The organism is Allobosea eneae (assembly GCF_042657265.1).
GTDB lineage: Bacteria > Pseudomonadota > Alphaproteobacteria > Rhizobiales > Beijerinckiaceae > Allobosea > Allobosea eneae.
The window spans coordinates 110299-295822 of the sequence record NZ_JBHSLW010000034.1 but is presented as its reverse complement, the minus strand read 5'-3'; the positions used below and the strand labels follow the sequence as shown (position 1 = coordinate 295822).

The window sequence follows — 185524 nt, the reverse complement described above, 5'->3', positions numbered from 1 at the left end:
AGTGGCTGGGGTCCACATCGCTCGCTCCAAGATGGCCTGAACAACCCCTTGGAATCACGAGTGCCCCAGTCGCTCAACCCTTTCGGGACGGGCTCTTAGAATTCGTCCCAGCCTGAGGCTCCGCGCAAGTTGACCGCAATTTTGGCTGGCTGGTTCGCTCCACGAAGCTGCGTTCTCACCGCCGCTGGCTTTGAGAAAGCTGCTTCGACCTGCTTGCGGAGACGATGCGGATGTTGCGTTGCCGGTGCATCAGAGCCCTCCGTTCGATAGCCTGCGACGAGCTGGTTCAGCTGAGCGATACGGTCCGCCAATGCGTTTGCTGAGGCAGCGCTCTCCTCTGCCAAAGCAGCATTTGATTGCGTCATCTCGTCGAGATGCGCGACGGTTTGACTCATCTCGTCGATCCCGTTCGCCTGCTCGCTGCTGGCAGCCGAAATGTCGGCGATCGTCGCGGCCACTTTCCTCGACGTGTCCAGTATCACTGTCAGAGCGTCTCCGGCCTTGCGAACGAGTTTGACACCCTCGCTGACCTCGACATTGGAGGACGAAATCAGAGCGGAGATATCCTTTGCAGCCTCGCCCGAGCGCTGGGCCAGCGTACGAACCTCGCTCGCAACCACAGCAAAGCCCTTGCCCGCATCACCGGCGCGAGCGGCTTCAACCGCCGCGTTGAGCGCCAGAAGGTTGGTCTGGAAGGCGATGTCATCGATGACCCGGGTGATCGCTTGGATCTTCTGCGAAGCATCCTCGATCCGCGCCATGGCTCTCACGGCCTCGACCGCGATGTCGCCGCCTGATTGCGCGGCGTTTGTCGCTTCTTCAGCAAGTGTCGCGGCCTCACGGGCATTGTGCGCAGAGGCCTTTACGCTGGCTGCCAATTCCTCGGTCGTTGCTGCAGTCTCCTCCAGGCTGGACGCTTGATCCTCTGTCCGCTTCGACAAATCGTCGGCACCGGCCGTGATCTCTCGGGCTGCAGTATCGATGCCGTCCGCCGCAACAGCGACTTCGCCTACGATGCTCGATAGCGTTCCGATCAGCTCATTGACGCCACCGCAAAGGGCTTGGTTAGCGGCGTTAAGATTGGTCAGCGAAATTCGCCGTGTGAGATCTCGGCCTTTTGCCGCCTCGACCACGGTCGCGACCTGTTCGATCGCGAACTTCATCTGATCTTCGTTTTCCTTCCCCGCGGTTATGTCCGTGGCGTACTTGACGACCTTCCAAGGGCTACCCAACGCGTCGAGGATGGGATTGTAGCTAGCCTGTATCCAGACGGCCCTTCCACCTTTGCCAATGCGTCGATACCGACCTTCGTCAAATTCGCCGCGACGCAGCTTGTCCCAGAACTGCGTGTATGCGGGTGATGCGCGGTCATCGTCACTGACGAAAATGCGATGGTGCTGGCCCTCGATTTCGCCCGCGGAGTAGCCCGTCAGCGCCAGGAAGTTGGCGTTGGCCCGCAAAATTGTTCCTGCCAGGTCAAACTCGATGACGGCCTGCGACTTGTTGATCGCCGCCAGCTGTCCTTCAAGGTTCGCGATTTCGGTCTTATTGGCGGTGATGTCCGTGGCAAACTTGATGACTTTCGTCACTCGTCCCGACTGATCGGGAATGGGCGTATAAATCGCCTGAAGCCAAAGGCGGCGGCCGCCCTTTCCAATGCGAAGAAACTGGGCCTGTTTCGGCTTTCCAGCCGCAAGTTCGGACCAGAAGGCATTATAGGCCGCGCTGTTGCGCTCGGCCGTATCGACGAACATCGAGTGGTGCTGACCTTCGATCTCACCCAGCGAGTAACCGATGCAATCGAGGAACAACGCGTTGGCTGAGATAATCTTGCCGGACGGCTCGAACTCGATAACGGCCTGACTTCGCCTGACAGCCTCAGCCTCCGCTGAGTGCCCGCCAAAGTTAATGAAATTCCGGATCGACATCCCGTGCATCCCCTGGTTCGGCGGCGGACATCTCAAGGCGCCTCATGAAATAGGCCCTGCCATAATCCGCAATTTCCGTCTCCCATCAACACGCTGCCTTTTCCAAGGCCGCGCGCCTGATGTCGATTCGTACGGGAAGTGGGTTAATCGGGAGTGAATTTGACTCAATATCAAGAATCAACCCGAATTTCGAAGTATATTACTGTTGGTTGCAACCTCAGGTTGCTCTAAATATGACGCCGCAAATTAGATAATCCCAATCTTATATCCTGATTTAATCCTGATAGCCCAAATGATTACTATCAAAAGCCGCAGTACAGTATTTCTAATGATAACAGTAACTAAGTTACTCTCGGTAATTTCACAACGCAATTTTCGTCGCTTTGACTGGTCGGATTACGGAAGTTGCTTCGATACGGCGAATCTTGCATGCTGGATCATTGATTAAAGCGAGAACCGTTCGTCATTGCCGACCCGCAACCTCATAGACCTCACCATCGAGGATGCGCGTCGACTGTCGCGCGTCTCAGCGCCATGCGCGGCCCTAACCGCTGAACATTCAGAGGCGCAGGACCCGGCCGGCTATGAATTCGAGGTCAAAGGCGACGCACATTATCTCGCGTTTCATCAGTTGGTCTTTGAAGACGGCATGATGCAAGTTGATGGCGATCGACCTTATCGGTCTCAGGATCTGCGGGGCACGCTCACGTTTCTGCCAGCTGGAGCCGCAGCTCGCGGTTGGTGCAAACCCGCTAAAGGGCAGCAATCTTTCACGGCATTGTATATTGACCCGAAAGCGATCCCTCAATTAGCCCATATCGGTCACTTGCTCGACGATCCTATTGTCTATTTTCAATGCGAGAAGCTCGCTCAAACTTTCCTCAAGATTTCTCGCGCTATTCAAGAGTCGCCGCCGTTTCTTGAATTCGTGATTGATACGTTGGGGCAAGTAGCTCTTTTGGAGCTTGCATCATTCCAATCGGCTGGGTTGGCCAAGCCCAATGAACGCCCCCTTAATCAAGATGACTTAGGGCGCTTGCGTGAGTTTTTGCGGGAAAATATCTCGCGCGATATTCGGCTCGACGAAATGGCATCCGTCGTCGGTTTGAGCAAATTCCATTTTGTACGCTGCTTTCGCGCGACGACCGGGCGGACACCTTATAGATCATTGCTGGAGCTCCGGAGCGACGTGGCCGTTAGAGAACTCCAGGCAGGACGCACGCCTCACGACGCTGCGGCCGCGGCGGGTTTCGACGGAGTACCCCAGATGTCGAGGACCTTACGCGCCGTTCTCAATCTATCAGTCCGGACGATCATGCAGGGGCGTGACTTCGGCAAATAGCGCTTTGATCCGGCTGCCCAAATCCGGACGCTCCGACGTTCTGCAATGGGTCGAAAGCAGCCTGTTTGCTCCGCTTGCCCACCTATGAAATCGCCTCCTTCAAATCCAAGGTTCCCTGCACCCCGATCGCCGCGTAGTTGCGCTTGAGCCAGCGCTTGGCGGCGGTGCGGCCGAGGTCGCGCAGGCTGAGCAGGAAATTCCATTCGGAGTTGAGGCGCGAGGAGGAGGTCAGCTGCGCCAACGGCAGGCCGCCGTCGATTCGGTGCATCAGCACGCGCTTGTAGTCGCCGGTGGAGAGCTTGCCGTCGTCGAGCAGGCGGTTGACGAACTCGATGGCGCGCAGTTCGCGCAGGAGCGAGGCGTTGAAGGTGATCTCGTTGAGCCGGTCCTGGATGGCGCGGGCATTGGTCGGCAGTTCGCGGCGTTCGAGCGGGTTGATCTGGACGAGCAGGATGTCGTCGCCAGCCGCCTCGTAGAACAGCGGGAAGAGCGGCGGATTGCCCATGTAGCCGCCGTCCCAATAGGGCTCGCCGTCGATCTCGACCGCCTGGAACAGCATGGGCAGGCAGGCCGAGGCCATCAGATGGTCGGCGGTCATTTCCTGCCGGGTGAAGATCTTGATCTTGCCGGTGCGGACATTGGTCGCCGAGATGAAGAGATTGACGTCGGCGCAGCCCTGGACCTTGCCGAAGTCGATCAGGTCCGAGATCACCCCGCGCAGCGGATTGATGTTGAGCGGGTTGACGTCGTAGGGGCTCGCGACCTTCGAGAGCAGCTCGAACCAGATCAGCCCCGGCGGGCGGCCATCCGTCCAGGCGCCGAGCATGGTGTCGAGCAGCGAGCGCTCCGAGCCGCCATATTTGCCGTCGACGCTGATCCGGCGCCAGAAATTCTCCAGCGCGGTGCGGGCACCGTCGATGCCGCCGTCGAGCCAGCCCTCGGTCAGCACCACCGCGTTCATCGCGCCGGCGCTGGCGCCGGTGATCGCCTCGATGGCGATGCGGCCATCGGCGAGGATGGCGTCGAGCACGCCCCAGGTGAAGGCGCCATGCGCGCCCCCGCCCTGGAGCGCGAGGTTGACCGATTTCTCGGCCTTGGGTCCCGCCAGCCCTTTGACCTGCGGGACCTTGCGCTGCTTGCGGCCGGTCACGCGGCGGTCCAGCCACCATCCATCGGCAAGGTGGTGCCGGTGATCGACTTGGCCGCGTCGGTGCAGAGGAAGACGGCCAGCGCCGCGACCTGCTCGACGGTAACGAACTCCTTGGTCGGCTGGGCCAGCAGCAGCACGTCGTTGATGACCTGCTCCTTGGTCAGGCCACGGGCCTTCATCGTGTCGGGGATCTGCTTCTCGACCAGCGGGGTCCAGACATAGCCCGGTGCGATCGCGTTGACGGTGATGCCATGGGTCGCCACTTCCAGCGCCACCGTTTTCGTGAAGCCGGCGATGCCATGCTTGGCCGAGACATAGGCGCTCTTGAACGGCGAGGCGACGAAGGCGTGGGCGGAGGCCGTGTTGATGATCCGGCCCCAGCCCTTCGCCTTCATCTTCGGCAGGGCGGCGCGGGTGGTGTGGAAGGCCGAGGTCAGGTTGATCGCGATGATCTGGTCCCATTTCTCGATCGGGAACTCGTCGACCGGGGCGACATGCTGGATGCCGGCATTGTTGACGAGGATGTCGATCGCGCCGAATTCCGTCTCGGCCTCGGCGATCATGGCGGCGATCTCGTCGGGCTTCATCATATTGGCGGCGGAGTAGCGCGCCTTGACCTTGAACTCGCTCTCGATGCCGGCGCGCTCCTTCTCGATCGCGTCAGCCTCGCCGAAGCCGTTGATCACGACATTGGCGCCCTCGGCGGCGAGCGCGCGGGCGTAGGCGAGGCCGATGCCAGAGGTGGAGCCGGTGACGAGGGCGGTGCGATCTTTGAGGAACATGGGGCGGCTCCTGACATTTGGCCTGAGAACGCTTAACCTACCGGCGAAGGCTGGCATTGCGCCAGCGAGGGAGCGTCGGTCACCAGGACGGTGCCCGATGTGCTATTGCAACGCAACATGACGAAAATGCAGCCTGCAAATCCAGATCACCACCACCATGATCACAATCATGAGCACGGTCTCTGCCAGCACGCGCACGACCATTCGCGTCATGCCGCCGCCGGCTTGGCGCGTGCCGAGGCGGTCTGCCGCGAGCGCGGCCTGCGCCTGACGCCGATCCGGCGCAAGGCGCTGGAGGCGCTCTATGGCGACCACAAGCCGGTCGGTGCTTATGATCTCGCCGACCGGATCTCGCCGCCGGGTGGGCGCAGGCTGGCGCCGATCTCGATCTACCGGGCGCTCGATTTCCTGGTCGAGCAGGGCTTCGTCCACCGTCTGAGTTCGCGCAACGCCTTCATCGCCTGCCCGCATGGCCATGGTGCCAACGAGGCGGTCGCCTTCCTGATCTGCGAGATCTGCGGCGGCGTCGACGAGGATGCCTCGCCGGCGATGCGCCAGGCGATCAGGGGGATGGCGGAGGGCCGGCGCTTCCAGACCTCCTATCAGGTGGTCGAGATCGTCGGCCGTTGCGAGCATTGTCGCGACGCTGCCGCAGCTTGACGATTATCCTGCAACGGCGCAGTGCAGCCACGACGAGCCGCTGCCGGCAAAGGATCCGGACCATTCCATGAGCGACCAGCCGCTGATCTGCCTGGCCGAAGGGCCCAACGCCGCGCCGGCGCCGCGCAAGCGCACCGTCCCGGTGATGGTCGGGCATGTGCAGGTCGGTGGCGGCGCGCCGATCGTCGTGCAGTCGATGACCAATACCGACACTGCCGATATCCCGGCGACGGTCGGGCAGGTCGCGGCGCTGGCGCGGGCGGGCTCGGAGCTGGTGCGCATCACCGTCGACCGTGACGAGGCGGCCGCAGCGGTGCCGCATATTCGCGAGCGGCTCGACATTCTCGGCATCAACGTGCCGCTGGTCGGCGATTTCCACTATATCGGTCACAAGCTGCTGAGCGACCATCCGGCCTGTGCGCAGGCGCTGGCGAAATACCGGATCAATCCCGGCAATGTCGGCTTCAAGGACAAGAAGGACAGGCAGTTCAGCCAGATCGTCGAGCTCGCGATCAGGCACGAAAAGAGCGTGCGGATCGGGGCGAACTGGGGCTCACTCGACCAGGAACTGCTGACCTCGCTGATGGATATCAACGCCGCCGCGCCAAAGCCGCTCGATGCGCGCGCGGTGATGCGCGAGGCGATGGTGCAGTCGGCCCTGCTCTCGGCGCAGCGCGCCGAGGAGATCGGTCTCGGCAAGGACAAGATCATCCTGTCGGCCAAGGTCTCGGGCGTGCAGGACCTGATCGCGGTCTATCGCATGCTGGCCGAGCGCGGCGACTATGCCATCCATCTCGGCCTGACCGAGGCCGGCATGGGCTCCAAGGGGCTTGTCGCCTCCTCGGCGGCGCTCGGCGTGCTGCTGCAGGACGGGATCGGCGACACGATCCGCTTCTCGCTGACGCCGGAACCGGGCGGCGACCGCACGCTAGAGGTCAAGGCCTCGCAGGAACTGCTGCAGACCATGGGTTTCCGCGCCTTCGTGCCGCTCGTCGCGGCCTGTCCGGGCTGCGGGCGCACGACCTCGACGGTGTTCCAGGAGCTGGCGATGGACATCCAGAGCTGGATCTCGACCTCCATGCCGGAGTGGAAGACGCGCTATCCAGGGATCGAGGCGCTGAACGTCGCGGTGATGGGCTGCATCGTCAACGGCCCCGGCGAGTCCAAGCACGCCGATATCGGCATCTCGCTGCCGGGTACTGGCGAGGCGCCGACCGCGCCGGTCTTCGTCGACGGCAAGAAGGTCGCGACCCTGCGCGGCCCCGCCATCGCCGCCGAGTTCAAGACCATGGTCGAGGCTTATGTCGAGCAGCGCTACGGCGCCCGGGCCGCCGCCGCAGAGTGAGCCGGCGGTTGAGGCGATTTTCACCGTGCGCCGCGCGAAAGTGGCTCCCGCCCGCGTGGAACATGCTCTAGCGTCTTTGCCTGAAAGACATGCCGTGCTAGAGGCCCCGGCCTTTCGCTGCATTGCAGCACCCGCGGAGCGCCCTGATGGGTCATGACCAGCAGCACCCGTCGGCCTCCAAGCCGGATGGGGATCGCTTCGGACTGGAAGAGCCGGCCGGCAACGGCCATTCCACGCAGAGCTATGCCGCGCTCGCTTTGGGGGCGCTTGGCGTCGTCTATGGCGACATCGGCACCAGCCCGCTCTACGCTCTGCGCGAGACGATCCTGGCCGCGACGGGCGCGGCCTCCGGCGGACATGGCGGCGGTGCTGCGGTCACGCTGAGCGGTCCCCTGCCGCGCGAGGCGGTGATCGGCGTGCTCTCGCTGATCCTGTGGTCGCTCGTCCTGGTAGTAACGCTGAAATACGTCGTGCTGCTGCTGCGCGCCGACAATAACGGCGAGGGCGGCACGCTGACCCTGGTGGCGCTGGCGCAGCGCGCGCTCGGGCGCACCCGTGGCGGCATCGTACTCTTCCTCGGCATGGCCGGCGCGGCGCTGTTCTATGGCGATGCGGTGATCACGCCGGCGATCTCGGTGCTGTCGGCGGTCGAGGGCCTGAAGCTGGTGACGCCGGTGCTCGAGGACTACGTGATCACCATCGCCTCGGCGATCCTGATCGCGCTGTTCCTGGTGCAGAGCCGGGGTACCGGCAAGGTCGCCAATTTCTTCGGCCCGATCATGACGCTTTGGTTCCTGACGCTGGCGGGCCTCGGCATCTACCACATCGCCGACGATCTCGGCGTCTTCGCCTCGATCAATCCCTATTGGGGCGTGCGCTTCTTCTTCGACCATCCCGGGCTGTCGCTGGCGGTGCTCGGCAGCGTCTGTCTCGCCGTGACCGGCGCCGAGGCGCTCTATGCCGATATGGGCCATTTCGGGCGCGGGCCGATCCGCAGCGCCTGGATCTTCCTGGTCTTCCCGGCGCTTTGGCTCAACTATCTCGGCCAGGGCGCGCTGATCCTGTCCGACCCGACCGCGATCGATAATCCCTTCTACAAGCTGGCGCCGCCAGCGCTGATCCTGCCGCTGGTGATCATGGCGACGCTCGCCACCATCATCGCCAGCCAGGCGGTGATCACCGGCGCCTATTCGCTGACGCGACAGGCAATCCAGCTCGGCCTGCTGCCGCGTCTCGAGATCCGCCACACCTCCGAGCACACCTCCGGCCAGATCTACATCCCGCGCATCAACGTGCTGCTGCTGCTGACGGTCCTGCTGCTGGTCTGGACCTTCAAGACGTCTTCCAACCTCTCGCACGCCTACGGCATCTCGGTCTTCGGCGCGATGATGGTGGACTCGCTGCTCGCCTTCATCGTGATCTGGAAGGGCTGGCGCTGGGGCTTGCTGGCGACCACTGCCGTCGTGCTGCCCTTCCTGATCATCGACGTCGCCTTCTTCTCGGCGAACCTCCTAAAGCTGCTCAGCGGCGGCTATGTGCCGGTGCTGTTCGCCGCTGCGCTGATCGTGCTGATGTGGACCTGGGTGCGCGGCACCAAGATCCTGTTCGACAAGACCCGCAAGACCGACGTGCCGCTGCTCGAATTGGTCGGCATGCTGACCAAGAGCCCGCCCTACCGGGTGAAGGGCATGGCGGTGTTCCTGACCAGCGACCCGGAGACGGCGCCGGCCTCGCTGCTGCACAATCTCAAGCACAACAAGGTGCTGCACGAGCGCAACGTGATCCTGACCGTGCGCTCGGCCGACACGCCGCGCGTCGCCGAGAGCGAGCGCGTCAGGCTCTCGCGCATCACCGACGACTTCTGGCGCGTCGAGATGGTCTATGGCTACATGGAGAGCCCGAACGTACCCAAGGGGCTGGCGATCCTGCGCAAGCAGGGCTTCAAGTTCGACATCATGTCGACCTCGTTCTTCCTGTCGCGCCGCTCGATCAAGGCCTCGCCGCAATCGGGCATGCCGGTCTGGCAGGACAATCTCTATATCGGCCTGACCAAGAGCGCGACCGACGCCACCAACTTCTTCCAGATCCCGACCGGCCGCGTCGTTGAGGTCGGCACGCAGGTCACAGTCTGAGGTCGTTCGGTCCTTGTCATTCCGGGGCAGGCCGCAGGCCTGAGCCCGGAACCCATGAACACGATCTTTCCCGTCATTGTCGGGCTTGTCCCGGCCATCCACGTCTTCGTTAGGGCAGGGCGGTGTTCAAGACGTCGATGCTCGCCACAAGGGCGAGCATGGCGAACTGGAACAGCGTCGGGTTCATGGGCTCCGGGCTCGCCGCTGCGCAGCGCCCCGGAATGACCGGACGCTTTCAGCTCTTGCGCTGGGCGGTGAACTCAGCCGCCGCGCGCAGCATCGCCGCCTCCGGCCCGAAGCCGGCGAGCGCCGTGATCGCCTCCTCGCTCAGCCGGTCCCGCTCGCGCTTGGCGGCGTCGAGCCCGAGCGCTGTGACCAGCGTCGCCTTGCCCTTGGCATCGTCCTTCGCCGTCGCCTTGCCCATCTGCTCGGGGCTGGCCTCGACGTCGAGGATGTCGTCGGCGATCTGGAAGGCGGCGCCGAGCGCCTTGCCATAGCGCTCTAGCGCGGCCGTCTGGCTTGCGTCGGCCTGGCCGAGGCGGGCGCCGATCAGGACGCTGCCCGCGAGCAGCGCGCCGGTCTTCATCGCCTGCATCTGCCGGATCTCGGCTTCGCTGAGTCTAGCCAGGGCGCCGTCGGCGGCGAAGCGTCCCTCTGCAGCGAGATCGAGCATCTGCCCGCCGACCATGCCGCCCGGGCCGAGCGAACGGGCGAGCTGCAGGATGACCGCAGCGCGCGTCTGCCCATCCGGATGCGTGTTCGGATCGGCGATCACGTCGAAGGCGAGCGTCAGCAGGCCGTCGCCGGCGAGGATCGCGGTCGCCTCGTCATAGGCCTTGTGCACGGTCGGGCGGCCACGGCGGGTGTCGTCGTCATCCATTGCCGGCAGGTCGTCATGGACGAGCGAATAGCAATGGGCGAGCTCGACGGCCGCTCCGGCGCGCAGGGCCTGTCCAACCGGCACGCCGAAGAACTTCGCCGTCTCGACGACGAGGAAGGGCCGCAGGCGCTTGCCGCCGGCGAGGGCGCCATGGCGCATCGCGGCGAGCAGCCGAGCGGGGCGATAGACCTCACCGGCCTCGGGTTTGTCCTGAAGCAGTGCTTCGAGCAGGGTCTCGATCGCACCCGCCGTTTCCGACAAGGCGCTGGCCAGAGCCGCGGCGGGGACAGTCCGTTCCACGGAACTCATGATCATTTCTCGCGTTGGCTGGCGGAGTTTGGCGCGCGGGGCTTGCCGGAGGCGGCCGTATTCGTCAAGCGTGGGGGATGACGCAGATGGCTGACAATCCGGCTCCGCGACGCGGGGGCCTTGCGGGCCGGATCGTGCGCGGGCTGCTCCGGCTGCTGGTAGCGCTTGCAATCGTCTTTGTCGCCCTGCTGTTGCTCTACCGCTTCGTGCCGCCGCCTTCGACCTTGATGCTCGGCCGCTGGCTGACCTTCCGCACGGTCGAGCGCGACTGGGTGCCGCTCTCGCAGATCTCGCCGCACCTGATCCGCGCCGTGATCGCCTCCGAGGACCAGCGCTTCTGCTCGCATGCCGGTGTCGACTGGGGCGAACTCAACGCCGTGCTGCAGGATGAGGACGGGCCGAGCCGCGGCGCATCGACGCTGACCATGCAGACCGCCAAGAATCTCTTCCTCTGGCCCGGCCGTTCCTATCTGCGCAAGGGAATGGAACTGCCGATGGCGCTGGCGATCGATCTCGCCTGGCCGAAGCGGCGGGTGATCGAGGTCTATCTCAATATCGCCGAATGGGGAGACGGCATCTTCGGGGCGGAAGCGGCGGCCCAGCGCCATTTCGGCAAGCCGGCCTCGCGCCTGACGCCGGCCGAAGCGGCGCGGCTGGCCGGAGCCCTGCCCAACCCGATCCTGCGCAACCCATCGCGCCCGAGCCGGGCGTTGCAGGCTGCGGCCGGCCGGGTACAGCGGCGGATGAACCAGCTCGGGCCGCTCGGCAATTGTGCGTTGCCGGAAGCGTAGACCACTTTTTGTGCCCGGCGCACTAGCCAGAGCGCGCGCGAGCGTGTAAAGGCCAGCCCTCATCACGAATGTGACGTCGTCGCGACAGTGGTGCGGGCGAAATGCCCCGCCTCGCGCGAAGGCATGATGGAGAGTACCGATGGCCGTTCCGAAGAGAAAGACTTCGCCGTCGAAGCGCGGCATGCGCCGCTCGGCCGACGCGCTGAAGCAGCCCACCTATATCGAAGACAAGAATTCGGGCGAGCTGCGCCGTCCGCACCATATCGACCTGAAGTCCGGCATGTATCGCGGCCGTCAGGTGCTGAAGGCCAAGACCGAGGCCTGATTCAGGGGGAGGCCCATCCGGGCCTCTGTCTGTTGATTGCCGAAAGCGGCCGCCATTGCGGCACCGGCATGATGGTCCCTATCTCAGATCTGCTGGATCAGCATCGCGCTGCCGAACCACGGCGGCGCGGAGCTGTTTTTGCACTATAGCGCTCCGCTTTTCCGGCTGAAGAAGCGCAGCAGATCGGCATAGCCGCGGGCATCGTCGATCGCGCGATGCGTATGGGCGACCGAGCCCAGCCATTCGGCGGGATAGCGGTCGACGTCGCACTTGCCTTGCTGGCGTCCGGTCTTGCCGGCGACGAACGACATCAGGCAGAGCGGCGGATGCCGGAAGAGACGGTCGGCGGCCCAAGGCCCTTCGAGCAGCGGGCGCCCGATGAAGCGCCGCAGGAAATAGTCGAACCAGCGCCCGTCGAGCGCCAGCGGATGCGCGGCGAAGACCGGTTCCCCTTCGATCGAGCCAACCCAGTCCACGAAGCGCTGCATCGCCTGCAAGGCAGGCTGCGGCTTTTCCGTCGCGGCCGCCGAGGCCAATGGACGGCGTGCCCAAAACGCCATCGTGATCTCGTCGCGCATGGCGCCGTCGAGGGGTTCCAGAACCGCTTCGAATTCTCCGAGGACGGCTCCATCGGCCGAGACGGCGACGGAGCCGAAAGAGAGCATCGAATTGATGCCCGGCGTCGGCCCGTCGAACTCGCAATCCGTCACGACATGATAGGGCGGTATGCGTCCTGGTCAGACCTGCGCTCGCCGCGGCAATCTCGGCAGCAGGATCGTCAACAGCCCTAGCAGCGGCAGGTAGGAACAGACCTTGTAGACGAAGGTGATGCCATAGCTGTCGGCGAAGCCACCGAGCAAGGCAGCGCCGAGACCGCCCGCGCCGAAGGCGAAGCCGAAGAACATCCCTGCGATCAGGCCGACTCGGCCCGGCACCAGCTCCTGCGCGAACACCACGATCGCCGAGAAGGCCGAGGCGAAGACCAGCCCGATCATCACGCTCAGCACCCCGGTCCAGAACAGGTTGGCATAGGGCAGGAGCAGCGCGAAGGGGATGACGCCGAGGATCGAGAACCAGATCACGAAGCGCGCCCCGAAACGGTCGCCGATCGGCCCGCCGGCAAAGGTGCCGACCGCGGCCGCGCCGAGGAACAGGAACAGCATCAGCTGCGCGTCGCGGAAGCCGAGCTGGAACTGTTCGATCACATAGAAGGTGAAGTAGCTGGAGATGCTCGCCATGTAGACGTTCTTGGTGGCGGTCAGCAGCACCAGCACGAACAGGGCGAAGGCGACGCGCCCGCCCGGCAACGGCAAGGTCCGGCTCGCCGGTGGCCGGCCGGCCTGCGCCCGGCGATGGGCAGCATACCAGTGCCCGACCCGGGCCAGCACGATGACGCCGGCCATGGCGATGACCGAGAGCCAGGCGACGCTGCCCTGGCCGAAGGGCAGGACAACGAAAGCCGCCAGTAGCGGCCCGAGCGCCGAGCCGAGATTGCCGCCGACCTGGAAGAGCGATTGCGCCAGGCCGTGCCGCCCGCCCGAAGCCAGCCGCGCCACCCGCGACGCCTCCGGGTGGAAGATCGCCGAACCCAGGCCGATCAGGCAGGCCGCGATGATCAGCACCGTGAAGTTGTGGGCGTTGCCGAGCAGGATCAGGCCGCCGAAGGTCGAGGCCATGCCTGCCGGCGCCGAATAGGGCATCGGCCAGCGATCGGTCACCATCCCGACGACCGGCTGCAGCAGCGAGGCCGTGACCTGGAAGGCCATGGTCAGCAAGCCGATCTGAACGAAATCCAGCGCGTAATTCGCCTTGAATAGTGGGTAGAGCGAGGCCAGCAGCGACTGCATGACGTCGTTGAGCAGATGGCAGAAGCTCACCGCCAGCAGGACGGAAATCGTCGTCTTCTCGAAACGGGGGCGGCTTCCCGCGATCGTTGCAACCATTGCGGCACCCTTGAGCGCAAACCTCGACCACCGCTCCTTCTACAGAGCTTGCTCGTGACCTGCTTTCGTGTTTCGGTCGAATTCTTTCGCGTTCGGGCCAATCGATGAGAAAGCTGCCGCTGCAACAGGTGGAGGCCCTCCATTCCGACCACAGCCCTATTCACGGCACGGTTTCCGATGCCGACGGCGATGTCCTGGTCCGAGTCTCCGACAATCCCGCCGGCTATACGATACCGGCGCACAGCCATCGGCAGATCCAGCTTCTCTGCGCTTTCTCGGGCGTGGTCCAGATCAACACCGAGCGCGGCAGCTGGATGATCCCGCCCGGTCATGGCCTGCTGATACCGGCCCGGCTGCAGCATTCGGTCGAGATGCTCAGCGATGTCAGCATCAAGTCGGTCTATCTCCTCACGGAACACGACGACCTGGCCGCGCGCATGCTGCAGGTGCTCGGCGTCACCGATCTTGCGCATGCGCTGATCGTCGAGGCGATCCGTCTCAGCGACACGCCGCCCGGCACCCGCAAGCTCGCGCTCGTCCTGGAACTGCTGACGGCCGAGATCGCCGCGCTGCCAATCCGGCCGCTCGGCCTGCCGATTCCGGTCGACAGGCGACTTTCCGCCCTCTGCCGCGCCTATATGGCCGCGCCCTCAGTGACGGAGCGCCTCGACGATTGGGCGGCCAAGCTGGCGATGAGCCGGCGGACCTTCACACGGTTCTTCCAGCGTGAGACCGGCCTCAGCTTCGTCGCCTGGCGCCAGCAGGCCAGCCTGTTCGCCTGCCTGCCGCGGCTGGCGGAGGGCGTGCCGGTCACGGAGGTCGCCATGCTGGCGGGCTATGACAATGTCGCGGCGTTCACGACGATGTTCAGGCGGAGGCTGGGAACCGCGCCGCGCAACTACATGAGGGCCTCGCTGGTGCGGTAGCCGTCCGGCTATTGAAAAAGGGCCGCCCTCGCGAGCGGCCCTTCGAAACAGTCCATGCAAACGAAAGGCTCACTTCGGTGCGAAGATGCCGACGCTGCTGGCGGTGATGTCGAAGGAGAGCGTCGCCACCACCGTCGGGTTGCACCATTTCGAGCGGCCTGTGCCCGAGACGATGCCGCGCGGATCGGCTGTCAGCAGGAAGCAATCGCTCTTCGACAGGTTGGTGTCGTGATAGCGCAGATCCGCCGTCAGGTTCTTATAAGTGTAGGACACGCCGGCGTTCCAGTAGGAGTAGTCGGGCAGGTTGGTCGGCGGCACGGTCGACCAGATCGCCAGATTGGTCGTGCCGAGCCAGTAATGGCCGAACTCCCCCGAAACCGCCAAGCCTTCCAGGAACGGCAGGTTGTACTTGGCCGTCACCGAGCCATAGGTGCCGGAGGCGCCGGTGCCGAGCCAGTCCCAGGCGTAGAAGAGGTTAGCGCCGAGGATCAGCTTGTCCTCGAAGTTATAGGTGAGCTTGCCGTAGACCTCGGTGTAGTCGGTGTTCTTCGGCGTCCAGTAGACGCCGGCCGCGTCGATGTACTGCTTCTCGCGGGGGTAATAGTACTGCCAGATGCCGACATCGACCGTGACCGGGCCGAACTTGGGACGGATACCGCCGTAGAAATCGATCTCGGCCGGCGGGCTGGTCGCCAGGTCGACATTCGAGGCGTAGACGCCGGCATAGACCAGGTTGTCGTAGAACTGCAGCTCGGCGCCGCCCTGGATCGCCGGCTTGCGGTCGGTCTGCGAGATGCCGCGGAAATTATAGTCCGTCATGCCCTTCACGCTGACGGCGATGTCGAACCAGGTGATGCTCGGCGCGACCGGCACCGGCGGGGCGCCCTTGCGGCTCGGCAGGTCCGAGGCGAGCGTCGCGCCCGAAACCGTCAGCGCCATCGAGAGCGCAAAGCCCGTCAGCAAGCCGGAAGTCTTCAACGCAGCCATCGCCAACTCCATCATGATTCTTGCACGATTCTGGCCGTGCATTCGCCATGATTAAGCCTTCGCGGGTGCGAGATCGGCAAGGCGAGGTTTTTTGCAACCTGCTCGCGCAATGAGCAATCCGGGCGGATTTCGCTATTTAGACGCCTACAAAAGCGCCCGCGGCCATTGCTGGCCGCGGGCGTGATATTTTTGCATCAGGCAGTTTGCCGCGCCGCTCAACGCGCGACGGGCTGGCTCGCATACGCCGCGTCGGGCTGCTGAAGCTGCGAGGTCCGCAGGGTCGAAGACCGGCGCGGCGGGAGCGGCGCGGTCACCGTCTGCGGGGTCTCCGGTACGGTTGAAGCGATCGGCGCCTGCTCCTTGGCTTCGGAGGAGCCGCCGAGCAGTGGCACGAAGCTCAGAGCACGCTGGTAGAAGGAGGGCTGTGCCGGCTCGGCCGAGGCGGTCTGGATCGGCGTAGGCGTAGCTGCGCCGGTCGTCGCCTTGGCGACCTGCGTCGCCGCATCGCTCGCCGGCTTGGCGGCGGGCTGGGCAGCCGCGGGCTTGGCGGCCGGCGCGGCGGCGACCACAGGCTTGGCTTCCTCGATCTGCGCGCTGCTGACGGCGGCCAGGACGGCGTCGTTCTCGGCCGATTCGGCGCGGACAGTGGCCTTGGTCCGCCCCTTCTCGTCGAGCACGACGACGCGCGGGCCGATCAGCGAATCGACGCGGCTGATGCCGACATCGCGCGAGCCCCAGGCGACCGACCGGTTCATCGAATCGGCGCCGGACTGGGCCAGTTGGCGCTTGAACGAGGAGTGCTGGTCGCCGTCATCATAGATCAGCTTGACCGCGGGCGTGCCCTTCGAGACCAAAGCCGCGACCTGGATCTCGTCCTGCTGCCGCTTCTGGGCGACGGCCTGCGTGATCGAGGAATCGATCTGGCTGCCGTCGCGGTTGAAGGCATAGCGCCCGCCGGCCACGGAGACCGCGGGCTCATCCTTGGCGACCTCGAAGAAATCCGAGCCTTCCTTCAGATTCTTCCAGAAGGCGATGTTCGGGTCGAGCCGGTGCTTGGCAAGATTCTCCGGCGTCATCCGGAAGGGATAAGCCTGCATCTGCACGGCGCGCTGCCCGCCATTATGGGCTTCGCGGACCAGCGCATAGAGCTCGCCGATCTGGTCGTCGGTCATCGAGTAGCAGCCGGCCGAAGAGCAGGCGCCATGCACCATCAGATGGGCGCCGGTGCGGCCATGCGCGCGGTCATAGGCGTTGGGATAGCCCATGTTGAACGAGACGTAGAAGGACGAGTTCGGGTTCATCTGCGCCGGGGTGATGGCGTAGAACCCTTCCGGCGCCATGCGGTCGCCCTCGCGCATCTTCGGGCCGAGCTGGCCGGACCAGCGGCACATCGGATAGGTCTTGAGCAGCGCGTATTTGCCGTCGGCGCGCTTCTTCCAGACCTCGAGCTCCGACTCCTTCTTGTAGGAACGAATCAGGATCGGCTGGCTCTTGCTCATGCCCTTCTCGGACATCAGCGTGTAGGTCGCGGACGGAATTGGGATGTTGTGGCGCGCGGAGCCGCGGTAGCGCTCCTCTTCGCAGGCTGCCAAACTGAGGCCAAGGAGCGCCGCCAGCGCGAAATGTCTCAGAGCCACGTCGTCAATCCCATCTCGCGCGGACGCGTCAAGCCGACAATTCACCACGCAACAAGGCTAAATTATGCCCGTTGCCCGGTTCTAGGATCGTTAGCCTTGACCGTTCCTTACCACAGGGGCCTTGCAGATGGCCATATGGTGAAGCCGCGGTAAAGCGCCCGCCGGGGCGAGGGCCCGGTTGCGCACAATCGGCCGGTTACAGCGTCCGGCCGATCGCCAGATATTTCTGCGCCCGTCGGTCGACGATCTCGTCGGCGCCGAGGCCGGCGAACTCGGAGAGGGCCGCTTCGATCGCCGCGCCGGCCCGCTCGATCACAGCCTGGGGGTCGCGGTGGGCGCCGCCGGTCGGCTCGGCGACGATCCGGTCGATCACGCCGAAGCGCAGCAGGTCCTGGGCGGTGATTTTCATGCCGGTCGCTGCGTCCTGGGCGCGCGCCGTGTCGCGCCAGAGGATCGAGGCCGCGCCCTCCGGCGAGATCACCGAATAGATCGCATGCTCCAGCATCAGCACCTTGCTGGCGGCGGCGATCGCGATCGCTCCGCCCGAGCCGCCTTCGCCGATCACCAGCGCGACGCTCGGCGTGCGCAAAGCGAGACAGGTCTCGGTCGAGCGCGCGATCGCCTCGGCCTGGCCGCGTTCCTCGGCCTCGATGCCGGGATAGGCGCCTGCGGTGTCGATGAAGCTCAGCACCGGCAGGCCGAAGCGGTCGGCCAGCTCCATCAGGCGCACCGCCTTGCGGTAGCCTTCCGGCTTGGGCATGCCGAAATTGTGCTTGATGCGGGTCTCGGTCGAATTGCCCTTCTCCTGGCCGATGACGCAGACCGGCTCGCCGCGGAAGCGGCCGAAGCCGCCGACGATCGCCTCGTCCTCGCCGAAGGCGCGGTCGCCCGCCATCGGCGTGAATTCGTCGATCAGGGCCGCGCAGTAATCAAGGAAATGCGGGCGCTGCGGATGGCGCGCCACCAGCGTCTTCTGCCAGGGCGTCAGCGCGCCGTAGAGGTCCTTCAGCGCCTGCGAGGCCTTGGCCTCGAGCTTGCCGATCTCCTCGGCGAGCGAATAGCCGTCGCCCTTGCCGTCGAGCGCGCGCAGTTCATCCGCCTTCGCCTCCAATTCGGCAACCGGCTTTTCGAAATCGAGATAGCTTCGCATCGACATCCAGATCTGGTCCCGCTTCCCGGGGAAAAACGCGCGGAAAAGGCCGCGCCGACGGAACGGGCAAAAAAGGCGGCGGACCTTGGCCGCGCCCCGGCGAAATTGTCAACCCGCCGGCAGCTTCATCGCAACAGCAACCGCTTGGAGATCCCTGGGCCAGCGCCGCAACCTGTCCTCACCTCCCTTTGTGGGGGAGAGCGAGAGAGGGGTATGCCAACCTCGGTATAAATCCGGCTTGGCGCGGAGAGGTCGGCGGGTGCGATACCCCCTCCCAGCGCTCCCCCATAAGGGAAGGGCTCCCGCGCGACATGAGTTAAGACCATCGTTCAACCGATTGCCCTCATCGCCTCCTCCGGCCGCGGCAGCCGGCTCGAAGGATGGGGTTGCGGCAGCAGCACGGGCCGGAAGGCGAAGCTACGCCGCGTCGCGCGCAGGGGCGCACGCCGGTAGAACTGCTTGGTCGCGTCGATGACGTAGACGCCGGCGAAGGGCAGCGACAGCCCGGCGCCGACGCTCTCCCAGGCCATGGCCGAGCGCATGAACAGGCGCCGGCGCAGCGGCGGTACATAGAGCGCCTCGACCCAATGCTCGGGTGAGAACATGGCCCGGCGCATCAGCGCCTCGATCTGCGAGCGGCTGAACGGCCGGCCATGTCCGAAGGGCGTCGTATCCATCCGCGCCCACAGGCCCCGCCGGTTCGGCACGACGACGATCAGGCGCCCGCCCGGGCTCAGCACCCGCGAGATCTCCTCGAGCAGGTCCTCCGGACTCTCGGTCTCCTCGAGCGCGTGCACCATCAGGACGCGATCGATCGAGGCGGTCGGCAATGGCAGCAAGGTCGGCTCGACCAGGGCCGAGGCGGACAGCCCGGGCGATGGCCAGTTCACCACGCCCTGCGCTGCCGGCATGAAGGCGATGACACGCTCCGCCTCGCCGCCGAGCAATGGTAGATATGGCGTCGCGAATCCGAGACCGAGCAGGCGCTGGCGCCGGCAATCCGGCCAGAGCTTCAGCATTACCTTGCCGACGAGCCGGCGCGCCACATGCCCGAGCGGGCTGGCATAGAAGGTGCGCAGATCGACGACGTCCAAGGCCATGACGACGGAGATGGCGCAGCCTGGGCGGGAGCGCAAGGGACACCACCAAAGAGAGAGGGTGTCTTGCTCCCGACGCCGGCTTGGGCCAAGCAGTCGTCTCGACCGCCGATTGCCGGAGCTTCCCATGCCGCTCGACATCCATGTCTTCCGCACGCTCAGCGACAATACCGGCGCGCTGCTGCGCGACCCCGGCACCGGCACCTGCGCCACCGTCGATGTCCCCGATGCCGACGAGGTGCTCGCCGCCGCCAAGGCCAAGGGCTGGACGATCAGCCAGGTGCTGGTCACGCATGAGCATGCCGACCACGTCCAGGGTATCGCCGCGCTGAAGCAGGCGAGCGGTGCGAAAGTGTTCGCGCCCGAAGCCGCGCGCGCCGGCGCTCCTGTCGACGTCGTCATCGGCGAAGGCGACCGCGTCTCGCTCGGCAGCTATGAGTTCGAGACCTGGGCCACGCCCGGCCATGCCGAGGGCCATGTCAGCCTCGTCAGTCAGAAGGCGAAGCTCGCTCTGGTCGGTGACGTCGTCTTCGTCATGGGCTGCGGGCGCGTCATGCCCGGCAAGATGGAAGCGATGTGGACCTCGCTCTCGCGCATCATGACGCTGCCGGACGCGACCACGCTGATCACCGGTCATGACTACACGCTATCGAACGCCCGCTTCGCCGCGGCTATGGATCCGAGCAACGGCGCCGTCGCGGCCCGCCTCGCCGAGGCCGAAGCGGCGAAGGCCGAGGGACGTTTCTGGGCCGTGACCACGGTCGGCGAGGAGCGGGCGACCAATCCCTTCTTCCGTTCCGAAGAGCCGGCTCTGGCCGCGACGCTGGGCATCGTCGGCAAGCCGGCCGGCGAGGTCTTCGCCGCGCTGCGCGAGGCCAAGAACAGGTTTTGACAACAGGTTCTGAAGTCAGATGAACACGCTGAGCGGCCTCAGCGCCGCCGAGGTCATCCGCCTGCTCGAATTGAAGCCCCATCCCGAGGGCGGGCATTATCGCGAGACCTTCCGCGATCCCGCCGGGCCGGAGGGGCGCGGCTTCTCGACCGCGATCTACTATCTGCTCGATGTCGGCGAGACCTCGGAATGGCATCGCGTCGATGCCGCCGAGATCTGGCACCATTATGCCGGCGCGCCGATGGTCATCACGCTCTCGCCTAACGGCCACGACGCCTCGGCCCACCATCTCGGCAAGGACCTTGCGGCCGGCCAGCGCCCGCAGATCGTCGTGCCGGCCGGGCACTGGCAGAGCGCGACCTCGCTCGGCGCCTGGACGCTGGTCGGCTGCACGGTCGCGCCGGGCTTCGCCTTTTCCGGCTTCGAGATGGCGCCGCCGGATTGGCGGCCGACGCCGCGTCCAGCCGGTGGCTGAGCATGGACAAGCCCGTCGTCGATATGGCGTTGGTCAGCGCCTGCGAGACCCGGATCGTCAACGCCTGGCCGGCGCCGACCACCCTCGTCGTCGACCAATGGGTGGTGCGCTTCGCCAATGGCTATTCCGGCCGGGCCAATTCGGCCTCGTCGCTGCGCGAGGGCGGCGACATGGACGAGGCGACGCTGGCCTTTGTCGAAGAGCGCTATCGCGAGGCCGGGCTGCCGCCGCGCATCCGCTTCACGCCGCTGGTGGCCCAGGACGCCCGCAGGCGGTTCGCCGAGCGCGGCTACCGCATCGAGACCGCTTCCTTCGGCATGATCGCCGATCTCGATCCAAATCTGCACCCGCCTGCCCCTGGCATGCTGACGACCGCACAGGCGGAGGATGCCTGGATCGACGGCGTCTGCGCTCACCAGACTGGCAACAAGCGCAACCGCGAGCATCTCGCCGCGATCGTCTCCGGCGTCCGCGTTCCCGCCGCCTTCGCGACGCTGCTGCATGAGGGGCGCCCGGCCGCCTATGCGATGAGCGTCGCCGAGCGCGGCATGGCCGAGATCGGCGCAGTGATCGTCGACGAAGCCTTGCGCGGCAAGGGCCTCGGCAAGCAGATGATGGCGGGTCTGATGGGCTGGGCTGCGGCGCAAGGCTGCACCCAGGCTTACCTCCAGGTCGACCAGAGCAATGGCCTTGCCTTCGAGATGTACAAGCGGCTCGGCTTCCGCACGGTGTACGCTTACGAAACGCGGATGCTCGACACCTGACCTAGCCGCCGGCGGCCTTCGGCTCGGTGCTTCGTCCCGCTGGCCCGAAGCTCGCGACCAGCGCGCCGACGACGATCAGCACGCAGGAGATGGCCAGCAGCCAGCTCGCCGGCGCATAGCCGGCAATGACCAGGATTACGGTCGAAAACACAGGCGCGGCGTAGGAGGCGACGCCGAGGAAGGCGACATCGCCCTTCTTCATGCCGATGTCCCAGCAGATGAAGGCGAGCCCGATCGAGCCCAGCCCGAGGCCGAGCACGCCGCCCCATTCGACCGCGTTTGGCGCCCACAAGGTCGTCTCGAAGGCGAGGTGGCAGGCGAAGGCGGGAATCGCGCAGCCGAGCATGGTGATCGCGAGGCTCTCCGACGGCACCCCGGCGAAGCGCCGCGACAGCACAGAATAGCTCGCCCAGACGAAGGCGCCGAGCGCCGCCAGCACATGGCCGAGCTGGATGCCCGCGCCGGCGGAACCAAGGCTGCCGGAGATCAGCATTGTCGTGGCGACGAGGCCGATCAGCGCCCCGATGAGATGGCGGGCCTTGAGCCCTCCGCCTGGCAGCAGCGCGGCGAACAGCACGATCAGCAGCGGCCAGAGATAATGGATCAGATTGGCCTCGGCTGCGGGCGCCGTCTTCACGGCGGCGTAATAGAGCGCGGTATCGCCGAAGGGGCCGTAGAGCCCGAGCAGGAAGGAGGCCGGGGTCGGCCGCGCCAGATGCAGGCGGCCGCGCGCGGCCGCAATCGCCAGCACGAACACGCCGCCGATGACGAAGGTCATGGCGACGAGCTGGAACGGCGGTACCCGCCCGGACATGGCGGTGAACAGCGCCAGGGTCGACCAGAGCAGGATGGCGACGGAGCCGGTCATGGTGGCGGTGCGGGAGGTCATGGGACGAATTCAGAGCTGCGACGCCAAACCCGTTAAGCGCTGCGTCGCCACCTCGCCAGCCCATTCTCCGCCAGCGGCCGGCATGGTGCGCAAAAAAAGCCGGCGGGACCGATGCAGCGGCCCAACCGGCAATCTTGTCGGAATGAGAGGAGGCCGAGGGCTCGGCCCCCTTCTTGCATCAGCTCTTGATGAAGGCGAGCAGGTCGGCGTTGATCACGTCGGGATGGGTGGTGCACATGCCGTGCGGCAGGCCGGCATAGGTCTTCAGCGTGCCGTTCTTCAGCAGCTTGACCGAGAGCGGGGCGGAGTCCGCATAGGGAACGATCTGGTCGTCATCGCCATGCATCACCAGCACCGGCACCTCGATCGCCTTCAGGTCCTCGGTGAAGTCGGTCTCGGAGAAGGCCTTGATGCAATCGTAATGGGCCTTGGCGCCGCCCATCATGCCCTGCCGCCACCAATTGTCGATGATGCCCTGCGAAACCTTCGCGCCCTCGCGATTGAAGCCGTAGAACGGGCCGGCGGGGACGTCGACATAGAACTGGGCGCGATTGGCGACGAGCGCAGCGCGGAAGCCGTCGAAGACCTCGATCGGCAGGCCGCCCGGGTTCTTGTCGGACTTGACCATGATCGGCGGCACCGCGCCGATCAGCACCGCCTTGGCGACGCGGCCTGCTTCAGCCCGCGCGACGTAATGGGCGACCTCGCCGCCACCGGTGGAGTGGCCGATATGGACGGCGTTGCGCAGGTTGAGATGGGCGGCGAGCTCGGCGACGTCGGCGGCGTAGGTGTCCATCTCGTTGCCGGTCGCGGTCTGGCTGGAGCGGCCATGGCCGCGGCGGTCATGCGCGATCACCCTAAAACCCTGATGCAGGAAGAACAGCATCTGGTTGTCCCAATCGTCGGCGCTGAGCGGCCAGCCATGGTGGAAGACGATCGGCTGCGCGTCCTTCGGGCCCCAGTCCTTGTAGAAGATCTCGGTGCCGTCCTTGGTGGTGATCGTGCTCATCTGTCCTCTCCTTCGGCATTCCGGGCGACAGGATCGTCGCCGTTCGATGTGGACGGTTATAGGCGGGGCATCGCATGCTGCCGCTTGGCGGAACCGACAATCAGCAAGGCAAAACTGACAACATGACGACAGGGAAGCAGATTGTCGCAGAGATCGGGCTGCTGCTCTATCCGGATGTGCAGCTCGCAGCCGTCTACGGCTTGACCGATCTGTTCCGGATCGCCGGCGAGATGAGCCGGGACCGCGCCGGCCCTGAGGCGCCCGCTATCCGTGTCAGCCATTGGCGTCAGGCGGCGGTCGGCACCGGCGTGGAGTGCGTCTTCGACAGCCATCCCGGTCCGGCGCACGATCCGAGCCATCTGATCGCACCGCCGAGTCTGGTCATGCCGGCGAAGATGCAGCCCTTGAACGACCTTGCGACCTGGCTGGCCGACCGTCATGGCGAGGGTACGACGCTGTGCTCGGTCTGCGCCGGCGCCTTCCTGCTCGGCGAGGCCGGATTGCTGGAAGGCCGCGAAGCGACGACGCATTGGGCCTTCGCACAGGAGCTGGCGGCGCGCTTTCCGGCCGCGAAGGTGGATACCGACCGTATGGTGATCGACGATGGCGACATCATCACCGCCGGCGGCATTCTGGCGTGGACCGATCTCGGCCTGACCCTGGTCGAGCGTCTGCTCGGGCCGAGCGTGATGCTGGAGACCGCGCGCTTCCTGCTGATCGATCCGCCCGGACGCACACAGCAGCCCTATGGCCATTTCGTGCCGCGGCTCGACCATGGCGACGCCGCGATCCTCAAGGTGCAGCACTGGCTGCAGGCGAGCGGGGCCAGGGATCACGACGTGCCGGCGCTGGCGAAGCGGGCCGGGCTGGAGGAGCGCACCTTCCTGCGCCGCTTCCGCAAGGCAACCGGCCTGCGCCCGACCGAATATGCCCAGCAAATCCGTATCGCGAGGGCACGCGAGGCTCTGGAATTGAGCCGCCGTCCGGTCGCGCAGATCGCCTGGGATGTCGGCTACGAGGACGCCTCGGCCTTCCGCAAGCTGTTCCAGCGCATCACCGGGCTCGCCCCGGCCGACTACCGCCGTCGCTTCGGGGTCGCTCTCTCCTGAAGATAGATCCCCTGACCGCCGTACTTGCGTCACGGCTTCTGCGCGATGGCGGCCATGCATAGCGCGCTTTGCCCGGCGATTGACCGGGTCCGCGCGCTGGCGCAAGCGTGCGCCATGACCACGCTCCCCTTGCCGACGGCCGCCCGCCCGTTGATGCCGGTCCTGGCGGCCCTCAGCGTCGCCCATCTGCTCAACGACCTCATCCAGTCGATGATCCCGGCGGTCTACCCGCTGATCAAGGAGACTTATCAGCTCGATTTCGTGCAGATCGGCCTGATCACGCTGGCCTTCCAGGTCACCTCGTCGCTGCTGCAGCCTGTCCTCGGCTATGTCACCGACAAGAAGCCCTGGCCCTATGCGATGGTCGCGGGCATGGGCGCGACGCTGGCCGGCCTGCTCTCGCTCGCCTTCGCCCATAGCTACGGCATGGTACTGGTCGCCGCCGCCCTGGTCGGCACCGGTTCGGCCGTGTTCCATCCCGAGGCGACCCGCATGGCCCGCCATGCCGCCGCTGGACGCCAGGGGCTGGCTCAGGGCGTGTTCCAGGTCGGCGGCCATGCCGGCTACGCGATCGGCCCCTTGCTCGCCGCCGCCGTGGTCGTGCCGAACGGACAGCAGAGCCTGTCCTGGTTCTCCGGCATCGTGCTGGTCGCCATGCTGCTGATGGCCTGGATCGGCTCGCGCTATTCCGCCTTCCGCAAGGAGCAGGTCGCCTCGAAGGCGCATGCCGACGACGTCGCCTCGCATGGCATGTCGCGCGGCAAGGTCCTGCTCGCCATGGCGGTGCTGATCGTCATCCTGTTCTCGAAGAACGCCTATACGGCCTCCTTCACCTCCTATTACACCTTTTATCTGATCGAGCGTTTCCAGGTTTCGCTGCAGCTCTCGCAGATCCTGCTCTTCCTCTATCTCGTCGTCGGCGCGGTCGGCGTGATCATCGGCGGCATGATCGGCGACCGGATCGGCCGCCACCGCGTGATCTGGCTGTCGATCCTCGGCTGCCTGCCCTTCGCGCTCGCTTTGCCCTATGCCGACTTGCTCTGGACCGCGATCCTCAGCGTGATCATCAGCTTCATCATGGCGAGCGCCTTCTCGGCGATCCTGATCTACGCGATCGACCTGGTGCCGCACCGCGTCGGCCTGGTCGGCGGGCTGTTCTACGGCCTGGCCTTCGGCCTCGGCGGCCTTGCCGCTGCGGCGCTCGGCGCCCTCGCCGACAGGATCGGCATCATCCAGGTCTTCTGGCTCTGCGCCTGGCTGCCGGCCTTCGGCCTGCTCACCTTCCTGCTCCCGAAGGAAGCGCGCGGCTGACCGCTGCGGAAACGAGCGCAACGAAAAAGGGCGGAGCCTGTGCTCCGCCCTTCGCATATCAGCTGCTGACCGGCGTCAGGCCATGTACTGTCCGCCATTGGCGGAGAGGGTCGAGCCGGTGATGAAGCCGGCCTCGTCGCTGGCCAGGAACACGACCGCCCGCGCGATCTCCTCGGGCTCGCCGAGGCGCCCGACCGGGATATGCGGCAGGATCGACTTCTCGATCACGGCCGGGTCGATCGCCTTGACCATCTCGGTCGCGATATAGCCGGGGCAGATCGCATTCACCGTGATGCCGGCCCGTGCGCCCTCCTGCGCCAGCGCCTTGACGAAGCCGATGTCGCCGGCCTTGGCGGCGGAATAGTTCACCTGGCCCATCTGGCCCTTCTGGCCATTGATCGACGAAATGCAGATGACGCGGCCGAACTTGCGCGAACGCATGCCCTCCCAGACCGGGCGGGTCATGTTGAAGAGCGAGTTGAGGTTGGTGTTGATGACCGCGTCCCACTGCTCCTTGGTCATCTTGTGGAACATGCCGTCGCGGGTGATGCCGGCATTGTTGACGAGCACGTCGACCGGCCCGAGTTCGGCCTCGACCTTGGCGATCCCTGCGACGCAGGCGTCATAGTCCGAGACGTCCCATTTATAGGTCTTGATGCCGGTCTCGGCGGTGAACTTGGCTGCAGCCTCGTCATTGCCGGCATAGCTCGCCGCTACAGTATAGCCGGCCGCCTTCAAGCCTTTCGAGATCGCCTCGCCGATGCCGCGGGACCCGCCCGTCACCAGTGCAACTTTCGCCATTGTCGTCTTCTCCCCTTTTGGGCCGGCTATTGAGACCGCGTTGTTCTTTGCTGAGCGTTATTCCCGGCTGAGATCGAGACCGGGCTCGTAAGCCCGGTCGACATCCTTGATGATCGCCTGCCCGCAGATCACCCGCCCTGTCTTCTCGTCATAGGTCAGGGTCGGATGTCCGTAGAGCACCCAGCCACGGCTCAGCGCTTCCGAGACCCGATGACAGAACGAGGCGTCATCGGGGCCGGTGAGATAGCGGTAGAGCGTGGTCTGCTTCGGCATGGCGGCGCGCTGCTCAGCGCTCCACCGCCAGGGCGATGCCCATGCCGCCGCCGATGCAGAGCGTGGCGAGGCCCTTCTTGGCGTCGCGCCTGGCCATTTCGTGCAGCAGCGTCACCAGCACGCGCGCGCCGGACGCGCCGATCGGGTGGCCGATCGCGATCGCGCCGCCATTGACGTTGACGATGTCGGGGTTCCAGCCCAGGTCCTTGTTCACCGCCAGCGCCTGCGCCGCGAAGGCCTCGTTGGCCTCGACGAGGTCGAGATCGCCGACCTTCCAGCCGGCCTTCTCCAGCGCCTTGCGGGTCGCCGGGATCGGGCCCGAGCCCATGATCGCCGGATCGACGCCGGCGGTCGCCCAGGAGGCGATACGGGCGAGCGGGGTCAGCCCTCGCTTGCTCGCCTCCTTCGCGGTCATCAGCACCAGCGCGGCGGCGCCGTCATTGATGCCCGAGGCGTTGCCGGCGGTGACCGTGCCGTCCTTCGAGAAGGCGGGCTTCAGCTTGGCCATCGCTTCCAGCGTCGCGCCGTCGCGGATGTACTCGTCGGTATCCACGACGATGTCGCCCTTGCGGGTCGAGATCGTGATCGGCGCGATCTCGTCCTTGAAGCGGCCGGCCTTCCTTGCCGCCTCGGCCTTGTTCTGCGAGCCGACGGCGAAAGCGTCCTGTTCCTCCCGGCTGATCTGCCATTTGGTCGCGACGTTCTCGGCGGTGGTGCCCATGTGATAGCCGTGGAAGATGTCCCAGAGGCCGTCCTTGATCATCGTGTCGATGAACTTGACGTCGCCCATCTTGGTGCCGGCGCGCATATGGGCGGCATGGGCCGAGAGCGACATCGATTCCTGGCCGCCGGCGACGATGATGTCGGCATCGCCATTGGCGATCTGCTGCATGCCGATCGCCACCGCGCGCAGGCCCGAACCGCAGACCTGATTGAGACCCCAGGCGGTCGCGCCCTGCGGCACGCCGGCATCGACCGCCGCCTTGCGGGCCGGGTTCTGGCCCTGCGCCGCGGTCAGCACCTGGCCGAGGATGACCTCGTCGACCTCACCGGCGTCGACCTTGGCGCGCTTCAGCACGTCCTTGATCACTGCCGAGCCGAGATCGTGAGCCGGCGTGTTGGCGAAGGCGCCGTTGAACGAGCCTACAGCTGTGCGCGCTGCGCCGACGATCACGATGTCATTTTCAGCCATTGGCCCGTCCTCCGGTTCATTTCTGCCAGCCACACGGCCGGCTTGTCTCACCCACCTTCGAAGCGTGAAACGACGCCGTCAAGACGGCAAAGGGCCAAGCTCATCTTCGAGGCAAACTCGGCGCGCTAGTGTCTCGCGCTTAAAAAACTTGCAGCAAGCAGCCGAAGGGTTATCGTTCCTTCCGGGACCGTTCTCCGGCCTTGCCCGATCCCTGAGGCTTGGCCGCAACTAGCCGCGTGGGTGTCGATGGCCAGCGACAAAGAACCGACTGTCATCAAGAAGTACGCCAATCGCAGGCTATACCATACAGGTACGAGCTCCTACGTGACGCTGGAGGATCTGGCCGGCCTGGTGCGCAAGGGCGAGGATTTCGTCGTCTACGACGCCAAGAGCGGCGAGGACATCACCCGCTCGGTGCTGGCCCAGATCATCTTCGAGGAAGAGAGCAAGGACGGGCAGAACCTTCTGCCGATCACCGTCCTGCGCCAGCTGATCCGCTTCTATGGCGACAGCATGCAGGCCCTGGTGCCACGCTATCTCGAATTCTCGATGGAGAATCTGACGCAGGACCAGAACAAGTTCCGCGAGCAGATGAGCAAGGCCTTCGGCACTGGCGCGATCGACGCGCTCCAGGCCCAGACCCGCGCCAACATGGCGATGTTCACCGAGGCCTTCCGGCTGTTCAACCCGTTCGCGGCTGCAGCCGCTGCGAAGAGCCGTGGCGAAGCCCCGGCCCAGGGCGAGAGCGGCGAGCTCAGCGATCTCAAGCGCGAGCTCAACGAGATGCGCGAGCGGCTCGACAGACTGGCCAAAGACAAGTGAGGCGGTGACGTCGCTTCGATCGGCGGGCTTGCCGGCAGAGGATTCCGCCCGGCAGGCCCGGGCGGGATGTCAGGCTGTCGCGCGCAGTGGCGGCCGATCCTGCGCCTCGCCCGGCAGCGACAGCTCGGCCTTGCCGACCAGATGCCCCTGCAGATAGGTCACGCCCCAGTCGCACAGCATCGAAGCCTGCAGCTCGTCGTCGACCCATTCGGCGACCGTCTCGACGCCGAGATGGTGAGCCAGCTCCAGCAGGGTGCGCACGAAGAAGCGGTCGTCGGTCGAGCGCCGCAGATTCTGCGTGAAGGCGCCGTCGAGCTTGAGAATGTCGATCGGAAAGGCGCGCAGATGCCGGAGCGAGGTGTGGCCTGCGCCGAAATCGTCGATCGCGATGCGGGCGCCGCGCTGCTTGATCCGGATCAGCAGCTTGGCCATTCGTTCGGGATCCGCGATCGTCGCCGTCTCCGTGACCTCGACGATCAGGCGCTTGGCCGCAGCCGGATTCGCCCGGGCGCTCGCCTCGAAGCCTTCGATCCAATCGGCTTCCGCCAGCGTGCGCGGCGAGACGTTGATCGACAGGATCGCCTCCGGCCGCTGCGCCAGATGCGTCATGGCGAGCTCCAGCACGCGATGGTCGAACAAGCCGACCAGGCCTCGCCGTTCGAGCAGGGGCACCAGTTCGGCCGCGGCGAGGAAGTCGCCTTGCGGGCGCTCGACCCGCAACAGCGCCTCGTTGAACGCGAATGTACGGTCCTTCGCCGTCACCACCGGCTGGAAGGCCAGCCGCACCTTGCGCTCGTTGAGCGCGGCGACCGCTTCGAGATCGAGCCTCGGCGCGACGCCGCCGGCCTCGGCCACGAGCGGCCGGCGCGCGATCACGGCATTGTCGAGCCCCGCCGCCTCGGCGCCGGCGAGCGCGTTCTCCGCCGCCTTGACCAGCATCGAGCCGTGGCGGGACAGATCGGGCGCGAGCGCGGCGCCGACACGCAGTCGCGTCAGCGCGATCCCGCGCGAAGTCTCGACCGCCGAGCGCGCCACCGCCTTGACGAAGCGCTGCGCCGCCGCCTCGATCTGGTTCGCTGGGCAGCCGGTGAGCAGGATGGCGAAGCGGTTGCCGGAATAATGCATCAGCTGGTCGCGCCGGCGCATGACTGAATGCAGGCGCTGGCGGACTTCTTCGATGATCTCCTCGGTGCCTTCGTGGCCGAAATCCGCGTTGAGCCGCGACAGCTCCCCGATCGCCGCGATCAGCACGACCACGGGGCGCTCCGCCGGCAAATGCTCGGCCAGCAGCTCGTCAACGCGCTCGACCAGGGCATCGCGATCACAGAGGTCGGTGTCGGAGGACGCGAGTTCCTCGGGCCGCACGGCGCGTTCGAGCCGCAACACCCCGCGTGCCCGGGCTGGACGGCCATCGATGCCGGCGAACCAGCGTCCCGCATCCTCGATCCACATCTTGCGGCCAGCGAGATCGGCGGCATAGCGCGTCCGATAGACCGCGCCGTCGCCGACATCATGTCCGCCCGAGGAGAAGATCGCGTCGTAGCGGCTGCGGCCGCTGCCGGGCTCGACCAGTCCGGCGAAGGCGAGGCCCCGCTGCAGCACAGTCGCGGCGACCGGGCCAAGAACCTCGGCCACGTTCGGGCCCCAGCTCAGCGTGTCGCTGCCGATGTCCCAGCTATAGGCCACTTCGCCAATCGATGAGAGCAGACTGCGCGGCTCGACGATTCTCTCGTCGCGGGAACCGAACAGGGACGGCGCAGACATGGTGCGGCTGCCTCGGACGACGGAGTGGGGGAGCCGTCCCATTCTGGAGACGGCTTACAGAGAACTGTCCCGAAACGATGCGTGTGTCTGCGTGAATGAACGGTTAAGATCGGCACGCCGATTGCTGCGATCGCTCGTGGAACCCCTGGTTTTTCGGAGCGGGACGATGGCTGAGACAGAATCGACCGGTGCGGCCACCTCGACCGGTCGGGAGGAGACCATCTCCCGCGTGCCCGCCGCCTTTCTTGTCCAGCTGGCGGCAAGCCAGGTCGGGATCGGCCCCTTTGCAGAACGCAACCGCGAGACGCCGTTCATCGGCGCCCGCCGCTACTACGAAGGATTGGCGCGCCGGGGCGTGCCGCGCCGGCTCCTGCGTTCGGCCTGAGCGCTTCAGGCCGGGCTGCTCAGCGCGGTCGGTTTCTCCGATTTGCCGGCTAGGGCGACGAGCCGCGCCTGTTGGTCCGGATTCAGCAGCCGCAGCGGCAGGCCGATCGGTGCTCCGGCCTCCGGCCACAGCGACAACAGGCCGTGACCGACCGTCGCCGAGCGGATCGCGGAGAACGGCATGAAGCCGCGCATCGCGCGGCTGCGCGTCCACAGGCCGGCCTGCGTGACAAGGACGCGGCTATCGCGCCACTCCGCCATGAAATCAGCGAAGGCGGCCTGCTCCTGGCGCGTTGCGGAGAGGCGGGCGACGAGAGAGGGCGCCCAGAGGCCGAGCCAGAAGGCGGCGAAGGCCAGCATCGCGATCGTGCCGCCAGCACGCAGCTGCGACGCGCCGCTGGCGACGGCGAGCCCAGCGGCGAGCAGAGCGAGCACGCAGCCCAGGCCGATCAAGGCCGGCCAGCCTTGCCAGGCTGACGCCTTCACCAGCGCCTGCCGCCGGCTGGATTCGAGCGCCTGATACTGCACGAACTCTTCGAACGTGTAGTCGAGCCGAATCTCGAACGCTGCCTCAGTCACGGATGGCTCCACAGCCTGATCTCTCTTCGCAAGGATGCAGGCGACCAGGCTGGCCGCAAGAAAAAAGCTTCGGCGGCCGGCCGGAGCTTCTTGATCTGGTCGTCAGGGCCGGAAGACCAGCTCAGACGAACTGGCCGTGGCAGTGCTTGAACTTCTTGCCGGAGCCACAGGGGCAGAGCTCGTTGCGGCCGACCTTGCCCCAGGTCGCAGGGTCGGCCGGATTGCGCTCGGCGACGGCGAGATCGCCATCGGTCGCGGCGAATTGCGGCTGGTTAGCGAAGAAGCCGGCCGGCGGGGGCGGCAGGTTGTCACCGCCGCCCTGGTCGAAGGTCTGGCCGCCTTCCGGAGGCTGTTCGAAGCGGACCTCGACGCGCATCAGATTGCCGGTGACCTGCTCGCGCAAGCGCCCGATCAGCCCGTCGAACAGCTCGAAGGCTTCCTGCTTGTACTCGTTCAGCGGGTCGCGCTGGGCGTAGCCGCGCCAGCCGATGACCTGGCGCAGATGATCGAGGGTTACGAGGTGCTCGCGCCAGAGATGGTCGAGCGTCTGCAGCAGCACCTGCTTCTCGATGTAGGTCATCACCTCCTCGGTGTTCCGCTCGATGCGCGCGGCGTAGTCGTCATCGGCGATCTTGCGGATGCGCTCGCGAAGCTCGGCGTCGGCGATACCCTCTTCCTTGGCCCAGTCCTCGATCGGCAGGTCGAGGTTGAGATAGGTAACGACGTCCTGCTTCAGGCCGGCGGCGTCCCATTGTTCGGGATAGGCATCCTCGGGGATGCGGCGGGAGACGGTGTCCTCGACGACGCCATGGCGCATATCGTCGATGGTCTCGCGCACGCTGGCCTCGCGCATGAAATCGCGACGCTGCTCGAACACGACCTTGCGCTGGTCGTTCATGACGTCGTCGTATTTCAGGATGTTCTTGCGGATGTCGAAGTTGCGGGCCTCGACCTTGCCCTGCGCCTTCTCGACCGCCTTGTTGATCCAGGGATGGACGATCGCCTCGTCCTCCTGCAGCCCGAGCTTCTGCAGCATGCCGTCCATTCGGTCGGAGCCGAAGATGCGCATCAGATCGTCCTGCAGCGACAGGAAGAACTTGGAGCGGCCAGGATCGCCCTGGCGGCCGCCGCGGCCGCGCAGCTGGTTGTCGATGCGGCGGCTCTCATGGCGCTCGGTGCCGATGATGTAGAGACCGCCGGGGCGGGTCATGGTCTTGGCCGGGCGCGAGCCCTTGGCCGGCTCGAGCTCGATCGTCTCAGAAGCGTTGAGGACGATCTCCTTGAAGCGGGCGACCTCGGCCTCGATCTCCTTGATCTTGGCATCCTTCTCCGGCCCGTCCTCCATGCCCGCGGTCTCGGCCGCGACGCGCATCTCGACATTGCCGCCGAGCTTGATGTCGGTGCCGCGCCCGGCCATGTTGGTGGCGATGGTGATCGCGCCGGGCACGCCGGCCTCGGCGACAATGAAGGCTTCCTGCTCGTGGAAGCGGGCGTTCAGCACGGCGAACTGCTTGCTGCTCTTGCCGGAGCGGGCCGAGGCGTAGAGCCGGTCGAGCGCATCGGGCTGCGAGAAGTCGATCTGCTTGAAGCCGGCGGCGACCAGCATCTCGGCGATCTGCTCAGATTTCTCGATCGAGGCGGTGCCCACCAGGACCGGCTGCAGGCGCTCGCTGGCGCGCTCCAGCTCCTTGATGATCGCCTTCACCTTTTCCGGGAAGCTGCGATAGACCTCGTCGTCGTCGTCGATACGGGCGACCGGGACATTGGTCGGGATCTCGACCACTTCCAGCTTGTAGATCTGCTCGAACTCGTCGGCCTCGGTGCCGGCGGTGCCGGTCATGCCGGCGAGCTTCTTGTAGAGCCGGAAATAATTCTGGAAGGTGATCGAGGCGAGCGTCGCGTTCTCGGGCTGGACGGTGACGCCTTCCTTGGCCTCGAGCGCCTGGTGCAGGCCTTCCGAATAGCGCCGGCCCGGCATCATGCGGCCGGTGAACTCGTCGATGATCACCACCTCGTCGTTGCGGACGATGTAGTCCTTGTCGCGCGTGAAGAGCGAGTGCGCACGCAGCGCTTGGTTGACGTGGTGGACGAGCGTGACATTGGCGGAATCGTAGAGATCGCCCTCCGTGAGGAGGCCCGCCTCGCGCAGCAGCTCCTCGATATGCTCGTTGCCGGCCTCGGTCAGGGCGACAGTGCGTTGCTTCTCGTCGACCTCGAAATCGGTCTTGATCAGCTTGGGCAGAACCTTGTCGATCGCGACATACAGGTCCGACTTGTCGTCGAGCGGGCCGGAGATGATCAGCGGGGTACGGGCTTCGTCGATCAGGATCGAGTCGACCTCGTCGACGATCGCAAAATGATGGCCGCGCTGGCTCATCTGCGCGACCTCGTACTTCATGTTGTCGCGCAGATAGTCGAAGCCGAATTCGTTGTTGGTGCCGTAGGTGATGTCACAGGCATAGGCGCGCTGGCGCTCCTCGTCGTCAAGGCCGTGCACGATGATGCCGTAGGTGAGTCCGAGGAAGTTGTAGATCTTGCCCATCCACTCGGCATCGCGGCGGGCGAGGTAGTCGTTGACGGTGACGACGTGGACGCCCTTGCCGGCGAGCGCATTCAGATAGACCGGCAGGGTCGCGACCAGGGTCTTGCCTTCGCCGGTCTTCATCTCGGCGATCGCGCCCTCGTGCAGCACCATGCCGCCGATCAGCTGGACGTCGAAATGGCGCTGGCCGAGCACGCGCTTGGCCGCCTCGCGCACGGTGGCGAAGGCCGGGACCAAGAGGTCGTCGAGCTTGGCGCCGTCGGCGAGCTGCTGCTTGAAGGTTTCGGTACGGGCGCGGAGAGCCTCGTCGGAGAGCTGGGAGACCTCGGCTTCGAGCGCGTTGATCGCGGCGACGCGGGGTTGGTAGCCCTTCACCCGCCGATCATTCGACGAGCCGAAGAGTTTCTTTGCAAGCGCGCCAAGCATGTCTGGCCTTTCAATGGCGATCCGGCCGGCGCGGATGGCGCGGCCGAAGCGATACCTTAGAATTTCACGCGCGTGTTTAGACGGGCGCGGGCGCGTGGTCCAGCACGCGCTTGTCCGCGCCGATGTGGGGTCCGACGAGGTACCTTCCAAGAGGTCGGGGCCGCTGCGGCGGATTGAACCCGCCCAGCCGGCTCGCGTTGATGTGCGAGGCCTCGTCTTGCCAAGGCCGCGTTCTGCTGGCACTCAGCCGGCGAGATCGATCTTCGCGCCGTCCAGTTGAAAGGCCGCACCGATGTTGTCCTCCCGTCTCGCCATGCTGTCGATTGGCTTCGCGCTCGCCGCCGTGCCGGCTCTCGCACAGCAGGACAAGCCCGTCGCCAAGGTCGACGGCATCACCATTACCGAGGGCGACCTCAAGCTCGCCGAAGAAGACCTCGGCGAGCGCACCGCGCAGATGCCGGAAGAGCGCAAGCGCGAGGAGCTGATCAACTACCTGGTCGACCTCAAGCTCGGCGCCAAGACCGCTGCGGCCGCCAAGATCGGCGATGGGCCGGAGTTCGCCAAGCGCCTCGCCTATAACCGCGACAAGCTGCTGCTCGACGAGTACCTGACGAGCGAAGCCAAGAAGGCGGCGACTCCGGAAGCGGCGAAGAAGCTGTTCGACGACACCGTCAAGGCGATGAAGCCCGAGGAAGAGGTCCACGCCCGCCACATCCTGGTGCCCGAGGAAGCGCAGGCCAAGGCGGCGCTGGAGCGGGTGAAGAAGGGCGAGGACTTCGCCAAGGTCGCGGCCGAGCTCTCCAAGGATCCGGGCTCGGGCAAGGAGGGCGGCGATCTCGGCTGGTTCGCCAAGGATCGGATGGTGCCGGAATTCGCCGAGGCTGCCTTCAAGCTGGAGAAGGGCCAGGTATCCGAGCCGGTGAAGAGCCAGTTTGGCTGGCACGTCATCAAGCTCGAGGACAAGCGCACCAAGCCGCTGCCGAGCTTCGACGAGGTGAAGCCGCAGATCGACCAGTATCTGGTCCGCAAGGCGCAGCAGGACATCATCGTGGCGCTGCGCGACAAGGCCAAGGTCGAGCGCCTTGACAAGCCGGCCGCTCCGGCGACCCCGGCTCCGGCCGAGCCGAAGAAGCCCTGATCAGCCGCGATTTTCATCGGATCGTCGTGATGCGCCCGGGCCATGCCCGGGCGTTTGCTTTTGGAGGGGTTCCGACTCTTGTCTTCGTCCCGCGGCTGCGGCACATCGGGCCAACGATACGAGGAGGCGCATGATGGCTGGCAAGGATGTTCCCGTTTCTCCGCTCGCACCTAAGCGCCAGCCCAAGGTGCCGGCCGTGCCGGGCGTGCGCTTCGCCACCGCCGAAGCCGGCATCCGCTACAAGGGCCGCACCGACGTCCTGCTCGTCCTGCTCGACGAGGGCTCGCAGGTCGCAGGCGTCTTCACCCGCTCGAAATGCCCCTCGGCCCCGGTCGACTGGTGCCGCGAGAACCTGGCACAGGGCAGGGCGCGCGCCATCGTCGTCAATTCCGGCAACGCCAACGCCTTCACCGGCCTGAAGGGCCGTGACTCGGTGGCGCTGACCGCGAAGATCGCGGCCAAGGCCGCCGGCTGCAAGGCGGAGGAGGTGTTCATCGCCTCGACCGGCGTGATCGGCGAGCCGCTAGACGCGAGCAAGTTCGAGGGCGTGCTGGCCGATTGCGCCAAGCGCGCCGCCGACGGCCCCTGGTTGGATGCCGCCAAGGCGATCATGACCACAGACACCTTCCCGAAGACGGTCTCGCGCAAAGCCAGGATCGACGGGCATGAGGTCATTATCGCCGGCGTTGCCAAGGGCGCCGGCATGATCGCGCCCGACATGGCGACGATGCTCTCCTTCGTCTTCACCGATGCGCCGATCGCTGCGCCGGTGCTGCAGGCCTTGCTGTCGAAGGGCGTGAAGGGCTCGTTCAACGCGATCACCGTCGACAGCGACACCTCGACCTCCGACACGCTGATGCTGTTCTCGACGGGCAAGGCGAAAGCCCGAGGCGTGCCGGAGATCACCGACCCCGGCGATGCCCGGCTCTCCGGCTTCAAGCGGGCGCTGAACGCGCTGCTGCTCGAGCTGTCGCATCTGGTCTGCAAGGACGGCGAGGGCGCCCGCAAATTCGTCGAGGTCCGCGTCGTCGGGGCGCAGTCGTCGCGTTCGGCCAAGAAGGTCGCGCTCTCGATCGCCAATTCGCCGCTGGTGAAGACGGCGGTCGCCGGCGAGGACGCCAATTGGGGCCGCATCGTCATGGCCGTCGGCAAGGCCGGCGAGCCGGCCGATCGCGACAGGCTCGACATCTCCTTCGGCGCGATCAAGGTGGCGGAAGCCGGTGCGAGGGCCGGATCATATGACGAGCAGGCCGTCTCCGACTACATGAAGGGCGAGCACATCGTCGTCACCGCCGATCTCGGCCTCGGCCGCGGCAAGGCCACGGTCTGGACCTGCGACCTGACCAAGGCCTATGTCGAAATCAACGGCGACTACCGCTCCTGAGCCTTCCGGCTCGGCAGGCCCGAGCAAGAGCTTCATCGTCGGCAACCTCGCAACCTGCTCCTTCCTCTGGGGCAGCAGCTATCTGTTCATCAAGCTGATGGCTGGCGAGGTCACGCCCTGGGCGATCGCCGCCGGGCGCGGCCTGCTCGGAGCCGCGACGCTGGCCCTTTTCGTCATGGCGCGCGGCCAAAGCCCGCTGCCGCGTCGCCACGAATTCCGGCACTGGCTCGTGCTCGGCACCTGCAATGGCTGGCTGCCAAATGTCCTTGTCGCCTATGCGCTGATCCAGCTCGCCAGCGGCCCGGCCGCGATGATCCAGGCGGCAGGGCCGCTGGTCACGGCTTTGTTCGCGCATGTCCTGTTCGCGGAGGAGCAACTGAGCCGGCGCCGGCTCGTCGGCATCCTCATCGGCATGGCCGGCGTCGCCATCCTGATCGGGCCGCGCCTGATCGAGGGCGGCGGCACGGCGCTCAGCCTGCTCGCCATGGTCGGCGCGACGCTGTCCTATGCATGCGCCAACCTCTACACGCGCGCCGTGCCGCCGCGAGCGGGCGATCCGATCCGGCTCGCACTCGGCCAGCAGATGATCTCCGGCACCGGGGCGCTGTTGCTGACGCTGACGGTCTCCGGCTGGGGGGCACTTCTGGCCCTGGCCCCGCATTGGCAGGCCGCGCTGGCGCTCGGCGTGTTCGCAACAGCGATGCCGGTGGCGTTCTTCATGCGGCTGATCCGTGCGGCCGGGCCGACACGGGCGGCGATGACCGGCTATCTGGTTCCGGCTGTCGCTGTCGCGATGGGTGTGCTCGTGCTCGGCGAAACGCTGGAGTTGCGGCAGGTCATCGGAGGTTGCATCATCCTTGCTGGCGTCTTCCTGGTCTCGACGGCGCCTGCGGGGGGACGTGCCGGATGACAAGAATCGCATGCGTGCTGGGCCTCGCGGCCTTGCTGGGTGCCTGTGTGCAAGGACCGGTGACGACGTCATCCTTCTCGGCGGAGGAGGCGGCCTTCATCCGCAAAGCCGGAACCGGTGTCATCGTCGGCCATGCCTTCCGGACACGTTCCAAGGGGCAGGTGGTCAATGCCGCAGGCGAGGTCGTCAGGCTGATCCCGGCGACGACTTACGCCCGCGAGCGTTTCACGAGCGTCTTCGGCAAGGCCAAGTTCCTGCCGCACTGGCGCTATCCCAGCGAGCAGGTCGATCCGCACTATGCCGAATTCACCCGGACGACGAAAACGGCGGCGAATGGCCGGTTCAGCTTCGACAAAGTCGCGCCCGGCAGCTATTTCATCTCGACCCAGGTGATCTGGGGCGAGGAAGATCAGGTTTTCCGCGAGGGCGGCACGGTCTATGACGAGGTCACGCTGACCGGCAAGGAAACGGAGCCGGTCGAGGTCATCCTCTCGGGACATTAGCCCTTCGTGAAACTGCTGCTCGTCGTCGCCTGCGCGCTGGTCGATTCCGACAATCGCGTGCTCGTCACCCAACGTCCCGAGGGCAAGGCGCTTGCCGGCCTCTGGGAGTTCCCAGGCGGCAAGCTGGAGGCCGGCGAGCGGCCGGAGCCGGCGCTGATCCGCGAGCTTGCCGAGGAGCTCGGCATCGAGGTGAAGGAGGCCTGCCTCGCGCCGCTGACCTTCGCCAGCTACGCCTATCCCGACTTCCACCTCTTGATGCCACTCTATATCTGCCGGCGCTGGGAGGGGACGGTGACCTCGCGCGAGGGGCAGGCGCTGAAATGGGTGCGCCCCGGCAAGCTGCGCGATCTTGCCATGCCGCCGGCCGACGAGCCGCTGATCCCGCCGCTGGTGGATCTGCTGGGGGCTTAAGTCTCAGCCGTCATTCTCGGGCGACGCGCAGCGTCGACCCGAGAATCGCGTGACCAGAACGCGCTGGTTGGCGCCTCTTCCGGCGTGAGATGCTCAGCTCTTCGCCCGAGCATGACGCGTGTTAACCCGCCCCTCAGCGCGGCAGGATGGTCTCGCCCATCAGATGCTTGTCGATCGCGTGGGCCATCTGGCGGCCCTCGCGGATCGCCCAGACCACCAGCGACTGGCCGCGGCGCATGTCGCCGGCGGCGAAGACCTTCTCGACCGAGGTCTTGTAGGCCAGCATGTTGGCCTCGACATTGCCGCGCCCATCGAGCTTGACGCCGAGCTTGGCGAGAAGCCCGTCATGCACTGGCGAGACGAAGCCCATGGCGAGCAGGACGAGATCGGCCTTGAGCTGGAATTCCGAGCCCGCGATCGGCTTGAAGCTGGCATCGACCTTGGTGCAGTGCAGCGTCTTCACCTTGCCGTTCTCGCCGGTAAACTTGACGGTGCCGACGGCGAAGTCGCGTTCGGCGCCTTCCTCATGGCTGGAGGACGTCCGCAGCTTCAGCGGCCAGTTCGGCCAGGTCAGCGCCTTGTTCTCCTTTTCCGGCGGCTGCGGCATGATCTCGAGCTGGGTGACCGAGAGCGCGCCCTGGCGCACCGAGGTGCCGATGCAGTCGGAGCCGGTGTCGCCGCCGCCGATGACGACGACATGCTTGCCGCCGGCGAGGATCGGGCGAGCGTTGCCGGTGGTGTCCGGCTCGCCGCCATTGCGGCGGTTCTGCTGCGGCAGGAAGTCCATGGCAAACTGGATGCCGTCGAGATCGCGGCCCTCGATCGGCAGGTCGCGCGGCTTCTCGGCACCGCCGGTCAGGCCGACCGCGTCATATTGCGCAAGCAGCTCTTCCGGCTCGATGTCGATCCCGACATTGACTCCGTAATGAAAGACAACGCCTTCGGCTTCCATCTGTGCGACGCGCCGGTCGACATGCGACTTCTCCATCTTGAAATCGGGGATGCCGTAACGCAGCAGGCCGCCGGCGCGGCCCTGGCGCTCATAGACATGGACCTCGTGGCCGACGCGGGCGAGCTGCTGCGCGGCGGCGAGGCCGGCCGGGCCCGAGCCGATGATGGCGATCCTCTTGCCTGTCTTGATCTCGGACGGCTCGGGCTTGATCCAGCCCTCCTGCCAGCCCTTGTCGACGATCGCGCATTCGATCGACTTGATGGTGACCGGGGTGTCCTCGAGGTTCAGCGTGCAGGATGCCTCGCAGGGGGCGGGGCAGACGCGGCCGGTGAACTCCGGGAAGTTGTTGGTCGAGTGCAGGTTGGTCAGCGCCTCCTGCCACTTGTCGTTGTAGACGAGGTCGTTCCAGTCCGGGATCTGGTTGTTGACCGGGCAGCCATTGTGACAATAGGGGATGCCGCAATTCATGCAGCGCGCCGCCTGGTCACGGGTCGCCTCCCGGCCGAGCGGGATCACGAACTCCTTGTAATTGCGGATCCGGTCCGAGGCCGGAAGATACTTCCGGTCGCGGCGGTCGATCTCGAGAAAACCGGTTACCTTGCCCATCGTCTCATCCGCCTGTTCGATTACTCGGCCGCGACCGAGACGCCGGCCTGGGCCCGCTCGATTTCCATAAGGGCCCGCCGGTACTCGACCGGCATGACCTTGACGAATTTGGGCAGGTAGTCCGCCCAGTTCTCCAGGATCGCCTGCGCCCGCGCCGACCCGGTGTATTTCAGGTGGTTGGCGATGAGCTGATGCAGGCGCTCGGCGTCATAGCCGGACATGTTGGCCATCACGTCGATGCGGCCCTTGAACTCGAGGTCGCCGCCATGGTGGTAGAGGCGCTGCGTCAGCTCCTCCTCCTCCGGCACCGGCTCGAGATCGACCATGGAGAGGTTGCAGCGCTTGGCGAAGCTCTTGTCCTCGTCGAGCACATAAGCGATGCCGCCCGACATGCCGGCCGCGAAGTTGCGCCCGGTCTGGCCGAGCACGACGACGACGCCGCCGGTCATATATTCGCAGCCATGGTCGCCGGTGCCCTCAACCACCGCGATCGCGCCGGAATTGCGCACGGCGAATCGTTCGCCGGCGACGCCGCGGAAGTAGCATTCGCCGGAGATCGCGCCGTAGAGCACGGTGTTGCCGACGATGATCGCCTCCTCGGCGAGCGCGCGCGACTTCGGATCAGGGCGGATGATCAGCTTGCCGCCCGACAGGCCCTTGCCGACATAGTCGTTGGCCTGCCCGGTCAGGTCGAGCGTCAGGCCGCCGGCGACCCAGGCGCCGAAGCTCTGGCCGGCGGTGCCGGTGAGCTTCACCGTGATGGTGTCCTCTGGCAGGCCGGCCGAGCCATGGCGCTTGGCGATCTCGCCCGAGAGCATCGCCCCGGTCGAGCGGTCGACATTGCGGATCGCGCTCTCGATCACCACCGGAGCGCCGGTGTCGAGCGAGGCGCCGGCCTTGGCGATCAGGGTGCGGTCGAGCACCGACTCGATCGGGTGGACCTGGCGCTCGACATTGCGGATGGCGACGCACTTGCCCGGCTCCGGCTTGTGGAAGATGCGGGCGAAATCGAGCCCCTTGGCCTTCCAGTGGTCGATGGCCTGCTTCTTGTCGAGCCAGTCGGAGCGGCCGACGAGCTCGTCGAAGCTCTTCACGCCCATCTGCGCCATGATCTCGCGCACGTCCTCGGCGAGGAAGAAGAAGAAGTTGATGACGTGCTCGGGCGTGCCCTTGAAGCGCTTGCGCAGCACCGGGTCCTGGGTGGCGACGCCGACCGGGCAGGTGTTGAGATGGCACTTGCGCATCATGATGCAGCCGGCTGCGATCAGCGGCGCCGTGGCGAAGCCGAACTCGTCGGCCCCGAGCAGCGCACCGACGACGATGTCGCGACCGGTGCGCAGGCCGCCGTCGACCTGGAGGGCGATGCGGCCGCGCAGCTTGTTCATCACCAGGATCTGGTGGGTCTCGGCGAGGCCGATCTCCCAGGGTGATCCCGCATGTTTGATCGAGGTCAGCGGCGAGGCGCCGGTGCCGCCCTCATAGCCGGCGATGGTGATGTGGTCGGCGCGCGCCTTGGCGACGCCGGCGGCGACGGTGCCGACGCCGAGCTCGGAGACGAGCTTGACCGAGACATCCGCGTCCGGGTTGACGTTCTTCAGGTCGAAGATCAGCTGGGCGAGATCCTCGATCGAATAGATGTCGTGATGCGGCGGCGGCGAGATCAGGCCGACGCCCGGGGTCGAATGCCGGACCTTGGCGATGCGGGCATCGACCTTGTGGCCGGGCAGCTGGCCGCCCTCGCCGGGCTTGGCGCCCTGCGAGACCTTGATCTGCATCATTTGCGAGTTGACGAGATATTCGGTGGTGACGCCAAAGCGACCCGAGGCGACCTGCTTGATCGCCGAGCGCATCGAGCGGCCATCCGGCAGCGGCTTGAAACGCTCCGGCTCCTCGCCACCCTCGCCGGTGTTCGACTTGCCGCCGATCGCGTTCATGGCGAGCGCCAGCGTCGAATGCGCCTCATGGCTGATCGAGCCGAAGGACATGGCACCGGTCGAGAAGCGCTTGACGATCGAGGCTGCGCTCTCGACCTCGTCCAGCGGGATCGGCTGGCGGCCGAGCTCTTCGGCTATCTTGACGTGGAACAGGCCGCGAATGGTCGAGAGCTTCTCGCTCTGGTCGTTGACCAGGTCGGAATAGGCCTTGAACTTGTCGCGGGCGTTGCCACGCACGGCGTGCTGAAGCAGCGCGATGTTCTCCGGCGTCCAGGCATGCGCCTCGCCGCGCAGGCGGAAGGCGTATTCGCCGCCGATATCGAGCGCGTCGCGATAGACCGGCGAGCCGCCGAAGGCGTCGCGATGGCGGCGCACGCTCTCCTCGGCGATCTCGGCGAGACCGACGCCCTCGATCGAGGAGATGGTGCCGGTGAAGTATTTGTCGATGAAATCGGTGCGCAGGCCGACCGCGTCGAAAATCTGGGCGCCGCAATAGGACTGGTAGGTCGAGATGCCCATCTTGGACATGACCTTGAGCAGGCCCTTGCCGACCGACTTGATGAAGCGCTTGACCACCTCGTAGCGGTCGACTTCCGGCGGGAACTCGCCGGCCTCGTACAGCGCCTCCAGCGTCTCGAAGGCGAGATAGGGATTGATCGCCTCGGCGCCGAAGCCGGCGAGCAGGGCGAAGTGATGGATCTCGCGCGGCTCGCCGGATTCGACGACCAGGCCGACCGAGGTGCGCAGGCCCTTGCGGATCAGGTGATGATGGACCGCCGCCGTCGCCAGCAGCGCCGGGATCGGGATGCGGTCCGGCCCGACCTGGCGGTCGGAGAGGATGATGATGTTGTAGCCACCATGGACCGCCGCCTCGGCGCGCTCGCACAGGCGCTCGATCGCGCCTTCCATGCCGGCCGCGCCCTCGCGGGTCGGATAGGTGATGTCGAGCGTCTTGGTGTCGAAGCGATCCTCGTAGTGACCGATGCAGCGGATCTTCTCGAGATCGTCATTGGTCAGGATCGGCTGGCGAACTTCCAGGCGCTTGCGGCGCGAGGTGCCCTCGAGGTCGAGGATGTTCGGCCGCGGCCCGATGAAGGAGAGGAGGCTCATCACGAGCTCCTCGCGGATCGGGTCGATCGCGGGGTTGGTGACCTGGGCGAAGTTCTGCTTGAAATAGGTGTAGAGCAGCTTCGACTTCGAGGAGAGCGCCGAGATCGGCGTGTCCGTGCCCATCGAGCCGACGGCTTCCTGGCCGGTCACCGCCATCGGCGCCATCAGGATCCTGGTGTCTTCCTGGGTGTAGCCGAAGGATTGCTGGCGATCGAGCAAGGCGACATCGGTGCGGGCGGCGCGCGCCTCCACCGGCGGCAGCTCCTCCAGCACGATCTGGGTGCGCTTCAGCCAGTCCTTGTAGGGGTTGGCGAGGCAGAGCGTGCTCTTGATCTCGTCATCGCCGATGATGCGCCCCTCTTCGAGGTCGATCAGCAGCATCTTGCCGGGCTGGAGCCGCCACTTCTGGACGATCTTCTCCTCCGGGATCGGCAGCACGCCGAATTCCGAGGCGAGCACGACGAGGCCGTCATCGGTGACGAGATAGCGCGCGGGGCGCAGGCCGTTGCGGTCGAGCGTCGCACCGATCTGGCGGCCGTCGGTGAAGGCGATCGCGGCCGGGCCGTCCCAGGGCTCCATCAGCGCGGCGTGATACTCGTAGAAGGCGCGCCGGCTCTCGTCCATCAGCGGGTTGCCGGCCCAGGCCTCAGGCACCAGCATCATCATGGCGTGGGCGAGCGAGTAGCCGCCCTGGACCAGGAATTCGAGAGCGTTGTCGAAGCAGGCGGTGTCGGACTGGCCCTCATAGGAGATCGGCCAGAGCTTGGAGATGTCGGCGCCGAAGAGCTCGGAATCGACCGAGGCCTGGCGGGCCGCCATCCAGTTGACGTTGCCGCGCAGCGTGTTGATCTCGCCGTTATGGGCGACCATCCGGTAGGGGTGGGCGAGGCGCCAGGACGGGAAGGTGTTGGTGGCGAAGCGCTGGTGGACGAGGGCAAGCGCGCTCTCGAAGCGCTCGTCGGTCAGGTCCTTGAAATAGGCGCCGAGCTGGGTGACCAGCACCATGCCCTTGTAGACGATGGTGCGGCAGGAGAAGGAGACCGGGTAATAGGTCGCGGTCGCCCGGTCATGGCGCTTGTAGACCTTGTTCGAGACCGACTTTCTGAGGACGTAGACCTGCCGCTCGAACTCGTCCTCATCGGTGATCTCGGCCGGACGGCCGACGAAGATCTGGCGATGGCAGGGCTCGGTTTCCTTGACGGCCTCGCCGAGATCGCTGTTGTCGACCGGCACGTCGCGCCAGCCGAGGAAGATCAGGCCTTCCTCCTCGACCGTCTGGGCAACGATCTCCTCGCAGACGGCGCGGTTGTCGGCCTCCTGCGGCATGAAGAACTGGCCGATGGCGTAGTGGCCGGGCTCGGGCAGTTCGATGCCGATTCCAGCGCATTCTTCCTTGAAGAAGCGATGCGGGATCTGGGTGAGGATGCCGCAGCCGTCGCCGAGCTTGGGATCGGCACCGACGGCGCCGCGATGGTCGATATTGTGCAGGATCTGCAGGCCCTGCGCGACGATCGCATGGCTCTTGCGGTTCTTCATGTCGGCGATGAAGCCGACGCCGCAGGAATCCTTCTCATAGGACGGATCATAGAGGCCCTGGCGCGCCGGCATGGCCGGGTCGCGCACCTCCGGGAAACGCTCGACAGCGGTCGTCGTGGTGGCTTTAGCAGTGGTCTTGGCCATTACACTCGCCTTCCCGCCTTCGCTCATCGTCACCTCCGCCCATCCGCCTTGGGCTCCGAAGCATCTGCCTGGAAGCCAGCCAAAGTCCACACGGCGTGTCAGCGCCGTTGCCGCTCCGGTCTTGATCCCTGCCGAGCAAGGATCGGGCCGGTCCGGCTTTAGTCTCGGTTTGCGAAGGTTGCTTGCGCCGGTTTTGTCTTGCGCCCGCGTCCTCCGCAGGCGCCTCGGGCTCTATCTTGCCCTGTCGCGCCTGGTCACGCCGCCGTTTTGCGGGCGGCGCGCGTCGTACGGTTGGTTTTGGCTTTGGTTGCCGTACCTCCCGTCATCGTCCGCTCCGTCCGCTCGCGCCGGGGCCTCGGCGAGGCCCGCTCTGAAAATGGGACAGTATCACTGTCCTAATGTCTTGACCTTGCCAGAATTCCAATCTGGGCACAAGCGACGATTTTGCACTGCGGCGACATTTTATTGCTATCTGCATGGGTGTCCGGACATTTTCGCATCGCGCGGGCCCATGAGCCAAGCCGGAAGTTGTCGATCGCCGGGATCGTGGCTGCCCTGCGTCGCCGCCGATTGCGCTGCGGCAGTAGGCTGCTTATCCGTCGCATTCCTCCCAGCAGCCCACCGGATATGAGCCTCCCATGAACTTCGTCAGCGACAATCTGGCCGGGGCGAGTGCGCCGGTGATGCAGGCGATGGCGGCCGCCAATGACGGTTCTGCCGCCGCCTATGGCAACGATGCCTGGACGAAGCGGGTCGAGGCCCGGTTCGCCGAGCTGTTCGAACGCGAGGTCGCGGTCTTCCTGGTCACGACCGGCACTGCGGCGAATTCACTGGCGCTGGCGAGCCTGGTCCAGCCCTGGGGGGCGGTGCTTTGCCATCACGAGGCGCATATCGCCGCCGACGAATGCGGCGCGCCCGAATTCTTCACCGGCGGGGCCAAGATCGTCGGCCTACCGGGAGATGGCTGCAAGCTCGCGCCGGAGGTCGTCACCGAGCAGCTCGCGCGAATGCGGGCGGGCGCGACGCATCAAGTGCAGCCGCAGATGCTGTCGATCACGCAGGCGACCGAGTGCGGGCTGGTCTACGCGCCGGCCGAGATCGCGGCGCTGAAGCAGGCGATCGCGGCGCGTGGGTTGAAGCTGCACATGGATGGCGCCCGCTTCGCCAATGCGGTCGCGGCGCTCGGCTGCACGCCGGCCGAGATCACCTGGAAGGCGGGCGTCGACGTGCTCTCCTTCGGCGGCACCAAGAACGGCGCCTTCGCCGCCGAGGCCGTGATCGTCTTCGATCCGGCCGAGGCCGGGCAGATGCCGTGGCGGCGTAAGCGCGCCGGGCACACTCTGTCGAAAGGCCGGCTGATCGGGGCGCAGTTCGAGGGGCTGCTGGCCGGTGGTCACTGGCTCGACCTTGCCCGCCACGCCAATGCGATGGCCAGCCGTCTCGCCCGAGCCATCGAGGCCAAAGGCAAGCTCCGGCTGGCCTGGGCCTGCGAGGCGAACGAGGTTTTCCTGGTGCTGCCGCCGCGGGCTCAGGCCACGCTGGCGACGCAGGGCGTGCAGTACATCGCCTGGTCGGGCGATGCCTTACCGGAACGAGAGCGCCTGCAGCACGGCGAAGTGGTCGGGCGCTTCGTCTGCTCCTTCGCGACGCAAGCAGACGAGGTCGATCGGCTTGCCGCCGTGCTGGCTGACGTCTGAGCCTCAGAAAGCGCCCGTTTCACAGCGAAATCACGCCGCAAGCGCGCCGCAATCCTTACCGAGAACTGAAGGCTGCGAATTTCGTCTGACAGAGGACAGACCATGGCAGTCCCAGTTCCGCCTATCCCGGCGCCGCGTCCGTTGCGATGCCGTTTGGCCGGTCTCACCGTCCTGGCCGTCATGGCCGGCGCGAGCGGCCCGGCCCTGGCGCAGCTCGATGATTACGGCGGTGGCTATGCCCGTTACGGCTATGGATACGATTATGATGACGGCTACGGCTATGGCCGTCGCTACGAATATGTGCCGGCCCGGCCTGCGCCGATCCCGCCGCGTGCGGTAGAGCGGATCGCCGTGCAGGAATTCGGCCTGCGCGAGGTGCAGCGCACGGTGCGCACCCGCTCTGCCATCGTCGTCGATGGCCTGGCGGCGAACGGCTCGCGCCTGCGGCTCATCATCGACCGCTTCAACGGCGAGTTGATCGACCGGATCGTGCTGCAGCCGCCGCCGCGAACCGTCAGGCTCGACCCGCGCGAGGAGGAGCGTCCGGCGCCGAAGAAGCTGACGCCGCGTCCGCCGGAGCGTCCGGCCGCGCTGAAGCCGGCGCAGCCGCCGGCCGAGGCGAGCGCGCCGGCGACAGTCGCGCCACCGTCACCGGCAGCCCCGAAGCCCGATGCTGCTCCGGCAAAGCCGACTGCGGTGCCGGCCGTCGCGCCGAAGGACATCGGCAAGCCGAAGCTGGTCAATCCGCAGGATGTCCGCGGAGCGGACGAGCCCGATCGTCAGCCACCGTTGGCAAGGGCGCATCCGAGCGGCATTCCGACGCCAGACACGACGCTGCCGCCGGTCCAGATCGAGGAGATGAAGACGGCGCAGCCAAAGCCGGAAACCCCGATCGCGCCGGTCAACCCGCCGAACTGAGCTCGCGCAACTGCGCATGAAGAAGCCTTCCCGGTTTCCCGGGAAGGCTCACACGTGTCACGCTGGCGATGTTGCCGTTCAGGCGAGACTTACGCGGCTTTACGCGCTTCGATCACCTTGGTGCCCTGCACGCCGATCGGGATCAGCCGCGGCTTCTTGGCCTCGGGGATCTCGCGGACGAGATCGATGTGGAGCAGCCCGTTCTCGAGGCTGGCGCCGGTGACCTGGACGTAGTCGGCAAGCTGGAAGCGGCGCTCGAAGGCGCGAGCTGCGATGCCCTGATGCAGGATCTCGCGCTTGTCGGCGTCGTCGGCAGCCTTCTTCTCGCCGCGGACGGTCAGCGTGTTCTCCTTGCTCTCGATCGAGAGGTCGGATTCACCGAAACCGGCGACCGCGATCGAGATGCGATAGGCGTTCTCGGCGGTGCGCTCGATATTGTAAGGCGGATAGCTCGGGGCGTTGTCGACGCTGGTCGCCTGGTCGAGCAACGAGAACAGACGGTCGAAGCCGACGGTCGAGCGATAAAGCGGGGAAAGATCGTAGGAACGCATGATTGTCCTCCAACGGAAGCGACATTCGTGTCAGCCCGCCTCGTCATGAGCGCGGGCCAGGTTTGGCCTTGCACAGCCGCTTGGCGGCCTGTGCAACAATGATCTGGGTGGCGGTTTCGGCTTTTCAAGACCAAGCCGAGCTGGGCATAACGGAGGACTGAGCCAGCCGGAGCGCCGATGACCGAGGCCGAGTTCTTCCATCAGCCGGACTATCCGGTGCCCGGCCACGGCAAGGTCTGGTCTGCTCAGACCAGCGATGGCGCGCGGCTACGTATGGCGAGCTGGCGCCCGAGCGTACGGCGGGAGAAGGGCACGATCCTCCTCGCCCAGGGGCGCGCGGAGTTCATCGAGCGCTACAGCGAGACGATCGCCGAGCTGCGCCGGCGCGGCTTTCATGTCCTGACCTTCGACTGGCGCGGCCAGGGCGGCTCGCAGCGCTTCACCGGCCGGCAGCGCAAGGGCCATGTCGGCCGTCTCGTGCATTACGAGCGCGACTTGGCCCTGGTCATGGCGCAGCTCCAGGAGCGCTTTCCGCCGCCCTATTTCGCCCTGGCGCATTCGATGGGCGCGGCGCTCTGCCTCGACGCTGCCAGGCGCGCGGCGCTGCCGGTGGAGCGGCTGGTCGCGATCGCGCCGATGCTCGGCATCAGCATGATCGAGAATCCGCGCGGCGCGCGCTGGCTGGCGCGGGTGCTGTACTGGCTCGGCTTCGGCAAGGCCTTCGTGCCCGGCGGCGGCGACACCGCCATCGGTACCAAGCCGTTCGAGGGCAACCGGCTGAGCTCCGACCCCGTCCGCTATGCCCGCAACGCGGCCTTGTCCGCCGCGGCGCGCGAGCTCGCGATCGGCGATCCCAGCGTCGGCTGGGTCCATGCCGCCTTCCAGCTGATGGACCGGCTGGCGCAGCCGCGCGCGCCGCTCGAAGTGCGCGTGCCGACATTGATCATCGCCGCGGGGCAGGACCCCGTCGTGTCGACGCCGGCGATCGAGCGCTTCGCGGCGCGGCTCAAGACCGGCTCGGCCCTGGTGCTGCCGGCGGCGCGCCACGAGATCCTGATGGAAATCGATGCGATCCGGGCGCAGTTCTGGGCCGCCTTCGACGCCTTCGTCCCCGGCGAGGAGTTACCGGGTGAGCAGGCTGCGGCGCCGGCTTCAGCCGTTGAGCAAAGCGAGCGCAGCCTGGTGCAGGGTCTTGTTGCCGGCGGCGAGGATGGTGCCGCCCTGGGCGGCGCTGCCGCCGTCCCATGAGGTGACGATGCCGCCGGCGCCCTCGATGATCGGGATCAGCGCGACGATGTCATAGGCCTTCAGCCCGCTCTCGATGACGAGATCGACATGGCCGGCGGCGAGCATGCAATAGGCATAGCAGTCACAGCCATAGCGGGCCATGCGCACGGCGCTCTCGACGCGCTGATAGGCGAGCTTCTGCCCATCCGCGAAGAGATGCGGGCTCGTCGTCATCAGCGTCGCCCCGGCGAGATCGGTCACCTGCCGCGTATGCAGCGTGCGCGGGCCGTTCGGCCCCTCATAGCGCGCCACGCGGCCGTCGCCGGAATAGCGCTCGCCGGTGAAAGGCTGGTTCATCATGCCGTAGACCGGCACGCCGTTGCGGGTCAGCCCGATCAGCGTGCCCCAGACCGGGATGCCGGAGATGAAGGCGCGGGTGCCGTCGATCGGATCGAGGACCCAGACATAGTCGGCGTCGGCGTTCTCAGAGCCGAACTCCTCGCCGAGGATGCCATGGGCCGGAAAGGTGCGCCTGATCAGGTTGCGCATCACGTCCTCGCCGGCGCGATCACCTTCGGTGACCGGGTCGAAGACGCCGCCGCCAGACTTGTCCTCGGCGGTATGCCGGGCACGGAAGAAGGGCAGGATCGCCTGGCCCGAGAGGGTCGCCAGCTTGGAGACGAACTCCGTGAAATCGACCGCGCTCATCCAGGCTTCCCTCGGCTCTCGTCCAGTGGCCGCCTTCATGCTGTGCGGCGGGCGGGAAGACAAGCGCTGCAAGGCGGGACTGGTCAGGTCAGGACAGTTCAGCTCCATTCAGTTCTGCGATACTGGGCGACTGGCGACAAAAATTGTCCATGCCATGCAAATTTTGCATGGCCGGATTTGCGTTTGGGCTTGCTTTTTTGCGGCGCAATGAGCTATTGTGCACTGCGAAGGGGCGATTGCTTCAAACCTTCGTTGCCCTCCTTGGGCGTTTCCTCCCTAGACTTGGGCCGCCACGAAAGTGCGCGGCCCTCTTTCTTTTGTAGCCAGGGGCTCTGGCGGCCCTTACTCCGCTGCCTGGCGCCAGTCGTCGCTCCAGCCGCTCCAGCGCGCGAAACACTCGGCCATTGCGGCACTGATCACCTGTTGAACAGCCACAAAGCCGCTGTTCGGCTCCAGTGTCGCCTCGTTCATATAGAGGCCGCGGCTGATCTCGATCTGCAGCGCATGCACGCCGGAGCCGGGGGCGCCGTAATGCTCGGTGATAAAGCCGCCGGCATAGGGGCGGTTGCGGGTCACGGTGAGGCCGGCGCGCGCGAAGGCTGCTTCTGCTGCATCGACCACGAAGCTCGCAGCGCTGGTGCCGAAACGGTCGCCGAGGATGATGTCGGCCTTGGCGATGCCGTCGCGATCGAGCCCGGTCGACGGCATGGAATGGGCATCGACCAGGATGCAGCTGCCGAAGCTGGCCTGCGTGCGATTCACCAGATGACGCAGCCCGGCATGGTAGGGCCGGTAGAGCTCCTCGATTCGGGCCAGCGCGCTCTCGACCGGGATGCGGCCCGGATAGATCTCATAGGCTTCGCCAACGATGCGTGGGATCGTGCCGAGCCCGCCGGCGACGCGCAGCGAGCGGGTATTGGCGAAGCCGGGCAGGCGGCCGTCGAACATGCGCGGATCGAGTTCGTAGGGCTCGCGATTGGCATCGAGAAAAGCGCGCGGGAATTCGGCGACGAGCAGGGGCGCGCCGAGCGCGACCGCATGCGAGAACAGCAGGTCGACATAGGCGTCTTCCGAGCGGCGCAAAGCCCGCAGCGGCAGGCGCGAACCCTCGACGAAGGCGCGAGGATAGCTCCGCCCAGCATGAGGGACATCGACGACGACCGGAACGACCTGCAAGGCGGGCTGATGGAGCGTGAACGGCCGTTCGATCTCTGCGATCACATCGTCGGGGCGCGGGAGGGAGAAACCGGTTGTCAGCGTCATATCGCCAAACTCAAGCACAAAGCGGGTTCCGGTTGAAGGGCCTGACCTTTCGTCATTCGGCTAGCCGGGCTTCACTGGTTGTTTACCGTAATGTCGCCAAATAGTACTGGCTGATCCGTCCGGCTGTGTGCGAGCGCTGAGTTCGCGCGCGCCGGGCTGGACCAGCGTAGCCCGGGATGGCAGGGACGGCCACCCGGTACGAGGGACGACGAGGCGAGCGAATCGGCTTCCGGCCAGGCGGGCGGGTGGCGTGGGCTCGGCGCAACATCACGGACGAAGCAAGGCGCCATGACGAAGATTCTCCTGGCCGAAGACGACAACGACATGCGCCGCTTCCTGGTGAAGGCGCTGCAGAATGCGGGCTACGACGTCGCCTCGTTCGACAACGGGCTGTCGGCCTATAACCGGCTGCGCGAGGAGCCGTTCGAATTGCTCCTGACCGACATCGTCATGCCGGAAATGGATGGGATCGAGCTGGCGCGCCGCGCCACCGAGCTCGATCCCGACATCAAGGTGATGTTCATCACCGGTTTCGCGGCGGTCGCGCTCAATCCGGATTCGCAGACGCCGAAGGACGCAAAGGTGCTGTCGAAGCCCTTCCATCTGCGCGAACTGGTCAACGAGGTCGAGAAGCTGCTGGCGGCCTGACGGCTTGGTCGTCGCCTTCTGCACGGAAAGCCGACGAAGCGCCTTGCAAGGCGCGCAAGCCTCCGCTATAGCCCCTCCACCTCGCAGCGATGCCGCCCTCGGGCCGGTGTCGTTCCGGACGCCCTCGGGCGGAACGGGCGCGTAGCTCAGCGGGAGAGCACTACGTTGACATCGTAGGGGTCACAGGTTCGATCCCTGTCGCGCCCACCATTTTCCTCCTTGGATCGCAAGGACAAACGGCCGCCCTTCGGGCGGCCGTTTTGCTTCGGTGCTCAGCTCACGGGCGAGGCGATCTGCTTGCGGCTTTCGTCCACGAGCCAGTCGCGAAAGGCCAGCATGGCCGGCGTCAGCGAGCGCGATTGCAGCCAGGTCAGCCAGTAGCTGCCGAGCGATACCTCGACCGGGAACGGGCGTACCAGCCTGCCATCTTCGAAATAGCGCGAGAACAGCAGCGCCGGCACAAGCGCGACGCCTTCGCCGGCGGCCGCGACCTCGGCGAGGGCGATCGAGGTATCGAAGACCGGTCCGCGCGCCTGCAAGGGCTCGATCCCGGCTGCTTCGCTCCACAGCTTCCATTCGTCGGCACGATAGGAACGCAGAAGGATCTGATTCGAGAGATCGCTCGGCTGCTGCAGAGCGCTCGCCGTGCTGGGGGCACAGACCGGTGTCATTGGCGCCTCGAACAGGCGCAGCGCCGCGGTGCCATGCCAGGCGCCACCGCCGAAGCGCAGGGCATAGTCGAGCCCCTCGGCGGCGAGATCGACGCGGTTGTTGTTGGTGGTCAGCCTGAGATCGATCTGTGGTTGGGCCTGGCGGAAGCCGGCGAGGCGCGGCAACAGCCAGCCGAGCGCGAACGTGCCGACGGCGCCGACATTCAGAACCTCGACCGGCCTCCCAGTCTCGAAGCGTTCGAGCAATCCCGCGATGCGGTCGAAGCTGTCGCGTAGCGTCGGCAGCAGGCTACGGCCCTCGTCTGTCAATGCCAGCCCGCGTGGTAGGCGACGGAAGAGCTCGACACCGAGCCGTTCCTCCAGCCCCTTCACCTGATGGCTGATCGCGGCCTGGGTGACGCAGAGCTCGATGGCCGCCTTGGTGAAGCTGAGATGGCGGGCCGAAGCCTCGAAGGCGCGCAGCGCGTTCAGGGGCAGGTGCGGGCGGAGCATGGAACGAGCCTTAGGAAATCTAATGGCTCTGTAGAAATATCATCGTTTGCGATTGGGCAAGCTGGCGGCGAGAAAGGTGTCCGCCGACAGGCCCGGCAGCAATGCCGTCGCAGGTTGCGCCGTCTTCACCAGAACCGTTCCCCGATATCCTGCGCGGCATGCCGCTCGCGCGATCGCTTCCGCATGGAGAAAACCGATGATCCGACGCCGTGAGCTGCTGATCGGCTCCCTGATGACCGCGCCGATGTTCGGCAACATGTCGGCCCTTGCCCAAGGCCGCGAGGAGGAGGTGCGCGAGGCGCTGTTTGCGCTCGATCGCAAGCATGGCGGACGCCTCGGCGTCGCTATCCTCGACAGTGGCAATGGCCGCATCGTCGCCCATCGCGGCGAAGAGCGCTTCGCGATGTGCAGCACGTTCAAATTCGTCGCTGCCGCCTTCGCGCTGGCGCGGGTCGACCGGGGCGAGGAGGAGATGGAGCGGCGGGTCAGCTACAGCAAGGCCGATCTCATCACCTATTCGCCGGTGACCGAGAAGCATGTCGACAAGGGCCTGACCGTGGCCGAGATCTGCGATGCGGCGGTCACGCTCAGCGACAACACCGCCGGCAATCTGCTGCTCGATTCCTTTGGTGGTCCCAAGGGGCTGACCGAGTATATGCGCTCGCTCGGCGACGAGGCCTCGCGCCTAGATCGACGCGAGCCGGAGCTGAACGAGGCCAGGACAAGCGATCCGCGCGATACGACGACGCCGGTCGCCATGGCGGGTGTGCTGCGCCAGACAGTGCTCGGCGCGGCGCTGTCGCCGGCATCCCGCCAGCAACTGACCGCCTGGCTCGTCGCCAACAAGACCGGCGACAAGCGTCTGCGGGCCGGTGTGCCGAAGGGCTGGCGCATCGGCGACAAGACCGGAACCGGCAACAACAACGCGACCAACGATATCGGCGTGATCTGGCCGCCTGGCCGGGCGCCGCTGGTCGTCACCGCCTACTATACGGAGTCGCGTGCATCCTTCCCCGAGCGCGAAGCCGTGCTCGCGGAAGTCGGGCGGCTGGCCGCTTCGCTCTGAAGCGTAGCAAAAGCCTCCGAAACGCTAGCTGTTCATCAGTCGGCTTCGAACGGTGACGTCAAAACGCTGCTTTCATGGCATGATGCTGGATATGTCTGCACGGCCTGGAGGATCGACGATGCGTGCAAGATGGCTCATCGCCTTGGGGCTGGCAGCTGCGCTCGGTGGCTGCATGACCGCTGCCGAGCAGCGCGCCTTCGACGAGCAGCGTTGCCGCTCCTATGGCTTCCGGGCAGGCACGGACGGCTTCGCCAACTGCCTGCTGGAGGTCGATCTCGACCGCTCGGCCTCGCGGCGGGCAAGGCTGGAGACCTCCGGCTTCTACGGACCGTATTGGGGGCCGTGGCCCTACCGGCGCTGGTGAGATCCTATTCGGCGTCGGCCTGACGATCAGGCGTGGCGTCGCGGAAGGCGGCGAGCTCCATCGCCGCAGCCTCGGCCTGCAGCAGGCGCGGGAACTGCGCGACGTCGACCTTGAAGCGCCGGGCGTTGCCCAGTTGCGGCACCAGGCAGATGTCGGCGAGGCTGGGCACTGTGCCGAAGCAGAAGGGGCCGGGAGTGTTCGCCGCGAGCTGCTCGCAGGCGGATAGTCCGTCGACATTGACGTTCGCCGCCCAGGCCAGCGCCACCGCACCGTCATGGCCGAGCTCACGCAGCCGGTTCAGCACCTTGAGATTCTGTACCGGGTGGGTGTCGCAGGCGATCGCCTGGGCGAAGGCGCGGACCCTGGCTCGCTCAAGCGGTGCCTTCGGCAGCAGGGCCGGTTCTGGACGCGTCTCGTCGAGCCATTCGATGATGGCGAGCGACTGGGTCAGCACCGTACCATCGTCGAGCTCCAGCGTCGGCACCAAACCTTGCGGGTTCAGCGCGAGATAGGCCGGATCGCGCTGGCCGCCATGGCGCAGATGATGCGAGACGTGCTCGACATCGAGGCGCTTGAGGTTGAGCGCGATACGCACGCGCCAGGCGGCGGAGCTACGGAAATAGCCATGCAGCTTCATGATGCCCCCTCCCGGTTCACCCGGCTCGGAGCGGCCGGCTGGACCCATTCACGCAATTCCGGACGCAGAAACGCTGCGCACTTCTGCTGGAATTGCTCTTAGAAGGTATAGCCGAGGCGGGCGCCGAAATTCGAGGGGCCGCGCGGATTGCCGGCATTGGCGAGCGGATTGTCCGAGCAGCCGGTCGTGCTGAAATGCTCCAGCGTCGCAATCAGGCTCCAGCGGTCGTTGAGGCGGAAGCCGAGGGCGGCGGCGCCGCGCGCGCCGGTGTTGCAGCCGACGTTCAGGCGATTCTCGGGGATGACGGCGCCGGTCTTGCCGTTGTTGAGGGCGGCGCCCAGGCTCGCCTCGAGGAAGACCGATTGCGATACATCGAAGGTCCAGGTCGCCCCGGCATAGGCGTATTGCGTGCCGTTGACGTTGAGGCTGGAGCCGAGATGGAAACGCGGCACGAAGGCGTTGGCGAAGCGGTCGTTCAGCGTGGCGATGCGCGGCGTCAGGAGTTCGCCGCCGACATTAAGCAGGCCGCTCTCGCGCCCGCCGGGATTGGCGGCGCCGAGGCCGAAGCGTGCCTCCCAGGCCGGGGCGGGGGCTTCCGTCGCGGGAGCATAGCCGAGCGCGCGTGTCCCACCGCGGTCGGTCTGCGCCAAGGCAGGCGCAGACAAGACTGTGAATGCAACGAACAGCGACGCGACGCGAACCATGGCGGGTGAGCTGGGCTTTCAGCGAAGGTTTAAAGATTAGAAAAGCGCAGAGACTGGTGGCCGCAATGTGACGATTCGCCCTTGCCCACCGCGGAACGATCAGCCGGCGCGCCACCAGAGCACGCCGAGGATCACCAGAATCGCGACGAATTGCAGCACCACGCGCAGCCGCATCAGCTTCTGCGAGGTGTTGGCGCTGCCGCCGCGCAGCATGTTGACGAGGCCGAGCAGCAGCACCACGGCGACGGCGCCGACGGCGATCGGAACGAGGGCGGAGGAGACGGTCATCGCCGTGCTTTAATCCTCGCTGCGGTGCTTGGCCAGCGCGGCCGTGGCGGCGAAGCGCCACAGCTTGGGGAAAGCCGTCATTGCGAGGAGCGTCAGCGACGAAGCAATCCAGGAGGCCGTAGAGCGCTGCCGCTCCTCGATTGCTTCGCTTACGCTCGCAACGACGATGGTCAGCGATAGCGCCGCTGCACGATCAGGTTGGCGGCGATGGTGAGCAGGAGCGTCGCCGTCATCAGGATGAAGGAGATGGCGCCGCCGAAGGGCCAGTTGTTCTGCTGGGCGAACTGGCCGTAGACCAGCGGGCCCATGGTCTGGAATTTCGGGCCGCCGAGCAGGACCGGCGTTGCATAGGCGTTCATCGCCAGGATGAAGGTCAGGATCGTGCCGGCGAGGATGCCGGGCATGGCGAGCGGCCAGAGCACGCGGCGGAACATGGCTACCGGCCCCGCGCCGAGGCTGAAGGCGGCTTCTTCGACATTGCGGTTGATGCCCTCGATCACGCTCTGCAGCGTCAGCACCATGAAGGGCAGGTTGACTGCGATGATGCCGATGATCACGGCGGTTTCGGTGAACATGATCTCGAGCGGCTGGTCGATCAGCCCCAAGCCCATCAGCGAGGCGTTGAGCGCGCCCTTGCTGCCGAAGGCGGTCATCCAGCCGGCGGCGCGCACGGCGTTGCCGACGAAGAGCGGCAGCACCACCAGCATGATCAAAAGGTTCTTGAAGCGGCTCTGCGTGCGCGCCAGCACATAGGCGAGCGGGAAGCCCATGATCAGGCAGACGACGGTGCAGGCCACGGCGACGCGGATCGTGCGCCAGAGCACGTTGAGGTAGAAGGAGTCGGTGAAGAACTTGACGTAGTTCTCGATCGTCAGCCCGTCGACCATGAACTGGCCGGGGATGAACTGGTTGAGTGAATAGCGGAACAGGATCGCGATCGGGCCGATCAGCCCGATCGCAACAAAAAGCGTCGCCGGGACGACGAGCATCCCGGCAAGGCTGGTGCGCGCACCGGCAACTGGTTCGGGGGCGGTCAGGGACATGGCAGGGGCTCACCGCGCTCCCTCCCCCCTTGTGGGGGAGGGTTGGGGAGGGGGGCATCGAGAGCGAGCTGGGACGAAGTCGAGCGCAACCTGTATCGAGAGCGCTGGGCAATCGCAGCCTCACGGCTGACTACCCCCCTCTCTAACTCTCCCCCACAAGGGGGGAGAGGACCGGTCGCGGTTCCGATGCCCAAGGTTCCGCTCCTCACCCCTTGAACACCTTGTCCCACCACTCCTTCATGCCTGCGTCATTCTTGGCGAGGAAGGCATAGTCGAGATCCTTGATGCGCTTCTCCTCGTCGGGGGTGAAGCCGATGCGCTTTTGCAGGTCGGGCGGGACGGAGAGGCCGGAGACCGTGCCGTTATAGCCCATGTCGACCGCGAAGGCCTCCTGCGGCTCCTTGGCGAGCATGGCGTTCATATAGGCGTAGGCGTTCTCCTTGTTGGGCGCGTTCTTGGCGATGACGAAGCCCGAGACATAGGCCGGGATGCCCTCGACCGGCGAGACCGCCTCGCAGGGGATGCCGGCGTTCTGCCATTGCACCACGCGCGCCTTCCAGATCGCGCTGATGCCGACCTCCTCGTTCTTCATCGCCTGGGCAAAGGCCTCGTTGGTCGGATAGACGCGCGCGCCGGCCTTCTTGACCGCGAGCAGGATCTCCTTGGCCTTCTCGATATCGTTCATGCTGGCGCCGTTGGTCGCGGCCATCGAGGCGGCGATCATGATCGCTTGGTACTGGATGTCGATGAAGCCGATCTTGTTGCCCCATTTCGGGTCGAGCCAATCCTTGAAGCCGGTCGGGGCCGGGCTGATCAGCTTGGGATTGTAGATGACGACGTTGCCGGAATAGATGTGCCCGATGCCGTACGGATACTTCATCGTCGGCAGGAGGTTCTTGGCGTTCGGGATCTTGGAGTAGTCGAGCGGCTCGGTGACCCCCGCCTCGTTCATCTCAAACATGTTGGCGGCCGAAAAGCCCTGGATGTCGACCGTGCCGCGCGGCAGGCGGCGTTCGGCGACCATCTTGGCCCGGCGTGGTGCGTCGCCGGCCTGGTCCTGCACCACTTCGAGGCCCTTGGGCTTCAGCAGCGGGTCCTCGATGTTCTTGGTCAGCAGGCGGGCATAGTCGCCGCCCCAAGTGCCGACCACGACCCTGCCGCCGGATTGTGCCTGGGCGGCGCCACCGAGAGCAGGCATCGCGACCGCGGCGCCAGCCAGGCCCTTAAGAACATCGCGTCTGTCGATCTTTTTCATGTCCGTTCCCCTGTTGGACGCCGTTTCGAGATTTTGGGGCATGACGTGGTCCGAAAACCGGAATCCACTTTTCGGCGTCATGCCTTAGCCTCGCGCGGATAGACAAGCCCGGCGTCTTCGGCCCAGCCTATCGTGATCATGTCGCCCGGCTTCGGCTCGGCCGCGCCCGGGCGATTGGGTATCTGCAGCAGGATGCGGTCCTGCTCGGTCAGCCGGACGTCGATGTCGAGCAGCGCGCCGAGATAGGAGACGTGCTCGACCCGGGCCGGGAAGTGGTTCGCGCAAGCTTCCGCTTGCGCGCCGATGGCGAGGCGTTCGGGCCGCAGCGCCAGCGTTGCCGGGCCTGCCGCAGCCGTCCTGCAGCTGATGTCGAGGCCGCCTTCGCTGCGGAAGCGCCCGCCTGTCGCTTCGCCTTCGAGGAAGGCGCTGCGGCCGATGAAGCCGGCGACAAATCGGTCGGCCGGCTTTTCGTAGAGCTCGCGCTGGGTGCCGATCTGGCGGACCTTGCCCTTCTCCATCACCACCAGCCGGTCGGCCATGGTCAGGGCCTCCTCCTGGTCGTGCGTGACCATGATCGTGGTCAGGCCGAGCTTACGCTGCAGGTCGCGGATCTCGACGCGGACCTCCTGGCGGAGCTTGGCGTCGAGATTGGAGAGCGGCTCGTCGAGCAGCAGCACGTCCGGTTCCGTGGCCAGCGCCCGGGCGAGCGCGACGCGCTGCTGCTGGCCGCCGGAAAGCTGGCGAGGATAGCGCTCGTCGAGGCCGGTCAGGCGCACGAGTCGCAAGGCCTCGGTGACACGGGGGCCGCGGTCGGCCGGCGGGATCTTGCGCATCTCCAGGCCGAAGGCGACGTTCTCGGCGACGGTCATGTGCGGGAAGAGGGCATAGGACTGGAAGACCAGGCCGCAATTGCGCTTCCAGGGCGGCAGGGCCGTGACGTCACGCTCGCCGATGGTGATCCTGCCCGCCGTCGGCTGGATGAAGCCGGCGACCATGCGCAAGGTCGTGGTCTTGCCGCAGCCGGAGGGGCCGAGCAGGACGAGGAACTCGCCCTCGGCGATGTCGATGCTGCAGTCGTCGACGGCGGTGAACTCGCCATAGACCTTGCGCAGGTGCTCGACCGACAATCTCGCCATCAGACCACTCGGCTCAATTTGACGTAACGGTCGGTGACGATCATCGCCGCTCCGATCAGGACGATCTGGATGACCGAGGCGGCGGCGACCGTCGGATCGATCTTCCATTCGAGATATTGCAGGATCGCGATCGGCAGGGTCGTCCGGCCGGGGCCGACCAGAAACAGGCTCATCTCGAGATTGCCGAAGGAGGTGACGAAACCGAACAGCGAGCCGGCGACGAGGCCGGGCCTGATGCTCGGCAAGGTGACGCGCCGGAAGGTCGTCCAGGGGCCCGCACCAAGATTCTGCGCCGCTTCCTCGATGGTGCGGTCGAAGCCGGCGAGGCTCGCGGTGACCAGCTTCACCACCCAGGGAATGACGACGAGGCTATGGGCGGCGACGAGACCGCCAAGCGAGCCCAGCACCGGCAGGCCCGTGTTGATCTCGGTCTCGATCTGGAAGACGTAAAGCGAGGTGCCGAGCACGATGCCGGGCATCACCAGCGGGAGCAGCAAAAGCGTATTGATCGCGGGGCCGAGCGCGATGCGATGGCGCATCAGGGCCAGGCTGGCGGGCACGCCGAGCACGAGCCCGATCAGGGTGGCGAGCACGCCGACCTGCAGGCTGAGGACGAAGCCGTCGACGAAAGGCTTGTTGTTCGCCGCCGCCTGGAACCATTTCAGCGAATAGCCTTCCGGCGGGAAGGAGGGGATCTCCTGGCGGAAGAAGGCGAGCCAGACGACGAAGAACAGCGGCATCAGGATGAAGCCGAGCGAGAGCGTGGCGGCGCCATTCAGCGCGAGACGTCCCAGGCTCAAGCGTGCGGCGCTCAAATTGCGGCCCTCTTCATCGCCATGTGCTCTCTCTCAATGCAGCGTATTCTTGTGGAATGCGCCACCCTTCATAATGACAGGCAGCTTCGCGCCCTGATCCTGGAACAGCTCCAGGCTCTTCAGCGGATCGCCGTCGACCAGGATGATATCCGCATAGGCCCCTGCACGCAGCGTGCCGAGCTTGCTTTCCATGCGCAGCAATTGCGCGCCGATCGTCGTGGCCGAGCGGATGATCTCGATCGGCGACAGCACCTCGCGGCGGAGCAGGAACTCGCGCGACTGGTCGACCTGGAGCTGGCCGAGCAGGTCGGAGCCATAGGCGACGGGCACGCCGGCGCGCTTGCAGATCTCCAGCGACTTCAGGCCGCCGTCGATGACGAGATCGTTCTTGGCGAGCATGTCGGCATTCATGCCGAACTCCGCGGCGCGCTCGCGCATCGCATAGTAGGCGACGAGGTTGGCGGTCAGGAACATATTGTTCTGCGCCATCAGCCTGGCCGCGGCATCGTCGATCAGGTTGCCGTGCTCGATGGCGCGCACGCCGCATTGCGCGGCGCGGGTGATGGCTTCTGGCGTATAGGCATGGGCGCAGACATAGCGGCCGAAGGCCTTGGCCTCGGTGACGGCAGCGGTGACCTCCTCGACCGTGAACTGCATGGAATCGAGCGGATCGTAAGGCGAGGCGACGCCGCCCGACATCATGATCTTGATGTGGTCGGCGCCGAGCCGCATCTGCTCGCGCGTCGACTTGATGACGGAGGAGACGCCGTCGGAGACGTTCATCGTATAGGCCATGGCGTTGCAGCAATGGCAGCGTGCGCCGAAATCGGTGCGCCGGCGCGGGTCGCTATGGCCGCCGGTCGGGCCGATCGCAGCGCCGGCGATGAACAGGCGCGGGCCGGGGACATCGCCCTTCTCGACCGCCTCCTTGATGCCCCAGTCGGCGCCGCCGGTGTCGCGCACCGAGGTGAAGCCGCGGTCGATCATGCCCTTCATCAGGCGGGCGGCGCGGGCGGTGGCCAGCGTCAGCGGCACCTTTTCCAGCAGCGGAATCGAGACTTCCGACAGCATGACGTGGACATGGCTGTCGATCAGCCCGGGCATCAAGGTGCGCCCGCCGCAATCGATCACATCGGCCTTGTCTGCCTTGATCGGCTTGTCGGAGACCTCGCGGATCAGCTCGCCTTCGACCAGCAGTTCGTGGCCCTTGCGCAGCTCGCCATGATCGGGCTCCAGCATCGCGAAATTGCGGAAAAGGACCTGCGTCATGGCGGCGTCTCCCGGCAAAGCTCCTGATATATTACGAGCTTCGCCGGCCCTGTCCATCGCGTCCCGCGCGCAATGATGCGGCGCAGTCGCCTTTTCTGATCAGCCGGCGGCGGCGTTCTGCGCCAGCGCCCGGCCGCGAACCGGCAGCGAGAGGTCGTCGGCAAGGGCGCGGTTGATCGCCGGCAGCCCGTCGAGCAGATCGGGCAGGAAAGCCTGCGAGGGCGGCAGGCGCTTGGGCAATGCGTGCAGCGCCTTGGCCATCTGCAGCGGATCGCGCGCGCTGGCGCCGGTCTGGGTTGGGTCGAACAGCACGTCGATCAGGCGCAGGCTGTCGGCGCGCTCGGCCCGGATCGCCTGCTCCAGCCGCGGCCGGACGCGCGGCACGATCAGCGCCGGCTTGTCGAAGGAGAGGATCTCGCAGAAGGTGTTGTAGCCGCCCATGGCGACGACACAATGGGCACGATTCATCAGCAATTCCAGGCGCGGCTCGAAGCCGATGCTCTCCAGCTTGGGCAGCTTGGCAATGCGGTCGGTGAACTCCTTGCGCTTCTCGCGCGACAGGAATGGGCCGAAGACGATCAGCGACGGCAATTCGATGGTCGGATCGGCCTCATAGGCCGAGATCACCCAGTCGATCACGCCCGCGCCATCGCCGCCGCCACCGGGCGTCACCAGGATGAACGGCCCCTTGGTGATACGCGGATGCCGGTTCGGCGGCATCGGCGAGGGGACGGCCCGCTTGAGATAGCCGGTATAGCTGATCTTGCTCGCAAAGAGATGCTGGTTCGGCAAACCGTCGAGCGGCCGGTAGATGCTCTCCAGCCCATAGACCCAGATGTCGTCATAGGTGTTGGCAAGCACGTCGAGCGCGCCGCTCTGGCGCCATTCCTCGTGCAGCTTGGTCGGCTCGTCGAGCACGTCGCGCACGCCGAGCACGATGCGGGCGCCGCGCCGCCGCAGGATTTCGAGCGCGGGGATCAGCTCGCCGCGCAGGCCGATCGGCTCCTTGTCCACGATGACGATGTCGGGGTCGAAGGAGAGCACCGTCTGCTTGATCAGGTCGGTTCGCAGACGGATCGTGTCGGCGAGCTCGAGATTGAGATGGTGCGGCAGATAGCGGCCGTCGCTCTGCTTCTCGATGCCGGGAATGCGGACATAATCGACGCCGTCGCCGAATTGGAAGCTCGAGATCATCGACGAGCCGGAGACGATGATCACTGATATATGAGGGTAGCTCGCGACCAGCGAATTGGCGATCGCCCGGCAGCGGCGGATATGGCCGAGACCGAAGGTGTCGTGGCTATAGATCAGGACGCGCGGCGCATGCGGGCTGCATGGCGGGCGGCGCGCGCCGCTATCGTCGATCAGACTGAGCCCCATGCGTCCGCCGCGTCCTCTGCTTGAAGGTCAGATGGCCTTCGGGGGACGCAAGAACGCACCCGAACTGGCCAAAACCATAGCGCCGGCAGCGCGTCAATCCAAGTAGGTTGCCGGGTGAACGATGGTTGCCTGATCACACGAAGGTATGAGGGCCGGCGAATGCGACGGCCGCATGACCGGCGAGCCGGGTCAGCAGGATCGTGAGGAAATCCCAGACCGTCCTGTCATGATCGTGATGGTGCAGCAGCAGCCCGAAGGGCTGGCTGGTTTCGGAGGCGCCACGTCGAGCGACGAGCAATCCGGTCATCTCCGCCAAAAGGTCGGCATGCTGCCGGCCGACACGACCATGGTGCCAGTCGATCAGGTCAAGATCGGTGTTGACGAGGCGGGGGCCGCCGGCCAGGCCCAGCGAAAAATTGCGGAAGCAGGACAGGCCGGTGAAACCGAGCCTCGGAAGTTCCGCTGCGACATCGGGATGGATGCGATTCCAGGGCGGCACGAAGACCGGCACGGTGTCGCCGAACAGCTGGTGCAGGCGTTCACGGCCACTGGCGATCTCGGCGGCGATGTCGGCAGTTGGCCGGTGCAGGCCGAACTCGCTCTTCTTCTCGCCGGGCGGTGCATGGTTGCGATGCCAGACGCCGTGCTGGCAAGGCAGCAGGAGCGGCGCGGCTTCGAGCCGCCTCGCCAGCGATTCTTGAGCCAACATCGGGATCGAGGCCAGCAGCACGGGGATAGCGAAGCGCTCGGCAAGGGCTGCCAGCCGGTCGAGCTGGTCGCTGGGAGCGGTCGCGTCGTCGTCGCGGAGCCAGAGATCGAGGCGTTTGCCGGCGACTGCCCAGCCGTCGAGTTCGGCCAGTAGCGCGGACCAGGCGGCATCCTCAGTCACGGCGCGATCTCCAAGGCCTTGCGGCCGTGCCAGGCGATGGTGGCATCCAGCGCGCCGGCGAGAATTTTGCGGGCGCCATCGCCGTTGCGTTCCTGCCGCGCGAACACTTGCGCTGCCGAACCCATGCGGACGCGGAGTTCAGCATCGCCGATCAACCGTGCGATCGCCGCGGCCAGCGCGGCCTCATCGCCGTGGGGGGCGAGCAGCGCGGTGCGATTGCGGTCCACCACAGCCGGAACACCGCCGCTGTCGAGTGCGGCAACGGCAAGTCCTGCCGCCTGCGCTTCGAGATAGACGACGCCATAGGCCTCGTTCAGGCCCGGCCAGGCGAAGAGGTCGTGGTTCGTGAGTTCGGTGAGGATGTCGGAGCGCGCCTGCTTTCCGAGGAAACGGACGCGGCCAGGCGGAAATTCAGCGAACGCGGCTTCGACAGCGGGGCGTTCGGGCCCGTCGCCGATCAAGGTCAGCGTCCAGGGCAGATCGCTGATGCGGGCCAGTGTGCGGGCGAGGAAGAGGTAGCAGGCGGCCTTGTTGCCCGGGCGCATCATCGCCACCGCGATCAGGCGGACGGGAGTCTCTTGTGACGAGGTTCGCGGAGAATCTCCGCCGCCGGTGACAGGCTCTAGCCCTCCCCCCTTGTGGGGGAGGGTTGGGAGGGGGGTGACTGGGTGAGCGGCGTCGAATTGCCGCTCGCGATCAGCCTCACGGCTGTCTACCCCCCTCTCCAGCTCTCCCCCACAAGGGGGGAGAGGGCAAGTTGCGGCTCCGAGCTTCGTCTGGCTCGCGGTCGCCGAGGTGCGGTCCGGGCGTTCCGGAACCGCCTCGACCCCGAGCAGGAAGGGCGGCAGGTCGATCAGGCGCTCCGGCTCCGGGATGAGCCGGGCCAGGCCCTCGCGGTCGCGAGCCGTCATGCACAGGTGCAGATCGGCGCGCAGGATGGCGGCGCGGGCGAGAGCCGCCGCCTCACTCCAGGGGCCAGCGAAGCGCTTCTGTGCATCGCTGGCCTCGGCAAGGAGATAGGGCAGGTCGAAGTGCTCGACCAAGGCAGGGCCGATCAGGTCCGGAGCGCGATAGTGACAGTGATAGGTGAAGAACAGGTCGGGCCGGGCCTGCGGCGTCTGCCAGCGCTCCGTCAGCGCGGCGATCACGCCCCGCGCCGCATCCTTGAGGGCAGCCAGGAGCGCCGGGTCGGGCTCGCGCATGAGGCTGCGCTCGGCCGGGATGATCTCGACGGCGTGGCCGAGCTCTTCCAGCAGCGTCACCAACTGGCGCGCCATCAATCGGTCGCCGGAGGGCGCGCCGTCGCCGTAGCGATTCAGCGGCGTATGGAAAGCGATCTTCACGGCGGGTCTTGAATGGAGCGGGCAGGCGTCAGCGATAGGGATCGGCCGCATCGCGCAGACCGTCGCCGAGGAAGTTGAAGGCGAGGATGATGACGATCACCGGGATGCAAGGGTAGAGCAGCCAGGGATAGAGCGCGACGACATTGATGTTCTGCGCCTCGTTCAGCATCACGCCCCAGCTGGTGATCGGTGGACGCAGGCCGAGGCCGAGGAAGGAGAGCGCCGTCTCGCCCAGGATCGTCTTGGGTATGGTGATCGTCGCGGCGGCAATGAGATGGCTCATGAAGCCTGGGACAAGGTGGAGGCCGATGATGCGGGCCGGTTTGGCGCCCATCAGCTGGGCGGCAACGACGTAGTCCTCCTCGCGCAGCGCCAAGAGTTTCGAGCGCACGGCGCGGGCGAGGCCGGTCCAGTCCATCAGCCCGAGGATCACGGTGATGCCGAAATAGACCAGCAGCGGGCTCCAGGACGGTGGCAGGATCGCGCTCAGCGCCAGCCAGAGCGGGATATGCGGCAAGGACTGCACGATCTCGATGACACGCTGGACGACGAGGTCGACCCGGCCGCCATAGTAGCCGGCGATGCCGCCGATGATGACGCCGAGCACGAAGGAGACGCTGACGCCGAGCAAGCCGATGGTCAGCGAGATCCGTCCGCCATAGAGGATGCGCGAGAGCATGTCGCGCCCGAGCCGGTCGGTGCCGAGCAGATAGAGTGTGCCGCCCTCGGGCGGGCAGATCAAATGGAGATTGCCGGGGATCAGGCCCCAGAACTCGTAATTGTCGGCGCGGCAGAAGAAGCGGATCTGCTGCGGCTTGCTGGTGTCGACGTCGTATTCGCGCTTCAGGTTCTCCATGTTGAGGCGCTGGACATAAGGGTAGACGAACGGCCCGATGAAGCTGCCCTCATGGAAGAGATGCACCTCCTGGCGCGGGGCGCGGATGAAATCGGTGTTACGCGTCGTATAGTGATAGGGCGCCAGGAACTCGCAGAAGGCGGCCGAGGCGTACATCACCAGGATGACGATTCCGGAGATCACCGCGAGCCTGTGCTTGCGGAATTTCCACCACATCAGCTTCCACTGCGGGGCGAGATAGACGCGCTCCTGCTCGGGCGACATCTTCTCGACCGCATAAGGTTCGAAGGGCGCGGTCGACCAGCGATGCGCCAGCGGCTCAGAGGAAGGCGGGGCGGAAGGCGTGGTCACTTGGTCGCCGTCCCCTGCAGGCGGATGCGTGGATCGAGGATGGCGAGCGCGATGTCGGAGATCAGCACACCGATCACGGTCAGGAAGGAGAGGAACATCAGGAAGGAACCGGCGAGGTACATGTCCTGGCTCTGCAGCGCCCGGATCAGCAGAGGACCGGTGGTCTGCAGCGAGAGCACGATCGCGACGATCTCGGCACCGGAGACAATCGAGGGCAGGATGTCGCCGATGTCGGAGATGAAGAAGTTGAGCGACATGCGCAGGGGATATTTGCGCAGCGCCTTGCCCGGCGGCAGGCCCTTGGCACGGGCGGTGACGTAGTACTGCTTCTGGAGCTCGTCGAGCAGATTGGCGCGCAATGAGCGGATCATGCCGGCGGTGCCGCCGGCGCCGATGATGATCACGGGGATCCAGAGGTGCTCCAGCACCGATTTGAACTTGGCCCAGCTCATCGGCTGGTTGAGATATTGCGGGTCGACGAGCCCGCCGATCGAGGTGCCGAACCAGACATTGGCGAAATAGAGGAAGACCAGCGCCAGCAGGAAATGCGGCACGGCGAGGCCGATCAGCCCGATGAAGGAGAGGCCGTAATCGCCCCAGCTATACTGGTGCGTCGCCGAATAGATGCCGATCGGAAAGGCGACGATCCAGGTGAAGATGATGGTGAAGAAAGACACCACCATGGTCAGCAATAGCCGGTCGCCGACGATGTCGCGCACCGGCAGCTGATACTCGAAGGAATAGCCCATGTCGCCGCGCAGCAGGCCGGTGACCCACCAGAAATAGCGCTCGACCGGCGGTTTGTCGAAGCCGTACTCCTTCTTCAGGAATTCGACCCGGCTCATGTCGGCCTTCTCGCCCTGCGCCTGCATCTCGGCGACCAGGGTCTCGAAATAGTCGCCCTCCGGCAGGTTGATCACAGTGAAGATCAGGACGCTGGTGACGAACAGCGTCGGGATCATCACCAGGATGCGCTTGAAGATGTACTTCAGCAGCACGCTATTTCCCCTCGAACCAGAAGGTGTCGGGCATGTAGCGGCCGAAGAAGGCGCCGGGCTCGAAACTGTAAAGCCCTTTGTCGGGCACGTTCTTCAACCGAGTGGAAACGACGACGGGTTGCAGCGTCGCGTTGACGACGCCGATGGTGAACAGCTGCTCAGCGTTGATCTTCAGCATCCGCTGCCAGATTTCCCGGCGCTCCTGATGCGTGGTCGAATGCCGCCAGGCCCGGTAGAGCGCGACGAGCTCCTTCGCCTCGGCAATGTCGGGAGCCTCGCCCTCGCGGCCGCCGCTCTCGAAGTACTGGCCCCAGCGCGGCCAGTTGAACTGGCTCGGCGAGGTCGGCGCCAAAGCGTCGGGCTCCATCTCGGCGGCGACCAGCGCATTGTCCATGCCGGTCCAGCCGGACATGATCGTCTGGCCGGCGAGGATGCGGCGGCGGAAGACGTCGAGCTGGCTCGAGCGCGGGTGGATCTTGATGCCGATCGCGATGAAATCCTGCTTGATCAGGTCGAGGATGTCGGTCTCCTCGGTCGAGGCGCCGGCGGTCTCGATGGTGAATTCGAGGCGCCGTCCATCCGGAAACAGCCGGATCTTCTCGCCGTCGCGCTTGGACAGACCGATCTCGTCGAGCAGGCGGTTGGCCTCGGCCAGGTCCGGCGTCATGTTGAGCTTCGCCAGCGTCTCGTCATAGAGCGGGCTTTCTGGCAGCGCGGTGTTGCCGCTCTCCTTGGCGAGCCCGAAGAAGATGACGCGGTTGATGTCGCGGCGATTGATCGCCAGCGAGAGCGCGCGGCGATAGCGCAGATCGCGGTTGAGGTCGCGCCAGACCGGATCGATCGCGTTGAGATTGGGCATCAGGGCAAACGAGGCACCCTCGGCCCGCTTCCACAGCTTGACCTCGAAATTCATCCGCTTCGCGGCGCTCTTGAGGAAGGTGTAGTCCTCGAAGCGCAGATAGCGGGCCTGCAGATCGGCGTCGCCGGCGGCGGTCTTGGCCGGGATCAGGGACGAGCTGCCGATGGTCAGCGTGACCTCGTCGACATAGGGCAACTGCCGGCCATTCTCGTCGACCCGGTGGAAATAGGGATTGCGAACGAAGGTGAAGCGCTCGGCGGGAATGCTGGTCGTGTTGCGCCAGGGGTCGAGCGTCGGCAGGTCGGGATTCTCCGGCCGGTACTGGCGCGAGAAGCGCTCGTGCAGCGAGCCCCAGTCCTTGACGCGGGTCGTCTTGACCTTCTGCTCGAGTTCCTCCTTGCCGGCATAGCGCTGGTGGAACTGCTTCAGATAGTGCGCCGGCATGGCGATGTAGAGCGGCTGGGCGCCGGCGAGCGCGGGCAGGAAGACCGGATTCGGCTGCGACCAGGAATAGCGGATCGTCTGCGGATCGAGAATCTCGAAGCTGGGTTTCTCGCCGCTGATCACCATGGCCTGCGGTGGCCCGCCCGGCGAAAGACGCTTGTTGTTGGCGACGTCCTCCCACCAGTAACGGAAGTCCTCGGCGGTGAGGGGATGCCCGTCCGACCAGCGATGGCCGGGCCGCAGGCGCAAGGTGAAGATGCGGCCCTGCTCGGCCTCGTAGCTCTCCAGCACATCCGGCGCCAGCTCGAGCTTGTCGTCATAGACGACGAGGCGGGTGTAGCCGTAGATCGTCATCATGCGGATGTCGCGCTGGTCGCCCATCAGCATGCGCATGGTGCCGCCATGCCGGCCGGGCGAGCGACCCATCGCCGCCACCTCGATCAAACGCGGCGATGTCGGCAGGCGCTCGGCGAGAGCAGGCAGTTTGCCCCCCGCGACCTGATCGGCGAGCGCAGGGCTGTCGATCAGCGTCTCGACGCCGGCGAGACCGAGCCGCGGCGCAAGGAGGGCGGCACCGGTTCCGAGGAGAAAACTCCTGCGTGCCATCCGCATCAGGCTAACTCCCTGACATCGGCGCCGGGCTTGGCGAGGACGAGATGGCCGGCGCCGAGGTCGAGATGGGTGAGCGCCTCGCCCTCGGGATCGGGCTTGAAGCCGGCCGGCCAGTGCCGCGTGTCGGAGGCGCCGCCAGGCGCGGCCAGCTTGAAGTCGAGCTTGCGGTCGAGATCGGCGAAGGGCACCGATTTCAGGAGCGCCTTGGTGTAGGGATGGACCGGCGCGGTGAACAGGGTGTGGCGCGGCGCGAGCTCGACGATGCGCCCGTTCGCCATCACCGCGATACGGTCGGCCATATAGTTCACCACCGCGAGATTGTGCGAGATGAACAGGAAGGTCAGGCCGCGCTCGGCCTGCAGGTCCTTGAGCAGATTGAGGATCTGGGCCTGGACGGAGACGTCCAGCGCCGAGACCGGCTCGTCGCAGATGATCAGCTCCGGATCGAGCGCGAGCGCCCGGGCGATGCCGATGCGCTGGCGCTGGCCGCCGGAGAAGGAATGCGGATAGCGTGAGAGGAAGCGCTGATCGAGCCCGACATCGTCCATCAGCGCCTTGACCCGCGCCTTCTGCTCGGCGCCGTTGCCGCGTTCATGGATGACGAGCGGCTCACGCAGGATGTTCATCACGGTCATGCGCGGCGACAGCGACGAGACCGGGTCCTGGAAGATCATCTGCAGCTTCGGGCGGAAACGGCGCAGCTCCTCGCCCCGCAGCGAGAGGATGTCGGTGCAGTCCTTGCCGTCGTCGAAGCGCAGCTCGCCGGAATCGGGCGTCAACGCCCGCATGATCACCTTGCTGAGCGTGGTCTTGCCGCAGCCGCTCTCGCCGACCAGGCCGAGGCATTCACCACGCTCGATGTCGAAGCTGACATCGTTGACGGCGGTGACGGTCGAGGTGATGCCCTTGCCGAAGAAGCGGCTCGAACGGGTCGTGTAGGTCTTGGTGACATGCCGCACGGAGAGCAGCGGCGCCTGCTGGACGGCGTCATGCTGGACCGGCGCCGATTTGGGCGCAGCCGGGGCGCGCGGGCGCGCCTCGCGCAAAGCGACCAGCCGCTCGCCCTCCTGCATGTCGAAATGGGGCGAGGCCTGGAGAAGAGCCTTGAGATAGGGGTGCTGCGGGCGGCGGAAGATGTCCTCGGCCGGGCCGCTCTCCATGATCTCGCCATGGTAGATCACCACCACCTCGTCGGCCATGTTGGCGACGACGCCGAGATCATGGGTGATCAAGAGGATCGCCATGCCCATCTCGGCCTGGAGATCGCGCATCAGGTCGAGCACCTGGGCCTGGATGGTGACGTCGAGCGCCGTCGTCGGCTCGTCGGCGATCAGCAGCGCCGGCTGGCAGATCAGCGCCATCGCGAGCATGGCGCGCTGGCGCAGGCCGCCCGAGAGCTCGAAGGCGTAGAAGCCGTAGGCGCGGGCCGGGTCCTTGAAGCCGACGCGCTTCAGCATCGCCTCGATCAGCGCACGCGCCTCAGGCTTCGGCATGGGCCGGTGCAACTGCAGCGCCTCCTCGATCTGGTTGCCGATCGTGTGGACCGGCGAGAGCGAGGACATCGGCTCCTGGAAGATCATCCCGATTCGGCCGCCGCGCAGATCGCGGATCTCCTTGCCCTCGGCCGGTAGGGTGGCGATGTCGATCACGGCGTCGGGCGTCTGCGGATCGCGGAACAGGATGCTGCCGCCGGTGATGGCGCCGGCGCGCGGCAACAGGCCCATGATCGCCTGCGAGATCACCGATTTGCCCGAGCCGGACTCGCCGACGAGCGCAACGGTCTTGCCGGCCGGAATGCGGAAATCGACGCCCTTCACGACATCGCGAGCGAAGCCGTGGATGGTGAAGCCGATCCGCAGGTCGTTGATCTCGAGAATGTTCATCTGCGGCTGACGCCGTCGTCCCCTGATGTTCGCGTTGCCGGACCAACGATCGACGCCGTCATCCGGATCCCTTTGCCACCGAACGTTTCGCCTTTCGCGGTCATGCGGCGCTTTCGTCCGTCCGTCCGTCCCTCCGTCCTTGTCCTGTCTCGATGACGACCTTGTAACATAGCGGGCGCTCCCGACGCGCCGCCTCACCCGACCGAACTTGAAATTACCAGACTTGTCGAGTCCCGTAGCTTGTTGCGCCCTGTCGTGAACTGCCCCCATATGGGGGTGAACCGGCACAGTGTCCGCGCGTCCGGATGCGGGATGGGAAAGCCCCTTGGAGAGAAGCCTCTTCCGTTACGTCTGGCAGAAGAGCCGCCGGGAGCAGATCATTGTTCTGCTGGTGATCCTCGCCTCGATCCCGTTCAACTGGCTGTCCTTCGACGTGCCAAAGCGCATCGTCAACGATGCGATCCAGGGTGGCGCCTTCAAGGACGGAAAGACGACGGCGACGGTGTTCGACTGGACGCTGCATTGGCCGGAGTTTCTCGGCGGCGGCAGCGTCCAGCTCTTCGAGGGCTTCAAGGTCAGTCAGGTCGGCCTGCTCCTGACGCTGAGCTTCTACTTCCTTGCCCTCGTCCTGATCAACGGCGGCTTCAAATATGTCGTCAACCTGCAGAAGGGCGTGCTGGGCGAGCGCATGCTCCGGCGTATGCGCTACGATCTGTTCGGCCAGTTGATGCGCTTCCGGCCCGAGGACATCCGCTCGGTCAAGCCGGCCGAGGTGGCGAGCATGATCAAGGACGAGGTCGAGCCGATCGGCAGCTTCGTCGGCGACGCCTTCATCCAGCCGGCGTTCCTGCTCAGCCAAGCCCTGACCGCGCTTGCCTTCATCATGATGCAGAGCGTCTGGCTCGGCTCGATCGCGCTGGTCATCGTGCTGATGCAGGCGGTGATCATCCCGATCCTGCGCAAGGAGCAGCTCAGGCTGGGCCGCGAGCGCCAGATCGCCTCGCGCCAGCTCGCGGGCCGGATCGGCGAGATCGTCGATGCCGGGCCCACCATCCAGGGCAACGGCGCGACCTCCTATATCCAGTCGGACATCGCCGGGCGGCTGGGAGCGCTGTTCGACATCCGCTACGCGCTCTACAAGCGCAAATTCGCCGTCAAGTTCCTGAATAACCTGATGGCGCAGATCACGCCGTTCTTCTTCTACGCGATCGGCGGCTTCTTCGCCCTGCAGGGCCGGCTCGACATTGGCCAGCTGGTCGCGGTCATCGCGGCCTATCGCGACCTGCCGCCGCCGATCAAGGAACTGATCGACTGGGAGCAGCAGCGCAACGACGTCACCATCAAATACGAGCAGGTGATCCAGCAGTTCAGCCCTACCGACGCGGTCCTGCTGGAGGAGAAGGGCCAGATCGTGCCGCTGCCGCCGCGCGGCGAGATCCGGCTCGACAAGGTCGAGATGGTCGACAATCGCGGCCAGCCACTGCTGTCGCCGCTGAGCCTGACGCTGCGCCGGCCAGGCGAGGTCGCGCTGATCGGGCCGGCCGGCGGCGGCCGCGACACGCTCGGCCGCATCCTCGGCCGGCAGACGATGAGCTATAGCGGCCGCGTCCTGATCGATGGCGAGCCGCTGTCCGCGATCAGCGTCGAGCGCGCGAGCTACCTCATCGGCTATGCCGGTCCGGACGTCGAGATCATCAACGGCTCCCTGCGCGACAACATCCTGCTGCCCCTGAAGCGCAGACGACCAGTGGTCAAGCCGGATCGGAGCGTCGACCAGGAGGAGCATCGCCGCTTCATCGAGGCGCTGCGGGCTGGAAACTCTCCGCTTCCTTTCACCGCGGACTGGACCGACTACGAGGGCGTCGGGCTCGAGGGCGAGGACGGGCTGGAGGAGCGCCTGCTCGCCGTGCTCGACACGCTCGGCTGCGCCGACGAAGTCTATGAGCTCGGCCTCGACGCCAAGGTGATCGCGCCCCTGCCCGAGGGCGCTGCCGAGCGCATCATCGAGGCGCGTGAGGTGGTCGCTGCCGAACTTGCCAAGACCAAGCTCGGCGGGCTGATCGAGGTCTTCGACCTCGACCGCTACAATGCCAATGCGACGATCGCGGAGAATCTCGTCTTCGGCGCGATGCGCAATGGCCGCCAGCCGGCCGATTTTCTGCTCGAGGATGCCTATGCCCGCTCGATGCTGCAGGCCGAGGCGCTGGAGGAGCCGCTCGCCGAGATCGGTGGGCGCATCGCGGCGACCCTGGTCGAGATCTTCGCCGGCCTGCCACAGGGCCATGTCCTGTTCGAGCGTTACGCATTCGGCGGCGAGGTCGATCTTGAGAAGCTCGGCGAGCTCACCGAGGCGCTACGGCGGCATGATAGGCGCAGCCCGCTCGACCCGAGCGTGCAGCGTGAGCTGATCGCTCTGGCGCTCGGCTATGTCGAACCCAAGCACCGGCTCAACCTGCTCGATATCGCCTTGCGGCGGCGCGTGCTGCGGGCACGGCACAGCTTCAAGACCTATCTGCCGGGCGAGAAGGCCGACGAGATCGAGTTCTACGATCCGGCGGGCGTGATCCACGGCGCGAGCGTGCGCGACAACCTGCTGTTCGGACGTATCGGCTTCGGCGTGCCCGATGCCGGGCGCAAGGTCGCAGAGATCGCTCGGGCGGCCCTGTCGCGCGCCGGCCTCGACTCGGCCGCCTATCGGCTCGGACTCAATACCGATGTCGGCCCGCGTGGCCGGTATCTGCCGCTGCGCCTGCGCCTGATGGTGCCGCTCGCCCAAACCTTGATCAAGCGGCCCGATATCCTGGTGCTCGATCTCGATGCGTTCGTCGTCACCTGCCCTGATCCACGTGGCTTGATCCGCCGTATCGGTGACTATTGTCGGGACCGGACGTTGTTCCTGCTCTTGACCGATCAGGGGCTGGCTGCCGATATCCCACAGAAGATCGTTTTCAATGGGGCCGCTGCCAGGATGATCGGTGCGGACGGCGTCGTCGACGAGGCGGATGAAGAGCTGGACGAGGCGCCGCCGCTGAATGGCGCGATGCCGATCGAGGCAAGGACATGACGCTCGAGAACGATATCAGCTGCCTGAAGTCGATCCCTCTGTTCCGTGGGTTGCCGGGGCCGCGGCTGAAGCTGCTCGCGCTGATGGGCGAGCGGCTCTATTTTCCGGCTGGAGCCGTCATCTCCGAGGAGGGTGACAAGCCGGAAGAGGTTTATTGCGTGCTGGAGGGCGAGGTCGAACTCTCGCATGAATTCGCCGACGGGAGGCAGAAGACCTTCCGGATTGCGACAGGCAGCCTGATCGGGGACGTGCCGCTGCTGTGCAACCAGACCTACGCCGCGAGATTCTCCGCAAAGACCGACGTGGTGGCGCTCAGGCTGCCCCGGGCTCTGTTCTTCGAATTGCTCGACAACATCCCGGAGTTCTCGGTCGCGCTCTCACGCGATCTTGCCGGCCGCCTCTACCGGCTGGCGGATTCCGTCCTGCACGGCGAGAAGACCCATTGAAGCGCCTGGTACGTCGATGACAGCGGTTCCGAGCACGCCGGTCGGGGGCAAGCCAGCAGCCTCCGGTTTCGACCAGATGTCGTCCTGGAGCCGCGATATCCGCTTCGCCTCCGGCTGCATCCTGATGGTCTTCGCGACCACGCATTTCCTCAATCATGCCCTCGGCATCTTCGGCCTCGCCACGATGGAGGCGGCGCAGGGCTGGCGCTACTGGTTCTGGCACAGCTGGGTCGGCACGGTCGCCCTCTACGGCTCGCTGGTCGTCCACCCGGTCTTTGCCCTGCTGCGCGTCGCGCAGCGACGGACCTTCCGCATGCCCGCGCGCGAAGTTGTCCAGATCGTGCTCGGCGTCGCGATCCCGATCTTCCTGATCGATCATATCGTCGGCACGCGGGTGCAGGGCACCCTGTTCGGGCAGGACGAAAGCTATCACGCCGTGCTGCGCCGGCTCTGGCCCGGTCTCGCCCTGTCTCAAAGCTTCCTGTTGCTGCTGGTATGGACGCATGGCGTGATCGGCCTGCACTTCACCTTCCGGGCGCGCGAGACCTATCTGCGCTGGCGTGATCCTTTCCTTCTGACCGCGATCCTGATCCCGCTGCTCGCCATTATCGGTTTTTCGGTGGCGGGCCGCGAGGCGCAGATGATGGCGCTGCCGCCCGAGCTCTACACCGCCCAGCAGGTCGAGATGTTCAACCTGAACGTAACTTGGGCCAAGCGCGCCTTCTTCGGCCTGATCGGCGGCTTCGCCGGCTTCGTCGTGCTGCGCGAGCTTCGGGCACGCGCGCTCGGCGCGATTGCGGTGCGCTTCGTCGGCCATGGCGTACGCCGGGTGGTTCCGGGCCCGACCCTGCTCGAGATCTTCCGGCGCTTCGGCATTCCCCATGCAGCGCTCTGCGGCGGACGGGCGCGCTGCGCCACCTGTCGCGTGCTGGTGCTCGACGGAGCCGACGACCTGCCGCCACCCGGCCCGAACGAGGCGCGGCTGCTGCGCCGGATCTCGGCCGGCGACCATGTCCGGCTTGCCTGCCAGATCAGGCCGAAGCGCGACCTGCAGGTCCAGATCCTGCTCGCCGCCAAACAGCGCGGCGCCGGCCCGAGCGGCACCATCGACCCCGACGACCGGATCGGCAAGAAAGGGCTGACGGTGATGGTCGCGGACCTCAGGGCCTTCACCGCGCTCTCCGAGCGGCAATTGCCGCATGAGCTGATGAACCTGCTCAACCGCTTCTACGACGAGATGTCCCAGGCGATCGCGGCGCATGGCGGGCGGATCGAGGCGATCTATGGCGATGGGCTGATGGCGGCGTTCGGGCTGGAGACCACACCGGCGCGGGCTGGCGCGGCGGCGATCGCGGCGGCCGGCGACATGGTGCGCGCCGTCGAGGCCCTCAACCGCGAATATTCCAATGCCCTGCCCTTGCCGCTGCGCATCGGCATCGGCATCCATGGCGGCCAGGCGATCGTCGGCGCGGTCGAGAACGAAAGCATGGGGCGGCGCGAGATCACCGTCGGCGAGACGGTGATGATCGCGAGCCAGCTCGAGGCGGCGACGCGGCGGCTCCTGTCCGACATCGTCGTATCCGCCGAGACGGTGAGCGCGACCGGCCGCAGCTATCGCGACACCGTTCCGCACAAGATCGCAGTCAAGGGCCGCGACAAGCCGATGCAGGTCTACGCCTTCGGCAGCACGCCGGCCGCCTATCCGCGGGCTGACGAGGCGCGTGACGAGGGCCGCGGCGCGCCGCCGGCAGTCGTCGACGAAAAGCCGGTCTGAGCGTCAGAACGCGCCGAACGCGAGGAAGCGCCGGCGCTGATAGCCGGCCTGAACCAGCGCAGCATCGTTGATCGTCAGGTCGAGGTCGATCGCCGGCCGATCCTGGCGCTCTGCCAAGAGGGCCGGCACCTGGCCGTGCACGCGCTCGAGGCCGTGCGCATGTTCCAGGATCAGGACGTCGGCGGCACGCACGAGTGCCAGCAGCCTTGCGTCGATCGCCTCGCCGTCGCCGAAGGGTTTGAGCGACAAGCCGAGCAGTACCAGCCCGAACGGCGATTGCGGCGCTGCGAGCTCGAGTTGCTGCAGCTTGGCCTGGACATGGCGCACCTGGCACGGCGCGCCGTTCAAGCGCTCCTCGGCGAAGGGGAGGATCTTCGGATCGACGACCGTGACGGAGACAGGCCGATGCGTGACGTAGCCGGTGATCGGCCGTCCGGCGCCGCCGATCTCGATGATGTGATCGCAGCGCCGCAGGAGATGAGCGGCCAGAACCTGCCGCAACGCCGCGGCCGGCGAAGCCAGATGCGGCAGCAGAACGTCGGGCTCGGCTGCACTGGCCTTTGCCGATGACACTGCATATGGTCCGCCGCGTTCCGTCTGATCCCTGGTCTTCATCCTTCAGCCTTTGTCCGCATGTCCAGCGCGCTACCCGCCGACGCTCTCTACGATATCCTGCGCGGCGTCGCAGCCCTGACCGGCGATGCGATCGTCGCCGATCTGGCTCGGCTCGTCGGCAAGGGCGCGCCGGCCGATCTCTCGATCGCCTTCAACCACAAGCAGATCGCTTCGAAGCGCTGGCTGGTCGACAATGTCGCCGAGGTCTTGCCGGAACCGGATGGACCCGTCTGGGTGCTCGGCGCCTGGCATGGCGTGCTCGGGACGATGTTGCTCGCCGACGACCGTCTCACGATCCCGCGCGTGGTGAGCCTCGACATGGATCCACGCTGCGCGCCGATCGCCGAGATTCTCAACCATCGCCATGTCGCGTCCGGGCGTTTCCGGGCAGTGACCGCCGATATGATGGGGCTCGATTTCGAGCAGGTCGAAGGCGGGCGTCCGGGACTTGTGATCAACACCAGCTGCGAACATCTGCCCGACGTGCCCGGCTGGATCGCCGGCTTGCCCGCCGGGTTGCCGCTGCTGCTGCAATCGAACGATTATTTTCGCGAGCCGGATCACCGCAGCTGCGTGCCCTCGCTCGACGCCTTCAAGGAACAGGCGGGGCTGTCGGAACTGTGGTTTTGCGGGGCGCTGCCGAGCAAGAACTACACCCGTTTCATGCTGATCGGCCGCAGATGAGCACCGAGGGGGCCGAGGGGCCGGCGGTCGCGATCGCGATGAAGGGCTATCCGCGCCTGTCGGAGACCTTCATCGCCCAGGAATTGCTCGGCCTGCAGAGACTAGGCCTGTCCTTCGCGATCTGGTCGCTGCGCCATCCGACCGATGGCGCCCGTCACATGATGCACCAGGAGATCACGGCGCCGCTGCATTATTTGCCGGAATATCTGCACGATGACTGGCCGAGGGTGCTGCGCGGGATCGCTCGGGCCGTTGCGCGGCCGAGCATCGTCAGGCTGCTCGGCGTCTTCCTGCGCGATCTTGCCCGTGATCGCACGCGCAACCGCTTGCGCCGTTTCGGCCAGGCCTGCGTGATGGCGCGCGAATTGCCGGCTGGGACCCGCCATCTCCATGTGCACTACCTGCACACGCCGGCCTCGGTGATCCGCTATGCGGCGCTGAGCCGGGGCCTGTCCTGGTCGTTCTCGGCCCATGCCAAGGACATCTGGACGACGCCGGACTGGGAGAAGCGCGAGAAGATCGCCGATGCGCACTGGGGCGTGACCTGTACCCGCGACGGCCATGCCGAGCTTTCCCGCCTCGCCGACAGGCCCGACAAGGTCGCGCTGCTCTATCACGGGCTCGATCTTTCACGGTTTCCGGCGCCACCCGATGCGAGGGCGCCGCGCGACGGCTCCGATCCGGCCGCGCCGGTGCGGCTCATCACCATCGGCCGGGCGGTGGCGAAGAAGGGCTTTGATGACCTGCTCGCCTCATTGGCGCTCCTGCCGGCGGAGCTGAACTGGCGCCTTGTCCATATCGGCGGCGGTGAGATGCTTTCCGCCTTGAAGGCACAAGCCGGGGCGCTGGGCCTTGCTTCGCGGATCGAATGGCGCGGCGCGCAGGCACAGGATGCGGTGATCGCGGCCTTGCGCGAGGCCGATCTCTTCGTCCTGCCCTCGAAACAGGCCGAGAATGGCGACCGCGACGGCCTGCCCAATGTGGTGATGGAGGCGGCGAGCCAGGCCCTGCCGATCGTCGCGACGGATTTCGCCGGCATCCCGGAATTTGTGCAGCATGGCCGCGAGGGGCTGCTGCTCCGGCCGGGCGACGTCACGGCGTTGGCCAAGGCGCTGGACGGGTTGGCCCGCGATCCGCAAGGGCGCGCGAAGCTCGGCGATGCGGCCTTCAATAGGCTGAGGACCGCGTTCTCGGCGCAAGCCGGGCTGGAGCGGGTGTATCGGGCGCTGCGTGAGGCGGTCGCCGGCAAGGGCGCCGCCGCGCCATGAGCGCGCGCATCCTGATCGCGGTCACGCATCTGCTGGGCATCGGCCATCTGGTGCGGGCGCGTCAGCTGGCGCGAGCGCTGGCCCGAGCGGGGCACGAGGTCACGCTCGCCAGCGGTGGCATGCCGGACGGCAAGGCGGCAACGGATTACCGTTTCGTGCAATTGCCGCCGGTGCGTACCGAAGGCACCGATTTCCGCAATCTGCTCGATGAGCATGGTAAGACCGCAACGCCGGAGCGGCTTGCCGCGCGGCGCGAGCAACTGGTCGCACTTGCGCGTGAGCTTTCGCCCGATATCGTCGTCACCGAGCATTTTCCGTTCGGGCGGCGCCAGCTCGCCAGCGAGTTCCTGGCGCTGATCGCGGCAGCACGCGATGCCAATCCGGATGCGCTCGTCCTGTCGTCGATCCGCGACGTGCTGGTCGCGCCGCAGCGCCCGGACCGATTGGCCGAGACGGCGGAGCGGATCGCCGGGTCGTTCGATGCGGTGCTGGTCCATGGCGACCCAGGCGTCCTGCCGCTCGAAGCCTCCTGGCCAGTGACGCCGGAGATCGCCGAGAAGCTCATCTATACTGGCTATCTGGCGGAGCCGCCTGCGTCATCGAGCGGAGCCGGCGGCTTTTCGGGCGCGATCCTCGTCTCGGGCGGCGGTTCGGCTGCCGCCCTGCCGCTCTTCGAGATGGCGCTCGGAGCAGCGCAGCTCTTGCCGCAGCGGTCTTTCCATCTCCTGATCGGCCGCGGCGTCTCCGAGGCCGACTTTACCGCCCTGCGACAATCGGCTCCTGACAACGCCAGGGTCGAATGGGCGCGCCCGGATTTCCCGGCGTTGCTCGCCGCCTGCTCGCTGTCGATCAGCCAGGCCGGCTACAATACGGTGCTTGACCTGCTGCAGGCCGGGCGGCCGGCGCTGCTCGTTCCCTTCGACGCCGGTAACGAGACCGAGCAGGCCTTGCGAGCCGCCGCGCTGGAACGGGCGGGGCTGGCGCGCGTTGGGAATCTCGCCGACGGGCCGCAGGCGCTCGCGGCTGCCATCGAGACGGCGCTGGCGCGGGGCGCTCCTCGGGCCGCGAAGGTCGATCTCGACGGGGGAAGGGGCGCCATCGCGGCGATCGCTGGGCTGCTCGCGAGCCGTGCGTGAATGCATGCCGGCGAAGGGACGGCATGCCTCTTGCGAATTGCCGGCCCAAAGCTTTCGATCTAAGGAGGTTGTACACGCCTCCCTTTCGGTCGGCTCACGAGGACACCGGGTCTTGACCGGCCCCGGTCCTGCGCCCGGAGAAGAATGATGACAACAACGACTGCCTCCGCCCCCGGCATGCCCGACATGAAGCTGTCGGTGCGTCAGGTCTTCGGCATCGAGTCCGACATGGAGGTGCCGGCCTATTCGCAGCCCGAGGCCCACGTCCCGGATTTCGATCCGGACTACCGTTTCGACCGCGACACCACGATCGCGATCCTCGCCGGCTTCGCCCATAACCGCCGCGTGATGATCTCGGGCTATCACGGCACCGGCAAGTCGACCCATATCGAGCAGGTCGCCGCGCGGCTGAACTGGCCGTGCGTGCGCGTCAACCTCGACAGCCATGTCTCGCGCCTCGACCTCGTCGGCAAGGACGCGATCGTGCTGAAGGAAGGCAAGCAGATCACCGAGTTCCAGGACGGGATCCTGCCCTGGGCGCTGCAGAACAACATCGCGCTGGTCTTCGACGAGTACGATGCCGGCCGCCCGGACGTGATGTTCGTGATCCAGCGCGTGCTCGAGCAGTCCGGCAAGCTGACGCTGCTCGACCAGAAGCGCGTCATCCGCCCGCACGCCGCCTTCCGGCTGTTCGCCACCGCCAACACGGTCGGCCTCGGCGACACTTCGGGCCTCTATCACGGCACCCAGCAGATCAACCAGGGCCAGATGGACCGCTGGTCGATCGTCACCACGCTGAACTACCTGCCGCACGACAACGAGGTCGCGATCGTGCTCGCCAAGTCGAAGCACTATCAGGCTTCGCCGGAGGGCAAGGACATCGTCAACAAGATGGTCCGCGTCGCCGATCTCACCCGCAACGCCTTCATGAACGGCGACCTCTCGACCGTGATGAGCCCGCGTACCGTCATCACCTGGGCCGAGAACGCGGCGATCTTCGGCGGCGATGTCGGCTTCGCCTTCCGCGTCACCTTCCTCAACAAGTGCGACGAGATGGAGCGCACGCTGGTGGCGGAGTTCTTCCAGCGCTCCTTCGGCAAGGAATTGCCGGAAAGCGCGGTCAACGTCGTCCTGAGCTGACAACGGGAGGCCTGGCATGGCCCGGTACGAAGGAAGCTGTCACTGCGGCAGGGTCGCCTATGAGGTCGAGGCCGATCTCGGCCAGACGATTACCTGCAACTGCTCGTACTGCCAGCGCCGCGGCTCCGTGCTGGCCTTTTCCCCGGCGACCAGCTTCGCGCTGACCAAGGGCGAGGATGCCCTGACCGAGTACCGCTTCAATACGCAGAAGATCCAGCACCTGTTCTGCGAGAGCTGCGGCATCGAATCCTTCGCGCGCGGTTCGATGCCGGACGGCACGCCTATGGTTGCGATCAATGCGCGCTGCCTCGCCGGCGTCGAGCCAACCGAGTTGAGCCCGACGATGTATGACGGGCGCGCGCGCTGAAGGAGCACGCCGTGAGCGCCGCCGACAGCAAGCAGGCCACGATCCAGCGCGAGACGGATGTCGCCGCGACGCGCGAGGCCGTGCTGCGCGGGCTCGCCGCCCATAACGAGGCCAGGGTCGGCCCGCGCAATGCCGAGCCCCTGGCGCTCAGCCTGCGCGACGAGAGCGGCGCCATGGTCGGCGGCCTCATCGGCGAGCTGAAATGGGAGTGGCTCTATGTCGACCTGTTCTGGATCGACCAGGCCCATCGCGGTGCCGGCCATGGCGAGGCGTTGCTGGCGATGGCCGAGCAGGCGGCGCGCGACTATGGCGCGCGCGGCGTCTATCTGGGCACGATGAGCATCCAGGCGCCGGGCTTCTATCCCCGCATGGGCTATCGCGAATGCGGCCGCATGGAGGACTACCCTGTGGCCGGGCAGACCTTCCACCACTTCATGAAGGCGCTATGAGCATCTCCAACCGCAAGCCCGGAACCCCGAAGGAAGCGCCGGCCGAGCCGCTGAAGCGGGCGGTCTCGGGCGCGATGAAGGCGATCGCGCGCAAGCCGGAGATGGAAATCGTCTTTGCGGCCGACAAGCCGTCGCTGGTCGGCGAGCGCGCCCGCCTGCCCGAGCCGCCGCGCAAGCTCACCGCGGGCGACGTCGCGATCCTGCGCGGCCATGCCGATTCGATGGCGTTGCGCCTCGCCTGCCACGACAACGCGATCCATCGCCGCGCCGCGCCCGAGGGCGATGCCGCCCGCGCCGTCTTTGACGCGGTCGAGCAGGCACGCGTGGAATGCGTCGGCTCGCGCCGGATGAGCGGCGTCGCCGGCAACATCTCGGCGATGCTGGAGGACCGCTATCATCGCGGCGGCCGCTATGAGGAGATCACCGACCGCGCCGATGCGCCTTTGGAGGATGCGCTCGCTTTGATGGTGCGCGAGCGCCTGACCGGCCTGAAGCCGCCCAAGGCGGCGCAGAAGCTGGTCGATCTCTGGCGCGAGCAGATCGAGGCCAAGGCGGGCGATGATCTCGACCGGCTGGCGAAGTCGATCGAGGACCAGCGCGCCTTCGCCCGCACCGTGCGCGACCTGCTCGTCTCGCTCGACATGGCCGAGCAGTCGAGCCAGGGCGACGATGCCGAAGAGGACGAGGACGATCAGGACCAATCCTCCGACGAGCAGCAGCAGGAAGAAGGCGAAGCCGAGCAGCAGAGCCAGGGCGAGCGTTCGGAGACCGAGACCAGCGAGGACGCGGCCGAGGAGTTGCAGGAGGGCGCCTCCGAGGCGGCCGACGCCCCGGCCGGCGACTGGGACGAGGAAGACGAGAATTCCGAGGCCGAGGAAGCCGGCGAGGCGCCGCGTCCGCGCGAAAGCCGCGCCAATGACCGGCCGCAGACCGACTACAAGGCCTATACCCAGAAGTTCGACGAGATCGTCACCGCCGAGGAGCTCTGCGACGCCGAGGAGCTGACGCGGCTGCGCGCCTATCTCGACAAGCAGCTCGCGCATCTGCAGGGCGTGGTCGCGCGCCTGGCGAACCGTTTGCAGCGCCGCCTGATGGCACAGCAGAACCGCTCCTGGCAGTTCGACCTGGAGGAGGGCGCGCTCGATCCCTCACGCCTGCCGCGCATCATCATCGACCCGTTCCAGCCGCTCTCCTTCCGGCAGGAATCGGACACGAATTTCCGCGACACTGTGGTGACGCTGCTGATCGACAATTCCGGCTCGATGCGCGGCCGGCCAATCACGGTCGCGGCGACCTGCGCCGACATCCTGGCACGGACGCTGGAGCGTTGCGGCGTCAAGGTCGAGTTGCTCGGCTTCACCACCCGCGCCTGGAAGGGCGGGCTCTCGCGCGAGAGCTGGCTGCAATCAGGCAAGCCGGCCAATCCTGGCCGCCTCAACGATCTCCGGCACATCATCTACAAGGCGGCCGATGCACCATGGCGGCGGGCGCGCAAGAATCTCGGACTGATGATGCGCGAGGGCCTGCTCAAGGAGAACATCGACGGTGAGGCGCTGGACTGGGCGCATAAGCGCCTGCTCGCCCGCTCCGAGCAGCGCAAGATCCTGATGGTGATCTCGGACGGCGCGCCGGTCGACGATTCCACCCTCTCGGTCAATGCCGGCAGCTATCTCGAGCGGCATCTGCGCCATGTCATCGCCGAGATCGAGACGCGCTCGCCGGTCGAGCTGATCGCGATCGGCATCGGCCACGACGTCACCCGCTACTACCGCCGTGCCGTCACCATCGTCGACGCCGAGGAGCTCGGCGGCGTGATGACCGAGAAGCTGGCGGAACTGTTCGAGGAGGATGCCGGCGGAGCGTCCTCGCGGGGCTCGCGCCGCCTGCAATGAGCCTGAGCCGCCGCAGCGTCCTCGCCGGCCTCGGCGCGGCGGCTCTCGGCCTGCCTGCGCGGGCGCAGAGCCTCGAACCCGGGCGTATCCCGGTCAGCATCTCCTCCCGGCCGATCGGCAGCTTCGAGCCTGGCGATCCGACGAAGACGCGCTTCGGCCAACTGATCTTCCGCGGCGGGCTTCAATCGACCGGGAGCCACCCCCGCTTCGGCGGCTTCTCGGGACTGTGGCGCTCGCCTGATGGTATTCGTCTCATCGCCATCACTGACAACGGCTTCTGGCTGACAGCAAAGCTTGCGCGGGGCAAGCATGGCAAGCTCGCCGGGCTGGAGGAGGCCGAGCTCGCGCCGATTCTCGGGGCATCCGGCAAGCCGCTGCACCGCTCGCGCTATTACGATACCGAATCGCTCGCTATGCAGGGCAGCACCGCCTTTATCGGCGTCGAGCGCGCCCATGACATACTGCGCTTCGACTTCGCCCGTCACGGCGTCGAAGCCAGGGCGCAATTGGTGCCGACGCCGCCCGCACTGAAGCGCCTGCCGAGCAATCGCGGGCTGGAGGCGCTCGGCGTGCTGCCGGCCGGCCAACCGCTCGCCGGTGCCCTGATCGCGATCTCCGAGCGCTCCGGTCGCGAGGACGAGCCGACCACGGGCTTCGTCATCGGCGGGCGCCAGCCGGGCACGCTGCAGGTGATCCGGCGTGACGGCTACGACATCACCGACCTCGCCTTCCTGCCGGGCGGCGACATGCTGCTGCTGGAGCGCTGGTACAAGCCTTTGCGCGGCGTCGGCCTACGTATCCGCCGCATCGCCGGCAGCACGATCCGGCCGGGGGCGAAGCTGGACGGACCGCTGCTGATCGAGGCCGATCTCGGCCAGGAGATCGACAATATGGAGGGAATGGCGGTCCATGAGGAGAACGGGCGGACGATCATCACCCTGATCTCGGACGACAACTTCTCGACCTTCCTGCAGCGCACCGTGCTGCTTGAGTTCGAGCTGGCGCAGTAGCGCCGGGCGTCATGCTCGGGCCGGAGGAGGCTCAGCCGTCATGCTCGCCCTTGTGGCGAGCATCCACGTCTTGAACACCACGCTTCACGAAGGAAGACGTTGATGATCGGGACATGCCCGACCATGACGGGAAGACGAACGAAAAAAGCGGCCTTGCGGCCGCTTCATTCAATCCCGAGGGAAACCTGCGCTCAGTTGGCGGCGAGCTTCTTCTCAATGTCGCGCTTCAGCGCGAGCGCGCCGGTCGACAGGTCGCCGGCCGGAGCCTTGACCAGGAAGGCGTCGAGGCCGCCGCGATGGTCGACGGTGCGCAGCGCATTCGCCGAGACGCGCAGGCGGACCGAACGGCCGAGCGTGTCCGACTGCAGCGTGACGTTGACGAGGTTCGGCCGGAAGACCGTCTTGGTCTTGCGGTTCGAGTGGCTGACGAGGTGGCCGGTCTGGGTGGCTTTCCCGGTCAGTTCGCAACGGCGGGCCATGATCGTGTTCCCAAAATCTCCGAATGCTCAACGCAAAATGCCGACACGCGACGTGCCGGCAGGCGAGCACCGGAAGTCAAATTGAAGTGGGCGGTCTATAACGGTCCGGTGACAGCCCGTCAAGGCAGGTCGCACGTAAAGCGCCCGGAAACATCTCGGTAACCATTATCCCGCCAAGCTGGCGCGAAGCCAGTCACGATTCGGACCGAATCTCAGTGCATGCGACGATACCCGTCGCGCCCGGAGCCTCCAGATGAAGCTCGCTCTGTCGCCTGCCAGCAGCGCCCTGATCGCGGCGCTGATGCTCGCACTGCCGGCGCCGACCGCGCAGGCGGCCTCGCTCGACGCGACCTATGACGTCAGCCTGCTCGGCCTCTCGCTCGGCAAGGCCAATCTGGCCGGCGGCATCACCGGCGGCAGCTACAAGCTCGACGCCACCGCCAAGCTGACCGGCCTCGTCGGCAGCTTCACCGGCGGGCGCGGTTCGGGCACCGCGACCGGCAATCTCAACGGCAGCCGGCTCTCGCCTACCACCTTCGCGGTGTCCTCGGCCAATTCCAGTGAAAGCCGGACGGTGCGCATGGCGCTCGGCGGCAATGCGGTGCAGGCGCTGGCGATCGAGCCGCCGATCGACGCCAAGCCCGATCGCGTCCCGCTCAAGGACGAGCATCAGCGCAACATCATGGACCCGCTCAGCGCCTTCCTGATGCCGATCGAGGCTTCCGGCCGCAATGGCGGCGCGGCGGCCTGCAACCGCACGCTGGCGATCTTCGACGGCGCGGCGCGCTACGACATCAAGCTGAGCTATTCCGGCACGCGCGAAATCAAGATCGACGGCTATAGCGGCCCGGTCTCGATTTGCCAGGCGCGCTATGTTCCGATCGCCGGCCACCGGGCGCTGCGGCCCGCGACCAAGTTCATGGCCGAGAACAAGGAGATCTCGACCTGGCTTGCGCCCGTCGCCGGCACCAACATGATGCTGCCGGTGCGCATATCCGTGAAGACGATGATCGGCACCGCGGTGATCGAGGCCTCGAGCTTCAAGGTCGATCCGGGCGTGACAGCGACCGCGACGCGGAATTGAGGTTCCCCATCAACGGCTCCGGCCGAGTTCGAACGGGAATGGTACCTGCTCGAAGATCGGCAAGACTCCGATCTTCTGGATCGTCTTCATCTCCCAGTCGTGCAACATGGCCGCAATACCGGCTTCGTCTCGCGCTTCCAGTAAGGGAGCGAGATAGTCAACAATGAGCGCATAGCTACCCTCCGACCAGTAGCGAGATTTTCGGGGGTGCAGCGCCATCCAACGCGCGGTCTCGAGCGCATCATCAAAACGCCCCATCGCTGAAGCCAGCTGAACTTTATGTAACGGTGAGTTGACTGTCTCGCGGTAGCCGAATTCTCTATTCTGATCGAAGCTTAGAAGCGCATGGAAGCTTTCGATCGACCTCAGCATCGGTAAGATGCGTTCCTCCACGGCTTGGAGGAATGCGTCCTTGAAGTGCGGCTGAGACCAGTATCGCGGCTGGTCCCGTGCCGTTGAAAATTCTTCGAGCCAAAAGCCTTGCAAGGTTGCGCAGGGGTCGCAGGTGTAGCCGATCGAGAAGAAGAACTGCGGCAGGTCCGATATGCTCGTGCGGTCGATCGAGATCGTGCGGATGATGTGGCGGAGGGGCTTGAGGATGACAAACGGCCCATAACGTACCAAGTCGTGGTGCCGAGCTACCAATGTATCCAGGAAGTCGGCGATTTGCTTCTTCGATGTCATTTGCTCGGCCTGACTTCGAGGACGATGATCCGGCGCGCGCTAGCAAAGCCATATCGCGCTGCATTGGCCATAATATCGGAGCGGACAAGAGAAAGCCCGCGTCTGCCTGCTTTGAAGTCGTAGAGGCAAAGCGTTCCGTCGGCTCTAAGCTCGTATGCATCATAACGTACCGTATCGGGATAGCCGTACCGGCGCAGAGTTTCCGAGGTCGGTTCGTATGATTCCTTCAAGAACGATCGTTCGGCTTTCAAATCAGGATAATTCTGCGTTATAATTTGGTTCTTCATATTCGTATGCACGTACGTTCCGTAGACGGCCATGGACGGATATTTGTTTGCAGGGCCGACCGTCGCAACAGCAGCGTCTAGGCGGGATTGTAGCTCGGGCAGATACCGACAGGCTGCCTCCGCTTCGGAACGGCTGATCTGGCCGACATAGCCAAGGTCGAAGCCGGGCGCCTCACCGGGGCGATAATCTCGGGCGTTGAAAGCAATGGTCGCTTCCAGCCCATCGACCTTGTTCCGCGCCGATAGCCAGGTGAAGAGCGTCAGTGCTGAGGTAATCGTGGTTTGCGCCGCGCCTGGAGCGAGCACGATCGCCGGTGCGAACGCCTCGTGCACGGTCGCCTCACGCTCTGGCCCGCGCTCGGTCCAGGTCGAGCGCGAGACGATTTCACCATCCGGGTCGCCGTCCCGGATCGTCTGGGTGCGGTCCGCGGTCTCGAAGGTGGTCTTGCCACCTTCGGGCAGGGTGACGATGTGGCGTTCGTCCCAGTCACTTGGCTTGTCGGGCTCGGCGAATTCGGACTGGATTGTCGAGCCATCGCGGTTGACGACAGAGCGTTCGGCCAGCGAACCGTCGTTGCGCGTGGCGTCCTGATAGAAGGCCCAGCTCTCCTCGCCGCTGGTATCGGCGACCACATCGCCGAAGCTCAATGCAGCCGAGAAGGCACTTCCGAGATCGCCCAGGAAATCGGTTCCAGTCAGCGTGGGGTCGCCGCCGCCTCCGCCGCTGGTCCATTGCCCGCCATCGGCATTGCCGGCCGGCACGCGCGGCTGGTCGGGATTGTATTTGCGGGCGAGCTCATGCCGGAGCAGGCGTGCCTGCGCCTTCAGCGAGACGAGCCGGCGGCGCAGAAGGACGATCTCGCGCCAGCGCGCGCTGTTGCTGGATGGACGATACGGCAGGTTCGGCATGGCGTGCTCCCCGGTCGGAAGCGCACCATTCTGAGGCCGCCGACAGCACCGGGGATAAGATCGCGGTCTATCCCCGCCTGCGCCTCGATCGCCTCCCGACCCGCAACGCATGGAGGCTTTGCCATTCGACGAATTGCGGGACTTGGGTGCTAGGCGCTAGCCTTCCCGGTGATTCGCTTCCGGAGCTGCCATGTCCAGCGATTTTGCCTTGCCGCCCGGCCTCAGGCATCGCCAGGTCGTCGTGCGCGACACCATGCTCCATGTCGCCGAGGTCGGCGACGGGCCGGCGGTCCTGCTGCTGCATGGCTGGCCGGAATTCTGGATGAGCTGGCTGCCGGTGATGAATCGGCTGCATGGCGAGTTCCGATTGATCGCGCCCGATCTGCGCGGCTTCGGCGACAGCGGCAAGTCATCGGCGCCGCGCAGCGATGTCGGCGCCAACGCTCATGCCGATGACATCGCGGCGCTGCTGGACGCACTCGGCACAGGCCCGGTCGGCGTCGTCGGCCATGATGTCGGCGCCTATGTCGCGCAAGGACTGGCGCGGCGCCATCCGCAGCGGGTCGAGAAGCTCCTGTTCTTCAACTGCCCGACGCCGAGCGTCGGCTCGGCCTGGGTTCGCGACGGCCATGTCAACGAGATCTGGTATCAGTCCTTCCAGCAATTGCCGCTGGCGGAGCAGCTGATCGGCTCCAGCCGCGCGGCCTGCGCGCTTTATCTCGGGCATTTCCTGACGCATTGGTGCCATCGCAAGGATGCTTTCGCGCCGGTGTTCGACGCTTACGTCGAGAACTTCATGACGCCGGGCAATCTGCGTGGGGGCTTCGACTGGTATCGCAGCCAGAACGCGGCGCGGATCGCCGCGATCGACGGCCATCCGGCGCCAAGCGTGCCGATCCATCAGCGCACGAGGGTGCATTGGGGCCGGCACGACCCGATCCTGAAATCGGACTGGTCGACCTTCCTGCCGCTCTATTTCGACGATGTCGAGGTGAGCTTCTGCGAGGACGCCGGCCACTTCGTCCATGTCGAGGCGCCCGACGAGGCGGCCCAGGTCGTGGCCGATGTGTTCGCGGATTAACTGGCGGCTTATTGTCTACCCTATTTCTCGGAGTCCTCTCGCCTTTTGGCTCACAACACCTAAATGAGCGAAAGCGGCCCTCGCGCGCGCAAGTCGGCGAAGGATGAAGAATGAGGGCGATTCAAAATCTTGTGGTTTTTGAATCGCTTGCCGCGATATCTCGCCGTGAACGAAACCTGATTCTGTCGGAGTCAGCGATTCGGCCCCGCTTCGTTCCGGACTCGTTCTGTTCACGGATCGGGTTGCCTTCGGGCAGCTCATCCCGTTAGGGCTGGCCCGGCGTTTCGCCGCGCAGGCTGCAGGAAAGCTCCAGCGTCTTGATCCCAACCCGTTCCCTTCCGCCTTCGCTCCGCGCTCGCGGCGTCACGGCGGTGCTCGGACCGACCAATACCGGCAAGACCCATCTCGCCATCGAGCGGATGATCGCGCACCCCACCGGCATGATCGGCCTGCCGCTGCGCCTTCTGGCGCGCGAGGTCTATCAGCGCGTCGTCGACAAGGTCGGGCCGCAGGCGGTCGCGCTCGTCACCGGCGAGGAGAAGATCAAGCCGGAGCGGCCGAGCTTTTGGGTCTGCACGGTCGAGGCGATGCCGCGCGATCTTCCCGTCGATTTCGTCGCCATCGACGAGATCCAGCTCGCCGCCGATCTCGATCGCGGCCATGTCTTCGCCGACCGTTTGCTCAATCATCGCGGTCGCGAGGAGACCATGCTGATCGGCGCTGGCACGATGAAGCCGCTGGTCGAGCAGCTCATCCCCGGCGTCAACGTCGTCTCGCGCCCGCGTCTGTCGAAGCTCTCCTTCGCCGGCGACCGCAAGATCACCCGGCTGCCGCGGCGCTCGGCGATCGTCGCCTTCTCGGCCGAGGAGGTCTACGCCATCGCCGAATTGATCCGGCGGCAGAAGGGCGGGGCGGCGGTGGTGCTGGGCGCTCTTAGCCCGCGCACGCGCAATGCCCAAGTCGAGATCTACCAGTCGGGCGATGTCGACTATCTCGTCGCCACCGACGCGATCGGCATGGGGCTCAACCTCGATGTCGACCACATCGCCTTCGCCGGCGACAGCAAGTTCGACGGCCATCACTATCGCAAGCTGCATCCGGCCGAGTTCGGCCAGATCGCCGGCCGGGCCGGACGGCATCTGCGCGACGGCACCTTCGGCACCACCGGCCGCGCCCCGCCCTTCGAGCAGGAGCTGGTCGAGGCGATCGAGGATCACCGCTTCGAACCGGTGCGGCAGGTGCAATGGCGCAACTCCGATCTCGACCTGCGCTCGATTCCCGGTCTGCTCGACAGTCTCAACGTCCAGCCGCAGGAGCTGGCGCTGACGCGGGCGCTGATCGCCGAGGACATGACGACGCTGGAGATCCTGGCGCGCGACCACGATGTGTCGCGGCTGGCGCAGGGCAAGCCGGCGGTGTCGCGGCTCTGGGAGGTCTGTGGCCTGCCCGATTACCGCAAGATCGCGCCGATGCAGCATGCCGAGCTGGCGACGACGCTTTATCTGCGCCTGATGCGCCATGGCCGGCTCGATCCCGACTGGTATGCCGGCCAGTTGGCGGCGCTCGACCGTGTCGATGGCGAGATCGACACCCTGTCGGCCCGCATCGCTCAGGTCCGGACCTGGACCTATGTCGCGAACCGTCCGGACTGGTTGCCCGATCCTGAGCATTGGCAGGGGGTGGCTCGTCTTGTAGAGGACAGGCTGTCGGACGCTTTGCACGAACGGCTCGCCAGCCGATTCGTCGATCGGCGCACGAGCGTATTGATGCGTCGCCTGCGGGAGAATGCGATGTTGGAGGCCGAAGTCACCGCGACCGGCGATGTCCTGGTCGAGGGTCAGCATGTCGGATTGCTGCAAGGCTTCCGTTTCACGGCGGACCCGAAGGCGGGTGGTCCGGAAGCGAAAGCTTTGAACGCTGCGGCGCTGAAGGCGCTTGGCGGCGAGCTGGAGGCGCGCGCCTCGCGCGTCGTGCTGGCCGGCGACGAGGCCTTCGTGCTGTCGCATGACGGGTTGGTGCGCTGGGTGGGCGAGCCGGTGGCGCGCCTGACCGCCGGCGAGAAAGTGCTTGAGCCGCGCCTGCGGCTGATGGTCGACGACCATCTGCCGGCCCAGGCCCGCGAGCAGATCGAGACGAGGCTCGGCGCCTGGCTGAAGCACCACGTCACCAAGTTGCTCGGCCCGCTGCAGATCCTGGAGAACGCCGAGAGCGTCAGCGGCATCGCCCGCGGTATCGCCTATCAGGCGGCCGAGGCGCTCGGCGTGCTCGAGCGCAGCAAGGTCGCTGAGGAGATGAAGACGCTCGACCAGGAGGGACGGGCCGGCCTGCGCCAGCTCGGCATCCGCTTCGGCGCCTTCCACCTCTATGTCCCGGCCCTGCTGAAGCCGGCGCCGCGCGCGCTCGCCGCTCAGCTCTGGGCGCTGAAGCACGGCAATCCGGAGGCTGCCGGGCTCGACGACATCTCGCATCTCGCCTCTTCCGGCCGGACCTCGTTCCCGGCCAACAAGGACGTTCCCAAAGGGCTCTATCGCGCCGCCGGCTATCGCGTCTGCGGTGAGCGCGCCGTGCGCGTCGATATCCTCGAGCGCCTAGCCGACCTGATCCGTCCGGCGATCGCCTATCGCCCGGGCGTGACGCTCGGCCAGCCGCCGGCGGGCAGCGCCGATCAGGACGGCTTCGTTGCGACCGGTGCGATGACCTCGCTCGTCGGCTGCGCCGGCGAGGATTTCGCCTCGATCCTGCGCTCGCTCGGCTATGTCTCGCAGAAGCGTCCGGGCCCGGCGATCACCGTGCCGCTGGCCTTTGCGCCCGAGCCGGCTGCGACCACGCCGGCGGTTCCGGTGGAGGTCGTCGTCGAGGCGGCAGATGCGCTGAACGAAGCGCCGTCCATCGAGAGCGAGGCTGCCGCTGAAGGCGCGGACAGTGCTGCGCCTGCGGGCGAAACCGCGGATGCTCCGATCTTGACCGATGCGGAGATCGCTGCGGCTCCGGCCGAGGAAGAGGCTGCCGACCCGGTTGAGCCGGTGCCGGCCGACGCGATGTCGACGCTCGCCCTGCCAAGCGATGAGCCGGTGGCAGAAGCTGTGCCTGAAACCGGGATCGCCGCGACCGAGCCTGCTGTGGCCGCCGAAGCGGCTCTTGCGGCCGAGCCAGAGCTGATCGAGATATGGCGTCCGCATCGCCATCAGGGCGGGCGGCGTCCCGAGCAGGGCCAGCGTGGCCGCCGGCCCGACCGTCGTGCCGGCGCAGCCGATGCCGCTCCCGCGGCCGAAGGCGGCGAGGGCAAGCCCGGCGGGCAGCGTCCGCCGAACCGCAATCGCTGGCGCGAGGGAGGCTGGAATGGTCCGCGTCCTACCGGCGGCGAAGGTGGCAGGCCCGCGGCGCAGGAGGGCGCTGGCCGCAATGCGCAGGGCCGCGATGGGCGTCCCGAGCGCGGCCCGCGGCCGGAGTTCAAGCGCGATGGCGGTCGCCCGGGTGGCGGTCCGCGTCGCGAGGAGCGCGGCGGCAAGGAGCAACGCTTCCAGCAGCCGCAGCGGCCGCGCCCGGCCGAGCGCCAGCCCGATCCGGATTCGCCCTTCGCCAAGCTGCTTGCCCTGAAAGCCCAGCTCGAGGGCAATGACGGGCGCAAGAGCTAGGTATTCGACTCCGGGGTATCGCTTGCGGGACGACCGGCAACGCCTCGACAAATGGCTCTGGTTCGCACGTTTCGCGCGGACCCGCCCCGCCGCCGTGCGGCTGGTGGAGGAGGGGCATGTCCGGGTTGCAAGCAAGCGCGTCGAGAACCCGGCGCTTGGGGTGAAGCCCGGAGACGTGCTGACGCTCGCTCTGCCGCATGCGACGCTGGTCGTGCGCGTCATCGGCTTTGCTGAACGCCGCGGCTCCTACGAGCAGGCCCAGACGCTTTACGAGGTCCTGAGCGGGCCCGAGCGCGGCGATCAGCCGCTTGCGCCCGACGGCCCCGAGGGATAGAGCGCGTAGTGATGCGGCGAGCGCTGGCCCGCTTGCGAAAAATCATCTCGAAACGCACGTTTCGATGGAAGTTTGATCTCGTTTCCGGTCGTGACAGGGCCTTGAAACATTCTCTCGACCGGCTCTAAAGAAGCGCCGGCCGATTGGAAGGACAGCGCCATGACCTATGTGGTCACCGAGAACTGCATCAAGTGCAAATACATGGACTGCGTCGAAGTCTGTCCGGTCGATTGTTTTTATGAAGGCGAGAACTTCCTCGTCATCCATCCCGATGAGTGCATCGACTGCGGCGTCTGCGAGCCGGAATGCCCGGCCGAGGCGATCAAACCAGACACCGAGCCGGGACTCGACAGCTGGCTGCAGCTCAATGCCAAGTTCGCCGCGAGCTGGCCGAACATCACGCAGAAGAAAGACTCGCCGGCCGACGCCAAGGAGTTCGACGGCGTGCCGAACAAGCTCGAACTCCTGTCGCCGAATCCCGGCGAAGGCGACTGAGCTTACCCTCCGTCAGAGCTGAATCGAGGTTAACCATAGCCGGTCGCGACGCGGCCCGGCGTTGCTTGCATTCCGTTTACCTTTGATTCGGCGCGATTTTTGTGGTATCTCCAAGCCACAGTCGAGTTCGTTCCGCCTGCCCCTGCGAGGTCACACAAACGGGGCATCCCCTGAAACGACAGCAATGCACCACCGGTCAGAATGCCCGGGGTGTAATTGTCTTCGTATCTGGTGGTTCGCAAGAAGCGATCGGCTGTGGGAGCATGTTGCGCCGGTGAAAAAGCCAGAAGGCTGACCCGACGTGTCAGGCAGAGTGCCGCCGGTCATCCCGGCCAGCGGTTGAAAGTCGCGTCTCCGCCCCGGCGGAGAGATGCAGGAGTCGAAACGGCATGTCCACTGCGAAGAAGACTGTTGTGCGCCAGGGCTTCAAGACGGGCGAGTTCGTCGTCTACCCGTCCCATGGCGTCGGTCAGATCACTGCGATCGAGGAGCAGGAAGTCGCGGGCTTCAAGCTCGAGCTTTTCGTCGTCAGCTTCGCCAAGGACAAGATGACCCTGCGCGTGCCGACCGCCAAGGCGGCGAGTGTCGGCCTGCGCAAGCTCGCCGACACCGACATCGTCGGCAAGGCGCTCTCGACCCTGACCGGCCGTGCCCGAGTCAAGCGCACCATGTGGTCGCGTCGCGCCCAGGAATACGAAGCAAAGATCAATTCGGGCGATCTTGTCGCCATCGCCGAGGTGGTGCGCGATCTCTACCGCTCCGAGGCACAGCCCGAGCAGTCCTATTCCGAGCGCCAGCTCTATGAGGCTGCAATCGACCGGATGACCCGCGAGATCTCCGCGGTCGAGGAGATCACCGAGACCGAGGCGCTGAAGAAGATCGAGGGCCAGCTCGCCAAGTCGCCGCGCCGCGCCGGCAAGGCGGATGCCGCCGAGGCGGCCGAGGGCGAGGAAGGCGACGAGGACCTGCAGGAAGAGGCTGCTTGAGGCAGCTTTCTCCTATTGCATCGGAAGAGCCCGGCGGAGCGATCCGCCGGGCTTTTTCGTGTCAAGCCGCGCCCGTCTCCGCCGCCAGGAAGGCCACCGTCCGCTCCCAAGCGAGCTTGGCCGCCGCGGCGTTGTAGCGCTCGGCGCTGGTGTCGTTGTGGAAGGCGTGGTCGACATCGGGATAGACGATCGCCTGGTAGTTGATGCCCGCCGCTTTCAAGGCCGTCTCGTAGGCCGGCAGGCCCTCGACCAGGCGGGTGTCGCGGGCAGCGTGCTGGATCAGCAGCCGGGCCTTGATCTGCGACACCTTGGAAAGGTCGGGAGAGCGGCCGTAGAAGACGACGCCGGCATTGAGCTCCGGTGCGCTGACGGCAAGGTCGTTGACCGCGCCGCCGCCCCAGCAGAAGCCGACCGCGCCGACCTTGCCGGTCGCATCCGGCCGCGACTTGAGGAAGGCCAGCGCCGCCCGCCCCTGCGACACGACATCCTCCGGTTTGAGCTGCGGGAACAGGGCACGCGCCGCGTCGGCATCGGCCGGGGTGCCGCCGAGCGGGGTGAGGAAATCGACTCCGAGTGCAGTGAAGCCGGCCAGGGCGGCGCGGCGGGTGACGTCCTCGATATGCGGGTTCAGGCCGCGGTTCTCATGGATGACGAGAACGCCGCCGCGCTTGGCCTGCGCCTTCGGCGTGACCAGATAGCCCTTGAGCCTGACGCCGCCGACGGTCTCGTCGATGCGCTTGCCTTCGATGCGGGCATCGTCGGCCTGGACCTGCTGGGCCTGGGCATAGTTCGGCTCCAGCAGAGCCAGGGCGGCCTCGGCTGCCGCGGCCGAGCCGGCGATGGCGATCAGCCGGTTCATGAAACTGCGCCGGTCGAGCGGCTTGTGGGTGTATTCGTCGTAGAGTTCGACGATGCGGCGATCGAGCGCCATGGCTGCCTCCCTGTCCTGACGACGGGCGGGAGGCTAGCATATGGCGTGACGAAAGAACCCGCCGGCCGCCGCCTTACTCGCTCACGATCTTGTAACGCTGGCCGGGCGTCAGCCTGGCGTTGCGCTCCAGCCCGTTCAGGATCAGGAACTGCTCCAGCGGCCGGTCGGTCGACGCCATGCGCTCGGCGAGGCCGGCGGGCGTATCGCCGGCGCCGGCGGTGACCAGTCGGATCCGCAAGGGGCTGACCGATTGCGCGTCGCTGGCGCTGAGATTGCGGAAGCTGTCGAGCAGAGCGCGCATGGCGCGCTCTGGATCGTTCTGGCCCTTGGCGGCGAGGATGAAGCGGTAGACGCGTGGGCCGGCCTGGACCGCGGCGAGGCGGAAGGTCCAGTCGGAACCCCTGCCCGAGGTTACGGCCGCCGGCAGCCCGCCGACCGTGAGCGACTGGACCTCCGCGGTGGTGACGCCGTCGATCCAGCCCGAAGCGACATAGGATTCGAGCGTTTGCCCGGATTTCAGCGCGACCGAGTCGAAGCGTAGCGCCTGCGACCCGTCAGTGCTGACGCCCACCACCATCTCGCGCGCCGCTTCGAGCTCGAAGCCGTCCGGTGCGGTGAAGGCGATGCGCAGGGCGCTGTTGAGATAGCGGCGGCCCCGCACGACGCCGTCGGCGGGATCATCGCCAAAGGCGATGCCGTCGATCGCGGCGAGCCAGCGGCCGGCGTCGCGCTCGCCGATTCCGGGCGCGCCGATTTGGCGGGCACCGTTGGTGACGGCGGCGACGCGCTCCGGCGTCGAGGGGTGGCTGGAGAGGATGTCGAGCTTCTTGTCGCCACTGCCTTGGCCGCCGGCGCGGAAGCTGGTGTTGCGGCCGAGCGAGACCAGGAAGCGGCCGGCGCCATAGGGGTCGTAGCCGGCGCGGGCGATGTTGCGCACGCTGATCTGGTCGGCGGTGAGTTCCTGCTGGCGCGAGAAGCGGGCGAGCGAGAGCTTGGAGCTCTGCTGAACTGCGGCTCCGGTCGTCGGATCGTTCAGCACCTGTGCCACCACCTGGCTGACCAGCGCCGATTCCGCCTCCATCTCGGCGCGCTCGACGGCATGGCGCGCGGTGACATGGGCGATCTCGTGCGCCATCACGGAGGCGATCTCGGAGGAATCGTTCGCGAGAGCGAGCAGGCCGCGGGTGACGTAGAGGCGCCCGGTCGGCAAGGCGAAGGCGTTGACGATCGGCGAATTGAGGATCGTCACCTCATAGGCGCCGATCTGGCCTTCGCCGGCCTTGGCGAGGCGGGCGATGATTGCTTCCAGCTCGGCCTTGACCTGCGGCGCACGATACTCGCCGCCGAAGGCCGCGAGCAGGCGCTGGTGCTCGCGATCGGTGCCGCGCTGCAGGCTGGCGACGCGCGGCGCCGGCTCGCCGCCCGGCTGGTTGAGCGGGGCGAGGACGGAGTTCTGGTCGCCGAAGCAGGCGGCCAGCAACAGGGCCGGCAGCACCGCGGCGACGAGGCGTCCCCGGATCGGCTGACGATGGCGCTGAACTCTCCGCATCGGCCCCTAGTCGATCAATTCCAGTGCACTACGCGTCTGCGCTTCGATCAGGAGGCCGTCTCGCCCCTCGACCACACCGCTTACGCGCACGCGTTTACCCGCCAGCGACGAGGCGGTCCAGCCACTGCGCTGCAAGTCACGCCACAGCGCGCGCGACAGAACGATGCTGCCGCCAGCGCCGCGCCGCCGTTCGAAATTGAGATAGGTTCGCTGCGCCCGCTCTGCGACGGCAGCGATACGCCCCTCGACCACGACGATCCGGCCCGCCTGCGCTTTCATCGCTGTGGCATCATGACCGTCAATCACCGGGTGCGCCACTGCGGCATGTTTTCGCTGCTGGTTTCCGGGCTGGCCAGCCGACGCGGCTCGCGGTTCGGCCTTGCGCCAGAGTTCGTTGCAGGCGGCAAGGCCAGGTTCGGGTAGTCGCAGGGCGGCGCCTTCGGCGAGGAGGGCGGCACTGAGGTCGGACCGGCCGGCGAACACATCGGGAGCGCCGTCGGCGGCGAGGAGGCGCGCCGGGAGGCGCCCCCAGCGATCCGCCCCGCCGAGTGGGGCCAGCCGGAAGGCCTGACCGTGCCAGCGGGCGAGTTGCGTGGCGAAGCGCTCGCGCTCGGCGTCGTTCTGCCGGGGGGCGAGCCCGGCGAGCCTGACGCTCCTGCCGTCGGCGAGCAGCAGGTCGCCATGGCGATCGAGACCGGCGAGGCGGACCAGCTCGACCCCTTCTGCAGTCGCGCAAGCGTCATCCGCCGCTCGGGCGATGATGGCCGAGGCCGCCATGCCGGCGAGGAACGTCACAATCGCTGCAAAGGTAGGCTTCACCCGCATCGGCTTTATGCTAAAGGCAAGGACGTGCGTCCCGGTAGCTCAGCAGGATAGAGCAACGGTTTCCTAAACCGTAGGTCAGGGGTTCGAATCCCTTCCGGGACGCCAAATTATCCTGATATCAATGACTTGCAGCTCGGTTCGCCAGGGTGGTTCGCCACCCGGTTAGCCATTCGCCTGCTTGCTGGCCTTGTGCAGCAGCGTGACCTTGTCGAGGCCGGCGCGCGCGAGTCGCTCCTGATTGGCCGATTTTGTATAGAGTTCGGCGTGCTTCAGGTTGGTGTGACCGAGCGTATCCATGATCTCGCGGGTGGTCGCGCCGCTATCGGCGAGCATGCCGCCGAGCGTCTTCCGCAAGCCGTGGAGTGTGCACCCCTCCGGCAGCCCTGCCGATTTGGTCCAATCGCGCATGCGGCCGGTCAGCGACTTCGCGGAAAACGGCTCGCCATACATCGTCTTCAGGATCGTCGGGCCCGACAGGTCGGTCTGCGCCAGCGCCTCCTGGAGCATCGGCGTTATCGCGAGCCGGAGATCCCGGCCGGTCTTGACCTGGGTGAGAACGATGCGGTCGCCCTGAATTGCCGAGACCGGCAAGGCGGCGACGTCGCTTCGGCGGTTGCCGAGCCAGAGCGCCAGCGCGTAGACGAGCCGCGGCGTCGTTCCGAGCGGCCAGCGCTCCTCGAATTTCGCCCGCTCGGCGTCGGTCCAGGCACGCCAGCCCTTCGTCTCCGGCCGGTATTTCAGCCGATAGCTTGGATCGGTCTCGATCCATTCCTCGTCGAGACCAGCTAGAATCATCTTGCGGATGACGACGAGCAGGTGGCGCGCAGCGTGCGGCTTGTCGCTACGCTCGGCGAGGAGCGCCTTCAGGTGGCGCCGGCGCAGATCCGCGATCGGAACATCTCCCCATGTCGTCTTGCTGCCTTCGGCGATCCTCGAATCGAGGAACGCCTCGGCGATCGCCGTCTGCTTCTCGCGGGTGACGGAGTCGAGTTGTTTCCACTCGAAGCTGCTCCTGACGACGACGCGCCATGCGGCCCGCATCGAGCGTGGCGCCGCCGCGGTTGGTAGTGGCCGGACCTCGGCCTTGCGCGGCGGCCGGCCTTCGACCGCGGCGCGATACGCTTCCTCGAACTCCGGGTGGCCGGGCTGGTGCGGCAGCGCGACGGTCTTGCCGGCGCGGCGGAAGCGCCAGCGCTCGCGGCCGTGACGGTCTTGGTAAGGGCTGGCGTTCGGGTGCTCGGTGGTCATAGGCGGAGACGCTAGCCGCCTCGGCCGCCCTTCTGCAAGGCGGCGTCGATCGCATTCTCGCTGACATGCGCGAGATCGCTGAAGGCCATATCCAGCTCGACGCGATCCCAGACGAGGCGGCTGTCGATCTTGCGGGCCCTGGGCATGCGTCGAGTCGCGACCAGTTCGTCGAACTTCGTCGTTCCGACGCCGACATAATAGGCAGCCTCCTCGCGACAGAGGCCGCGAGGCACCCAGGCGACAGAGTCAAGGCGACCGGAAGCGCGGGGCATCAGCTGCTGGCTCCTTCCCCGTGGAGGAACCGGATCGCCCGCTTGGCAGCCCACTTCATCTTGCCGCAGCTGTCGGCGGCGGCGTTCTGCGCGCAGGTGCAGCCGCCGTAATGGATCGCGGCGCAGATCTCACGCGCCAGCCGCTCCTCGCGATCGAGCACGCGCTCTGCGATCCTGCGCGTCGCGAGACGCCGCTGGCGGTTGCGACGCCAGATGGTCACGACGCAGTCTCCTTATCCTCGCCAAGGAGGGACGCGAGATTGCCGCCGGCGAGGATGTGGGTCAGCAGGCGCGCGGCTAGATCGTGGGGCGGCACGCTCCGGCGGTCGGCTTCCTGCTGCAACGTCGTCGCGGTCTCCGGGGACAGGTAGACTGCGACGCGTGGCGCATTGCGACGCACTCCGCCGAGCCCATTCTGCCGCTTGTATCGCTGGACTGCGCCTCGGATGGAATCCGGATTCAGTTCCGGGTGCAGCGCCCGAATAGCGCCCTCGCTCAGACCTTCCTTCAGCAAGGGTTCGACCACTGATTTCACAGGCAGCTTCATGCGCTAGCTCCCGTCAACGGCGACAGTTTAGCAGAACGACTATGCCGCCGGCGGGCTCGCGCGGGCAGGGCGGCACCGGCAGATCGCGCCAGGCGAGCCAGAGGGCGAAGCCGAGGACGACGAAGGTCGCGACCGTCCAGCCGGCGCGGATGACGCGCCGGCGGAAGGCTTCGAGCGGGCAGCCGTCGCCACCCGGGAAAGGATCGAGCGGGCGCATCACGCCGCGACCTTCGGCAGACGACGGCGAAGATAGAACGTCAGCTCGTCAGCGAGTTCCCGCCAGCGCGCCGCACCGGTGTGGACCGTCGAGACCTGCATGCGCTGGAAGGCCGACTGAAGATCGAACTCGTCGAGCACGTCGAGCAGGCGATCATCCTCGCGCCAGCCCGGGTCGTTGTGGAAGACCGAGCAATAGGCGGTGATGACGTTGGCGCGGAGCAGGCCGATATTGCCTTCGCCGGCCTTGACGATCGACTCGAGCGCGCTGGTGAGGACCTCGTCGCCGTAGAGCTCGCGCGCCTTGTAGACCGCAGCGACCGAGAGTGTGTCGCCACGCTTCATGGTCTTCATGGTCAGGTTGTCGACCATGCGCACGCCGGCCTGGTCGCAGACCTTCTGCACGGCGACCGCCTCAGCATCGCCGCTCAGGACCTTCGAGCGATGGATCGCCGCAGGCTTGACGTTGAGCTGGCGGGTGTTGATCTCGACGAAGGCCTCGGCCTGCTCGGCCGTGTCGACCGGCACGACCATGCAAGGAACCTGCTTCACGCCGCGGAGCTTGGCGGCGTGGCTGCGGTGCTGGCCGTCGATGACGGCAAAGAGCCCGCCCTCGATCGGCGCCACGATGATGGGCGCGAAACGGCTCCAGCGGAAGCGCTCGGCGATCCGCCGGATCTGCATGCGTCCGCGGCTGCCGATCTGGCGCTGATAGCGCTCGTCGATGCGCAGGTCGGCGACGGCGACCCATTGCAGCTGCGGAGCCGTGCCGAGCTCGGTGAGGAAGAGGACGCCTGCAAAGCCGTCGATACTGATCTCGCGAAGGGCGTCCATCAGGCGGCCTCCTCGATGCTGGAGTCGGGATCGCCGTGCTGCAGCGCGAGCTCTATCAGCTGCATCTTGGTCGACCCGAAGGGAATGGAGACGCCGCGCTCCTTCAGCAGCTCGCGCAGCTCCGGCGCCTTCATCGCGACCAGGCGCGTCCGCTCCTGGCCCAGCCAAATCTCCAAGGCGGCCTCGGCGGCGCTCGCCGGCGTCTCGGGCTCGGCCGACTCCTCGTCGTCGCCGGCGCCCGGCTCGTCGTCCTCACCGTCCGGCTCGGCCGGCAGCACAGCCTCGAAGATGCCGCCGCGCAGGATCTCCGGCAGCCAGTGCCGCTCGGTCGCGAGGCGGGTGGCGACGGCGCCGAGATCGGCCTTCTTCAGCTTGGCGTGCTTGCCAGGATCATCGCCGCAGTCACGGATGGCGGCGATCGCCTCCTGCTTCGGCGCCTTGCTGAAATACTCGGCCGGGTCAAAGGCCTGCACCAGGGCAGCGCGATGGTCGACGAGAGGCAGGGCGGCGCGGACGGCCTGGGCCGCCGCTGGCTTCAGCGTGGCCATGCTGTTGCTGTTGATCGCCTTGCTGGTGAAGTCGAGCATATGCGCGACGCACTTGGCCGTGTGCATCTGCAGCTCGTCGATCGAGAGCAGGAGCGTGCGCTTGAACACGTCCTCGAAGGTAGTAGTCTTCGCCGCGTCGTAGGACAGGCCGTCCCACGGCAACGCCGGGCCCTCGCTGCGCCCCTCGGAGCGGAAGCGCACGGGACTGCCGAGCGTCGCCGCCGATGCGACGAAGAGCGCAAGCGCCAGACGGGGATGCCCCGCGACGACATGCGCCGCGGCACGCGTCGCGGTCAGCGCCAGTTCGTCCAGCTGCGCGGCCGAGAGGCGAGCGGGCTCGGGCGCCTCCTCACCGGTCGACGACGGCTTGGGCGCCGGCGCCGAGAGGCCCGTCGGCTTTGGCGCAGGCTTCGGCTTCTGGTCCTTAAGATAGCCGCGAGCAATCGAGAGCGCGCCGCCATTGCCGATGTCGATGACGGCTACAGCCTTGCCCCGTTGTTCCGCATCCAACGTCAGCCACGCGGCGCGCTCGTCGTCATACTGCGCGTGCTCGGCCGACAGCGCATCGCGCTCGGCCGCCAATGCGTCGTCCTCGCGCAGCATCGCCGTCGCCTCGGGCGGTTCGTTGCCGTCGTCATCCCATTCGAACTGGTCGACTGCGTCTTCGATCACTTGCCGGCGCTCGTCGATCGCCCGCAAGCGGGTCTCGATCTCGATGCGGCGCGCCGGCTTTTCGGATTCCGGCAGCGCCGGCTTGCGCAAGCGATCCCAGCTATAGCGCTGCTGGTTCGCGTCACTGCCGTACAGGACTTCGGCCCAGCCCTCCTCTTGCTGGATGCGCTCCGCCTCGCGGCTAAGCTTCTCCTGCGCCAGCCGTTCCAGAAGGCCACCATCGGCGAAGTCGGGCTTCTCCTTGAAAAGATCCGGCACCATCTGGCCGCCGGCAGCGATGTAGTCGAAGGCGCCGACGAAGACCGCAATAGGGCGGTCGGCAGAGACCGAGTTCACGGTGAAGGCGCGGCGGATATAGTCATGCTGAAGCCGCCAACGCTCCCTGCCAGCTACCGACTGCAGATAAGCGGACTGGTCCGCTGGCGAGGCGATGGTGAAGGCCCGCGCGGCTTCGCCGTTGATCCGGCCTTCCAGCCAGGCCTTGCGGATGTCGGGATGCAGGCGGCCGAGGGCCTGGCGCTGCTCGACGGCGCGGAGCGGGATACCGAAATGCTCGGCGATCTCCTCATTGCTCTTGCCCTTGTCGGCGAGCTCGGCGAAGGCCTCGAACTCGACGACCGGATGCAGCTGCCGGCGCAGAACGTTGGCGGCGAGCGATATCTCGAAGGCGTCTGCGTCTGCCTCCTGGGCCCGGAGCATCACGGGCACCTTCTCGCGCAGCTTGCCGTCATCGAAGAGCTGCTTCAGCGCCTTCAGGCGGCGGTTGCCGTCGATGATCTCGACGGTGCCGTCCTCGCGCGTGCGGCCGACGAGCGGCTGCAGCAGGCCGTGAGCGGCGATCGAGCCGAGCAGGTCGCTGACGTCCTCGTCGCCCGGGCGGACATTGACGGCCTCGCCGGCGACGAGATCGTGAGGCCAAAGGTGCTGAAGCTCCTGCGTCATGGTGACGGGGTTCCTTCCTGAGAGGGGTTGGCACGGGCGCGCGCCGCGGCGGCGATCGTGTCGGCTTCACGGCGCAGGACCCTGGCGGCGAGCAGAAAGCGCTTGCGGGGCCGGCCGGTCTCTTCCTTCGCCAGCAGGCAGAGCGCTGCGGCGACGACGCGTAGCTCGCGCGCCGGATTCTTCATTCTGAAAGCGCTTTCTCGCCTGCGGCGAAGCAGGCCTTGCGAGCTTCCAGCCAGCGTTGCTCGGCCGCCGTCATGGCGGCGCGCCGACTGGTCGCGAGCTCAATCGCCCGTCGCTTGACGTTCCCCAATTCCCAAGCGCTGGCGCGCTTCAAGACGAGGTTCGCGCCGATGAACTGGCGCTGGATCGCGCCGCTGGGGGTTTCGTGCTCGATGGCGAGCTCGTCGCCGCAATCGAGCAGGACGCGAGCGACGAACCAGTCGGCTGGCACGGTATAGTCGCGCTGTCCGATCAGAACGTGCGTCATTCTGCGGCCTCCCGCAGGCGGCTGGCGATCAGCGAGGTCTGGTCGGCGACGCGCTCGGCATGGACGCGGGCGCTCCACTGGTCGAAGCGCAAGATCCATTGCTCGGATGCGACCGCCGGCTTCTGAACCTTGATGCGGTGGCGCAGGTTGAGCGGCTGCAGGCGCTCGATGCCATCATCCCAGGGGCGCGGCGGGTGAGCGAGCAGATGGTCGCGCTCGGTCCGCAGCATGCGCCGGTCCATGACGTGCACCAGCTCGCGCATGTGCCGCGGCAGGGGCCAGGGCAGGCCGGCTAGCGCATGGACGTAGCGGTCGATCGGCTCGGCCAGCCGGCGCTTGATCTCGCGAATGGACAGGCGCGGCACCAGGCTCGCGCCGGCCTCTGCCCGCATTGCGTCGAGCTCGACCTGCATCGCCTCGACCACCGGCTCGGTCCAGTCGCCGAGCGGGCCCTCATGCGCCTCGTGCAGGAGGAAGGCGAGCGCGAGGGCGTAGTCATTATGCTGCGCGAGCAGCAGGTCGGCGCCGATGGTGCAGTGCTGCGCCACCGGATAGAGGATGCCGTGCGGCATCTGGTTGGCGAAGCGGCCGGTGTTGCCGAGCGGGATCGCGATGTCGCGCCGGATGTCGAGCATGCCCGGCTCGATCGCCCGGCCGAGCGGCAGGGCCCGGCCGGTCGCGGTCTGCGCCCATGGCGCGGCCCGGGCGGGTTCGGTGTCGCCGGGCTTCATCACGCATCTCCCGGCCGGCCGCGCCGGCGCTCGCCGATGTCCTTGGCGATGCCGTTGACGATGTCGAGGTTGTCGAGATCGGCGAGATCGAAGCCGGTGTCGCCGTTCAGGACCTTGGCCCGATAGAAGGCGTCGAGCATAAGGACCCGGGTCGCCTTATTGAGCCGGCGTTCGTCGGTGGCGCGGCGCTTCTCCTCCTGCCGCTGAAGCTCGGCTTCGGCCTCGCCGCCGTCAGCCGCCCGCGTCATGGCTTCAGACAGGCCGCGGCTGTCCGGCTGCTCGCGCGGCACGATGCCGCCCGTCTCTTGAGTGCGGATCATCGGCCACCTCCGCGCGCAAGCGTGACCGGCGCCGGACGCCTGCCGCAGATGCGCGCCTCGGCCGCCAGCAAGGTCGACAGCGAGAGGCCGCGCAGCGCGCGCGAGTCGACCGGGCCCGGCTCGGCGATTGCGTTGATCAGGCTCGGCGAGTGCATGCCGCCATCGGCCTGGATCAGGACCATCCGCGCGTAGATCCAGCCGGCCCGCGTCGCGAGGGCAAGCGGACCTTGCGCGACCTCCGGCTCGTCGCGGGTGTCGACAAGCCGCACGGCGAAGTAACGCATATCCGCCGCGACGCGCTCCAGGCGGCGGATCGCGGCGGTGCGGCGCTCATGCTCGCCGACGCTGAGAGCGAGCGCGTCCATCAGGCCACCTCCGGAATGTCGGCGTCCTCGACATCGCGGCGATAGGCGATGCGCTTGCCGAGTTCCTTGGCGGCTGCCGGGCCAAGCGCGGCTGCGGTCTCGTCGGGGTAGCCGGCACGCACCAGGTCGTAGATCTCGGCGAAGCCACGCTGGATGTGGGCTTCGTCCATGATCTCGACCATGTCGGCGACGATGACCTCACGGACCTCGCCGGTCGGCGTGTCGAGCGGCATGCACTTGCGGGCGGCGAGCGCGGTGCCGGGGCAGGCCAGCTTGGTTTTCAGCAGCGCGGCGTTGAGCGGCTCGATCGGGGTCGGACGGCCGGGCTGCGGGCGTTCGTGGCGCATCGGAATGCCTCCATCGGGTTGCGATGGAGGTCAGCATTTCTACAAAATAGAAATCTGTCAACTGGCAGGCTGGCGATTATGGGTATTGTCAGAACGTGTCAGGAGCCCGATTCGCGGCGAATTGACTCACCGGCAACCGTGAACACAATGAGAACAAAATAACGGAGGCGACCATGAGTATCGCGTTTAAGGTCTACGTCCATTGCGCCAACTGCCAGAAGAATTATGGCAGCCTGCTGGAGCCTCCGGATGCGGAGGATTCGCCGCAGGACATCGACGAGCTGCTCGAAAGCAACTTCCTTCGCGAGCAGAAATTCATGTGCCGGGAGTGCGAATCCCCGATCGGCATCATCACCGACATCAAGGAGTTGAGGAACGATCAACTCGTCGCTGTCAGAAGACTGGAACCCTGTTCTTGATCTCTCGCACAAGCGCCAGGATCTTCACCTGACGCCCGTCATCGGCTCGGAGATCCCGCGGCACGACGATCGGCTTGTGCCGCGGGTTGCTTGAGCGGGGGTGGAAGACGATGTGCTCGTCTTGGAGCTCGATCTGCTTGATCGACCACTCGCGCAGGTGACCAGCATCGCGCTCCTGCTGCACGACGACGACCATCTTGTCGCGCAGCGGGATGCCGATATCATCGTAATTGACGCCTATCACCTTCGAGCCCGGCAGAATCGGCGACGGCTCGAGGCGGTTCATGGAATCGCCGATCACGTCGAAGGCTGTGCGGCGCGCCCGCGGGAACTCCGGATCGGCCGGCTCATAGAAGATTTCCGGCTCGCTCTGGTCGAACTCATCGATCGGGATGAAGGCTCCGGCTTGAACCGGTCCGACTGTCGTGACCGGCAGGAGGCGTCCCTCGCGGACCTCCGCCACTTCTTGCTTCAATCTGAAATCCAGCCCTGGGATCGCCGGTGGCGCCTCTTCCAGGTAGGCTGCGATGATCGGCAGCTCGTGCGTCTTGATGTCGCGATCGCCCTTCAGCAACTTCGTCACGGCTGATGGGAAGCGGCCCATCGCTGCGGCGAGCCCCTTCTTCGATTTGTCGGGCTTCGCGAGGCCCTGCTCGATCCATCTGATCAGTTCGTCATTCATGCCGCATTTTCTGTTTTTCAGAACTGGCTCGCCATGAACAAAGTGGGTAATGGCGCTTGACAGTGAATTGCGAAAAATAGAAATTGCGCCGCTATGGAACCGGCGACGACAATCATCATCCGCCTCGGCGGCGAACGGAAAGTCAGCGAGATCACGGGCAGAGCCTACACGGCGCCCTATCGCTGGCAGCAATCCATCGACAAGGGCGGCACAGGCGGCTTGATTCCGCAGCGGCTGCACCAGCGGCTGCTCGACTATGCCCGGGCCAACGGCATCCCGCTTTCGCCTGCCGACTTCCTGCCTGTCCATCAGCCCAGCCCGGAGGCTCCCCAGCCGGAGGCCGCGCCGGCGTCCGTGGCTCCTTCCTAACCCGCCAGCCCGAACGGCGCGCCGAGAAAGGCGCGCGGGATTTCTCAGAGGCGAGGCGCGGACATGAACAAGCGGGATACCTGGTCCAACCGGATGAAGGCTGCGCAGCGGGACCTGATCAAGGCCTGTGGCGGGATCGAGCGCTCGGCCGAGATCGCCGAGCAATCCACGGCGCAGATCGGCCGGTGCAACAACACCGAGACCGACGATCTGCTCAGCGCCCGGTCCAAGGCGAGGCTGGAAGCCGATTGCGGCTATCCCTGGGTGACGCGAGTCGAGCTGCAGATGCTCGGCTTCGAGATCCACCAGAACGTTGTCGGCAATAGCGATCGCACCGGTGACGTGCACAGCACGACCTCGCGCGTCGTCGCCGAGGCCTCCGACGTGATGCGCGCCTATTCGGAGGCGCTCGCCGACGGAAAGATCACGCCTGCCGACATCGCCATCCTGCAGAAGGAGCTCGGCGAGCTGGCGCATGCGGTCGAAGAGGCGCGCATGGCCGGCGCCGCATCGATCGCCGTCCACAAGGGCCTGCGCCATGAGTGAGGGCTGGACCGAGGAGCGGGTCGCCCGGCTGAAGGCGATGGTGGCCGACAAGGCAACCGCGCAGGAGATCGCTGATGCGCTCGGCGGCGTGACGCGCCCGGCCGTGATCGGAAAATGCCACAGGCTCGGACTGCAGCTTGCCACGCCGCAGGGGCACAGCAACGCGGCGTCGATCGCGCGCAACCGCGGGCGGACGCTGATCGAGGACGGCCGCGCTGTGATCCCGGTTCGGCGGACGCCTCCGGTGGCGAAGCCCGCGCCGGCGCCGATGCCGGAGCCTGTCATCGTCGAGCCTGAGATCGAGCCGACGCCGAAGCTCTGGCCGAAGCCGGCCGGGCCGGAGGCGGTGACGATCGACGATCTCAGGGCGGGCCATTGCCGCATGCCGCTATGGGGCGACGAGTCACGGTCCGGCCTGTTCTGCGGCAAGCCGGTGCGGGCCGAGGGCCAGAGCTGGTGCGCCGCCTGCGCCAAGCTGACCTATGAGCGCCGGCCGATCCGCGAGCGCGAGCTGCGCGAGATGCAGCAGGCCCGCATGGCGAAACAGAGCCGGACGGGAGCCTTCGCATGACGGGGCGCCCGATTAGTTTCGACGAGCTGGCGGCCCGGATGAAGACCGCTGCCGATGTCGAGCTCTTCGCGATCAACCAGCTCGAGCTGCAGGCCTCGCGCGCCAGCACCCGCGAGCCGGCGAACCCGGCGATCTATCAGCTGACCGTCGACGAGGCGCGGCGGCAGGCCGCGGCACTCGGCCTCGCGCATCAGATCGCCCGGGCGCTGGCGAGAAGGCCTGATCTCGCGCTCGGCCTCGGCCTGGATCTCGCCGCCGAGGTGCTCGCATGAGCGATGCCATCGAGAACGTCGTGAGGCATGGTGTCAGCCTGTTCCTGCAGGCGCAGAGCCTGCCGCGTGGGCCCGCGCGCGAGGCCAAGATCGCTCGCGCAGCCAATTTCCTGCGACGCGCCGGCGATCGGCGAAAGGACCCGCGGCAAGGGCGCGACGGCTATGGCGTCCCGCTCGAAGCCGTGAACTTCTACGCCCTGGCCGATTTGATCGCGGCCGATCAGGGCTACTTCGGGCCGTTCCTGTTCGTGGCGTCGCCGTGATGGCCGCGCCGGCGCACAGCGACGCGGTCGACGACTGGATCGAGCGGGCCAAGGGTCATGCCACGATCAATGTGGCGCTGCGGCTCGGCTTCCGGCCGAAGGGTGGCGCGAAGGGTACCGGCGCCGAGGCGGTCGGCCCTTGCCCGCGCTGCGGCGGCGTCGACCGCTTCTCGGTCAAGACCAAAGAGGGGCTGTGGAACTGCCGAGGCTGCGGCAAGGGCGGCGGCGACGCGATCAGCCTGGCGCGCTGGGTGCCGCATGAGCGGACATTCTTCGAAGCGGTCGAGTTCATCACGGGCGAGCCCAAGCCCGACGCAGCGCCGGCGAGCGCTGATGAGAAGGCGGCGATCGCCGCCAAGCGTGCGCGGGAAGCGGCCGAGATCGACAAGGCCCGGGCGGCCGAGGCGCAGCAGCAAAACCAGTTCCGCGAGGATGAACGCTGGCGCTGCCGGCGCCTGTGGGAGCACGGCCAGCCGGCCGCCGGCACGCTGGTCGAGGCTTATCTGCGCCATCGCGGCGTCGAGCGGATTCCGGAGGGCGCGAAGCTGCGCTTCCACCCGGAAATGCATCTGCGGCATCCCGCGGGGCCCGGCGGCAAGGTAGTGTGGACCGGGCCGGCGATGCTCTCGCCGATCGCCGGCAATGACCGCCGCTTCATGGGGCTGCACACGACCTGGCTCGATCCGCGCCTCGGCACGCCGGAGATGCCGCGCTTCGACGAGGCCGGGAAGCCGACGAAGGGCAAGCTGATCTTCGTCAGCGAGGACGGCGAGGTCCTGGACGTCAAGCGCTCGCGCGGGACCAAGGCCGGCGGGCACCTGGTGCTGGCGCCGGCGGTCGACACGATCTTCGGCGGGCCGCGCCGGCTCGTCATCGGCGAGGGGATCGAGACCGTGCTCGCGGTGTGGATTGCCATGGTCGAGGCCGGCGAGAACTTAAGCCTGACCGAGTTCTGGTCGGCGATCGACCTCGGCAATCTCGGCGGCAAGGCGGCCGAGTCGGTGTTCCACCCGACGCTGCGCCGGCCGGACGCTCGCGGCCGGATGATGCGGACGCGCCTGCCCGGGCCGGTGCCGGACCTGACCAGGCCGGAACGCTCGATCGCGATCCCGGAGACGGTGCGCGAGGTCCTGGTGCTCGCCGACGGCGACAGCGACCGGACGCTGGTCGAGTTCACGCTCGCCCGCGCCACCGCGCGCTGGGCCCGGCCCGACCTGACGGTGCGCGCTGCCTGGCCCGAAGAGGGCGGCGATTTCAGCGACATGCGGATGCGCAAGGTGCGCGAGAGGGAGGCAGCTTGATGAACGTCCTGGTCGATATCGAATTCGGCATCATCGCCCGCACTTTCCGAGCGGCGTGCGACACCGCGGCGGCGATGGGCATCCCGAAGAGCGGCTGGTTTCACGCCACGCCGGAATCGCTGCTCGGGCGCAGCAATGCGCTGATCATCGAGGGCGGCGGCGCGGCGGAGTATCCGCGGCTGGCCGAGGTCGAGAAACTTCGCCGCGGCTGCGACATCGTCCGCGACGATCGCATTGCCCGAGCGATGGAGAGGACAGTCCGCGCTCGCGTCATGATCGTCGCGGCGCCGCGCAAGAGTCGCTTCGCCCGCCTGCAGGCGCGGCTTTCGGCAGCATGGGCGGGGCTGATGTCATGAGCGAGGGCACGATCTCCCCTTGGTTCCCCGAACAGGACCGCATCCGGCTCGCCGTGCTCGGCAAGCTGATCGAGGAATGCACAGAGCTCGCCGGCCGTGCCGCGCGCTGCATCATCCAGGGGCTCGACGAGCGCGACCCGGCAACCGGCCGGAAGAACCGCGAGGAACTTGGCCGCGAGATGTCAGACGTCTCGGCCTGCATCGAGACGGCCGAGCGCTGCCATATCGGCCTTCGCGGGCTCGGCCGTATGGCGGACAAGCGCGATGGATTCCGCCGCTGGCATGAGTTGATCAGGGCGGGCGCTCCGGCCGGACTTCCGGAGGATGTCGCCCGCCTCGTCGTCGCCGCGCGCATCGTCGCCTATTCCGATCAGTCGGCCGAGGCGCTGCGGGAGCTCGACAAGGCATCCGAGGCCTTCGCCGATCGCGTGGCCTGGGATGACGAGCCGATCGACGAGGAAGGCGAAGAGCAGGTGCAATCGTGACGCTCCCGGCCGCACCCACTCCGGCGGAATCAGATCGCGACGCACTTCTGCACGCGCTCGGCTTCAAGGTCGGCCCGCTGGGTGACGGCCTGCGCCGCTCGGTTATCCTGAGCGATGCAGGCCGACTTCGCTGGGCCATGGTCGACGCGCGGCGTCGTTGCTCGGAAGCCCAGGGCGACGCATTGCTCTGGCAGTTCTCCTGCGCCGACGGCTTGCGCGAACCGCTTCTTCTCCGGGTCTGGCAGCAGCGTCGTGATGCACAGGAGCACGCGCGTCAGCTCGCATCGCTACTGAGCCGGATCACGACGGTCACGGAAATGCTGATCCGCGAGGTCCAGGACCCGGGCACGGAGGCGCTCGCCGCAATCTACTGCGCCCGGGAGATGCTCCTGCGGCTCGGCCTGGCGCCGATCACAGTCTCACCGCTGCTCGATGAGCGCATGTGGTGGTTCCTCGCCATCCTGCGCCAGCTCGGCGGCTCGGCCGAGGCCGGCGACGAAAGCTGGAACTGGATCAGCGTGTTCTGCGACGATCGCGACGAGGATACCGACACCTACAATCTGTCGGAAGGCCTCGGCTTCACCAACACCACCCATGACAGCCTGAACGACTCGTCGACCGTCCATCTGACTGCGGATGGCCGCGAGGCGCTGACACTCGATCCGCGGACGGGGTTGCTGCCATGACTATGGCCTGGGTGCGGCGCAACTACCGCGTGCCGGCTAAGCGCGGCGGCCGGGTCGAGTACACCGGCGCAGGCCGGCCAGAGTTCGGCACCATCCGCAGCGCCCGTGGCGGTCGGCTAATGATCCAGATCGATGGCAGCGGTCCTACCATGCCGTTCCACCCGACGTGGTGCCTGCACTATCTCGACCCAGGCGCGTCGGAGGTTCCGCTCTGACCCCCTCGAATGACGACACACCCCAGGACGATCCGATTCTCGGCGCGGTGCATGCGGCGAAGGAGATTTCCTCCCCGCCTCCTGCCGCCGATCCCGACGAGGACCACGGCCTCGACGAGGGCGAAACCGACGTTCCGGAAATCTCGGCCGAGGGCTGGGAGCTGCTGAAGGAATGTGTGAAGCAGGGCTGCCACGACATCGGCAACTCGCGGCGCTTCCGGCTGCGCTGCGGCGCGGCGGTGATCCACATCCAGAATGTCGGCTGGCACGTCTATGACGGCCGGCGCTGGGTCGAGGATATCGACGGCGTGCGGATCTCGCCGCTCACCCATGACACGGTCGAGGCGATCGGCCTCGAGGCGCTGCTGATCAAGCCGACGCCGCCAGAGCAAGCGAAGATCGACGCCGGCGAAACGGCGCTGCTGGAGAAGGCCTCGATCAGCCTCTCGGAAGCGACGCCGGCGCAGAAGGTGCAGCTCGCCGCGCTCAACGAGGCGATCGCCGCGGCCTCGCGCGCCAAGAAAGCCGTCCAGGGCCGGCGGGCCCAGCGCCGGCGCTTCGCCAACTCCTCCTGCAACACCGGCAAGATCGACGGCATGCTGAAGCAGGCGATCGGCTTCCTGTCGCGGCCGCTCGCCGACTTCGATATCGACCCGCTGGCGCTCAACCTCGAAAACGGCACGCTGCGCGTCTCGAAGAAGACCACGGAAGACGAGGAATCGGACCCGGCGCAGCCGCGCTTCCGCACGGCGGTGAGCGTCCAGCTCGACCAGCACCGGCGCGAGGACTGGATCTGCAAGCTGGCGCCGGTCGCCTATGATCCGAAGGCGACCTGCCCGGTCTTCGACGCGTTCTTCGAGCGCATCCTGCCGCACCCGCAGATCCGCGCCTATGTGTTGCGTTATTTCGGCTATGCGCTGACGGCGCTGACCACCGAGCAGGTCTTCGTGCTGCTGCATGGCGAGGGCTCGAACGGCAAGTCCACCCTCGTCGACGTGATCTCGCGGCTGATGGGCGATTATGCGACCTCGCTGCCGATCGCGACTCTGACCGGCGAGGACCGGCGCAAGGGCGCCGAGGCGACGCCGGACCTGGTCCGCACGCCCGGCGCGCGCCTGGTGCGCTCGGCCGAGCCGAAGGAGGGCATGCCCTTCGACGAGTCGCTGATCAAGTCGCTGACATCGAGCGAGCCTATCCTGGTGCGCCGGCTCAATCACGAGTTCAACGAGGTCTATCCAAAGTTCAAGCTGGCGATCTCGGCCAACCGCAAGCCGGTGATCAAGGGCAATGACGACGGGATCTGGCGCCGCGTCGTGCTGATCCCCTTCGATGTGCAGATCCCGGATGAGGAGAAGGACAAGAGCCTTCCCGACAAGCTCTGGGCCGAGCGCGCCGGCATCCTCAACCGGCTGCTGCAGGGGCTCGAAGATTTCCTGATCCTGGGTTCCCTCTCCCCTCCCACCGAGATCAGGGCGGCGAGCCAGGAGTACCGGAACGAAAGCGACCTGATGGGCGCGTTCGTGCGCGAGGCGATCGAGGTCACGCGCGACGAGAACGACAGCGAGATGGTCGGCGCGCTGTTCGAGGCCTTCCTGGTCTGGTGCCAGCGCGCGGCGCGAACGCCGGTGAAGCGCGAGACCTTCACCCGTCGCCTGCCCAAGACCGCGCACGACTTCGGCTTCGTCAAGGGCAAGGCCTCGTCGTCGATCTATGTCGGCGTGCGCGTCAAATCCGAATACCGGCCGGCGCCGGCCGAGCGCGCTCCCTCTCGCACCCACAACGACGACTGACGGGAGGCTAGGGAGGCTAGCCGTGGCCACCGCTTGCTAGGCTCCCAAAGGGGCGCGGGGAAAAGGGGCGATGGATCAAAGGGTTGCGGCGGCGACGGGAGGCTAGGGAGCGTAGGGAGGCAAGCCGGCGATGCCACGCGCGCGTTCCATGGGGAGCGGGGAGGCCGTGGCTGATGACGGCGAGGCGAAGAGCGTTGTGGCGTCATTGCCATTTACCCTCCCTAGCTTCCCTACACTCCCATACGAGAGAGAAAGAACAAGGATTGCAAAGGCTTAGCGAAATGGCGGTTTTGGGCGGCAAGCGGTCTTCCGGTTTGCTTGCCTCCCTAGCCTCCCATGATGGGGTGAAGTGAATGCGGACGATCGGAATCGAGGCCTTCCTGGCCTGGGTGTACCGGGAGGAGCTGCCGAAGGCCGAGGCGCCCGGGACTGGCGCCGGGCTGTCCTCGGCCATGTTCGGTGCCGGCGGATGGGATGCGGTGTCGCGCCAGGGCGAACTGATGGCCGAGACCGTCAGCGATGGCCGGGTCAACAGCTATGGCGTCGTGCCTCTGTCGGCCTGGTATGGCGCGCCGCCGCATGTGGACGCCTTCACGGCGCATCGCTTCGTCGGCGAGCTCGCCAAGCTGGATCTGGACCTGCCGGATGGATGGTCGCCGCTGCAAGGCCTCGGGCTCTCGCCGCAGGAAGAGCGCGCGGCGATCGCCCGGGCCATGCCGCGCATCGCGACCGAGCAGGGCGATCGGTGGCGACTGCACTTCAAGCCGGTCGAGCTGGTGCGCCGCTATGCCATCCTCGGGGGCTGCCCGCCCTGGGAAGCGCAGGTGCCGAAGGCGCGCTTCGTCGAGCTGCACGGCAAGCCGCAATGGTTCCGCATCATCATGGTCGAGGGTGCGTTCGGCCGGCTCTATGAGCGGGAGGTCGATGGCTACAATGCCCGATCGAAGCGGCCCTATCCGGACGCCTATCGCAAGACCTATCTGGAGCCCGACCCGATGGGCGCCGTCATAGAGCGAGCCGAATACGAGGTATGGCATGCTGCGCTCGCGGGCCTGACCGAGGATCTCAACGCCTCCGGCGAGCTGATCGACCACCGAATCTCGATGTCGCCGCGACCGGCCCGTCCATGGGCTCCATGATTATTTTCAATGGGGGCTTGCATTGCGGCAGTCGCTTGACTTAGCCTGTGCATGGATAAAAAGGTTTCCAGACGCCGCCCGGTTCGCCGAGGCGGCGTTTTCGTTTGGAGGGCGGCTTGCCTGAACGCGTCGGCTTCTTCCGCACCGCCCAACAGATCGAGGCGGCGAAGGAAGCGGAGCGGGATTACGACCGCAGGCGGAACGCAGAGAGCCAGACGCGTTGGCTCTATGGCACCGCCCGATGGAAGGCCAAGCGAGCGGATCAGCTGAGGCGCGAGCCGCTCTGCTGCCGATGCAAGGCACAGGGCGTTCTGACGGTGGCCACGGTCGCCAACCACAGCCGGCGTCACAACGGTGATCCGGTCCTGTTCTGGTCGATCCCGCTCGAAAGCACCTGTCAGCCTTGCCACGACGGCCCGATCCAGGCCGAAGAGCGCGCGGCGGCCCGGGGCGGGGGGGTGGTCAAAAGTCCAGAGGGCTAACCGCCTCTACCGCTTATGGAAGCGCGGCCGTGGCGGCGCGATATTCTGGCCGAACTATTTTTTTTGGAGGTGTTGGGTGGGTCGCAGAAAGGACGCGCCCGCCCAACAGGCGGCGAAGGGTTATCCGGGGCGACGGAAGTCGCGCGAGCAGCGTGCCGCGGCCGAGCTCGCGGCCAAAGCGCAGCAGGCGGCCGACCAGGTCGCCGGCCAGCGCGATCCGTTCGCGGCGCCGGCAATGTTTCGCCAGGCGCCGAGCTACTACGCTCGAGCGCTGCAGGTCTGGTCGGACATGATCCGGAGTCTGCGGCTCATGGGCCGGCTCGATTCACGGTTCGCGCCCTCGATCGCGATCTACTGCGTCGCGGTCCAGGAGTGGGAGGCGGCCTGCAAACACATTCGCCAGCACGGTTTCGTGCAGGAGGTCGTTCGCACCACCGGCGACAAGTGGCTGCGCCCGAATCCGATGCTCGATGTCCGCGCTGCGGCCGAGAGCACGATCCGAGACAAGGCTCGGGAGTTTGGCCTCTCGCCGCTGTTCGACCAGGAGCTGCTGAAGGTCCAGTCGTTCAATCGCTCCGCCGGCCAGCAGGGCGATCTCTTCGGCGAGGGCGACGAGGGCCGGCCGAGCGAGGCGGCGCCGGAGGCCCCGCGAACGCAGGCCGAGGACCCGCACGATCTGATGAACCGGGCGGATTCGCCGCCGCCGGATCGGCTCCAGTAGCGTCGTGCAGGCTGAGACTTCGGCCGCCGCGCTCGCGATCGGCGCGCCGGAGGCCCTTCATCCGCTGCCGGACTGGCTTCAGGACGTCGCGGACGATCCCGCCTATCGTTGGGCCGTCTCGGGATGGCGAAGGGCGGCGTCGGTGCCGGGCGCATGGTTCGATGCGGCGAAAGCCGATCGGATCGTCGAGGCCTGGCCGAAGATCTTCCGGCTGACGGAAGACCGATTTCACGGCAAGCCGTTCTGGCTGCTGAAATGGCAGGAGATCACGCTTCGTCTCCTCGTCGGGTGGAAAAAGCCCGTCGAGATCATCGACGCCGCGACCGGCAAGCCGGCGATGGCATGGGTGCGCGTCTTTCGCCGGCTCGACCTCTGGATTCCGCGCAAGAACGGCAAGTCCGAGTTCCTGGCCGGGCTCGGTGTGCTGTTCTTCATCCTGGAGAAGGTGCACGGGGCGCAGGGCTTCGTGTTCGGCCGGGACGAAAATCAGGGCCGCATCCCCTTCAAGAAGATGAAGGCGATCATCGAGGCGGCCAAGGGCATCATGATCGGGCCTGACGGCACCAGGCGCGTCGTCAATCAGGCGCGCTCGATCTTCGTGCCGGAAACCAGCGGCCTGTGCGAGCTGCTCTCCGGCAAGCCTGATGGCAAACATGGGCGCTCGCCGACCGTCATCATCGGCGACGAGATCCACGAATGGCTGTCGCGGGATCTCGCCGACACGCTGCGCGAGGGCACGGGCGCCCGCCTACAGCCGATCGAGCTCTATGCCTCGACCGCCGGCGTGAAGACCGCGAAGGTCGGATACGACTGGTTCGAGGAGAGCATGGAGATCCTCGACGGCGTCAAGCACGACCCGTACACGCTGGTCGTGTTCTTCGGCGCCGGCCAGGAGGATGACTGGCTCGACGAGGCGACCTGGCGCAAGGCCAATCCCTCGATCGGGCTGACGCCGACCTGGGATTACATGCGGATCGAGGCCGGCAAGGCGAAGGGCAAGCCGGCGCTCGAAGCGAAGTTCAAGTGCTACCACCTCAACCAGTGGGTGGATCACGTCTCGAACTGGATTCCGGCCAAGGTCTGGCGCGCTGCGACGTCCGATCCGGAACGTTGGCGCCTGGGCATGGAGAGGTTCCGCGGCCGGCGCTGTGTCGGTGCGACCGACGTCTCGTCGGTGCGCGACCTGAGTGCGCTCCTCTGGATGTTCGAGCCGGTCGACGGCAGCGAGGTCTGGGACCTGCTGCCGCTCTTCTGGGTGCCGGAGGCGACGCTCGCCGAGCGGCAGCAACAGGACAAGCGGGTCAACTGGCTCGACTGGGTCGAGCAGGGCGCCCTGAGGACGACGCCGGGCAGCGTCGTCGACCTCCGGCCCGTCGCCGACGCAATCTGCGACGGCATGGCGATGTTCGAGGTCTCGCGGCTCGGTTTCGACGCTTGGGGCGTCTCGCAGCTGCAGATCATGCTGCAGGACGAAGGCGTGCCGCTCTTTGACGAGGCGGAAGAGCGTTTCATGGTCAACTTGCGCCAGGGCCACCGGACGCTCGGCGACGCGACCAAGGAATTCGAGCGGCTCGTCTTTCAGGCCCAGCTCGACCACGGCGGACATCCGGTCCTGGACTGGATGGTGCGCCACTGCGGGGTGCGCTTCGACGCGAACCTCAACTACGTGCCGGACAAGGAAGGGTCGAAGGACAAGATCGACGGCGTCGTCGCCGCGGTCATGGCCAAGGCTCTCGCGATGGGCCCGAAGGGGCCTGGCCCGTCGGTCTATGAGGATCGCGGCATCTTGGAAATCGAGGTCGAGGAATGGGCTCCATGAACGGCCTGACCCGCTGGCAACACTTCCGTGCCGCGGTCGGCTTCTCGGCCGAGCGCTACGGCCCGCCCGACAGCGTCGGCCAGCCCGGTGGCTGGCTGATGCGGGTTATCGGCGGCGGCAAGACCAAGGCCGGCGTCTCGGTGTCCGAGCGCACGGCGCTGCACCTGCCGGTGGTCTTCGCCTGCGTCAACCGGATCGCCAATCCGATCGCCGGCGTTCCGCTCGGCATCTTTCGGAAGGGGGACAAGGGGGAGGCAATCGCGGTTGACGACCACCCAATGTCGCGTTCGCTCGGCTTGCGACCAAACCCGTTCATGTCGTCGCGCACGCTGCGTAAGACGGTTCAAGCCCACGCGCTCTTGTGGGGCGCAGGGTTTGGCGAGATCGAGCGCAACCGCCGCGGGCAGGGAGTTGGCATCTGGCCACTGCTTCCCGATGTGACGAGTGCCCGGAAGAAGCAGGACCGCCTCGTTTATGACACGACGATCGCCGGACGGCAGTATGAGCTGCCGCAGGAGGATGTCGTGCACCTAATGGATCTTAGCCAGGACGGGTACACTGGCCTGTCGCAGGTGGCGATCGCGCGGCAGGCCATCGGCATGGGCCTCGCGATGGAGGAGTTCGGGGCGAAGTTCTTCGCCAACGACGCCAAGTCGGGCGGCTTCCTCATGCACCCGGGCCGGCTTTCGGTGAACGGGCAGAGCAACCTGGCCGGCCGACGCGATCGAAACGGCGGCAAGGAAGGCGGCGATCGCCGCGAGGACGCTGGCGCGCAGCTGCAGGCGCAGAGCGGTCTGGAGAATGCGCACCGGGTCAAGGTCCTGGAGGAGGGCGTCAAATACATCTCGACGACAATCCCGCCCGAGGATGCGCAGTTCCTCGGCTCGCGCGAGTTCCAGATCGCCGAGATCGCCCGCATCTACGATGTGCCGCTCGTGCTGCTGCAGAGCCACGAGAAGTCGACGAGCTGGGGTTCCGGCATCGAGCAATTGATGATCGGCTTCGTCCGCCAGACGATCCAGCCATGGATCGGCGCCTGGGAGCAGGAGCTCAACTGGAAGCTCTTTACCGAGGAAGAGCAGCGCAACGGCTACTATGTGAAATTCAACCTCAACGCGCTGCTGCGCGGCGACATGGCCGCCCGGGCCGCCTTCTACAAGGCGATGTTCGAGCTCGCGGCGATGACGCCGAACACGATCGCGGCGCTGGAGGAGATCGAGGGCTTCGGGCCCGAGGGCGACACCCGCTTCGTATCGACCAATGTCCAGTCGATCGAGCGCGCGATCAATCCGCCCGATCCACCTCCGGCGCCCGGATCTCCGGCGCCACCCGCGGGTGATGACGACGACGAAGAGGAGGCCGCATGAGATACGCCCATATCCTGATGGCGGTCTACGAGGAGCGATGGGCCCTGCAGGAGAGCAAGCTGCAGGCCATTCTCGACTTCCTGTCCCGGCAAGCCGCCGGCGAGAAGTTCTCGGCCGAGGATCTCGCCGCGCGCATTCCGCAGAAGACCGAGCGGGAGGTCGCCCGCAAGGTCGGCCGCGTCGCCCTGATCCCGGTTCGCGGTGTCATCGCCAACCGCATGAGCATGATGGGCGATATCTCCGGCGGCACCTCGAATGAGGCTCTGGCTTCTGCCTTCCAGTCGGCAGTTCGCGATGACGATGTGAAGGCGATCGTCTTCGACCATGACACGCCTGGCGGTGCGGTCAGCGGAACCGACGAGGTGTCGAGCATGATATTCGCGGCGCGCGGCACAAAGCCGATCGTCGCACATGTCAATGCGACGTCGGCCAGCGCCGGCTACTGGCTCGCCTCGGCGGCGGATGAAGTCGTCATCACGCCGTCCGGCTCGGTCGGCTCTATCGGCGTCTTCGGCGTGCACGACGATGTCAGTCAGGCGCTGGAGAAGGTCGGCGTGAAGAAGACGCTGATCAGCGCCGGCAAGTTCAAGACGGCGGGCAACCCTTATACGCCACTCGACGATGAGACCCGTGCTCGCATGCAGGCCCGGGTCGACGCTTCGTATGAGCGCTTCGTCGCCACCGTCGCCCGCAACCGGCGCGTTGCGGTGTCGAGGGTCCGCGACGGTTTCGGCCAGGGCGACATGGTCGACGCCGAAGCGGCGGTCGCCGAGGGCATGGCCGATCGCGTAGCCACACTCGACGAAACCCTGCAGCGCTTCGGCGTCTCGCTCTATGGCGGGGCTTCGCAGGCGCCGGCGCCGACCAGGCGCGCTGCGGCCCTGCAGCGCGAGAAGCGCGCCCTCGAAATCTAGCAATCCCGCCTTGAGGCGGCTGTCCCCGATCGCGTACCGGCGCGAGCGGCAGGATTCCTTTTGTCCGGTACGCGCGAGAGACATCCCATGTGGACCTTCAGCCGCGCCGCCCGTCTCATCGCGGCGGCTTGCCTGGCCGTGGCCGTCGTCACGGCCCTGACCATCGTCTTCGATCCCTGGACGGCGACGGTCGCCCAGCACTTTCCCCATACGGTCATGGCCGTGCCGGTCGCGGCCGCTGCGCTGGACGCTAGCCTGAAAAGCCTGCGCGAGCGGCGCAGCAAGATCGTCGCTGATATGACGGCGATGATTCAGACGGCAGAAGCGCAGGACCGCGACCTGTCCGCCGAGGAACAGACGGCCTTCGCCGATCTCAAGGCCGAGCGCGACAAGCTCGACGGCAGGATCGCCCGGGCGAGCGAGCAGCAGCAGCTCGAGGCGGCCCTCGACGAGACTGTGCCGGCCCGCTCGCGCCAGTCTGGCCCGCAGCCGCAGCGCTTCAGCCGTCCGAACGAAGCCAGCACCGAGTTCGAGAACTTCGGCGAGTTCATGTGCGCCGTTCGCTTTCGACCGAACGACCAGCGCCTCAATTTCGTCGAGGGCGTCGGCGCTGCCCATGACGAGAACGGCCTCCAGGCCGAGATGCGCATGGACAACGACACCCAGGGCGGCTTCATGGTGCCGACGCAGTTCCGCAGCGAGATCATGCGCGTCGATCCGCAGGCCGCGCTCGTGCGTCCGCGCGCTCAGGTCATCCCGGCCGGCAATCCGCCCGATGCGTCGGTCACCATGCCGGCGCTCGATCAGTCCGGTACCAATCCGAGCAACATGTTCGGCGGCGTCGAGGTGAAGTGGATCGCCGAGGGCGACGAGAAGCCCGAGACCGACGCCAAGCTGTCCGAGATCACCCTCACCCCGCATGAGGTCGCGGGCTTCGTCACGGTGACGGACAAGCTGCTGCGCAACTGGCAGGCCTCCGGCACCTTCCTCCGGGGGCTTCTCTCGGGTGCGGTCGATTCGGCCGAGGATTGGGCCTTCCTGCGCGGCAACGGCGTCACCCAGCCGCTCGGCGCGCTGAATGCGGGTGCGACGAAGTACATCAATCGCGCCGGGGCCAACTCGATCGTCTACGCGGACATCCTCAACATGATCGCGGTCATGCTGATGCGCGGCGGCGCGCCGGTCTGGTCGATGCCGCAGTCCGCGCTTCCGAAGATCGCGACCCTGCAGGACCCGGAAGGTCACTACATCTGGAAGCCCGACGCGCGCGACGGCTTCGCCGGCACGCTCGGCGGCTATCCGCTGCGCTGGAATAACCGGGCGCCCGCGCTCGGCAGCAAGGGTGACGTGCTGCTCGCCGACTGGAATCACTACCTGATCAAGGATGGTTCCGGCCCGTTCGTGGCGGCCTCCGAGCACGTCAAGTTCACCTCGAACAAGACCGTCATCAAGATCTTCTGGAATGTCGACGGCGCGCCCTGGATGAAGGTGCCGATCAAGGAAGAGAACGGCTACGAGGTTTCGCCCTTCGTCGGCCTCGACGTCCCGGCCTGATCGCCAGGAGCTGCGGCATCGCTTGATGCCTCCGCGGCTCCGCTTGGCGGGGCCGCCGGCCTTTCCCGCAACATCCCCTGAAAGGAGTTCGCCATGCGCGATCTCGCCAATCACCTGCATGTCAAGCGGGCGATCAGCCCCGCCGCGGCCGTTACCGACAATACCGCGATCGTCTCGCAGATCATCGATCGCGCCGGCTACGAAAAGCTGATGTTCGCCATCTCGACCGGTTCGCTCGCCGATGCCGACGCGACCTTCACCGTGCTGCTCGAGCACGGCGACGCCGCCAATCTCAGCGACGCGGCTGCCGTGCCGGATGCGCAGTTGACCGGCACCGAGGCGCTCGCCGGCTTCGGCTTCGGCGACGACGACGAGGTGCGCAAGCTCGGCTATGTCGGGCCCCGGCGCTATCTGCGCCTGACGATCACGCCGGCGAACAACACCGGCAACGTCTTCGTCTCGGCTGTCGCCATCCTCGCCTCCGGCCGCTACGGCCCGCCGGCCAATCCGCCGGTCTGATCGGCGTCCTTCGCCATTTTCTGAAGCGCGCGGCGCCGCCGGCGCCGCCAGTCCGAGGATCATCACATGAGCGATTACGTCGTGATCGCCGAGTGCGTCGACGAGCGCACCGGCAATCGGTACCAGCGCGGGCAGAAGTTCCCTAACCCGACGCCGGCGCAAGAGGAGCGCCTCACCAAGGCGGGCTGCATCCGCAAGCCGACCGACGCCGAGGCCAAGCTCGCCAAGGCCGAGGAGGAGGCGCGGCTCGATCGCGTCGCCGCCGACCAGGCCGAGCGCGAGCGCAAGGCCATGGAGACCGCCGCGCCGAGGCCGAGCGCGATCGCCAGCGCCAGGCGGCGCAAGGCGAGATCGATCTCCTCAACCAGCGCCTCGCCGAAGAGGGGCGCGCCCGTGAGGCGCTGACCGCCGAGCACAAGCGCGAGCTCGCCGAGATCTCGGCCAAGCTCGACGAGGCGCTGGCCAAGCGCGCCGATGCCGAGACGGCGGCGGCGGCGCTGCAGGGCAAGGTCGACCAGGGCGCGATCGAGCTGTCCGAGGCCAGAACCGCGCTCGCGGCCGAGGTCGAGGCGCGCAAGAAGGCCGAGGATGCCCTCGCCGCGGCGCAGAAGCCGAAGAAGGGCTGATCGTGCCGAGCACTGTCGTCATCACGCCGCCGGGGGCCTTGCTCTCGCCGGCGGAGATCCGCGAGCAGCTGCTGTTGCCGGCGAGCGTGAGCGACGGCGCCTTGACGCGCCTGATCAAGGTCGCGACCCAGGAGGTCGATGGGCCCGATGGCTGGCTCGGCCGCGCCCTCGGCGAGCAGGTGCTCGAACTGCGCGATGATCGCTTCCCGGCCAGTTGGTGCGACGGCTTGCGACTGTATTGCGAGCCGATCGGTGCGATCGTCAGTGTCACCTATGACGATGCCGCCGGCGTCGCGCAGACGATCGATCCTGCCGACTATGAGAAGCACGGCGCGGCGCTATTCGCGCGTCGTGGCTTCTCCTGGCCGACCACCTCAAACCGGCCGGAATCCGTCCGCGTCCGCTACCATGCTGGCCAGCCGGGCACCGACGTCCCGGAGCGGATCAAGCATGCGATCGCGTTGCGCGTCGGCCGGCTCTACCGGTTCGCGGTCTCGGACCCGTCGCTGAAGAAGGAAGTCGTCGAGGGCGTCGGTTCGACCGAATGGGACCTCTCCGGCGCCGGCGCGCTGGTCGCCGATCGGGCGATCGCGGACCTCCTCGGCCCCTGCAGAATCTGGATATCCTGAATGACCCCCGCCGCCGCCATCGCCATGATCGACCGGCAGCTAGCCGCGCACGGCCAAACCGTGACGCTGCAGCGCATGGAAGGCGAGACCGTTGCCCAGACGGCCACCGTTCCGGCCTTCGTGCGCGGGTTCGAGCCGCGCGAGCTGGTCAACGGCATCACGCAGGATGACGCCAAGGTCATCCTCAGCCCGACTGGGCTCGCTGGCTGGGACAGTGGCGGCGAGGACCCGATCGTGCCGACCGCCGATAACGACATGGTCATCGCCGGCCGGGTCCGTCGGATCATTGCCGCGGTCGGCATCCGCATGGCCGACCAGGTCGTGCGGATCGAGTGCGCGGTGCGCTGATGACCCGGATCGATTCCTTCTCCCGCGAGATCAACCTCATGGTCAGCGAGGCGCTCTCACCGGCGGCACGCTCCGCTCTGGTCGCGGACGCCGCGCGCGAGGCGTTGGCCGAGGCACAAGCCGTCAACCGGGCCGCGCTCGGGCGCGATACCCCACATGAGGCATATGTCGATGGGCGCCGTGGGGCACCATTCGAGGGCGTCAACCCTGACCGCGGCGTCATCGCGATCGAATTCGACATCTCGATCGACGTCTTCGACTTCATCGGCCGGCTGCTGGTGCTTCACTCGCCGGTGCTGACCGGTGCCTATCAGGATTCGCACCAGCTCTATGCCGATGGCGTCGCGGTCGAGCGCTACGACCCGGCCGCCCGGGCGGAGGAATGGGTTTTCCTCAACGTGCAACCCTATGCTCGCAAGATCGAGCGCGGCTTGTCGAGCCAGGCGCCGGACGGCGTCTATCAGTCCGTCGCCGAGCTCGCGCGCAGGCGGTACGGCAATATCGCCGCGGTGAAGTTCACCTATCGCTCGCCGACGCTGGAGTATGTCGCCGGCGAGCACGGCAAGGGCGCGCGCAAGCGCATGCAGCGCGAGCCGGCGCGACGTTCGGCCATGGCGATGGAACGCGCGACGCGCGTCCCTGCGATCTCGCTCAGGCTGCTCTGATGGCGTCGCTCGCGGTGATTACAGCAGTGAAAGCCCGGCTGGCCGGCTTTCCCACGCCCCTGCGCTGGCCGAATGAGAGCGCCCGGACGCCAGCGAATGGAAGCACCTTCGTCACGGTGCAGTTCCCGGTTGCGACCGAAGAGCAGATCAGCTTTGGCGCGCCGGGGGCGAATGTCTTTCGCGAGGAAGGCGCCATCCGATTTGTGATCTCGGCCCGGCGCGGCGTCGGCCCGGAACGCGCAGCCGAGATCGCCGAGGATCTGCGCGCCCTGTTCCGCAATGCGCGCTTCGACGGCGTGCGCTGCTACGCGCCGTCTTCTCCGGTCTTCGACGATCGCGGCGACGATGCCGGCTACTTCCTGGCCGCGATCGTCGTTCCCTACGACCACGACACCTTCGCCTGACCATCCCCACATCGCAGGAGAGCACCCATGGCCTTCGCTTCAGGCAGCGAGATCCGCGTCGCCTATGTCGCCAATACGAGCTTCGGCGTCACGCCGGCGACGCCGACCTTCAAGACCGCGCGGGTGACCTCGGGCGGCCTTCGCACCAACAAGCAGACCGGCACCAGCGACGAACGCCAGGCTGACCGCAATGTCCGCGACGAGTTCCTGCTCGGACTTGGCGCCGGCGGCAACTATGCGGCCGAGCTGAGCTACGGCTCCTTCGACGACTGGATCGAGGCGGTGCTTTGCGGCACCTGGACATCCAACGTCCTCAAGAATGGCAACGTCCGGCGCGACTTCACGGTCGAAGAGACGCTCGAGCTCGGCACCACGGATAGCTTCTCGCGCTTCACCGGCGCCGTGCTCAACACGATGAATCTCGGCCTGACGGCGAGGGAAAAGGCGACGCTGTCCTTCGACTGGCTGGCCCAGAAGGAGACGCTGGCCACTGCGATCATCTCCGGCGCGACCTATACCGCCCCGAACACGAAGGGGATCATGACCGCCTCAAAGTCGGTCGGATCGCTGACCGTTGCCGGGGAGGCCTACAAGGTCCGCTCGCTGTCGCTGGCTGTTGGCAACAATCTGCGCGAGCGGCCGGTAGTCGGGTCGCTCTACAGCGAGGAATACGGCGTCGGCCGCTTCGACGTGACCGGCAATCTGGAAGCCTATTTCGAGTCGAACGCGCTCTACCAGTCGGTGCTCGACCATGGCGACGGCGTGCTCGAGTTCACGATCGGCGATGTCACGGCCGAGAAATACACGATCCTGCTGCCGAAGATGAAGTTCGGCGACGGCGATCGCACCGCCGGCGGCAACGACGACGACGTCATGGTCCGCATTCCGTTCCGCGGGCTCTACGACCCGACCGAGGTGTGTTCGATCAAGATCACCAGAGCGGTGGCGTGACCATGAAGACGGTGGCGATCGTCGAGACCTTCGACGGCTATCCGGACGGCCCGGATGGCCAGAAGCGCCGCTTCGTCGCCGGCGAAACTCCCAGCCTCGATCCCGACTATGCCGATCTGCTGATCGCCAAGGGGCTCGCGGCCGAACTCCCCCCGCAGCATGAGGCGCCGCGCGCCCGCAAGGAGAAGCAGTCATGAAGATGTCGGCGATCGCGATCGATCCGGAGCGGCGCGAGCTCGGCGCCTGGGTGAAGGAAATTCCCGAGCTGCCGGGCGTCGAGCTGAAGGTGCGCGGCAGCGACTGCGCCGAGGCGCGCAAACTTCGCGCGTCGCTGATCGAGCAGATCCCGCGGCAGAAGCGACTGCGTGGCAAGATTTCGCAGGACGACCGCGACGAGATCGAGACAGCGGTGCTGCATCGCGTCCTGCTGCAGGACTGGCGCGGCATCGAGGACGATGACGACAAGCCGGAGCCCTACAGCAAGGACAAGGCCCTGGCCTATCTGACCGATCCGCGTTTCACCTTGTTCCGCAATGGCGTGATCTGGGCGACCAACATCGTCGCCGAGGACCAGGAGGCCGGCGCGGAGGCCGACGCGGGAAACTCGTCGAAGCCCTCCGCTGGCAAGTCCAGTGGGGCGACCGGGAAGCGTTCCTAGAGGATCTCGTCGACGACGACGGCTCCGCCCCGGCGGCACTGCTGCGCAAGCCTGAGCTGCCTGACGAGCTCCAGTTCTACATGGACGCCTTTTGGGCGCTGACCGGTGATCGCCAGCTCGGCGCGCTTGGCGGAGCCGGGCGCATCCCGTTTTCCGCGATCGACCGCTGGGCCGATCGCTACGGCATCAGCGATCTCGACGCCTTCGAGCGGTTGAAGACGCTGATCGACGTGCTCGACGCCGAATTCCTGAAGCTCGCCGCCAAACCCGACCCCTGAAGCACGGACATCTCATGCGCGCATCCGCGATCCGAGACATCACCGTTCGCGCCAAAGCGGAGGGTGTGGCCGAGACGACGGCCGCCACCGACAAGCTCGGCAAGGCGGTCGACGGGGCCGTCAGGGCCAATGACAGCCTGACGCGTTCGTCGCTCTCGGTCGACCGAGCGCTCGATCGCGTGCGCCGGCAGATCGACGATGCCTATCGGCAGACACAGCTGTTCGAGTCCGGCCAGCGCACGCTTGATCGCGCGCTCGAAAATCAGCGGATCTCGGCCGCCGAGCATGAGCGCGCGATGGGGCAGCTCACCGCGCGCTATGGCGCGGCGGCGCGGGCGAACGACAACCTGGCCAAGAGCACCGGCCTTGCCCGCCATGAGATGATCAATCTCGGGCGGCAGGTCCAGGATATCGGCGTTTCGCTGGCGTCCGGCCAATCGCCATTCACCGTGCTGGCGCAGCAGGGGGCGCAGGTCTTCGACATCTTTTCGTCCTCGCAAGGGTCGGTGCGCGGCTTCTTCGCTCAGGTGATGACGGGTGCGGCGGGCTTCTTCGCCTCTGCCGCCGGCATGGCGACCAGCATCGCGGCGATCGGCGTCGCCGGCGTCGTCGCCGGCCACCAGTACGCCGCCGGTCAGCGCGAGATCGAGACCGCCCTGATCGGCACCGGGCGGGCCTCGGGCATGACGCTCGGGAGCATCAATCGTGTCGGCGACGCCGTCGCGGAGCTCGGCGTGCTCAGCCGGTCGACCGCTCGCGACCTCGCCTCGGTCTTCGCCGCGACGGGCCGGATTGATGCCGGGCTTGTTCCCGGGCTCGTCAGTTCCTCGCGCGGCTTCGGGCAGCTGACCGGGCAGGGCGACCGTGCTGCGGCCGAGGCGCTGGCCCAGGCCTTTGCCTCGCCGAGCGCCGGCGCGGCCGAGCTGGAAAAGCGGCTGGGCACGCTTGACGATGCGCTGATGCAGTACGTCCGGAATGCGGAAGCTTCCGGCAACCGGGCCGGGGCGCAGAAGGCGCTGTTTGATGCGATGAGCCCGGCCATCGCTGAAGCAGCTGAAAAGACCAGTCTGCTCGCGAGGGCGTGGAACACGGTAGCGAACGCGGTTGCCGGTGCCGCCGACCGAATCGGGCAGGCACTGGCCGGGCAGACCTCGCTGGAAGGGCGTCTCGATGAGGCGAGGAAGCGCATCCGGACGGAGGAGGATCGCTACAGCTTCACGCGCGACCGTTCCGGCCTGGCGCGCGCGCGGCAGGAAGAGGAGTTCCTGATGGAGGAACTCCGGCGGCGCAGCACCGCGCAATCCGGCCAGGCCCGCGACGCGCAGGCCTCGCAGCTGTCGCGTGAGGCCGGCGACGTGCTGCGCGATCTCTTCGGCGACGACAAGCGTCTGCAGGACCTGCGCAATCAGAAGGAGCTGCTGGAAAAGACCTTCGGCGACGCCTCGGCGATGGCCAAGCTCGGGCCGCTGGCGCCGCGGGTCTCCGAAGGCCTCGATCGGCTGAATTCCAGCCTTGCCAATTTCGAGACCGCGGCGCAGCGCGCAGCGAACGACAACGCGCTGCAGATCCAGTCGATCAACGCCTATACCATGGCGGAGAAGGTCGCGGTCGAGATGGAACGGGCGCGGGTCGAAGCGATCCGGGCCGGGCGCAGCGAGCTGCAGGCGGGTGTCGAGGCCGAGCAGGCCCGCTCGCGCGTCATCGCCGAAGCCAATCGCCAACTGCGCGATACCTCGCGCGATCTCAGGGATGCGGGCAGCCTGATCGGGCTGTCGCCCTACCAGCGCTCGCTGCGCGAGAATGAGAATGCGAACCGCCGCGAGCGCGAGACGCTTGGCGCAAGCGCAGGCTCTTCCGGCACGCTGACCCGCGATCAGGCGCTCGACCTGATCATGAAGCATGAGAGCGCCGGCCGGAACATCCACCAGAACATCGTCGGACCGAACGGCGGATATAACCCTTCGACCGGAACCGTGACCGGGCCGTCCTCGGCGCAGGGCTATTTCCAGATCACCAATCCGACCTGGCGAGACGGGGCGCGTCTCGCCGGCGTCGACACCCGCCAGTACCCCAACGCGATGGCGGCGCCCTATGACGTCCAGCGTCAGGTCGCCGGCGCGCTCTACGACCAGAGCGGTTTCTCGCGCTGGGCGCCGTACAATGCGGGCCTGCGGGCCGCACTCGGCGGACAGGGTGCCGAGCCCGCGAACGACAATGCTACGGCCCGCAACGCCAACACCGTCCGCGAGGCCTATGAGGGCTGGAACACGCCGCTGGCGACGGCGGAGCGGCAGCTCGCCGCGAACATCGCCCTGCAGAAGCGGCAGGCCGAGACGATGTTCATGTCGTCGGCCGAGATTACCAAGGCGGCCGAGAAGCAGCGCCTGCTCAATGAGTATAGCGCGCAGGGCGTCCCGATCACGGAGAGCCTGTCGGCGAAGATCGACGACTATGCCAAGCGCGCGGCCGAGGCGGCCGACAGCAGCCAGGCCTTCGCGGCGGCGCAAGAGGCGTGGCGGACAGTCGGCGATGTCGGCAAGGATTTTGCGGGCGGTTTCCTGCGCGATCTACGCGCCGGCAAGACGGAGGCCGAGGCCTTCGCGAACTCGCTGGAGCGGCTCTCGGACAAAATCCTCGACCTCGCTCTGTCGGATATCGGCAAGATGTTCAACGGCTCGGGCAGCACCGGCTTCTTCTCGTCGATGTTCAAGATGTTCGGCTTCGGGGGTGGTTCGTCGGCGCCGACCGTATCGTCCGGCACAGGCGGTCTCTACGCCAATGGCGGGGCCTTCGCCTATGGCAACGTCGTTCCGTTCGCGCTCGGCGGCGCATTCACTAACCGCATCGTCGATCGGCCGACACTGTTCCCCTTCGCCAATGGCACCGGCCTCATGGGAGAAGCCGGCCCGGAGGCGATCATGCCGCTGCGGCGCGGGCGCGACGGGCGGCTCGGCGTGTCGGCGGCGCAGAACCTGCCGAAGCCGGCGCCGGCCAGTGCCGGCGGCGCCGTCACCTTCAACCTGATCAACAACGGCCAGCCGGTCGAGGTCGAATCGAGCAGTGAGGTGCCGGATGGGCGTGGCGGACGCAGGATCGACGTTGTGATGAAGCAGCAGGTCGCCGAGGCGATCTCGCAGCCCGGCGCGGCGAGCGATGCGATGAAGTCGACCTTCGGGGCCAAGCGGAGGCTGGCGAGCCGATGACGGTCCCGACCTGGCCTGCAACCCTGCCGCGGACCGCGGCGCAGGAAGGCTTCAGCTACAGCTTCGGCGACGGGCGGCTGAAAACCGCGACCGATACCGGGCCCGGCAAGATGCGCCGCCGGTTCTCGGCCGCGGCCAAGCCGGTCGAGATGCAGATCGTCGTCGACGAGGCCGGCCTCGCCCGTCTCGAGGACTTCTGGGACGTCGATACCAAGGGCGGAGCGCTGCCGTTCTGGATGTTCAACATCGTCTACCAGAAGCTGCTGGTGAACCCTGACGGCACGCCGCTGCTGCCGGAGCCGGAACCCGTGCGCGGCCTGCCCTGGCTCGCCATGTTCGGGTCGACGCCGAAGGCGCTGCCTTGGGGCGGGCTGTACTGGCGCGTCCCGTTCACGCTTTCGATCATGCCCTGATCATGCCGGTTTCACTCAACATCCGCCAGGCGCTCTATGCCGAGCAGACCGGCGAGGTGCCCGTCGTGCTCGCGACGATCACCCATCCCGATCTTGCGACGCCGGTGCGTCTGTCGAGCGACCCGACGCAGCGCCTCAGCATCGAGCCGTTGCGCTATGGCACGATCAGCAACGGCGAAACATTCGAGTTCGTGCTGATGTCGGCCGTGCTGCCGGACCAGCAGCGCGGCCAGAGCCCGCGGGCCGCGCTGGTCTTCGAGAACGTCGAGCGAGACAGTGTCGGCCTGTTGCGAAGCATCACGACGCCGATGCGCATTCGCCTCGACCTGGTGCTGGCGTCGGCGCCGAATGTGCTCGAAGAGAGCTATGTCGACCTGCGCGGGATGAAGGCAGGCTACGATGCCGACAAGATCACGCTCGACATCTCGCGCGAGCCATTCACATCGGAGCCCTGGCCGGCGGGAAAGGCGACGCAGGCGCGGTTGCCGGGGCTGCACCGGTGATGCACTGGAGCGCTGCCTATGTCGGCCTGACCTGGCAGGAGGTCGGACCCGAGCTGTGCTGGGGGCTGGTGCGCAAGGTGCTGCTAGAGCGCGCCGGCGTCACCGTGCCGTCCTATGTCGATCGCCATGGCGGCATCTCGGACGATCAGGCAACGATCGCGGCGCTGCTGCGCGGCGAGGCGGCGAGCTGGCCCTGGCAGCCCGTCGCGGTCGGCGCGGAGCGAGAGTTCGACGTGGCGGTCTTCAGCCGAGCCGGCGTCGAAAGCCATGTCGGCATCGTCGTGGCGCCGGGCCGGATGCTGCATCTCACCCGCGATTACGACGCGCGAATTGAGCACTTTGACAGTGGCAGGTGGCGGCTTCGGCTGGCCTGCATCTATCGGCATCAAGGATTGATCACTCGCTATGCTGCATGACGTCAATCTCATCACGCTCTCGAAGTTCGACCCGCGCCATCAGGTGCGCGGCGTCGCGCCATTGGGAGCGTCTGTCGCCGAAATCGTCGCCATGACGATGCCCCGCGCGACGCCCGACATGGTGCGGACAATCATCGGCGATCAGGAGGTCTTGCCGAAGCACCGCGCCCGCGTGCGCCCCAAGCCGGGGACGACGGTAATCATTCGGGCAATTCCGCGCGGCGACCGTGATGTCCTGCGCAGCGTCCTGCTGATTGCCGTGACAGTCGCTGCGGTTGCGGTCGGTCAGATCTGGCTAGGACCGGCGTTGGCCACTTCTCTTGGTTTCGCGGCGGGTACAGCCGGCGCAAACTTCATCGCCGGCGTCACCTCTTCCGTCTTCGCCCTCGGCGGCACGATGCTGGTCAACGCACTGATCCCACCGCGGCCTGGGCTGTCCGACGATGCGCCGAGTCCGACCTATTCGGTCCAGGGCTGGAAGAATGTCGCCAATCCCAACGGCGTCATCCCGTCGGTGCTCGGATACCATCGCATGGCGCCGCCCTTCGCCGCATTGCCCTACACCGAGATCGTCGGCGACGACCAGTACATCCGGGCCAAGTTCCTGTTCGGCTATGGTCCGGTGAAAATCCGCAACCTGCGCATCGGCGAGACGCCGATCACGGATTTCAAGGATGTGACGGTCCAGGTCCGCGAAGGCTATCCCGACGATGAGCCTTTGACGCTCTACACCGACCAGGTGATCGAGGATGCGCTGTCGGCCGCGCTGACCGTCAAGGCCGGCGCGACCCGGCGCGTCACTGCCTCGGACGTGACCGGAGTCTCGATCGACATCACCTTCCCGGGTGGCCTGGTCTCGATCCGCACGAAGGACAAGAAAAGCCGGCAGATGCCGTTCGACGTGGCCTTCAGCCTCCGGCAGAAGCCATTCGGCTCACCAACCTGGCAGGATCTGCCGCCGGTCGTCATCCGCGGCCAACAGGCCGGCAAGACCTTGCGCCGAACGATCCGCTGGGATTTTCCGACGCGCGGGCGCTGGGAGATCGAGCTCACCCGCTTGACGACGGACTGGGACGACATCGACCAGACCGACCTGCCCGCCCAGATCGTCTCGCGCTCGATGTGGACGGCGATCCGGTCTTACCGGCCCGAGTACCCGATCGACTTCGACAAGCCGCTGGCGCTCGCCGATGTCATGATCCGCGCCAGCGAGCAGCTCAACGGCTCGCTCGACGACTTCAACGCCGACGTCTCGACGATCTGCAGGGATTGGGACTACGCGTCGAGCAGCTGGATCGTGCGCGAAACGCAGAACCCTGCCTCGCTGTATCGCCATGTCCTGCAGGGGCCGGCGATGACCTATCCGCTGGAGGACAGCGAGGTCGCGGCGCTGGAGGCGTGGCACGAGTTCTGCCGGGCGCGCGGCCTGACTTACAACCGCGTGCATGACTATGAGGCCTCGGTGCTCGATGTGCTCTCGGACATCGCCGCAGCAGGCCGGGCCAGCCCGCACGACACCGGCACCAGCTGGGGCGTTGTCATCGACCGGGCGCTGACCATGATCGAAGGCCATATCAGCCCGCGCAACAGCTGGGGTTTCGCCGGCGAGCGCACTTATGCCGAGCGGCCCGACGCCTTCCGCGTCCGCTTCATGGATGAAACGAACTCCTACCAGAATGCCGAGCGGCTTGTACCCTGGCCGGGCTTCGTCGGCGACCCCGTGGTGACCGAGGATCTCGCCATGCCGGGAATTACCAATCCTGACCTGGTCTGGAAGGAGGCGCGCCGGCGTCAGTATGAGCTCGACCATCGTCCCGACACCTACACGATCAACCAGGACTTCGAGCACATTGTGCACACGAGGGGTTCATTGGTCCGGCTCAGTCACGATGTTCTCGATCGGACACAGAAGTCGGGCCGGGTGCGGACTGTCGATGCCGGCGTCGGCGTCGTGACGCTCGACGAGATCGTGACGATGGAGGCCGGCGAACTCTATGCCTGCCGCTTCCGCCGCGAGACTGGCGAGAGCCTGCTGCGCACGGTCGCGACCGTTGCGGGCGAAACTCATGCGCTGACCCTGACCGGGTCCGGCGACCTGCCGGCGCCGGGCGACCTCGCCTTCTTCGGCATCGCGACGCGCGAGAGCGCCGAAGTCATCGTCAAGGGAATCGAGGTCTCCGACAATCTCACCGGCCGGATCACCATGGTCGACCATGCGCCCGAGATCGAGGCCCTGACCGACGCCGAGGTGCCACCTCCCTGGGATGGTCGCGCCGGCGGTCCGGTCGTCGTCGTCTCCGGCGGGCCGCCCGTGCCGGTCATCACCGAGATCCGGTCGAGCCAGGAGATCGGCGACGACGAGGATTCGATCATGGTGATGCTGGCGCCGGGCGCGGGCCCGATCTCGACGGCGAGCTATGAGGTGCGCCACCGCGTCGTCGGCGCGCCAAGCTGGAATTCAACCCCGGCCGCTTTGGCCGCGGCCAGCGCGCTCCTGACCGGCTATGTGAGCGGCGAAGTCGTGGAGATGCAGCCGCAGGCGCTCGGCTATGGCGGCGTGCCGAGCGACTGGGGCGAGCTCAAGACGCACGAAATCGGGATCAACGATACGATCGTGCCGCCGATCGCCAGCTTCGTCGCCGCCCGAGACGGTGGCCTCTGGCGATTTGACTGGACCGTTGGGAGCGTGCCTTCAGGCCGGGAGGCCGCGGCGATCGAGGGCGTGCGGCTCGCCGGCAAGCTCGGCGTCTGGGATGATTGGGCTGATCTCGACGCGCTGCATGCCGGCACGCTCGCGAGCAGCCCTTGGCTGGCTGTCGATCCCAACACCAGCGAGATTCACACCTTCGGCTGCGCCGCCTTCACCGAAAGCGGACGCCGCGGTGCCGCTACGCTGGTACTCGGCGGCACATGGCGAAACCTGCTCGAGCATTCCGACGATCCCGATGCATGGGATGCGACGCGCGTCGGCCTGACCTCTGGCGCTCTCGTCTCGGACCCGCTCGGCGGGACTCGCGCCCGCGCCATGACCTTCGCCGCCGATGCGGGCTACATCTATGCCGCCGGCGCCATCGGCGGCGACCTGACCGGACGGACTTTCACCCTGTCGGTCTATCTCCGCGCGCCGGCTGGCAAGGCGAAGATCATGCTGATCGCCTTCTCCGATGCGTCGTTCGAGGCTTCGGAGATCGTCCTGTCCAGCACATGGCAGCGGGCCTCGCTGACCGTGACTTTGCCGGCCGGCGCAAACGCGCTGCGCCTGCTGCTCGACAACCGCTCCTCGCAAGGGCTGACGGATGCCTCGGCGGGCGTGGTCGAGGTGTTCGGCGGCATGATCGTCGAGCTCGGCATCGACGCCACCTACCAGACGCGGCCCTGACAGGCGCTTTTCACCCTCGATCCTGATTTCACCACACTCGTAACGCGGGGCGCTTAGCCATGCCTATCGATCTCATCAAGCCGGGCGGAGATCTCGCTGCCGTCGACAAGCTCAACCAGACCATCGCGAAGGCGAATGAGGTCGACGGGAAGGCCTCGACTGCTGCGCTGACCACCGGCATCGCGGCGGAAGCGGCGGCGCGTCGTGCCGAGATACTCGCTCTGCCGATGCCAATCCCGGTACAGCATCGTCCTGGCGACGCACCGCTCCTGTTCGGCCGCTCGCTCGCCGACGGCGAGCCAGAGCTGATTCCGCCGCTGCCGGCTTCTCTCCTGCGCTATGGTGAAGCCGGCAAGGTCGTCCGCCTGACTGGCGACGACATCGTCGCGCCCCGCCATCTCTATGCGATCGAGCCCGGCCGGCGCTATCTCGTCATCTTCGCCGTGCAGCGCCGGGTGAATTCGGCCGATCCGGACAACGACGCGATCCGCTGCGCCTTGGCTTGGTATGGCCAGGGCAAGGGGCGGCTGCTGGCCACGCCGCAGACAGTTGTTCAGGACCTGCTCGGACTGACGACGGGATCCGGCCGCCAGGTGGTGCGCGCCGTCGTCTCTCGCTCGGCGGGCGCCGGCGTCGATATCGTCGCCCCGGCCGGCGCGCGCCATTCCCGCCCTTATTGCCAGGGCTTCGGCACGCTCGTGCAGAACGATGTCGAGGTCATCAACTGGGTCGATATCACCGACGCGATCGCCTTCGCGCCGGATGTCTCCAGCCTGCAGGATCAGATCGACCAGGTTTTGAGCCTTGGACTCGGTGACCGTGTTGGCGAGCTCGAGGCGCAAGTCACCGCGCCGAATGATTTCAGGGTGGCTACGATCGCAGATCTGATCGCCGCGAATGTGCCGGTCACGGCCGACACGGTCCAGGTGCTCGGATTTTACGCTCCGGGCGATGGTGGTGGCCATCGACGCATCCGCTCGCCGGGCGCCGACATCTCCAAGGTGCAGTCGGCCGATGGCGCGCTCTGGGCCGTCGCCGAAGCGGTCCCGGCCCTGCAGCATTTCGGCGGGGTGGATGATGGTGCGACCGACAACCGCGATCCGCTGGCGCGGGCGAAAAGCCACCTCGGTGCGACCGGTCGGACGCTGCGCCTGCCCAAAATCGGCACGGGCGTCTACGAATTTTCGACCCCTGGCGCCCTCATCGATCTTTCGGGCATCACGGCCCAGGCAGAAGCCGGGGTGAAGCTGCGCGGGCCGATCGCCTTCCCATCAACCACGCGCGCGACCGACATCCCGGTTGACTATCGGGACGCGGGCGGGACCGAGTTCGAGAATTTCAGGCTTCCGGCCTACCAGGCGCGTCCGATCGAGCAGAAGCAGCGCTGGCTTACGGGCGGTGACCTCGATCACAAGGAGATCAGCGCCTACGACATGACGACGGGCGTGGCCGAAAAGCTCGACCTGCTCGGGTCCGATGCGTGGGTGACCGATGCGGCTGTCTCATCGAGTGCCGACACACGCACGATCAATCTGACGGCTGACGGCTTCATGCGGGCCGCCTTCGTCCCGGTGCGTGGTGGTGACGAGATCAGCGTGGCGTTCTGGCCCGGCAACTTCATCCGCAGCGCGGTCATCCGCTATGCCGGCGGCTATGCGACCTTCTATGCCAATGACGGGCTGGCGACGCTGCGGATCAAGCCGATCGGCGGTGCGGCGACCGAGTTCACCGGCCTGTCCTGGTTCGGTCGGGCGGACAACCCCGCCTGGGCACCCAACAAAGCCGAATGGAAGATCCGCATCTACGATTCGCGGACATGGTCGCTGCTGCTCAATGGCATGGAGATCATCGCGCCGCAGGTCGTGGCCGGGCCGATCATGGATGCCGGCTTCGGCATGTACGGCGTCGACTCCATCACCGCCTCGATGTCCTACCTGACAAAGACCCGTCGCTCTGAACCGGCCGGTCAGGCGCCGGCGCGCGTCCTCTGCATCGGCGACTCGACCACCGAGGATATCATCGGCGGTTGGCCCTATGCGATGAAGGAGACGCTGAACGGCTCGCTCGGCCTGCGCGTCTGGGATGTCTTCAACCAGGCCGTCGCCGGCCAGACCAGCGCGCAGCAGCTCACCGCACTCAACGCCAATGACGCGCAGCTGACGATCGCGACCCATGTTGTCATCCATGTCGGTATCAATGACAGCCAAGGCTCCGGGCCGGCGACGACGCTGGCGAATATCGGAGCGATGATCGACCGCATCGTGTCGCGCGGCATCCCGGCCGGCCGCGTCGTGCTCTGCGTGCCTTATCTCTGGTACACGAAGATACTCGCAGGCGGCGTGAAGGGTTTCGACGCCGGGCCGAACGACGCGCATTGGCTGCTTCGGGCCGGCATCAAGCGCCTCGCCGCCACACGCGGCTGCCGCCTCGTCGATTTCCAGGAGGTGCTCGCCGCGGTCACGCCGATCGATCTCAACCGGCCGCTTCAGGTCGATCCGATCGTGCGCGACAATATCCACCCGACGCTCTACGGCTATCGCGCCATGGGCGAGGCCGTCGCGCGCGAGGTGCTGGCATCCTCGGCGCTCAGAATGACGCAGAGAATGGCGGCCTATCCGTTGCACGCCTCCTGGCTGCGCAACAGCTGGGCGCTGGACGGTGGCCGCCCTGCTCAGATCGAAGTGACAGCCGATGGCATGGTCTCGCTGACGGGCTTGCTCAACAAAGGCGACGTGGCGGAGCCCGTCATCATCGCGCGACTGCCGCCGAACATGCGCCCGTCGACGACGCGGGAGTATGCCGCGCGGACCAACACCGGCTCCATCACGGTGCTCTACGTGGGGCCGGACGGGAACCTCACCCTTTCCAGCTTCCCGGGCGGCGCGACCTCCGTGGCGCTGGATAACGTCGTCTTCCCGGCCTCCGACTGATTACCAGAGCGGCATCTCGCGCCGGGTTTCGGCCTTCTCATCGGGTGTCATGGGATAGAGCCAGGCCCGAATGGCTGACCCGAGCAAGAGAATGCCGAACACCGCCAACCCGAAAATCTGCCAGGTCTCTAATGCGCCCATCACCGTCTCCCAGACTGGAGCCGGGGAGTTAGGAACTCTCGCAGAGCGGAGCGCCGTCGCCTTTAGGGTTGCCCCCTGAACATACGCGACGGCCTCCCCGACGTGAGACGGAGAGTGCATTTGCGGCTGCACTAAGCCGCTCTGCGAGGGGTTCCTACGCCCCAGCCCGCCTGCCAGCGGGCCATCTACACGTTAGTCGCGAAGCCTCGCGATCTCAACCGCCGCCTTCGGGCGGCCTTTCATGTCCGGAGCATCACAATGGACACGACCGCTATCCAGCGGGCGCTGATCGCGCTCGGCTATTCGCTGCCACGCTTCGGTGCCGACGGCGACTTCGGCGGCGAGACGCGGACCGCCATGCAGGCGTTCCAGCGCAAGGCCGGGCTGCCGGTCACCGACAAGCCTGATGCGGCGACGATCGCGGCGTTGCAGGCGGCGGTGGCGGAAAAGGCCAAGCCGCTCACGATCGACCGGACCAAGTTCTTCGCCCATCTCCGCTCCGGCGCCGCACCGATGTTCGGCAAGAGCCTTTCGAAGAGCCAGGTCGCCGGGATGGAGGGCATCCTCGACGCCTTTGCGGTGGCCGGCGACGGCCGCGACAAGACGTTGGCCTATGGCCTCGCCACAGCGCGGCGCGAGGTCGGCTCCGGTATGATCCCCGTGCGCGAGGGCTTCAAGGCGACCGACGCCGCAGCGCGGGCCTATGTGCTGCGTCACTATCCAACGAAATACGGCAAGCCGGCCGGCCCTTGGGGCCATGTCTATTACGGGCGCGGCTACGTCCAGCTCACCTGGTTCGACAACTACGAGCGCGAGGGCATCGCCGCTGATCCTGACAAGGCGCTGGAGCCGAAGTTCGCGGCCGAGCTGCTCTTCAAGGGCCTGCTCGACGGCCGCTGGAACGGCAAGGGCCTCGGCCTCGCCCATTACCTGCCCACAGGCGGCCCTGACGATCTCAAGAACGCCCGGCGCACGGTGAACATCACCGACCATTGGGAGGAGATCGCCGGCTTCTACCGCCAGTTCATGGCGGCCATCGCGGCGGCTCGCGCCTGATCTGATCCCGCCGCGGCCGGGCCTGCCGCCAATCCACGACATCGGAGATCCCCATGATCCGCTATCTCGCGGCACTCGCTGCCGCCTGCCTTGGTCTTGTCCTGCTGGCCGCCAATGCGGAGGCTCAGGCGCCGTCGACGGGCGAATCCCTGTTCGGCGTGTTCCGGCCCTATCTGGTCGAGCTCGCCGGGGTCTTCATCGCGGCGCTCGCCGCATGGTTATTCAAGCTCCTGCGCGAAAAGCTCGGCATCGACATCGAGGCGAAGCATCGCGATGCGCTGCAGGCCGCTTTGACCAATGCTGCCGGCCTCGTGATCAATCGCGCAGGCGGATTGGCCGGTGCGCTGGCGCTGCCGAATGCAAACCCGCTCGTGCAGCAGGGCGTGAGCTACGTAATCGACAGTGCGCCCGATGCGCTAAAGCACTTCGGCATCACGCCCGAAGAGGCTCGCCGCGTCCTCACCGAGAAGCTGGAGGCGAAGATCGGCGTGCTGATCTCGACCGGCGCCGCGGCGAAAGCCTGACCTCAACTGCGGCTGAGCACTTGGCGCTGTGGACATCACCGGCCTCTCTTCCTTCCTGCTCGGCAATGGCCCTTGGGGGGCCGTTGTCCTGTACCTGCTGTGGGACCGGCATCAGCTGATCCAACGGCTCGACGCCTCCCAGAAGTCGTTCACGACGGATCTGCTGCGCATCATCGAAGAGGTGACGAAGGCGGTCTCTGCATCAACCGAGGCGATGCGGAGCAACACCGCTGTTCAGGAGCGGGCGGCCGACTCGGCCCGCGCCGTCGCGGAAGCCGTGAAGCTGATGCAGGCCGCGATCGACGGTCTCGAGAAGGACGTCGAGCGCCTCGATCGGGGAGGCGGCTGATGAAGTGGTGGCAATTCAACTGGTCTCCGCTCGGCCGACAGCGGCAGCAGCTGCGCGAGAGCCTGGCGCGGATCGAGGAAGACAAACGCGCCCGCAGCATGCGCGAGCTCAAGCGCGCCATGGATGAGAACGAAGAGGCCGCACTCGCGGTCCAGGCGGTCGGCAGTCGTCGCATCGCCGAAGGCCGGCCGCTCCGGGCCCTGCTCCAGGACCTCATCGAGCGCGTCAGCGAAGAACAGCGATCACTCCGCCGTAAGGATCAGCACTGATGGATATGCCTACCAACACTCTGCGGCGGGCCGCGTTGGCGTCCATGCTCGTCGGCGTCGTGCTGAGCTACCCGGCCGCGATCGCGACGCTGGGCCCGCAGAAAGCGATCGAGATCGGGAACATCATGGTGCTGGCGCTCGCTGCCGGTATCGTCGTGGCGTATGCGCCCCTGGCCTGGATGGCTTTCCGCAAAGGTGGATTGATCGACGGTGCCGACATTCTCTCTGTCGGCATCTTCGCCTCATGGGCCGGCGTTCTCTATGCTCGATCCGGGTCGATCCTCTGGCGATTGTCCGGTCAGCCTGTGGACTGGCTCAACTCGGGCGCCTGGGGCTTCCACATCGCCTTCAGCTGCGTCGGCGCCCTCTGCCACCTGATAGCGCCTGAAGCCGTCGCTGGCCGTGTGCCGACGCGGCAGTGGATCAAGATCGGCGCGCTGGTTGCCTTGGCCGTACTGGTCGTGGCCGGGCTGACCGTCCTCGTCGACGCCGACTGATCAACTATCGCGATCGAGCTCGCAGGGCGTCGACCTGACGATAGTGTTCGTGAACGCTGCCGCGCGACGAGAGATCTTTGCCGCCACAGAGACGGCAAACGTATCGCAGGCAGATATCCGGAATCGGCAGCTCTGCGGGCAGATCGTCTGTGCTGATCTCGCAGTAGCGGACGCAAGGGTTGCACCAGACCTCGGCGCGGTGCAGCCCTAGCGCTCGCTGGCTGCCGACCGTCGCTGGCGGCACCATCGAGCCGTCCTTATTATAGGCCCGTCTCGGGTTTCGCATTTCGACCTCCTTCAGCCCCGCTACGGCGGGGCGAACGGCGCGCGCAGCGCCGCCCGCCGCGGGCCCGACCTGGCAGAAGGTCCCGCGAAGCCTGTCGATCCGATGAAGGCAACCCGCCGCGCGCACCGGCGCGCTCGATAACGGTTGCATGTTCTCGGAATGTTCTCAATGGGTGAGTTCGCATTTTCCCCGGTCCGGCAGGCTCGGCCGCCGGCGGCCTATATCGGCGGCAAGAAGCAGCTCGCGGCGAGGCTCGCCGAGCTGATCGAGCGAGTGCCGCACCACACCTATGCCGAGCCGTTCGTCGGCATGGGCGGCGTCTTCCTGCGCCGGCGCCTCGCGCCCAAGGCCGAGGTGATCAACGACGTCTCGGCCGATGTCGCGACGCTCTTCCGCATCCTGCAGCGCCACTATGTGGCGTTCATGGACATGCTGCGCTTCCAGCTGACCAGCCGGCGCGACTTCGAGCGGCTGCTGCATGTCGATCCGGCGACGCTGACCGACCTCGAACGCGCTGCGCGTTTCCTCTACCTGCAGAGGCTCGCCTTCGGCGGCAAGGTCGCCGGGAGGAGCTTCGGCGTATCGCCTGGACTGCCAGGCCGATTCGATGTGACCAAGCTCGCGCCGGCGCTGGCCGATCTCAGCGAACGGCTCTCCGGCGTCATCATCGAGAATCTTCCCTTCCCCGACCTTATCGGCCGCTATGACGGCGCCGGCGTGCTGTTCTACCTCGACCCGCCCTATTACGGCGGAGAGGAGGATTACGGCTCCGGCGTCTTCAGCCGCGGCGACTTCCTGCGCCTGGCCGAGCAGCTCGCCGGTATCAAGGGCGCGTTCGTCCTCTCGATCAATGACACGCCGGAGATCCGGCGCGTCTTCGCAGGGTTCGCGATCGAAGAGGTGACGCTGACCTATACGATATCGGACGGGCCGGCGACCGAGGCGCGCGAGCTTATCATCACGCCGCCCGGGCTGGCGCTGAAGCCACCGCCGGCGCCCGATCTGTTCGCCACTTAGCTGTGGCGACCCGTGAGAACAGGCGGGCGACATGCAATGGCGAACCTTTCGCCAAGCCGTTGGATTCGGCTACTGTTCACAGTCCCTTCCGGGACGCCAGTTTCCTTTTCCGCTGCACAGGCCGGTTGCCGATCCGATCGGTGGAGCCGCTGCTGGCGATGCCGAGGTCGACCTTGCCTTCCAATGTGCCGCCGACGATTCGGACCGACCGCCTGATCCTGCGCGCCCCCGTCGCAGCCGATTTTTCCGACTATGCCGACTTCCTCGCCTCGGAGCGGGCGCGATATATGGGCGGCCCCTATGATCGGCGCGGCGCCTGGGGCCTGTTCTGCCATGACGTTGCGCAATGGGCGCTGTTCGGCCATGGCGCGCCGATGATCGATCTGCCGGGCAGGACCTGTATCGGGCAGGTCGGCATCAATCACGGCCCGCTCTTCCCTGAGAAAGAACTTGGCTGGCTGATCTATGCCGGGCATGAGGGACAGGGCTATGCGAGCGAAGCCGCCGCCGCTCTGCGCGACTGGGCCTTCGAGCGGCTCGGCCTCGAGACGCTGGTCAGTTATGTTGATCCGCGCAACCGGCGCTCCATCGCAGTGGCAGAGCGGCTAGGGGCGCGTCTGGATGCCAATGCAGACCGGATGGACCCGGACGATCTTGTCTACCGGCATGCCCGGTCCAAGGGAGCGTCGTAACCTAAGACCGGCACGAGGCCGCGCAGCCTTTCGCTCAGTGCTTCGTGACGTGCTCAGGCTTGCCCTTACGCTTGGTCGAGGCCAGTTTGTCGAGTTCCTTCTCGGTCATAGACTTGGCCATCGACTTCGAGGCGCCCTTCAACTCGCTCTTGGGGATATCGCCTCGCTTGGCGGCAAGCGCTGCTCCGGCGGCTTTCTGCTGCGCCTTCGATTTGGCTGGCATCGTCCATCCTCCGATGTGAGGGCTGTCGAGCCAGCAACCCGTGCATGCGGCGATGGTTCCGGATTACAGCTCCAAGCCGGCTCGCTTCGCGTGGCGATCTTGCGAACACTGCAGGCTTGCGCTTGCTGGTGAGGCCCTTGCTCGCGAGCAGTGGGCGCGGCAAAGCTCGTGGCACGGCTCTTGATAGAAGACCCCAAGGCCGCCAGCCCTCGCCCGTTGAGATCATCTTGCGCATCCTCGTCCTCAATCCGAACACCAGCGCCGAGATGACCGAGCTGGTCCTGCGCGTGCTGGCGCCGATGACGCCAGCTGGTGTCGAGCTCGTGGCGGCGACCGGTCGTTTCGGCGCGCGCTATATCTCCAGTCGCAGCGCCGGCGCCATCGCCGGGCATGCGGCGCTGGACGCCTTTGCCGAGCATGGGGCGGGGTGCGACGCGGTCTATCTCGCCTGCTTCGGCGATCCCGGGCTGATGGCGCTGAAGGAGATCGCGGGCGTCCCGGTGGTCGGCATGGCCGAAGCCGCCTGCCGGCAGGCGGCGGCGCAAGGCGGACGCTTCTCGATCGTGACTGGCGGCGAGCGCTGGGGGCCGATCCTGACGGAGTTCATCGCCGCGCTCGGGCTGGACGGCCGACTTGCCGCCATCGAGACGGTGGCGCCGACCGGCGGCGACATCGCGGCCGATCCGGACGGCTCGATCGCGCTGCTGGCCGAAGCCTGCCGGCGCACGGTCGCGCGCGACGCGGCGCAGGCGGTGATCCTGGGCGGCGCCGGCCTCGCCGGGCTCGCGGCCCGGGTCCAGCCTCATGTCGGCGTGCCGGTGATCTGTTCGGTCCAGGCGGGCTTCGCCGCGGTACTCGACGCGGCGCGCAATCCACCGTCCAAACCGGTTCAAGGCGATCTGGCGCTGCCGGCGCCTGTGCCGAGCATTGGGCTTTCCGCCGGCCTGTCGCGACTGCTGGGCGAGCGCTAGCGCCGCCTTCTTGGGACAGGTTGAAAAGGCCTTGTGGCGGCTCCGTTGGCTTGAGGGGCCGCCAGCCAGATCATGTGCTTGGCGCCGCCGGCCCCGGCGCGGGCGCGTACCGTCTTCTCCTCGACGGCGAAGCTGGCCTGGCGCAGGCGCTGGGTGAAGCTGCGGTCCGGCCCCGCTGACCAGACCGCGAGCACGCCGCCTGATCGCAAGGCCGCCTTTGCAGCGCCGAGGCCCGAATGGTCGTAGAGCCGGTCGTTGGACTCGACCATCAGCCCGTCCGGACCGTTATCGACATCGAGCAGGATCGCGTCGTAGCGGCTCGGACCTTCGCGAATCGCAGCCACAACGTCGGCTTCGCGCAGGGTGACGCGGGGATCGTCGAGGCAGCCGGCGAAGATCGAAGCGAGCGGCCCGCGCGCCCAGGCGATCACCGCCGGGATCAATTCGGCGACCACGATCTCGGCATCGGCCGGAAGCGCGGCAAGCGCCGCCCGCAGCGTGAAGCCCATGCCGAGTCCGCCGATCAGCATGCGCAGGCCTGGGCGCGGCCCGATCCTGTCGATGGCGAGGCTCGCCAGCGCCTCTTCCGAGCCCTTGAGGCGCGAGTTCATCAGCTCGTTATGGCCGAGCGTGATCGAGAACTCGTCCTCGCCACGGCGCATGAGCTTCAGCGTGCCGCCGCCGGGGATTGCTGCGGCGTCGAGCTGCGTCCAGGGCTTCATGCGCCGTCAGTCCAGCCGGGCGCGCTTGATGAAGGCGCCGGCCTTCATAATGACGGGCATGTGCCGGCCCTGGCGGGTCAGCAGGGACAGGTCCTCAAGCGGGTCGCCGTCGACGACGATCAGGTCGGCATAGGCGCCCGGCGCCACCGTGCCGATCTTGCCCTCGAGTTTCAGCAGCCTGGCGGCGACATGGGTGGCGGCGCCGATCACCTCATGCGCCGGCAGGGCGCGGCCGCGGATGACGAACTCCTCGGACTGATGGCGATGCATCTCGCCGAGCAGGTCGCTGCCATAGGCCATGGCGAGGCCCGCCTGTTTCATGATCGCCAGCGATTCCATGCCGGCGGCGCGGACATATTCGACCTTGGCGACGGAATCGGGCGGGAAGCCGAGCTTGCCGCCCTCGCTGGTGAGCTTGTCATAGGTGACGAGGGTGGGCACCGCGACGGCGCCGTTATTCGCTGCGAGCTTGGCGGTCTCGGCCTTGATCAGGTTGCAATGCTCGAGCGAATGCACGCCGGCCTCGACGCAACGGCGGATCGCTTCATCCGTGTAGACATGGGCCGAGACGTAAGTGCCGGCCATGCGGGCCTCTTCCACGACCGCCTCCAGCTCGCCGACGGAGAAGCCGAGGAAATGGATCGGATCGGTCGGCGAGGCGCAGCCGCCATTGGCCATGATCTTGATGAAGTCGGCGCCGCCCTTCAGCTCCTCGCGCGCGGCCCGTCGAACCTCGGCCTCGCCGTCGCAGATGCGGCCGAGCGCGCCGAGGCGATGCCGCGTCGTCGGCGCCAGCCGGTCGTCGTAGCGGCCGCGGAAATCGGCATGGCCGCCGGTCTGGCTCAGCGCCTTGCCGGAGATGACGAGGCGCGGCGTCGGGAAGTCGTGCTCTTCGGTCGCCTGCTTCAGGCCGAAATCGGCGCCGCCGACATCGCGCACCGTGGTGAAGCCGCGCAGCAGCATCTCGCGCATGATCACCAACGAGCGCACCGTGACGAGCGAGTCGGGCAGGGCGGCATTGCGACCGAGATCGGCGAGGCCGGCGATGACGTGGACATGGGCGTCGATCAGCCCGGGCATCAGCGTGCGGCCTTTGAGATCGATCACCCTGGCCTTGTCGGAGCGCAAGCTCTTGCCGACCTCGCGGATCAGCCCGCCCTCGACCAGGACGGAGACCGGCGCGGCCCGCTCGGGCGCGGTGCCGTCGACGATGCGGGCATTGTGGAACAGGGTCGCGGCCATGGGTTTTCCGTCCTTGCCTTTGAAAGTTCGGGAGGCGCAGTTCAGCGCAGCAGCAGCGCGGCGAGCCAGAGGCCCAGCCCGAAAACGACGTGGTTGATCAGTCCGATCAGCCGGACCTGGTTGGCGTTCGGCCGTTTGCTGGCGGCGAGGCCGAAGCCCATGCCCGGCTGCAGGATGAACCAGCCGCAGCCGACGGTGACGACGCCGACGATCAGGGCCGGCAGCAGCGTCGGATTGCGGGCCCAGTCGAGCCCCCAGATCAGCAGGATGATCGCGGCGAAGAGTGCACCGATCAGGTAGTGCATGATCCAGCCGATCGCGAGCTCGCTTGCGACCGGCGGCGTGTCGGCGATGGTGTCGTGCATGAAGCGGCCACGCGGCAGATAGGCGAACCAGCGCCCGACCATCGCCCAGTTCGCCAGCGGAATGCCGAAGGCGCGGTTGAGGAACAGCGCCCAGAGGTCGAGCAAGGCAGTCGCGCCGATGCCGATCGCGAGCGAGCGGCCGATCACTTCGAGCATCTACAGTCCCCCAGGCCGCAAAGCGCGCCGCCGGCTATGGAGGCGAAAGGACGCAGTGGGGTCAATCGCCAGTAGGTTGAATGTCCCGCCCGCAGCGCAGATGGGGCATGCGGCCGCGCGGCGCAGGAACCGCCAGGGGGGCGCGCTCGTTCTCCCCGCGTGACTTTCACGACGGGGGCGGTGATGGCAGTGGCGACGGCGAGCAAGGCGAACGCGACCGGTCCGCATGGGGCACGGGAGCTGCCTTCGGTCATCGTCACCAGCTACAATCTCGAAATCCGCGATGCCGATGGCTTCCTCGGCGACAAGGCGAGCCGCAGCGCCTTCATGGATCATCTCGCCGAATTGCGAGGCCACCTCGCCGAGGCGGGAGAGGATCCGCTGGCGGATGCCGGCAAGACACTGAGCAAGTCGGAGCTCGACAAGCTCATCACCGAGGGAACTGCCCGTGAGGCGGCGCTGGTGCTGTCGGCTGTCGAGCGCTTCGCCCAGTCGCTCGCCTTCGTCATCCGCCGCTTCCTGCGCCAGAAGGCCTGGAGCCCGGTCGAGCGCATCGTCGTCGGCGGCGGCTTCCGCCAGAGCCGGATCGGCGAGCTCGCCATCGCGCGGGCCGGCATCATCCTGCAGACCGAGGGCTACACGATCGAGCTCGTGCCGGTGCGCCATCATTCCGACGAGGCCGGGCTGGTCGGCAGCGCCCACCTCGCGCCGAAATGGATCTTCGAAGCCTATGACAGCCTGGTCGCGGTCGATATCGGCGGCTCCAACATCCGCGCCGGCATCGTCGAGCTGCGCCAGGACAAGGCTCCCGATCTCAGCAAGGCCCGCGTCTGGGAGACCGAGCTCTGGCGCCATGCCGACGAAGAGCCGAGCCGGGAAGAGGCGGTGAAGCGCCTCGGCAAGATGCTGCGCGAGCAGATCAGGCACGCCGAGGGGGAGGGCCTGCGGGTCGCGCCTTTCATCGGCGTCGGCTGTCCCGGCCTGATCGAGCCTGACGGCGCGATCGACCGCGGCGCCCAGAACCTGCCGGGCAACTGGTCGAGCAGCCGCTTCAACCTGGTCGAGAGCATTCGCGAGATGGCGCCGGAGATCGGCAAGCACGACACCGTCGTGACCATGCACAATGACGCCGTGGTCCAGGGCCTGAGCGAATTGCCGTTCATGCAGGATGTCGAGCACTGGGCGGTGCTGACCATCGGCACCGGGCTCGGCAATGCCAGTTTCCAAAACCGGGCGAAGCCGAAGGGCCGGGACAAGGACAAAGACAAGCCGAAGGACGGCAAGGGCAAGAAGGATTGAAGCGTCAGTCCCGCTTCGCCGGCAGCGCCCAGAGCAGCCCGCGCGTCACGATCACCGGGAAGACGGTGAGATGGTCCTCGCCGGGGATGATCTCGCTCGAAAGCTTGAGGCCGGGATAATTGCGCGCGCGCAGCGCCTGCTCGAACTCCCTGAGATCGGCGATCATGTCGGTCTTGCCATTGTAGCGCGGATCGCCCGAGGCCTTGTCGATCGTCTCATAGGACGCGATCGCCATCAGCACGTTCGCCTTCAATTCCTTGTTGGCCTCAGCATAGCTCCGTTCGCGCTGGAACAGCACCTTCTGGTCGAACCAGAGCGAGGGGCTGCCGATGATGTAGTGCGAGAACAGTTTCGGCTCGGTCAGCAGCACGTAGAGGCCGAAGAGCCCGCCATAGGAATGGCCGGCATAGATGCTGCGGGTCGTGTCGGTGCGATAGGTCGCGGCGACGAAGGGCATCAGCTCTTCGGAGAGAAAGCGGCGATAGCCTTCAGCCTCGCCGAAGACCGGCGGCTTGCCGGACGGATCCCGCGTCTTCTCACCGTTCGGCGTCGGCGTATAGTCGCGCCGGCGGCTGTATTCGGGCGTGTCGCCGACGGAGTAGGACAGGCCAACGAGGATGAACTCCTCCAGCCCCTGCGCCCGATTGCCGACCCGGCGCGCGATGCTGCGCACCAGCGGGAAGGCATAGTCGGCATCGGTGACGAACAGCACCGGAAAGCGCCGCCGTGGCTGGCTCTGATAGGAGTCCGGCAGGCTGACGAAAATCTCATAGTCGCGCTGCAAGGCTTTGGCGCGGATGGTCCTGACCTCGGTGCCCTTGAGCACGAAGGGCGGCGGCGACGCGGTGGCCCCGGCTGCCGAGGCCGGCGGCTCGGCATCGGGCTGGGCGATGGCGGCGGTGGCGACCAGCATGAAGGCGACGAAGGCAGGCAGGCGAAGCATTCCAGACCTCTCCGACAGGACTGTGCCGGGATCGTGACGGCTCGCGTAGCCGTCGCCAATAGGATGTCCCCGATATCCACGTTCGTCCCGGGCGCAGCGAAGCGAAGACCGGGACCCATTCCGGAACCTCATTCGGAAAGGCTCAGGCATGGGTCCCGGATCGGCGCCGCTGACGCGGCTTGTCCGGGACGACTCGAACTGGAGAGATGTCAGCGTCTCAGGCCCGGAGCTTCCAGCGCGAGCCCCTTGGCCCGCACGGCGAGAAAGAGTTCGAGCGCGAGATAATCGTCGGAGCCGTAGTCGAACTGCGTCGCCCGGACGCCGAGCGAGCAGGCGCGCAAGCGCCGGTGCAGGGAGCCGATCCCGTTCCATTCGAGCCGGTAGGCCGGATAGCCGGTGCCGATGCCGTAGCTGATCGTGTCGCCACGCAGCTTCTGGCCGACCAGACCGTCATGGCACTGCGTGCAGGCGAGATTGAGCTGGCCCTGCCGGCGCTCGTAGAAGGCCTTGCCGGCTTCATAATAGGGTTTGGCCGCGCCCTCGGCCGAGACCGACAGCGGCACGCCTCTCGAGAGCGAGGCGACATAGGCGGTGAGCCCGAGCAACTCCTGGCTCTCATAGCCGAAGGCGGGCTGCTTCTGCCGCTCGATCCGGCATTGCTCGATGCGACCCTCCAGATTGATCAGCTTGCCGCTGGTAACATCGACCTGTGGATAGCGTGCGGCTGCGCCGCGCAGGCTCTGCTTGGGATCGACATGGCAGGAGACGCAGGTCGGGCTTGTACCGTCGCGGCGGCTGAACAATTCCTCGCCCTGCTCGACCCAGAGCCAGCCGGGATTGCGGGCCCCATCCTCCTGCTGGCGCTGCATCTGCGGTGAGAGGAAAGCGCTGCCCGGCTTGATCTCTTGCGCGGCCGCGGCGCCCGTCAGCACGAGGAGGGTTGCTGCAAGAGCGCGCCCCACAGCGCTCATGTCACGACGAGACGGGCGGTGCGGGTGAAGGTCGCTCCGCCATCCTCGCGCCATTCGAAGGTGAGGTCGCCGGTCTCGACCGCACGGGTCGTGAAGCTGACGAAGGGGTTGGCGGAGACGCCGGTATGCATGTCGTAGCGGAACACCGGCTCGCCGGCATAGGTCACGGTCAAACGGTTCAGGATCTTGCGCGGGACGACACGGCCTTCGGAATCGACCTGGCCGCCGCGATCCATCGGATGGCGGACGAGGACGCGAATCTCGACGATCTCGCCGGCCTTGGCCTCAGCCGGCATGGTGATGCGGGCGTTGAACGATGCCATTGGGTCAGCCTCCGTCGATGCAGGCGCTGAGGGTGACCACGATGTCGGCATCGGCCATGACGTAGCCGCCGCTGTTCAACGCGGCAATCGCGACGACCTTCTGAGAGGTGGCCAAGCGCAAGGTGGCGCGGATGTCGGCCCGGCCGCTGCGCGGGGAGAGATGAAAGCGGGCAACGTCGGGAAACGGGTTCTTCTCGGCGATGACATGGATCCAGCGGACATGGTCGGCATCGGTCATCGGGCTCTCGACCTGGATCGCGACATCAACGGAATTGCCGTTCTCGACCAATTGCGGGATGTCGAAGCTGATCCTGCCGCGCTCGGGCACCGAGCCCTCGGTGATGCGCGCGATCAGCTCGGCGATGGTTGGCGGTGCAGCGACCTGAGCAGATGCGGGGACAGGCAAGGCGGCGAGCGCGAGGCCGGCGGCGCCGGCCGCCATGGCCTCGCGGCGCGAGAGCGCCGGTTCAGGGCGCGCGCAGGCTGGCGAGATAGGTGACGACATCCTCGATCTCCTGGGCATTCAGCGCCGGCCGATCGCGAAAGGCCGGGGCAACGTCTCGCAATCCTTCGACGCGAAAATAAGGCGGCATTACCGTCTGCGGGTTGAGCCGGCCGGCATCGACGAGGCGCAGACGTAGCTGTCCCGCATCGAGCCGGGCGCCGACGCCGGCGAGGTCCGGGCCGATCGTGCCCTGGAAGGGCTCGTTCGGCTCCGGCACCTGGTGGCAGATCAGGCAATTGCCCTGCGTGCGGTCGAGCACGAGTGCTCGACCGCGTTCGGGATCGCCGATCCTGCCGCCGAGCGGCGCGGGGATCGCGTCGCCGACGACTTCGTAGGCTTCGAGCGCCGCTGCTGGCGCGCTCGCGAGCGCCAGCACGATCAGCGCGGGCCGGATCGCGGCAGGCCTCACGCCTTGCGCAGATCCGTGTTCTTGAGTGGCAGGTTACGCACCCGCTTGCCGGTGGCGGCGAAGATCGCGTTCAGCACCGCCGGCGCGGCAACAGCGATGGTCGGCTCGCCGACGCCGCCCCAGAATCCGCCGGAGGGCACGATCACCGTCTCGACCGCCGGCATGTCCTCCATCCGCACCACCGGATAGGTGTCGAAATTCTCCTCGACCATGCGGCCGTCCTTGACCGTGCACTCGCCGAAGAGCGCAGCCGAGAGCCCGTAGACGAATGAGCCCTCGACCTGACGTTCGATCTGGGCCGGGTTGACGGCGTGGCCAGGGTCGGTCGCGGCGGTGATCTTGTGGATCTTGAGCTTGCCCTGCGCATCGACCGAGACCTCGGCGACGGCCGCGACATAGGAGCCGAAGCCCATGGTCTGGCAGATGCCGCGATAGACCCCGTCCGGCGCCTTCGTCCCCCAGCCCGCCTTTTCGGCGGCCGCGTTGAGCACTGCGAGGTGCTTGGGATGGTCCTTCATCAGCGCCCGGCGATAGTCGAGCGGGTCCTTGCCCGCGGCATGCGCCAGCTCGTCGATGAAGCATTCCAGATAGATCGCGTTCTGGTTGAGGTTGACCCCGCGCCAGAAGCCCGGCGGCACATGCGGGTTACGCATAGCGTGGTCGATCAGGAGGTTCGGGATGGTGTAGCCGATCGAGGCCTCCGGCCCGGGCGGGTTCAGTCCCTGGAAGACGACAGGATCGCGGCCGTTCTGAATGTTCTGCGGGAAGATGCCGGCGACGATCGACTGACCGGAGATGCGCATGCGCAGGCCGGTCAGGTTGCCGTCCTTGTCGAGCGCGCCGGTGAGCTTGCATTGCGTCACCGGGTGGAAGCGCCCGTGCAGCATGTCCTCCTCGCGCGACCAGATCAGCTTGACCGGCGTGCCTGGGATCTGCTTGGCGATGGCCACGACCTGGCGCACCCAGTCATGCACCGCGCCGCGCCGGCCGAAGCCGCCGCCGAGATCGATCTTGTAGGCCTCGCATTTGGCCAGCGGCAGGCCGGATGCTTCGGCTGCGGCAGCCAGCGCCGCCTCGCCATTCTGCGTGGGCGTCCAGACCTCGCAGCGCTCCGGGGTATAGAGCGCGGTCGCATTCATCGTCTCCATGCAGGCATGGTTCTGGAACGGATAGGAATAGACCTGCTCGATGACGCGTGCGGCATTGGCGATGGCGCCTTTGACGTCGCCGGCCTGGTTGCCGACAGCGGCTTGCGGGGCGTCGAGCCCTTCCTTCAGCCAGGCGGCGATGCTCTCGCTGGAGACCTTGGCGTGCTCGCCCTCGTCCCAGGTGATCGGCAGTGCGTCGAGCGCGGTCTTGGCGCGCCACCAGGTATCGGCGACGACCGCGATGGCGCTGTCGCCGACGGGCAGGACATGCTTGACGCCCGGCATGTCCTTGATCTTGGCGGCGTCGAAGCTCTTCACCTTGCCGCCGAAGACCGGGCAGTCCTTGATCGCGGCGTTGAGCATCCCCGGCAAGGTGAAGTCCATGCCGTAGACCTTCTTGCCGGTGGTCTTGTCGGCGGTGTCGAGCCGCTTCAGCGGCTTGCCGGCGATGGTCCAGTCCTTCGGATCCTTGAGCGGGACGTTGGCCGGCGCCGGGGCCTGGAGCTTGGCGGCCGCGGCGGCGACCTCGCCATAGCGGATCGAGCGGCCGGAGCCCTTATGGGTGATCACACCCTTGACGGCGCTGCATTCGCTAGCCGGCACCTTCCAGCCATCCGCGGCGGCCTGGACCAGCATCATCCGGGCCGCTGCACCCCCCTTACGGACATAGTCATGAGATTCGCGGATGCCGCGGCTGCCGCCGGTCGAGAAATTGCCCCAGACGCGATTGCGGGCGAGGTTCTGGCCGGGCGTTGGATACTCCGTGGTGACCTTGGCCCAGTCGCAATCGAGCTCCTCGGCGACGAGCTGGGCGAGGCCGGTCAGCGTGCCCTGGCCCATTTCCGAGCGGGCGATGCGGATCACCACCTTGTCGTCGGGATGGACGACGACCCAGGCATTGATCTCCGGCGCCGCGCCTTGCGCCTGCGCCTCACTGGCAAGGGGAACGGAGAAGCCGAAGCTGAAGGCGCCGGCGGCTGCGGCCGAGCCTTTCAGGATCGAACGGCGGGAGAGCTTGGTATCGGTCAAAGAGGCTAGACTCATGGCGTCCTCCTGATTGCGGATGGCGCTGCGGCGAGGCTGTGGCGCTCGAGCCGCGCGCAGGAAAAGGGGAAATTCGGATCAACCGCGGCCGAGCTGGCCGCCGGCAGCGACGTCCTTGATGGCGGCCTTGACGCGGTTATAGGTGCCGCAGCGGCAGATATTGGTCATCTCGGCGGCGATGTCGGCATCGCTCGGCTTGGGATTGGCCTGGAGCAGTGCGGCGGCGGCCATGATCATGCCGCTCTGGCAAAAGCCGCATTGCGGCACGTCGTGCTCGATCCAGGCCTTCTGGATCGGATGGTTGCCGTCGGGCGAGAGCCCCTCGATGGTGACGATCTTCTGCTCGGCGGTCAGGGCGCTCACCGGCATGGTGCAGGAGCGGGTGGCGACGCCGTCGATATGCACGGTGCAGGCGCCGCATTGAGCGACGCCGCAGCCGTATTTCGTCCCGGTCAGGCCGATCTGCTCGCGGATCACCCAGAGCAGGGGCGTGTCGTCCTCGACCGTCACGTCAATCGTCTTGCCGTTGATGCTGAGCTTAGCCACCGCAAACCTCCCGGTTTCGATTCCAAGATTGGCGAGAGAGCCAGCGCGCCTCGCCTGATGCACATACCGGCCCGTCAGCAGCCGGAGGTGTTCTTTGGAGGAATTCAAACCCAGAAGCGCGCTTGTCGCCAGAGGTAGTATGGTCACCGGCGATCACGGTCCCGTTGGGCTGTTTCCGGGCACCCGCTCTGCGATCCGCGCGGCTTTCATCAGCGCCGCCATGATGCTGTCCGGTTTTCCGCCGAAGACACCCAGCCTCTGGTGCGTCGGCTGCGGCGTGCTCTCACAGGAATGTGATGCTGTTGCACGATCATCGCCCGCCAGCGCTGCAAAGTTGCGAACGCCGCCATGCTGCCGTTTCGCCGGAGATGCTTGCTTTCGGCCCCGCGCAATGGCGAGGCTGCGCGACCATGCGAATCAGCCCGGCAGGACCGTAATGTCGATGATATCCGGCCTCGACCGTGCCTTCCGGCGTTGCGGCGGCGCCGCGCTCTTCGCGCTGGCGCTGCTGCTCCCGCTGACGGTGCTGGCGCAACCGGCCGACCCCGCAAGCCCCCGCGCGCGCCTCGATTCGATCAGGGGCGAGCTCACCCAGATCGAGGCGTCCCTCACCAATCCGAACGTCTCCGACGATGAGTTGCAGCGCCAGCGCCTGCGCCTGCAACCTCTGCTCGATCAATTGAGGCTCCTTACCGATGAGCAGGTGCCGCGCACCGAGCAGGCCAGGCTCAGGCTCGAACAGCTCGGGGCGAAGCCGGACGCCAATGCACCGCCTGAGACGCCGGACGTGGCGCGCGAGCGCGACACGCGCACGAAGAGTTTTGCCGAGGCCGATGAAACCCTGAAGATCGGGCGCGCGACGCTGCTCCAGGCCGAGCAATTGCAGAGCTCGATCGGCGATCTCAGGCGCGACCGTTTCGCCAAGGCGCTGTTCGCGGCCGGCCCCTCGATCCTCAATCCGGAGGTCTGGTCGACGACGCTGACGGCCTTCCCGGCCGATCTGCGCGCCTCGCAATTCATCTTCGGCGACTGGCTCTCGGTCTTCACCACGGCGCTGTTCAGCCCGCGCGGCGTCCTGGTCGCGCTCTCCTTCCTCGGTGCGATCGCGCTCTACGTGGCGCGGGCCCGCTATATGCCGCGGCTGACGGCGCGGCTGGCACGCAGCGTCGATTCCAGCGATCGCCACATGCTCTATGTGGCGTTGATCCGGGTTGTTGCGCGCACGGCGCCGCCGGCCCTGGCGAGCTGGCTGATCTATGCCGCCCTGAACACCGCCGGGCTGCTGCCGCCGCGGATCCAGCCCGTCATCCTCGCCATCGTTTTCGGCCTCGCCCTGATCGCCTTCGTCCAGGCGCTGGTGGATGCGCTGTTCGCGCCCGGCGAGCCGCAGCGGCGCCTCGCCAGTGTGATGGAATCGACGGCGAAAACCGTGACCTGGATGGCGAGCTCGCTCGTCATCGTCATGGCGATCGGCAAGGTCTTCGAGGCCTGGCTGCAGGCGATCGCCGCGGGCCTGACCCTATCGATCATCGTGCGCGGCGTCTTCGCCACCATCTTCGCGGTCATCCTGATCGTCGGGCTCTACCGCCTGCGTGACAATCAGGAGATCGAGCAGGAGGCGTGCCTCGGCCCCTATGTGCCGGTCGACGGCGCCAGCCTCGGCCCGGTGCGGATTCTCGGCTGGGTCGTCGGCGTCGCTGTCCTCCTGTCGCTGCTGCTCGGCTATGTCGTGCTGGCGACCTTCCTGACCGAGCAGGTGATCTGGCTCGGCATTCTCGCCGCCGTCTTCGTGCTGCTGATGCAGCTGATCGAGCTTGGCATCAGCAGCCAGCTCACCGGCGAGGGACGCCTTGCGCTGACGCTCCGGGCCGGGATCGGCCTGCGCGCGGCGACGCTGCAGAAAATCGCGGTGGTGCTCTCAGGCGCGCTCAAGATCGTGCTGATCGTCGTCACGGTGATGCTGGCGCTGGCGCCCTGGGGGCTGGAATCGACGGATTTCCTGACCTCGCTGCGGGCCGCCTTCTTCGGCTTCCAGGTCGGCGGCGTCACGGTCTCGCTGTCCTCGATCGTCGTGGCGATCATGCTGTTCGCGCTCGGGCTGGCGGCGACGCGCTCGCTGCAGGGCTGGCTGGAAGGCAAGTTCCTGCCGACGACCTCGCTCGACACCGGCCTGCGCAATTCGATCACGACCGCAGCCGGCTATGTCGGCTACGCGGCGGCGGCGGCCGTCGGCTTCTCCTCGTTGGGCCTCAGCCTGGAGCGGCTCACCCTCGTCGCCTCGGCGCTTTCGGTCGGTATCGGTTTCGGCCTGCAGTCGGTGGTGTCGAACTTCGTCTCCGGGCTCATCCTGCTCTGGGAGCGGCCGATCCGCGTCGGCGATCAGGTCCTGGTCGGCGACGCCGAGGGCATCGTCAAGCGCATCAATGTCCGCTCGACCGAGATCGAGACCTTCGATCGCTCCTCGGTGATCGTGCCGAATTCGAACCTGGTCTCGGGCGTGGTGCGCAACCGCGTCCGCTCCGACCGGACGGGCCGGGTGCTGATCTCGATCAGCGTGCCGCGCACGCTCAACCCGACCGAGGTCCGCGCGATGCTGCTCGACGCGGGCGAGGCGCATGGCGACGTGCTGAAGAAGCCACCGCCGAACGTGCTGTTCAAGAAGCTCGGTACGGCGACGATGGATTTCGACCTGATCTGCGTCGTCGGCGAGGTCGACATCGTCGGGCGCGTCACCAGCGATCTCAACTATGTCATCCACAGGCGCCTGAGCGAGCTGGAGGTGCCGCCTCCGGGGGCCGAGCTCACCGTCAGGGGACTGGAAGGCGTCGAGCATTCGCTCGGCGAGATCGCCGCGGCGGTCTCGAAGGAGGTCGGCCGCCGTGCCAAGCCGGCGAGCGGGCGCGTCAGCGTCAAGCGCTCTGGCCCGGCGCCCGAGGTCGAGGAAGAGCCGGAGGAGGCGCCGGCCTCCCCGGGCGCCAGAACAGAACCGGCCGCGAGCGGCGGCAAGGACGAGAGCAAGGACTGATGCGATGCGCCTTTTTCCCGCGCTACCGGTGCCCGAGCAAAGGCGGCGCTCGATGAGCTGCCCTGCCGCGCTCGCTGCAGCGCTGTCCGTGCTGAACCTCGCCGGCTGCACCGAGCCGGTCCGGACGCAACCGGCCTTCTACCGCGATCTCGGCTCGCCCTCGGCAAAGGTCGATGCGGAGGCGGCGCGCGCGACGATCTCGGCTTATCGGCTCAATGCCGGTCTCGGGACGCTGAAGCTCGATCCGGACCTGATGCAGGCGGCCGAGCAGGAGGCGGCCGCCATGGCCGCCGCCGACAAGCCGGCCCAGGCCGAGGCGGTGAAGGCCAAGCTGGCGCGGGCCGGGCAGCCGGGCGCCGAAGCCAATCTCTCGGCCGGCTATCGCCGCCTCGCCGAGGCCTTCTCGGGCTGGCGCGACTCGCCGCAGCACGACCGGGTGATGAAGGCGCCGAACGCGACGCGCATGGGCATCGCTTCGGCCTATGCAGCCGGGTCGAAATATCAGGTCTACTGGGCGCTGGTGGTCGCTCCGTGAGCGAGCGCGGCTGAGGCGGTCATTCGATCGCGAAATCGAAAGGCGTCCTCGGGAAAGGCTCGTTCGCCAGCGTGAAGTGCCACCACTCCTTGCCGACGCATTCGCGGAAACGATAGGGATCTGCGATTGAAGGAGGCGTTAAGGCAGAGGGCTTGCTCACGTCGCGCCGTTGTCTAAAGCTGCGCCACGATGTCTCTGCTTGCGATCTACGCCCGCGTCCTCGGCGAGCTCGGCCCGGAACGGCGCCTCGGGCTCATTCTCGCCATCGCCAACATCGCGCTGGCGGGCGCAGCCTTCGCCGAGCCGATGCTGTTCGGCGCGCTGATCGACAAATTGACCAGCCTGCAGACCGCCGGCACGCGCCCGAGCTGGGCTGACATCAGCGTCCTGCTCGCCGCCTGGGTCGGCTTCGGCCTGTTCAATATCGCAGCCGGCGTCTTCGTCGCGCTGTTCGCCGACCGGCTGGCGCATCGGCGACGGCTGGCGGTGATGGCGAATTACTTCGAGCATGCGCTAACCCTGCCGCTCGCCTACCACACGCAGACCCATTCCGGCCGCGTCCTCAAAGTGATGCTGGAGGGCACCAGCGGTATGTGGGCGCTCTGGCTCTCCTTCTTCCGCGAGCACTGCGCCAGCTTCGTCGCGCTTTTCATCCTGCTGCCGTTCACGCTCTGGAAGAACTGGCAGCTCGGCCTGGTGCTGATCTTCCTCGTCGTGCTGTTCGGCACGCTCACCGCCTTCGTGCTGCGCAAGACCGACAAATTGCAGAGCAATGTCGAGGCCTATCATTCGAGCCTCGCCGAGCGCGCCTCCGACGCGCTGGGCAACGTGCCGGTGATCCAGAGCTTCACCCGGATCGAGGCCGAGGTGCGCGGCCTGCGCAACACCATCACCAGCCTGCTCGAAGCGCAGATTCCGGTGCTGACCTGGTGGGCGGTCGCAACCGTCGCGACCCGCGCCTCGGCGACGCTGACTGTGCTCTCCATCTTCGTCGTCGGCACCTGGCTGCTGATGCAGGGGCTGACCACGGTCGGCGAGATCGTCACCTTCATGGGCTTCGCCACCATGCTGGTCGGCCGGCTCGAGCAGATCGTCGCCTTCGTGAACTTCATCTTCATGCAGGCGCCGAAGATGCGCGAATTCTTCGAAGTGATCGACACGCTGCCGGCGGTGCGCGACCTGCCGGGTGCGGCCGATGCAGGCCGGCTCGAGGGCCGCATCGCCTTCGACGACGTCTCGTTCTCCTATGACGGCAAGCGCGCCGCCGTCGCCGACGTCTCCTTCGAGGTGAAGGCTGGCGAGACAATCGCCATCGTCGGCTCGACCGGCTCTGGCAAGTCGACCACGCTCGGCCTGCTTCACCGCGCCTTCGATCCGCAATCGGGCCGCATCCTTGCCGATGGCCGCGACATCCGCGAGATCTCGCTGCTCTCGCTCCGGCGCAATATCGGCGTGGTCTTCCAGGAACCGATGCTGTTCGCGCGCTCGATCCGCGAGAACCTGACCGTCGGCAAGCCGGACGCGACCGATGCCGAGATGATGGAGGCGCTCGACCGGGCGCAGGCGACCGAGGTGATGGCGCGCCAGCCGGACGGGCTCGACACCATCGTCGGCGAGCGCGGCCGCACCCTCTCGGGCGGCGAGCGCCAGCGCCTGTCGATCGCCCGCGCTCTGCTCAAGAACCCGCCGATCCTGATCCTCGACGAGGCGACTTCGGCCCTCGATGCGGCGACCGAAGTGAAGCTGCAGAAGGCGCTCGACGAGGTGATGAAAGGCCGCACCACCTTCGTCATCGCCCACCGCCTCGCCACCATCCGCAATGCCGACCGCATCCTGGTGTTCGAGCAGGGCAAGGTGATCGAGATGGGCTCCTTCGAGGAGCTCGTCGCCAAGGGCGGGCGCTTCGCCGCACTGGCCCGGGCGCAGTACCTCGTCACCGACAAGCCGGTCGCGACCGTGTCGTCGCTGGCGAGCAAGGGCATCGTCGACGGCTGAGCAAAGCGTCCTTCCGCTTACCCGCGAGGTAATCGACCTGCCGCCAGCCCTGTCGCATGGTCCCGGCCATCGCGGGCTTCGAGCCCGCTTCGCACGGGAACCCGCATCATGACCGCCTATGCCATCGCCCACTTGCGCGACGTCCAACTGAACGCCGAGATCGTCGACTACATCAAGCGCATCGACGAAACGCTCATCCCCTTCGGCGGCCGCTTCCTGATCCATGGCGCGACGCCGGAGGTCATGGAAGGGCCCTGGGAGGGCGATCTCGTCGTCATCGCCTTCCCGGACATCGCTGCCGCTCGCGGCTGGTATATGTCGCCCGGCTATCAGGCGATCCTGGCGCTCAGGACGGGGAACTCGCGCAGCGCCGCGATCATCCTCGACGGCGTGCCTGACGGCTACAAGGCGACCGACTTCCTGGCCAAGCTCGCTTGACCATCAGGGCGCCGGCTCGTCCGGCGGGTGATGCAGGCAAGGGTCGAGCTTGACGTGGTCTGGCCCGAACTGCTCCCAGCTGCCGCTGACGACGACACGTTCGCCGGCTTTCCGGCCGTTGTCGTCATAGGTGACGCAGAGCACCTGCGGATCGGGCGCCCGGCACAGGCCGAGATAGGTCAGGCCGGCGCCGGTCTTGACCATGGTCAACGGACCCTCGACCTGGATGGTGACGAGCTCGCCCTCCCGGCCGGCCAGCGACTTAAGCGCCGTGCGCAATTGGCTGCAGCTCGCGCGGAAGCTCGGCTCCGGCTGGGCGCGCGCTGCGAGCGCGCCGGCAAAGAGCGCAGCTGCAGCGAGAAAGACGAGGCGGGAAGGGCGAAGGCTGGACGTGCTCATCGCACAGCTCTCGACTTGCTTTGTGGCGCTATTGCGAAGGATTGCAGCACGCGGGCAAACAGCGCGTGTCAAGGACCTGCCGTTGTGAGATCATTTTCGGCGTCTACTCGCCGAGCTCCATTTTTCAACGACGGATCCATTGCCTGACATGATGATCGCCCGTCTCGCCTGCGCCTGGGCCTCGGTCGCAGCCTTCCAGCTCTTCGGCGGCACATTGCTGGCGCAATTAGGGGCTCCGCTACCGTCGCTGCTGATCTTCGCCTGGCTGCTCGGCGTGATCGTCTGGTCGGCCTTCGGCGTGGTGCACGAGGCCGAGGAACTGGCGCACCGGCTCGGCGAGCCCTATGGCACGCTGATCCTGACGCTCTCGATCGTCATCATCGAGGTCGCCCTGATCTCGGCGGTGATGCTGGGCGCCAAGGGCGCACCGACGCTCGGACGCGACACGATGTTCGCGGTGCTGATGATCGTCCTCAACGGCGTCGTCGGCATTGGCCTGCTGATCGGCGGCCTCCGGCATTTCTCGCAGAGCTACAACCTCAAGGGCGCCTCGGCCTATCTGGCAGTGATCATCCCGCTCACCTTGATCCCGCTGGTGCTGCCGAATTTCACCACCTCGACGGCCGACGGCACGCTGACGACCTTCCAGTCGATCGCGTTTTCGCTGTTCACGCTGCTGCTCTACGGCGCGTTCCTGATCCTGCAGACCGGCCGGCACAGCGTCTTCTTCAAGGAACCGGCGGGCGAATCGAACATGCCTTACGGCGCGGCCTATGTCCGGGCCAGGATGCAAGTCGACAGCGAGCCCGGATCAATCCCGGCGCCGGATCCGGAGCCTGTCGATGAGCCATCGCATTCGCCTGCCGCAGGCTCGACCTCGCGCCATGTCGTGCTGCTGCTCGCCAATATCCTGCCGATCGTCATCCTGGCGAAGAGCCTCGCCGTGGTGCTGGATTTCGGCATCGCCCGGCTCGGCGCGCCGGTCGCGCTCGGCGGCATCCTGATCGCCATGGTGGTGTTCACGCCCGAATGCATCGCGGCACTCAAGGCGATCACCGCCAATCAGCTGCAGCGGGCGATCAATCTCTGCCTCGGCGCCGCCGCCTCGACGCTCGGGCTGACGGTCCCGGCGGTCCTGGTCATCGGCCTCGCCACCGGGCAGGAGGTCGTGCTCGGCCTCTCCGGCACCAATATGGTCATCCTGTCGATGACGCTGCTTCTGAGCACGCTGACCTTCACCGGCACGCGCACCACCATGCTGGAGGGGGCGGTGCATCTCTCGGTGTTCTTCGTCTTCCTGGTGCTGGTGTTCAGCCCCTGACCGAGGCGGCGGCCGGTTCCGGCTGGACCGGCACGCCATTGCCCACCGGAGCGATCCTGAGCGCCGTCAAACGGTTGCGGCTCTTGCGCATCACCTCGAAGCGGAAGCCGTGGAAGGTGAACGCCTGGCCGGCATCGGGGATGGCGCGAGCCTCGTGGATGACGAGGCCGGCGATGGTCGTCGCCTCGTCATCGGGCAACTGCCAGTCCATCGCCCGGTTGAGATCGCGGATCGGCACGCCGCCATCGACGATGACGGCGCCGTCCGGCTGCTGGCGCAGGCCGGGCACGGCGATGTCGTGCTCGTCGCGGATGTCGCCGACGATCTCCTCGAGGATGTCCTCGAGCGTCACCAGCCCCATCACCTCGCCATATTCGTCGACGACGAGGGCGAAATGCGTCTTGCGGGCGAGGAAGGCCTTGAGCTGCTCGGGCAGCGGCGTGTTCACCGGCACGAACCAGGACTCGAGCGCGATGGTCGCGACATCGAGCTTGCAGGCGTCGCCGCCGGCGGCATCGAGCGCGCGCAGCAGGTCCTTGGCGTGCAGAACGCCGACGATGTTCTCGGGCTTGTCGCGCCAGAGCGGCATGCGGGTATAGGGCGAGGCCAGCACCTCGCGCACGATCGCCTCGGGGCCGAGGTCGAGATTGATCGTGCGCATCTTGGTGCGGTGGATCATCACATCGGCGACTTCAAGCTGCTTCAGGTCGAGCAGGCCGCTGACCATGTCGCCGTCGGCCTTCGCGACCGTGCCCTCCTGGCGCATCAGCTCAACCTGGTCGCGCAAGATCTCGTCGATCGCCAGCACCGGACGCTGCGAGTCGATCCGCAGCCCGAATAGGCCGAGTGAGCGGCGCGCGAACCACTGCATCAGCCGGACCGGCGGACCGAGCACGGCGAGCAGGCGCGCCACCGGCCGCACCAGCTTGAGCGCCATCCGCTCGGGCTCGGCGACGGCCGCCATGCGTGGGGCGAGCTCGCCGAGCACGACGATAATGAGGGCGACCGCGATCGCGAGCCCGGCCGCGCCGCTGGCACCGAAGGAGGCGAGCGCGGCATAGGCGGCGAAGCTCGCCGTCGCGGTCTTCACCAGCGTTCGCGCCAGCAGGAAGACGCCGCTCAGCCGCTCGCGGTCGCCGAGCACGCGCAGCGCGATCGCGGCGCGGCGGCTGCCGGCCTTTTCCTGCTGGACGAGCCTGGCGCGCGAGATCGCATGGAGCGCCGCATCGGCCGCGGCAAGGAAGCCGGTCAGGAGCACGCCGAGCGCGACGATGGCGATGGCGAGCCAGGGATCGAGATGGGGAATGGCGACCATGGAGGAAGCTCAGGCCCCTGCGAGTTCACTTTCGATGAAGTCGAGGGCGGCCTCGGTGGCGACGCCCGGCGCGATGAAGGCCTTGCCGATGCCATGTGCCAGGATGAAGGTCAGCGCGCCGCGCTTGACCTTCTTGTCCTGGGTCATCGCCTCGACGATCTCGGCCGCCGTGCCGGCGGCGCCGGGCACGTCCTGCAGACGGGTCGGCAGCCCGACGCTTGCGAGGTGCCGCGCGACGCGCTCGGCATCCTGGCCGGAGCAGAGGGCGAGCCGCTGCGAGAAGCGGAAGGCGAGGCAAAGCCCGATCGCGACGGCCTCGCCATGGACGAGCCGGGTGGAATCGTAGCGGGTCAGCCGCTCCAGGGCATGGGCGAAGGTATGGCCGAGATTGAGCAGGGCGCGGTCGCCGTCCTCGCGCTCGTCGCGCGCCACGATTGCGGCCTTGGCCCGGCAGGCGGTCGCGACCGCGTGGTCACGTTCCGGTCCGCCCTTCATAACGCGGCGCCAGTTGACCTCGCACCAGTTGAAGAAGCCGGCATCGTCGATCAGCCCGTACTTCACCACCTCGGCATAGCCGGCCTTGAACTCGCGCTCGCTGAGCGTATCGAGCAGCGCAGTGTCGCAGACCACCAGAGCCGGCTGGTGAAAGGCGCCGATCAGGTTCTTGCCATGGCTGGAATTGATGCCGGTCTTGCCGCCGACGGAGGAATCGACCTGGGCAAGCAGGCTGGTCGGAATCTGGATCAGGCGAACGCCGCGGCGCAGCACTGAGGCGGCGAAGCCCGAGAGATCGCCGACGACGCCGCCGCCGAGCGCGATGACGAGGTCGTTGCGCTCGATCTTGGCGGCGAGCAGCCCGTCGCAGAGCTCGATGAAACGGGCATAGGATTTGGACGCCTCGCCCGGTGGCACGGTCAGGCGCGTCGTGGTGACGCCGACCCGATGCAGGCAGGATTCGAGCGCCGGCGCATGGAGGGCGGCCAGGTTCTCGTCGGTGACGATGGCGGCACGGGCGCCGGGGAAGCGGCGGGCGATCGTCTCGGCAGCCTCGCAGAGCTGGTGACGGCCGATCAGGATATCGTAGGAGCGCTCGGCCAGCGCGACCGGCACGACGATGGGCTCTGCGGTGGCGGGAGCAGGGACCGCGGCGCTCATCGCGTGCTCTCCTCGCGCAGCCGCTGGTCCAGCGCCGCCAGCGCATCCTCGACCACGACCTCGTGCGGATCGTCGCGCGAGAGCAGGGTGATGTCGGCGAGTGCGTAAACCGGCTCGCGCTCGGCCAGCATGCGGCGCATCGTCGCCTCGGGATCGGCCGTCTGCAGCAGCGGGCGGTTGCTGCGCTTGCGGACGCGGCGCATCAGCACGTCGAACTCGGCCTTGAGCCAGATCGAGACGCCGAGCTCGGCGATGCGGGCGCGGGTGTCGGCGTTCATGAAGGCGCCGCCCCCGGTCGCCAGCACAAGCGGCGCGCGCGTCGTCAGGATGCGGGCGATGACCCGGCGCTCGCCGTCGCGGAACTCGCTCTCGCCGCGCTGGGCGAAGATCTCGGGGATCGTCATGCCGGCAGCGGTCTCGATCTCGGTATCGGCATCGACGAAGGGCAGGCCGAGGCGGGCGCCGAGGCGCTTGCCCACCGAGCTCTTGCCCGAGCCCATCATGCCGACCAGCACCACGGCCCGCGCGCCGAGCGCGGCGCGCAAGGCGATGCGATCCACCTGTTCGATCGTTTCCGCCATCGTCATCGACTGAATTCCTTGAAGCCGCTCTAGCATGAGGATCGCGGTACCGCCATGTGCGATGCACAGCAGCTTGACCGAGGCGGTTCGGTCGGGCCCGTAGCGCCGCGACGGGGCGATGGGACACGCGATGACGGTGGCCGACGAAGATAGCGGGATCGCCGCATTGCGGCCGCCCTTCGTGCTGCTGGAGGATCGGAGTCGGGCGGGGCAGGCGTTGCTCTTCACCGACCCCGTCGAGATCATCGAAGCGACCGAGGCATCCGGGATCGTCGGGGCGTTCGCCCGCATCGAGGCCGGATTGGCGCGCGGCCTGCACGCAGCCGGCTTCCTCTCCTATGAGCTCGGCTACGCTTTCGAGCCGCGTCTGGCGGCGCTGTTGCCGAGTGAGCATCGTCTGCCGTTGCTCTGGTTCGGCCTGTTCGAGGCGCCGCGCAGCATCGCGCCAGCGGAACTCGATGGGGGCTTCGCAGCATTGTGTCCGCCGCCGCTCGACGATCTGGCATTCGGGCTGGACGAGGCCGAGCACGCGTTGGCCGTCCAGCGCGTGCTCGGCTATCTCCATGCCGGCGACGCCTATCAGGTCAACCTCACCTTCCCGATCCGCTTCCGTTACCCCGGCGACCCGCTGGCGCTCTACGGCGCGCTCAGGGCGAGCCAGCCGGTCGCCCATGGCGGCATGGTCGTGACAGGCAAGGCGAGCATCCTTTCGGTCTCGCCGGAGCTGTTCATCGAGACCGCACGCGGGCAGGCCGTGACCCGGCCGATGAAAGGGACGGCGGCGCGCGGTGTCGATGCGCAAGCCGACATGGCGGCGAAGACAACCTTGCGCGCCGACCCAAAGCAGCGTGCCGAGAACCTGATGATCGTCGACCTCCTGCGCAACGATCTCGGCCGGATCAGCGAGCAGGGCTCGGTGAAGGTGCCAGCGCTGTTCAGCGTCGAGACTTATCCGGGCTTCCACACCCTGACCTCGACGGTGACGAGCACGTTGCGGCCGGGCCTGTCACTGGCCGAGCAGATGCGGGCGCTGTTCCCCTGCGGCTCGGTGACGGGCGCGCCGAAGCTGCGGGCGATGGAGATCATCCGCGAGCTCGAAGCCGCGCCGCGCGAAATCTACACCGGCTCGATCGGGATGATCGCGCCGAATGGCGACCTTCGCTTCAACGTCGCGATCCGGACCGCGACGCTGCTGCCCGGCGGCGAGGGCCTCTATGGCGTCGGCGGCGGCATCGTCGTCGATTCGAAGCCGGCCGAGGAATATGCCGAGTGCCAGCTCAAGGCGCGGGTGCTGACCGATCTTGCCGAGGACTATGGGCTGATCGAGACGCTGCGCTGGTCGGGTAGTTTTGTCCGCTTGGCGCTGCATTTCGAGCGTCTGGCTACGTCGGCCGCGGCGCTTGGTTTCCGCTTCGATCGCGAGTACGCCCTTGCGCAACTCGCCAAGGCCGAAGCCTCGTTTCCGGTCGGTGAGGAACGTCGCGTCCGCTGCGAACTGCGTCGCAACGGTGCGCTTGAGATCACCACGGCGCCGACGCCTCCTGCGGCCGATGGAGCGCTCCGCATCACCGTCGCCAGCCAGCGGGTCGATGCCGGCGATCCCTTCCTGCGCCACAAGACGACGCGGCGAACGATCTATGAACGGGCCTTCGCCAAGGCGACAGCGCAAGGTTGCGACGATGCCCTGCTTCTGAACCGGCAGGGCTTCATCACCGAGACCAGCCGCAGCAACATTTTCATCGAGCGCGACGGCGTCTTGCTGACGCCGCCATTGGAGCATGGCCTCTTGCCGGGCGTGCTGCGCCGCGAACTCATCGAAACCGGCGCAGCTCGCGAGGCGCCCTTGCGCCTCGACGATCTCCGGCAGGCCGGGCGCTGTTATGTCGGCAACAGCCTGCGCGGGCTCCAGATCGCGGAGCTCGCTGGTTCTTCGCTTGCATCCGGCCGGGTCGATCAGAAATAACGGGTTGGGGTGGATGGGGAATCGCCGGCCGTGCCGACGCTGTTCAAGTTCCTGACGTTTCTGGCCGTGATCGCCGGGCTGGTCTATGGCGGCATGATCGCGCTGGTCATCTTCGTGAAGCCGGAGCCGCGTGAGATGGTCGAGATCGTGCCGCCCTCGAAGCTGCAGCAGAAATGAGCAAGCAGGCGCGCTCCTGGCTGAACGGCTTCCTCGACATGCTGTCGGCCGAGCGCGGTGCAGCCAAGAACACGCTCGAAGCCTATGAGCGCGACCTCGAGGACTATCTCGGCTTCGCCGCCAGCCACGGCGGTCCCGCAGCCGTCACGGCCGACGATCTCCGGGCGTATCTGGTCGAATTGTCAGAGCGGGGCCTGAAGGCCTCCTCGGCAGCGCGGCGGCTCTCCGCTGTACGGCAATTCCATCGCTTCCTCTATACGGAAGGCCTCGCCGGCACCGACCCGACCGCCGCGATCGAGGGACCGCGGCTGGGCCGGCCATTGCCGAAGGTGCTCAGCGTCGCAGAGGTCGACAGGCTGATCGGCACGGCCCAGCAGATGGCAGAGCAGGAGGGACTCTCACCCGCCGCCCGGGCGCGGACGGTCAGGATGCGCTGCCTGATCGAGATGCTCTACGCCACCGGCCTACGCGTCTCCGAATTGATCGCGCTGCCGCTCTCGGCGGCGACGACCCGCGAGCGCTTCCTGGTCGTGCGCGGCAAGGGCGACAAGGACCGGCTGGTGCCGCTGAACGAGGCGGCGCGCATCGCAGCCACAGCGCATCTCGCTTTGCTGCGCGAGCAGGGCGCAGCCGACGGCCGCTGGCTCTTTCCCTCGGACGGCGAGAGCGGGCATCTGACCCGCCAGGCCTTCGGGCGCGATCTCAAATCGCTGGCGGCGGCGGCTGGCCTGTCGCCGGCCAAGGTCTCGCCGCATGTGCTCAGGCATGCCTTCGCCAGCCATCTCCTGCAGAACGGCGCGGACCTGCGCGTCGTGCAGGAGCTGCTCGGCCACGCCGATATCGCGACGACGCAGATCTACACCCATATCCTCGACGAGCGATTGAAGAGCATGGTGCGCGACTTGCACCCGCTGATGGATGGGGAGGGGTAGAGCAGATTTCTACCTGACTGAAACGCGAACCCGTCATTGCGAGGAGGGTACCGACGAAGCAATCCAGTGGCGGCAGAGCGCTACGTCCCCCTGGATTGCTTCGCTGCGCTCGCAATGACGGGGAGATCAGATCGGAACGGACTCAAGCTGGGCTTAGGCCGCGTTCGGCGCCCCCGGAGCCGCCTCATCGCCTTTCCTGCCGCAGAGCGCCAGCATGGCGCGGGCGATCTCGGCCTCGCCCATGATGGTCCGGCTGGCGCCGCAACCCTTGAGATGCTCGACCTCGGCGAGGGAATGGGCGCGGGCGACGATCGGCAGACCCGGATTTTGCTTGCGGGCCTGCTCGCAGACCTGGCCAGCCTCAAAGCTGCCGGGGATGGCGACGAAGAGGCGCTTCGCGCGGGCAAGGCCGGCGGCGCCGAGCACTTCAGGGTCGGCGGCATTGCCGACGAGCACCTCGGCGCCGTCGCGGCGGGCGGCGGCGACGCCGTCATCCTGATCCTCGATCACCAGAAGCTTCTCGCCCATCGCGGCAAGGCCGGCGCCGAGCAGCGAGCCGACGCGGCCATAGCCGACGACGACGATGTGGTCGGAGAGCGCGGTCGGGGCGATGTCGCGCTCGGGGGCAGGAGCAGGCTCGGGCTCCGGTGCGGCAGCCGGCGCGTCCGGCTGGGGGGCGGGCGCTGCCTCGGCCGGTTTCGATTCCGCTGGCTTGGGTTTGGCCGGTACAGCGTCCGGCGGGGCGAAGCGGTCGACCAGCTTGAACATCAGCGGATTGAGCACAATCGAGAAGATCGCACCGGCGAGGATCAGGTCGCGCCCCTGTTCGGGCAGCAGCTTCAGGGAGACGCCGAGACCGGCGAGAATGAAGGAGAACTCGCCGATCTGCGCCAGGCTGGCCGAAATGGTCAGCGCGACCTGATCGGGCCTGCCGAAGGCGCGCACGATCAGCCAGGCGGCGAGCGACTTGCCGAACAGGATGATGGTGATGGTCGCGATCAGCGGCAGCGGGGCGCGCAGGACGATGCCGGGATCGAAAAGCATGCCGACCGAGACGAAGAACAGCACGGCGAAGGCGTCGCGCAGCGGCAGCGATTCTTCGGCGGCGCGATGGCTGAGCGGCGATTCGCTCAAGATCATGCCGGCGAAGAAGGCGCCGAGCGCGAAGGAGACGCCGAACAGGCTGGCGGCGAGATAGGCGACGCCGAGCGCGATCGCCAGCACGGCGAGGCGAAAGAGCTCGCGCGAGCCGGTATGGGCGACCCAGTGCAGGATCCAGGGGATCAGCCGGCGCCCGACGATCAGCATGAAGGCGACGAAGGCGGCGACCTTGGCCAGCGTCAGGCCGAGCACGCCCCAGAGGCCGAGATCGAAGCGCGTCGCCAGCGGCCCCCCTCCGGAAGCAGCGCCCGAGCCGCCGTTGAGCACATCGGCGACCGCCGGGATCATGACCAGCGCCAGGACCATGGCGAGGTCCTCGACGATCAGCCAGCCGACGGCGATCTTGCCCTTCTCGGTCTGGACGATGCGGCGTTCCTGCAGGGCGCGCAGCAGCACGACGGTACTGGCGACCGAGAGCGCCAGGCCGAAGACGAGGCCGGCGATCACGGTCCAGCCGAGCAGCAAAGCGAGGCCGAGGCCGAGCAGGGTCGCGGCTGCGATCTGCACCAGCGCGCCCGGCACGGCGATGGCTTTGACCGAGAGCAGGTCCTTCAGCGAGAAATGCAGGCCGACGCCGAACATCAGCAGGATGACGCCGATTTCGGCGAGGTCGTTAGCGAGATTCTGGTCGGCGACGAAGCCGGGGGTGAACGGTCCGACCGCGACGCCGGCGAGGAGATAGCCGACGAGCGGGGAAACCCTGAGTTTCTGCGCTAGCGCCCCGAACACGAAGGCGAGGCCGAGGCCCATGACGATGATGGCGATCAATGGGCCGTGATGCATGGGTCTCCGGTGGGCAGGTGGGAAGAGGGAGTGCGCCTGCGACTGTGCGGATCGCGGCAGGCGATTTCAACCTTCGATGGAAGACAAAAGTCGCAAGCCGGCTGCGACATGGCGCGCGGTGCGCGGGATCAGGCCTTGGTCGGCTTGTGCTCGAGCAGGATCTGGCCCTGCTTCTCGACCCCGCGCTTGAGCTTCTCGGCGAAGATGGCGAGCATCAAAGGCAGCATCACCTCGACGCGCACGAGCGCATCCTCGACCTCGATCTTGCCATTGACGGTCTGGCCGAGCGCGGCGACGGCGAACTGCAGGGTATCGCCCTGCCAGCTCTCCTCGACGAGCTGCATGCCGAAGCCGCCGAGCTTGTCACGGACCTTGCCGACGCCGCCCTGCAGCCGCTGGCGGGCCGCCTCGCGGCCGAGCGAATGCGAGATCGTGATGGTTACGGGGCGTTTCATGCGTCAGGTCCGGGAAGCGTGGGCGAGCTGGCGTGCCGCTGAGATGGGCTGCGTGGCGGGCGCTTGCAACCGTCTAACGCTCGCCGACCGGTCCGACATTTGAACGAGTCGTTCCGGGCGACCGCAGGGAGACCAGGGATCCATTCCGGAACCTCTATCGGAAAGGCTCAGGAAGGGGTCCTGGATCGGCGCGGCTGCGCCGCTTGTCCGGGACGACTCGGTTGAGTGAGTGACGTGGGAGGATCAATGGCTGCGGGATTCGAGCGCCTGCTGGCCCTGCGGCGTGACCTTCCAGAGCTCGTCGCCGGGCTCGGCCAGCCCGCGGCCCTGAAGCAGGCGCAGCATCGCCTCGCCGAAGATGAAGCGGCGGGTTTCCTCGTTGATGCTTTCCAGCGCGATCCACTCCGGATCGGTCATCACGATGGTCTCAGGGTTCGTCGCGGTCTCGGCCATATCGTCCTCCTCCGTGGCGGTTGCTCCGATCAGAGGCAAAATCGCGAGCAATCTTGGAGAGTATATGGCCGGCTTCGGGTGGCGTTGCGGCAATTGCGCGGGTTTTCCGGGTTAGCCCATGGGTTTACCGGGTCAGTGCTAGCCAAAGGGCAGGCGCAAGCCGGCCTCGGCGGCGCAGGCCTTGAGCGCCAGCAGGATCGCGTTCTCGTCGGTCTCGACACCGTGCCGCTGCAGGCAGGGCACGAGGATAGCCGCCTCGGCGTGGCCGGCCGGGCCGATCACCGGGCAGGCGATGTCGGTGACGGCGAGGATGTCGCGGCTGGGCGCGATGCGGTGCCCGAGCGCGCGCACTTCCGCGAGCGCGACCTGTGTTGCCGGCTCATCGAGGCGCTTCCGGATCTCCGGCGGCGCCTCGCGCATCAGTCCGCGCCGGCGCGCCTCCGACTGGAAGGCAAGAATGAGGAGGCCGGAATTGGCGTCGAGCGCCGGGCGGCCATAGCCGGGGCGGACGATGACGCTGGCGTCGAGATGGCCGGCGGTGGTGGCGAGCACCACGGTCTGGGCCCGGCTGAGCACAACGAGATGGGCGGCCTGGCCGCTCTCCTCGCTGAAGCGCTCCATCAGCGGCAGCACCACCGAGGTGAGCTGCTTGCCGCCCGGTGTCCTGATCCCGAGGTCGAACAGGCGGCGGGACAGACCGAGCCGGTCGGTCCCCGGCTCGCGCTCGAGATAGCCGCGCTGCTGCAGCACGAAGACCATCCGGAAAATCTCGCTCTTCGAGCGCTGCAGCCGCTCGGCGATCACGCGGGTCGAGAGCGGCTCGCCGGTCTCGGCGAGCAGCTCAAGGATGTCGAGCCCCTTCTCCAGGGCGGGGGCGGCATAGGCCGCCTTTTCCTCGGTGTCGGCTTCAGGGAGAACGCTCATGTTGCGCCTGTTTCATATGTGAAGCTTGACATCAAATAAGAAGCCAAACTAGCCTCCGGGTAAAGAGGGAGCGACATGAGCGCATCGCCGCGACATCCGTCCAGCGCATCCGGACGGCGGGCCTATGGCCCGCAGGCCCGGCAGGGCTGACGGCGATGAAGTACGGGCTCCAGTTTCGCGACGTCTTTGCGGCCTGGGAGTCCATTCTCGACGGCGTCTGGATCACGCTGCTGCTGTCGATCACCGCGATGGTCGGCGGGCTGCTGATCGGCATCCTGTGTGCCGCCGGGCGTACCTACGGCCCGGCCTGGCTGCGCGGCATCGTCGGCGCCTATGTCGAGATCATCCGCAACACGCCGCTCATCGTACAGCTCTTCCTGATCTTCTTCGGCTTGCCGAGCTTCGGCGTCAGGCTCGACGGCCTGACCGCTGCGATGATCGCACTGGTGATCAATCTCGGCGCCTATACCACCGAGATCGTCCGTGCGGGCCTGGAAGCCGTGCCGAAGGCGCAGGTCGAGGCCGGGCATTCGCTCGGGCTCTCCGGCCTGCAGGTCTTCCGCTACATCGTCGTCTTCCCGGCGCTGAAGGCGATGTTCCCGGCGCTCGCCAGCCAGTTCGTGCTCCTGATGCTGGCGACCAGCGTCGCCTCGCAGATCTCGGTGCAGGACCTCTTCCATGCGGCGTCGATCGTGCAGTCGCGCACCTTCAGGGATTTCGAGGTCTATACGGTGATCGGCGTGCTCTATCTCGCGCTCGCCATCGGCTTCCGCGGCCTGTTCGCCCTGATCTACCGCCTGGTGTTCGTCCGATGATCCGGGAATTCGGCCTCATCGATGTGATGTACCTGATCGCGGCGGCGCGCTGGACGATCGCGCTGACCGCGGTCGCCTTCGCCGGCTCGGCGGTGCTGGGCCTCGCGCTCGCCATCCTGCGCATCCTGCCGGTCGCGCCGCTGCGCTGGCTCGCGGCGACCTATATCCAGCTGGTGCAGGGCACGCCGCTGCTGGTCTGGCTGTTCCTGATCTTCTTCGGGCTGCCGCTCGCCGGCGTCTCGGTCAATCCCTGGATCGCGGCCGCCGTCGCCTTCTCCGTCTACGGCTCGGCCTTCCTCGGCGAGATCTGGCGGGGCGCGCTGGTCTCGATCGCGAAAACACAATGGGAGGCGGGCGCCTCGCTCGGTCTCTCGCTGGCTGAGCAACTGCGCTACGTGATCATCCCGCAATCAATCCGGATCGCGATCCCGCCGACGGTCGGTTTCCTGGTGCAATTGATCAAGAATACCTCGCTCGCGGCGGTGATCGGCTTCGTCGAGCTCACCCGCGAGGGCCAGCTCACGGCCGCGGGCACCTACAAGCCCTTTGCCGTCTACATCACCGTCGCCTGCATCTATTTCGCGATGTGCTTCCCTCTCACGCAATGGAGCCGCTCGCTCGAGCGGAAGCTCGATGTCGCTCGTTGAAATCCATGACGTCAGCAAGAGCTATGGCGCCAACCAGGTGCTGAAAGCCGTCTCGCTCGACATCGAAAAGGGCGAGGTCGTTGCCGTGATCGGCCGCTCGGGCTCGGGGAAAAGTACGCTGCTGCGCTGCGTCAACGGGCTCGAGCCGGTGCAGGCCGGCACGATCCGCATCGACGGCGTCAAGGTCAACGATCCCGCCACCGACCTGCGCAAGCTCCGGCAGGAGGTCGGCATCGTCTTCCAGCAGTTCAACCTGTTCCCGCATCTCTCGGTCAGCGACAACATCACGCTCGCCCCGCGCGTCGTGAAGAAGCAGCGGCCGGACGAGGCACGCGAGGTCGCCCGCGAGGTGCTGGCCCGGGTCGGGCTGGAGGACAAGCTCGACGCCTATCCCGCGCAGCTCTCCGGCGGCCAGCAGCAGCGCGTCGCGATCGCGCGCTCGCTGGCGATGCGGCCGAAGCTGATGCTGTTCGACGAGGTCACCTCGGCCCTCGATCCGGAGCTCACCGGCGAGGTGCTGAAAGTGCTCGAATCCGTGGCGCAGGAGGGCATGACCATGATGCTCGTCACCCACGAAATGGGCTTTGCCCGCCGGTTTGGCTCGCGTGTCGTCTTCATGCACGAGGGCCGCATCCACGAAGAAGGCCAGGCCGCGGCGGTTCTCGCCGCGCCGAAGACGCCCGAGCTCACCACCTTCCTCAGCGCAGTCCTGCACTGAGGCAGTGACGATCGGTTCCAGTAGCGGTCAACGAGGGGAGAGACAGATGCGTAAACTGTTTGCAGGGCTTGCGGCGATGGCGATCGCCGCGTTCGGTGCGGTCGAGGCCAAGGCCGACAAGCTCCAGGACATCCTGTCCAAGGGCGTGGTGCGCATCGGCGTACCGCTCGATGCGCCGCCCTTCGGCTCGCAGGACGCCAATCGCAATCCGGTCGGCTTCGACATCGAGCTCGCCGAGATGGTCGCCAAGGGCCTCGGCGTGAAGCTGGAGATGCAGCAGATCACCGGCGCCAACCGCATCCCCTTCTTGCTGACCGACAAGGTCGACATCGTCATCTCGGTGATGGGTCTGACGCCGGAGCGCGCCAGGCAGATCCAGTTCACCGCGCCCTATGCCAACACCTTCCTCGCCGTCTACGGCGCGAAATCGGCCAATGTGACGAGCCCGGAGACGATCGGCTCCAACCGCGTCGCCGCAGCCAAGGGCACGACGCAGGAACTCGCCATCACCGCGACGGCGCCGAAGGCCAGCATCATGCGCACCGAGGACGATGCGACCGCGGCCGCCGCCTACATCACCGGCCAAGCCGACCTGCTCGCGACCAACTCGATCGTCGCCCAGGCGCTCGCCAAGCAGAATCCGAACAAGGAGTTCGAGCGCAAATTCGTCATCCGCCGCAGCCCGGCGCATATGGGCGTGCAGATGGACCAGCACAACCTCGTGCGCTGGCTCGACGGCTTCATCTTCTTCAACACGATGAACGGCGAGCTCGACCGGCTGCACAAGAAGTACCTGGACATGCCGATGGACCCGCTGCCGACGCTGTAACGGGCATATCCGCCGTCATTCTCGGGCGCAGTGAAGCGCAGACCCGAGAATCTCCTGATGAGAAGGCGCCGGCCGGCGCCTCGTTCGGGCCGAGATGCTCGGGTCAAGCCCGAGCATGACGACCTGCCTCGACCCTTCCCTCCATGGGTAGGGCTTCCCAAGCCACGTCCCATCGAGCCCCGCCATGACCAGCTCTCGCCAGAAGCCGGCCCCGCGCCCGTCCAGCGCCTTCCTCACCGTCGACCCGGAGAAGGATGGCAAGCAGGTCGGCTTCCTGATGATCCCGCATTCGCCTGACGACGACGCCTGGGGCGCGACGCGGATCCCGGTCGCGATCATCAAGAATGGCTCGGGTCCGACGGCGATCCTCGAAGGCGGCAATCATGGCGATGAGTATGAGGGGCCGATCGCGATCTGCGACTTGATCCGCAATCTCGACCCCGGCCGGGTGCAGGGCCGGCTCATCCTGATGCCGGCGAACAATGTCCATGCGGTGATCGCGGGAAAGCGCACCTCGTCGGTCGACGGGCTCAACTTCAACCGCACCTTTCCCGGCGATCCGCGCGGTACCATCACCCAGCAGATCTCGGCCTTCCTCAGCGACCACATCCTGCCGCTGGGCGACGCCTTCCTCGACCTGCACTCCGGCGGCTCCTCGCTCGACATCATCCCGAGCGCGATCGTCGAGCCGACCGACGATCCGCAGCTGCATAAGCGCAATGTCGCGGCCGTGCAGGCGTTCGACGCGCCGATGACGGTGGTGATCGCCAATCTCGGCGAGCCGCGCACGGCGACGGCGACCGCCTGCCGGCAGGGGCTCGTCACCGTGGGCACCGAGATGGCGGGCGCCGGCACGGTCTCGCTCGACGCCTTGAAGATCTGCCGCCGCGGCGTTGCCAATGTGCTCGACCATCTCGGCATCGTCGCCCGCGATACGCCGGAACCGCGCCGCGGCGATGGGCAGGTGCTCGAACTGCCGGGCACCGCCGCTTACGTCTACGCCACGGCGGACGGCATCTTCGAGCCGTTCCATGCCAATGGCGAAAAGGTTAGCGCCGGGCAGCCGGCTGGGCGCATCCATTGCACCTGGGACCCGACGCGACCGCCGGAGACGCTGCATTACGCCGCCGACGGCATCCTCTATGGCAGGCGTCAGCCGGGCCGCGTCCGGCCGGGCAATTGCTGCCTGATCGTCGCGGCGCCCTATCGCGGGGTGCTGTCGTGATCGGCCTCGACGATATCCGTGCGGCGCGCTGGCGAATCCAGCCGCATATCCGCAAGACGCCGATCCTGCCCTATGGCCAGCTCAGCTCGCGCGACGAGTTCGGCGGCACGGTGACGCTGAAGCTCGAATTGCTGCAGGCGGCCGGCTCGTTCAAGGCACGTGGCGCGATGAACCGGCTACTGACGCTCTCGGCTGAGCAGCTTGCTCGCGGCGTCGTCACGGCCTCGGGCGGCAATCACGGGCTCGCCATCGCCCGCTCGGCGCATGTGCTCGGCGTGAAGGCCAAAATCTTCCTGCCGTCCAATGTCGTGGCCGACAAGGTCGCCAAGCTGAAACGCTGGGGTGCCGAGGTCGAGATCGTCGGCGCGGTCTGGGACGATGCCAATGCCGCGGCGCTCGCCTACGCCAGGGAGACCGGCGCGACCTACGCGCATCCGTTCAGTGACCCCGTGGTGGTCGCCGGCCAGGGCACGCTCGGCCTCGACATCCTCGACGAGATTCCCGATGTCGATGTCATCCTCGTCGCGATCGGCGGCGGCGGGCTGATCACCGGGCTGTCGACGGCGGTGAAGGCGCTCAGGCCGCAGACCCGGATCATCGGCGTCGAGCCCTATGGCTCGCCGACGCTGCATGCCTGCCTGGAAGCCGGCAAGCTGGTGACGCTCGACAGGCTGGAGACGCGGGTCGCGACGATGTCGTGCCGGCGCACCGACCAGGCGATCTATGAGGCGGTCGCCAAACATGTCGACGAGATCGTGCTGGTCAGCGACGACGAGATGGAGGGGGCGGCGCAATCGCTCTGGTTCGAGTTCGGCATCGCCGCCGATCTCTCGGGCGCTGCGGCGGTCGCGGCCCTGCAGGCGAAGCGCTTCGTGCCTGCGCCGGGCAGCAAGGTCTGCGCGCTGGTTTGCGGCGCCGGAACGGATGGGACATGACCACCCCCGTCATGCTCGGGCTTGACCCGAGCATCTCAGGCAGGAGGAGGCTCCGGTCGACGCCCTTCTCGTCATGAGATTCTCGGGTCTGCGCTTCGCTTCGCCCGAGAATGACGGCTGATCAACGTGCGACGCTCAGCCCCTGCACGCCGTGCTTGGCGATCAGCGCTGCGACGAAGCCCGAGTCCTTCGCCGTAGCGACGAATTTTGCGAGATAAGCCGCCGCCTCGGCCTTGGCCTTGGGCACGCCGATCGCCTGCTGCACAGTCATGAAGTGGCCGGGCAGGATGCGCGTGCCGGGGATGGCCACGACGTCCTTGAGCAGGCGCGGGCGCAGGCCCGCGAGCGCGTCGAGTTCCTTCGAGACGAAATCGGCAGCGGAATCGTCGAGCGTGCCGGAGCGGACGAGCTCAGCCTTGCGGATATTGCGATCGAGCCAGAGCCCATAGGCGGTCCGGCCACTGACGGCGATGCGAACGCCCTGCCCATCGACATCGGCGATCTCGCGCAGCGGCGAGACATCGCGGACGAGAAAGGTCGCCTCGATCTCGGCATAGGCCGGCGAGAAGCTGATCGCCTCGGCGCGCTGCGGCTCGGCGCCGATCAGGCCGACATCCCATTCGTCGCAAGGCGCGGCATCGGCGAGCAGGCCGGGATTCTCGTAAGTGACATAGCGCAGGCCGGTGCCGAGATGGTCGGCGAGGGCACGCGCCATGTCGGGCGAGACGCCTTGCGGCTCGCCCTGCGGGCCGCGGCTCGACACCAGCAGGAAGTTCGAGAGGTTGATGCCGGCGCGCAGCAGGTTGGCCGGCGCCAGATGCTCGCGCACGGTCGGCGAGAGCTGGCCGATATCCGGGCGGAATTCCATGGCGTCGTCCTCCCTGTCGTCGGCGCTGCTTATGCCGTGCCGCTGGCGGGGAGGACAAGCGGGATCGAGATCGTCAGAGTTCCAGCCAGCGCGCGCCCTTGGCCGAGGAGCGCACAGCCGCCTCGATGAAGCGCACACCGCGGAGGCCATCGGCGACTGTTGGCACCAGCGTCGAGAAGGGGGCGGGCTCGCGCCCCTCGATCCGGGCGGTGATCTGCTCGGCGATGTCGGCGTAGAGCTGCGCGAAGCCTTCGAGATAGCCCTCGGGATGGCCAGCGGGGATGCGCGAGGCGGCGTTGGCGACGGGATAGGCGCCGGCGCCGTTGCGGCGGATCAGGCGCGGCGGCTCGCCGAGCGGCGAATGGATCAGCAGGTTCGGGTTCTCCTGCTGCCATTCGAGGCCACCCTTCTCGCCATAGAGGCGGATGCGCAAGCCGTTCTCCTGGCCGGCGGCGACCTGGCTGCACCAGAGCATGCCGCGCGCGCCGTTTTTGAAACGCAGCAGCATATGGGCGTTGTCGTCGAGCCGGCGGCCTTCGACGAAGACATGGGCTTCGGCCGCGAGCGCCTCGACCTCGTCGTTCGCGATGAACTCGGCGAGGTTGAAGGCATGGCTGCCGATATCGCCGATCGACCCGGCGGGGCCTGACCTCGCCGGATCGGTGCGCCATTCCGCCTGCTTCTGCCCGCTCTCCTCGAGCCTGGTGGCGAGCCAGTCCTGCGCATACTCGACCTGGACGACGCGCAGCTTGCCGATCACGCCCTCGGCGACCATGGCGCGCGCCTGCCGGACCAGCGGGTAGCCGGTGTAGTTATGCGTGACCGCGAAGATCAGACCGCTGTCCTTGGCCAGCTTCGCTAAGCTTTCCGCTTCGCGCAGGCTCGTCGTCAGCGGCTTGTCGCAGATCACATGGATGCCGGCCTTGAGGAAGGCTTTCGCCGCCGGCGCATGGGCATGGTTCGGCGTGACGATCGCGACCGCATCGATGCCATCCTTTCGGCGCTTCTCGCGCTTTGCCATCTCGGTGGCATCGGCATAGAGGCGGGTGGGGTCGAGCAAGAGGTCCTCGCCGGAGAGGCGCCCGCGTTCCGGATCGGAGGAGAGAGCGCCTGCGACGAGTTGCCAGCGATCGTCGAGCCTTGCAGCGATGCGATGCACCGCGCCGATGAAGGCGCCGCGCCCGCCGCCGACCATGCCGAGGCGCAGGCGGCGATTGAGTTTTTGCGTCGTCGAGCCCTCGATCGCCATGGCCATCCCCTTCAGGCGAGGCCCAGCATGCGCCGGTTCGCCGCCTCGTCGGTGCCCCCGGCGGCAAAGTCGTCGAAGGCACGTTCCGTCACCCGGATGATATGGGCTGCGATGAATTCCGCACCTTCGCGCGCCCCGTCCTCAGGGTGTTTCAGCGCGCATTCCCATTCGAGCACGGCCCAGGACTCGTAGTCGTACTGCGCCAGCTTCGAGAAGATGGCGCCGAAATCGACCTGGCCGTCGCCGAGCGAACGGAAGCGGCCGGCGCGGTCGACCCAGGGCTCGTAGCCGCCATAGACGCCGACGCGGCCATTCGGGTTGAACTCGGCATCCTTCACATGGAAGGCCTTGATCCGCTCATGGTAGATGTCGATGAAGGCGAGATAGTCGAGCTGCTGCAGCAGGAAATGGCTGGGGTCGTAGTTGATGCAGGCTCTGCGATGGCCCCCGACCGCATCGACGAAGCGCTCGAAGGTCGCCCCGTCATGGACGTCCTCGCCCGGGTGGATCTCGTAGCAAAGGTCGACGCCGGCCTCGTCATACGCGTCGAGGATCGGCCGCCAGCGCTTGCCGAGCTCGGCGAAGGCGGTCTCGACCAGCCCGGCCGGGCGCTGCGGCCAGGGGTAGACGAAGGGCCAGGCGAGCGCGCCGGTGAAGCTGACATTGGCTGTGAGGCCGAGCCGGCGCGAGGCTTTGGCTCCAAGCTTCATCTGCTCGACTGCCCATTCCTGCCGCGCCTTCGGGTTGCCGCGCACGGCGGCCACTGCGAAACCGTCGAAGGCCTCGTCGAAGGCTGGATGGACTGCGACGAGCTGGCCCTGGAGATGGGTCGAGAGCTCGGTGATCGACAGGCCGTATTGGGCGAGCGTACCCTTGACCTCGTCGCAATAGGCGTCGGATTCGGCGGCCCTGGCGAGATCGAACAGACGGGCGTCCCAGCTCGGAATCTGCATGCCCTTGTAGCCGAGCGATGCAGCCCAGCGGCCGATCGCGTCGAGCGAATTGAATGGCGCCTCGTCGCCGGCGAACTGGGCGAGAAAGAGCCCCGGGCCCTTCATGGTCTTCATCGCGACCTCCCGACAACGCGGCTCCTTGCCGGAGCTCGCAATCGCCGCCTGACCGGCGATGTAATCGATTGCAAGACTGTAGCGGGACCGGCTCGCCTGTCAAATCTGGCAGAGGGGGTCCATTGCCGATGGGCTCAGGCCGGATTGCTGAACTGGCTGTTGATCTCCTGGAAGACCGGAGCGATCTCCAGGAAGACATCGACCAGCGCCGGATCGAAATGGCGGCCGCGCTCGCTTGCGATGACCCGTACAGCCTCGGCATGCGGGATCGCGGCCTTGTAGACGCGATCGGAAACCAGGGCATCGTAGACATCGGCGATCGCCATGATCCGCCCGCAGAGCGGGATGGCATCGCCGATGAGACCCTCGGGATAGCCTGTCCCGTCCCAGCGCTCGTGATGGGAATACGCCATCTCCTTGGCGATCGTCAGGAAGCTGGTCGTGCCGCCGAAATAACGCTCGGCATTGGCGATGGCGTCGCGCCCAAGCCTGGCGTGGGTGCGCATGATCGCGAATTCCTCGGCGTCGAGCCTGCCGGGCTTGCGCAGGATCGCGTCGGAAATGCCGACCTTCCCGATATCGTGCAATGGTGCCGACTTGTACATGAGCTCGATCAGCTCGGTGTCGAGCTGCGGCTGATAGAGCCCATGCCGACGCGCTGCCTCCGCCAAAGCGCGGACATAGTGCTGCGTCCGGCGGATATGGTCGCCGGTCTCGTTGTCGCGGGTGTCGGCGAGCGCGGCCATGGCGAGGATCAGCGCGTCCTTGGCGCGCACCGCCTCCTCGCGCGCGGCATTGAGCGATGAGAACAGCGCGACATTGGTCATCGCCACCGCGGCGCTGTTGGCGATGCGCTTGAGCATCTCGACGCTCTCGTCGGAGGGCTTGTGCGGGCGGGCCCAATAGGCGCCGATCGCCGCGACCGGATCATCGGCGTGCACCGGCACCATGACGAGGCTCTGCACGAAGGTCGGCCGATACGAGGCGTGCGGAATCCGCTCGTCGGCATAGACATCCTCGACGACGACTGCTTCGCCGTGCAGCATCGCCCAGCCGGAGATGCAGCGCTCCAGCGGGAAGCGTTGACCCTTCCAGAGCGGGCCGATCGCATCCTCGTCGGCATAGAAGCACTTGTCGCCTTCGCGCAGGACGAAGCTGATGCCGTCGGCGCCGACGAGCCTGCGGGCGCCGCCACGGACGACCCGCAGAATCTCCTCGACCCCGCGCGCCTTGGCGAGGCGCATCGTCAGCCCTTCGAGATCGGAAGCGGCCGCGATCTCGATCTGCTCATCTTTGCCGAGAGCTGGCGAGGCCAGTGCAGCCGACTGCGTCATCCCACCACCATGTCGGTTCGCTTCGGGGCAGGCAGGGCCGTGCCGGAATCGCTACGATCATGGACGGCAAACCTTAAAATGCAAGGAATGCGTGCAGTCTAAAGGTATCTGATGGCACCAAACCCGCCGCCAAGGGCCTTTCCCTTGCGGCGGGCCGTTCGCAAAAGCGCGACGCTCAGCGCTCGATCATCTTGTTCCAGCGGCTGTTCCACTCCGGCCGCTTGGCGTTGATTTGGTCCCAGTCGAGGGTGACGGCGGTCTTCATGTTGGCGTGGAAGGCTTCGAGCTTCTTCTCGGCCTCGGGCGTAGAGGCCTTGGCCTTGGTGTTCGAGGGCACGATGTTGCCGGCGGCGAGCGCCTTGGACTGGGCTTCGGGCGAGAGCAGATAGGCGGCGAGCTTCTGCGCCAGCTCCGGCTCGGAATTCCTGGCGATGACGCATTGCGCTACCATCAGCACGACCGAGCCTTCCTTGGGCTGGGCGTATTCGACGGCGATGCCCTTGTCCTTCAGCGTCGAGATGCCGGTCGGCGTCAGCGGGAAGATCGCGGCCTCGCCGGTCTGAGCCATCTCGGCGATCTTGGCCGAGCTCGGGATGAATTCGAGCACGTTCTTGCCGATCGTGTCGCGGAACTTGGTGAAGCCCGGCTCGACATTGGCCTCGGTGCCACCCTGGATGCGATTGAACATCAGGAAGGCATGCAGGCCGAAGGACGAGGCCGAGGCCGACTGGAACACGACCTTGCCCTTGTACTTGGGGTCGGCGAGGTCCATCCACGAGGTCGGCGCCGGCCAGCCCTTCTCGTCGAACAGCTTCTTGTTGTAGCCGAGCCCGGTCATGCCGAGATCGATGCCGACGGCCATGTCGTCCTTCATGCGCGTGCCGGGAGCAAGGTCGGCGAGCTCGGGACCAGGCTTCGTCTTCTCGCAGAGGCCGGCGCCGATGGCGCGGACCATGACGCCGTCATCGAGGAACATGACGTGCATCTGCGGCTTGTCCTTCGCAGCCGTCGCCTTGGCGAGGATGTCCGAGGACGTCCCCGGCACGACCACGACCTTGACGTCGTTGGCCTTCTCGAAATCCGGGAAGACGGCCTGGGTGAAGGTCTTCTCGAAGTTCCCGCCGTTCATGCCGACATAGAGCGTCTTCGACTGGGCGAATGCGCCGCCGGCGGCAGCGAGCGTCATGGTGGCGATGCCGGCGGCCAGGATAGTGCGATAGCTGGTCATGGTCTCAACTCCCCTGCGTTTTGCGGCTCTTGGTTTTGCCCCGCACCCGAGCCAGCGTCGGTGCGGGCGACATCTCTGAAGCGGTCGATCGAGAAGGCCGCGATCGGGGTCTGCGTCTCGCCGTCCCGGACGAGTTCGGCCAGAACCTCGCCGACGCCCGGCGCGATCTGGAAGCCGGCGCCGGTGAAGCCGAAGGCATGGATCAGGCCGGGCGTCGTCCCGCTCGGGCCGATCACCGGATTCCTGTCCGGCATCGCCCCTTCCGTGCCGCTCCAGAAGCGGATCGCCTGGGCATGGCGCAAACCCGGGAACAGCGCGGCGGCGTTGTTCATGATCGCGATCGCGCCATCGCCGCGCGGCCGCGAGAAATCGGCATCGGCCAGCGGCAAGGCGCGCTCGCCACCGACCACGACATTGCCGCGCTCGACCTGGCGGGCGTAGATGCCACCGCCCTCCATGCCGATGTTGACGGTCATAACCGGCTCCATCGGCTCGGTGACGACCATGGAGGGGTAGATGCGGGAGAGCGGGACCGGCTCGCCGAAGCCCGCGGCGAAGGGACCGGCCCAGGCGCCGGCGCTGTTGATGACGAAGCGGGCGCGCAGGGCGAGGTTGCCGGCGGCTTCCAGCGCGAAGCCCTCGCCATTGCGGGTCACGCCCGCGACGGCGGTGTTCTCCAGCACCTCGACGCCGGCCCGGCGCGCGGCGGCGGCGAAGCCGGTCGAGACCAGACGCGGATTGGCGTGGCCGTCGCCGGCACAGAAGGAGGCGCCGACGACGCCGTCGCCGATCCAGCCGAAGCGCTCGCGCAGGCCGTTATGGCCGATCAGTTCGAGGTCGAGGCCCTGCTCGGCGACGGTCTCGGCATAGGCTTCGAGCGAGGCCATGTCGGCCTCGTTGCGGGCGAGCTTGAGATGGCCGGAGCGCAGGAACTCGCCGTCGATGCCGATCAGAGCCTTGAGCCGTGGCCAGACCGCGTGGGCGCGCTGCGACAGCGGCAATTGCTCGACCGGCCGGCCCTGGCGGCGCACGCCGCCATAGTTCACGCCAGAGGCCTGCGCGCCGCAAAAGCCCTTGTCGAGGAGGGCGACCGAGAAGCCCATGCCGCGCAGCGCCAGCGCCGCAGAGGAGCCGACGAGGCCGCCGCCGATGATCGCGACGTCGACCGAGAGGCGAGCGCTCATTCCGCCGCCTCCTGCTCCGCTGCGAGCGTGAGCGTCAGGGGCACCGGCTTGACCGGTGCCTGGCCGCGCAGGCGGCCGACGGCCTCGATGCCGCGTCCGGTTTCATGCGCCAGCAATTCGGCGGCGGCGGCGCCGCAGATGCGTCCCTGGCAGCGACCCATGCCGACGCGGCTCACAGCCTTCAGCCGGTTGAGCTCGTGTACGCCGAAGCGGCTGATGGCGGCGCGGACCTCGCCGGCGCTGACCTCCTCGCAGCGGCAAAGCGTCGTCGCATCGGCGAGATCGCGCATCCAATGCACCGGGAAGGGGAAGGCGGCTTCGAGCACCTCGCGGAAGCGGCCGATGCGGGCGAGCCCTGCTTCCAGCGCGGTCGCGCGGGCAGTGTCGTGCGGCAGGCCGCGATCCTGCAGCAGGGCGAGGGCTGCCCGTTCGCCGGCGCGCTCGGCCGCGTCCGCTCCGGCGATGCCGGCGCCGTCGCCAGCGAGATAGACGCCGGGGACGCTGCTGCGGCCGGCGGCGTCGCGCTCGGGCAGGGCGGCGCGGTCGCGCTGGTTGAAGGCGAAGCGGCAGCCGGCGAGATCGGCGAGTTGCGTCTCGGAGCGCAGGGCGAGGCCATAGCCGATGCCGTCGCAGGCGAGGCGATGCTCCATCCCGTCCTGGCGCCAGGCGATCGCTTCGACCGCGTTCTTGCCCTCGATGCGGACATCGCCGACGCCGTAATGCAGGCCGACGCCGCCCAGCTTCAGCTCTGCGGTCATCCGCATGCCGCGCAGCACGATTCCCGGGAAGAGCGGCAATCCGCGCAACAGGTTGAACTTTGCGGCGAAAGACGCGGTGTCGAGCACGGCCGCAACCTTGGCGCCGGCCTTCATATACTGCCAGGCGACGAGATAGAGCAGCGGCCCCGAGCCTAGGAAGACGATCCTGCTGCCGATGGCGCAGCCCTGGCTCTTCAGCGCGATCTGGGCGCCGCCCAAAGTGAAGACCCCCGGCAAGGTCCAGCCGGGGATCGGCAAGATGCGATCTGTCGCGCCGGTCGCGAGCAGGAGGCCGTCATAGGCGACCTGCCGGCTCGTGCCTTGGACCATGATGTCGGCCCCGCCGGCGCGGAGGTTCCAGAGCAGCGCCTGCGGCCAGTAGTCGAGCTTGCCGTCGAGCGCGGCGAAGTCGCGATGCAGCGCCTCGGCCTTCGCCGCTTCCGAGCCGTAGAGGTCGCGGGTGGAGCGTCCGTCCGGGACGAGGCGCTGGCGATAGATCTGGCCGCCGCAGGCGGGCCCTTCGTCGACCACGAGCGGACGCAGGCCGGCCTTGACTAGCGCCTCAGCGGCCCGGATGCCGGCCGGCCCGGCGCCCACGATCAGCGGCTGCGGGCGCTCGCTCATGTCGCCCTCGCGCGGCGGGTGAGGATGCGCATGTCGGCGGTCAGCGCGGTCGAGCAGGCGCGCAGGCGCTCGCCGCTCTCGAGCACGACCCAGCAATCCTGGCAGGCGCCCATCTGGCAGAAGCCTGCGCGCGGCGAGGCCGAGAACTCGGAGAGGCGCAGGCGCTCGGCCTGGGTCAGGATCGCTGTCAGCACGGTGTCGCCGGCGCGGCCCTCGCAAGGCTCGCCGTCGAGGGTGAAGGCGATGGCCGGATGGTCGGCGCGGACGAGGCGGTGCAGGAGCGGCATGTCACTTCTGCCCGACGAGGATTGTGTCGAGGCCGAAGGCGCGGTCGAGCACCAGCATGGCGGCGGCGGTGAGCGCGATCATCAGCGCCGAGACGGCGGCCATCATCGGGTCGATCGATTCGGTCGCGTACATGTACATCCGCACCGGCAGCGTCACCGTCTGCGGCGAGGTCACGAAGATCGACATGGTGAGTTCGTCGAAGCTGTTGATGAAGGCGAGCAGCCAGCCGCCGGTGATGCCCGGCAGGATCATCGGCGCGGTAACGCGGCGGAACACCGTCCAGTGCGAGGCCCCCAGCGTCATCG

At 66.9% G+C, this 185524-nt stretch carries 188 protein-coding genes and 2 tRNA genes (1 of these 190 cut by a window edge); 102 read left to right on the top strand and 88 right to left on the bottom strand.

Features of this window, described 5'->3' with window-relative positions; translation table 11 throughout:
- Nucleotides 1–95: 95 nt before the first annotated feature.
- Complete coding sequence (locus ACFPOB_RS21155; protein ID WP_377800366.1) at nt 96–1928, bottom strand: methyl-accepting chemotaxis protein; 1833 nt, start codon at nt 1926–1928, stop codon at nt 96–98.
- 466 nt (nt 1929–2394) lie between these two features.
- Between ACFPOB_RS21155 and ACFPOB_RS21150 the strand changes: the two genes are divergently transcribed.
- A complete protein-coding gene (locus tag ACFPOB_RS21150; RefSeq protein ID WP_377800365.1) occupies nt 2395–3270 on the top strand; it encodes a helix-turn-helix domain-containing protein in 876 nt (291 codons plus the stop codon).
- 82 nt (nt 3271–3352) lie between these two features.
- Here the strand turns inward: ACFPOB_RS21150 and ACFPOB_RS21145 are convergent, their stop codons facing one another.
- Together ACFPOB_RS21145 and ACFPOB_RS21140 are read right to left on the bottom strand one after the other, a co-directional pair.
- Entirely contained in the window at nt 3353–4420 is a 1068-nt protein-coding gene (locus ACFPOB_RS21145) for a patatin-like phospholipase family protein (RefSeq protein WP_377800364.1), read from the bottom strand.
- Nucleotides 4417–5202 carry a 3-hydroxybutyrate dehydrogenase gene (locus ACFPOB_RS21140; RefSeq protein WP_377800363.1) on the bottom strand — a complete coding sequence of 262 codons (786 nt, stop codon included), beginning with the start codon at nt 5200–5202 and terminating at the stop codon, nt 4417–4419. The genes ACFPOB_RS21145 and ACFPOB_RS21140 overlap by 4 nt, the downstream gene beginning before the upstream one ends.
- Nucleotides 5203–5319: 117 nt before the next feature.
- Here ACFPOB_RS21140 and ACFPOB_RS21135 point away from each other — a divergent pair, with 117 nt between their 5' ends.
- From ACFPOB_RS21135 to ACFPOB_RS21125, 3 genes are all read left to right on the top strand, one after another.
- Entirely contained in the window at nt 5320–5862 is a 543-nt protein-coding gene (locus tag ACFPOB_RS21135) for a transcriptional repressor (RefSeq protein WP_377800362.1), read from the top strand.
- A gap of 67 nt (nt 5863–5929) precedes the next feature.
- Complete coding sequence (gene ispG / locus ACFPOB_RS21130) at nt 5930–7207, top strand: flavodoxin-dependent (E)-4-hydroxy-3-methylbut-2-enyl-diphosphate synthase (protein WP_377800361.1); 1278 nt, start codon at nt 5930–5932, stop codon at nt 7205–7207.
- 146 nt (nt 7208–7353) lie between these two features.
- Nucleotides 7354–9339 carry a potassium transporter Kup gene (locus ACFPOB_RS21125; protein ID WP_377800360.1) on the top strand — a complete coding sequence of 662 codons (1986 nt, stop codon included), beginning with the start codon at nt 7354–7356 and terminating at the stop codon, nt 9337–9339.
- A 235-nt stretch (nt 9340–9574) separates the two neighbouring features.
- Here the strand turns inward: ACFPOB_RS21125 and ACFPOB_RS21120 are convergent, their stop codons facing one another.
- On the bottom strand, nt 9575–10528 hold the full coding sequence (locus ACFPOB_RS21120) for a polyprenyl synthetase family protein (protein ID WP_377800359.1): 954 nt from the start codon (nt 10526–10528) through the stop codon (nt 9575–9577).
- An 86-nt stretch (nt 10529–10614) separates the two neighbouring features.
- Here ACFPOB_RS21120 and mtgA point away from each other — a divergent pair, with 86 nt between their 5' ends.
- Both mtgA and rpmF read left to right on the top strand, forming a co-directional pair.
- Nucleotides 10615–11319: a monofunctional biosynthetic peptidoglycan transglycosylase gene (mtgA, locus tag ACFPOB_RS21115; protein ID WP_377800358.1), complete on the top strand. Its 705-nt coding sequence runs from the start codon at nt 10615–10617 to the stop codon at nt 11317–11319.
- 139 nt (nt 11320–11458) lie between these two features.
- Nucleotides 11459–11644, top strand: a complete 186-nt coding sequence (gene rpmF, locus ACFPOB_RS21110; protein ID WP_057189713.1) for a 50S ribosomal protein L32 — start codon at nt 11459–11461, stop codon at nt 11642–11644.
- 143 nt (nt 11645–11787) lie between these two features.
- On the opposite strand, the gene ACFPOB_RS21105 is transcribed toward rpmF, so the two are convergent.
- Nucleotides 11788–12309, bottom strand: coding sequence for a DNA polymerase III subunit epsilon (locus ACFPOB_RS21105; RefSeq protein ID WP_377800357.1), 522 nt, complete (start codon nt 12307–12309; stop codon nt 11788–11790).
- 72 nt (nt 12310–12381) lie between these two features.
- Nucleotides 12382–13587 carry an MFS transporter gene (locus tag ACFPOB_RS21100; protein WP_377800356.1) on the bottom strand — a complete coding sequence of 402 codons (1206 nt, stop codon included), beginning with the start codon at nt 13585–13587 and terminating at the stop codon, nt 12382–12384.
- Nucleotides 13588–13691: 104 nt separating this feature from the next.
- On the opposite strand from ACFPOB_RS21100, the gene ACFPOB_RS21095 reads away from it, so the two are divergent.
- On the top strand, nt 13692–14513 hold the full coding sequence (locus tag ACFPOB_RS21095) for an AraC family transcriptional regulator (RefSeq protein WP_377800355.1): 822 nt from the start codon (nt 13692–13694) through the stop codon (nt 14511–14513).
- A 69-nt stretch (nt 14514–14582) separates the two neighbouring features.
- Here ACFPOB_RS21095 and ACFPOB_RS21090 read toward each other — a convergent pair whose 3' ends face one another.
- The 4 genes from ACFPOB_RS21090 to ACFPOB_RS21075 all read right to left on the bottom strand — a co-directional run bounded on the left by ACFPOB_RS21090 (nt 14583) and on the right by ACFPOB_RS21075 (nt 19387).
- On the bottom strand, nt 14583–15500 hold the full coding sequence (locus ACFPOB_RS21090) for a TorF family putative porin (RefSeq protein WP_377800354.1): 918 nt from the start codon (nt 15498–15500) through the stop codon (nt 14583–14585).
- Nucleotides 15501–15715: 215 nt separating this feature from the next.
- Nucleotides 15716–17137, bottom strand: coding sequence for a L,D-transpeptidase family protein (locus tag ACFPOB_RS21085; protein WP_377800353.1), 1422 nt, complete (start codon nt 17135–17137; stop codon nt 15716–15718).
- Between the two features lie 196 nt (nt 17138–17333).
- The gene (locus ACFPOB_RS21080) at nt 17334–18287 is read right to left on the bottom strand and encodes an acetyl-CoA carboxylase carboxyltransferase subunit alpha (protein ID WP_377800374.1); all 954 of its coding nucleotides are present in this window, start codon (nt 18285–18287) and stop codon (nt 17334–17336) included.
- A 329-nt stretch (nt 18288–18616) separates the two neighbouring features.
- Nucleotides 18617–19387, bottom strand: coding sequence for a class I SAM-dependent methyltransferase (locus ACFPOB_RS21075; RefSeq protein WP_377800373.1), 771 nt, complete (start codon nt 19385–19387; stop codon nt 18617–18619).
- A 124-nt stretch (nt 19388–19511) separates the two neighbouring features.
- Between ACFPOB_RS21075 and gloB the strand changes: the two genes are divergently transcribed.
- The 3 genes from gloB to ACFPOB_RS21060 are packed head-to-tail and all read left to right on the top strand — an operon-like array spanning nt 19512 to nt 21515.
- On the top strand, nt 19512–20276 hold the full coding sequence (gene gloB, locus ACFPOB_RS21070) for a hydroxyacylglutathione hydrolase (RefSeq protein WP_377800352.1): 765 nt from the start codon (nt 19512–19514) through the stop codon (nt 20274–20276).
- A gap of 19 nt (nt 20277–20295) precedes the next feature.
- A complete protein-coding gene (locus ACFPOB_RS21065) occupies nt 20296–20751 on the top strand; it encodes a cupin domain-containing protein (protein ID WP_336530276.1) in 456 nt (151 codons plus the stop codon).
- 2 nt (nt 20752–20753) lie between these two features.
- Complete coding sequence (locus ACFPOB_RS21060; RefSeq protein ID WP_377800351.1) at nt 20754–21515, top strand: GNAT family N-acetyltransferase; 762 nt, start codon at nt 20754–20756, stop codon at nt 21513–21515.
- Nucleotide 21516: 1 nt separating this feature from the next.
- On the opposite strand, the gene yddG is transcribed toward ACFPOB_RS21060, so the two are convergent.
- Complete coding sequence (gene yddG / locus ACFPOB_RS21055; protein WP_377800350.1) at nt 21517–22404, bottom strand: aromatic amino acid exporter YddG; 888 nt, start codon at nt 22402–22404, stop codon at nt 21517–21519.
- Nucleotides 22405–22582: 178 nt separating this feature from the next.
- Nucleotides 22583–23413, bottom strand: coding sequence for an alpha/beta fold hydrolase (locus ACFPOB_RS21050; RefSeq protein WP_377800349.1), 831 nt, complete (start codon nt 23411–23413; stop codon nt 22583–22585).
- A 122-nt stretch (nt 23414–23535) separates the two neighbouring features.
- Here ACFPOB_RS21050 and ACFPOB_RS21045 point away from each other — a divergent pair, with 122 nt between their 5' ends.
- Nucleotides 23536–24522, top strand: coding sequence for a GlxA family transcriptional regulator (locus ACFPOB_RS21045; RefSeq protein ID WP_377800348.1), 987 nt, complete (start codon nt 23536–23538; stop codon nt 24520–24522).
- A gap of 114 nt (nt 24523–24636) precedes the next feature.
- Complete coding sequence (locus ACFPOB_RS21040; RefSeq protein WP_377800347.1) at nt 24637–25833, top strand: MFS transporter; 1197 nt, start codon at nt 24637–24639, stop codon at nt 25831–25833.
- 75 nt (nt 25834–25908) lie between these two features.
- On the opposite strand, the gene phbB is transcribed toward ACFPOB_RS21040, so the two are convergent.
- The 3 genes from phbB to ACFPOB_RS21025 are packed head-to-tail and all read right to left on the bottom strand — an operon-like array spanning nt 25909 to nt 28099.
- A complete protein-coding gene (gene phbB, locus ACFPOB_RS21035) occupies nt 25909–26634 on the bottom strand; it encodes an acetoacetyl-CoA reductase (protein WP_377800346.1) in 726 nt (241 codons plus the stop codon).
- Nucleotides 26635–26691: 57 nt separating this feature from the next.
- Nucleotides 26692–26907 carry a DUF1737 domain-containing protein gene (locus tag ACFPOB_RS21030; protein WP_377800345.1) on the bottom strand — a complete coding sequence of 72 codons (216 nt, stop codon included), beginning with the start codon at nt 26905–26907 and terminating at the stop codon, nt 26692–26694.
- A 13-nt stretch (nt 26908–26920) separates the two neighbouring features.
- Nucleotides 26921–28099, bottom strand: coding sequence for an acetyl-CoA C-acetyltransferase (locus tag ACFPOB_RS21025; protein WP_377800344.1), 1179 nt, complete (start codon nt 28097–28099; stop codon nt 26921–26923).
- Nucleotides 28100–28345: 246 nt separating this feature from the next.
- Here ACFPOB_RS21025 and phaR point away from each other — a divergent pair, with 246 nt between their 5' ends.
- Nucleotides 28346–28921 carry a polyhydroxyalkanoate synthesis repressor PhaR gene (gene phaR / locus ACFPOB_RS21020; protein ID WP_377800343.1) on the top strand — a complete coding sequence of 192 codons (576 nt, stop codon included), beginning with the start codon at nt 28346–28348 and terminating at the stop codon, nt 28919–28921.
- 69 nt (nt 28922–28990) lie between these two features.
- Here phaR and ACFPOB_RS21015 read toward each other — a convergent pair whose 3' ends face one another.
- Nucleotides 28991–30685 (bottom strand): EAL domain-containing protein, encoded by a 1695-nt coding sequence (locus tag ACFPOB_RS21015; protein ID WP_377800342.1) that lies wholly within the window; start codon nt 30683–30685, stop codon nt 28991–28993.
- 166 nt (nt 30686–30851) lie between these two features.
- Between ACFPOB_RS21015 and ACFPOB_RS21010 the strand changes: the two genes are divergently transcribed.
- Nucleotides 30852–31070 carry a hypothetical protein gene (locus ACFPOB_RS21010; RefSeq protein WP_092157607.1) on the top strand — a complete coding sequence of 73 codons (219 nt, stop codon included), beginning with the start codon at nt 30852–30854 and terminating at the stop codon, nt 31068–31070.
- Between the two features lie 5 nt (nt 31071–31075).
- Here the strand turns inward: ACFPOB_RS21010 and ACFPOB_RS21005 are convergent, their stop codons facing one another.
- Entirely contained in the window at nt 31076–31648 is a 573-nt protein-coding gene (locus ACFPOB_RS21005; protein WP_377800341.1) for a hypothetical protein, read from the bottom strand.
- Between the two features lie 121 nt (nt 31649–31769).
- The gene (gene secA, locus ACFPOB_RS21000) at nt 31770–34616 is read right to left on the bottom strand and encodes a preprotein translocase subunit SecA (protein WP_377800340.1); all 2847 of its coding nucleotides are present in this window, start codon (nt 34614–34616) and stop codon (nt 31770–31772) included.
- Nucleotides 34617–34908: 292 nt separating this feature from the next.
- On the opposite strand from secA, the gene ACFPOB_RS20995 reads away from it, so the two are divergent.
- The 5 genes from ACFPOB_RS20995 to mutT all read left to right on the top strand — a co-directional run bounded on the left by ACFPOB_RS20995 (nt 34909) and on the right by mutT (nt 38962).
- The gene (locus ACFPOB_RS20995) at nt 34909–35754 is read left to right on the top strand and encodes a peptidylprolyl isomerase (RefSeq protein WP_377800339.1); all 846 of its coding nucleotides are present in this window, start codon (nt 34909–34911) and stop codon (nt 35752–35754) included.
- 130 nt (nt 35755–35884) lie between these two features.
- Complete coding sequence (gene argJ / locus ACFPOB_RS20990) at nt 35885–37138, top strand: bifunctional glutamate N-acetyltransferase/amino-acid acetyltransferase ArgJ (RefSeq protein WP_377800338.1); 1254 nt, start codon at nt 35885–35887, stop codon at nt 37136–37138.
- Nucleotides 37107–38048, top strand: a complete 942-nt coding sequence (locus ACFPOB_RS20985; RefSeq protein WP_377800337.1) for a DMT family transporter — start codon at nt 37107–37109, stop codon at nt 38046–38048. The genes argJ and ACFPOB_RS20985 overlap by 32 nt, the downstream gene beginning before the upstream one ends.
- A complete protein-coding gene (locus tag ACFPOB_RS20980; RefSeq protein WP_377800336.1) occupies nt 38045–38551 on the top strand; it encodes a carboxypeptidase regulatory-like domain-containing protein in 507 nt (168 codons plus the stop codon). Before ACFPOB_RS20985 ends, ACFPOB_RS20980 begins: the two co-directional genes overlap by 4 nt.
- A 6-nt stretch (nt 38552–38557) precedes the next feature.
- Nucleotides 38558–38962 (top strand): 8-oxo-dGTP diphosphatase MutT, encoded by a 405-nt coding sequence (gene mutT, locus ACFPOB_RS20975; protein WP_377800335.1) that lies wholly within the window; start codon nt 38558–38560, stop codon nt 38960–38962.
- 133 nt (nt 38963–39095) lie between these two features.
- Here mutT and ACFPOB_RS20970 read toward each other — a convergent pair whose 3' ends face one another.
- Both ACFPOB_RS20970 and gltB read right to left on the bottom strand, forming a co-directional pair.
- On the bottom strand, nt 39096–40520 hold the full coding sequence (locus tag ACFPOB_RS20970; RefSeq protein ID WP_377800334.1) for a glutamate synthase subunit beta: 1425 nt from the start codon (nt 40518–40520) through the stop codon (nt 39096–39098).
- 20 nt (nt 40521–40540) lie between these two features.
- Nucleotides 40541–45271 (bottom strand): glutamate synthase large subunit, encoded by a 4731-nt coding sequence (gltB, locus tag ACFPOB_RS20965; protein WP_377800333.1) that lies wholly within the window; start codon nt 45269–45271, stop codon nt 40541–40543.
- Between the two features lie 611 nt (nt 45272–45882).
- Between gltB and ACFPOB_RS20960 the strand changes: the two genes are divergently transcribed.
- Both ACFPOB_RS20960 and ACFPOB_RS20955 read left to right on the top strand, forming a co-directional pair.
- Nucleotides 45883–46941 carry a threonine aldolase family protein gene (locus ACFPOB_RS20960; protein WP_377800332.1) on the top strand — a complete coding sequence of 353 codons (1059 nt, stop codon included), beginning with the start codon at nt 45883–45885 and terminating at the stop codon, nt 46939–46941.
- Between the two features lie 153 nt (nt 46942–47094).
- A complete protein-coding gene (locus ACFPOB_RS20955; RefSeq protein WP_377800331.1) occupies nt 47095–47859 on the top strand; it encodes a hypothetical protein in 765 nt (254 codons plus the stop codon).
- A gap of 89 nt (nt 47860–47948) precedes the next feature.
- Here the strand turns inward: ACFPOB_RS20955 and ACFPOB_RS20950 are convergent, their stop codons facing one another.
- Nucleotides 47949–48410 (bottom strand): Hsp20 family protein, encoded by a 462-nt coding sequence (locus ACFPOB_RS20950; RefSeq protein WP_377800330.1) that lies wholly within the window; start codon nt 48408–48410, stop codon nt 47949–47951.
- A 177-nt stretch (nt 48411–48587) separates the two neighbouring features.
- Here ACFPOB_RS20950 and ACFPOB_RS20945 point away from each other — a divergent pair, with 177 nt between their 5' ends.
- Nucleotides 48588–49658, top strand: coding sequence for an alpha/beta fold hydrolase (locus ACFPOB_RS20945; RefSeq protein ID WP_377800329.1), 1071 nt, complete (start codon nt 48588–48590; stop codon nt 49656–49658).
- Here ACFPOB_RS20945 and hisN read toward each other — a convergent pair.
- Nucleotides 49563–50345: a histidinol-phosphatase gene (hisN, locus tag ACFPOB_RS20940; protein ID WP_377800328.1), complete on the bottom strand. Its 783-nt coding sequence runs from the start codon at nt 50343–50345 to the stop codon at nt 49563–49565. The two genes, ACFPOB_RS20945 and hisN, sit on opposite strands and share 96 nt — an antisense overlap.
- On the opposite strand from hisN, the gene ACFPOB_RS20935 reads away from it, so the two are divergent.
- Nucleotides 50326–50556, top strand: coding sequence for a hypothetical protein (locus ACFPOB_RS20935; protein ID WP_377800327.1), 231 nt, complete (start codon nt 50326–50328; stop codon nt 50554–50556). The two genes, hisN and ACFPOB_RS20935, sit on opposite strands and share 20 nt — an antisense overlap.
- A gap of 131 nt (nt 50557–50687) precedes the next feature.
- Here ACFPOB_RS20935 and ACFPOB_RS20930 read toward each other — a convergent pair whose 3' ends face one another.
- Nucleotides 50688–51608 (bottom strand): N-formylglutamate amidohydrolase, encoded by a 921-nt coding sequence (locus tag ACFPOB_RS20930; RefSeq protein ID WP_377800326.1) that lies wholly within the window; start codon nt 51606–51608, stop codon nt 50688–50690.
- Between the two features lie 288 nt (nt 51609–51896).
- Between ACFPOB_RS20930 and cpdR the strand changes: the two genes are divergently transcribed.
- Nucleotides 51897–52256, top strand: a complete 360-nt coding sequence (gene cpdR / locus ACFPOB_RS20925; protein WP_038363805.1) for a cell cycle two-component system response regulator CpdR — start codon at nt 51897–51899, stop codon at nt 52254–52256.
- A gap of 135 nt (nt 52257–52391) precedes the next feature.
- Nucleotides 52392–52466: transfer RNA gene (locus tag ACFPOB_RS20920), tRNA-Val, on the top strand.
- Between the two features lie 62 nt (nt 52467–52528).
- Here the strand turns inward: ACFPOB_RS20920 and ACFPOB_RS20915 are convergent.
- Entirely contained in the window at nt 52529–53419 is an 891-nt protein-coding gene (locus ACFPOB_RS20915; RefSeq protein WP_377800325.1) for a LysR substrate-binding domain-containing protein, read from the bottom strand.
- A gap of 196 nt (nt 53420–53615) precedes the next feature.
- On the opposite strand from ACFPOB_RS20915, the gene bla reads away from it, so the two are divergent.
- Together bla and ACFPOB_RS20905 are read left to right on the top strand one after the other, a co-directional pair.
- Entirely contained in the window at nt 53616–54485 is an 870-nt protein-coding gene (gene bla, locus ACFPOB_RS20910) for a class A beta-lactamase (protein WP_377800324.1), read from the top strand.
- A 118-nt stretch (nt 54486–54603) separates the two neighbouring features.
- Nucleotides 54604–54849, top strand: coding sequence for a hypothetical protein (locus tag ACFPOB_RS20905; RefSeq protein WP_175506804.1), 246 nt, complete (start codon nt 54604–54606; stop codon nt 54847–54849).
- Nucleotides 54850–54853: 4 nt separating this feature from the next.
- Here the strand turns inward: ACFPOB_RS20905 and maiA are convergent, their stop codons facing one another.
- The 15 genes from maiA to ACFPOB_RS20830 all read right to left on the bottom strand — a co-directional run bounded on the left by maiA (nt 54854) and on the right by ACFPOB_RS20830 (nt 71611).
- A complete protein-coding gene (gene maiA, locus ACFPOB_RS20900) occupies nt 54854–55486 on the bottom strand; it encodes a maleylacetoacetate isomerase (protein WP_377800323.1) in 633 nt (210 codons plus the stop codon).
- A 98-nt stretch (nt 55487–55584) separates the two neighbouring features.
- A complete protein-coding gene (locus tag ACFPOB_RS20895) occupies nt 55585–56136 on the bottom strand; it encodes an acyloxyacyl hydrolase (RefSeq protein ID WP_175506805.1) in 552 nt (183 codons plus the stop codon).
- Nucleotides 56137–56289: 153 nt separating this feature from the next.
- Nucleotides 56290–56478: a twin transmembrane helix small protein gene (locus ACFPOB_RS20890; RefSeq protein ID WP_092157643.1), complete on the bottom strand. Its 189-nt coding sequence runs from the start codon at nt 56476–56478 to the stop codon at nt 56290–56292.
- Between the two features lie 170 nt (nt 56479–56648).
- Nucleotides 56649–57521, bottom strand: a complete 873-nt coding sequence (locus ACFPOB_RS20885; protein ID WP_377800322.1) for an ABC transporter permease — start codon at nt 57519–57521, stop codon at nt 56649–56651.
- A gap of 205 nt (nt 57522–57726) precedes the next feature.
- Nucleotides 57727–58776: an ABC transporter substrate-binding protein gene (locus ACFPOB_RS20880; RefSeq protein ID WP_377800321.1), complete on the bottom strand. Its 1050-nt coding sequence runs from the start codon at nt 58774–58776 to the stop codon at nt 57727–57729.
- 77 nt (nt 58777–58853) lie between these two features.
- Nucleotides 58854–59912, bottom strand: coding sequence for an ABC transporter ATP-binding protein (locus tag ACFPOB_RS20875; RefSeq protein WP_377800320.1), 1059 nt, complete (start codon nt 59910–59912; stop codon nt 58854–58856).
- Entirely contained in the window at nt 59912–60712 is an 801-nt protein-coding gene (locus ACFPOB_RS20870; protein ID WP_377800319.1) for an ABC transporter permease, read from the bottom strand. Before ACFPOB_RS20870 ends, ACFPOB_RS20875 begins: the two co-directional genes overlap by 1 nt.
- A 48-nt stretch (nt 60713–60760) precedes the next feature.
- Nucleotides 60761–61996 carry a metal-dependent hydrolase family protein gene (locus tag ACFPOB_RS20865; protein WP_377800318.1) on the bottom strand — a complete coding sequence of 412 codons (1236 nt, stop codon included), beginning with the start codon at nt 61994–61996 and terminating at the stop codon, nt 60761–60763.
- A 99-nt stretch (nt 61997–62095) separates the two neighbouring features.
- Nucleotides 62096–63376, bottom strand: a complete 1281-nt coding sequence (locus ACFPOB_RS20860) for a glycosyltransferase family protein (RefSeq protein WP_377800317.1) — start codon at nt 63374–63376, stop codon at nt 62096–62098.
- A 133-nt stretch (nt 63377–63509) separates the two neighbouring features.
- Nucleotides 63510–64265 carry a polysaccharide deacetylase family protein gene (locus ACFPOB_RS20855; protein ID WP_377800316.1) on the bottom strand — a complete coding sequence of 252 codons (756 nt, stop codon included), beginning with the start codon at nt 64263–64265 and terminating at the stop codon, nt 63510–63512.
- Nucleotides 64262–65527: a glycosyltransferase gene (locus ACFPOB_RS20850; protein ID WP_377800372.1), complete on the bottom strand. Its 1266-nt coding sequence runs from the start codon at nt 65525–65527 to the stop codon at nt 64262–64264. The genes ACFPOB_RS20855 and ACFPOB_RS20850 overlap by 4 nt, the downstream gene beginning before the upstream one ends.
- 109 nt (nt 65528–65636) lie before the next feature.
- On the bottom strand, nt 65637–66815 hold the full coding sequence (locus tag ACFPOB_RS20845; RefSeq protein ID WP_377800315.1) for an ABC transporter permease: 1179 nt from the start codon (nt 66813–66815) through the stop codon (nt 65637–65639).
- Nucleotides 66812–67810, bottom strand: a complete 999-nt coding sequence (locus ACFPOB_RS20840; protein WP_377800371.1) for an ABC transporter permease — start codon at nt 67808–67810, stop codon at nt 66812–66814. The genes ACFPOB_RS20845 and ACFPOB_RS20840 overlap by 4 nt, the downstream gene beginning before the upstream one ends.
- Before the next feature lie 4 nt (nt 67811–67814).
- Nucleotides 67815–69722, bottom strand: coding sequence for an ABC transporter substrate-binding protein (locus ACFPOB_RS20835; protein ID WP_377800370.1), 1908 nt, complete (start codon nt 69720–69722; stop codon nt 67815–67817).
- Between the two features lie 5 nt (nt 69723–69727).
- Nucleotides 69728–71611: an ABC transporter ATP-binding protein gene (locus tag ACFPOB_RS20830; protein ID WP_377800314.1), complete on the bottom strand. Its 1884-nt coding sequence runs from the start codon at nt 71609–71611 to the stop codon at nt 69728–69730.
- Nucleotides 71612–71936: 325 nt separating this feature from the next.
- Between ACFPOB_RS20830 and ACFPOB_RS20825 the strand changes: the two genes are divergently transcribed.
- From ACFPOB_RS20825 to ACFPOB_RS20815, 3 genes are read left to right on the top strand one after another with little or no spacing between them, the layout of a single operon-like run.
- Nucleotides 71937–74675: an ABC transporter transmembrane domain-containing protein gene (locus ACFPOB_RS20825; protein WP_377800313.1), complete on the top strand. Its 2739-nt coding sequence runs from the start codon at nt 71937–71939 to the stop codon at nt 74673–74675.
- Complete coding sequence (locus ACFPOB_RS20820) at nt 74672–75121, top strand: cyclic nucleotide-binding domain-containing protein (protein WP_377800312.1); 450 nt, start codon at nt 74672–74674, stop codon at nt 75119–75121. The genes ACFPOB_RS20825 and ACFPOB_RS20820 overlap by 4 nt, the downstream gene beginning before the upstream one ends.
- Before the next feature lie 16 nt (nt 75122–75137).
- On the top strand, nt 75138–76895 hold the full coding sequence (locus tag ACFPOB_RS20815) for an adenylate/guanylate cyclase domain-containing protein (protein WP_377800311.1): 1758 nt from the start codon (nt 75138–75140) through the stop codon (nt 76893–76895).
- Nucleotides 76896–76898: 3 nt separating this feature from the next.
- Here the strand turns inward: ACFPOB_RS20815 and ACFPOB_RS20810 are convergent, their stop codons facing one another.
- On the bottom strand, nt 76899–77468 hold the full coding sequence (locus ACFPOB_RS20810) for a hypothetical protein (protein WP_377800310.1): 570 nt from the start codon (nt 77466–77468) through the stop codon (nt 76899–76901).
- A 60-nt stretch (nt 77469–77528) separates the two neighbouring features.
- Here ACFPOB_RS20810 and ACFPOB_RS20805 point away from each other — a divergent pair, with 60 nt between their 5' ends.
- The 8 genes from ACFPOB_RS20805 to ACFPOB_RS20770 all read left to right on the top strand — a co-directional run bounded on the left by ACFPOB_RS20805 (nt 77529) and on the right by ACFPOB_RS20770 (nt 85456).
- A complete protein-coding gene (locus ACFPOB_RS20805; protein ID WP_377800309.1) occupies nt 77529–78194 on the top strand; it encodes a class I SAM-dependent methyltransferase in 666 nt (221 codons plus the stop codon).
- Entirely contained in the window at nt 78191–79462 is a 1272-nt protein-coding gene (locus ACFPOB_RS20800) for a glycosyltransferase family 4 protein (protein WP_377800308.1), read from the top strand. The genes ACFPOB_RS20805 and ACFPOB_RS20800 overlap by 4 nt, the downstream gene beginning before the upstream one ends.
- Nucleotides 79459–80598, top strand: a complete 1140-nt coding sequence (locus ACFPOB_RS20795; RefSeq protein ID WP_377800307.1) for a glycosyltransferase family protein — start codon at nt 79459–79461, stop codon at nt 80596–80598. The genes ACFPOB_RS20800 and ACFPOB_RS20795 overlap by 4 nt, the downstream gene beginning before the upstream one ends.
- A gap of 147 nt (nt 80599–80745) precedes the next feature.
- Nucleotides 80746–81738: a cobaltochelatase subunit CobS gene (gene cobS / locus ACFPOB_RS20790; RefSeq protein WP_092157880.1), complete on the top strand. Its 993-nt coding sequence runs from the start codon at nt 80746–80748 to the stop codon at nt 81736–81738.
- 16 nt (nt 81739–81754) lie between these two features.
- The gene (locus tag ACFPOB_RS20785; RefSeq protein WP_092157677.1) at nt 81755–82105 is read left to right on the top strand and encodes a GFA family protein; all 351 of its coding nucleotides are present in this window, start codon (nt 81755–81757) and stop codon (nt 82103–82105) included.
- A gap of 11 nt (nt 82106–82116) precedes the next feature.
- On the top strand, nt 82117–82554 hold the full coding sequence (locus tag ACFPOB_RS20780) for a GNAT family N-acetyltransferase (RefSeq protein WP_377800306.1): 438 nt from the start codon (nt 82117–82119) through the stop codon (nt 82552–82554).
- The gene (cobT, locus tag ACFPOB_RS20775; RefSeq protein WP_377800305.1) at nt 82551–84446 is read left to right on the top strand and encodes a cobaltochelatase subunit CobT; all 1896 of its coding nucleotides are present in this window, start codon (nt 82551–82553) and stop codon (nt 84444–84446) included. Before ACFPOB_RS20780 ends, cobT begins: the two co-directional genes overlap by 4 nt.
- On the top strand, nt 84443–85456 hold the full coding sequence (locus ACFPOB_RS20770; RefSeq protein ID WP_377800304.1) for an esterase-like activity of phytase family protein: 1014 nt from the start codon (nt 84443–84445) through the stop codon (nt 85454–85456). Before cobT ends, ACFPOB_RS20770 begins: the two co-directional genes overlap by 4 nt.
- A 191-nt stretch (nt 85457–85647) precedes the next feature.
- Here ACFPOB_RS20770 and rpmB read toward each other — a convergent pair whose 3' ends face one another.
- Nucleotides 85648–85935, bottom strand: a complete 288-nt coding sequence (gene rpmB, locus ACFPOB_RS20765) for a 50S ribosomal protein L28 (RefSeq protein WP_377800303.1) — start codon at nt 85933–85935, stop codon at nt 85648–85650.
- A gap of 253 nt (nt 85936–86188) precedes the next feature.
- Between rpmB and ACFPOB_RS20760 the strand changes: the two genes are divergently transcribed.
- Nucleotides 86189–87019 (top strand): DUF3108 domain-containing protein, encoded by an 831-nt coding sequence (locus ACFPOB_RS20760; protein WP_377800302.1) that lies wholly within the window; start codon nt 86189–86191, stop codon nt 87017–87019.
- A 9-nt stretch (nt 87020–87028) separates the two neighbouring features.
- On the opposite strand, the gene ACFPOB_RS20755 is transcribed toward ACFPOB_RS20760, so the two are convergent.
- Nucleotides 87029–87703, bottom strand: coding sequence for a hypothetical protein (locus ACFPOB_RS20755; protein ID WP_377800301.1), 675 nt, complete (start codon nt 87701–87703; stop codon nt 87029–87031).
- A complete protein-coding gene (locus ACFPOB_RS20750) occupies nt 87700–88899 on the bottom strand; it encodes a hypothetical protein (protein ID WP_377800300.1) in 1200 nt (399 codons plus the stop codon). Before ACFPOB_RS20750 ends, ACFPOB_RS20755 begins: the two co-directional genes overlap by 4 nt.
- Nucleotides 88900–89089: 190 nt before the next feature.
- Between ACFPOB_RS20750 and ACFPOB_RS20745 the strand changes: the two genes are divergently transcribed.
- The 5 genes from ACFPOB_RS20745 to ACFPOB_RS20725 all read left to right on the top strand — a co-directional run bounded on the left by ACFPOB_RS20745 (nt 89090) and on the right by ACFPOB_RS20725 (nt 95430).
- Nucleotides 89090–89980, top strand: a complete 891-nt coding sequence (locus ACFPOB_RS20745; RefSeq protein ID WP_377800299.1) for an alpha/beta fold hydrolase — start codon at nt 89090–89092, stop codon at nt 89978–89980.
- 320 nt (nt 89981–90300) lie between these two features.
- Complete coding sequence (locus tag ACFPOB_RS20740; RefSeq protein ID WP_377800369.1) at nt 90301–93615, top strand: helicase-related protein; 3315 nt, start codon at nt 90301–90303, stop codon at nt 93613–93615.
- Between the two features lie 22 nt (nt 93616–93637).
- Entirely contained in the window at nt 93638–93949 is a 312-nt protein-coding gene (locus ACFPOB_RS20735; protein WP_377800298.1) for an RNA-binding S4 domain-containing protein, read from the top strand.
- Between the two features lie 159 nt (nt 93950–94108).
- Nucleotides 94109–94444, top strand: a complete 336-nt coding sequence (fdxA, locus tag ACFPOB_RS20730; protein ID WP_092157697.1) for a ferredoxin FdxA — start codon at nt 94109–94111, stop codon at nt 94442–94444.
- Nucleotides 94445–94833: 389 nt separating this feature from the next.
- The gene (locus ACFPOB_RS20725) at nt 94834–95430 is read left to right on the top strand and encodes a CarD family transcriptional regulator (RefSeq protein WP_377800297.1); all 597 of its coding nucleotides are present in this window, start codon (nt 94834–94836) and stop codon (nt 95428–95430) included.
- Between the two features lie 61 nt (nt 95431–95491).
- Here the strand turns inward: ACFPOB_RS20725 and ACFPOB_RS20720 are convergent, their stop codons facing one another.
- The 3 genes from ACFPOB_RS20720 to ACFPOB_RS20710 all read right to left on the bottom strand — a co-directional run bounded on the left by ACFPOB_RS20720 (nt 95492) and on the right by ACFPOB_RS20710 (nt 98705).
- Nucleotides 95492–96361 carry a dienelactone hydrolase family protein gene (locus tag ACFPOB_RS20720; RefSeq protein ID WP_377800296.1) on the bottom strand — a complete coding sequence of 290 codons (870 nt, stop codon included), beginning with the start codon at nt 96359–96361 and terminating at the stop codon, nt 95492–95494.
- A 73-nt stretch (nt 96362–96434) separates the two neighbouring features.
- Nucleotides 96435–97910, bottom strand: coding sequence for a M48 family metalloprotease (locus tag ACFPOB_RS20715; RefSeq protein ID WP_377800295.1), 1476 nt, complete (start codon nt 97908–97910; stop codon nt 96435–96437).
- Between the two features lie 6 nt (nt 97911–97916).
- Nucleotides 97917–98705 carry a hypothetical protein gene (locus ACFPOB_RS20710; protein ID WP_377800294.1) on the bottom strand — a complete coding sequence of 263 codons (789 nt, stop codon included), beginning with the start codon at nt 98703–98705 and terminating at the stop codon, nt 97917–97919.
- 58 nt (nt 98706–98763) lie between these two features.
- Between ACFPOB_RS20710 and ACFPOB_RS20705 the strand changes: the two genes are divergently transcribed.
- Nucleotides 98764–98840, top strand: a tRNA-Arg gene (locus tag ACFPOB_RS20705).
- Nucleotides 98841–98897: 57 nt separating this feature from the next.
- Here ACFPOB_RS20705 and ACFPOB_RS20700 read toward each other — a convergent pair.
- The 13 genes from ACFPOB_RS20700 to ACFPOB_RS20640 are packed head-to-tail and all read right to left on the bottom strand — an operon-like array spanning nt 98898 to nt 106267.
- On the bottom strand, nt 98898–99983 hold the full coding sequence (locus ACFPOB_RS20700; protein WP_377800293.1) for a tyrosine-type recombinase/integrase: 1086 nt from the start codon (nt 99981–99983) through the stop codon (nt 98898–98900).
- Between the two features lie 11 nt (nt 99984–99994).
- Nucleotides 99995–100255, bottom strand: a complete 261-nt coding sequence (locus ACFPOB_RS20695) for a hypothetical protein (RefSeq protein WP_377800292.1) — start codon at nt 100253–100255, stop codon at nt 99995–99997.
- Nucleotides 100255–100476 carry a hypothetical protein gene (locus tag ACFPOB_RS20690; RefSeq protein WP_377800291.1) on the bottom strand — a complete coding sequence of 74 codons (222 nt, stop codon included), beginning with the start codon at nt 100474–100476 and terminating at the stop codon, nt 100255–100257. Before ACFPOB_RS20690 ends, ACFPOB_RS20695 begins: the two co-directional genes overlap by 1 nt.
- Nucleotides 100473–100802: a hypothetical protein gene (locus tag ACFPOB_RS20685; RefSeq protein ID WP_377800290.1), complete on the bottom strand. Its 330-nt coding sequence runs from the start codon at nt 100800–100802 to the stop codon at nt 100473–100475. Before ACFPOB_RS20685 ends, ACFPOB_RS20690 begins: the two co-directional genes overlap by 4 nt.
- A 13-nt stretch (nt 100803–100815) precedes the next feature.
- Nucleotides 100816–101019, bottom strand: a complete 204-nt coding sequence (locus tag ACFPOB_RS20680; RefSeq protein WP_377800289.1) for a hypothetical protein — start codon at nt 101017–101019, stop codon at nt 100816–100818.
- Nucleotides 101019–101852 (bottom strand): DUF6551 family protein, encoded by an 834-nt coding sequence (locus ACFPOB_RS20675; RefSeq protein ID WP_377800288.1) that lies wholly within the window; start codon nt 101850–101852, stop codon nt 101019–101021. The genes ACFPOB_RS20680 and ACFPOB_RS20675 overlap by 1 nt, the downstream gene beginning before the upstream one ends.
- The gene (locus ACFPOB_RS20670) at nt 101852–104014 is read right to left on the bottom strand and encodes a ParB/RepB/Spo0J family partition protein (RefSeq protein ID WP_377800287.1); all 2163 of its coding nucleotides are present in this window, start codon (nt 104012–104014) and stop codon (nt 101852–101854) included. The genes ACFPOB_RS20675 and ACFPOB_RS20670 overlap by 1 nt, the downstream gene beginning before the upstream one ends.
- A complete protein-coding gene (locus ACFPOB_RS20665; protein ID WP_377800286.1) occupies nt 104011–104199 on the bottom strand; it encodes a hypothetical protein in 189 nt (62 codons plus the stop codon). The genes ACFPOB_RS20670 and ACFPOB_RS20665 overlap by 4 nt, the downstream gene beginning before the upstream one ends.
- Entirely contained in the window at nt 104196–104504 is a 309-nt protein-coding gene (locus ACFPOB_RS20660; RefSeq protein WP_377800285.1) for a hypothetical protein, read from the bottom strand. Before ACFPOB_RS20660 ends, ACFPOB_RS20665 begins: the two co-directional genes overlap by 4 nt.
- Nucleotides 104501–105235 carry a hypothetical protein gene (locus ACFPOB_RS20655; protein ID WP_377800284.1) on the bottom strand — a complete coding sequence of 245 codons (735 nt, stop codon included), beginning with the start codon at nt 105233–105235 and terminating at the stop codon, nt 104501–104503. The genes ACFPOB_RS20660 and ACFPOB_RS20655 overlap by 4 nt, the downstream gene beginning before the upstream one ends.
- Complete coding sequence (locus ACFPOB_RS20650; RefSeq protein WP_377800283.1) at nt 105235–105555, bottom strand: hypothetical protein; 321 nt, start codon at nt 105553–105555, stop codon at nt 105235–105237. Before ACFPOB_RS20650 ends, ACFPOB_RS20655 begins: the two co-directional genes overlap by 1 nt.
- The gene (locus ACFPOB_RS20645; protein WP_377800282.1) at nt 105552–105920 is read right to left on the bottom strand and encodes a hypothetical protein; all 369 of its coding nucleotides are present in this window, start codon (nt 105918–105920) and stop codon (nt 105552–105554) included. Before ACFPOB_RS20645 ends, ACFPOB_RS20650 begins: the two co-directional genes overlap by 4 nt.
- Nucleotides 105920–106267, bottom strand: a complete 348-nt coding sequence (locus ACFPOB_RS20640) for a hypothetical protein (protein WP_377800281.1) — start codon at nt 106265–106267, stop codon at nt 105920–105922. The genes ACFPOB_RS20645 and ACFPOB_RS20640 overlap by 1 nt, the downstream gene beginning before the upstream one ends.
- A gap of 173 nt (nt 106268–106440) precedes the next feature.
- Between ACFPOB_RS20640 and ACFPOB_RS20635 the strand changes: the two genes are divergently transcribed.
- A complete protein-coding gene (locus tag ACFPOB_RS20635) occupies nt 106441–106686 on the top strand; it encodes a hypothetical protein (RefSeq protein ID WP_377800280.1) in 246 nt (81 codons plus the stop codon).
- Here the strand turns inward: ACFPOB_RS20635 and ACFPOB_RS20630 are convergent.
- A complete protein-coding gene (locus tag ACFPOB_RS20630; RefSeq protein WP_377800279.1) occupies nt 106661–107677 on the bottom strand; it encodes a LexA family protein in 1017 nt (338 codons plus the stop codon). The two genes, ACFPOB_RS20635 and ACFPOB_RS20630, sit on opposite strands and share 26 nt — an antisense overlap.
- Nucleotides 107678–107800: 123 nt before the next feature.
- Between ACFPOB_RS20630 and ACFPOB_RS20625 the strand changes: the two genes are divergently transcribed.
- The 40 genes from ACFPOB_RS20625 to ACFPOB_RS20430 all read left to right on the top strand — a co-directional run bounded on the left by ACFPOB_RS20625 (nt 107801) and on the right by ACFPOB_RS20430 (nt 142971).
- Entirely contained in the window at nt 107801–108283 is a 483-nt protein-coding gene (locus ACFPOB_RS20625; RefSeq protein ID WP_377800278.1) for a hypothetical protein, read from the top strand.
- Nucleotides 108276–108854, top strand: a complete 579-nt coding sequence (locus ACFPOB_RS20620; protein ID WP_377800277.1) for a GcrA family cell cycle regulator — start codon at nt 108276–108278, stop codon at nt 108852–108854. The genes ACFPOB_RS20625 and ACFPOB_RS20620 overlap by 8 nt, the downstream gene beginning before the upstream one ends.
- The gene (locus ACFPOB_RS20615) at nt 108851–109126 is read left to right on the top strand and encodes a hypothetical protein (protein WP_377800276.1); all 276 of its coding nucleotides are present in this window, start codon (nt 108851–108853) and stop codon (nt 109124–109126) included. Before ACFPOB_RS20620 ends, ACFPOB_RS20615 begins: the two co-directional genes overlap by 4 nt.
- Nucleotides 109123–109389: a hypothetical protein gene (locus tag ACFPOB_RS20610; RefSeq protein WP_377800275.1), complete on the top strand. Its 267-nt coding sequence runs from the start codon at nt 109123–109125 to the stop codon at nt 109387–109389. Before ACFPOB_RS20615 ends, ACFPOB_RS20610 begins: the two co-directional genes overlap by 4 nt.
- Nucleotides 109389–110690 (top strand): DUF7146 domain-containing protein, encoded by a 1302-nt coding sequence (locus ACFPOB_RS20605; protein ID WP_377800274.1) that lies wholly within the window; start codon nt 109389–109391, stop codon nt 110688–110690. Before ACFPOB_RS20610 ends, ACFPOB_RS20605 begins: the two co-directional genes overlap by 1 nt.
- On the top strand, nt 110690–111046 hold the full coding sequence (locus ACFPOB_RS20600; RefSeq protein WP_377800273.1) for a hypothetical protein: 357 nt from the start codon (nt 110690–110692) through the stop codon (nt 111044–111046). The genes ACFPOB_RS20605 and ACFPOB_RS20600 overlap by 1 nt, the downstream gene beginning before the upstream one ends.
- On the top strand, nt 111043–111531 hold the full coding sequence (locus ACFPOB_RS20595; protein ID WP_377800272.1) for a hypothetical protein: 489 nt from the start codon (nt 111043–111045) through the stop codon (nt 111529–111531). The genes ACFPOB_RS20600 and ACFPOB_RS20595 overlap by 4 nt, the downstream gene beginning before the upstream one ends.
- Entirely contained in the window at nt 111528–112217 is a 690-nt protein-coding gene (locus tag ACFPOB_RS20590; RefSeq protein WP_377800271.1) for a hypothetical protein, read from the top strand. The genes ACFPOB_RS20595 and ACFPOB_RS20590 overlap by 4 nt, the downstream gene beginning before the upstream one ends.
- Entirely contained in the window at nt 112214–112432 is a 219-nt protein-coding gene (locus tag ACFPOB_RS20585; protein WP_377800270.1) for a hypothetical protein, read from the top strand. Before ACFPOB_RS20590 ends, ACFPOB_RS20585 begins: the two co-directional genes overlap by 4 nt.
- Nucleotides 112433–112479: 47 nt before the next feature.
- On the top strand, nt 112480–114222 hold the full coding sequence (locus tag ACFPOB_RS20580) for a DNA primase family protein (RefSeq protein WP_377800269.1): 1743 nt from the start codon (nt 112480–112482) through the stop codon (nt 114220–114222).
- Nucleotides 114223–114575: 353 nt separating this feature from the next.
- Nucleotides 114576–115361, top strand: a complete 786-nt coding sequence (locus ACFPOB_RS20575) for a hypothetical protein (RefSeq protein ID WP_377800268.1) — start codon at nt 114576–114578, stop codon at nt 115359–115361.
- A 116-nt stretch (nt 115362–115477) separates the two neighbouring features.
- On the top strand, nt 115478–115843 hold the full coding sequence (locus tag ACFPOB_RS20570; RefSeq protein ID WP_377800267.1) for an HNH endonuclease: 366 nt from the start codon (nt 115478–115480) through the stop codon (nt 115841–115843).
- A 76-nt stretch (nt 115844–115919) separates the two neighbouring features.
- The gene (locus ACFPOB_RS20565) at nt 115920–116564 is read left to right on the top strand and encodes a P27 family phage terminase small subunit (protein ID WP_377800266.1); all 645 of its coding nucleotides are present in this window, start codon (nt 115920–115922) and stop codon (nt 116562–116564) included.
- Nucleotides 116565–116568: 4 nt separating this feature from the next.
- Nucleotides 116569–118383, top strand: coding sequence for a terminase large subunit (locus ACFPOB_RS20560; protein ID WP_377800265.1), 1815 nt, complete (start codon nt 116569–116571; stop codon nt 118381–118383).
- Nucleotides 118380–119750, top strand: coding sequence for a phage portal protein (locus ACFPOB_RS20555; protein ID WP_377800264.1), 1371 nt, complete (start codon nt 118380–118382; stop codon nt 119748–119750). Before ACFPOB_RS20560 ends, ACFPOB_RS20555 begins: the two co-directional genes overlap by 4 nt.
- Entirely contained in the window at nt 119747–120664 is a 918-nt protein-coding gene (locus ACFPOB_RS20550; RefSeq protein ID WP_377800263.1) for a S49 family peptidase, read from the top strand. The genes ACFPOB_RS20555 and ACFPOB_RS20550 overlap by 4 nt, the downstream gene beginning before the upstream one ends.
- A gap of 87 nt (nt 120665–120751) precedes the next feature.
- Nucleotides 120752–122218 (top strand): phage major capsid protein, encoded by a 1467-nt coding sequence (locus tag ACFPOB_RS20545; protein WP_377800262.1) that lies wholly within the window; start codon nt 120752–120754, stop codon nt 122216–122218.
- Nucleotides 122219–122311: 93 nt separating this feature from the next.
- Entirely contained in the window at nt 122312–122737 is a 426-nt protein-coding gene (locus ACFPOB_RS20540; RefSeq protein ID WP_377800261.1) for a hypothetical protein, read from the top strand.
- A gap of 66 nt (nt 122738–122803) precedes the next feature.
- A complete protein-coding gene (locus tag ACFPOB_RS20535) occupies nt 122804–123142 on the top strand; it encodes a hypothetical protein (protein WP_377800260.1) in 339 nt (112 codons plus the stop codon).
- 223 nt (nt 123143–123365) lie between these two features.
- Entirely contained in the window at nt 123366–123992 is a 627-nt protein-coding gene (locus ACFPOB_RS20530) for a head-tail connector protein (protein ID WP_377800259.1), read from the top strand.
- The gene (locus ACFPOB_RS20525; protein WP_377800258.1) at nt 123993–124340 is read left to right on the top strand and encodes a hypothetical protein; all 348 of its coding nucleotides are present in this window, start codon (nt 123993–123995) and stop codon (nt 124338–124340) included.
- Nucleotides 124340–125005, top strand: a complete 666-nt coding sequence (locus tag ACFPOB_RS20520) for a hypothetical protein (protein ID WP_377800257.1) — start codon at nt 124340–124342, stop codon at nt 125003–125005. Before ACFPOB_RS20525 ends, ACFPOB_RS20520 begins: the two co-directional genes overlap by 1 nt.
- Nucleotides 125005–125409, top strand: coding sequence for a phage tail terminator-like protein (locus ACFPOB_RS20515; RefSeq protein ID WP_377800256.1), 405 nt, complete (start codon nt 125005–125007; stop codon nt 125407–125409). The genes ACFPOB_RS20520 and ACFPOB_RS20515 overlap by 1 nt, the downstream gene beginning before the upstream one ends.
- Nucleotides 125410–125436: 27 nt before the next feature.
- Nucleotides 125437–126360, top strand: coding sequence for a phage tail tube protein (locus tag ACFPOB_RS20510; protein WP_377800255.1), 924 nt, complete (start codon nt 125437–125439; stop codon nt 126358–126360).
- Nucleotides 126357–126557 carry a hypothetical protein gene (locus tag ACFPOB_RS20505; protein ID WP_377800254.1) on the top strand — a complete coding sequence of 67 codons (201 nt, stop codon included), beginning with the start codon at nt 126357–126359 and terminating at the stop codon, nt 126555–126557. Before ACFPOB_RS20510 ends, ACFPOB_RS20505 begins: the two co-directional genes overlap by 4 nt.
- A complete protein-coding gene (locus ACFPOB_RS20500; protein WP_377800253.1) occupies nt 126554–127018 on the top strand; it encodes a hypothetical protein in 465 nt (154 codons plus the stop codon). The genes ACFPOB_RS20505 and ACFPOB_RS20500 overlap by 4 nt, the downstream gene beginning before the upstream one ends.
- On the top strand, nt 126904–127296 hold the full coding sequence (locus ACFPOB_RS31170) for a phage tail assembly chaperone (protein ID WP_465248449.1): 393 nt from the start codon (nt 126904–126906) through the stop codon (nt 127294–127296). The genes ACFPOB_RS20500 and ACFPOB_RS31170 overlap by 115 nt, the downstream gene beginning before the upstream one ends.
- Before the next feature lie 14 nt (nt 127297–127310).
- The gene (locus ACFPOB_RS20490) at nt 127311–130499 is read left to right on the top strand and encodes a phage tail length tape measure family protein (protein ID WP_377800251.1); all 3189 of its coding nucleotides are present in this window, start codon (nt 127311–127313) and stop codon (nt 130497–130499) included.
- Nucleotides 130496–130912, top strand: a complete 417-nt coding sequence (locus ACFPOB_RS20485) for a hypothetical protein (protein ID WP_377800250.1) — start codon at nt 130496–130498, stop codon at nt 130910–130912. Before ACFPOB_RS20490 ends, ACFPOB_RS20485 begins: the two co-directional genes overlap by 4 nt.
- Nucleotides 130913–130914: 2 nt before the next feature.
- A complete protein-coding gene (locus ACFPOB_RS20480) occupies nt 130915–131415 on the top strand; it encodes a DUF1833 family protein (RefSeq protein WP_377800249.1) in 501 nt (166 codons plus the stop codon).
- Complete coding sequence (locus ACFPOB_RS20475) at nt 131415–131831, top strand: NlpC/P60 family protein (protein ID WP_377800248.1); 417 nt, start codon at nt 131415–131417, stop codon at nt 131829–131831. Before ACFPOB_RS20480 ends, ACFPOB_RS20475 begins: the two co-directional genes overlap by 1 nt.
- The gene (gene gpJ, locus ACFPOB_RS20470; protein ID WP_377800247.1) at nt 131821–135210 is read left to right on the top strand and encodes a TipJ family phage tail tip protein; all 3390 of its coding nucleotides are present in this window, start codon (nt 131821–131823) and stop codon (nt 135208–135210) included. Before ACFPOB_RS20475 ends, gpJ begins: the two co-directional genes overlap by 11 nt.
- Before the next feature lie 59 nt (nt 135211–135269).
- Nucleotides 135270–138140, top strand: coding sequence for an SGNH/GDSL hydrolase family protein (locus tag ACFPOB_RS20465; protein ID WP_377800246.1), 2871 nt, complete (start codon nt 135270–135272; stop codon nt 138138–138140).
- A gap of 399 nt (nt 138141–138539) precedes the next feature.
- The gene (locus ACFPOB_RS20460; protein WP_377800245.1) at nt 138540–139337 is read left to right on the top strand and encodes a peptidoglycan-binding protein; all 798 of its coding nucleotides are present in this window, start codon (nt 138540–138542) and stop codon (nt 139335–139337) included.
- A gap of 53 nt (nt 139338–139390) precedes the next feature.
- Nucleotides 139391–139861 carry a hypothetical protein gene (locus tag ACFPOB_RS20455; protein ID WP_377800244.1) on the top strand — a complete coding sequence of 157 codons (471 nt, stop codon included), beginning with the start codon at nt 139391–139393 and terminating at the stop codon, nt 139859–139861.
- Between the two features lie 28 nt (nt 139862–139889).
- Nucleotides 139890–140210: a hypothetical protein gene (locus ACFPOB_RS20450; RefSeq protein WP_377800243.1), complete on the top strand. Its 321-nt coding sequence runs from the start codon at nt 139890–139892 to the stop codon at nt 140208–140210.
- The gene (locus ACFPOB_RS20445) at nt 140210–140479 is read left to right on the top strand and encodes a hypothetical protein (RefSeq protein WP_377800242.1); all 270 of its coding nucleotides are present in this window, start codon (nt 140210–140212) and stop codon (nt 140477–140479) included. The genes ACFPOB_RS20450 and ACFPOB_RS20445 overlap by 1 nt, the downstream gene beginning before the upstream one ends.
- 44 nt (nt 140480–140523) lie before the next feature.
- The gene (locus ACFPOB_RS20440) at nt 140524–140976 is read left to right on the top strand and encodes a hypothetical protein (protein ID WP_377800241.1); all 453 of its coding nucleotides are present in this window, start codon (nt 140524–140526) and stop codon (nt 140974–140976) included.
- Nucleotides 140977–141430: 454 nt separating this feature from the next.
- Complete coding sequence (locus tag ACFPOB_RS20435; RefSeq protein ID WP_377800240.1) at nt 141431–142279, top strand: DNA adenine methylase; 849 nt, start codon at nt 141431–141433, stop codon at nt 142277–142279.
- Nucleotides 142280–142437: 158 nt separating this feature from the next.
- Complete coding sequence (locus tag ACFPOB_RS20430; protein ID WP_377800239.1) at nt 142438–142971, top strand: GNAT family N-acetyltransferase; 534 nt, start codon at nt 142438–142440, stop codon at nt 142969–142971.
- Between the two features lie 34 nt (nt 142972–143005).
- Here the strand turns inward: ACFPOB_RS20430 and ACFPOB_RS20425 are convergent, their stop codons facing one another.
- Complete coding sequence (locus ACFPOB_RS20425; RefSeq protein WP_377800238.1) at nt 143006–143194, bottom strand: DUF3008 family protein; 189 nt, start codon at nt 143192–143194, stop codon at nt 143006–143008.
- A 227-nt stretch (nt 143195–143421) separates the two neighbouring features.
- On the opposite strand from ACFPOB_RS20425, the gene ACFPOB_RS20420 reads away from it, so the two are divergent.
- A complete protein-coding gene (locus tag ACFPOB_RS20420) occupies nt 143422–144165 on the top strand; it encodes an aspartate/glutamate racemase family protein (protein ID WP_377800237.1) in 744 nt (247 codons plus the stop codon).
- On the opposite strand, the gene ACFPOB_RS20415 is transcribed toward ACFPOB_RS20420, so the two are convergent.
- The 3 genes from ACFPOB_RS20415 to ACFPOB_RS20405 are packed head-to-tail and all read right to left on the bottom strand — an operon-like array spanning nt 144162 to nt 146650.
- Nucleotides 144162–144887, bottom strand: a complete 726-nt coding sequence (locus tag ACFPOB_RS20415) for a polyamine aminopropyltransferase (protein WP_377800236.1) — start codon at nt 144885–144887, stop codon at nt 144162–144164. The genes ACFPOB_RS20420 and ACFPOB_RS20415 overlap by 4 nt on opposite strands.
- A 6-nt stretch (nt 144888–144893) precedes the next feature.
- The gene (locus ACFPOB_RS20410; RefSeq protein ID WP_377800235.1) at nt 144894–146129 is read right to left on the bottom strand and encodes a metal-dependent hydrolase family protein; all 1236 of its coding nucleotides are present in this window, start codon (nt 146127–146129) and stop codon (nt 144894–144896) included.
- Between the two features lie 41 nt (nt 146130–146170).
- Entirely contained in the window at nt 146171–146650 is a 480-nt protein-coding gene (locus tag ACFPOB_RS20405; protein ID WP_377800234.1) for a DUF2938 domain-containing protein, read from the bottom strand.
- A 183-nt stretch (nt 146651–146833) separates the two neighbouring features.
- Between ACFPOB_RS20405 and ACFPOB_RS20400 the strand changes: the two genes are divergently transcribed.
- Complete coding sequence (locus ACFPOB_RS20400) at nt 146834–147949, top strand: ROK family protein (protein ID WP_377800368.1); 1116 nt, start codon at nt 146834–146836, stop codon at nt 147947–147949.
- A gap of 4 nt (nt 147950–147953) precedes the next feature.
- Here the strand turns inward: ACFPOB_RS20400 and ACFPOB_RS20395 are convergent, their stop codons facing one another.
- The 7 genes from ACFPOB_RS20395 to ACFPOB_RS20365 form a co-directional block, all read right to left on the bottom strand.
- A complete protein-coding gene (locus ACFPOB_RS20395; RefSeq protein ID WP_377800233.1) occupies nt 147954–148892 on the bottom strand; it encodes an alpha/beta hydrolase in 939 nt (312 codons plus the stop codon).
- Between the two features lie 209 nt (nt 148893–149101).
- Nucleotides 149102–149824 (bottom strand): sulfur oxidation c-type cytochrome SoxA, encoded by a 723-nt coding sequence (gene soxA / locus ACFPOB_RS20390; protein WP_377800232.1) that lies wholly within the window; start codon nt 149822–149824, stop codon nt 149102–149104.
- A gap of 35 nt (nt 149825–149859) precedes the next feature.
- Entirely contained in the window at nt 149860–150186 is a 327-nt protein-coding gene (soxZ, locus tag ACFPOB_RS20385; protein ID WP_377800231.1) for a thiosulfate oxidation carrier complex protein SoxZ, read from the bottom strand.
- Between the two features lie 4 nt (nt 150187–150190).
- Nucleotides 150191–150691, bottom strand: coding sequence for a thiosulfate oxidation carrier protein SoxY (locus tag ACFPOB_RS20380; protein ID WP_377800230.1), 501 nt, complete (start codon nt 150689–150691; stop codon nt 150191–150193).
- A complete protein-coding gene (soxX, locus tag ACFPOB_RS20375) occupies nt 150654–151100 on the bottom strand; it encodes a sulfur oxidation c-type cytochrome SoxX (protein ID WP_377800229.1) in 447 nt (148 codons plus the stop codon). The genes ACFPOB_RS20380 and soxX overlap by 38 nt, the downstream gene beginning before the upstream one ends.
- A complete protein-coding gene (locus ACFPOB_RS20370; RefSeq protein ID WP_377800228.1) occupies nt 151097–153292 on the bottom strand; it encodes a xanthine dehydrogenase family protein molybdopterin-binding subunit in 2196 nt (731 codons plus the stop codon). Before ACFPOB_RS20370 ends, soxX begins: the two co-directional genes overlap by 4 nt.
- Nucleotides 153293–153370: 78 nt before the next feature.
- Nucleotides 153371–153838, bottom strand: a complete 468-nt coding sequence (locus ACFPOB_RS20365) for a (2Fe-2S)-binding protein (RefSeq protein WP_377800227.1) — start codon at nt 153836–153838, stop codon at nt 153371–153373.
- A 436-nt stretch (nt 153839–154274) separates the two neighbouring features.
- Between ACFPOB_RS20365 and ACFPOB_RS20360 the strand changes: the two genes are divergently transcribed.
- From ACFPOB_RS20360 to ACFPOB_RS20345, 4 genes are all read left to right on the top strand, one after another.
- Nucleotides 154275–156863: a DUF3772 domain-containing protein gene (locus ACFPOB_RS20360; RefSeq protein ID WP_377800226.1), complete on the top strand. Its 2589-nt coding sequence runs from the start codon at nt 154275–154277 to the stop codon at nt 156861–156863.
- 4 nt (nt 156864–156867) lie between these two features.
- Complete coding sequence (locus ACFPOB_RS20355; protein WP_377800225.1) at nt 156868–157398, top strand: CAP domain-containing protein; 531 nt, start codon at nt 156868–156870, stop codon at nt 157396–157398.
- Between the two features lie 189 nt (nt 157399–157587).
- Entirely contained in the window at nt 157588–159393 is a 1806-nt protein-coding gene (locus tag ACFPOB_RS20350; protein WP_377800224.1) for a glucan ABC transporter ATP-binding protein/ permease, read from the top strand.
- A 108-nt stretch (nt 159394–159501) separates the two neighbouring features.
- Nucleotides 159502–159831, top strand: coding sequence for a DUF1330 domain-containing protein (locus ACFPOB_RS20345; protein WP_377800223.1), 330 nt, complete (start codon nt 159502–159504; stop codon nt 159829–159831).
- A 3-nt stretch (nt 159832–159834) separates the two neighbouring features.
- Here the strand turns inward: ACFPOB_RS20345 and ACFPOB_RS20340 are convergent, their stop codons facing one another.
- Nucleotides 159835–160230 carry a hypothetical protein gene (locus ACFPOB_RS20340; RefSeq protein WP_377800222.1) on the bottom strand — a complete coding sequence of 132 codons (396 nt, stop codon included), beginning with the start codon at nt 160228–160230 and terminating at the stop codon, nt 159835–159837.
- 148 nt (nt 160231–160378) lie between these two features.
- Here ACFPOB_RS20340 and ACFPOB_RS20335 point away from each other — a divergent pair, with 148 nt between their 5' ends.
- Nucleotides 160379–161551, top strand: coding sequence for a calcium:cation antiporter (locus ACFPOB_RS20335; protein ID WP_377800221.1), 1173 nt, complete (start codon nt 160379–160381; stop codon nt 161549–161551).
- Here the strand turns inward: ACFPOB_RS20335 and ACFPOB_RS20330 are convergent.
- From ACFPOB_RS20330 to ACFPOB_RS20320, 3 genes are read right to left on the bottom strand one after another with little or no spacing between them, the layout of a single operon-like run.
- The gene (locus ACFPOB_RS20330; protein ID WP_377800220.1) at nt 161541–162866 is read right to left on the bottom strand and encodes an HlyC/CorC family transporter; all 1326 of its coding nucleotides are present in this window, start codon (nt 162864–162866) and stop codon (nt 161541–161543) included. The two genes, ACFPOB_RS20335 and ACFPOB_RS20330, sit on opposite strands and share 11 nt — an antisense overlap.
- Nucleotides 162867–162875: 9 nt before the next feature.
- The gene (gene aroB, locus ACFPOB_RS20325) at nt 162876–164021 is read right to left on the bottom strand and encodes a 3-dehydroquinate synthase (RefSeq protein WP_377800219.1); all 1146 of its coding nucleotides are present in this window, start codon (nt 164019–164021) and stop codon (nt 162876–162878) included.
- Nucleotides 164018–164608 (bottom strand): shikimate kinase, encoded by a 591-nt coding sequence (locus ACFPOB_RS20320; protein ID WP_377800218.1) that lies wholly within the window; start codon nt 164606–164608, stop codon nt 164018–164020. Before ACFPOB_RS20320 ends, aroB begins: the two co-directional genes overlap by 4 nt.
- Nucleotides 164609–164732: 124 nt before the next feature.
- On the opposite strand from ACFPOB_RS20320, the gene ACFPOB_RS20315 reads away from it, so the two are divergent.
- Genes ACFPOB_RS20315 through ACFPOB_RS20305 form a run of 3 tightly spaced genes read left to right on the top strand, consistent with a single transcriptional unit; the run spans nt 164733 to nt 167674 of the window.
- On the top strand, nt 164733–166565 hold the full coding sequence (locus ACFPOB_RS20315) for an aminodeoxychorismate synthase component I (protein ID WP_377800217.1): 1833 nt from the start codon (nt 164733–164735) through the stop codon (nt 166563–166565).
- Between the two features lie 30 nt (nt 166566–166595).
- Nucleotides 166596–166742: a histidine kinase gene (locus ACFPOB_RS20310; RefSeq protein WP_377800216.1), complete on the top strand. Its 147-nt coding sequence runs from the start codon at nt 166596–166598 to the stop codon at nt 166740–166742.
- Nucleotides 166739–167674 carry a site-specific tyrosine recombinase XerD gene (locus ACFPOB_RS20305; protein ID WP_377800215.1) on the top strand — a complete coding sequence of 312 codons (936 nt, stop codon included), beginning with the start codon at nt 166739–166741 and terminating at the stop codon, nt 167672–167674. Before ACFPOB_RS20310 ends, ACFPOB_RS20305 begins: the two co-directional genes overlap by 4 nt.
- A gap of 153 nt (nt 167675–167827) precedes the next feature.
- On the opposite strand, the gene ACFPOB_RS20300 is transcribed toward ACFPOB_RS20305, so the two are convergent.
- The 4 genes from ACFPOB_RS20300 to ACFPOB_RS20285 all read right to left on the bottom strand — a co-directional run bounded on the left by ACFPOB_RS20300 (nt 167828) and on the right by ACFPOB_RS20285 (nt 171450).
- On the bottom strand, nt 167828–169618 hold the full coding sequence (locus ACFPOB_RS20300; RefSeq protein ID WP_377800214.1) for a cation:proton antiporter domain-containing protein: 1791 nt from the start codon (nt 169616–169618) through the stop codon (nt 167828–167830).
- Nucleotides 169619–169746: 128 nt separating this feature from the next.
- On the bottom strand, nt 169747–170073 hold the full coding sequence (locus ACFPOB_RS20295) for a polyhydroxyalkanoic acid system family protein (RefSeq protein ID WP_377800213.1): 327 nt from the start codon (nt 170071–170073) through the stop codon (nt 169747–169749).
- A gap of 243 nt (nt 170074–170316) precedes the next feature.
- Complete coding sequence (locus tag ACFPOB_RS20290) at nt 170317–170526, bottom strand: hypothetical protein (protein ID WP_377800212.1); 210 nt, start codon at nt 170524–170526, stop codon at nt 170317–170319.
- 138 nt (nt 170527–170664) lie between these two features.
- Entirely contained in the window at nt 170665–171450 is a 786-nt protein-coding gene (locus tag ACFPOB_RS20285) for an IclR family transcriptional regulator (RefSeq protein WP_377800211.1), read from the bottom strand.
- Nucleotides 171451–171605: 155 nt separating this feature from the next.
- Between ACFPOB_RS20285 and ACFPOB_RS20280 the strand changes: the two genes are divergently transcribed.
- The 6 genes from ACFPOB_RS20280 to ACFPOB_RS20255 all read left to right on the top strand — a co-directional run bounded on the left by ACFPOB_RS20280 (nt 171606) and on the right by ACFPOB_RS20255 (nt 176619).
- Complete coding sequence (locus tag ACFPOB_RS20280) at nt 171606–172265, top strand: amino acid ABC transporter permease (protein ID WP_377800210.1); 660 nt, start codon at nt 171606–171608, stop codon at nt 172263–172265.
- Nucleotides 172262–172912 carry an amino acid ABC transporter permease gene (locus ACFPOB_RS20275; protein WP_377800209.1) on the top strand — a complete coding sequence of 217 codons (651 nt, stop codon included), beginning with the start codon at nt 172262–172264 and terminating at the stop codon, nt 172910–172912. Before ACFPOB_RS20280 ends, ACFPOB_RS20275 begins: the two co-directional genes overlap by 4 nt.
- Nucleotides 172899–173630 carry an amino acid ABC transporter ATP-binding protein gene (locus ACFPOB_RS20270; RefSeq protein WP_377800208.1) on the top strand — a complete coding sequence of 244 codons (732 nt, stop codon included), beginning with the start codon at nt 172899–172901 and terminating at the stop codon, nt 173628–173630. The genes ACFPOB_RS20275 and ACFPOB_RS20270 overlap by 14 nt, the downstream gene beginning before the upstream one ends.
- A 46-nt stretch (nt 173631–173676) precedes the next feature.
- Complete coding sequence (locus ACFPOB_RS20265; RefSeq protein ID WP_377800207.1) at nt 173677–174459, top strand: transporter substrate-binding domain-containing protein; 783 nt, start codon at nt 173677–173679, stop codon at nt 174457–174459.
- 184 nt (nt 174460–174643) lie between these two features.
- A complete protein-coding gene (locus ACFPOB_RS20260; RefSeq protein WP_377800206.1) occupies nt 174644–175684 on the top strand; it encodes a succinylglutamate desuccinylase/aspartoacylase family protein in 1041 nt (346 codons plus the stop codon).
- Nucleotides 175681–176619, top strand: coding sequence for a threonine ammonia-lyase (locus ACFPOB_RS20255; RefSeq protein WP_377800205.1), 939 nt, complete (start codon nt 175681–175683; stop codon nt 176617–176619). The genes ACFPOB_RS20260 and ACFPOB_RS20255 overlap by 4 nt, the downstream gene beginning before the upstream one ends.
- A 121-nt stretch (nt 176620–176740) precedes the next feature.
- On the opposite strand, the gene ACFPOB_RS20250 is transcribed toward ACFPOB_RS20255, so the two are convergent.
- From ACFPOB_RS20250 to ACFPOB_RS20210, 9 genes are all read right to left on the bottom strand, one after another.
- Nucleotides 176741–177487, bottom strand: a complete 747-nt coding sequence (locus ACFPOB_RS20250; RefSeq protein ID WP_377800204.1) for a transporter substrate-binding domain-containing protein — start codon at nt 177485–177487, stop codon at nt 176741–176743.
- Between the two features lie 73 nt (nt 177488–177560).
- Complete coding sequence (locus ACFPOB_RS20245; RefSeq protein WP_377800203.1) at nt 177561–178736, bottom strand: Gfo/Idh/MocA family protein; 1176 nt, start codon at nt 178734–178736, stop codon at nt 177561–177563.
- Nucleotides 178737–178747: 11 nt separating this feature from the next.
- The gene (locus ACFPOB_RS20240) at nt 178748–179803 is read right to left on the bottom strand and encodes a sugar phosphate isomerase/epimerase family protein (protein ID WP_377800202.1); all 1056 of its coding nucleotides are present in this window, start codon (nt 179801–179803) and stop codon (nt 178748–178750) included.
- Between the two features lie 134 nt (nt 179804–179937).
- A complete protein-coding gene (locus ACFPOB_RS20235) occupies nt 179938–181137 on the bottom strand; it encodes an HD-GYP domain-containing protein (protein ID WP_377800201.1) in 1200 nt (399 codons plus the stop codon).
- 175 nt (nt 181138–181312) lie between these two features.
- Nucleotides 181313–182365, bottom strand: a complete 1053-nt coding sequence (locus ACFPOB_RS20230) for a polyamine ABC transporter substrate-binding protein (RefSeq protein WP_377800200.1) — start codon at nt 182363–182365, stop codon at nt 181313–181315.
- Complete coding sequence (locus ACFPOB_RS20225; RefSeq protein ID WP_377800199.1) at nt 182362–183549, bottom strand: NAD(P)/FAD-dependent oxidoreductase; 1188 nt, start codon at nt 183547–183549, stop codon at nt 182362–182364. The genes ACFPOB_RS20230 and ACFPOB_RS20225 overlap by 4 nt, the downstream gene beginning before the upstream one ends.
- Nucleotides 183546–184931: an FAD/NAD(P)-dependent oxidoreductase gene (locus ACFPOB_RS20220; protein ID WP_377800198.1), complete on the bottom strand. Its 1386-nt coding sequence runs from the start codon at nt 184929–184931 to the stop codon at nt 183546–183548. The genes ACFPOB_RS20225 and ACFPOB_RS20220 overlap by 4 nt, the downstream gene beginning before the upstream one ends.
- Nucleotides 184928–185218, bottom strand: coding sequence for a (2Fe-2S)-binding protein (locus ACFPOB_RS20215; protein WP_377800197.1), 291 nt, complete (start codon nt 185216–185218; stop codon nt 184928–184930). The genes ACFPOB_RS20220 and ACFPOB_RS20215 overlap by 4 nt, the downstream gene beginning before the upstream one ends.
- A 1-nt stretch (nt 185219) precedes the next feature.
- On the bottom strand, nt 185220–185524 hold the 3' portion of the coding sequence (locus tag ACFPOB_RS20210; RefSeq protein WP_377800196.1) for an ABC transporter permease. It continues 490 nt past the right edge of the window; only the last 305 of its 795 coding nucleotides appear in the window; its start codon lies off the right edge, out of view; it ends in the stop codon at nt 185220–185222.

Bases quoted from the DNA above. Each gene is read 5' to 3' on its own strand.
- ACFPOB_RS20455 (WP_377800244.1), top strand. From the start codon at position 139,391: ATGATCCGCTATCTCGCGGCACTCGCTGCCGCCTGCCTTGGTCTTGTC.
- ACFPOB_RS20485 (WP_377800250.1), top strand. From the start codon at position 130,496: ATGACGGTCCCGACCTGGCCTGCAACCCTGCCGCGGACCGCGGCGCAG.
- ACFPOB_RS20915 (WP_377800325.1), bottom strand. From the start codon at position 53,419: ATGCTCCGCCCGCACCTGCCCCTGAACGCGCTGCGCGCCTTCGAGGCT.
- phbB (WP_377800346.1), bottom strand. From the start codon at position 26,634: ATGGCGAAAGTTGCACTGGTGACGGGCGGGTCCCGCGGCATCGGCGAG.
- ACFPOB_RS20630 (WP_377800279.1), bottom strand. From the start codon at position 107,677: ATGGACAGGCAGGAAGTCGGCAGGCGAAAGCGGGATGCCGTTGGCCCG.
- ACFPOB_RS20540 (WP_377800261.1), top strand. From the start codon at position 122,312: ATGCGCGATCTCGCCAATCACCTGCATGTCAAGCGGGCGATCAGCCCC.
- ACFPOB_RS20440 (WP_377800241.1), top strand. From the start codon at position 140,524: ATGCTCGTCGGCGTCGTGCTGAGCTACCCGGCCGCGATCGCGACGCTG.
- ACFPOB_RS20300 (WP_377800214.1), bottom strand. From the start codon at position 169,618: ATGCATCACGGCCCATTGATCGCCATCATCGTCATGGGCCTCGGCCTC.
- ACFPOB_RS20550 (WP_377800263.1), top strand. From the start codon at position 119,747: ATGAGATACGCCCATATCCTGATGGCGGTCTACGAGGAGCGATGGGCC.
- ACFPOB_RS20490 (WP_377800251.1), top strand. From the start codon at position 127,311: ATGCGCGCATCCGCGATCCGAGACATCACCGTTCGCGCCAAAGCGGAG.
- ACFPOB_RS20260 (WP_377800206.1), top strand. From the start codon at position 174,644: ATGACCAGCTCTCGCCAGAAGCCGGCCCCGCGCCCGTCCAGCGCCTTC.
- ACFPOB_RS21060 (WP_377800351.1), top strand. From the start codon at position 20,754: ATGGACAAGCCCGTCGTCGATATGGCGTTGGTCAGCGCCTGCGAGACC.
- ACFPOB_RS20555 (WP_377800264.1), top strand. From the start codon at position 118,380: ATGAACGGCCTGACCCGCTGGCAACACTTCCGTGCCGCGGTCGGCTTC.
- ACFPOB_RS21030 (WP_377800345.1), bottom strand. From the start codon at position 26,907: ATGCCGAAGCAGACCACGCTCTACCGCTATCTCACCGGCCCCGATGAC.
- ACFPOB_RS20610 (WP_377800275.1), top strand. From the start codon at position 109,123: ATGAGCGATGCCATCGAGAACGTCGTGAGGCATGGTGTCAGCCTGTTC.
- ACFPOB_RS20695 (WP_377800292.1), bottom strand. From the start codon at position 100,255: ATGCCCCGCGCTTCCGGTCGCCTTGACTCTGTCGCCTGGGTGCCTCGC.
- yddG (WP_377800350.1), bottom strand. From the start codon at position 22,404: ATGACCTCCCGCACCGCCACCATGACCGGCTCCGTCGCCATCCTGCTC.
- ACFPOB_RS21080 (WP_377800374.1), bottom strand. From the start codon at position 18,287: ATGCGAAGCTATCTCGATTTCGAAAAGCCGGTTGCCGAATTGGAGGCG.
- ACFPOB_RS20230 (WP_377800200.1), bottom strand. From the start codon at position 182,365: ATGACCAGCTATCGCACTATCCTGGCCGCCGGCATCGCCACCATGACG.
- ACFPOB_RS20640 (WP_377800281.1), bottom strand. From the start codon at position 106,267: ATGCGCCACGAACGCCCGCAGCCCGGCCGTCCGACCCCGATCGAGCCG.
- ACFPOB_RS20500 (WP_377800253.1), top strand. From the start codon at position 126,554: ATGAAGATGTCGGCGATCGCGATCGATCCGGAGCGGCGCGAGCTCGGC.
- ACFPOB_RS20410 (WP_377800235.1), bottom strand. From the start codon at position 146,129: ATGGCCGCGACCCTGTTCCACAATGCCCGCATCGTCGACGGCACCGCG.
- ACFPOB_RS20805 (WP_377800309.1), top strand. From the start codon at position 77,529: ATGTCCAGCGCGCTACCCGCCGACGCTCTCTACGATATCCTGCGCGGC.
- ACFPOB_RS20575 (WP_377800268.1), top strand. From the start codon at position 114,576: ATGCGGACGATCGGAATCGAGGCCTTCCTGGCCTGGGTGTACCGGGAG.
- ACFPOB_RS20395 (WP_377800233.1), bottom strand. From the start codon at position 148,892: ATGCTTCGCCTGCCTGCCTTCGTCGCCTTCATGCTGGTCGCCACCGCC.
- ACFPOB_RS20215 (WP_377800197.1), bottom strand. From the start codon at position 185,218: ATGCCGCTCCTGCACCGCCTCGTCCGCGCCGACCATCCGGCCATCGCC.
- ACFPOB_RS20890 (WP_092157643.1), bottom strand. From the start codon at position 56,478: ATGACCGTCTCCTCCGCCCTCGTTCCGATCGCCGTCGGCGCCGTCGCC.
- soxZ (WP_377800231.1), bottom strand. From the start codon at position 150,186: ATGGCATCGTTCAACGCCCGCATCACCATGCCGGCTGAGGCCAAGGCC.
- rpmB (WP_377800303.1), bottom strand. From the start codon at position 85,935: ATGGCCCGCCGTTGCGAACTGACCGGGAAAGCCACCCAGACCGGCCAC.
- argJ (WP_377800338.1), top strand. From the start codon at position 35,885: ATGATGGCTGGCAAGGATGTTCCCGTTTCTCCGCTCGCACCTAAGCGC.
- ACFPOB_RS20980 (WP_377800336.1), top strand. From the start codon at position 38,045: ATGACAAGAATCGCATGCGTGCTGGGCCTCGCGGCCTTGCTGGGTGCC.
- maiA (WP_377800323.1), bottom strand. From the start codon at position 55,486: ATGAAGCTGCATGGCTATTTCCGTAGCTCCGCCGCCTGGCGCGTGCGT.
- ACFPOB_RS20675 (WP_377800288.1), bottom strand. From the start codon at position 101,852: ATGGACGCCCTTCGCGAGATCAGTATCGACGGCTTTGCAGGCGTCCTC.
- ACFPOB_RS20430 (WP_377800239.1), top strand. From the start codon at position 142,438: ATGCCGAGGTCGACCTTGCCTTCCAATGTGCCGCCGACGATTCGGACC.
- ACFPOB_RS20280 (WP_377800210.1), top strand. From the start codon at position 171,606: ATGAAGTACGGGCTCCAGTTTCGCGACGTCTTTGCGGCCTGGGAGTCC.
- ACFPOB_RS20465 (WP_377800246.1), top strand. From the start codon at position 135,270: ATGCCTATCGATCTCATCAAGCCGGGCGGAGATCTCGCTGCCGTCGAC.
- ACFPOB_RS20620 (WP_377800277.1), top strand. From the start codon at position 108,276: ATGAGTGAGGGCTGGACCGAGGAGCGGGTCGCCCGGCTGAAGGCGATG.
- ACFPOB_RS20970 (WP_377800334.1), bottom strand. From the start codon at position 40,520: ATGGGCAAGGTAACCGGTTTTCTCGAGATCGACCGCCGCGACCGGAAG.
- ACFPOB_RS20755 (WP_377800301.1), bottom strand. From the start codon at position 87,703: ATGACATCGAAGAAGCAAATCGCCGACTTCCTGGATACATTGGTAGCT.
- ACFPOB_RS20320 (WP_377800218.1), bottom strand. From the start codon at position 164,608: ATGACGATGGCGGAAACGATCGAACAGGTGGATCGCATCGCCTTGCGC.
- ACFPOB_RS20340 (WP_377800222.1), bottom strand. From the start codon at position 160,230: ATGAGCACGTCCAGCCTTCGCCCTTCCCGCCTCGTCTTTCTCGCTGCA.
- ACFPOB_RS20370 (WP_377800228.1), bottom strand. From the start codon at position 153,292: ATGAGTCTAGCCTCTTTGACCGATACCAAGCTCTCCCGCCGTTCGATC.
- ACFPOB_RS20535 (WP_377800260.1), top strand. From the start codon at position 122,804: ATGAGCGATTACGTCGTGATCGCCGAGTGCGTCGACGAGCGCACCGGC.
- ACFPOB_RS21120 (WP_377800359.1), bottom strand. From the start codon at position 10,528: ATGAGTTCCGTGGAACGGACTGTCCCCGCCGCGGCTCTGGCCAGCGCC.
- ACFPOB_RS21045 (WP_377800348.1), top strand. From the start codon at position 23,536: ATGACGACAGGGAAGCAGATTGTCGCAGAGATCGGGCTGCTGCTCTAT.
- ACFPOB_RS20350 (WP_377800224.1), top strand. From the start codon at position 157,588: ATGTCTCTGCTTGCGATCTACGCCCGCGTCCTCGGCGAGCTCGGCCCG.
- ACFPOB_RS21135 (WP_377800362.1), top strand. From the start codon at position 5,320: ATGACGAAAATGCAGCCTGCAAATCCAGATCACCACCACCATGATCAC.
- ACFPOB_RS20290 (WP_377800212.1), bottom strand. From the start codon at position 170,526: ATGGCCGAGACCGCGACGAACCCTGAGACCATCGTGATGACCGATCCG.
- ACFPOB_RS20650 (WP_377800283.1), bottom strand. From the start codon at position 105,555: ATGATCCGCACTCAAGAGACGGGCGGCATCGTGCCGCGCGAGCAGCCG.
- ACFPOB_RS20515 (WP_377800256.1), top strand. From the start codon at position 125,005: ATGGCGTCGCTCGCGGTGATTACAGCAGTGAAAGCCCGGCTGGCCGGC.
- ACFPOB_RS20745 (WP_377800299.1), top strand. From the start codon at position 89,090: ATGTCCAGCGATTTTGCCTTGCCGCCCGGCCTCAGGCATCGCCAGGTC.
- ACFPOB_RS20625 (WP_377800278.1), top strand. From the start codon at position 107,801: ATGAACAAGCGGGATACCTGGTCCAACCGGATGAAGGCTGCGCAGCGG.
- ACFPOB_RS20985 (WP_377800337.1), top strand. From the start codon at position 37,107: ATGTCGAAATCAACGGCGACTACCGCTCCTGAGCCTTCCGGCTCGGCA.
- ACFPOB_RS21090 (WP_377800354.1), bottom strand. From the start codon at position 15,500: ATGGCTGCGTTGAAGACTTCCGGCTTGCTGACGGGCTTTGCGCTCTCG.
- ACFPOB_RS20785 (WP_092157677.1), top strand. From the start codon at position 81,755: ATGGCCCGGTACGAAGGAAGCTGTCACTGCGGCAGGGTCGCCTATGAG.
- ACFPOB_RS20285 (WP_377800211.1), bottom strand. From the start codon at position 171,450: ATGAGCGTTCTCCCTGAAGCCGACACCGAGGAAAAGGCGGCCTATGCC.
- ACFPOB_RS20815 (WP_377800311.1), top strand. From the start codon at position 75,138: ATGACAGCGGTTCCGAGCACGCCGGTCGGGGGCAAGCCAGCAGCCTCC.
- ACFPOB_RS20475 (WP_377800248.1), top strand. From the start codon at position 131,415: ATGCACTGGAGCGCTGCCTATGTCGGCCTGACCTGGCAGGAGGTCGGA.
- ACFPOB_RS20520 (WP_377800257.1), top strand. From the start codon at position 124,340: ATGACCCGGATCGATTCCTTCTCCCGCGAGATCAACCTCATGGTCAGC.
- ACFPOB_RS20725 (WP_377800297.1), top strand. From the start codon at position 94,834: ATGTCCACTGCGAAGAAGACTGTTGTGCGCCAGGGCTTCAAGACGGGC.
- ACFPOB_RS20445 (WP_377800242.1), top strand. From the start codon at position 140,210: ATGAAGTGGTGGCAATTCAACTGGTCTCCGCTCGGCCGACAGCGGCAG.
- ACFPOB_RS21095 (WP_377800355.1), top strand. From the start codon at position 13,692: ATGAGAAAGCTGCCGCTGCAACAGGTGGAGGCCCTCCATTCCGACCAC.
- ACFPOB_RS21105 (WP_377800357.1), bottom strand. From the start codon at position 12,309: ATGCTCTCTTTCGGCTCCGTCGCCGTCTCGGCCGATGGAGCCGTCCTC.
- ACFPOB_RS20250 (WP_377800204.1), bottom strand. From the start codon at position 177,487: ATGGAATTCCGCCCGGATATCGGCCAGCTCTCGCCGACCGTGCGCGAG.
- ACFPOB_RS20240 (WP_377800202.1), bottom strand. From the start codon at position 179,803: ATGAAGACCATGAAGGGCCCGGGGCTCTTTCTCGCCCAGTTCGCCGGC.
- ACFPOB_RS20680 (WP_377800289.1), bottom strand. From the start codon at position 101,019: ATGCGCCCGCTCGATCCTTTCCCGGGTGGCGACGGCTGCCCGCTCGAA.
- ACFPOB_RS20335 (WP_377800221.1), top strand. From the start codon at position 160,379: ATGATGATCGCCCGTCTCGCCTGCGCCTGGGCCTCGGTCGCAGCCTTC.
- aroB (WP_377800219.1), bottom strand. From the start codon at position 164,021: ATGAGCGCCGCGGTCCCTGCTCCCGCCACCGCAGAGCCCATCGTCGTG.
- ACFPOB_RS20950 (WP_377800330.1), bottom strand. From the start codon at position 48,410: ATGCGTTCCTACGATCTTTCCCCGCTTTATCGCTCGACCGTCGGCTTC.
- ACFPOB_RS20275 (WP_377800209.1), top strand. From the start codon at position 172,262: ATGATCCGGGAATTCGGCCTCATCGATGTGATGTACCTGATCGCGGCG.
- ACFPOB_RS21010 (WP_092157607.1), top strand. From the start codon at position 30,852: ATGGCTGAGACAGAATCGACCGGTGCGGCCACCTCGACCGGTCGGGAG.
- ACFPOB_RS20665 (WP_377800286.1), bottom strand. From the start codon at position 104,199: ATGAAGAATCCGGCGCGCGAGCTACGCGTCGTCGCCGCAGCGCTCTGC.
- gltB (WP_377800333.1), bottom strand. From the start codon at position 45,271: ATGAGCGAAGGCGGGAAGGCGAGTGTAATGGCCAAGACCACTGCTAAA.
- ACFPOB_RS20670 (WP_377800287.1), bottom strand. From the start codon at position 104,014: ATGACGCAGGAGCTTCAGCACCTTTGGCCTCACGATCTCGTCGCCGGC.
- ACFPOB_RS21015 (WP_377800342.1), bottom strand. From the start codon at position 30,685: ATGTCTGCGCCGTCCCTGTTCGGTTCCCGCGACGAGAGAATCGTCGAG.
- ACFPOB_RS20600 (WP_377800273.1), top strand. From the start codon at position 110,690: ATGAACGTCCTGGTCGATATCGAATTCGGCATCATCGCCCGCACTTTC.
- ACFPOB_RS20960 (WP_377800332.1), top strand. From the start codon at position 45,883: ATGAACTTCGTCAGCGACAATCTGGCCGGGGCGAGTGCGCCGGTGATG.
- ACFPOB_RS20660 (WP_377800285.1), bottom strand. From the start codon at position 104,504: ATGACGCACGTTCTGATCGGACAGCGCGACTATACCGTGCCAGCCGAC.
- ACFPOB_RS20865 (WP_377800318.1), bottom strand. From the start codon at position 61,996: ATGACGCAGGTCCTTTTCCGCAATTTCGCGATGCTGGAGCCCGATCAT.
- ACFPOB_RS20795 (WP_377800307.1), top strand. From the start codon at position 79,459: ATGAGCGCGCGCATCCTGATCGCGGTCACGCATCTGCTGGGCATCGGC.
- ACFPOB_RS21140 (WP_377800363.1), bottom strand. From the start codon at position 5,202: ATGTTCCTCAAAGATCGCACCGCCCTCGTCACCGGCTCCACCTCTGGC.
- ACFPOB_RS20525 (WP_377800258.1), top strand. From the start codon at position 123,993: ATGACCCCCGCCGCCGCCATCGCCATGATCGACCGGCAGCTAGCCGCG.
- ACFPOB_RS20835 (WP_377800370.1), bottom strand. From the start codon at position 69,722: ATGGCACGCAGGAGTTTTCTCCTCGGAACCGGTGCCGCCCTCCTTGCG.
- ACFPOB_RS20585 (WP_377800270.1), top strand. From the start codon at position 112,214: ATGACTATGGCCTGGGTGCGGCGCAACTACCGCGTGCCGGCTAAGCGC.
- cpdR (WP_038363805.1), top strand. From the start codon at position 51,897: ATGACGAAGATTCTCCTGGCCGAAGACGACAACGACATGCGCCGCTTC.
- ACFPOB_RS21050 (WP_377800349.1), bottom strand. From the start codon at position 23,413: ATGAGCACGATCACCACCAAGGACGGCACCGAGATCTTCTACAAGGAC.
- ACFPOB_RS20905 (WP_175506804.1), top strand. From the start codon at position 54,604: ATGCGTGCAAGATGGCTCATCGCCTTGGGGCTGGCAGCTGCGCTCGGT.
- ACFPOB_RS20860 (WP_377800317.1), bottom strand. From the start codon at position 63,376: ATGGGGCTCAGTCTGATCGACGATAGCGGCGCGCGCCGCCCGCCATGC.
- ACFPOB_RS20510 (WP_377800255.1), top strand. From the start codon at position 125,437: ATGGCCTTCGCTTCAGGCAGCGAGATCCGCGTCGCCTATGTCGCCAAT.
- ACFPOB_RS21025 (WP_377800344.1), bottom strand. From the start codon at position 28,099: ATGGCTGAAAATGACATCGTGATCGTCGGCGCAGCGCGCACAGCTGTA.
- ACFPOB_RS21040 (WP_377800347.1), top strand. From the start codon at position 24,637: ATGACCACGCTCCCCTTGCCGACGGCCGCCCGCCCGTTGATGCCGGTC.
- ACFPOB_RS20315 (WP_377800217.1), top strand. From the start codon at position 164,733: ATGACGGTGGCCGACGAAGATAGCGGGATCGCCGCATTGCGGCCGCCC.
- ACFPOB_RS20615 (WP_377800276.1), top strand. From the start codon at position 108,851: ATGACGGGGCGCCCGATTAGTTTCGACGAGCTGGCGGCCCGGATGAAG.
- fdxA (WP_092157697.1), top strand. From the start codon at position 94,109: ATGACCTATGTGGTCACCGAGAACTGCATCAAGTGCAAATACATGGAC.
- ACFPOB_RS20830 (WP_377800314.1), bottom strand. From the start codon at position 71,611: ATGAACATTCTCGAGATCAACGACCTGCGGATCGGCTTCACCATCCAC.
- ACFPOB_RS20220 (WP_377800198.1), bottom strand. From the start codon at position 184,931: ATGAGCGAGCGCCCGCAGCCGCTGATCGTGGGCGCCGGGCCGGCCGGC.
- ACFPOB_RS20265 (WP_377800207.1), top strand. From the start codon at position 173,677: ATGCGTAAACTGTTTGCAGGGCTTGCGGCGATGGCGATCGCCGCGTTC.
- ACFPOB_RS20605 (WP_377800274.1), top strand. From the start codon at position 109,389: ATGGCCGCGCCGGCGCACAGCGACGCGGTCGACGACTGGATCGAGCGG.
- ACFPOB_RS20595 (WP_377800272.1), top strand. From the start codon at position 111,043: ATGAGCGAGGGCACGATCTCCCCTTGGTTCCCCGAACAGGACCGCATC.
- ACFPOB_RS20225 (WP_377800199.1), bottom strand. From the start codon at position 183,549: ATGAGCGCTCGCCTCTCGGTCGACGTCGCGATCATCGGCGGCGGCCTC.
- ACFPOB_RS20655 (WP_377800284.1), bottom strand. From the start codon at position 105,235: ATGAAGCCCGGCGACACCGAACCCGCCCGGGCCGCGCCATGGGCGCAG.
- ACFPOB_RS21075 (WP_377800373.1), bottom strand. From the start codon at position 19,387: ATGGCCTTGGACGTCGTCGATCTGCGCACCTTCTATGCCAGCCCGCTC.
- ACFPOB_RS20945 (WP_377800329.1), top strand. From the start codon at position 48,588: ATGACCGAGGCCGAGTTCTTCCATCAGCCGGACTATCCGGTGCCCGGC.
- gpJ (WP_377800247.1), top strand. From the start codon at position 131,821: ATGCTGCATGACGTCAATCTCATCACGCTCTCGAAGTTCGACCCGCGC.
- cobT (WP_377800305.1), top strand. From the start codon at position 82,551: ATGAGCATCTCCAACCGCAAGCCCGGAACCCCGAAGGAAGCGCCGGCC.
- ACFPOB_RS21125 (WP_377800360.1), top strand. From the start codon at position 7,354: ATGGGTCATGACCAGCAGCACCCGTCGGCCTCCAAGCCGGATGGGGAT.
- ACFPOB_RS21155 (WP_377800366.1), bottom strand. From the start codon at position 1,928: ATGTCGATCCGGAATTTCATTAACTTTGGCGGGCACTCAGCGGAGGCT.
- ACFPOB_RS20235 (WP_377800201.1), bottom strand. From the start codon at position 181,137: ATGACGCAGTCGGCTGCACTGGCCTCGCCAGCTCTCGGCAAAGATGAG.
- ACFPOB_RS20880 (WP_377800321.1), bottom strand. From the start codon at position 58,776: ATGAAAAAGATCGACAGACGCGATGTTCTTAAGGGCCTGGCTGGCGCC.
- ACFPOB_RS20720 (WP_377800296.1), bottom strand. From the start codon at position 96,361: ATGGCGCTCGATCGCCGCATCGTCGAACTCTACGACGAATACACCCAC.
- ACFPOB_RS20435 (WP_377800240.1), top strand. From the start codon at position 141,431: ATGGGTGAGTTCGCATTTTCCCCGGTCCGGCAGGCTCGGCCGCCGGCG.
- ACFPOB_RS20820 (WP_377800312.1), top strand. From the start codon at position 74,672: ATGACGCTCGAGAACGATATCAGCTGCCTGAAGTCGATCCCTCTGTTC.
- ACFPOB_RS20400 (WP_377800368.1), top strand. From the start codon at position 146,834: ATGGCAGTGGCGACGGCGAGCAAGGCGAACGCGACCGGTCCGCATGGG.
- ACFPOB_RS20330 (WP_377800220.1), bottom strand. From the start codon at position 162,866: ATGGTCGCCATTCCCCATCTCGATCCCTGGCTCGCCATCGCCATCGTC.
- ACFPOB_RS20700 (WP_377800293.1), bottom strand. From the start codon at position 99,983: ATGACCACCGAGCACCCGAACGCCAGCCCTTACCAAGACCGTCACGGC.
- ACFPOB_RS20360 (WP_377800226.1), top strand. From the start codon at position 154,275: ATGTCGATGATATCCGGCCTCGACCGTGCCTTCCGGCGTTGCGGCGGC.
- ACFPOB_RS20930 (WP_377800326.1), bottom strand. From the start codon at position 51,608: ATGACGCTGACAACCGGTTTCTCCCTCCCGCGCCCCGACGATGTGATC.
- ACFPOB_RS20645 (WP_377800282.1), bottom strand. From the start codon at position 105,920: ATGGACGCGCTCGCTCTCAGCGTCGGCGAGCATGAGCGCCGCACCGCC.
- ACFPOB_RS20270 (WP_377800208.1), top strand. From the start codon at position 172,899: ATGTCGCTCGTTGAAATCCATGACGTCAGCAAGAGCTATGGCGCCAAC.
- gloB (WP_377800352.1), top strand. From the start codon at position 19,512: ATGCCGCTCGACATCCATGTCTTCCGCACGCTCAGCGACAATACCGGC.
- ACFPOB_RS20415 (WP_377800236.1), bottom strand. From the start codon at position 144,887: ATGAAGCCCTGGACGCAGCTCGACGCCGCAGCAATCCCCGGCGGCGGC.
- ACFPOB_RS21065 (WP_336530276.1), top strand. From the start codon at position 20,296: ATGAACACGCTGAGCGGCCTCAGCGCCGCCGAGGTCATCCGCCTGCTC.
- ACFPOB_RS20380 (WP_377800230.1), bottom strand. From the start codon at position 150,691: ATGTCGTCACCTATCTCGCCAGCCTGCGCGCGCCCTGAACCGGCGCTC.
- bla (WP_377800324.1), top strand. From the start codon at position 53,616: ATGATCCGACGCCGTGAGCTGCTGATCGGCTCCCTGATGACCGCGCCG.
- ACFPOB_RS20295 (WP_377800213.1), bottom strand. From the start codon at position 170,073: ATGAAACGCCCCGTAACCATCACGATCTCGCATTCGCTCGGCCGCGAG.
- hisN (WP_377800328.1), bottom strand. From the start codon at position 50,345: ATGAGCGCGGTCGATTTCACGGAGTTCGTCTCCAAGCTGGCGACCCTC.
- ACFPOB_RS20305 (WP_377800215.1), top strand. From the start codon at position 166,739: ATGAGCAAGCAGGCGCGCTCCTGGCTGAACGGCTTCCTCGACATGCTG.
- ACFPOB_RS20355 (WP_377800225.1), top strand. From the start codon at position 156,868: ATGCGCCTTTTTCCCGCGCTACCGGTGCCCGAGCAAAGGCGGCGCTCG.
- phaR (WP_377800343.1), top strand. From the start codon at position 28,346: ATGGCCAGCGACAAAGAACCGACTGTCATCAAGAAGTACGCCAATCGC.
- rpmF (WP_057189713.1), top strand. From the start codon at position 11,459: ATGGCCGTTCCGAAGAGAAAGACTTCGCCGTCGAAGCGCGGCATGCGC.
- ACFPOB_RS20685 (WP_377800290.1), bottom strand. From the start codon at position 100,802: ATGAAGCTGCCTGTGAAATCAGTGGTCGAACCCTTGCTGAAGGAAGGT.
- ACFPOB_RS20425 (WP_377800238.1), bottom strand. From the start codon at position 143,194: ATGCCAGCCAAATCGAAGGCGCAGCAGAAAGCCGCCGGAGCAGCGCTT.
- ACFPOB_RS20245 (WP_377800203.1), bottom strand. From the start codon at position 178,736: ATGGCGATCGAGGGCTCGACGACGCAAAAACTCAATCGCCGCCTGCGC.
- mtgA (WP_377800358.1), top strand. From the start codon at position 10,615: ATGGCTGACAATCCGGCTCCGCGACGCGGGGGCCTTGCGGGCCGGATC.
- ACFPOB_RS20770 (WP_377800304.1), top strand. From the start codon at position 84,443: ATGAGCCTGAGCCGCCGCAGCGTCCTCGCCGGCCTCGGCGCGGCGGCT.
- ACFPOB_RS20480 (WP_377800249.1), top strand. From the start codon at position 130,915: ATGCCGGTTTCACTCAACATCCGCCAGGCGCTCTATGCCGAGCAGACC.
- ACFPOB_RS20715 (WP_377800295.1), bottom strand. From the start codon at position 97,910: ATGCGGAGAGTTCAGCGCCATCGTCAGCCGATCCGGGGACGCCTCGTC.
- ACFPOB_RS20885 (WP_377800322.1), bottom strand. From the start codon at position 57,521: ATGTCCCTGACCGCCCCCGAACCAGTTGCCGGTGCGCGCACCAGCCTT.
- ACFPOB_RS20760 (WP_377800302.1), top strand. From the start codon at position 86,189: ATGAAGCTCGCTCTGTCGCCTGCCAGCAGCGCCCTGATCGCGGCGCTG.
- ACFPOB_RS20750 (WP_377800300.1), bottom strand. From the start codon at position 88,899: ATGCCGAACCTGCCGTATCGTCCATCCAGCAACAGCGCGCGCTGGCGC.
- ispG (WP_377800361.1), top strand. From the start codon at position 5,930: ATGAGCGACCAGCCGCTGATCTGCCTGGCCGAAGGGCCCAACGCCGCG.
- ACFPOB_RS20635 (WP_377800280.1), top strand. From the start codon at position 106,441: ATGAGTATCGCGTTTAAGGTCTACGTCCATTGCGCCAACTGCCAGAAG.
- ACFPOB_RS20875 (WP_377800320.1), bottom strand. From the start codon at position 59,912: ATGGCGAGATTGTCGGTCGAGCACCTGCGCAAGGTCTATGGCGAGTTC.
- ACFPOB_RS20545 (WP_377800262.1), top strand. From the start codon at position 120,752: ATGTGGACCTTCAGCCGCGCCGCCCGTCTCATCGCGGCGGCTTGCCTG.
- ACFPOB_RS20460 (WP_377800245.1), top strand. From the start codon at position 138,540: ATGGACACGACCGCTATCCAGCGGGCGCTGATCGCGCTCGGCTATTCG.
- ACFPOB_RS21100 (WP_377800356.1), bottom strand. From the start codon at position 13,587: ATGGTTGCAACGATCGCGGGAAGCCGCCCCCGTTTCGAGAAGACGACG.
- cobS (WP_092157880.1), top strand. From the start codon at position 80,746: ATGACAACAACGACTGCCTCCGCCCCCGGCATGCCCGACATGAAGCTG.
- ACFPOB_RS20345 (WP_377800223.1), top strand. From the start codon at position 159,502: ATGACCGCCTATGCCATCGCCCACTTGCGCGACGTCCAACTGAACGCC.
- ACFPOB_RS20800 (WP_377800308.1), top strand. From the start codon at position 78,191: ATGAGCACCGAGGGGGCCGAGGGGCCGGCGGTCGCGATCGCGATGAAG.
- ACFPOB_RS20405 (WP_377800234.1), bottom strand. From the start codon at position 146,650: ATGCTCGAAGTGATCGGCCGCTCGCTCGCGATCGGCATCGGCGCGACT.
- secA (WP_377800340.1), bottom strand. From the start codon at position 34,616: ATGCTTGGCGCGCTTGCAAAGAAACTCTTCGGCTCGTCGAATGATCGG.
- ACFPOB_RS20995 (WP_377800339.1), top strand. From the start codon at position 34,909: ATGTTGTCCTCCCGTCTCGCCATGCTGTCGATTGGCTTCGCGCTCGCC.